The following is a 227976-nucleotide window of genomic DNA, read 5'->3' on the forward strand; positions in this document are numbered from 1 at the left end:
GGCGTTGAGCTAACCAATACTAATTGCCCGTGAGGCTTGACCATATAACACCCAAGCAATCTGTAGACTCGAAAGAGACCAGATTGCGGTGTGTGAAGACGCAATGAACCGAAAGTTCGATGCTCACAAAACACCTAGCTGTCACATACCCAATTTGCTGAAGCGAGGCCATCTGGTCACGAGTCAGTACCCGAATTTCTTGACGACCATAGAGCGTTGGAACCACCTGATCCCATCCCGAACTCAGAAGTGAAACGATGCATCGCCGATGGTAGTGTGGGGTTTCCCCATGTGAGAGTAGGTCATCGTCAAGATTAAATTCCGAAACCCCAATTGCGAAAGCAGTTGGGGTTTTGTTTTGCCCGCAGGAAAAGGCTCGGCCATTTCTCGATTTAGATTCTTGAGGAAGCGATGCTGCAGGCGTTTATCCAGGAGGCGTTTGCCTGATCACTTTCCTCTTGTGATACGCCATGGCTACACCGTATAAGAGCGACTTTCACTTCCGATATAAGAAAAAGGATGCACGCATGAGCAATGCCTGGAACGAGGGATATTTCACGGACGAAGGCTATACCTACAGTTATAGCCGGGAAATCAATCCGGTTTTCCAGCGTTATTGTCTGCTGTTGCGCGGCTTCGCCACGCTGGAGAGTAGCGACGGCTACCACTGTGAGCTGGGTTTTGGTCAGGGTGTTTCGATCAACATCCATGCGGCGGGTAATCCGGGCTCTTATGTCGGCACCGACTTTCACCCAGGTCAGGCGTCCCATGCCATTGCTCTGGCCAGCGACTGGGGCAGTGATGCGCGACTGTATGACGACAGCTTCGAGCAGTTGCTGGCCCGTCATGATTTGCCTCAGTTCGACAGTATCAGCCTGCATGGCATCTGGACCTGGGTCAGCCGCGATAACCACAAGTTGATCGTCGAATTCGCCCGTCGTCATCTCAAGCCTGGTGGCCTGCTGTACGTCAGCTACAACTGCTTCCCGGGCTGGTCGCCCCAGGCACCCTTGCGCCAACTGTTCAGCCTGCACGACCGTTTCGCCAGCCAGGCCTCTGCACGTCCTGATCAACGTATCGACGCTGCGCTGCAGTTTTCCGAAGCGCTGCTGGCTGCAAATCCTAAATATGCCAACTCGGCGCCAGGGTTGGACGCCAAGCTGCAGAGCATCAAAGGCCAGGATCGCCAGTACGTTGCCCATGAGTACTTCAACCGCGATTGGAACTGCATGTATTTCACCGACGTGGTGGATGCCCTGGCGCCCGCCAAACTCGACTACGCCACGACAGCCGTGCCGCTGGACTCCGTCGATCCGCTCAACCTGACCGCCGAAGGCATGGACTTTCTGGAAGGCATTGAGCACCCCGTCATGCGTGAGCAGGCGCGCGACTATTTTGTGAACCAGAGTTTCCGCCGGGACCTTTATGTGCGCGGCGCCAACAGACTATCTGCTACCGAGCACCGCGAGCGTATGCTCAGCACGCGCTTCGTCCTTTTGCAGGCAGCCGACAGCGTGCCGGCCAACGTCACCGGTCCGGCAGGCGCAGCGACGCTGCAGGCAGAGATTTATGGCCCGGTACTCGCAGCACTGGCGGATGACGCCTATGTGCCGAAGACCTTGCGGCATTTGCTGGATCTTTTGCCCTCGCTGGCCTATGGCGATGTGGAACAGGCTCTCAACGTGTTGATCGGCATGGGGGCCGTGGCGCCGTGTCAGAGCGAAGCAGCCGAAAAACTGGTGCAGGCCCGCTGCAATACCCTCAACCTGCAGCTGTGCAAGCGTTCGTTGTATGGCCACAAGATTCAGACCCTGGCGAGTCCGGTGACCGGAGGTGGGGTGACGGTCAGTCGCTTCCAGCAGTTGTTCCTGATATCGATCAAGCAGGGCAAAAAGCACCCGGCTGAATGGGCGCAGTTGGCATGGGGCATCATCGGCGGCCAGGGCGAAGGTCTCCTCAAGGACGGCAAGGCCCTGACCACCGCGGAAGAAAACCTTGCCGAATTGACCGCGCAGGCTCAAGCGTTTGCCGAGAGTACGCTGGTGATTCTCAAGGCTTTGAAAATCGTCTAGTCGAGACGAGGGACGGCAAGACACCCTCGCGTTGCCTGCCGTCGTCCGGGGCATTTCGGATTCTTGCGCAAAACCAGAGCGACAGCACCGCGGCTGACGTGCTGACAAGGACGCGCGGTCGATGTAATGCCCCGATCAAATAATAGCGGTGACGGAAACCGGACTTTCCATAGGTACTGAAGTGAAGCGTGATACTCACCTTGTAATGCTCTTGCTGTTGGTAATCGGCTGTTCCCTGGCATCGCTGACCATCTGGAAGATACTGGGCTCTCGGGATCGAGCACTGGATGAAGTCAATGTCCACGGGTTGAACCTGACGCAGGCACTTGCGACGTATTCCGAAGGCATTGTCCGGCAGAGCTCGCTGCTTCTGCTCGGACTCGTCGAACGTCTGGAAACTGAAGGCAGTGGCCCAGCGCAAATCGAACGACTCAAGACTTTGATCAACCGGCAGCGACCGCTGATGCCGCAGCTCAGTGGCATCACTATCTACGACAACAAAGGCCACTGGTTGATGTCATCCAACCGGCCGATTCCTGTCGGTGCCAACAGCAGTGACCGTGCCTATTTCATTCATCACCGTGACGATCCATCTCGCGAGCCCTTCATCGGCCCGCCCATCCGCAGTCGTTCGAATCAGGAGTGGGTGATCACGATCAGCCGGCGTTTCAATGACGATCGCGGAGAGTTTGCCGGTGTGGTGTCGGTCACCCTGGGGGTGGAAAACTTTCTGCGTCTGTTCGGCCAGCTCGATATAGGGCAGGAGGGCGCCATTGGCTTGTCCTACACCGATGGCACACTGCTGGTCCGTTACCCTTTCCGTGAACAGGACATGGGGCGCAACTTCTCCAATTCGCCGATCTATGCGAAGTACCTGGTGGACAAATCGGTTGGCACTGCATCCTTCACGTCCAGTCTCGACGGCGTGGAACGGCTCTATGCCTTTCGCAAGAGTGAAACGCTGCCGCTGATCACTACGGTTGCGCTCGGTAAGCGCGAAGCCCTGGCGGCGTGGCGATTTGAAGCGCTGTTGTCGATCGGTGTGGTTACCACATTGCTGGGTCTCACCGGTGTTATCGGCTGGTTTTTGATTCTGGATATTCGTCGCCGGACGCAGGTGGAAGGTGAGTTGCGCGATACTCAACAACAGCTGCTCGGCACGAACCGGCAACTTGAGCTGTTGGCAATGAAGGATGCGCTGACAGGCCTGGCCAATCGGCGATGTTTCGATCAGACCCTGGCGATGGAAGCGCGCCGGGCGAAGCGTGACGCAACTTCGTTGGCGTTGCTGATGATTGATCTCGACTATTTCAAACTGTTCAACGACGCCGAAGGGCACATTGCCGGCGATGCCTGCCTGCAGCAGGTGGCCAAGGTGCTTGAGACCTGCGTGCGCAGACCATCGGACCTGGTGGCGCGTTACGGGGGGGAAGAAATGGCGGTGATCATGCCCGATACCGACAGTGACGGCGCAGCGGTCGTGGCGCAAATGATCCTGAAACGCTTGGCGCAAGAGCCTATCGCTCACCGGACCAGTCCATTCGGCCGAGTGAGTGTGAGTATCGGCATCGCGGCCGCCACCGGATCGCAACTGGACACGATACAAGGCCTGATCGCTGCGGCAGATCAGGCGCTGTATCAAGCCAAAGGGGCGGGCCGCAATCAGCTCGCCAAAAGTGTCGCCAGCGAGAGCTACTCTCCGTACACCGGGTAATCCACATAGCCTTCGGCATGGCCGCCATACACCGTGGCCGGGTTCAGCGAATTCAGCGGCCAGCCATTGGCGATGCGCGCGGGCAGGTCCGGGTTGGCCATGAACGGGCGACCGAAAGCCACGAGGTCCGCCAGTCCGGATTCAAGCAACCGCGCACCGCTTTCGGCGTTGTAGCGGCCCGCGTAGATGATCGCGCCGCTGAAGGTGTCGCGTACTGCTCGACGGAAGGTTTCCGGCATTACTGGCGCGTCGTCCCAGTCGGCTTCGGCGATGGACAGGTAGGCGATGCCGACGTCTTGCAGCACCTTGATCGCTTCGATGTAGGTGGTGTGAGGGTCTTCCTCGACCATACCCAGATAAGTCCGGGCTTCATCGGTGGTGGTGAACAGAGGCGCGAAGCGCACGCCGACCTTTTCCTTGCCGATGCATTCGGCGACGCCGCCCACCACTTCGCGCAGAAAGCGCAGACGGTTATGCAGCGAACCGCCGTATTGATCGGTGCGCAGATTGCTGTGGGCGGAGATGAACTGGTTCACCAGATAACCATTGGCACAATGCAGTTCGATACCGTCGAAACCGGCGTCCATGGCATTGCGCGCCGCCTGGATGTACAGCTGAACCAGTTCCTGGACTTCCTCGGTGGTCAGTGCGCGCGGTGAGGATGGCGGCACCAGAGACCCCATGCCCGGCCCGGTCTCGATGAAAACGCTGACCCGATCGGTGGCGACAGCGGAGGGCGCCACTGGCGCGGCACCATCGGGTTGCAAAGCGCTGTGCGATACGCGTCCCACGTGCCAGAGCTGGGCGAAGATCACCCCCTCTTTGGCGTGAACGGCCTCGGTGACCTTGCGCCAACCGGCAATTTGCTCAGGTGTATGAATGCCTGGAGTCCAGGCGTATCCCTGGCCACGGGGTTCGATCTGGGTGCCTTCAGTCACCAGCAAACCGGCACCGGCACGTTGCTGGTAATACTCGGCCATCAATTCATTGGCGACATTGCCCGGTTGGGTGCTGCGCTGGCGGGTGAGGGGCGGCAGGACTATGCGGTTTTTCAGAGTGTGGTGACCAAGGGTGGCCGGGGTGAAGAAACGGCTGTTGTTCATGGATGCATCCTGTCCACGGGTTTATTAGACCAGTCGACTATTTGGTGGGCGAAAAAAAGAACACCGTGCAACACGCACACGGTGTTCGGATCAAGTTGAAGGAGCGGAGTGACGCCTCAGCCGAGCAGTTTCAACAGTTGTTCGGCGACAGCCGCCGAGCTGGCAGGATTCTGGCCGGTAACCAGTTTTCCATCCGTCACGACATGAACCTGCCAATCCGCAACTTTGGAATAGCGACCGCCAAGACGCTGGAACTCGTCTTCGATCAGGAACGGCACTACGTCCGTCAAACCGACGGCTGCTTCTTCGGAATTGGTGAAACCGGTCACTTCGCGGTGCTGGATCAGCGGTTTACCGTCTGCGTCGACGACATGACGCAGCACCCCCGGCGCATGGCAGACGAAGCCATGGGGCTTGTTGCTGCGCGCGAAGGCTTCGATCAGGGCAATCGAATGCTTGTCTTCGGCCAGGTCCCAGAGCGGGCCATGGCCACCTGGATAAAACACCGCATCGAAATCTTCGGCGCGGACGTCGGCCAGGCGGCCGGTGTTCGCCAGTGCCTGCTGCGCGGTGGGGTCCTGGCGGAAACGGTCGGTTTCAGCCGTCTGAGCATCGGGCTCGTCGCTCTTCGGATCCAGCGGTGGCTGACCGCCGGCGGGCGAAACCAGGGTGACGTCGGCGCCGGCGTCCTTGAAGGCGTAGTAGGGGGCGGCGAACTCTTCGAGCCAGAAGCCGGTTTTCTTGCCGGTGTTGCCGAGTTGATCGTGGGAAGTCAAAACCATCAAGATTTTCATAGAGCACCCTGGGTTGGTCTGGCAGCGTTCATGAGCAAGGGATTCGCACAGGATCGACACCGGGAAAAGTTTGTAGGGGCGCAGCATAGTTTCCAATTAGACCAGTCGTCTAGTAATTTTTTCTTCGAAGGTTTTTCATGGACAGGTGTGGCAAACTCGCGTTCCTTTGAGATAAACGACTGGTCTATTGCCTGGTAATTCGTGCCCCATGAAACCGACCTACGACGACACCCGCCAACATTTGCTCGACACCGGCCACCGGATGATGGCCGAGAAAGGCTTCACCAGTGTTGGCCTGAACGAGATCCTGCAGACCGCCGGCGTGCCCAAGGGCTCGTTCTATCACTACTTCAAATCCAAGGAACTGTACGGCCAGGCCTTGCTCGAGGATTACTTCGTCGACTATCTGGCCGACATGGAGCGACGCCTGACGCTGCCCGGCCTGAGCGCCCACGAACGGCTGATGGATTATTGGCAAGGCTGGCAGGATCGCTGCACCCTGGAAGGCCATGGCGACGAATGCCTGGTGGTGAAACTCAGTGCCGAGGTGGCCGACCTTTCCGAAACCATGCGCCTGACCTTGCGTGATGGTGCCGAGCGAGTGGTGGCGCGCATCACCGAGTGCATCGAACAGGGCCAGATCGAAAAAAGCTTGCCTGAGGGCGATGCTCGGCAACTGGCTGAAACCCTGTATCAGCTGTGGCTGGGGGCCAGTCTGCTGAACAAACTGCAACGCACGGGGCAATCGTTGAGTACGTCTATGGCGACCACGAAGCGCCTTCTGAGCGTGTGAGAAAGCAGTAGACGCAAGCGGTCGAGAGTCAGTCGCACAAACGAATGGGAATGCCTATCAATTGCGCGGCGGGTGGTATACCATCCGCCGCGTTTTGCTGGCAGTTATCCCCTTCGTTCTGGCCTATCCGTAAGGTTTTCCCCTCATGCGTCGAACTCTGCTGTCTATCTGTGTGTTGCAAACGTTGTCTCCCTTTGCGTGGGCCGAGCCATCCGATTCAACGGTGTCAGCGCTGGAGCTGGAGGCAACCGATGTGGTCGGTACCGCGGATTACGAAAGAGCGGACGGTCCGGTACATGGATATCGCGCGACCCGTTCGGCCAGTGCCACGCGGACCGACACCTCGATCCATGAAACCCCGCAGTCGATCAGTATCGTCACTAAAGACGCGGTCGAAGACATCGGTGCTACCCGGCTGCAGGACGCACTGGATTACGCGGGCGGAGTAGGGCGAGCCAACAATTTCGGCGGCCAGGGACTGACCACGTTCACCGTGCGCGGATTTACCACCGGCGAGTTCTACCGTAATGGTTTCCCGATCAACCGCGGTTATCCGAACATGCCGGATGCCAACACCATCGAGCGTCTGGAAGTCTTGCGCGGGCCGGCGACCATGCTCTACGGCCGTGGAGATCCGGGCGGCACCTTCAATGTCGTTTCCAAACAACCGTTGCCCGAGCGTACGGTCACACTCGGCAGCCAGTTGAATGACCAAGGCATGCGGCGGGGTACGCTGGATGCTTCCGGCCCGCTTGATGAAGAGGGACGTCTGGCCTATCGCCTGAACGTGGTGGGCGAGGGCGGCGATACCTTCCGCGATCACGTCGAAACCGAACGCTACGGCGTGACCCCCGTGCTGACCTGGCAAGCCAGCGATGACACCCGAGTGATCTTCGAGGGCGACTTCATGCGCAACAACCATCCGCTGGACCGGGGCGCGACGCGTTATCCACGGCAGATCGGCACCGCTTCCCGCGACACCTTCTTCGGTGAACCGGACGCTGGCAAGTTGCACAACGACAACAACATGGCGCAATTGCGCTTCGAGCATGTGCTCAATGAAGACTGGACGCTTTGCGGTGGCTTCCAGTGGCTCGACGGTACCTTGCAGGGCAATGCCATTGAAGCCAACGGCATTGCCGCCGACGGCCGGACCCTGGGACGAAATTTCAACTACCGCAAGCTGGAGTGGACGGACAAGGACACCCAACTCAACCTGACCGGTCACTTCTCCACCGGCGGCCTGCAGCACACATTGCTGACCGGTATCGAATACGAAGATTACGACTACCAGTCGATCATCCAGCGCTCCAGCGGCGCGGTGAGTGCCTATCCGATCAATATCTTCAATCCGGTGTATGGGCAGCCCCGTCCGGCACTGACGCGCACCCCGACCCACGACAAGGAAAATCTCAAGACCTACGCCGCGTTCGTACAGGACCAGGTGGCCCTGACCGATCGGCTGAAAGTCCTGGCCGGCGCACGTTTCGAACGCTTCGAACACGACTACGAAACCTACGTGCCCGGCGGCAAGAACTGGCAGGCCAGTGACAATGCCGTCACGCCCCGCGTCGGTGTGTCCTACGACCTGACTGATACCCTCGCGGTCTACGCGGACACTGCGCGTTCCTTCAAGCCCAACACCGGCGCAAGTCGCCAGGGCGGCGGCTTCGAACCGGAGAAAGGCAAGTCTTGGGAGATGGGCGTCAAATGGGAAGCGCTGGATCATCAGTTGAGCGTCGACGCGGCGATCTATCAGATTGAAAAGCGCAATGTCCTGACCACTGACCCGGTGGACTCGACTTTCAGCGTGGCTGCCGGGGAAGTGCGCAGCCGAGGATTTGACCTCAATGTTGCCGGCAACCTGACCCCCGAGTGGGGTGTCATCGGGGGGTACGCCTACGTCGATGCCGAGGTGACCAAGGACAACGTGATCCGCTCCGGCACGCGACTGATGAACATCCCGAAAAACAGCTTCAGCCTGCTCAACGTCTATGAGTTCCAGGACGGTGCCCTCAGTGGTCTGGGTCTGGGGACAGGCGTCAAATATGTCGATGAGCGCGCGGGTCAAACGGCCAACACTGCATTTTCGATGGGGAGCTACACCGTTGTCGACCTGCTCAGCTACTACAAGGTCAATGACAAGTTACGTCTCAATCTCGACCTGAAGAACCTGTTTGACCGGGACTACGACGAGGGCGCATTCGGTAACGTCTACGCCTATCCAGGGGCACCGAGAACGGTGCAGGTCGGCATTTCCTACACGTTGTAGTCCGATCGGGTCTGAAATCCATCATCGGGGGCAGCGGCCCCCGATGACTGTGAGGCTCAGCCGGTCACACATCCTTGCGGAGTCTTTCCGGCAAAACTGTCCACCAGGCTCGCCACAACCATCTCGCCCATGCGGGTGCGGGTCTGCAGGGTCGCGCTGGCGCGATGTGGTTGCAGCACCACTTGTTCCTGGGCAAACAAGGCTTCAGGCACGTTAGGCTCGTCGACGAAAACATCCAGTGCCGCACCCGCGATCTCGCCAGCCGTCAGGGCCGCCACCAGATCGGTTTCGTTGACCAGTTTTCCTCGGGCGACGTTGATCAGGTAGCCGCCCTTGCCCAGAGCCTGCAGCACGGAGGCATCGATGATGGCCTCGGCCTTGTCGGCGGCTGCCGCGAGAATCAGGGCATCACTGTCGCGGGCCAGTTGCTTGAGGTCGGCGATGAAGGTGTGGCTGACATCGCTCATCGGTTGCAGATCGGTGTAGCTGATCGGACAGCTAAACGCGGCTGCCCGGGTGGCGACCGCTCGGCCGACCCGGCCCATGCCGACGATGCCGATACGCATGCCGGACACTTGCCGCGCCAAAGGCAGCGGTGCCAATGGGGTCGGGCTTTGCGGCCACTGGCCCGAGCGCACGTAACGGTCACTGGTACACAGCCCACGACACACGGCGATCAGCAAACCGATGGCCAGGTCGGCCACGTCTTCGGTCAGTGCGCCGATGGTCGCCGTCACGCGGATCCCGCGATCCCGGGCGTAGGCCAGGTCGACCGCATCGGTGCCGACACCGTTGACCGCCACCACTTCCAGTTTGGGCAGTTGCGCCATCAGCGCCTGACTGATGCCCGTGTGACCACCGGTGATCACGCCGCGAATGTTGGCGCCGTGTTCCTGCAAATATGCCGCTTTGTCGGCCTGCTCGAAATAACGCCTGATCGTGAACAGCTCGCCGAGACGGGCATTGATTTCCGGAATCAGGATCGGGCTCAACTGCAAGACTTCTGGCTTCATGTAAACCTCACTTACGCAATAAAAAAGCCGGCTCAACCGCGGCCGGCAAACGGCATGGCGGTGGCCATGACGGTCATGTTCAGGACGTTGGCCGACAGGGGCAGACCGGCGATGTAGCGCACGGCGTCGGCGACATGTTTGACGTCGACCATCGGCTCCACGGCGATGCTGCCGTTGGCCTGGCGCACGCCTTTGGTCATGCGCACCGACATTTCGGTCAAGGCATTGCCGATGTCGATCTGGCTGCAGGCGATATTGAATTCCCGACCATCCAGCGCCAGTGACTTGGTCAGCCCCAGCACCGCGTGTTTGCTGGCGGTGTATGCGCTGCTGAAAGGACGGGGGGTGTGGGCCGAAATCGAACCGTTATTGATGATGCGGCCACCCTGTGGCTGTTGCCGGCGCATGAGCCCGAACGCGCCACGGGCACAGAGGAAAACGCCATTGAGGTTGGTGTCGATCACGTTTCGCCACTGCTCGAACGTCAGTTCGTCCAGCGGCACGGCGGGGGCATTGACCCCGGCGTTGTTGAAGACCACGTCCAGGCGTCCGTAGACTTCGGCAATGGTTGCAAACAGCTGATCGACACTGGCGGTGTCGCGTACATCGGTAGGCACCGCCAGCGCTTCGCGGCCTTCGCTGGCCGCCAGATCGACCAACGCCTGCAAGGGTTCGGGCCGGCGCCCGGCCAGCACCAGGGTGTAACCGTCGGCCAGCAGGCCCAGGGCTACGGAACGGCCGATCCCGCTGCCGGCGCCGGTCACCAGGGCAACTTTCAAGGATTGAGTGTCAGACATCTTGTTGTTCTCCTTTTTTCCAATCACTTAAGGACAGCCTCAAGGCCGGGGGCCGACGCGCATTTCAAGTTGGCCAATGCCGTCGATCCCGGCGCTGATGACGTCGCCGGGTTGCAAGACATCGACGCCGGCGGGGCTGCCGGTCATGATCAGGTCGCCGGCCTTGAGTGTTACGGATTGCGAGATACGGCTGATGACTTCACTCACCGACCAGATCTGGCTGTCGAGACGATCGCGCTGGCGTTCTTCACCGTTCACGCTCAACCATAATTCCCCTTCGAGCCGACCGGTCCGGGTGACCGGCACAATGGCGGTCATCGGTGCGGCGCCGTCAAACACCTTGGCACCTTCCCATGGCAAGCCGTCGCGCTTGGCCAGGCGCTGTACGTCACGACGGGTCAGATCCAGGCCGGCGGCGTAGCCCCAGACATAGGCCAGCGCCTGGCTCTCTGGGATCTGCGCGCCGCCTTCGCCGATGGCCACGACCAGCTCGATTTCATGGGCAAACTCTTCGGTCAGTGACGGGAAGATCACTTCGCCGGCAGCGTCCACCACGCTGCTTGCCGGTTTCATGAAGAACACCGGTGGCTGGCGCGGCTGGCCCAGGGTGTCCGGCCACGGGTAGTTGCGGCCGACGCAGAACACGCGTCCGACGGGAAAGCGTTGCTCGCTGCCGACAATCGGCAAGGTCACTGGCAGATCCGGGGTAAAGACGTATTCGGTCATGTTCATCCTGCTGGAAGTCCTGTGTGAGAGTGCAGCGTACGGCGGCAATCGCTGGCGAAGTTGGACGAAAGCCGCCTCCAATTGGAGAAAACAGTTGTTCTGGCTTCAGCGTGTTTTCAACTCGATGCGGTACAGGCGACCGAGCAACAATGAGTAGGAGAGGGTGCCGATCAGCGCCACGGCACCGATGAACCAGAACGCCCAGGCGAACGAGCCGGTGGCGTGGACGATGGCGCCGATCACGATCGGGGTCACAATGCCGCCAATGTTGGCGGCCAGGCTGGTAATCCCGCCGGTGAGTCCGATCAGTTCCTTGGGCGCCACCTCCGACACCGCCGCCCACGAGGACGACGCGATGCCCTGAGCGAAAAAGGCAATGGTCAGCACGGCGATGCAGATGACGTTCGAGTCGGTGAAGTTCACCAGCACGATCGACATGCCCAGCATCGACCCGACTACCAGCGGCAGTTTCCGAGCGAAGGACATTGAATAGCCACGACGGATCAACAGGTCGGACACGATGCCGGCGAGCAGGATGCCGACCGTTGCGCCCACGAAGGGCATCACGGCGAAGATCCCGGCCTTGATCGTGGTCAGATGGCGTTCCTCAATCAGATAGGTCGGGAACCAGGTGAGGAAGAAGTACAGCGCCGAGGTGCTGGCGAACTTGCCGATGCAAATGGCCCAGACCTGGCGATAGCTGAACAACTCGGCGATCTGCCGCCAGTTGAAACGAGTGCGTTCCTGGCTGCTCTTGACCAGCCCGCCGCCGGCCTCGATGTATTTCAACTCTTCCTTGCTGACTTTCTTGCAGTTCAGCGGATCGCGATACAGATACAGCCACAGCACACCGAAGACGATGCCGAGCGCGCCGGTGCTGTAGAAGACATGGCGCCAGTCAAAGGTTGTGGCCAGCCACAGCAGGGCGCCGGTAAACAGTGCCGTGCCCAGGTACTGCCCGCAGACGTAAATGCTGCTGGCAAGGCCCCGTTCCCGCGCCGGGAACCACACAGTCACCGCACGGCTGTTGGCCGGAAATGCCGGCGCTTCCATCGCCCCGACGGCCAGGCGCAGACCGAACAGCGAAGCGAATCCCGTGGCGAAGCCTTGAAACACCGTGACGGTCGACCAACTGATCAGTGAAACCCCGTAGGTGAAGCGTGAGCCGAAGCGGTCGGCGATAAATCCGGCCGGCACCAGAGCGAGTGCGTAGGTCCAGGCAAAGGCAGAGAAGATCAGCCCCATTTCAATCTTGTCCAGGCCCAGGTCCTTGGCCATGAACGGGGCGGCGATCGAGATGTTCACCCGGTCGATGTAATTGATGATCGTCGCAATCAGCAGCAGCGAGAGCATGAACCAGCGTCGCCGCGTCGGCAGTCGCCGGGATGACACGGCGTCCCTGTCGGCGGCAATCAAGGGGGGCGCGGTGGTTTGAGAGGTGTGCGAATTCGACATGAGTGGACCTCGTTATTGTTAGAAGTGTCGAGTTGTTTGCGGACAGCCGACGCCGTTGCCCGCTGTCCGCAGGCAAGGCAATCGAAGTTGAAACGATTGGCACAAACGGCCAGGGTCAGACGTTCAGGGACGTCTTCCGGCTGGCATCGTCGGTAAAGGATGGGGAGGGGCGGCGGGGAGCAATAGCGGATTCATGACGTGCGCACCTTCTGTTGTTTTTGAAAGAGGTTGGGCGTGGGAAATACAGTGGTCGTACAACCTCTTGAAATCAATCAAGGTGTTAGATCATTTTTTCCGGAGAAGGGCGCGTCGGATAAACCTGTCCAAAAAAGTCCACACAGTGAATTTTCCAGATGCTCTCTGGTTTGTTTTTTATCCGACTGTTTTTAAACGAAAAAAACGCTGACTTTGCGGTCGCGTTTTTTGGACAGTGATCATTGGCAGCGGCGGTGTATAAAAAACACTGAGTTCGGTGTCATCGTATGACTGCTTGAAGGGCCGGCGCCGAACCTTCAAGATGAACCACGCCGATTACTCGGTAACGCCAGGAAAACCTGCCCAAGTACCTGTCGAGGATGCTCAACAAATGACGTCACAATGCCGTGTGCCCACCTACGTCATGCAGCAACGCAGCGAGATGATGGATTTCTACATTCGTGACAAAAAAGGTCGCCGCGCCGAGACCAGCCCGCATCGACACGAATACTTCCAGATCCAGATCAACCTCGGCGGCGACACGGTGCAGCACATTGGCAACGCGGTTCGTCCGTTTCCGCGTAACGCACTGGCATTCATCCTGCCGCACCGTGTGCACGTGATCCCGCATCCGGCGGACAGCAATTTCATGGTGATCAACTTTTCCCAGACCTTTCTGTTGCCGCATTTGCAGTGCGACCCGATGGATCTGGAGGAGGTATCGATTCTCCTGGCGCCCGAACTGTCGCCGTTTCGCTTTCAAGAGCATCTGGATTTCATACTGGGGGATGAGGACTTCAACGAGGTCTGTGGCTTGATCGAACAGATGCGCGGCCTGGACGAGAATCGTCAGTTCGGTACACGCGAAGTGCTCAAGGGATTGCTGCTGCAACTGGTAGGCAAGGTGTGCGTCCTGTATGCCGAACCGCTCAAGCGCCTGGCAGAAGAGAATGCCGCACAAGCCAGTCGGCGGGATGCACTGAGCCGGATGTTCGAATATTTGCGCAAGAACATTGCCGACCCCGATCTCAATCTGATCAAGGTGGCGGCGGCGACCTATCTGTCACCAACCTATCTCACGCACTGGCTGCGCAAGGAAATCGGCAAGACCTTCACCGAGCTGGTGCTGGAGCGCAGAATGCACGCGGCGCGCAATTACCTGCTCAATGGAACCCGGCCAGTGGGCGAGGTGGCGAGGCTGTGCGGCTTTGCAGATGAAGCTTATTTCTCCCGACGTTTTCGCCAGATCCACGGCCAGCCACCTGGACAGTTCCGCCGTCGGCAACTGGACCCCGACACCCCGCAGTCACCTGTAGAGGCCTGATCGGCTAATGCGACGAGACATAATCCGAGGCCGACGTCGGGGCAGGCAACGCGTACGTTGCCTTCATCCACTCAATCTCCGCTTGCGGCGTTCGGCCGAAAAAACGTTTGAACTCGCGGCTGAACTGCGAAGCGCTTTCATAGCCGACACTGAACGCCGCCGCTGACGCAGTCATGGCGTGGCGCAACATCAGCAGACGCGCCTGATGCAGACGTGTCGACTTCAGGTATTGCATGGGCGAGGCGTCCGTCACGCTGCGAAAATGCAGGTGAAAACTGGGCACGCTCATGCTCGCTTCGCGGGCCAGTTGCTCGACGTCCAGGCGCTCCTGATAGCTGCTGTGGATCTTGCGGATCGCCCGCGTCACCTTGCCGAAGTGCCCTTGCCGATTGAGTGCGGCGCGCATCGAGCCGCCTTGTTCGCCGGTCAGGATGCGGTAGTAGATTTCCCGCAACAGCGACGGCCCCAATATCTGCGCCTCACCCGCAATACTCATGGCTTCGAGAAAGCGCAGTGTCGATGCGCGCAGGCGGTCGTCCATCGGCGAGGCGAACATGCCTTTTGGTTGAGCATCGCTCGGGCCGTGAACCTCATCCACTTGCTGCATCAACTCGCTGGCCACCTGGAAATCGAGTTGCATATAGATCGCGAGCATTGGCTCGTCTTCAGAGGCGTCGGTCTCCATGGTGAAGGGGATCGGAACCGACACCACCAGGTAATGCTGGGCGTCATAGACGTAAACGTCATCGCCCAGATACCCGCGTTTCTGTCCCTGACAGAGAATCACGATGCCGGGGTCGTACAGCACCGGCGTGCGGGTCAGTGGTCGGTTCGAGCGCAGGAAGCGCACGCCCTCCAACGCACTGAGGTTATAGCCCTCGACCGGTGCCAGCGTCTCCATGAGCTGCACCATGCGCGACGTGCCTGGGTCGGCCTGTTTCATCGGGTTCTCTCTGTGGGCCGTTCAATGGTCGGTGGAGCGGCTCAGCGTTTCCCATTGATCGATCTCGCTGGCGGCGCGTTTCAACTTGTCGCGCACCAGGTTCAATGCATCGCTGCCCAGCAACAGATGCGCTGGCGGAGCAGGGCTGGCGATGATCTGCAACATCGCCAGCGCCGCTTTGCGCGGATCACCGAGTTGCTTGCCGCTTTTGTCTTCGCGGGCCTTGCGCACCGGATCGAAACTGGCGTCATAGTCGGCGATGCTGCGCGGCGTGCGCTGCATCGAACGACCGGCCCAGTCGGTTCGAAATGAACCCGGTGCGACGGCGGTCACGAAGATATTGAACGGCGCCAGTTCCTTGCTCAGGGTATCGGAGATGCCTTCGAGCGCAAACTTGCTGCCGCAGTAGTACGCGATACCCGGCATGGTGATTGTGCCGCCCATCGACGTGATATTGAGAATATGACCCGCCCGCCGCTGGCGAAAGAACGGCACAAACGCCTTGGTCACCGCGACCGCGCCGAACACATTCACGTCGAACTGGCGGCGCATGTCCTCCAGTGGCGATTCTTCGAAAATGCCTTCGTGGCCGTAGCCGGCGTTGTTGACCAGCACATCGACCGGACCGTGGGTCGCTTCGACGGTCGCCACGACGCCTTCGATGCGGTCGAAGTCCGTGACATCCAGCAGCACGCCGTACGCGTTGCCGCTGGACAGCGCCTGAAAGGCTTGCAGGTCGGCTTCGTTGCGGACGGTACCGATGACGCGGTGGCCGGCAGCCAGCGCTTCCTTGGCCAGCGCGTGGCCGAAGCCGCTGCTGACGCCGGTGATGAAGAGGGTTTTGGTGGTGGTCATGACGGGCTCCAGTGAATGCGGTTTCAGCTCATGGTATCCATCGAAGAAACACTCACCTATGTCGGTTTGTCTTTGATCATTGCCTATTCCTATCAACGGGGCGAGATGACGGCCGATGAACTTTTTGCGTAGCTCCAGGCATCCAGGCTGGAACAGACCGCAACCGCTGATATCCTGCGCAACAACCGCCGATGAGCCAGGACGAAATGAAGACATCAACCCGTTGGCCCGCAGACGATAACGAGTTGGCGCAATTGCGCGCGTTCAACCGCAAGCTTGCCCGGCTGCCGCGCTTTCGTATCCGCAATCGCATCACGCCACGGGCGATTCAGTTGCTGTTGCGACTAAGCCAATTGGGCGGCGCAAGAAAGTTGCTCAAGCACGGGCTCGAGGCCGAGCGAAAAGTGGTGGGTGTCGACGGCGCATCAGTGCCGGTGCGGATTATTCGGCCAAAGACAAAGGCCAAAGGCGTGGTGCTGGATTTTCATGGTGGCGGCTGGGTCATCGGCAACGCGCAGATGAACGACCCCCTCAACGTTGCCATGGTGAAAGCCTGCGACGTAGCAGTGATTTCGGTCGACTATCGGCTTGTGGTCTCGACTCCGATCGAGGGCACCATGCAGGACTGCCTCACGGCGGCCCGCTGGCTGCTGAGCGATGACTGCCGCGAGTTTGCGAACCTGCCCGTCATCGTCGTGGGCGAGTCGGCAGGCGGCCACCTCGCCGCCGCGACCCTGCTGCAACTCAAACAGTGGCCGGACCTGCTCGAACGGGTGAGCGGGGCGCTGCTGTATTACGGCGTCTACGACCTTACCGGAACCCCCAGCGTACGCAGCGCCGGGCCCGATACCTTGCTGCTGGACGGGCCGGGGATGGTTGAAGCGCTGCAAATGCTCACTCCGGGATTGAACGAGGAAGAACGCCGGCAGGCGCCGTTGTCACCGCTGTACGGTGACTTCACCGGTTTTCCGCCAGCGTTGATGTTCGCTGCGGAACTGGATCCGCTCAGGGATGACACGCTTGAGTTGGCTGAACGTTGGGGCAGAGCGGCGGAAGTGGAGGTGCACCTGTTGCCGGAAACCGCACATGGTGTGATTCATTTTCCGCTGGGGTTGGCGGGGAGGGTGCTCGGGTATAGTCGTGCGTGGGTTGCGGGGCGGCTTGTTGAGGGGTGAGCCATCGACCCTCACTCAGCCGCCACCTTGAATTGCTCGAGAATAAGTTCAGCCAAAGTCCGTACAGGTTCGGTGAAACTTCGCCGAGGCCTGTGCACCAGTCCGATATCACGATGGAAAGTATGCTGGCCCAGATCGAGCGCCCGCACCCCTGACGGCCATTGCTGATGGGTGGCCGTCTGCGGCACGAGCGCGACCCCTACGCCATTCTCCACCAGCCTGATGATGGCCTCCAGCTCATCCAGCTCAGAGACTTCACGCAAAGTGAAATGCATCTGTCGCAGGAAACGATCGACCTGCCTGCCGCCGAATGAAGAGCGGTCATAGCGAATGAACGGCAGGCTTGAGAGCAGTTCGATCCAGTCTTCTCCCGGTACGTCCTTGGGCACGATCAGACGGTAGGGTTCAAGCGCCAGTGTGGTCCAGCGCAGATCGCTTTGAAGCGAGAAGGGCGGCCGAATGATCGCCGCCATGTCGATTTCGCCAGTATCCACCAGGTTCACCAGCTCCATGGAAAGACCGGGCACGACACGCGTTCGGCATTCCGGGCACTGCTGGTGAAACCTGGCGAGTGCGTCCGGGAGAAACGATCGCTGGACTGAGGCGATTGCGCCGACGTTGACCAGAATGCTGGTGGAAAGACCGACGGTGGTCGATCCCAGGTTGTCGTAAAGACGAAGCAGCTCCTGCGCCTGAAGCAGGACTTGCTGGCCCATCCTGTTGAGGTGGGCCGAGCGTCCTTTTCTGTCGAATATTTCAAAGCCAAGCTCGGCTTCCAGACGTTGAATCTGGGCGCTCACCGCTGCCTGGGTGAGGCCGATCCGGTTGCCGGCCGCAGCGAAAGTGCCTTCCCGGGCGACGGCAATGAGGGTCTTGAGTTCTTTGATCATTCACAAATATTAGTTGTGTTTCTGAGAAATATATATTGATTTTTTTGCTGTCAGTGTCGCCCTACGATGTGCTCATCAACCACAAAAAACGTATCGGAGTCCTGATGAGCCTTTCACCCTTTCACCTCGCCATCCCCGTTTACAACCTGGCCGCAGCCCGCACTTTTTACGGTGAAGTCTTCGGCCTGGAAGAGGGGCGTTCCAGCAACCAGTGGGTCGACTTCAACTTTTACGGGCACCAACTGGTGATTCACGAGCACCCGAAAACCGCGTCTCAGGAAAGCGTTCACAGCAACCCGGTCGACGGGCACGACGTTCCTGTTCCTCACTTCGGCATCATCCTGGGATGGGAAGAGTGGGAAGCGCTGGCAGAGCGCCTCAAGTCTTTCGGTACCGAATTTGTGATCAAACCTTACATTCGATTCAAAGGACAGGTTGGCGAGCAAGCCACCATGTTCCTGTTCGACCCTTGCGGCAATGCCCTCGAATTCAAGGCCTTCAAGGATATGCGCCAGCTCTTCGCCAAGTAAGAAACGCAATGGCACAACGGCGTTGTGCCATTTGATCTCAAGTGAGCTGGAAGCTCATGACTCTAGCAACTGCCGAATTGATGCAGTCCTTTCATTCCAACAAGAAGGCTAGACATGAAACGTATTCCCCTGGTGTGGCAAATCGTTGCCGGGCTGTTGCTTGGCGTGCTCGTTGGTTGGTACTTCAACACCCATCCGCAGTATCAGTCGTGGGTCAGTGCGGAGATCCTGAAACCGCTTGGCGATATCTTCATCAAGATGATGAAGATGGTGGTCGTGCCTATCGTGTTCTGTTGCATGATCCTGGGTATCGCCGGAGGCGGAGACAACAAGTCGTTCGGCCGGATGGGCATCAAGTCGCTTGGCTATTTCTTTGCGATCACCGGCCTGGCCATCGTGATCGGCCTGTGTTTCGCGAACCTCTTCGAACCCGGTACGGGCACCGATATTTCGGGCATCGCACACGGTACTGCCGCCATCACGATGGAGCCTTCGAAGGGCGCGCTCGTGATTATGCAAAACATCGTTCCGGATAACGTTCTGGTGGCGATGTCCGAGGCGAAGCTTCTTTCGGTCCTGTTCTTCGCGGTGTTGTTCGGTGTCGCGCTGAACGCATTGCCCAAGGAAAAAAGTGCACCTGTGGTTGCGCTGGTCCAAGGCATTTCGGATGCGATGTTCAGGATCGTCTCGATCGTCATGGCCTATGCCCCGATAGGGGTGTTCGGCATGATCGGTGCGACCGTCGCGACCTTCGGTTTTGCCTCGTTGTTGCCCCTGCTCAAGTTGATTGGTGTGGTTTATCTGGCGCTGATCGTCTTCGCATTGGTAGTGCTCGGAGGAATCAGTTACCTGATCGGCGAGAACATCTTCAAGTTGATCAGGTATTTCCGCGACGAGTTGATTCTTGCGTTCTCCAGTGCTGCCTCTGCAGCGGTCATGCCGCAGTTGATGAGCAAGCTGGAGAACTACGGGGTGCCACGGCGTATTGTCAGTTTTGTGGTGCCAGTGGGGTACGCGTTCAACCTCGATGGCGCGTCGATCTTCCTCGGCGTGGCGACAATTTTCATCGCCCAGCTTTATGGAATCGATCTGTCGCTTTCTCAGGAAATTCTGCTGGTGGTGACCATGGTGCTGACCTCTAAAGGTGCTGCCGGGGTGCCTGGATTCGCCATCGTCATCCTGTCGGCCACGTTGGCGTCTGCCGGTCTCCCGCTGGAGGGCGTGGCACTGATCGCCGGTATCTTCAGGATTATCGACAGCGGCACCACCACCCTGAATGTGTTGGGCAATGCGATTGCGCCCCTGGTGATCGCCAAGTGGGAGAGGGTGACTCTTGAGTCTTCGCGTACCCGCCCGGACGTACAAAAGGCCTGACGATCACAAGGAGCACTGACGGCGCTGCACGAGTAAACGCCTGCTGATGTACAGGCGATTTTTTTCATCAAGTTACTAGACGACCGGTCTGATATTGAAGGTATGCAACATGATTGATAACAGTCGCAACACGGATCTTTTTTCTCCCATGCAAATGGGCGCCCTGCAATTGGCCAACCGGATTGTCATGGCGCCCGTGACTCGCAGCCGGATGGCTGAAGACGGTGTTCCGAACGAACTGCACGCTACTTACTACGCACAGCGCGCGACTGCCGGCTTGATCATTGCCGAAGCTACAAACATTTCGGCGCAGGGGCGCGGCTACGCCATGACGCCGGGGATCTGGTCGGACGCGCAGGTGGCGGGCTGGAGAAAAGTCACGGACGCCGTCCATGCCGCAGGTGGCAGGATTGTCAGCCAGTTGTGGCACGTGGGGCGTTTTTCCAGCGTCGAGTTACAGCCCGACGGTGCCGCTCCCGTTGCGCCCTCGGCGATCAAGGCAGAAGGCAGCACCTACACCGAGAACGGCTTTGTCGAAGTGTCGACGCCCCGGGCGCTGGAGATGTCGGAGATTCCCGGCATCATTGAGCAATACAAGCGCGCCGCTGAAAATGCCAAGCGTGCCGGTTTCGATGGCGTGGAGGTTCATTCGGCGAACAGCTATCTGCTCGACCAGTTTCTGCGTGACTCGACCAATCAGCGTACTGACCGGTACGGCGGCACCATTGAGAACCGCGCCCGACTGACGCTTGAAGTCACTGAAGCGGTGATTTCGATCTGGGGCAGTGACCGCGTCGGCATTCGCCTTTCGCCGGTCACGCCCGATGCCGGAAACACGCCTCCCGACAGCAATGTCATGGCGACTTACGGATATCTGATTCAGCAGCTCAACCGACTCAATCTGGCCTATCTGCACTTCGTCGAAGGCGCCACCGCGACCTCGCGTACGGTTCCTGATGGCGTTGATCTGGATGCATTGAGCGCGCAGTTCGAAGGCCCCTTCATCGGCAATAACAACTACGACCTCGAGATGGCATTGAAGCGCCGGGCGCAGGGCCGGATTGACGCGGTGGCGTTCGGGCGCCTGTTCATTTCCAACCCCGACCTCGTGGAGCGCCTGCGTCGGGGCACCGAACTGACCATCGCGCCACGCGAGAGCTACTACGGCGGCGGCGCCAAGGGCTACACCGACTGGCCAACGGCTGACCATTGATTTGTGCGCCCTGAACCGGATCGGCGCAGGGCGGATTGATTGAAAAAACATTCACAGCAAACAGGAGTTCATCATGAGTCATCCAACTTACGTGCAGGAATACAACGCAATCGTCGAAGTGCTCAGCCAGTACAACGAAGGTGGAGCAAAGGCTGACAGCGCCTTGATGAAGCCCGCGTTCAATGCGCAGGCGACCATGTTCGGGGTTGACGACGGCAAGCTCGTCGGCGGCGCGATCCAGAATCTGTATGACGTCATCGACAGCGCGTTTCGTCCATCCCCCGAAGCCGAAGCCGCCATCGTTCGCATCGACATCGTCGGCACGGCCGCGAGTGCCCGGGTCGATACCGACAACGTGTCGGGGTTCCGTTTCACCGACTTCTTCAACCTGCTGAAGGTAGACGGCAAGTGGACGATCGTCAGCAAGATCTACCACACCCACCCGAGCACCTGAGCCTTCGTCTTCTGCCCCGGCAGTACCGGGGCAGCACCGTTTACGCCTGATCCATCGCCTCGGTCAGCCCCTGATCCTCACCCAGAAACCCGCCACTCTGATGCTGCCAAAGCCGCGCATAGGTGCCGTTCTTGGCCAGCAGTTCGGTGTGGGTGCCTTGCTCGATGATGCGCCCTTCATCCATGACAATCAGTCGATCCATCGCCGCAATCGTCGACAGTCGATGCGCAATCGCGATCACGGTCTTGCCCTGCATCATTTCATCGAGGCTTTCCTGAATGGCGACTTCGACTTCGGAATCCAGGGCGCTTGTCGCTTCGTCCAGTAGAAGGATCGGCGCGTTTTTGAGCATCACCCGGGCAATGGCAATGCGTTGGCGCTGGCCACCGGAAAGCTTGATGCCGCGTTCGCCCACCAGCGTGTCATAGCCGGTGTGGCCCTGACGGTCGCTGAGCTGGTTGATGAAGCCGTCGGCTTGGGCATTGGCCGCCGCACGCTGGATCTGTTCGTCGGTGGCGTCCGGTCGGCCGTAGGCAATGTTGTCGCGAATGGAGCGGTGCAGCAGGGAGGTGTCCTGAGTGACCATGCCGATCGCGCTGCGCAGACTGTCCTGGGTTACTTGCGCGATGTTCTGGCCGTCGATGCGAATCTCGCCGCGATCCACGTCATAGAAGCGCAGCAGCAGGTTGATAAGTGTGGATTTGCCGGCGCCGGAGCGGCCCACCAGACCGATTTTTTCCCCCGGTCGGATGCTCAGGCTCAAGCCGTCGAGCACCTGGCGTTCGCCGTTGTAATTGAAGCTCACGTTGTCGAATTCCACGGCGCCGCCGGAAGGCACCAATACGCCGGCGTCCGGCGCATCCTGCACCTTGGGGCCACGGGTCAGGGTGCCCATGCCGTCCTGCACCGTGCCGATGTTTTCGAACAGCGACGTCATCTGCCACATGATCCAGTGCGACATACCGTTGATGCGCAACGCCATGGCCGTGATCGCCGCCACGGCGCCGGTGCCGACTTCGCCCTGATGCCACAGCCACAAGGCGTAGCCGCCGGCGCCCATGATCAGCCCGACCACCAGCGCCTGATTGACGATCTCGAACTGGCTGACCAGACGCATCTGGCGGAAACCGGTCTGCTTGAAATCCTCCATCGCCGCGCGCGCAAAGTGCGCTTCACGTTTGGAGTGGGAGAACAGTTTGACGGTGGTGATGTTGGTGTAGGCGTCCGAAACCCGGCCCGTCATCGACGACCGCGCATGGGCCTGCTCTTGTCCGACCTGGCCCAGGCGCGGTACGAAATACAGCATCGCCAGCCCGAACAGCGCGACCCAGGCAATGAACGGCAGCATGAGTTTCAGGGCGAAACCGCCGGCCAGGGCGATGATCGCAATGAAATAGACGCCAATGCCCGGTGCGATCTCGATGACGGTGAACAGCACTTCGCGCACGGCCAGTGCGGTCTGCATCACCTTGGTCGTGACCCGGCCGGAAAACTCGTCGGAAAAGAATGAAAGGCTCTGCCGCAGCATCAGCCGATGAAAATCCCAGCGCAGACGCAACGGCAAATTGATCGCCAAGACCTGATGCTGAACCATGGTGCGCAGCGCCACCAGCCCGACACTGGTCAGCAGCACGAGGCCGATGCCCCAGAGCACGCGGCTCTCCTGGCCATTTGCATCACCGCCGGCCTGCCAGGTCGAGAGCAGATCCACGACCTGACCCAGAAAGGAAAACAACCAGGCTTCGTAGATCGACACACCGGCACTGAGCAGCGCCAGCGCGAGGATATAACCGCGAGCGCCGCGGGTGCAGGCCCACAGGAACCGCGCCAGACCGACCGGCGGTGGCGGCGCTTCGTCGGGCGGGAAGGGGTCGAGCCGTTGTTCAAACAGGCGAAGCATTGGGGGTCTCCGAATTCATCAGTTGCGGGATTCTGCCACTTATCGATCACATTGAGGGGCTGCAGGTTCAGTGCATGATCTTTTGAGGGAAAACCCTCATTGTTGTAACGCTGACGCCTTACTAGCATGAACTCCGACGTTGACCCACTCGATGGAGAGCACCATGGCTACCACGCAGACTGACGACAAGCGCCCAACCCCCGATCCGGCCGAGGACAACGCGTTTTTCCCCTCGCCGTACTCCCTCAGCCAGTTCACTTCGCCCAAATCCGATCTCAGTGATGCCGAGTACCCGAACCGTTACAAGGGCGGGCGCTGGAAGGTTCTGATGATCGGTGCGGACGAGCGCTATCTGTTGACCGACAACGGCACCATGTTTTCCACGGGCAATCACCCGGTTGAAACCCTGCTGCCGATGTATCACCTGGACAAGGCCGGTTTCGGCTTCGACGTCGCGACGCTGTCGGGCAATCCGGTCAAGTTCGAATTCTGGGCCATGCCCTCCGAAGACGCCGAAGTGAAGGGCTTCTACGAGCAATACCGCGATCAGTTCAAGCGTCCACTCAAGCTGTCCCACGTGATCGAAGAAGCGCTGGGCGAGGACTCGGACTACATCGGCGTGTTCATTCCCGGCGGGCACGGCGCGCTGATCGGCCTGCCGGAAAGCGAGGACGTGAAAAAGATCCTGCAATGGGCCGTCGCCAAGGACAAATTCGTCATCACTCTGTGCCACGGCCCGGCGGCGCTGCTGGCGGCCGGCCTCGGTGAAACAAAAGAGTCGTGCATTTTCAACGGTTACCGGATCTGCGCGTTTCCCGATGCCCTGGACGCGACAACCCCCGACATCGGTTACATGCCCGGCCACCTGACCTGGAAGTTCGGCGAGCAGTTGCAGGCACTCGGTGTGGAAATCACTAACCAGGACATTTCCGGGGCCACTCTCCAGGATCGCAAACTGCTGACCGGTGACAGTCCGCTGGCGGGCAACGCACTGGGCAAACTGGCGGCGGCCGCGCTCCTCAAAGAGGTGACGTCGGGGTGAGCTCCGGACCTGCCGAGGCACTCTTGCGCGCCGCCCTCGACATCGAGGCGGCGCCCACGCTAGTGGCGATCCAGAAGGCCGTTCGCGGTTTCGCCGGGGCCTATGGTTACGATCGGTTCGTCCTGTTCTCCGCCACCTCGGCGTCGGAGGACGTGGTCGAGCGCATTTACTGGGTGGAAGGCGACTGGTTTGGTGAGGGTACTGGCGTCGACGCCGAGACCTACGTTCAGCGCTGCCCCGTGACTCGCCACCTGTTGGACGCCCGCGAATCCTTCTTCTGGAGCAAGGTGCAGGAGGAGAGCGGCGAACTTTATCGGCTGGTTCGCGTGCCCAGTGGCCCTGGTGTGCATGGCTTGCAGATTCCGGTCTTCGGCCCGCAAGGGCTTGAAGGCGCCATGAGTCTTGGCGGCGAACAGATCGATGCCTCGGCGCGGGTTCGTCTGGCACTGGGCATGCTCGCCTCGGTGGCGTTTTACTCCGCCCGGCGATTGCTTGAGGCACCGCTGGACGAGGCGTCCGGCAAACTGTCGAACCGTGAGCGCGAAGTGCTGGCGTGGGTCGCCGCCGGTCGGCGGCAGGCCGACATTGCCGCCACGCTCGGCTTGTCCGGCCGTACAGTGGAAAATCACCTGCGTTCGGCCCGTCGGCATCTGGGCGTGGCAACCACCGCCCAGGCCATCAAGATTGCCATTCGCAAAGGGGAAATAAAGGGGTGAGGTTCTCACTCTGCCGGTGCCGTGCTTGAACGGTCGGGCAAAACTCCTATCATGCAAAGGGCCTGCGTCGGTGGCTTGTAACCGGCGCCGCCCCCTACGTTTTTAGAGAGATCGATCCTCGTGGAGTCTTTCCCGGACGCATTGCACGAATCCCTCACGACCCAATTCATTTTCGGTCCTTTCTGTGTCGTTCCAGGCAAACGGCTGCTGACCCGCAACGGTGTGGCGGTCGAGATCGGCGGGCGGGCACTGGATCTGTTGATCGCCTTGCTCGAGCAACCGGGACGGGTGCTGTCCAAGTACGACCTGATCGACAAGGTGTGGCCCGACAGCGTGGTGGCCGAAGGCAGCCTGCGTTTTCACATGACCGGCCTGCGGCGGATTCTCGGGGATGGCGAGGAGCAGGCGCGTTACATCGCGACCCAGGTCGGCGTGGGTTATGCCTTCGTCGCGCCGCTGGAAAGAAAACAGACCGTTGTGCAACCGGCGTCCATCGCGACCCGAGCCACTGATGGCGTTTGCAGTCTGCCGCCCCGGGCGAAACTGATCGGCCGCGAGACCGACCTGCAACTGGTCATCGACCACATGCAGCAACCGAGGCTGTTCACCATCGTCGGCCCCGGCGGCGTCGGCAAGACCAGCCTGGCCATCGAAGTGGCGCACCGCATCGCCGCCCAGGGCTATGAGCGCGTCAGCTTCGTCGATTTGGCGCAAGTGGAAGACTGCGCGCTGGTGCCGTCGGCGCTGGCCCGATCGCTGGACATCCCGGTGCAGGCGGAAGACCCGATGTTTGTACTGCTCGCGCATTTGCGTGAGCAGCGGCTGATGCTGGTGATCGACAACTGCGAACACCTGATCGACGCGGTGTCGACGCTCCTGGAGCAGATCAGCGACACCGCGCCGGAGGTCGGGGTTCTGGCCACCAGTCGCGAGCCGCTGCGGGTGCGTGGCGAATACGTGCACTGGCTCAATCCGCTGGAGTTTCCCCGTGAGCCGCAACACCTTTCCGTTCAGGAACTGCTGGCATTCCCGGCCATCAAGCTGTTTGTCGAACGCGCGTCGTCGAGCAATGCCGCGCTGTTGCTGGAAGCGGGCGGAGGGCAAATGATTGCGGACATTTGCCAGCGGCTGGAGGGCATGGCGCTGCCGATCGAACTGGCGGCGATGCGGGTCGCGAGCCACGGATTGAAGGCCACCCACGCGCTGCTCGGCGAGCGCTTCTCGCTGGGCTGGTCGGGGCGCAGAACTGCCGTGCCACGGCATCAGACCCTGCGCGCCATGCTCGACTGGAGCTATGACCTGCTGTCGCCGCAGGAGCGCCTGGCGCTGGAGCGGTTTTCGGTCTTCGTCGGGCCGTTCTCCCAGGAAGCCGCCGCTCAGGTGGTGGCCGAATCGCAACACGAGAGCGCAGCGGCGGCTGCGATTCTCGATGATCTGGTGTGCAAGGGGCTGGTCACGGTCGATCACAGCGACTCGACGGATTCGTATCGCTTGCTGGAGATGACCCGTGCCTACGCCCGGGAAAAACTGGCGGCGCGGGGAGAGGCCGAGGTCAATGCGCTGGCGTTCCGGCACGCGGCGTTTTACATGGATTTGCTCGGCCATCTGGGGACTGCGCCCGACGAAATTTTCCGCCACTCGGCGCGTCTGGCCAGCCAGTTGGGCAACGTTCGCGGTGCGCTGGAATGGAGCTTCGGGCCCCAGGGCGATCCGGGACTGGCGTTGCCGCTGGCGGCCGCGAGTGCGCCGTTGTTCCTGCATTTTTCCTTGCTGGTCGAGTGCCGCACCTGGTGCTCCCGGGCGGTGGAGCTGCTGGAACTGGGGTACTACGGCACGCCCACCGAAATGGAACTGCAAGCCGCGCTCGGTCTGGTGCTGATGTTCACCCGAGGCAACAGCGAAGCCGCCGAAAAAGCCTTGCTCCGGGCGCAGGACATCGCCGTCGCGCTGAACGACTACGGATCTCAGCTGAGGTTGCTGGGCCGCTTGCAGATTTTCTACGAACGCATCGGTGATTTCCCGTCGTCGCTGGCCTGGGCGGAGCAGGCCGCGGTGGTCGGCAACATCCTCAACGAGCCCGCCGCCATCGCGATTGCCGCATCGCTGACCGGCATCTCCCATCATCTGCTCGGCAATCAGCGTCTGGCCCGCCAGGAACTGGAAAGTTCGTTGCGCAACAGTTTGCCGTCCCATCCCAGCAACACGATTTACTACGGCTTCGATCACCGCAATCGCACGGGGCTGGCGCTGGCGCGGTCACTCTGGCTGCAGGGCTATCCCGACCAGGCCCGGCGCTTGGCCGAGCAGATCGAGGCCGAAGCATTCGCGCTGCAGCATCCGGTCACTTACTGCATCGCCATGGTCTGGATCTTGTGCATCTATATTTGGACCGGTGATCTGGCGAAGGCTACCGCGAGCCTCGAACGGTTCAGTGCTGTCGCCGAAACCAACGCACTGGGCCCCTACATTGCCGCTTGCCACGGGTTGCGCGCGGCGATCGCCATCCGCGCCGAGGCGCCGGGGGATGCAGTTGCCATGCTGGAGGAAAGTCTGGCGCGGTTGCGTGGCATGCGTTACGAACTGCTGACGACCTCATTCGAAATCGCACTGGCCGAAGGCCTGATGCTGGTGGGCCAACATTCAAAGGCAATGACCCTGGTCAACGGCACTATCGATCACTGCCGCCGAAGCGGTGATGCCTTCGCATTGCCGGAGTTGCTGCGCATCAAGGCCGGTATTCTCAAGGTCATCCAGGCCGATGATGTTCAGGCCATGCTGGCGGTTCTTGAGGATTCCATTGCGCTGAGTCGCGAGCAGGGTGCCTGGGCGTGGGAGTTGAGGTCGTCGATGGATCTGGCGCGGTTCTGGCTTGAGCAGGGTCAACCGGATCAGGCCCGGGCGTTGCTCGGTGCCTGCCGCGAGCGGGCGTCGGAAGGCTTCGACAGTCTTGATCTGCGTCGGCTGGAAAGCTTCTGGCAGAGCCTGCCCGCTACTCCGGCGTAATGAGCGCGGCCATTTTCACCAGATCCGCCAGCGAGCGGGCCTTCATCTTGCGCATCACCTTGCCGCGATGGGCCTTGACGGTGATTTCGCTGATGTTGAGGTCGGCGGCAATCAGTTTGTTCAGCCGCCCGCTGACCACAGAAGCCATGATCTCCTGCTCGCGCGGCGTCAGGGTCTTGTAGGCCTCGAGCAGTGCGCGCAGATTCTTTTCCCCCTCAAGCGCCACGCGACTGCTCTGCAGCGCATCGGCCATGGCGCTGAGGATCACCTCGTCATTGAACGGCTTGGTCAGAAACTCCACCGCACCGGCCTTCAGGGCCCGCACCGTGCGCGGAATATCGCCGTAGCCGGTGATGAAGATGATCGGCATGTTGTGGCGCTCATCGGCCAGCGCGGTCTGCAGATCCAGGCCGTTCAGGTCGGGCAGGTTGATGTCCAGCACCAGACAACTGGGCACCAGCGCCCGGGGCGCGTCGAGAAAATCCTGCGCGGACTCGAACAGCCGTGGCTGCCAACCGGCGAAGCGGATCATCAGCTCCAGCGACTCGCGCACGGAGATGTCGTCATCGACAACGAATACGACGGGCGTGACATCACTCATCGGTAATGCTCCACGGGAAGGGGCGATTGCGTTGTTCGCGTTCAACATGTCGATTCCTTGTTCTGTTCGGCTTCACGCTCAGTCGAGGGGCAGGGCGGCGCTCAGGGCCTTGAGCAATTGGGCTTCGCTGAACGGTTTGAACAGGCACTCCACGGCGCCACTGTTCAGCAGCTTCGCCTGTTCGCTGGCGTCGCCGTGCGCGGTGATGAAAATCACCGGAATGCGATAGTCACGGCGCAGCAGCTCGCGTTGCAGATCAGGTCCCGACATGCCGGGCATGGCCACGTCGAGAATCAGGCAATGGGTCAGATCCAGATAGGGCGATGCCAGAAACGCCTGGGCCGAGGCAAACGCCTGGACGGCGAAGCCGAACTCCTTGATCAGGTCAGGCAGTGATTCACGAACCGATTCGTCGTCATCGACCACCGATACGAGCAAATGCGTACCCATCAATCATTCTCCACGGTGCGATCGGCGAGGTCGCGGTTATCGGTTTGCGGCAAGTCCGTCGAATGTGGGATGGCAAAAGTAAACGTCGTACCCGGGCCGTCATTGGCGCTGGCCCACAGCTTCCCATCGTGGCGCTCGATGATCGAGCGACTGATGGACAGACCGACCCCCATGCCCGAGCTTTTGGTGGTGTAGAACGCATTGAAAATGCGCTCGATGTCCTGCGGATCGACGCCGTTGCCGCTGTCTTTCACCGCCAGGTAAACGCTCTCGTCCGAGCCCAGACCGGTGCTTACGATCAATTGCCGGGGCCGGCCATGGATTGCACTCATGGCCTCGGCGGCATTCATGATCAGGTTGAGGATCACCTGCTGCAGTTGGACCCGGTCGCCCCTGACCAGCGGCAGGGCTTCGGCAAATTGTGGATGCAGCACCACGCCGTTGCGTTGCAGTTCGCCCAGCAGCATGGCGATGACTTCCCGTGCCGCGTCATTCAGATTGACGTTTTCAAGGGTGATGCTTTTTTTCGAGAACAACGCCCGCAGTCGATTGATCACATCGGCCGCGCGGTTGCCGTCGCGAATGGTGCGGCGCGCGGTTTCCCTGGCGCCGTCGACATTCGGCGGATCCGCACCGAGCATGCGCAGGCAGGTGCTGGCGTTGGTGATGATGCCGGCCAGCGGTTGATTGACCTCGTGGGCAATCGACGCCGTGACCGCGCCAAGGCTGGCGACCCTGGCCAGGTGCGTCAGTTCCGAGCGCGCCTTGCTCAAAACCTCTTCGGCGAGCCGGCGCTGGGTGATGTCCTGCAGGGCGGCGATGTATTCGAAGCCGTCCGGCGCATGGGCGATCGAGTGCGCCACCAGCCGCACGTATTTCACCGTGCCGTCGGGCATCAGCAGTCGATGTTCGTGTTCGAAGTCACGCCCCTTGCGGCGTTGGCGCTTGATCATTTCCCGATGGCTGGAGATGTCGTCCGGATGCACGCGGCGATAGATCGCCTCGAAGCCGGGCGGCGTGTCCGGGTCCAGTTCGAGGATGCGGTAGACCTCGTCCGACCAGGTGATCTCGTCGGTGCTCACCCGCCAGGAAAACGTACCGGTGGCGCTCAGGCGTTGGGCCTTGGCCAAAAAGACTTCCGCCCGTTTGCGGTCTTCGATGTCGGTGTTTTCGCCATACCAGCGCACGATCCGCCCCATGTCATCACGCTGGGGCACGGCGCGGATCAGGAACCAGCGGTAAACGCCATCGAAGCGCTTCAGTCGGGCCTCGTACTCGCCAGCGCTGCCCGATTGCAGAATCCCTTGCCAATAAACCGCCAGGCCCGGCGCGTCGTCGGGGTGGATGGACGCCGTCCAGCCGTCACCGCAAGCTTGTTCGACGGACATGCCGGTGTAGTCGCACCAGCGCTGATTGACGAAGCCGACGTTGCCTTCCGGCGAGGCGCTCCAGACAAAACCGGGAACGGCGTCGATGATCCCGCGCAGACGTTCTTCCGACGCGCTGACTTCGGCCAGGGCACTGGCGATCAAGGCCTTGTCCCGGCGGCGCTCATCGATATCGACCTGCAGCACGCACCAGCGGGTGATGGTGCCTTCGCTGTCTCTGATCGGCAGGCCGCGCACATGGAACCAGCGATAGACACCGTCGGCGCGGCGAATCCGGTGCTCGTTCTCATAGGGCGTGCCGGTACTGACCGAGTGCATCCAGGCAGCGATGACCGAGGGCAGGTCGTCCGGGTGCACGGTCTCGCTGGCCTGCCAGTTTTTCAGTTCATGCAGCGGGGCGCCGATGTACTCCATGATTTGCCGGTTCACCTGTTCCAGCTCACCGGACGGCGTCATGAAGGCGACCATGGCCGGGATGCTGTCGATGATCGAGTCGATCCCCGGCGCCGGCATGACCGCGTCACCCGCGCGGCCTGGACCGTCCTTGATGACGCGCTCCTGCTCGTTCGTCATACCGATTCTCATTGTGTGCAGTCACCGTTGAACAAAGATGCGCCTTCGGATGGCACTCGCCCATCATACTTTGGTGTCGCCCGTGGCGAATATCGGCCGACATTGCACACTGCGATGGGCATCACAGTGGCGCTTTTGTAAGCCACTGTATCTACGCCCACTCTAGCCATACAAGCATGCACAGCGCCGGGTTGGCGAAACCGCCGGGATACATCCGCCGCGCAGCCTTGGCCCTGGTTTCAACGTCCTTCGACGTTGAGTGAAAGCAACGTGACGTCCGCGCTCCTGCCACCCGAAAGGCAGCAGGACCGGTCGTCCCGATGACAGGGCAGAACATTATGAAAGCAGTGGTTATCCAGGCCTTTGGCGGGCCCGAAGTGTTGACGGTGCAGGACATTCAACTGGCAGAACCGGGGCCCGGACAAGTCCTGGTCAAGGTCATGGCGGCGGGTATCAATTTCATGGACACCGGTGCCCGACGCGGGCTCGGCGCTGCCTGGGAGCTACCGCTGACGCTGGGTGCAGAAGGCGCCGGCGTCGTCCTGGCCAGCGGCCCGCAGGTGACGGAATTCGCGGTCGGTGACCGCGTGGCCTGGCATTACGTGCCGGGCAGCTACGCCGAACAGCTGATCGCCCCGGTCAGCCAGTTGGTGCCGCTGCCGGACGATATCGACTTCGCCACCGCCGCCAGCCTGATGATGCAGGGCCTGACCGCCAGCAATCTGGTGGACAAGGTGCACGCGATCCAGCCGGGCGACGTAGCCTTGGTGCATGCGGCGGCCGGGGGCGTGGGGCTGATGCTGACCCAGTTGATCAAGCTGCTGGGCGGTAAGGTCATAGGCCGGGTTTCTCATGCCGACAAGGTCGAGGCGGTGCTCGCGGCGGGGGCGGACTATGTGGTGATCGGGCGAGCGCAAAACATTGCCGCCCAGGTCATGCGCCTGACCGACGGGCAGCGGGTGAATGTGGTGTACGACGGCACGGGCGCGGAGGGGTTTGCCGACTCGCTGGAGCTGCTGGATTACTTCGGCACCCTGGCCTTGTACGGACCGTTCATGAACCCGACCCCGCCGATCGATATCTTCAGCATGCCGCGCAGCATCAAGCTGACGTATCCCTCGGTCATGCACTACGTGCGCAACCGCGAGGTGCTGCTGGAAAAATCCCGGCAACTGTTCGCGTGGGTCAGTGCCGGCAAACTGAAAGCCGTGATCGGCAAGCGTTATTCGCTGGATGATGCGCAACAGGCCCATCGCGATATCGAGTCGCGCAACACGACGGGCAAGCTGATCATCGTCCCTTGACGCCACGCCAGATCAGCAGGGCCGCCAACACCTGGCTACCGGCGAAAAACGTGAACAGGTGTTGTGCGGTCCATCCGGCATCCAGCAGAAACCCGGCGACCACCGGCGAAATGATCGCCCCCAGACGCCCCGTCGCCAGCACCACGCCGACGCCGGTCGTGCGGACCGACGTGCAGAACGCTTGAGGGGCCAGCACATACAGAGCCGCGACTGCACCATTGAGCATCAGCCCCAGCGTGACCGCCACGAGCGCGGCCAGACCGGGTACGTGAGAGGCCGGCACCATCAATGGCAGCAGGGCGGCGTTGAGCAGCAGAAAGCCCGACAACAAACGTCGGCAGCCGTAACGATTGGCCGCCAGACCCAGAAGCAGGGCGCCGAGCATGCCACCCAGCGCCAACAGCATCCCGATCCGGGCGCCTTGTTGGTCGGTAAAGCCATTGTCGACCAACAGGGCCGGCGTCCAGCTCATCACGAAGTAAAAGCAGAACATCAACAGAAAGAGTGCCAGTGCCAGCGATAGAGTCTGTTGCCATTGACCGGGCGAAAACGGCCGGCTGACGTCGTCAGGCGACAGTGGAGGAACAGGCGCGCGCTGTTCAAGTGCCAGAAATGACGGCGATTCTCGCAGCCAGAAGACACCGACCAATGCCGCCGCCAGCGTGATGCAACCCCCGGCCAGAAAGACATACCGCCAGCCCATCAAATCATTCAGTAAATGAGCCAGCACCCCGCCGAGGCTGGCGCCCATGGCGAAGGCGAGGGATTGCAACGCGATAGCCAGATTGCGCCGCTGCGGGCCGGCGTGTTCGAACGTCAGCACGTTCGCCCCCACCAGCACCGCCCCCGTGCCGATACCGGTCAGCAGTCGCAAAAGCATCAACACGTGATGATCCGGGCTCCAGAACGACAGCAACATGCTCAGGCCGCTGAGCAGCAGGCCGGCGAGCAATAAAGGTCTGCGCCCGAAGCGGTCGGCCCTGGGCGCGGCCAGCAGCGAACCGAGCGCCATCCCGACCAGGCTTGCGCTCAACAACAGGCCCAGTTGCGCGCCGTTCAATGCCCACTCCGCCGCAACCCGGCTGGCGGTGAAGGCCATGGCCATCACGTCCAGCCCGTCGATCACGTTGAACAGCATGCACAGCCCGATCACCCACCACGGCGAAGTGGTCGATGGCGTGCCGCTCAGGCGTTCGAGCGCTGTTTCCCCACGCATCCGCGATCCTTGTTCCGCTCTGTGATTCAAATGGGTCCTTTCCCCGCCGCATTCTGCCCGTTAACCGCTGCTGAATTCGAGCGCGATTTTGCACGCCGGGCCAGCGCGTCATACCAAGGTATCGACCGACACCATCGTGTAATCGCCCCGGTGCCAGCGCAGTGGTCTGATCCGATTGGCGATGCCTTTCGAATAATGACTACAAGGAGATCCATCATGGTTGCGGTTTCGTCCGGTCTTACCTGGCGCCATTGCCTGGCGTCATCCATCAGAGGTGGCGCGCTCGGCGTTGCCGTACTCGCTGGCAGCAGCGGCGCCTGGGCCGCGACCCCGGCAGCGGATCCGGCGCAATCCATTCGCCCGTACACCATTCATGTGGACGAAGCGAAGTTGACCGATCTGCGCAAACGCATCGCCGACACTCGCTGGCCGGACAAGGAAACGGTCGGCGACGTGTCCCAGGGAGTGCAACTGGCACAGGTCCAGGCGTTGGTGAAGTATTGGGGCGACGGCTATGACTGGCGCAAGGCCGAAGCCAGGCTCAACGCCTTGCCGGAGTTCGTGACCACCATCGACGGCGTCGACATCCAGTTCATCCACGTGCGTTCGCGCAACCCCAATGCGATGCCGCTGATCCTCACCCACGGCTGGCCGGGTTCGCAGTTCGAATTCCTCAAGACCATCGGCCCGCTGACCGATCCCGTGGCCTATGGCGGCAAGGTCGAGGACTCGTTCGATGTGGTGATCCCGTCGATTCCCGGCCATGGTTTTTCCGGCAAGCCGACCGAGCTCGGCTGGGGCCCTGACCGGGTGGCGAAGGCCTGGGATGTGTTGATGAAACGTCTGGGCTACAGCCATTACGTGTCCCAGGGCGGCGATCACGGCTCGGTGATTTCCGACGCACTGGGTCGCCTGGCGCCGCCCGGTTTGCTGGGCATCCACCTGAACATGCCGGCCACCGTGCCGCCGGAACTGGTCAAGCCGATCAACAGCGGCGACCCGGCACCGGCAGGGCTGACCGCACCGGAGGTGACGGCCTTCAATTCGCTCAGCCAGTTCTTCGGTCGCAACGCCGCTTATGGCGCAATGATGGTGACCCGGCCGCAGACCATCGGTTATCTGCTGGCCGATTCGCCTGCCGGCACGGCAGCGTGGATGTATGAAAAATTCGCCGCGTGGACCGACAGCGACGGTCAGCCCGAAAAGGTTCTGAGCCGCGATGAAATGCTCGATGACATCAGCCTGTACTGGCTGACCGACAGCGGGGCGTCGTCCTCCCGTTTCTACTGGGAGAACAACAACAATAACTTCAGCGCCGCCGCGCAGAAGACTGCCGACATCAAGGTGCCGGTGGCGATCACCGTGTTCCCCCACGAAATCTACCGGGCGCCGAAAGTCTGGTCGCAGCGCGCCTATCCATCGCTGGCCTACTTCAGCGAAGTCAGCAAGGGCGGTCACTTCGCGGCTTGGGAGCAACCGCAATTGTTCAGCGAAGAACTGCGCGAAGCCTTCCGGCCACTGCGCGCGGCTGCGCAGAAAACCGCTGCGCAGGCAGCCCGCTAGCCCTGCAATCCGCAAGCACTTTAACCCTAAGCCCTTGACCAAAAAGCCCGGAACCGCCGCCCGGCGGTTCACGAGGGAGACCCGGCATGACTGACTCTAACGCTGTAACCCCATCCCGGCGCGTACTCGCCGGTTCGATCCTGGCGCTTGCGCTGGGCATCGCCTCGGCATACGCCAGCGCCGCCGAAGTGCCCGCCGGCAAGATCGACGCCATTACCGCCGGCACCCACGTTTCGTTCGGCGCGCTGAAACACGTCAAGGCCGGACTGCTGGACGTGTCCTACGCCGAAGTCGGTCCGGCCGACGGCCCGGTGGTCATCCTGCTGCACGGCTGGCCCTACGATATTCACAGCTACACCGATGTCGCCCCGGCGCTGGCGCAGAAGGGCTATCGGGTGCTGATCCCCTACGCGCGCGGCTATGGCGACACGCGTTTCCTGTCTGCCAAAACCGTGCGCAACGGCCAGCCGGCGGCGCTGGCCAAAGATCTGATCGACTTCATGGACGCCCTGAAGATCAAGCAGGCCGTGCTTGGCGGCTATGACTGGGGCGCGCGTACTGCCGACATCGTCGCCGCGCTCTGGCCCGAGCGGGTGAAAGCGCTGGTGGCGGTGAGCGGTTACCTGATCGGCAGCCAGGAGGCGGGCAAGACGCCGCTGCCGCCGGCGGCGGAGTTGCAGTGGTGGTATCAGTTCTACTTCGCGACCGAGCGCGGCCGTCTGGGTTACGAAAAGAACACCCACGACTTCGCCAAACTGATCTGGCAGCTGGCCTCGCCGAAGTGGACCTTCGACGACGCGACTTACGAGCGCAGCGCCGCCGCGTTGCAGAATCCGGATCACGTCGCGGTGTCGATCTTCAACTACCGCTGGCGCCTGGGACTGATCAAAGGGGAAGCGCAATACGATTCGCTGGAGAAAAAACTCGCGGCATTCCCCTCGATCAGCGTGCCGACCATCACCCTGGAGGGCGACGCCAATGGTGCGCCGCACCCACCGGCCGAGGCCTACGCCAAACGCTTTACCGGCAAGTACGAGTACCGGCTGATCAGCGGCGGCATCGGCCACAACCTGCCGCAGGAAGCGCCGCAAGCGTTCGCCCAGGCGGTGATCGATGCCGATCATCTCTGATTGCCGGCCGAAGGGGATCCGACCATGAAATTCAACCATTGGGCCGTGTTGCCAGCGGCCATTGCGCTCGCGGCATTGGCGGCCACCGGTGTCGCGTTGGGCGAGGCCGATGACGGCGATGCCTCGCCGGTCTACGGCGTGAAGCTGCCGAAAAACTATCGGCAGTGGGCGCTGATTGCCCCGGCCAAGGAAGCCGCGCCGCTGGATGAACTGCGCGCAGTGCTGGGCAACGACCGGGCGATCAAGGCTTATCAGAGCAAGACGCTGCCGTTTCCCGACGGCACCGTGCTGGTGAAGCTGGCGTGGAAACACGTGCAGTCGCCGGAGTTCGAGCCGGCCTCGATTCCGGGGGCGGCCACCACCGTTCAGGTGATGGTCAAGGACTCGCGCAAATACGCCTCGACCGGTGGCTGGGGATTCGGCCGTTTCATTAACGGCAAACCCGCCGACGAAGCCCAGCACCAGACCTGCTTTGCCTGCCATCAGGCGCGGGTGCAGAACCACGATTTTGTCTTCACTCGATACGCTCCCTGAATCCGTCATACGAGGAACATCCCGATGAAAAAAACACTGATTGCACTGAGCATCGCTGCGGGCCTGTGCCTGGGCGCCAATGCCTTCGCCCAAACCGCCAAACCCACGGTGGTGCTGGTGCACGGCGCATTTGCCGACGCGTCGAGCTGGAACGGCGTGGCGAAGATTCTCGAGAAGGATGGCTACACGGTGATCGCCGCCGCCAATCCGCTGCGCGGCGTCAAGAGCGATGGCGCAGCGGTATCGGCGTTGCTCAGCAGCATCCAGTCGCCGGTGGTGCTGGTCGGTCACTCCTATGGCGGCAACGTCATCAGTGATGCGGCCAACGATCATGCCAATGTCAAAGCGCTGGTCTACGTCAGCGCCTTTGCCCCCGAAGCCGGTGAAACCGTTGCCGGGCTGGCCGGCAAGTTTCCCGGCAGCACCCTCGGACCAACGCTGGCACCACCCGTTGCGCTGGCCGACGGCGGCAAGGACCTGTACATCCAGCAGAGCAAGTTCCACGACCAGTTCGCCGCCGATGTCCCGGCTGCACAAGCGGCGCTGATGGCCGCGACCCAGCGCCCGGTCACCGAAGCGGCGCTGAACGAGCAGGCCGGAACGCCGGCCTGGAAGCACATTCCGTCGTGGTACATCTACGGCGACAAGGACAAGAACATCCCGCCCCAGGCGATGGCGTTCATGGCCAAGCGTGCAGATGCCAAGGCCGTTGAGGTGGTGAGGGGCGCCTCGCACGTGGTGATGGTGTCGAATCCGGCACCGGTGGCCCGGCTGATTGAAAAAGCCGCGGCGGCCAACTGAAACCCTGCGACGTGCCGAGGCGCGTCGCAGGTCTGTCACCCCCCGCTCAGGCAACGGACACCTGCGGCGAAGTTGCCGGTGCCAGTCTGAGCAGGGGGGTGATGCCGAGCATCAACAGCAGTACCGCGAACAGCAAGGTGTACGCCGGGCCATAGTGTCCGGCGTATTCGCGCAGGGCACCGAACAGCAACGGCCCGAGCGCGGCGATCAGGTAACCGATGAACAACATGAACACCGTCCACAATCCGGCCTGTTCGCTGGTGCAGGCGTGATCCAGCGGCAAGGTCATGGCCACGGTAAAGCCCATGCCCAGCCCGATGGCCGCGAGCACCACATACAGCATCGGCCAGTACGCCGGCAGGAACGCCATGCCGCCCACCCCGAGCAGGGCCAGCAACGCCGACAGCCCAAGCAAACCGCGCCGGTCGTGGGCCTTGCCCGGAATCAGGCCCGCCCCCACGCTGGCCACGGCGAACACTGCAGTAAAAATGCCCAGCAGGACGCCCGGGGAAACACTCGACGTGGCCGCTTCCACCGAGGCGGGCGCCATCCAGGCGAAGAGGGCGTAGACCACGAATTGCCCGGCCCCGAAATTCAACGCGATCAGCCAGGCCTGCGGATTGCGCCAGGGCAGGCGTTTGCTCGGGCTCGATGGCGATTTCACGGTGGGCGCCGGTGTCGCAAAACGGCGTGACATCCACACCCAACTGGCGATGGCGGTGAGACACAGCACGCTCCAGAACCCGGCACTGACCCGCCAGTCCTGCGCCAGCTCGGCAATCGGCGCACTGAACACCGCCGCGAGGGTCGCGCCCAGACTCAAGCCGCCGGCATAGATGCCCATGAACAGCGCCGGGCGTTGCGCAAAGTGAGTCTTGATCCACGCGCCGGTCATCGCGCCGGCAACCGCAATGCCGATGCTGGCAAAGAACGTACTGCCGAGCAGGAAGAATGCATTCGGCGAGATCGCCCGCAACAAGGTCGAGGCGCCCAACAACGTCAGGGCGACCACCACACTGCGATCGATCCCGAAGCGCCTGGCCAGGCTCGGAACCACCAGCGCGAACACACCCATGCACACGTCGGGAATCGAAGTCAGCAGCGCGGCCTGGGTGTAGCTCAACTGAAAGTGCTGCTGGATCAGCAACAGAATCGGCCCCACCGAAATGATCGGCGGACGCAGGGCGATGGACAGGATCAGCAGGCCGATCACCGCCGTGACGCTCTGCTGGTGGCCGGAGAGATTGCGGGTGATTGCCATGGGAAAGGCCTCATTGATGAACAATGAGCGCAAGGCTAACAATGGGCCGGCCATGGCAAATGCCAGGGTTTGTCGCCAAAGTGACAATCGCCGCTTTAACACGATCAAGGTCTGTTTTCAGGAGACTCCAGCGATGAAACAGGAGGTGCGCAAGATCATCGCCCAGCGTGATTCCGCGCCGCGCAGCGAACGTTATCCCGATTATCAGGACGTGCCGCGAGTGATGACCGTGCTGGTGCGCGATCAGGCCACCGGCGAATACAACGAACCGCACGTGCATCGGCACGGGCAGTTGCTGTATGCCTCGAACGGCGTGATGCGGGTGGCTACCGAGCGCGGCTTGTGGATCCTGCCGCCGAAGCGCGCGCTGTGGATTCCGCCCGGAATGATCCACGACCAGTTGATGCTCAGCGCGGTCAAGATGCGCTCGATCTACATCGAGCCGCAAGCCTGCGCAGAGCTGGGCGATCACTGCAAAGTACTGGAGATCCCCGGACTGCTGCGCGAGTTGATTCTGGCCCTGGCCGAGCAACCGATCGAATACCCGCAGGAAGGCCGCAACGCGCACATCGTGGCGTTGATACTCAGTGAGTTGCAGGCGGCGCGGACGTTGCCGATCGAAGTGCCGTGGCCGGTGGATCGGCGACTGGTCACGGTGTGCGAGGCGATTCTGCAAGACCCTGGTCAAGACCATTCGATCGGCTATTGGGCAGACCGGGTCGGTGCCAGTTCGCGCACGCTGATACGCCTGTTTGTCAATGAAACCGGGCTGAATTTCCGCCACTGGCTGCAGCAGGTGCGGCTGGCGACCGCCATCGACCGGCTCGACAAGGGGCAATCCGTCGGGGTGATTGCCCGGGATCTGGGCTACGCCAGCCAGAGTGCCTTCAGTGCCATGTTCAGACGGGTGATGGGTGAATCGCCCCGTGAATTTCTCGTTCGCGATTAGCGCGTTTCGGCGATTCCGATACCTTCGTATTCTGTCGTCGAAGGGAGGCGGGTGGTATCAATGACACTGCTGTTGCAGGTGCACTGAACACCCAGCCTCGTTCCGCGAGGAACCTTCGAAGAGTGAGAAATCCTGATGCTTTTATACCTATCGACCTGGTCCGAAATCGCCCAATTCCTCGAACGCAGCCGCACCATCGTCATCCCGATCGGTTCCAACGAACAGCACGGGCCGACCGGCCTGCTGGGCACCGACTGGATGTGCCCGGAAATCATCGCCCATGAAGCGCAGAAAAACGCCGATATCCTGATTGCCCCGACCTTCAACATCGGCATGGCGCAACATCACCTCGGCTTCCCCGGCACCATCTCGCTCAGGCCCTCGACGTTCATCGCCGCCATCGCCGACTGGACCCGTTCGCTGGCCGCCCATGGCTTTGAAAAGATCTTTTTCCTCAATGGCCACGGCGGCAACATCGCGTCAATCGAAGCGGCGTTTTCGGAGCTGTACGCCGAAGCGAGTTTTGCCCGACGCAAAGCCGGGTTCGCCCTGAAGCTGTGCAACTGGTGGGACCTGGAAGGGGTCAACGAGCTGGCGCGCGAGCAGTTCCCGACCGGCCACGGCATTCACGCGACCCCTTCGGAAATCGCCGTGACCCAATGGGCCTACCCCGATTCCATCAAGTCGGCCGACTACTCGCCGCAGATCGCCAATTGGGGGCCGATCCGGGAAGCGGCGGACTTCCGTGCCCGTCACCCGGACGGCCGCATGGGCTCGGACCCGGCCCAGGCTTCGCCGGAAAAAGGCCGGCAACTGGTGGAAATGGCCGCTCGTGGTCTGGTGCAGGAGGTGCAGGCCTTCAGCCGCGAGTCATTACCCGACTGAACCGTCGCCCTGATCAACGCCCGGATGTTCCGGGCGTTGCTGTTTCAACCCTTGGGAAAATCGCCATGTGGACTATCAAGCACAGCTACATCGATGGTGCGTTCGTGCCCGTTCAGGGCCGCGAAACGATCGAATGCATCAACCCGGCGACGGAGTCCGTCATCGGAACGGTCACCCTGGCCAATCGCGACGATGCCAGGCAAGCCATCGCCGCCGCCCAGCGTGCGCAAGTCACGATGGGCCGCACCTCGAAAGCCGAGCGCATCGACATGCTCAGGCGCCTGCAGGCGGCGGTGCTGGAGAGCACCGAGGAGATACGCGACACCGCCATCGAGGAATACGGCGCACCGTTGGCCCGTGCGCAATGGGTCAGCCAGTACGCCTCGCAATCCTTCGTCAACGCGGCGCAGATTCTCGAAAACTACGAGCTGGTGCGGCCTGTGGGCCGTGCAAGCGTCGTGATGGAACCGGTTGGGGTATCGGCATTGTTCGCGCCCTGGAACAGCACCGCCGGTACGGTGTGCAGCAAACTGGCGGCGGCGATTGCCGGCGGCTGCGCCTCGGTCATCAAGCCGAGCGAACTCAGCCCGTTGCAGACCCAGGTGCTCGCGCTCGCCTTGCATCGTGCGGAACTGCCCAACGGGGTGATCAATATTGTCTCGGGCCGTGGCGGCGAAGTGGGCGACGAGATCAGCACCAGCCCGCACATCGCGAAGATTTCGTTCACCGGTTCCACCGCCACCGGAAAACTCATTGCCCGCGCGGGTATCGAGACCATGAAGCGGGTGAGCCTGTCGCTCACCGGCAAGTCGGCGTCCATCGTGCTCGACGATGCAGATCTCGAAGCGGCCATCTCCATGGCGCTGAATGCCGCCTTCATGAACAACGGTCAGGCCTGCGTTGCCGGCACACGGCTGTTGGTGCCGCGCGCGTTCCTGCCGCAGGTGATCGAGCGGGTAAGAGCCTTGGTCGACGCCATAGTGGTCGGTAATCCCCATGATCCGGCGACGGCCATCGGCCCGTTGGTCAACCAGGCGCAGTTTGATCGCGTGCAGGGTTTTATCCGGCGCGGGCTGGAGCAGGGCGCGCGATTGATCGTCGGCGGGGAGGGCCGGCCTGCCGGGCTGAGCCAGGGCTATTTCGTGAGGCCCACGGTGTTTGCCGACGTCAGCAACGACATGGACATCGCCCGGGAAGAGATTTTCGGCCCGGTGCTGTCGATCATTGCCTATGACGATGAAGAGGACGCGGTCCGCATTGCCAATGCCAGCGTCTACGGTTTGCAGGCGTATGTGTTCACCCGCGAGGTGGACCGTGGCCGACGCATCGCTGCGCGTCTGGAGGCCGGTTCGGTGTTGATCAACCGGATCGCGCCGGAGTTGCTGGCACCGTTTGGCGGGGTCAAGCAGTCGGGGGTAGGCAGGGAATTTGGCGTGTCCGGGCTGGAAGCGTTTCTTGAGGCGAAAAGCATCGTCGAGGACTGACAACGGCAGCAGGGCAAACAGGATCACTCCTGCTTGTCCTGCTTGCCTTGTTTATGCCATTGCGGATCAGCCCAGCGCTTCGATGGCCTGTGCAACGCCTGCACCGTACGCCGGATCGGCCTGGGTGCAGTTATCGATGTGGCGTTGCCGGGTCTGGGCGCTGGCGCCATGGATCGAGCGCGCGGTGTTCTCGAACAAAACCTGTTGCTGAGCGGGCGACATGGCCCGGAACAGCGCGCCTGGTTGCGAGAAGTAGTCGTCGTCCTCGCGGTGGTTCCAGTGCCCGGCGCTGCCTTTCAGAGCCAGCGGCGGTTCGCTGAAATCCGGTTGCTCGGCCCACTGGCCATAGCTGTTGGGCTCGTAGCCGATTGTGCTGCCCGCGTTCGCATCGGTGCGCATCTGGCCGTCACGGTGATAGCTGTTGACCGGGCAGCGCGGCGCGTTCACCGGGATCTGATGATGGTTGACGCCGACACGATAGCGCTGGGCATCGCCATAGGAGAACAGCCGGGCCTGGAGCATTTTGTCCGGTGAGAAGCTGATGCCGGGCACCACGTTGGCCGGGTTGAAGGCCGCCTGTTCGACGTCGGCGAAGTAGTTGTCCGGGTTGCGGTTGAGTTCGAGCACGCCGACTTCGATCAGCGGGTAATCCGCGTGAGGCCAGACTTTGGTCAGGTCGAACGGATTGATCGGGTAGGTCTCGGCGTCCAGCTCCGGCATCACTTGTACGTAGAGCTTCCATTGCGGGAAGTGGCCTTCTTCGATGGCGTTGTACAGGTCGCGCTGGGCGCTTTCGCGGTCATCGCCGATCAGTGTTGCGGCTTGTTGATCGGTCAGGTTCTCGATGCCTTGTTGGGTTTTCCAGGTGAACTTCACCCAGAAACGTTCGTTCGCCGGGCTGATGAAACTGAAGGTGTGGCTGCCGAAACCGTGCATGTGGCGGTAGGTGCGCGGCAGGCCGCGATCGCTCATGACAATCGTGACCTGATGCAGTGCTTCCGGCAGTAAGGTCCAGAAATCCCAGTTGTTGCGCGCGCTGCGCATGTTGGTGCGCGGGTCGCGTTTGACCGCATGGTTGAGGTCGGGGAATTTCAACGGATCGCGCAGAAAGAACACCGGCGTGTTGTTGCCCACCAGATCCCAGTTGCCTTGTTCGGTGTAGAACTTGATGGCGAATCCACGGATATCGCGCTCGGCATCCGCCGCGCCACGTTCACCGGCCACGGTCGAGAAACGGACGAACACATCGGTGGTCTTGCCCACGCTGGAAAACAGTCTGGCCTTGGTGAAGCGGCTGATGTCGTGGGTGACGGTGAAGGTGCCAAACGCACCGGAACCCTTGGCGTGCATGCGCCGCTCGGGGATGACTTCCCGATCGAAGTGCGCCAGTTTTTCCAGCAACCATACGTCCTGCAACAGCATCGGGCCTCTGGGGCCGGCGGTCTGTACGTTGTTGTTATCAACCACGGGCGCGCCCGCGGCAGTCGTCAGCTTGTTCATGCGCAACTCCTGGCTTTTGTCGGTTTCCCGCCATCACATCAAAAGCCCCGGGCGCGATCTATTGCACCATGGTGTCGCCGGATAGTACGAAGGTGTGGTTGGAAGACGGTGCGTTCTGGTGTCGGCGGGGGACAGATCAGGCGAGGGTGATGCTGACCTTGATGTTGTTGCGCGTGGCCTTGGAGTAGGGGCAGTTCTGGTGTGCCGCGTCGATCAGTTGTTGCGCCACTTGCGGTTCGATCTCCGGCAGTGACACCGCCAGTTTCGCTTGCAGGAAGAACCCGTGCTCGCCGTGGACCAGGTCGATTTGAGCATCCACCCCGGCCATGGCCGGAAAAACGATCTTGCGCGCATTGCAGGCGTGGCGCAGTGAGCCGAGGAAACAGGCTGACCAGCACACGGCGAACAATTGCTCGGGGTTGGTTCCGGAGCCGGGCGCACCCGGTGGCGACAGCTTGAGATCCAGTCGGCCATCGTCACTGCGTCCTGTGCCCTCGCGGCCGCCTGTGGTGCAGGTATGCGCGGAGTAGAGGGTTTTTTCGATATCGATCATGGGCATTCCCTGAAAAGCATTTCACAGCGTGGAGGGCGGTTCATGTGGCCCGCGTGGGTTCATGACATTCCCGTGCAGATGCACCCGCCAGCGCGTCGGCCGTGGCCACGGCATCAGCGCCGCGATGGCCAAGATTGTCGAGCAGGGTCGAGCGGGCGATTTCGATCAGCCAGGCGCGAAACGGAAAGCTCGGGTCATGGGCGGCCTGTTCCTGATAGAGCGCCCTGAAGGCTTGCTGAACGAGGCTGCCGGTGTCTTCGCGACGGATCCGCCCGGCCTGCACCTGACCTTCGTAGAAGGCGATAAGCAACGGTGTCACCGTCGCGAACAGCTGTTGCGCCTCACCCCGGCCATGCCGGACGGCGCCCGCGACCAAGGCATACAATTCGTCGTTGCCGAGCCGGTCTGACTCGCACAGGCAAGTGTGGCGATAACCTTCAGCCATGGTCGAATCCCTCGCAAAACCATCGTTCGACTGAGCGCGGCTGCTGAAAAGATTTGCAGGTGGGCCGGCGTTCAGCGGTGAGGTTCAAGCCTGCCTTCACAGCCGAATGACTGCCAGTTATGCGTTGTTAGCGCTTGTTAGCGCCCGGCTATCGAGGTAGGTCGCGCGGTGACTTTTTCGCTGGCCACTCAAGACGCTGCAGCGGTTTTCGATGCCCGTGGCCTGCAGGAAACGGCGGTACGGTGTACGAGCATTTTTGACATCCCTGTCCCTTTGCCATCGTCACAACCATGTAGGAAACGTCCGATATTTATTTAGCAAATTTCCTACATTTTGTTTGCCTCCCTAACAAAAAACGTGGTTATTATCCGCCGGCGCTTCGGGTCACAAACCCGGCGCCAGAAGATTGCCGTGTGTCTACAGACCCGGCAGTCGCAGCCGATCGGGACCACCCTGGCGCTGTCATCCCCGCGCAGGTTGTTCCTCGTCGTTGACCCTCAAATGGAAGTCGAGGTTTCAATTGGTCACGCGGTTTGCAATCGTCGATGCAATGAACGGGGCGACGTCTGTCGCCAATGATCCGGCCCACTTTCCAGTTGCCTGCGCCGACCGCGCGGCGGCGTTTTTCTCCAGCCTGTCTCCCCCCGAATTTCTGCGTATGCCCGCGTTCAACGCGAGTCTGCACGCGCGCGCCGCGCCATCCTCCTGAATTCGAATGACCGTGCCGGCATCTGATGCCGGGGCCTGACTGGCGGGGCATTTCTGTCCCGGCCTGATCACAAAAATAAAGTAGTCATGGACGGTAGCCTCCGATGCTCGATAACACTTCCTTGCGTGGGACGAATTCCGCGCAGCCCGACGTTTGCTCCTTGAAACCGTTCGATGCAGACCTGTGCGTGCACGGCCTGTTTGAGGCGCAGGTGCTGCGCAACCCCGAGGCCATCGCCGCACGCTGGCATCAGGAGGCGCTCAGTTATCGTGAACTGAACACCCGCGCCAATCGGTTGGCCCATCAGCTGCGCAAACTCGGGGTCGGGCCAGACGTGCGGGTCGGGCTGTGTCTGGAGCGTTCGCTGGAAATGCTGGTCGGCGTACTCGCGGTGCTCAAGGCCGGCGGCGCCTATGTGCCGCTGGACCCGGCATACCCGCAGGCTCGGCTGGCGCACATGCTGGCCGACAGCGCACCGCCGGTGGTACTGACCCACGGCCAGGCGCGCGGTGTTTTGCGGGCGGCGCTCCAACAGTCGGCGACCACCCCGACGCTGCTGGATCTGGCCGACGCCAGTGATTGGGCTTCGCTCCCGGCTGACAACCCCGACCCTCAGGCGATTGGCCTGACACCCCGTCACCTGGCTTACGTGATCTACACCTCCGGCTCCACCGGCATCCCGAAAGGCGTGATGGTCGAGCATCGCGGGCTGGTCGCCGTGAGCGCTGACTGGGCGCAACTCTATGAGTTGGGCGAGCCGATCAGCCACCTGCAAATGGCCGGTTTTTCCTTCGACGTGTTCAGCGCCGACCTGATCCGTGCACTGGGTTTTGGCGGCACGCTGGTGCTCTGCCCACGGGACACCCTGATGGACCCGCCGGCCCTGTATCGCCTGATGCATGACGCGCGCATCGGCTTTGCCGACTTCGTCCCGGCGCTGCTCAATCCACTGTTGGCGTGGGTCGAAGAGACCGGCCACGACCTGTCGTTCCTGCGCACCGTGGTCTGCGGCTCCGACATCTGGACCGCCCACAGCGCGCGGCAATTGCGCAGGCTTTGCGGTGATCGCGTGCAGATTGTCCAGGCCTACGGCGTGACCGAAGCGAGCATCGACAGCACCTGTTTCGAGCTCACCGAAAACAGCCAGATCGACCCAGTGCTGCCCATTGGCCGGGCACTGCCCAACACCCGGATTTACCTGCTCGACGTTGACGGCGCACCGGTTGCCGAGGGTGTCGCGGGCGAGTTGTACATCGGTGGCGTCGGCGTGGCGCGCGGTTATTTGAACCTGCCGCAACTGACCGCCGAGCGTTTCATCGACAGCCCGTTCGTGGCGGGCGAGCGTCTGTATCGCACCGGCGATCTGGCGCGTTACCGGGCCGACGGCCAACTGGAATTCCTTGGCCGCAACGATTCTCAGGCCAAATTGCGCGGCCTGCGTCTGGAGCTGGGGGAAATCGAAACCCGGTTGGCGGACATCCCGGGTGTGCGCGAAAGCGTGGTGTTGCTGCGCCAGGACAGTCCCGGTGAACCGCGATTGGTCGCTTACTACTGCGAAAAACCAGACTCAACGCTGAGCCCGCGCTCACTGCGCGAACAACTGCAAATCAGCCTGCCGGACTACATGGTGCCGACCGCTTTCGTGCGTCTCGATGCACTGCCGCTGACCGCCAACGGCAAGGTCGATCGCCCAAATCTGCCAGCGCCGTACGTCGAGGCGTTCGATCAGCAGGAATACCAGCCACCCCAAGGCTCGCTGGAAACCGCACTCGCCGCGATCTGGGCCGACGTGCTCGGCTTGGAGCGGGTCGGGCGTGAGGATCAGTTCTTCGCCCTCGGCGGTCACTCGCTGCTGGTGATGCGCGTGCTGGCGCAGGTTCGTCATGCGCTGGGGCTGGAAGTGGCGCCCTCGGCGCTGTTTGCCGCACCGGTTCTGGCGGCGTTCGCCGAACGGCTGCAAGCCAGTCAGGCGGCGGCTCGCCCGGCCATCACGGCCCTTGAACGCTCGGGCGCGCAAACGTTGTCGTCTGCTCAGCAGCGCCTATGGTTTCTGGCACAAATGGAGGGTGGCAACGCTGCCTATCACATGCCGTTGAACCTGCGTTTGCGCGGTTCGCTGGACGTGCCGGCACTGGAACGCAGCTTCAATCAACTGGTGGCGCGCCATGCGGCGTTACGCACGACGTTCATCGCCGTTGAAGGGGAAGGGCGGCAGTTGGTTTCGCCGCCTGCGCACAGTGTCCGGCTGACGGTGACTGACGTGCAGGGGCTCGATGCGCAAGAACGCCTGAGCCGCTTGATCGACGAGGAAGGCGCCAGACCCTTCGACCTGAGCCGGGGTCCGCTGATGCGGGTCAGCCTGCTGCGGCTGGCGGCGGATGACCATGTCTTGCTGCTGACCCAGCATCACATCATCTCTGACGGCTGGTCGATGGGCGTGCTCACCCGCGAGCTCGGTCAGCTGTACGCAGCGGCGTTGCAGGATCGCGACGATCCGCTGCCGCCCTTGCCGGTGCAGTACGTGGATTACGCGGTGTGGCAAAAGCAATGGCTGTCCGGCGACGTGCTTGAGCAGCAAAGCCGTTACTGGCGCGAAACCCTCAGCGGCGCGCCGGTGCTGCTGGAGTTGCCGACCGATCACAAGCGCCCGCCCGTGCAGAATTACCTCGGCGGCTTCGTCCCGCTGGTCTTCGACGCCGCCCTGACCGCACGCCTGAAAGCCCTGGGCATGCAGCAAGGCACCACGCTGTTCATGACTCTGCTGGCCGGTTTTTCACTGCTGCTGTCGCGTCTTTCCGGGCAAAGCGACGTGGTGATCGGCGTGCCATCGGCCAACCGCCCGCAGCAGGAACTGGAAGGGCTGATCGGTTTCTTCGTCAACACCCTCGCGCTGCGCATGACCCAATCGGGTACGCCGTCGGTGGCGCAATGGCTGCAACAGGCGCAGCGAGTGGCGCTGGAGGCTCAGGAACATCAGGACCTGCCGTTCGAGCAAGTGGTGGAATTGCTCAACCCGCCGCGCAGCCTGGCCCACAGTCCATTGTTCCAGGTGCTGTTTGCCTGGGAGCAGGATCAGGATTCCGACCTGCTGCTGTCCGGGCTCGACGTTACGCCGGTCGAGAGCAGCCACCACGTGGCCAAGTTCGATCTGCAACTGGCGCTCAGTGAGCGTGACGGGCAGATCGTCGGTGGCCTGGAATATGCCTCGGGGCTGTTCGAACGCGGCACCGTCGAGCAGTTCGGCGAGTACCTGCGCCGGGTGCTGACGCAGATGGTCGAGGACAGCGAGCAGTCGCTGGCCGCGATCAAGCTGCTGAACGCCGAGCAGCACCAGCAAATCGTTCATGACTGGAACCGCACCGCGCGGGATACCGTGTCGTTGCCCGGTTGCGTGGCGCGTTTTGAAACCCTTGCCCGGCAAACGCCCCACGCCGTGGCGCTGCTCGCCGACCGTGAGCAAATGAGTTACGGCGAACTGAATCGCGTGGCCAACCGCCTAGCGCATTACCTGATCGAACAAGGTGTCGGCCCCGAACATCGCGTCGGCCTGTGCCTGGAACGCTCGCCGCACATGGTCATCGGCCTGCTGGCGATCCTCAAGGCTGGCGCGGCGTACGTGCCGTTCGATCCGGCCTACCCGAGCGAGCGTCTGGCGTTCATGTTCAGCGATGCCGCGCCAAGCATGCTGCTGACCCAGTCGAGCCTGATGACCGGGCTGCCGGCCAACGAGGCGAAAATCTGCTGCCTGGACACCGACGCAGCGCAATGGGCACAACACCCGACGGATGATCCGCAAATCAAGGTGAGCCCGGAAAACCTCGGCTACGTGCTCTACACCTCCGGCTCCACCGGACGCCCGAAAGGCGTGGCCCACAACCGTCGCGCGTTGGACAACCTGATCGCCTGGCAACTCGAACAGGGCATCGCACCGCAGCGCGTCTTGCAATTCGCCTCGCTGAACTTCGACGTCTCGTTCCAGGAAATCTGCAGCACGCTCTGCCAGGGCGGCAGCCTGTTGCTGATGACTGAAGACAGCCGTAAGGACCTCGCCGCGCTGCGCCCGACCCTGGTGGCCGAAGGCGTGCAGCGGGCATTCCTGCCGTTCGCCGTGTTGCAGCAACTCGCCGGCCTGACCGAGGCCGATGCACCGATGCCGGCCGGTGGTTGCGAGATCATCACCGCCGGTGAAGCCCTGCAAATCAATGACGAGCTGCGCGGTTTTGTCCGTGGGCTCGGTGGCGCGCAACTGCACAATCAGTACGGGCCGACCGAAACCCATGTGGTCAGCCAGTTCAGCCTCGATTGCAACGAGGCCGAATCCTGGCCGGACGCGCCGCCCATCGGCCGTCCCATCGCCAACGCGCGGCTGTACGTGTTGGACGAATATCTGAATCCGGTGCCGGTCGGCGTGGCGGGTGAGTTGTACATCGCCGGCGCCTGCCTGGCCCGGGGCTACCTGAACCGCCCGGACCTGACCGCCGAACGCTTCCTGCCGGACCCGTTCAGCGCCGAGCCGGGCGCGCGGATGTACCGCAGCGGCGACCTCGCGACATTCCTGGCCGACGGCAACGTGCAGTACCTGGGACGCATCGACCAACAGGTGAAATTGCGCGGCTTCCGCATCGAACTCGGTGAGATCGACAGCCTGTTGCACCAACAACCCGGCGTGCAGGAAGCCGCCGTGTTGCTGCGCGAAGACGTGGCCGGGGACAAGCGTCTGGTGGCCTACGTGGTCGGCACCGCGACCAGCGAATTCCTGCGAGCCGAATTGCAACGCCAGTTGCCCGAACACATGATCCCGAGTGCCTGGGTTCGCCTGTCGCAATTGCCGCTGACCCGCAACGGCAAGCTCGACCGCCAGGCGTTGCCGGCACCGGAACGCAGCGCCGGGGCGACCTACGAGGCGCCGCGCAATGACACCGAACGGCAAATGGCCGAGATCTGGGCCGAAGTGCTCAAGTGCGAACGGGTTGGTATTCACGACAACTTCTTCGACCTCGGCGGCCACTCGCTGCTGGCGACGCGGATGATCTATGCGATCAACCAGCGCATGGGCGCGCAACTGTCCCTGAGCAGTCTGTTCCAGACTCCGGTGTTGCTGGATCTGGCGACGCAGGTGTCGCGTGAAGAGCAAAGCGTTGAACCGGCGTTCATTCAGATCGAACCGGATCGCGCTAATCGACATGAACCATTCCCCCTGACCGATATCCAGCAAGCCTACTGGTTCGGTCGCGAGGCCACGGTCAGCCTCGGCGGCGTCAGTGCCCACGGTTACGAAGAACTGCGCATTCCCGAGTTCGACGCCGAACGTTTCGAACAGGCTTTGAATCGCATGATCCAGCGCCACGACATGCTGCGCGTGGTGTTCCTCAGCGACGGCACCCAGCAAGTGCTGGCGCAGGTGCCGACCTACCATTTGCCGCGCAGCGACCTGCGCGGGTTGCCTGCCGATGTGGCGCAGCGCACGCTGGAAGCGACCCGCGAACGTCAGTCCCATCAGGTGCTGGACGCCAGTCGCTGGCCGCTGTTCGAGTTCAGCCTGTCGCTACTCGATGACGGCATCACTCATCTGCACATCAGCCTCGATGCGCTGATCGTCGACGCCGCGAGCACGCAGATTCTCGCCCGCGAACTGATGGCGTTCTACGTCGATCCGAACCTGGAGCTGGCGGAACCGGGCCTGACCTTCCGCGACTATGTGCTGGCTGAACAGCAACTGCGTAATGGCCGCCGCTACGAGCAGGCGCTGGGCTACTGGCGTGAGCGGGTGACCACGCTGGCCCCCGCGCCGGACCTGCCGCTGGTACGCCAGCCCGAAAGCATCGCCAACCCACACTTCACCCGCCGCGACCGCGACATGTCGGCGGCGCAGTGGACACAGCTCAAAGCCGTGGCCAAACAGTTTGCCGTGACGCCATCGGTGATGCTGCTGACCGCGTTCAGCGAAGTGCTGGCGCTGTGGAGTCGCACCCCACGTTTCACCCTGAGCCTGCCGCTGTTTAACCGCATGCCGTTGCACCCGGATGTCGATGAAATCATCGGCGACTTCACCTCGCTGGTGCTGCTGGAAGTCGGTATCGACGGTTCGCAGAGCTTCACCGACAAGGCTCGCGCGGTGCAGGCGCAACTGTGGCGCGACATCGACCATTCGGTGGTCAGCGGTGTGCGGGTACTGCGCGAATTGTCCCAGGCCCGGGGCGTGCAGCAGACGGCGATGCCGATCGTGTTCAACAGCACGCTCTCGGAAGCGGCGCCGGAACTGGCCGAATTCAACCTCGCCGACGCGTTGAACGCCCGGCACATGCACAGCATCACCCAGACCCCGCAAGTGTGGCTCGACCACACCTTGCTGGAGCTGGAAGGGCGCCTGCTGTTCAACTGGGACAGCATCGACGAACTGTTCCCGCAAGGCATGATCGAGCAGATGTTCGTCGCCTATAACACCCTGCTCGACAGCCTCTGCGAACCGGCAGCCTGGGGTGCAAACACGCCGCAACAGCTGCCGCAGGCACGCTTGCCGGCACCGGTCGACAATCAGCAAACGCTGCCATTGATGCACGAATTGTTCGAACGTCAGGCCCTCGCCACACCGGATGCCCTGGCGGTGATCGGTACGCGGCAACTGACGTACGCCCAGTTGCGCAATGAGGCTCGCCGACTCGGCGCCCGACTGCAAGCGCAGGGTGTGCTGCCGAACCGGTTGGTCGCCGTGGTGATGGAGCGCGGTTGGGAACAAGTGGTCGCTACCCTGGCGATCCTGTATGCCGGCGGCGCTTACCTGCCAATCGAACCGACCCAGCCAGCGGAGCGATTGCGGCATATTCTGGAACGGGCCGAGACAAGCCTGGCCCTGACCCAACCGGCGCTGCTCGACAAGATCGAATGGCCGGCGCAGGTGACGGCCATTGCCGTAACCGATGAAGTTTCAAACGATGGACTCCTGCAACCGGTGCAGGTGAGCGAAAGCGACCTTGCTTACGTGATCTACACCTCGGGCTCCACCGGCCAGCCGAAAGGCGTGGTGATCGACCATCGCGGCGCGGTCAACACTTTGCTCGACATCAATCGGCGCTTTGCCGTAGGCCCGACTGACCGGGTATTGGCGATCTCGTCGCTGAGCTTCGACCTGTCGGTCTATGACTTCTTCGGCACCCTCGCCGTGGGCGCGGCGGTGGTCATCCTCGAACCGCAACTGTCACTCGATCCGGCGCACTGGCTGGCGTTGATCGAACGTCATCGGGTCAGCCTGTGGAACTCGGTGCCGGCGCTGCTCGGCATGCTGGTCGAGTACGTAGAGGGCGAGGGCGGCACGTTGCCCGCCAGCCTGCGGGTGGCGATGCTGTCCGGTGACTGGATTCCATTGACTCTGCCCGAGCGGGTCTGGGCCTTGCAGCCGGATTTGCAACTGATCAGCCTGGGCGGTGCCACCGAAGCGTCGATCTGGTCGATCTGTTACCCGGTACAGCACGTCGACCCGACCTGGCGCAGCATTCCCTACGGCAAGGCCCTCGATCATCAGCGTTTCTACGTGCTGGATGAAGCGCTGCAAGTGCGCCCGACCTGGGTCGCGGGGCAGCTGTACATCGGCGGTATCGGCCTGGCGAAAGGTTACTGGCGCGATGAAAAACTCAGCGCCGGCAGTTTCTTCGATCATCCACTGACCGGCGAGCGGCTGTATCGCACGGGCGACCTGGGACGCTTGCTGCCGGACGGCAACATCGAATTCCTCGGTCGCGAAGACAATCAGGTCAAGGTCCAGGGCTATCGCATCGAGCTGGGCGAGATCGAAGCCGCGCTCAATCGCCATCCCGGCGTGCAGAGCGCGGTGGTGCGGATTCTGGGCAGCACGCTGGGTGAGAAGCGTCTGGCGGGTTATGTGCTGAAGGCCGACCCGGCGTTGCAGGCCAGCGATTTCAGCGCGTACCTGAGCGACAAACTGCCGGCCTACATGATTCCGCCGTCGTTCACCTTTGTTGAAGCGTGGCCGTTGTCGTCCAACGGCAAGGTCGACAAGAAACGCCTGCCGGAGCCGGAGCAAATCGAGGAGCAAGGACCGGCGCTGGAAGTCGACGGGCCGCAGGAACAGCGGCTGGTGGAGATCGTGCAGGACGTGCTCAAGCGCGAATCCATTGCCGCCAATGCCAACCTGCTGAACCTTGGCGCGACTTCGATCGATATCGTGCGGATCAGCAACGCCTTGTCCGGCGCCTTGCAGTTCCGCCCGCACGTGGCGCAATTGCTGGCCCAACCGACGCTGCTGCATCTGCTTGGCATGTACCGCCAGAACCGAGCGCGGCAGGATCTGCTCGGCAACGTGCAGCAGGCCCCGGAGCCCGTGCAGGACATCATCGAAGATCCCCAGCAGCGGGCGCAGTTCAAGGCTGAACAGCGCGGACGCCGCGACTTCGCTCAGACCCTGCCGGCGCTGGCGCTGGACCTGCCGCAAGACCCGGCCTTCGCCCGGCGTTTGAGCGATTACCGCTCGGTGCGTCAATACGATCGGCAACCGATCGCCATCCAGGCCTTCGCGCACGTACTGGCAGCGCTGGCCCAGGGGCAACTCGACGGCGAAGTGAAATACCAGTTCCCGTCGGCGGGCGGCCTGTACCCGATTCAGGCGTACCTTTACATCAAGCCGGATCGCGTGCTCGGCGTCCCCGGCGGCGCGTATTACTACGATCCCCGCCAGCATCGTTTGCTGGCGCTCCAGAGCGGATTGCTCGACCCGGACACCTACGACTATTTCGTCAACCGTCCGGTGTACGAGAACGCCGCGTTCTCGCTGTTTTTCATCGCCGACATGGCGGCGATTCGCCCGCTGTATGGCGAGCGCAGCCGCGACTTCTGCCACATCGAAAGCGGCGCCATGGCCCAGTTGCTGAGCATGACTGCCGTCGAGCACGGTCTGGGCCTTTGCGGTATCGGCTCGGTCGAGGAGCAGCAACTGACGACGCTGTTCGATCTCGGGCCGAGCCATGAATTGATCTACTCGATGATCGGCGGTCTGCGCACGGCCGATGAACAACACCGCGCGCCAGTCGAGGTGTTTGCCAGCGAGCCTGCGACCGCCAGCCTGGACGATGAAGACATGGAGGAGTTCGAAGTATGAATGCCGATCAATTGCTGGCGTTGTTCGCTCGCCATGGCGTGGTGCTCGAGGTGGACGGTGACAGGCTGCGCTGCAAGGCGCCGCGCGGGTTTCTCACCGAAGAACTGACCCTGGCGCTCAAACGTCACAAACAGGAACTGATCGCCTTGCTCGGCGGGCACGATGACGCGGTGATTCCGCCCCGCGCCGGCGCGCACGCGTCATGGCCATTGTCGTTCTCGCAACGGCAACTGTGGTTTCTCGATCAACTGGAACCCGGCAACCCGTTCTACAACGTGCCCACCGCTGTGACGCTGAAGGGCCGATTGGATGTCGCGCAACTGGAGCGGGCGATGAACCAACTGGTGGCCCGCCACGAAATCCTGCGCACGACGTTTCGCAGCGTCGACGGCGAACCGCGTCAGGTGGTGCACCCGTCGATGCCGCTGTCGTTGTCGGTGACGGATCTGCGCCAATTGCCTGCCGACGAGCGCGAGCAGCAAGTGCGATTCGCCGTCGAGCAGGATGCCCGGGCGCCATTCGATCTTGCCAGCGGGCCGCTGCTGCGGGCGTCGTTGCTGCGCGTGGCCGACGATGAATACCTGTGGCTTTACAGCGTGCATCACATCATCGCCGACGGCTGGTCGATGGGCGTGATCCTGCACGAAGTCGCCACGCTGTACGGCGATTATCTGCGTGGCGAAACCCCGACGCTTGCGCCGTTGCCGGTGCAATACGCTGACTACGCCTGTTGGCAGCAACAGCGCATCGGCGGTGCGGCGCTGGACGCTCAGCTCGATTACTGGCGCCGTAAACTGGACGACGCGCCGCTGTTGTCGACCTTACCCGCCGACCGGCCGCGACCGTTGGTGCAGCGCTATGTCGGGGCCACGTTCAGTTCCTCGGTCGATGGCGGCACCTTGCGCGAACTCACGGCGTTGGGCCGGCAAACTCAGGGCACGCTGTTTAACGTGCTGCTCGGTGCTTTGGCGGTGCTGCTGTGGCGCCACAGCGGTCAGCAGGATCTGTGCATCGGCACGCCGTTCGCCAACCGCAATCGCCCGGAAGTCGAGCCGCTGATCGGCCATTTCGTCAACACCCTGGTGCTGCGTCAGCGCCTGAGTCCACAGCAGACCTTCGCCGAGCTGCTGCGCGACGTGCGTGGGCAAATGCTCGACGTCCACGCTCATCAGGATGTGCCGTTCGACCGCGTGGTCGAGGCAGTCAACCCGCCGCGCGATCCCGGTCATTCGCCGTTGTTCCAGGTGATGCTGGTGCTGCAGAACACCCCGGGCAACGCAGTGCAGATGCCTGGCCTGGAACTGGCGCCGTACGGCACCAGCAGTGCCACGGCCAAGTTCGATCTGGCATTCGAATGGGTCGAGCGGGATGGGCGGCTGGACCTGCTGGTGGAATACAACACCGACCTCTACGACATCGCAACCATCGAGCGCCTGAGCGGGCACTACCGTCACTTGCTCGAACAGATCGCCGCCGACGCCAAGCAACCGATCAATGCCTTGCCATTGATGAACGAGGCTGAGCGTCAGCAGGTGCTGGTCGATTTCAACCGCACCGCGCCGCTGACGCAAACGGCGCCCTGCGTGCATCAACTGGTTGAAGCGCAGGCCGCGAGCAACCCTCAGGCCTGCGCAGTGGTCTTCGAGGGCGAATCCCTGAGCTACGCCGAGCTCAATGCCCAGGCCAATCGGCTGGCGCGGCACTTGCGCACCTTGGGCGTTGGCCCGGACGTGCGCGTGGCGGTGTGCATCGAGCGCTCGCTGGAGTTGCCGGTGGCGCTGCTGGCGGTGCTCAAGGCCGGCGGCGCTTACGTGCCGCTGGATCCGGATTATCCGCTGGGGCGCCTGAGTCATATGCTCGGCGACAGCACGCCGGCGGTGCTGCTGACCCTCGGCTCGGCGCACGGGATTTTGCGCCAAGCCGTGCAAGGCTCGACCTGGGAAGCGCCGATCCTCGACCTCGAACAAGATGCCGCGAGCTGGGCGTCGTTGGCGGCGGACAATCTTGATCCGCGCCATGTCGGCGTCACCCCGGACCATCTCGCCTACGTGATCTACACCTCCGGCACCACCGGGTTGCCCAAGGGCGCGATGGTCGCCCACCGTGGCTTGAGCAATCTGCTGCTGTGGTGTTTGCAGGTCTGCGGCGAAGCAGGGGCGATGCTGCACAAGATCCCGTTCGGTTTCGATGCTTCGGCCTGGGAGACCTTCTGGCCGTTGGCAACCGGCGGGCGATTGGTTATTGCGCGACCCGGCGGGCATTACGAACCGGCGTATCTGGCCCGCGAGGTGCGCGAACGGAAGGTCACGGCGCTGGTGTTCGTGCCGGCGATGTTGCAGCTGTTTCTGGAAGTCGACGAGGTCAGTCAGTGTGCGTCGCTGACCCATGTGTTCAGCGGCGGCGGTGAGCTGCCGCCAGCCCTGGCCCGGCGCTTTCAGGAGCGACTGCCCCATGCGCGGCTGCACAACGTCTACGGTCCGACCGAAACCACGGTGATCAACAGCATCTGGACCCTGGAGCCTGGCGCCGAGGTGCCGACCCGGCAACTGCCGATCGGTCGGCCGATTGCCAACAACCGTTTTTACGTGCTCGATGACCGCGACCAGCCGGTGCCGGTGGGCGTGACCGGGCATCTGCATATTGGCGGCGTCGGCGTCGCTCGGGGTTATCTGGGATTGGCGCAGCTCAGTGCCGAGCGCTTTATCGACAACCCGTTCGTGTCAGGTGATCGGCTCTATCGCAGCGGCGATCTGGCGCGTTATCGCCCGGACGGTCAGCTGGAATTTCTGGGTCGCAACGACTTTCAGGTCAAGTTGCGCGGTGTGCGCCTGGAACTGGGCGAGATCGAGGCCCGGCTCGAAGCGTTTCCCGGTATCCGCAGCGCCGTGGTGTTAATGGTCGGCGAAGTAGCGCAGGACCAGCGGCTGGTGGCCTGTTGCGTAGTAGCCGAGACCGTGGACGAAGCCGCAGTGCACGCCCATTTGGCGACAACCCTGCCCAGAGCCGTAATCCCCGGCAGCTACCTGTGGCTCGACGCCTTGCCGCTGACCGCCAACGGCAAAGTCGACCGTGCCGCGCTGACAGCATTGGCGGATGAAGAGATGACCAACCGCCAGGTCAACCTGAGCAGCCCGCGCGATCACATCGAACTGGCGCTGTACCAGATCTGGAAAAGCCTGTTGCTGGCGCCGCAGATCGGCATTCGTGACAACTTCTTCAACGTCGGCGGCACCTCGATCGCCGCGATCAAGATGGCTCATGAAATCAGCCAGCAGTTCGCGGTCGAAGTGCCGGTGCGCGTGGTGCTCAGCTACCCGACCATCGAGGCGCTGGGCGGCTGGCTGCGGGTCGGGGCGAATCCGGCGCTGGCCCAGAGCAACCTGATCGAATTCCGTCGCGGCAGCGGCCAGCACAACGTGGTGTGCATTCACCCGGCGGGCGGCACGGCGTTCTGTTACCTGTCGCTGGCCAAGGTCCTGCCGGATGAAACCGGCGTCTATGGGGTGCAATCGCCGGGGCTGAATCCGGGGGAGAGCACCGAGCCGACGGTCGAGGCGATGGCCGAGGCTTACTTGCGCCAGATCGAACCGCTGACGGAGCAACCGCTGATCCTCACCGGACTGTCGTTCGGCGGCCTGGTGGCCTATGAAATGGCGCGGCGGTTGACGGCGGCGGGACATCGTCAGGTAACGGTGGTGCTGCTCGACACCCAAGGCAGTGACGACCCCGGTTTCCGCGAGCAGATCGGCACCGTGGACATGGCCGAGTTTCGCGACAAGCTGGTGCGTTTCAACGGCATGTACCCCGGCATCGAAGACGCCCAGGTCGAACGCTACTTCAACATCTACAACCACAACCGTCTGGCCATGGCTGCCTATGAATGCGCGCCGCGCGCTGGCCGCGTGGTGCTGATCCAGGCGCGGGAAGATTTCAGTCGCCATCAGTTGCATGAACTGCGTGGCTTCTGGCGTCGCCGCGCGGGCAGCGGCTATCTGGCGAAACTGGTCAGCGGCGGGCACTGGGACATGCTTGAAAGCGCGGAAATCCACCGGGTCTCGCAAATCATCCGTCGGGAGCTGCAACGCTTCGACGCGCAGGAGGCGAAATGATGAGTGCGTCCAATGACAGGCCATTGCTCGCGCGTTTTGCCGAGCAAGTGGCGGGTAATCCGCAAGCCCCGGCGGTGATCGATCAATCGGTCACGCTGACTTACGCCGAACTGGCCAGCGCCAGCGAACGCATCGCCCGAGGGTTGCTGGCGCGCGGCGTCGAGCCTGGTCAGTCGCTGGCGTTGTGCATGCCGCGCTGCTGGCAGTGGCTGGCAGCGATTATCGGCGCCCTGAAAGTCGGCGCGGTGGTGGTGCCGCTGGATCGCGCCAGCCCACGCAAACGTCGGGAGTTGATGCTGGCGGATGCGGCGTGTGTCGGCCTGATTACCCTGGATGAAGAGCCGCTGTGGTCGCCGTCACTGTGGCAAACCAGTGTCGAGGCCTTGCTCGATCAGCCGGACGCTCCGCCGCAAACACTGGCCGAAGACTTCGCCGAGGTGATGTTCCTGTTCTACACCTCGGGCACCACCGGCACGCCAAAAGCAGTCGAGGTGGGCGAGCGCGGCCTGCTGCGTCTGGCGCACACCGACGGCTATATCGAGATTCGCCCGACGGACCGGTTTGCCTGCCTGTCCAACCCTGCGTTCGATGCGTGCAGTTTCGAACTGTGGGCGCCGCTGCTCAACGGCGGCTGCTGCGTGATGATCGCCGACGAGGACGTGCTGGATGCGCGTCGAATGGCCGAGGTGCTGGAGCGCACGCAGGTCGACAACCTGTTCATGACGGTGTCGCTGTTCAACACGTTGATTGCCGAGTGGCCGTCGTGCTTTTCCAGCGTGCGTCAGGTGCTGATTGGCGGTGAGCAGATCAGCGCTGCCGCCGTGCGCGGCTGGTATCGGGCCAATCCTGAGAGCCGCTGCCGGATCTTCAACGCCTACGGCCCCACCGAATGCACCACGTTTGCCCTGTGCTGGCCGATCAGCCGCGATTTTGCCGGTGACTCGGCGCCCATTGGCCGACCGTTGCCGGATACCGGCGTGCAGGTGCTGGATGAGCAGCAACGCCCGGTGCCGGCGGGCGAGGTCGGCGAGCTGTATTTGAGTGGCAGCGGTGTCGCCCGTGGCTACCGCAACCGGCGCGAAGAAACTGCTCGCCAGTTCGTCCGTTTGCTCTTCCTCGACGGTGGCGCGCAGGTGCATTACCGCACCGGTGATCTGGTGCGACGCAATGCCGAAGGCTTGATCGAGTACCTGGGGCGGGTCGACCGGCAGGTGAAGATTCGTGGCTTCCGGATCGAGCCGGGGGAGGTGGAGCAACGGATGCTGGAGTATCCGGGCGTGGCGCAGGTGTACGTCTGCACCCGGCGGCAGGCGGCAGAAGACCATCAGTTGCTGGCGTTCATCGTGCCTCGCGGGGATCTGGACTATCAGGAATTCGAAAACCATCTGCGGGCACAACTGGCGCCGTATATGCGGCCGCACCAGTTGTTTCTGCTGGAGCGCCTGCCGCTGACGGCCAATGGCAAGATTGATCGTGATGGCTTGCTGGCCCAAGGGTTGAGTCCGTGGCATCCAGTCCTGGCGGCTACGGATAACGAAAACGCTTCACCGGCGCTGGACTGGTTGCTGAGTCAGGCCCGCTCGCTGCTCGGCCAACCGGCCCTGAGCGCGCAGGACGACTGGCTGGGCAGTGGCGGCGATTCGCTCAAGGCGCTGCGCCTGCGTTCGGCGATCCGTGTCCACTGGCAGCGAGAGATCGCCATCGATACGTTGCTCAACGAGCCTTTCTCGTCATTGGCCGCACAACTGAGCGGTGAGACGAACCGCGAGTCGATTTACCCACCCGCGCCTCCGATCAGCAGCGCCAAACGCCTGCCGGCGACCGCCGAACAGCGCCGGCTGTGGCTGTTGCAACAACGCTCGCCGACCTCGACCGCCTACAGCGTGCCGCTGATTCTGCATCTGGCGGCAGGTGTCGAAGTTGCGGCACTGGCCGAGGCTTTGGGGCGTCTGGTGCAGCGTCATCCGGGGTTGCGCACGGCATTCGTGGCGGGTGCCGATGGACTGGATCAGGTAATCGCCGAGCAGGGTTCGACCTGTCGCACCTTCGCGGTCGGGCATTTCACCGAGAACAACTGGCAGGCCTTCGCCGAGCTGGTGTTCGCCGCGCCGTTCGACCTGACCACACCCAACCTGTTTCAGGCCTGGCTGTTGCCGTTCGCCGATGGCAGCTGCCGGCTGTTGCTGAACCTGCATCACATCATCGTCGATGGCTGGTCGGTGAACCTGTTGTTCGATGACCTGACGCAGCTTTACGCCGATGCCCTGCAAGGCCGCGACAGCCTGCAACCGGCCGCCCGATTGACGACGCTGGAGTTTGGCCAGTGGCAGCGTCAGTGGAGCGTCGATCCGCATTATCGCGACCAGCGCCGCGCCCTCGCCGAGTTGCATCGCCGTCAGGAAGAGCCGTCGCCTGCATTGATGCCAATGCGCGAAATCAGCCCCGACGCCCGGTTGCACCGCGAACCCTTGGGCACCCTGCGCAGTGCGGCTCTTGAGCGCTTTTGCACCCAACAACGGCTGACCCGTTTCGAAGTGCTGTTCAGCGTCTTCGCCTGGAGCCTGTACGCCCTGACCGGGTGCGAGCGGCCACGGATCGCCAGCCCGGTGGCCAACCGGCCGCTGGCGGAGTTCGAAGACACCGTCGGCATGTTTGCCAACACCGTGCTGATCCCCACTGCCGTTGAAAACCCATTGACCCTGAGCGTGCAGTTACGCAAACAGACCGCCACCGTGCGCGAGGTACTGGCGTTGCAGGACGTGGCGCTGGCGGATCTGGTGGAAGACCTGCGGCTGTCGTCGAGCCCCTCGTTGTTCGACTTCATGTTCGTGCTGGAAAACACTGACTACGCCGCACTGGCCGACTCAAACCTGCGCGCCACGCTGGCATTCAACGAGCAGTTACATGCCAAGTGCCCGTTGACGTTGTTGATGGTTGGGAGCGGGTCGCAGCTGGAATGCTGGTGGGAATATCAGTGCAGCTATTTTGATGCCGAACAGATGCGGGCGGTGAACGCGTTGTTCCGCCGAGGGCTGGACCTGTTGCTGGAAAGCCCGGCGGCCAACCTCGAAGATTTGCTCGGTCCGTATCGACGCAGCCTGCCACCCGCCAGCGAAGGTCCGCAGATTGCGCTGCCGTTCAACACACTGGCGGACGGGTTCGAGCATCAAGTGCACTGCACACCGGAGGCGGTCGCGCTGGTTCAAGGCCAGCAGCGCCTCAGCTACAGCGAGCTGAATGCGCTGGCCGATGCTCTGGCGGCAAACCTGATCGAGCGCCATCCGTTGCCGGCCGGGAACGCGCCGTTGCATGTCGTGCTGTTCCTCGATGCCTCGGTGGAGCACATTGTCGCCTTGCTGGCCCTGGCCAAACTCAACCTGACCGCCGTGCCGCTGGATCCCGCCTACCCGGTGGCCATCCAGCGTCAGGTGCTGGAGCAGGCGCAGCCGCTTTGTGTGCTGTTCAGCGACGCGACCAAGGCTGCACTGGATGACCTGAACGCCGGACGATTCGCCACCCATCGGGTTGATCTGCGCGCCGATGCCGGAACGTTCGAGCGTCCACGCCACGCTGGCGAACGGCCGTTGTACACGCTGTTCACTTCCGGATCGACGGGCACGCCCAAAGGGGTGCAAGTGTCGGAACGCACCCTGTGCAACCTGCTGCAATGGCAGCGCACCGAAGGGCAGTTACCGGCGAAAGCGGTGACCCTGCAGTTCTCGATGCTGTCGTTCGATGTGTCGTTCCAGGAGATTTTCAGCACCCTGTGCGGCGGCGGTTGTTATCACCTGATCACGCCGCGCTGGCGTCAGGATGCCGAGGCGTTGCTGGATTACATGGTCGAGGCGCGGATCGAGCGCCTGTTCCTGCCGTACGTGGCCTTGCAGCATCTGGCGCAAACCGCGGTGGCCCGGGGCATTTACCCGTCGGCGTTGCGCGAGGTGATCACGGCCGGCGAGCAATTGCTCTGCACCGATGCGCTGCGCAACTGGTTCGGCGGCATGCCGCACGCGTCGCTGTTCAACCACTATGGCCCGACCGAAACCCACGTGGTCAGCGCCTTGCGCCTGCCGCCCGTGGCGCGGGACTGGCCGTTGCGCGCGCCGATCGGCCATGCCGTCGGCAATGCGCGGTTGCTGCTGGTCGATGAGCACGACCGCCCGGTGCCGATCGGCAGTCGCGGCTATCTGCTGGTGGCCGGGCCGATGGTTGCCCGCTGTTATCTGGCCGATCCTGCCCTGAACGCCGCGCGGTTTGTCGAGGTGGCAGACGACTGTTTGTACTACCGCACCGGCGATCTGGCGTGGGCCGATGCCCAAGGCTGCCTGCATTACCTGGGGCGTGACGATCAGCAGATCAAACTCAGCGGCCATCGTCTGGAACTGGGGCAGATCGAGGCGGCGCTGATGCAGGTGCCGGAAGTGGTCAACGCGGTGGTGGCGGTGCAGGCCGATCCGCCCCGATTGATCGCCTGGCTGCAACTCGAAGGCGAACCTCCGACGTCGCAAGCGCTGGATCGTCAGGTCGCGCAGCTGCTGCCGGCCCATGTGCGGATTGATGAATACCGGCGGATCGACCTCTGGCCACGCACCCCCAGCGGCAAGATCGACCGCAAGGCCTTGCCGAATCTGGGCGAGGCGCTGGAGCGGCGCAGCACGCCACAACCGGTTGTTCAATTGAGTGCGCTGGAGCGGCAACTGAGCGAGTTGTTCCAGGCCGTGATCGGTCGGGACATCGAGCCGGAGCAGACCTTCTTCGAGGCCGGCGCCACAAGCCTCGGCCTGATGCGTTTGCACGGCCGTTACGCCAAAGAGTTGCCGCACAAGGTGACGATGGCCGATCTGTTCGAACACGTCACGGTGCGGCGTCTGGCGGCGCATCTGTCGACCGCGCCAGTGGCAGCGGTGCAGCAGGTACGGCAAACCGATGCTGGTCATCAGCCGATGGCGATCATCGGCATGGCGGTCAATGTGGCCGGGGCACAGAACCTGTCCGAGTTCTGGGCCATGGTGCAAGGCAATGAGCTGGGCATCGAACACTTTGCTGCCGAAGAAGGCTTGGTCGGTGCCCGCAGCCAACTGGCGGGCATGCTCGATTTCGATCCCGAGTACTTCGGCATCAGCCGCCAGGAAGCGCGCCTGATGGACCCGCAACAGCGGCATCTGCTGATGGCCTGCGTACAGGCCCTGCAACACGCGGCCATCGTCCCTTCGGCGGACGGTCCGCGCATCGGTCTGATCGCCAGTTGCGGCGAAACCACGTACTTCCAGCAAATGCTGCGCGAAACCGCCGACGACGATTTGCCGGACGGCTTCCAGCTGGCGCTGCACCACGACAAGGATTTTCTGGCGACCAAAGCCGCGTATCACCTGGACCTCAACGGCCCGGCCCTGAGCGTGCAGGCCGCTTGCGGCAGTTCGCTGATCGCCGTGCACCTGGCCAGTTCGATGCTGCGTCAGGGCGACAGCGACGTGATGCTCGCGGCCGGGGTGCTGATCGACCCGACCCTGACCGAGGGCTATCGGCATCGCTCGCAGCACATCTTTTCCGCCGATGGTCTGTGTCGTCCATTCAGCGATGACGCCAGCGGCACCCTCGGCGCCAGTGGCTACGGCGTGGTGGTGCTCAAGCCGCTGGCCAAGGCGCGGGCCGATGGTGACCGGATCTATGCGTTGGTCGAGGGCTCGGCGTTGAACAACGATGGCCGGGCCAAGATGAGTTACACCGCGCCGTCGGTGGCGGGGCAGAGCGCGGTCATCCGCGATGCCTTGAACCGGGCCGGATTGACCGGTGCCGACATCGGCTACATCGAGGCCCACGGCACCGGCACCTTGCTGGGCGATCCGATCGAAGTCGCGGCGTTGACCAAGGCTTTCGGCGATGCGCCGGCCGGCCAATGCGCGCTGGCTTCGGTAAAAAGCCAGATCGGTCATCTGGGCGCGGCGGCGGGGGTAGTCGGGCTGATTCGCGCCAGCCTCGCGGTGTTCCATGGCGTGTTGCCGCCGAACCTCGGTTTTGGCCGGATCAACCCGCAGATCGATCTGGAACATTCACCGTTCTACGTGCCGACCACGTCCCGGCCATGGCCGGAGGGGCGGCGGCGACTGGCCGGTGTCAGCAGTTTCGGGATTGGCGGGACCAATGCGCATGTCATCGTCGGTGCTGCGCCAGTTTCGCAGGAAGGGGTCGAGGAAACATTGCCGCTGCTGATGATCTCGGCCCATAGCCGGGCGGAGTTGCTGCGCGATATCGCGGCGATTCGCGAATACCTGCACGCGAACCCGGAACAGCAGACTGCGTTGCTGCGGCACTTGCAGTCAGGTCGCCGGCAACTGCGCTGGCGCTTCGCAATGGTTTGTGGGACGGGTGAGGCCATTCCATTGCAGCCGACAGCGATCAAGGAAGTCACGCTCTCAAGCGCGCAGGTGATCGCCCGTGATCAATCGGCGCAGGAGCTGCTGGACGCCTGGTACGAAGGCGCGAATATCCAGTGGCCGCAGCGCTCGGCACCGCCGCCTTGGGATTTGCCGCCGTCGTCGTTCGATCTTCAGCCGTATCGTTTCCAGACGCCTGTAGCTGCTGAACCTGAAGCGCCAACCCTTGCGCGGCAACCGCTGGCGGACTGGTTCCACCAGCGCCAGTGGGTGCGCACCCGGCGATTGAGCGCAACAGCGACGGCGGAATCCCGTGAGGTGCTGATTCTGTGCAGCCATGAAGCGCCGGAATCGACGTTGCTGGCGAGCCTGAACACTGTGTACCGACGCGTCATTCACGTGCGCACCGGCAATGGCTTCAAGCGCTTGAGCGCGGACCGTTTCGAGCTTGATCCGCTGGACATCGAAGCCCTGAACCGCTTGCTCGCCGAGGTCGCAGAACCTGAACTCGGCGAACTCGACTGGCTGCATGCCTTGCCGCTGGCGGTGTCGGGCGCGGTCAACGAGCAATCGCTGGACCTGGCGCAGTGGGCCTGTCTGGACACGGTCAGTGCGCTGATGCAGGCCTGGGGGCAAACACCGCGCACGACCCGTCTGCGCTTGTGGTTGATGTCATGGCAGGCATGCCCGGTAGACGGCGAGGTTCAGCGCCCCGAACTGGCAGCGCTGGCCGGCATCACCGAAGTGGTGCCGCAGGAATACCCGGTGCGTTGCCACTGGCTGGATTTGCCGTCGTCACCACTTGAAACGCACGCCGGCGAGTTGGCAGCGCTGCTTGGCGATCCGTCTTCACTGCCTCGGCGAATGGCGGTGCGCGATGGTTACCTGTGGCAGCCACGCTTGATGCCTCAGCCATTGACCGGCCCAGCAACGACATCAGGGCTTCTGCCGGAAGACGGTACGTTCCTGGTGCTGGGCGGCAGCGGCGGCATCGGCCGGACCTTGTGCGAACACCTGCTGCAGGCGCCTGCACGCCGGATGGTGCTGCTCTCGCGTCAGGGGCAACTGCCGGCGTCTCTGGCGGCTTACGCTTCGCGGATCGACTGCATCAAAGCGGACATCGCCGACCTGCCGCGCTGGCCGCAGGTACTCGATCAACTGGCCGTTCGTTACGGTCGTCTGAGCGGGGTGATTCATGCGGCAGGCGTCGGTGCAGGCAGTCTGATTCGCCACCGTGATCCTCGGCAAATGGCCGAGACCATGGCCGCCAAGACTCGCGGCATGCTGGCGGTCGAGGCGTTGATCGAGCACCTGACACCGGGTTTTGTCCTGTACTGCTCGTCGATGTCGGCACTGTTCGGCGGCGCGGGGCATCTGGATTACGCGGCGGCCAGCGGGGTACTCGACGGCTTCACCCACTATCGCCCGAACCCCGCCGACACTTGCTTGCGACTGGGGATCAACTGGGACATCTGGCGCGACATCGGCATGGCCACCACCAGCAACGGTGGGGACGCCGCGCACCTGGAGCATCTGACGGTTGGCCTGTCGTCGGAAGAGGGCTGTCGGGTGTTCGATCTGGCGATGGCGACGCAGTTGCCGCAGCTGCTGATCTCCACCACCGGCATCGACACGGCGCGGCGGTTTTATCCGGTTCGCCATGGTGCCGTGGCCGCAGCGGTCGAAGCGCCGAAGGGCGTGGATCTGTCGGCGCGCCTGCGTGAGTGCCTGTGCAAGTGGCTCGGTGTGGCCGAGCTGGAAGATGACGATTCGCTGTACGACCTGGGCGCGGACTCGCTGACGCTGCTCGACCTGATCGACGAGCTGCAAGCGGTCACTGGCGAGGTATTCCAGCTGTCGCAATTCAGCCACAAGGTCAGCCTGAGCGAGGTGCTGGGGCTGGTCTCGACCGCCACGGTTGAAGAGGCGCCCGGTGTAATACAGCAGGGCTGGCACGACGCGGTGCGGATCGATCAATGGCATGCCGGAGCCGGGCGTGACTGGCTGTACCTGATCCACCCGGTGGGCGGCGATGTTCAGGCCTACCGGGACCTGGTGTCGGCATTGCCGGCGGAACTGGGCGTGTGCGTGATCGCCGACCCGGCGCTGCGTGTACCGCAGTTGCCGAACGTCAGCGTGGAAGAACGTGCAAGTGGGTATCTGGAGGCGATCAAGGTCCATCTTCCGTACGGCTGCACTTGGCGTCTGGCCGGCTGGTCGTTCGGCGCATGGGTGGCGCAGGCGCTGTGTCATCAGGCCCAGGTCGACGGCTTCAGGCAGCCGTTGTTGTACCTGATCGACCCGCCCGCGCCGGATGCCGGTGCGCAACTGGCCGGCATCGACGAGCAGACCATCGAGCAGGTGTTCCAGCGCGAGTTTGCCCAGCGCTGGCCGGCGGTCGAAGGGCAGGGCATGGGCGAAGAACGCCAAGCGTATCTGCAGCGGCTGACGGTGTGCTGCCGCAACAACATGACCAGCATGATCGACTTCCAGCCGCCAGCATTGGCGACCACAGCGGTGCGGTTGTTCATCGCCGGGCACGCCAATCCTTACGGGCTGGGCAATGCCTGGAATCCGGATGACCTGCAACGCAACTGGCAGGCCTTGCTGCCGCAGTTGCGCAGCTGGCAAACCCTGGACACCGATCACTACGGCATTGTGGCGGGCCGCTGGGCGCGGTTGCTGGCCGAGGTGATCGGTACGGATGAGCCGGCGCCATGAATGAACCGATCTCGATGCCGCGATGGCTGCTGAATTTAGTGCAAGTGCTGTGCGAAACCGGACAGGCCGACGACCTGCGCAAGCGGATAGACAATGGCGAGGGTCCCGTGCCGTTGCGGCTGTTTCATCTCTGGCAGGCCGACGTGATTCTGCCGATGCTCGGCGAAGCCTTGCCGGAACATCGACAGGCGCTGCTCGCGTTGCAAAGCCTGCATCAGCGGGCGGCACTCGGCGTGCTCGGGCGTCAGGGCGAATGGCGGGCCGCGCTCAAACCGGTGTTGCTGGCGCTGTATCGCAAGGCCTACGCCTACGACGCGGCGTACGCCAAGGCCCACGCCAGTGCGATGACCTACGGCCTCGCACCGGCCAACAGCGCCATGATTGTCGAGCACTTCGGCGATGCCGAGGCGTTCGCCGAGTACTACGCGCAACTCAATACCGAGGCCGCCGCCACCGCGTTTGCCCAGGCTCATGCCAGCGCCAATGCCGAGGTGTCGGCCCGGGCTTTCGCGGACGACGATGCAGACACCTGCGCTCAGGTCTGCGGGGCGTCCGTGCGGGTTTACGTCGGGGCCTGTGCTTCGAGCGACGAACAGCGACATGCCGCACTCAACCATCTCGCCGCCGGGCTCGAGCGAAGCCTGGCCACGCTGCAATCCCGTTCAACAGGAGAACGACATGAATGACGCACACCTGCAATTCGATGTGGTGATCAACGCTCAGGGCCAGTATTCCCTGTGGCCGGCGGGCAAGCCGATGGCCAGCGGCTGGAGCGAGGCGGGGATGCGCGGCGAACGCCAAATCTGTCTGGATTACATCAACGAACACTGGATCGACATGCGCCCGCGCTCGCTGCGTGAGCAGTCATCGGTGTCGTTCCAATAAAAAAAGGTAAGGGAACATGGATCAGTTGGCACTCAAGGCAATCGAGCGCATCGCCGCCGAACGGCGTGCGCCGTATCAGCACATCACGGTCGAGCGGATCACGCCGATCATCGGTGCCGAGATCGGCGGCGTCGATCTTTCGCAGCCGCTGAGCGACGAGCAGCTCGCGGAAATCCGCCGGGCCTTTCTGGAGAATCACGTGGTGGTGTTCCGCGATCAGCACCTGACGGTGGACGAACACAAGGCGTTTGGCCGGCTGTTCGGTGAGCTGCGGGCGCTGCCGGTGGAGGACATCGACGGCGATGACCCGGAGCTGGTGGTGATCCGCGCCAATGCGCAATCGCGCTACGTGGCCGGCGAAACCTGGCACACCGACGGCACCGCCGATCTGGCGCCGTCCATGGGCTCGATGCTGTACGTCAAGGAAACCCCGGCCATCGGCACCGGCGGCGATACGTTGTTCGCCAACATGCACCTGGCGCTGGAAATGCTCTCGCCGACGATGCAGCAGTTTCTCGGCGAATTGACCGCGATCCACGACGGCGCGATTCCGTGGAAGGGCTATGAGGCGCCGGCCAATCTGCCGAAAACCGAGCACCCGGTGGTGGTTCGCCACCCGGAAACCGGGCGTAAAACACTGTTCGTCAATTCCGGGTTCACCTCGCACATCGTCCAGTTGTCCGGCGGTGAAAGTCAGGTGCTGTTGAACATGTTGTTTGATCTGGTGGCCCGTGAGCCGGTCCTCAGCTGTCGCGTGCGTTGGGCGCCGAACAGCCTGGTGTTCTGGGATAACCGCTGCACCCAGCACCATGCGGTCTGGGATTATTTCCCGCACTCGCGGTATGGCGAGCGGGTGACGATTCTTGGGACGCAGCCCAAGGCTTGAGTCTAAAAAACGGTGGGAGCGGGGGCCGTTCCCACCGCTCATTTACAGACCTTGTTTGAGCAACTGCTCGACGATCAACTCGCCAAACGCCAGATTCCCGTGCAACGGGTCATCCACTTCGCAGTACGCCGGAAGCTGAAAACCCAGCTCATCATTCGCTGCCGCGCGCACATCGATCAGCTCGATGCCGAGCCCTTGCAGGCGCTCGATCAGCAGCGCCTGCGCGGCCATGAACACACGCGGATCGGACAACTCTGGCACCCGTTGCGGCGGCAGCACGGCGAACACCTTGAGGTTCATCGCCCGGGCCTGTTCATAGAACGCGAGAGCAGGTCGGGACAGGGTGTCGACGATGGATTCGAACAGGGGACCTGCGAGAAAACCTTCGTCGAATTCGCCGTCCAGGGTCTGGTAGCACGTCCAGTTCGGCGCGGTGGCGAGGTAGTGCAGGCTCAGGCCAATGGTACTCACCAGCGGCACGCCGACCTTCGCCAGTTGCGGCACCTCGAACGGCTCAAGTGCCTGGCGATACAGGCGCTCCATCTCGGCTTCCCGAAACACCACGTCATGGCGGGTCAGGCTGAAAAAGTCGACCGCGAAATCCCGGCCGGTGCCCAGCGGGCCGCCGCTGAACGGCAACCCGCGGGCCTGCGCCGCCTTGCCGATGACCCCGGCATGGGAGTCGCCCAGCAGCAGAAACCTAGGCGTAGTAATCGAGCACGGCGTCTTCACAGACAAGCTCCTCGCTGGACACGCAGGTGGAAGGAACGCTGGCCGGCTTCTGCACCGATTGAACCGCATCGAGCCCGGCGAAAAACTGCTGCATGACGAACGCCACGCCTTCAGGTGTGACTTCCCGCTGGTTGGGCTGGTAGAAGGCGCCCTTGAACGGTGTGCCGGTGATGATTTCGTAAGAGGGGAAATAGTCGACGTCGTGCAGGTCTTCGCACAGCTGCCCGGCGACGGCGCGCAGGACCGATTTGGAATAGGTGGTGGCGCTCAGCACATGCTCGCCCGTGGCGGTCGCCGTCAGGGGCACCGGTGACACGGTGAGCAGCAGGCGCAGCTGCGGGTTGATCGAACGCATCAATTCCAGCGCCCGCACCATGTCGCCATAGGTGTCCATGAAGCCGAAATTGCAGAAACGGTGCAGCTGCGGATCGAAAGTGCCGCGCACGGTGCCGGGGCACACGGGATACACCAGCCCGGTCTGGCGGTTCTGCCAGGCTTCGGTCAGGCCGAGGGTAAACACGAACACTTTGGCGCGGCGCAGGGCGGTGCGAATGGCGTCGAGGGTGGCTTCGCGCGATGCGAACAGCGCGTCCTCGCTGGCAAAACCGTCGGGCTCCACGGCGGGGCGGAATGGGTCGAAGAATCGCCCGTCGTGGGCCCAGGTTTCGTCGGGGGGCAGGCTCACGCCCAAGGCCCATTCGAGCCATTGGCACAGCATCGCCGGGGTGTACAGATTGCCGGTGCGGAACGAGAACACCCCATAGTTGTGGGCCTTCCAGTCGGCTGCGGGCAGTTCGGCCGGGGCCGGTTCCGCATCCAGCCAGTTCATGCCGCGTTCGCCCAGCGCCCGGCCGATGTGCTGGGCGAAACAGGAGCCAGCGGTGACGATGGCGTCCTTGTTGCCGATCTCGAATTGTGGCGTCCACAGTTGATCGATGTTCAGCGCGGGCTTGTCAGCCACGGCGGTGCGCCAGAAAGCGCGGGGTGGCAGGCATTGATAAGGATTCACGACGAGGGCCTCCTTGGCGGTCGCTGATAAAACGGGGTCAACTGATTTGATAGCGGTAGATCAGGTCGTCAAACCACCGATCTCCAATCTGATAGGCCTGCGGCACGCGGCGCTCGAATACAAAACCGCATTTCTCCAACACCTTGCAGGACGCGATATTACCGTCGGTCACGGTCGACTCCAACGAGTCCAGGCCGATGGCGGCGGCATAGTCGATGATCGCCTGGCGCGACTCGGTGCCAAAGCCTTTGCCCTGATGCTCGGGCAACAGCAGGCAACCCACCTCGGCATGCCCCGGCGACAGGATACGAAAACCGGTCACGCCCAGCTCCTGCCCGCTGGCCCTGTCGGTCACCACCAGACACAACCAGTGATCCGACTGCGGCCCCCAGGCCGGAAGCCGATGCTCGAAGCCTTTGCGTACCTGTTCTTCGGCAATTTCACCGAACACGTACTGCATGGTTTGCGGCTCGGAATGCAGCCTGAGGAACAGCGGCCAGTCGGATTCGACCATCGTGCGCAGGTCGAGGCGTTGCGTGGCGAGTTCGAGCATCCGCTGCTCCTTGCAAGGGCGGAAAGGGAAGACGGTTTTTTACTGGGTGTGGGGCGAAAGATCAATGTTTTGATCGGGCATGTTTTGCAACGCCGACCTTGAACGCGCCCCTTAGCGGTGCTCTCCGGCAGCCACGCTGCCGGAGGTGGATTGGCGAATGGATCGGTTACGGCTTGACCGGTTTGACCAGGTCGGTCTCGCTGCTGTCGAGCACGAACACCGCCAGCAGACGTGACGGTTCGGTGGTGCTGGCATTGGCGCTCACCGCGTGGAAGTCGCCCGGTTGTTCGACGAAGTTTTCCCCCGCCTTGTAAACCTTCTCCGGCCCGTCGCCGACCTTGCTGCGTACGGCGCCCTCAAGCACCGTGGCGTAGATGAACGCGGACTTCGGATGAAAGTGCGCCGGCGAAGAACCACCGGGTGCGTATTCCACCAGCACGCCCTTCATGGATTTACCCGGAACGTTCGGCAGGGCGCGGTCGAACACCACGGTGACCTTGCCTGCCTGCGGCTCGGCGGCCGAGACGGATGAGATTGAAAGGGCCGCAAACGTGGCGGCCAGCAGAATTCGGCTGAACATGGCGAGACTCCTTCTAAGCGGATGGGGGGTTAGCGCTGGATCGATTGCGCCAGCCAGTCTTCAAAGCGCGTCGAGCCCAGGCGCGGGTTGCTGCTACCGGGGGTGAGCGACTGGTCGTCGAGCACGTCGCCGAAGTAGCGGGCGTGGACGTCCGGGATCACTTTGCGGGTGTCGTGGGTGGCGCGGAAAAAACGCCGGACCAACTCGTCGAGCGGCATGGCTTCGGGGCCGGCAATTTCCTGTGTGCCGTTGATCGGCGCTGCCAGTGCCACATCCGTCAGCGCAGCAGCGACGTCGTCAGAAGCCATGGGCTGGATCAGCGCCGGCGACAGGCGCACTTCCTCGCCGACGGTGGCGGACTGGGCAATGCCGCCGACAAATTCGAAGAACTGCGTGGCCCGTAACAGGCTGTACGGAATGCCGGACGCCTTGATCAGATTCTCCTGCGCGACCTTGGCGCGGAAGTAACCGTTGGCGGGCAGGCGCTCACTGCCGACAATCGACAGCGCCACGTGATGGCGAACCCCGGCGGCGGCTTCGGCGGCAAGCAGGTTGCGGGTGGAGGTTTCGAAGAAGTCGAGTACGGCCTGGTCTTCCCACGACGGCGCGTTGGACACGTCGACCACCACCTGGGCACCGTCCATTGCTTCGGCCAGGCCTTCGCGGGTGATGCTGTTGACGCCGGTGTTAGGCGAGGCGGCGCGGGCATCGTGGCCGCGTTCGCGCAGATTGTTCACAAGTTTCGATCCGATGAGGCCGGTGCCTCCGATAACGACTATCTTCATGACATCTCTCCACTTGCCGACCGCAACCGTTGCTGTCGATGTGGGATGAGCATGCTTGCGGCGCTCGGGCAAATCCTTGTGGTGACCTTGGATTTGCCTTGGTTTTTTGTCCAGACAGGCCAATCCGTCGGCAGATGCGTAGACCAATGCCCAGACCGGTGCGACGGCCCAGGGTCTGCCGTATCATTGGGCGCACGACAATCGCCCGCTCGGACACGGAGTCGGGGGCGCCAGACCAGAGAACAGCCACCGTGCAATTTGTGTTTGAAGACTACCTGCTCGACCAGCAGCGCCGGGAACTGACCTGGCGCGGGCAAGTCGTGACGGTCGGGCCGCAGGTCTTCGATCTGCTGTTGCTGCTGGTCAGCAACCGCGAGCGAGTGGTGAGCAAGGACGAATTGTTGAGCGCCGTGTGGAGTGGCCGGATCGTTTCCGAGTCGACCATCACCAGCCACATCAACGCCGTGCGCAAGGCCATCGGCGACACCGGTGAGCAGCAGCGCCTGGTGCGTACGGTGCCGCGCAAGGGCTATCGCTTCGTCGGCGAAATCACCTTGAGCGACAGCCCCGTCAATGCGCCCGAAGCGCCTGCGATACCCGAAGTGGCCACGACACTTGTCCTGCCGGAAAAGCCGTCGATCACCGTCCTGCCGTTCCAGAATCTCAGCGGCGACCCCGCGCAGGACTACTTCGCCGACGGCATCGTCGAAGACATCATCACCGCGCTGTCGCGCCTGCGTTGGCTGTTCGTCATCGCCCGCAACTCCAGCTTCACCTACAAGGGCAGGGCGGTCGACGCGCGGGGCGTCGGGCTGGAACTGGGCGTGCGTTACGTGCTGGAAGGCAGCGTGCGCAAGAGCGGCAACAAGATCCGCATCACCGGCCAGTTGATTGATGCGTGCAGCAGCACGCATCTGTGGGCCGAGCGCTTCGAAGGCCTGCTCGACGATATTTTCGAACTCCAGGATCAAGTGGCCGAGAGCGTTGTGGGCGCCATTGCGCCGCAGCTTGAACGCGCGGAAATCGAGCGGGCCAAGCGCAAGCCCACCGACAGCCTCGATGCCTACGATTACTACCTGCGGGGCACGGCCAAATTGCACATCGGCACCCGTGAGGCGATCGAGCAGGCACTGGCGTTGTTCTACCGGGCGATTGAACTGGATCCGGAATTTGCCTCGGCGTACGGCATGGCCGCGTGGTGCCATTTTTGGCGCAAGCTCAACGGCTGGATGACCGACCGGCCCCGGGAAATCGCCGAAGGTGCGCGGCTGGCGCGCATGGGCGTGGAGTTGGGACGCGATGACGCCGTGGCGCTGACCCGTTGCGGTCATGCCCTGGCCCATCTGACCGGGGATGTCGACTGCGGCATCGCCCTGCTTGATCGAGCTCGATTGCTCAACCCCAATCTGGCGCCGGCCTGGTATCTGGGTGGCATCCTGCGCGCCTTGGGTGGCGAAACCGAAGCCGCCATTGCCAACCTTGAACATGCCGTGCGACTGAGCCCGCTGGATCCGGAAATGTTCCGCATGCAGGTCGGGATGGCGCTGGCGCACTTCTTCGCCGGTCGCTTCGAATGTTCGGTTTCCTGGGCCGAGAAAGCGCAGGGAAATCTGCCCAGTCTGCTGGTAGCGGCGGCCCTGATCGCCGCTAGCCACGCGCTCAATGGACGAGCCGACAAAGCCGGGCAGGCCATGGAACGGGTGCGCCGGCTGGACCCGACATTGCGGGTGTCCAGCCTGAGCGCGTGGCTGCCCATTCAACGGCCTGAAGACGTTGCCCGGTTTGCCGAAGGTTTGCGGTTGGCGGGGTTGCCGGAGTAAGGGCTCAGCCGGCCAATCAATCCATCGAAAAATGCATTTGCATGTTCATCGCGGCATCGTACTGATTGCTGGCTACCCGGCGTTCGATCAGGCGATCAGAGCCGCCTTCGGCAACACGGCGTTCGATCAGGCGATCGGAGCCGCCTTCGGCAACACGGCGTTCGAGCAGGCGATCAGAGCCGCCTTCGGCCACGCGGCGTTCGAGCAGGCGATCAGAGCCGCCTTCGGCTACCCGGCGTTCGATCAGGCGATCCGAACCGCCCTCGGCAACACGACGCTCCATCAGCCGATCCGAACCCCCTTCGGCAATCTGGGTCGGCGCCTTTCTGGCTCGGTGCTGTTGCACTGATGAAGTTTCTGAATCCGGAGCACTGGTTTCCTGTCTGTTGGCCACCGGCATATCGGGCAGGCAACTTGCGCCGAATGCATGAGTGGCAACTATCCAGGTGGCTGAAACAATGGCGACGGGTAATACCAATCCAATAGTTTTCATCGTGATCATCCTGAGTCGTAGTGGGATTTCGTTAATGAACTTCCGGTTGCAACCAGACAGGTTTGAATTCAATCGAATACTTCTAATGGGAAACTCCATGTTCCTGTGCTGCCAGGCGAATACGGTTGTACGCAATCAAGCGCATGACGTAGCCCAGCTTGATCGCGGTCGGCCCGAGGATCGTCATCCCGTGCGCGCCGACCAGCGTGGGCAAGTTCAAGTGAGCGTCAAACACATAAGCCAGGAAAATCCCCACCATCAACATGCCCAGGCCACCGACCAGCAACACGTGGGACAACTTCAGCACGCGGTACGAGTCTTCAAAAAAGTCATACATGTTGATCAGTCATCCCTGAGTCAATGAATGGATCGACAAGTGTCGGCGCGCGAGGAAACCGCGAAGTCAATAACTTTGCCGGCCGTCGCATTTGATAAAGGGATTTTACTGTTGGCGGTAGGGATCAACCATGTTGCATAAGTTTGGTTTTATCCTGCCAGCGTATGGAGAAGTCATACCAACGTATATAAGCAACTCTATGCGCGCCGCATAAGGGCGATACATCTAATGGTTAATGCCCAGACTTTCGGCCATTCGAACCAGATCGGCAAACGACCGCGCGCGCATCTTGCGCATGGCCTGGCTGCGATGGATTTTCACGGTGATCTCGCTCAGGCCGATGGCACTGGCGATCTGCTTGTTTATCAGACCCGAGACGGCCAGCGCCATCACCGCTTGCTCTCTGGCCGTGAGTGTCCCATGGCGTGTGCGCAATTCATTTTGGCGGCGTTCGCACTCGCGGCGCGACCTGTCCCGCGTATGCGCGGCGGCGACGGCGTCGATCATGGCCTGCTCGCGAAACGGTTTTTCCAGGAAATCGATGGCACCGGCTTTCATGGCGCGAACGGTCATGGCGATGTCGCCGTACCCGGTCATGAAAATGATCGGCAGATGGATGTTGGCGTCGGCGAGCGCCTGCTGAAAGACCAGCCCGCTGGTGCCTTGCAATCGCACATCCAGCACCAGGCAACTGGGCAGGTCAGGTCGCTGGTATTGCATGAAGTCGGCGACCGATCCGAACAGCTCGACGCGCAGGCCGATGGAGCGCAGCAGGCTGCCAAGCGCCTCACGTAGAGGAGCGTCATCATCAATGATGAAAACGATGGATTCGGGGTTTCGCTCGGGTGCAGGTTCTACGTCCATACGCTGGATGGCTTCGCGGCGATCGGGTTGCGCAGGATGCTGAACAATCCAATGGAAAGCTTTGCCCGAGCCTCCGGTTTTCATTGGATTTTGCTTGGGTAAGCGTCCAGAGGCCATCGACCGGGAGTTTGATCAATCGATGGCCTCGGTGGGTCAGTTTCCTGCCCGGGCGACTATCGCAAAATTCCCCGGCGCCTTTTCCAGCAGCCCCAGAAACCTCACTAGATCGACCTTGCTGCCATCCACCTTCAGATCATCGGAAGTGAGCGTTTCCTTCAGCCCGGCGGTGCCGCCCAGCAGCTGGACGAACAGGTCCTTGGTGACGGTCAGCGTTGCGTTGGCGTTCGCCGCCGTCGGGCCTTTTCGGTAGTGCAGCACGGCGTTCTCGATCCACAGCACGAACGATTCGTGGGTATCGGTCAGCACCAGATTGAACGTCCAGTGCTTGCCATCCGCCGCCGGCCCGTCGAGGCTCGCGGCCATGGCTTCGAGGAAGCGTTCGGTGGGCGTCTGTTTCATCAGTTCGATCAGGTCGGAGCGTTTGACGCCCTTGGCCGGCGGGCCGTTGCGCAGCTCCATGGCAGCGGTCAGGTAACTGTTGCGCCAGGTTGCGGATTCCGCCTGATAGCCCATCTGTTCGTACGCGCGGGCCAGCAGTTCCTTGGCGGCGGTGTCGTCGGGTTTGGCCAGCACGGCCTGATCCAGCAGCTCGGCGACCCAGCGGTATTCGCCCTTGTCATAGGCCACGCGCGCGGCTTCGACCACCTTGGCATTGCCTCCCATCAATTCGACGTAGCGCTTTGCCGACTCCTTGGGCACCAGCGGATTCAAGTGCGCGGGGTTGCCGTCGTAGGCGCCCAGGTACAGCTGGTAGATCGCCTTGACGTTGTGGCGCAGGTCGCCGTAATAGCCGCGAGTGCCGAAGTACGACGCCAGCGAATCCGGCAGCTGGATCTTGTCGGCGATCTCGTTGGGGGTGTAGCCGGCGTTCATCAGGCGCACGGTCTGGTCGTGCAGGTATTTGTAGACGTCGCGGTGTTTGGTGATGAATTCGCGGATCCGCTCGTTGCCCCAGATCGGCCAGTTGTGCTGACCGAAATAGACCTCGGTGTCGCCCAGCTCGTCGAGGGCGATTTGCATGTATTCGGACCAGCGCAGCGCATCGCGGACCTTGGCGCCACGGATCGGCAGCAGGTTGTGCATGGTCTGCGTCAGCAGCTCCGCACCGCCGTATGCCTTGAGCGCGGGGATCGAAAAGGTCAGCTCGGCCGGGGCCTCCGCGCCGGGCATGTTGTGGAACACGAAGCTGACGCCGTCGAGCACCAGCGGCTGGATCGGCTGGTCGATGATCTGCGTCGGCGGCAGGATGCCCATGCTGCCGTAGGCGACGTTCTTGCCCAGCCCGGTGTCGACGATGCCGGTGGCGCCCGGCGTCAGGTTCTTGCCGAACTGATACATCGAACGCCGCGCCATCGCCGGGCCGGCCAGGATGTTTTCGCTGGTGGCTTCCTCCATGAACCCGGCGGGCGCGACGATGGGAATGTTGCGCTGGGCCACTTCGCCGCTCGAGGTGATGCCCAGTACACCGCCGAAATGGTCGGCATGGTCGTGGGTGAAAATGATCGCGGTGACGGGCTTGTTGCCCAGATGCTCGCGGGCGAAGGCCAGCGCTGCGGCGGCAGATTCCCGGGAGGTCAGCGGGTCGACCACGATCCAGCCGGTCTGCCCGTCGATCAGTGTCATGTTGGCGATGTCGAAACCGCGCAACTGGTAAATCCCGTCGCGAACCTTGAACAGACCGATCTGTGCGTTGAGCATCGCGTGCCGCCACAGGCTCGGGTTGACGGTGTCCGGCGCCTGGCCTTCGACGAAGCGGTACGCATCGAAATCGATCAGGACATTGCCGTCAGCGCCGAGGATCTTGCCGGTGGGCCGGGCGATGAAACCGCGCTGGGCATCTTCCATGTCGCGGTTGTCGCTGAGGTCCAGGCCCTTGATCGACGCCTGGATCAGCGCTGCCGTGGCGGGCGTGGCGTCGCCGGCTGCCACGCTGGGCTTGTTGTCGCAGCCGGCGAGGGACACCAGCGTCAGAGCGAGGATCGTGTAAAGGGTCGGTTTCATTCTTGTTGTTCTCCGAGGGTCGAATGCGCTCCAGCCTATGGGCAGGGCGGCGATGTATCCAATGCATTGTTTACATCCGGATAATGCGTCGCTAGCATCGCGGGAATGGACCTCAAACGACTGTCACACCTTCTCGCGCTGGCCGATGAACGCCATTTCGGCCGCGCGGCCGAGCGCGTGCACCTCAGCCAGCCGGCCCTGAGCCGCAGCATTCAGGCGCTGGAGAGCGAAACCGGACAGCGCCTGTTCGATCGCGACACCGGCGACGTCCGCCCGACGCCGGCGGGGGAGTTTCTGATCGAGCGGGCGCGACGGTTGCTGTTCGATGCCCGTTCGCTGGAGCGAGACATGGCGCTCTACAGCGATCGCCAACTGGGCAGCCTCGCCTTCGGCGTCGGCCCGTTCCCGGCCGCGATGTTGATGCATCAGGTGGTGCCGCGACTGCGCCTGGATCACCCGGCGGTCACCCTGCGCGTGGAAGTGAACAACTGGCAGATTCTCGAAGCGCGACTGCGCGCTGAAGCGATCGAATTCTTTGTTGCCGATATCCGTAACTTCACGGCGGAATCCGATCTGCTGATCCGTTCGCTGGGCCAGGTCTCGGCAGGCTTCTTCGTACGTCCGGAGCACCCGCTGGCCGGGCGCAAAGTGGCGATGGGCGAACTGGAAGGCTACGGCATCGCCACAACGCGCCTGCCGGAAGTGGTGAAACGCGAGACCGCCCGAACCCTCGGCATCTCCACCCGCCAGGCACTGCCCATCGTGCTGGAGTGTGATGACGTGGCGTTGCTCAAGACCGTGGCCGGCTCAACCGACACCATCCTCGGCGTCATCCATGGCGCCGTGGCTGGAGATATTCGGGTGGGGCGTTTGATCGAGCTTCATGTTGTCGACAGGCCGGGGTTTCATTCGGAAATTGGCGTGGTGAGTTTGCAGGGTAGAAGCCTGTCGCCGACGGCTCTGTGTGTGATCGAGGCGGTCGTTGCCGAGATGCAATCCGTTCACGTCGAACAATCCCCACGTCTTTAAAGACGCGTCCTACAGCCACGATTTTCCTGCTTCGTTAACGTCGTGCAGCCCCCTTTAGAGGGGCTGCCGATGCATGAACGAAAGGACAATCAGTGGCTGGTCAAAAGGACATTCCCCGGGTTCCCAACCTCAAATTTCGCTTGATTACAGTTAGTACCGACAGACAACCTGATTGAATTAGCCCGGCTCCCGCATTTTTGCCTGGGCGCGGCGTTCAACGGATTGTTTTCCATCGCCTGATCCGCTTCACTGTGGCTCTTTTGTCTGAGCGGAAATCAATCATGGAACGATGCGAAGCACTGGTCATCGGCCTCGGCGCCATGGGCGCGGCCACGGTGTATCAACTGGCGAAAGCCGGGGTCAACGTGGTCGGCATCGACCGCCACCATCCGCCGCACACGTTCGGCTCCAGCCATGGCGACACCCGCATCACCCGACTGTCCGTGGGCGAGGGCGCGCAATACGTGCCGATCGTGCGCAACTCCCACCGCATCTGGCGCGAACTGGAAGCGCTGTCAGGCGAGTCGCTGTTCGAACAGTCCGGCCTGCTGGTGCTGACCTCCAGCCCCGACTTCGATCCCGCCGACGAAACCGACTTCACCCTGCGCACCATCGCCCTGGCACAGACCTACGGCATCGAACACGAAGTCCTCGACGCTGCCCAGATCCGCCAGCGCTTTCCTCAGTTTGCCCAGGTGCGCGACGACGCCATTGGCTACTTCGAGCCCGAGGGCGGTTTTGTACGGCCCGAACGCTGCATCGACGTGCAGCTCAGACTGGCCGAACAACACGGCGCCACGCTGTACAAGGGCGAGACCGTGACCCACATCAGCTCGGACGAACAGGGCGTCACCGTCACCACCGACCAGCGCACCTTGCGGGCGGACAAACTGGTGGTCACCGCCGGCAACTGGGCGGGCGGCTTGCTCGGCGCACCGTTCGACAGATTGCTCAGCGTCTATCGGCAAAAACTGTTCTGGTTCGAGACCGAGCCCGACGCGGAACTGGTCGGCCACTCACCCACGTTCATCTTCACTCACGGCCAGGACGACGATTTCTATGGCTTTCCCGCGTTGCCGGGGGAGGGCAGTTTGAAGGTGGCGACGGCGCAGTATCACAGCGCATCCACGCCCGAGACTCTGGATCGCACAGTCTCGGCCGAGGAAGAACGCGAGATGTACGAACAGCAGGTGCAGGGGCGGATCGCCGGGCTGACGGATCGGGTGGTGAAGTCAGCGGTTTGCGCCTACACCGTTACGCCGGATCGGCATTTCATCATTGATGAGCATCCACGGTTGCAGCACACGTTGGTGGTTTCGGCGTGCTCCGGGCACGGGTTCAAACACTCGGCGGCGCTGGGGGAGGCGTTTGCGCAGTGGTGTTTGCGGGGGGAGAGTGAGCTGGATCTTTCGTTGTTTTCGGTGGGGCGGTTTGAGGCATAGTGCCAACATTCAAAAACAGATCCATTTCACGAAAACAGATTCGCCCCTTTCATGGAGAGCGAACCGAAACCCCGCAAGGAACGCACATGAATTTCTTCAAGAAGCTTCTCGTTTCATTGAAACGTCCTAAAACCGAAGACGTCGAGCCAACACCACAACCCCTTGAAGTCCAGGAGCCGGATATCTACGACAGCATTACAGAGGCTGAAGCGGCAAATCTGGCTGCCCGAGAGGCCAGCGCAGCGTGCCTGGATCGTCATTGGGCATCAGTCGGCACAGTCGAACGCGATGTCCTTGCCTACATGATCAGTCCGAGCTTTTCGGGTGGCCCTTACTGGCCATCGACCCGTCAGGCCTACCGGGTAGTTCGCCGTAACGACACAATCATCATCGCCACGGAAGGTCTGTCAGACCCGTTCGATGACGCGGAAGAAACGGGCAATGGATTCGAGATGGAGTTGTTCGTAGAAACCGCCGATATACCCGAACACGCCCGTGGCCCGGTGGGTGACGTCGATCCTTTTCAGCGCAGCTGGGCATTCGAGCTGGTGGAGCACGTTGCCAAAACGGTTGCGGACGCTGGAGGCTACACTCGCGGACTCGACAAATACGGTGCGATGTCCATTGAAATTCCCGGGTTCAGCCTCTCGAACCACATGTGTGATCAATTCCCCAAACACTTCGTGACCGAAGATGACTCGACCGGCGTCCTGCTGGGCGCCCCGGAACCGGACTTCCCGACCCGACTGGATGACATGCCGTTATCCCCTGTGAGATTGGTTCCGGTGGTACTGATCACCGCGGCGGAGCTCGAGTACATACGTGCTGGCGGGCGAGCAGCGCGCGATGACCTGGTGGTCCGATTGAAGGCTGCGGGTGTCGGGCATGTGAGCAGTTTGCAGCGTGAGAGTGTTGTTTGACGCCGCACGGAAATGAAAGCCTAGTCCGCTTTTTAACGACTTGGCCCAACCTAAAGGTATCGAACCGCAAATGAGCAAATTGGGTTGCAGATGTGGACATGTGATCGTCGATCAGACTGACAGCCTGCCCTATAAAGCGAGCCTGCTTCGCGACGAGGTTGAGAATGCATTCTGGGAAGAGGTGAATCACGAACTCAAGCCTCTGGTGGCTGCTGCCGAGTCGGGAGACAAGGCTTTGATCGCCGAGGCGTTCGGTGAGTTTGCACCTTGGGTCAACGCGACGAGCGAATTGGAAAGTCGTATATCCAGCCTCCACATCCACCGGACGTCAGATGTTTATGAATGCACGAACTGTGGGCGTCTTTGGGTGCAAAGGGGCGCGAGTAATCAGTTCGTTTCATTTGTTCCTGAAGAGGGTGAATATCAGGCGATTTTGTCGGAGGCGTCAGGCGATTCCGAGAGCGTTGATTGAGCGGGTCGGTGCAGAAAATTTCGTCTTTACCCAACAGATCTTCAAGGTTACGTGATGAAAAGGAAGGCATTGAAGAGAAAAGAATTAATGGCTGCCCTTCTGGCCAGCGCCGCCGCCGAACCCCCTCGCGTGTTTGACCCTGATTGCATGACCCGGATACCCGATTGTCATTCGATCATCGAGGTACTTCGCCTCATCAAACATGGCGGACCGGAGTGGGCGAGTCGTTATGTTTCGATGTGGTTTGACGGTGCATCGAATGGCTGGGTTCTGGTGTATCCGCTGCAGGATTCGAGCGAGCCGTACTTCGACTTCATGTACACGGGCGAATTGGCGCCTCAGAAGGTTTTTGCCGCGCTGCTTGCGAAGTATCCGCAATGCAGGGTCATGGATTGGTCTGTCGGGCGTATTGCGTGTGTCATCGTCGAGGGTGGGGAGGTCGAGATGCTGGCGGAGATTGTTCGGGCGTTTATTGAAGCTGCCTGGGGGGAGGGCGTTTCGGTTGTTGATGTTTCGTATGAGGAGATGGGGAGGGCGTAATCAGAGTTTCAAAGTAGGCGCATGGAGGGCTGTGTATTTTCTGAAGAACACAGTTCTTTCCTCGGATCGACATCTCCAGGTAGAGAATCACATGAGCATATTGTCCACTTTGATCACGCAGGCGCGTGAAGGGTTATGCATCCAGCAGGGGATTCCTCAAGAAAAATGGGAGGCGATTGCCGCTCACTGCGGACCTGCAGAGATAGCAGAGATCGAAGACCGAATAGCCGCATTGAGGATTGAGTTGAAAACCATCGAGGAGTGGGATGGGGAAACCATGGTGGATATAAACATCGCTATTTCCCGATTTACTCAGTTGTTGAAACTATCCAATGGCTCATAGTGAGCAGTTGACTTGTTCACCTATGGTCGAGAACCGCCGTTCGCGAGCGGCTGCTCTCGGCCATGAGCGGACGTTCGCTCAAGGACTGCCACTGGCAAAAGGCAGCTGCTCATTATGAAAAATTAATCTGTCCTATTTTGCTGGCCATTTTTTTCTGGGTGGAAATCCAAGCCTAGATTGGAAGTTGAGGGGCGAGCGAAACGAGTAGATCTGCTGGGCCATGCCCCCCACCCAGGTATGCATCTCTGTCCTGTACGATATGGAATGTAAAGATCAGAGTCGACTGCATGCAACCATCACGGTCGTTCGGCAGCCTTCAGCCAATCGACTACGCCATTGACTCCAAGTGAAAGTAGAGTGTCTTGTATTCCCACAACGCGTTCCAGCATCGCTCCACAGTCAAATTCTTCTCGTTCTTCTGATTCCGCAAAGAGCCGGGTCATAAGCTGGGTAAGACTATTTTTATGATCAAATAAATGTCGTTTTTCATGACGGACATAAGCCAGATAGCGTTCGGTTGCGTACAAAGCTTTTTCTGGATCATTTTGTACAATCGCGTTAAGCCATTCATGAAATCCGAAGAGACGATGATGTCTATTTTCGCTATCGTCATCATTTTCAAATACTGAAAAACAGCAATCAATTAGTTCTACTGGAACCGAAATCGCATCAGCTTCATCGTTGAATATTTGGGTCATCTGCTCGGCAACGCTTAGGGCACAAGTTCCGCCTGTGTTTAAACCTGACTTTATACCAGCAAGACACTGTTCTCGATTCTGCCGAATATTTCCATGGTTTGTCCACACGGTTGCAGCACCACGCCAAGCGTCTATGTTATCCAGAGCGTTCAAGTCTCCTAGGAATTCCAAAAAGTTGATGTGCTGGGTTAAGGTAGCTAAAGCTGAAATACGTCCCCATGTTTCTAGGTCTTTGCCGCTCCCCTTGTTGCGAAGACACGCTAGCAGAGGTCTTACTACTTCAAAATGATTGTGGTAAGAATAATAAAGACACGGTTCGGCGACTTGCCAAAGTCCACCTCCATCTTTTATGGCTAGGTCGAACAGCTCCCATCCTAAATCGAAATAAGTGCTTTGCAAATACGGTAAGCGACGTAAGATCATGGCACGGATAGCAGGGTGTTCGTCACTCGCAAAGCGGCGCAACATAGGCGCTAGCAATTCAGGAAATTCAATCCCGCTCTGTAGGAAATTATTAGCCAAGATCATCAAGGCATCAGAAACGTCTCCCTTTGCCATATTGATTCCTAGATCAATTAAATCTACACCTTCCCCCTCGATTGGATCAGCCTCTTGAAGTCCCACAAAGTCTTCGGCCAAAGATATGAGCCGCGATGCCTCGCGAGCATCCTGTATGACGTTTGCACAGGCTTCAAGCGCTTTGGCCGTGGAGCGTTTGTGTAGCCATTCGGCTGAATGAAGCTCTAGCTCATCAAATATTCGGCATACCAAGAGGGAGGCCTGAGGCTCTTCGACCGATTGCCATGCATCGTGGGGGCGTAAATTTCCATAACGATATGCTAGATATGTAGCTACCCCATCCATAATGTCATCACGAAAACTTTCTGGAATTACTAACCAGTGAATAGACAAAAAGCCCAAGAAACGGGAGGGGTTCCGAGATGAGGCTTCTCGCAACTGCCAGCCAACCTCCCGCTCGCCGCCGATAAGAAAGTCAGGCCTATCCCATCTCGAGTATCCGTTGTAATGCGCTAATAATTTCAACACCCCGCTATCGCTCGCACCTAAAAATATTTCAAATGAGAATGGTGCGCTTACCATTCCGCCAGCAGAACGTATTTTCGGCTGACGAACCAGTACTCCTGCTTTTTCCTCATATGAATCCACCACCGCTTGCACTTCGGGGGAGCGCAGGTAGCAAGGAATCGGCAAAATCAGCTCCGCTTGCGTTCTCAATACCCAAAGTCTGGATTCCTCGGTAACTTCTTCGTTCCAAATAGTTAAAATGCTCGTCGTCACTGCATCTTGCATTGGCACGGCCAAAAGATTAAATGCAGACTGTATTAGCGAACCCAGCTCGTAAGATAATTCAAACTCCAACATCCTTGTGTCACACAACATGCGGGCTATTATTTCAATATTCGCTGCAGGCGAGGCAGTGCAGGCGAGTATGGCGAAATATAGCAACGCCCCTTCATGATTAAAACAAAGGCGCTCTTTGTTTTTTTGCCACCAGCCTGAGTTATTTTTTGCTTGCTGCAGTATGGCCGCTTCAACCGCATCAAGTAGAACGTTCATGCTGCTCAAATGAACTGTATCTCTTTGGCTATGCAAATCTTCGTATGAACTCTCGTTCAAAAAACCATTTCTGTAGCCTATGCGAGTATTACCATAGCGTAAGGCGCGAACATTGCTCCAGCGCTCGATTGACTCTATTGCTAAATCCAGCAGCGCAACGGATTGCAACATGCGTTTACCTATAAAATTTTCATCCCGCCCCCCGAATTCATGTTTTTGGCAACGCAACTTGTTACTGAGTCTGAATTTAAGTAAATCCTCCTCGTTAATGTCGCCTGCGATATACCGCCAGAGCAGGGCATCTTCCACTACACCTGCCTCCACACATTTAGCGATGACCCGGCCAAGAACGCTGTGCTCAGTTAGCGGCATATTGATCAGCCGCTCTAGTAATGGAGCAACCAGTGCCATGTTTTCTAATTTGATTTCAGACAGGTGGATTCCGAGTCGGTCAGCAATTTCATTTCTATCAAGCCAGCCTAGTGAAAGCGCATCCATCCAGAATGACAACACTCCCGCACAATCTTCATTACTCCATTGAGCAATGCGATAAGCATGCCCCATAAATCCGTCGGTATCCTGTGCAGACTTCAGAGTTGGAACTAGATGTTTGAGCCAGAAACGATGCCACTCGATCGCACTAGCTAAGGCATAGATCACCTGAAAAATATCACGGTGTTTTTCCCGCAAATCACGTAGCAATGGCCAGTCTTCTTCCTGGGGCATCTGCTCGGCAAATGACTCCGCTACTAGGCGCCTGATGTGGAAGGCCGCGCTACCAGTCAAGACGGCTCTAATTTGTTTTCTAAATTCACGACGCTCACCTAGTGCCAACTGTGCGACAAAACTGCGGATGCTGGGGCGCACAAAGGGTACTGGCGGTAAGCCGTGTATGAACTTATTCAAAGTAACGCCAGCTCGCACGGCTCCGCTTACCACCAATACATCCAATAGGGTTTGATGGCCGAATGTCAGCTTTCCATCCTGGGTTTCTCGCAGCACATTTAAGCTACACAGTTTCCGCTGAATGTCTTGAGAGGCTGAAAAACGCTGATGCGGCACCGCCAAGCTTCTTAATTTCAGCATTTCCGAGGCAATTGATTCAATTGCTTGTATTGCCGCATCTCCCAAAGCGTTGTCGGCTCGCACGATCGTATCGAGATAGCGTTGTGCTAGTGCTTGGCTAGTCACAACGTTGAAGCTACCGCCTCGTTGGGCCAGTTCAACAAACAATGCTAGTTCGCGTGGATTTCTTATCAGCACGCGAGTAGCGCCATCAATGGTTGCAGTCGCAATTCCTAGCGTATCAAGTAAGGGTGCAATGTCGGACTCCCAGTCCATCGGTTGGCACTTAAATTCGCAATCCCATTGTCGTTCGGCAATTCGCCGGTCGTACTGCTTGTCGAAGTCACGGCAGGCAGTAACGACAGTAATATTAGGAATCAGTAGCAGGCGGTCTATCTGCGCAAGAAAATATTGAAGAACGCGATGATCGCGGGCGATGGACAGCACATCCAAAGAGTCAACTACTACAATTACTTGAGCATTTTCAGCCAATCGAGCAGCTTTTTCGACCCATTGCTCAGACAGGCCTTGGGCTCGACGATCTTCCGATGTAGCCAAGTCGGCGAATTCGCGGGACTGGATAAAGAGTGGCACGATGTCAGAATTTCTTTCGGCCCGCTTCTCCAATGTTTCTTGTAGCGCAAGCATCACGCACGTTTTACCCGATCCCGGAAGGCCCGTCAGCAGGATGGATCTTTTTTTATCATCAATGGATACAAGTAGCTCATCCAGGGTTGGGTTTGAAATACGATGGCCCGCAATATCCCTTCGCCACGATCTGCCAATGGCAGAGGTACTGGAAAAAGAAAGACGTACCTCAGTAAGATTCATTGGCGGAACTAGTGTTGCTCCCGCCTTTTGAAGAATAGTCTTGAGGTCGCTTTTAGTTAATCGGTGCTGCGACGCTGTAGTTGTGCTATCGCCCCCTGTGCGCGCGCCGAGTTGGTCGAGGCTAGCCCAAAGTGCCGCGAATGCCGCGTCAGTATTGCTCACCAGGTTGCGTAAACGTTCGCGGAGCAGTTCCTCCATACGATCTAGGTCATCACTGGTGACAAAGTTCGTTCGGCACAGGAATTTATAGGTGGAAAGATCGGGGGAGAATTTAGCAAGTAGCGCCGAAAAATTTTTATCTACTGCTTGGTGCTCTTGGCCTAGACTTGCTAGGTAGCTCGCTTCATCATGCTGGGTAGAACTGTGTTCTCTTAATTTTGCAAGAGGGCCAAAGTTGTTTCTTGAATAGAAACGAATATTTACGTTCGGATTATCTTCCAGCAAGCAGGAGGCTTTACCCAACTCATCTGCGAGATCGCTTATCGACCAAGATTTGAAATCGGTTTGATTTTTTTTGCACTGACACGCAATCAGTGTTCCGTCAGTTTTGCCTACTACCACGTCATCTACGGAGTAGCTGATCGAATCTATTTCGAGCCATTGAAAGTCTTGATCGGATAGTACTGTCAATGCCCAATCAAATGCCACCAACGTCTGGTAAATGTCACCTCGATTGGAACGGATACCAGCGATGCTCATAAATTTCTCCTATTCGGTGAGCATTCATCCCATCAAATTAACATCAGCAGTTTCGATGGATTTGAGCATGATATTCGAATTTTGGGGCGCTTAACTACGGATCACCCCTGTCAAAAAGGGCGTTCATCAAGACTACATGACTATCGAGGACAGACCATAAGACTAATGATGCTGAACGTCCGTTAACCGATTGCTGAATCGCCTCAGGTTTCGTAGACACCCGACGTCCGCTTTTGGCCGATAGCTGCCATTTACCATGGCAGCTACAGGCAACGCTCATTCCCTCTATCGCTGCTTACTATCCGGGCGCTTTAGAGGGCAGGGGTTTAGGTCTTCACCTCAACATGGTCCAACGCCTGATTCACCGCCAACTCACTCAACATCACCAACTGCGCAATCCCGATCGCAGTCTTGCGATGGGCAGGCTCCAGCGTGGCCGCAAAGTTGTTGAGCATTTCGCTGGCCGAGCCCAATGATTCGCTGGCGTTGGCCAGGAGTGATTCGGTGTTGTAGGCCGGGTTGGCCATGTACATGGGGTCGTGTTTGTGGTGGCTGCCCATGATCCGTTGCTGCGGGGTGAGATAGTGATCGAGGGCGCGTTCGGCGGCTTCGTTCAGGGCTCGGGAGTCGGGGAATTTGTAGGGGGAAACCGGATCGGTTTCTGGTGGGTTCGGTGTTGGCTTGAACATAGATGTAACTCCAGGGTGAGAAAGTGGAGCCATCAGCCTCGCTACCAAACGAGGGTGGTGGCCATACGGAGGTTGGTAGACCGGTCACCTGGATACCCGGCGCGTCCGAAGACGCCCTACGCATGGCCACCATAAAACAGAGGACGAAAGAGTCCCTGCAATCTGGTGTTGCGATGCGACAGGTAATCCGGGCTACCAAACCCGATCACTGTTTTTCAGTGACCCGGAAACGATAAAACCCGCACCCCAGACGCACAAGCCGGCGGATTCTGGCGTAGTCGTAGGCAATGACGCAAGACGCTGTAGCCGTGGGGAAGTAATGCCGGGCGTTTCTAAACATCATTCGAAAAACGCTTAAACAAGTCCCTCGCCATGTCGCTCGGCGGGACAACGCGATCCCATCGATTTCAATTTTCCTGTCCGTACCCATTCTTTCTCGGCATCTACCAACACGCGTCGCTTTTTAAGCTTGATGAAACGTTTCAGCAGGTTTATAAAAACCGCACAACTCCAAGAAAAGGCTGTTTCCATGACCCCGCTCAAACTCGTTGTTGCCCTCAGCGCACTGTCCGCTGCCTCCCACGCCATGGCCTGGGATTACGTTCTGCTCGACACCGACAAAGCCGCTCAGAACTGGCAGATCACCAGCCAGCAACTCGGCGTGAAAACCGACAAACCCTTCAGCGTCAGCCTGCGCACCTTGCATGGTGGTCGGCAGGAGGGCGTCAGCATTGTCGACATCGATAACGGCACGATGAAACTCTCAGTGGTGCCGACGCGGGGAATGAACGTCTTGCAGGCCTCGGTCGGCGATGTGCGCATGGGTTGGGATTCGCCGGTCAAGGAGGTGGTCAATCCGTCCTTCATCGAACTCAATGGCCGCGGTGGTCTGGGCTGGCTGGAGGGTTTCAATGAGTTGGTGACCCGCTGCGGATACGAATGGGTCGGCCACCCCGGCGTCGACAACGGCGAACTGCTGACCCTGCATGGTCGGGCCGCCAACATTCCGGCGAACAAAGTCACCTTGCACATCGATGAAACGCCACCGTACGCCATCACTCTGCGCGGTGAACTGAAAGAGCAGGCGTTCAAGAAAGTCGACTTCTCCGTCGCCACCGAACTGGTCACCGAACCCGGCAGCGTCGTGTTCGCCCTTAACGACACCCTGACCAACAACGGTGACTATCCGAAGGAGTACCAGGCGCTGTACCACAGCAATTTCAGCACCCCGTTCCTGGAGCAAGGCGCTCGTTTCGCCGCGCCGGTGAAACAAGTGTCGCCGTTCAACGACAAGGCCAAGGGCGATTTGGCTGAGTGGCAAACCTACCGCGCACCGACCAAGGACTACGACGAAACGGTTTACAACGTGGTGCCGTATGCCGATGCCAAGGGCGATACGTTGACCGTGTTGCATAACAAGGCCGGCAGCCTGGGCGTTTCGGTTGGCTTCAATACGCAGACATTGCCGGTGTTTTCCCTGTGGAAGAACACCGATACCCAAGGCCAGGGTTATGTCACCGGGCTGGAGCCGGGGACGAGTTTTTCCTACAACCGCCGTTATCAGCGGCCACTGAACCTGGTACCGACAATCGGGCCGAAGGAACACAAAAACTTCCGCATCAGCTACAGCTTGTTGGCGGATAAGGCGGCCGTGGACAAGGCCTTGAAGCAGGTGAGCGACATTCAGGGCGGGCGGGAGACCGAGGTGCGACAGGCACCGTTGGTTGATCTGACCAAGGGCTGAAGCCGGCGGTCGCTCAACTGTTCAGCGACATCGGCTTGTCGCCACCCGGAGGCAAGCCGAATACCTTGCGCACCCTGTTGAGAAATGCGCCGTAGGGTCGCCCCAGCGCCAGCATCATCAATGCCGCACCGAGCGTTCCGCGAATCAACTCACCTCCCGATGCCCCACTGGAGGCAATGATCGCTGCATAGAGGGGGACCTGGAAACTGACGAGGGCGAAGCTGTCCCACAGCAACCTGGAAACCCGACGCGGACTGGCTCGCTTCATCACCCAGTCCCGCCACAGGCCGTAAGGCCTTGCGACTGGCACCATCAATACGGCGCCCACAAGGCGCGCATGAAGAACCTGATCCCACGTCATGCCGGCAATGAATCGTTCATTGATGATGCCGGTGGTTGTGAAGAACAGGATCAGCGCCGTTGTGTCTGCGAGAAACGCAGTTCGACGCATTGACTGTTGCGGGCGTTGCAGCAAATCACATCTCCTGTGTGGGTTCAGGTAGGCGTCAGCGCATCCTCCTGATGTGACAGCGGCTGCACCGCCAGGTGCGGAGATTCACCGAAGAACTCGATCAGCAGCTCGGTGAGCACGCGTATTTTCCGGGCGGGATGCGGACCCGGCGGGCGGAGAATGTAGGCGCCGGCCTGGGGTGGGGGATGGTTTGTCATGATCTGCATCAGTGCGCCCGATGCCAAGTGCTCGTGGGTGAGGCAGTCGGGCAGGTAGGCGACGCCGAGGCCTGCGATGGCAGCGGCGACGAGGGCGGTGCCGTTGTCGGCCTTGAAGCGTCCTTGCGGACGAACCGTGACGGTTTTGTCGCCGTCCATGAATTGCCAGGCTTCGGTGCCCTGCATGAGCGCCTCATGGTTGACCAGGTCGTCCGGTTTCTCAGGGGCGCCGTGGGCCTTGATGTAGTCCGCGCTCGCGACGAGCTTGGTGAAGACCGGGCCAATACGCCTTGCGATCAGATTGGAGTCCTTCAGATAACCCACTCGAATGGCGCAATCGTAGCCCTCGGTGATGAGGTCAACGAAGCGATCACTGTAGCAAGTCTGCATATGCAACTGAGGGTGACGGCGCGCCATTTCCGCCAGCACCGGCGCGAAGTGAGTCGGGCCGAACGACAGCGGGACGGCCACGCGCAGTCGGCCGCGGAGCGCGCCGGCGGGCAGGATGGTTTCCTTGGCGACGTTGATCTCGGTGCAGACCCTGGCGGCATAGTCCCGGAATATCACACCGGCCTCCGTGAGTGCCGATCCGCGCGTCGAGCGTGCCAGCAGCTGCACACCCAGTTCGGTTTCAAGGCGGGCCAGGCGGCGACTGACGATCGACTTCGATACGCCAAGACGCAGTGCAGCCTGCGAAATGCCCTCGGCGTCAGCCACTTCCACGAAGGTCTGTAGTTCTTCGATATCCATGCTTGCGTTCCCCGTTGTGCGACACAGCACATCGCGTGATGCTACTACTGCCTCGAACATGGGAACAGCACAATGGATTTTCCAGGCACCTCAGGCTTTTCGCCTTTCCTGGAATTGATTTTCCGCACGGGCTTCGGCCCTTTCACCAACGTGCGTCACCCATAAAAAGGATTTGCCCATGGCAAGCGAAACGCTCCGCAACGCCCAGACCGATCAGTTGCTGACCCCGGAAAACTCGGCGTTGATCATCATCGATTATCAGCCTGTTCAGGTTTCCTCGATCCGCTCGATGCCGCGTGACGAACTCGTCTTCAACATCACCAGCGTCGCCAGGGCGGCGGTCAACTACGACCTTCCGATCATCCACTCGACTGTCAATGTCGCGACCGGCCGCAACAAACCGCCGATTCAGGAGCTGCAACAGGTGCTCGGTCACCTGCCGACCTATGACCGCACCTCGATCAACAGTTGGGAGGACACGGAATTCAAACAGGCGGTCAAGGCGCTTGGACGCAAGAAACTCATCATGACTGCACTCTGGACCGAAGCCTGTCTGACTTTCCCGGTGCTCGACGCCATTCAGGAAGGTTATGAAGTGTATGTGCCGGTCGATGCGGTTGGCGGCACATCGCTCGCCGCACACGAGGCGGCGTTGCGCAGAATGGAGCAGGCGGGCGCAAGGCTCATCAGCCGCGTGCAGATGTACTGCGAACTGCAGCGCGACTGGGCGCGAGCAGTGACCGTGCCGGGCTTTATGGGCGTGTTCGAGAACTTCGACGGGTTCAATGCTGAAAAGGCTTTGGAAGAAGCAGGCAACAAGGCCTGATGAGCGGCAATTGATGAAGGTGGCACCTCGCGAAAGCGGGTGCTGCCTTTGTTTTTTGCGCGAGGTCGACTCATGTCGAAATCAGACCCGTCCATGCCGCTCCCAGGCTATTTGCGATCAACGCCGGGCACGTAAGGTGACGCATCATTTCATCGCCCTGCGTCGTCGTCCGACCGATTTGTAACGCTGCAGCGCTTGAGGTGCGCCGCTCTGGAGCAGGGCAAGAGGAAGAAATGATGATCGCCTGACACGTCGTCAGTACGCCCAAACGTCGATCACCAGAGAACAACAAAAACAATGAATAGCCTGAACTCGAAGGACTCGAACGGTCAGTTGGCGCAGGGCTTCAAGCCGCGTCACGTCACCATGCTTTCCATTGCCGGCATCATCGGTGCGGGGCTGTTTGTCGGCTCCGGCCACGCCATTGCCGCCGCCGGCCCGGCCGTCTTGCTCGCTTATCTTTTCTCCGGTCTGCTGGTCGTGCTGGTCATGCGCATGCTCGGTGAAATGGCCGTGGCCCATCCAGACACGGGATCGTTTTCCACCTATGCCGATCAGGCCATCGGCCGTTGGGCGGGGTTCACCATTGGTTGGTTGTATTGGTGGTTCTGGGTGCTGGTGATTCCGATCGAAGCGCTGGCCGCCGGGCATGTGTTGAATCAGTGGTTTCCCCAGGTCGATGCGTGGTTGTTCGCGTTGTTGTCGATCATTTTGCTGGTGGTGACCAACCTGTTCAGCGTGTCCAAGTACGGTGAGTTCGAGTTCTGGTTCGCGATGGCCAAGGTGGTGGCGATCATCGGGTTCATCGGTCTGGGTTTTGCGGTCTTGATGGGCTGGATTCCCGAACGTGAGGCCAGCGGGTTGAGCCGCTTGATGGAAGAGCACGGCGGGTTTGCGCCCAATGGCTTGTCGGCGGTGGTCGGGGCCTTCATCACCATCATGTTCAGTTTTATCGGGACGGAGGCGGTAACCATCGCGGCAGCCGAATCGAGCAACCCGGCGCAGAACATCGCCAAGGCCACGCGCTCGGTGATCTGGCGTATCGGCGTGTTTTATCTGCTGTCGATTTTCGTGGTGATTTCCGTGGTGCCCTGGAACGATCCGCTGCTGGCGTCCGTCGGTTCTTACCAGCGCGCGCTGGAGTTGATGAACGTTCCCAACGCCAAATTCCTGGTCGATGTAGTGGTGCTGATCGCGGTGGCCAGTTGCATGAATTCCTCGATCTACATTTCCTCGCGGATGCTGTTCTCGCTGGGTCGACGCGGCGATGCTCCGCAACCGCTGAAAGTGACCTCCGCGGCGGGTGTGCCGAGAGCGGCGGTGATTGCCAGCACCGTGATCGGTGCCGGGGTGACGCTGTTCAGCTATTTCATGCCGGCCGGATTGTTCCAGTTTCTGCTCGCGAGTTCCGGTGCGATTGCGTTGCTGGTGTATCTGGTGATCGCGGTTTCGCAATTGCGCATGCGCCGGATGTTGCGTCGGCAGAACGTCGAGCTGACGTTTCGCATGTGGCTGTTTCCATGGCTGACGTGGCTGGTGATCGCGTTCATCTGCGCCGCGCTGGCGGTGATGATGGTCACGCCCGAGCATCGTCTGGAAGTGACGTCGACCATCGGCCTGGCGCTGGCAATTTCCTTTATCGGTCTGGTGACCACGCGCCAGCACGGGCAGGCGAGGGCAGCGGTTGCGGCGGGCAAGGCCTAGGTTTTTCTGGTGCTTGAACGGTGGGGCTGCCCCCCGGCATGGACGCAGGGGATGTCCGATCACCGGGCTTCGGCTCGCAGCCAACGTCTGACTTCGCCCTGTATCGCGTAGGCCGGTGCCTCGACCGCGTTGAAATCCTGCGTGTAGCGCTGCGCAAACCCGTCGACTCCCCATTCCTGAAACTGCTGCACGTGCTTCAGTTCGTGTGCCCAGAGCGTGACGTTGTGTTCTGCGGTTTCAGCGTCGCGGAACAGGATGATGTCGATCAGCGTCACTGCACCGACATCCGGGTTTTGCAGGATGGCCGTGGCGGCGTTGTATTGGCCGTCGTTGGTGACCTTGTAATGCACGGCATCGAGGACACCTGGGTCATACCAGCGCAGCAGTTGCTCCCGGATGTGCGGGGGAATCGGTTTGATGTCGGTGTTGGCGGCTTCGGCGCGGGCCTGGGTCAACGCCAGCGCCAGAGCGGGAGCCGCGATCCGGAAGAGGTCTTCAGACAGACGCCCCGGGTCCGGCAGGCAAATGCAGCTGTCGAGGCATACTTGTTTTTCGCCGGCGGGGCAGGTGTCAGCCTGGGCAGGCGTTACAAGGGCAAGCCAGGTGACGAGGCTGATGAGCGTGGATGGCATGGGCGCTATTCGATGTATGGCCTCTTCAGGGCGTTTTCTCGGGAACGACAAAATCCACTGTCGCACGGGTGAGAATCCGGTGAGTCGGGTCCGCCACTTCAAGCAGAACCTTGTGTTTGCCCGGTGTCAGCCCCACCAGGATGATCGGATCTTCACTGGTGTGCGCCCACGTGCCTTTCCAGTCGTCGACCGTGACATGCAGGTGACCGAGACGAGGTGACACATCCGCTGCCACTTTGCCAAACACCGGCATGATCCGGGCGTGTTCGGTTCGGTACTGAATGATGACAACGCCGCGCGCGAGCGGCTCGGGGAGCGGCGGGTAGGCGATGATTTGCGGCGCCGATTCGGATGGCAGGGGAAGGATGGCTGGCGGCTGAAGCGGATCTGCGCCTTGAGCCTGCGCTGCCATGCAGACAAGAGTCAGCAGGACGAGCAGGTTTCCGGGAACGAGGGGCATGGTGTTCTACTCCCGCGTGATGTCCTTCAAGGCTAGATCAAGCTGGGAGGTTGTCTACGTATTACATGTCTGGCGAAGAAAGGGATCAGGCACAACGCGACGAACACCGCGTTGCGCACCGACCCCGCTGCACCTCAACCGCGTTTCGGCAGCTTCCAGTTCGGACGAATGAAGTGGCAGGTGTAGCCATTCGGAATGCGCTCGAGGTAATCCTGATGCTCCGGCTCCGCTTCCCAGAACGGCCCCGCCGGTTCAATTTCGGTAACCACACGACCTGGCCACAGGCCTGACGCGTCGACATCGGCCGCAGTGTCTTCGGCGATATCGCGTTGCTGCTCGTTCAGGTAGTAGATCGCCGAACGATAGCTCGGACCGAGGTCGTTGCCCTGGCGGTTGGGTGTGCTGGGGTCGTGGATCTGGAAGAAGAACTCGAGGATCTGCCGATAGCTGATCACGGCGGGGTCGAAGACGATTTCGATGGCTTCGGCGTGGTTGCCATGATTGCGGTAAGTGGCGTTCGGCACGTCGCCGCCGGTGTAACCGACCCGCGTCTGCAGCACGCCGGGGTAGCGGCGCAACAGATCCTGCATGCCCCAGAAGCAGCCGCCGGCGAGAATCGCAGTTTCGGTTTGAGTGGTCATGGCATGTCCTTCCTCTCGAATGGGTCGCAGATGTTCCTTGATATGAGGGAGTGTGGGCCGATTCCAAGGTTGAGCCGGTAAATAAATCGTTACGGTGTCTTCCCGCAACCGGCGAGCCAACCATCAGGCTCCATTTCTTTGCCACACGTTGCGGCTACTTTCAAAAAATGCCGCTGACTAGCGGAAACCCTGATGGGCAAACCGGGCTCTTCGGCACGAAGTCTGGAAGCAAGCGCTGGTTGAGCTTTTGGCTTCTTGTGTTTCATGGACACCTCTCGTGCCTGGTTGCTTGAGTCGATCTTATGGGTGGTCCAGTGGAAAGACGCCTTTTCTTCGCATCGTCTGTGTTCTGTCCGGAGCAGGCAGCAGACGGTATCGAAGGCGAGGGCGCCCACGTAATCAGGCGTGAGGGACGGCTGATGTAGGACGCTGCTTATGTACTTGAAGGACGCTGGAATTGGCGGGTGGTAGTTGCTCTCAGCGATCGGTACGCGGCATGGCCGCAATCGGCTGTATTTGCCGGGATGCCTGCGCCGAACACCAGCGGTTCCGGCCCTGTTGCTTGGCCTGATAGAGGCAAGTGTCCGCCGACTTGAGCAAAGTGGCCGGGGTCACCGCATCGTCAACCGGATAGCGCGTGGTGATCCCCGCACTCGCGGTGACATACCCCAGCGGATGCCCGGCATGTTCAAGCTCCAGTGAACGAATGGTCTGCAGAATGTCTTCGGCCACCTGAATCGCCCCGGCGTTGTCGGTGTTGGGCAACAGCACGGTGAACTCTTCGCCGCCGTAGCGCACGGCCAGGTCTGAGGGCCGCTTGAGCGCTTTGCGGATACCGTCGCCGACCGCGATCAGGCAGTCGTCGCCGGCAGCGTGACCGTACTGGTCGTTGTAGCGCTTGAAGTAGTCGACATCGAGCATGATCAACGACAGCGGCGAACCCTGACGCCGGGCCAGGCGAATCTCGTCCGTCAGCGCCGCGTCCAGGCGTCGGCGATTGCCGAGGCCTGTGAGGCTGTCGGTCAGCGCCATGTCGCGCATAGTCTTGTGCGCGGAACGGATCTCCCGTTCCATCGCCATCCGCTGACGCAGCTGGCTCAGGACGATAAGCCCGAAACAGGCCAGCACCAGAATCAGGAACACCAGCACGAAGCCGTTTTTCAGCAGGTCCTGGCGCCACGGCGCGATGATGGAGTCACGGGACAAACCGGCTTCGACCACCAGCGGGTAGGTGGTCAGCGCGCGATAGCCATAAAGGCGCTCGGTGTCGTCGACCACCGCCCTGATCTGGACAATGCCCTGGTTGGCGTTGGGCAGGTAGGTCTTGAAGATCTCGCTGTTCGCCAGGCTTTTGCCGACTACGGAAGCTATGAACGGCCGGCGCACGAGGATCGTGCCGTCGCGCATCGCCAGCACCAGCGCGCCTTTGTCATCGATGCGGAAGTCACCGTAGTAGTCGACGAAATAGCTGACCTTGACTGTCCCCAGCAACACGCCGGCGAACGAGCCGTCGGGGTTGTTCAAACGCCGCGAGATCGGAATGATCAGGTCGTGGGTGGAACGGCTTTCCACCACCTGACCAATGCGCACATGCCGGTCTTCATGGGTGCGGTGGTACTGGAAATAATCGCGGTCGGCGTTGTTGGCGGTTTCGGGCGTGACCTCCTTGTCGGTCACGATCCACTGGCCGTCCGGGCCGTAGATGAACAGGCCATGCAGCTGCGGCATGATTTTCGACTGCTGGATGAGCAGCTTGTGAATCCGTGCCACATCCAGGTTCTGCAGCCCATCGCCTTCAACCCGCTCGGCCAGCCCGGCGGTCAGCACATCGACCTGGCGGATGGTGTCCTCGGCGTGTTGCGCCGTGGCGCGGGCGAGGTTGGTCACCGAATCGCGTGCGGAAGCAAACACCGAACGGTAATCGCGCCACGTCCTCCAGCTCTCGACGGTCAAAAAAGCCACGACCACCATCAGCATGAAACTGACGGTCAGGCGAAAGGTCGAGCCGGCCTTCACGCCTTGGCGAGGCGCGCGCGGTGTTTCATCTGGGGTGGGCGCTTGCGTGTTGCGTCCGGGCATCAACATTCCCTGGCTGTCGTTGTGAGCGAGTGAACAGTATGACAAGGATCGGGGGGAAGGTCGGGCTGGCTGTGTGATCTGCTCGGCAGTTTGAACGAATTGTCCGTTTTGAGTTGACGGTGAAACGCTTTTCAGACGATTTATCGCGTTCAGGCGAGTCAGTAATCTGTGCCCATCTTGAACGCAAACGCACTTCCACAACAAAAAAGGGATTCACACATGAGCACTCCAACCTACAACCGCCTGAACAAAGACGACGCCGTAGTACTGCTGGTTGACCACCAGACCGGCCTGATTTCTCTGGTTCAGGACTTCTCGCCAAACGAGTTCAAGAACAACGTGCTGGCGCTGGCCGATCTGGCCAAATTCTTCGAATTGCCGACCATCCTCACCACCAGTTTTGAACAAGGCCCGAACGGCCCGCTGGTGCCGGAACTCAAGGAAATGTTCCCGGACGCGCCATACATCGCCCGTCCAGGCCAGATCAACGCATGGGACAACGAAGACTTCGTCAAGGCGATCAAGGCCACCGGCCGCAAGCAGATCATCATTGCCGGTGTCGTGACCGATGTGTGCGTAGCGTTCCCGACCCTGTCGGCGCTGGCGGAAGGGTTTGACGTGTTCGTGGTGACCGACGCCTCCGGCACCTTCAACACCACCGTGCAACAAGCCGCATGGAATCGCATGACCCAGGCCGGCGCGCAGATGATGAACTGGTTCTCCGTCGCCTGCGAACTGCACCGCGACTGGCGCAACGACATCGAAGGCCTGGGCAACCTGCTGTCCCAGCGCATTCCGAACTACCGCAACTTGATGAACGGCTATGCCGCACTGACGGCGCATCAGAAATAACCGGATGTTGGACAGACGAAAGCCTGCTTTGAAAAAAGCAGGCTTTCGTCGTTTCTACCGCAAACAGAAGAGCAGGGGACTCGTCACCTCAAACCGTGACGACAATCTTCCCGACCTGTTGATTGGCCTCAAGAAAGCGATGCGCTTCCTGAATGTCATCCAGGGCGAATGTCCTGGCAATGATCGGTTGCAGCGCACCTGACGCCAGCCCGTCGCCGATGAAAGTCTTGGCGCGTGCCAGGGTGGCCGGATCGGAGACGACCTCCGAGTAGAGGTAACCCTTGAGGGTCAGGCATTTTCCCAACACGGTGAACAGCGGGAACGGTGTCGGCTCAGGGCTCAGGGCGCCGTACTCCAGCAGAATGCCGCCGCGCGCCATGCTTTGGGTCAGCGGTTCGAACGACGGGCCGCCCACCGGATCGAACACCACCCGCGCGCCTTTGCCGTCGGTCAGCGCCATGACGGCTGCAACCATGTCTTCTTCATCGCTGACGATCACGTGCGCGGCGCCGGCGTCGAGCAAAGCCTGTTTCTTGGCGCGGGTGCGGGTGACGGCAATCGAGGTGGCGCCGACCATTTTCGCGATCTGGAAGGCTGCCAGGCCGACGCTGCTGGAGGCGGCGGTGACGATCACGAAATCGTCCTTTCGCAATTTGGCCTGTTCGACCAGCGCACCCCACGCGGTGACGTATTGCATCCAGGACGCCGCCGCTTGTTCAAACGACAGGTTTTGCGGGTGTTTGACGGTGAGGTGGGCGGGCACGTTGGCCAGTTCGCCGTAAGTACCCCAGCGTGCGATGTCCAGCGGCGGAATCAGGCTGACGGCATCACCGATGTTGAATTCACTGACGTTGGCGCCAACCGCCACCACCACTCCGGCAGCCTCGTAGCCGAGTCGACTGGGAAACTCCGCTTCCTGCAGATAAGCGTGGTTGCGGAACATCACTTCGGCGCGATTCAGGCCAAAGGCTTTGACCTCGATCTGCACTTCGTCCGCAGCGGGCGCCGGGACGTCGACGTTTTCCAGTTTCAGGACGCTCGCGTCACCGTATTCATGAATCCTGACAATGCGTGCCATCTGTACTTCCTCGGTTATCGATGAAATTGCACCGACTTGATCCGGTGCCATGGACGCCAATTTAGGCTTTGGCCCGCTCCGGATAAAGGCCTGTGACGGCAGCAGCCTGTCAACGCCGCCCAGTCCGCGTACTCACATCCACCCAGACAGCCAACACCAGAATGCTGCCCTTGACGATCATCTGCCAGTAGCTGTCGACGTCGAGCATGGACATGCCGTTGTCCAGGCTGGTGATGACCAGCGCACCGAGGAGGGCGCCGTAGACTGTGCCGGAACCGCCGCGCATCGAGGTGCCGCCGATGAAGCAGGCGGCGATGGCGTCGAGTTCGCCCATGCTGCCGGCCGAGGGTGAGCCGGCGGCCAGACGTGCGGTATTGACCACGCCGGCGAGGGCGCACATCACGCCCATGATCCCGAAGATCCACAGCTTCACGGCCTGCACATTGATACCGGACAGGCGCGTCGCTTCCATGTTGCTGCCCACCGAATACACGCGTCGGCCAAACACGGTCTGGCTGGTCACGTAACTGAAGCCGCCCAGCAGGATCAGCAAAAGCAGGACCGGCACGGGAATGCCGTCATAGCTGTTGAGGGTCTGGACGAAACCGGCCAGCACCGCGCCGATCAGCAACACGCGTGCCACGTCACGCACCAATGAATGCGCTGCCAGACCGTGAAGGGCGCGATTGCGCCGTTGTTTCCAGGTCAGGAACAACGTCAGTGCGAACAGCAGGACGCCCAGACCTGCGCCAACCGCATGTGGCAGATAACCCTGGCCGATGTAGACGAGTTCCGGCGACACCGGCGCAATGGTCGTGCCGCCGGTTATTCCCAGCAAAATCCCCCGAAAAGCCAGCATGCCCCCCAGCCCCACGATGAACGACGGAATGCGCAGGTACGCCGCCATGTAGCCGTTGGCGAGGCCGATCAGCAGTCCGCACACCACCACAAGGCTGAGATTCGCCAGCAGCGGTATGTGATAGACAACATCGAGAATGGCTGCCACGCCTCCGAGCAGGCCCAGCAATGAGCCGACGGACAGATCGATCTCGCCGCTGATGATCACCAGCACCATGCCGCAGGCGAGGATCCCGGTAATCGACATCTGGCGCAGCAGGTTGGAGAGGTTGCGCGGCGTCAGAAATCCGCCCTCGGTCTGCCAGCTGAAGAACAGCCAGATCAACGCCACGGCAAACACCAGTGCGAGCATCTTGTAGCGGGTGAAGAGTTGTTTGACCTGATTCATTTACGCGGATTTCCGATCTTTATTGTTATGGCTGTCAGGCTGGCTGAGTGCGGCGGCGAGCACCTGTTCCTGGGTGAGTTCATGGTTGATGAAATCGCCCTGCAACCGGCCTTCGCCGATGACCAGGACGCGGTCGGAAACGCCGAGCACCTCGGCCAGTTCCGAAGACACCATGATGATCGACACGCCTTCGGCGGCCAGCATCCCCATCAATTTGTAGATCTCGTACTTGGCGCCGACGTCCACCCCTCGGGTCGGCTCGTCGAGAATCAGCACCCGGGGCCGGGTCAGCAGCATCTTCGCCAACACGGCTTTTTGTTGATTGCCCCCGGACAGGCTGGTGATCGGCAGGAACGGGCTCGCGGTTTTGAGGTGCAGGCGGGAAATTTCCCGATCGATGCTGCCCAGTTCGGCTTCGGCGTCGATGCGGGTCAGTTTCGAGAAACTGTCCAGCACGGCCAGGGTGATGTTCTGGCCGACACCCAGGTCGGGAATGATCCCCTGACGCTTGCGGTCCTCGGGCACCAGGCACACGCCGGCGCGGATTGATTTGAGCGGCGTGCAGGTGTCGATGAGTTGGCCGTCCAGCCAGACTTCGCCTTCGTGGCGACCGGGGTAGGCGCCGAACAGCGCGGTCACCAGCTCCGTGCGGCCGGCACCGACCAGCCCGGCGATGCCGAGGATTTCCCCGCGTTTGAGGCTGAAGGAAACGTCGTCGACCCGTTTGCGTTTGGGGTTGTCGACGTCGTAGCAGGTAATGTGGCGCGCCTCGAAAATCACCTCGCCGATGTCTTGGGGTTCGGTGGGGTAGAGGTTGCTCATTTCCCGACCGACCATCTGGGTGATGATCTGTGGAATATCCATGTTCTCCATGGCGGTCGTGGCGATGTGTTGACCGTCGCGGATCACCGAAATGGTGTCACACACGGCGGCCACTTCATCGAGCTTGTGCGAGATGTAAACGCAGGCGACGCCCTTGGCCTTGAGGTCGCGGATGATGTCCAGCAACACCTCGATTTCCGAACGTGTCAGGGCCGACGAAGGTTCATCGAGGATCAGCAGGCGCGCCTGTTTGTTCAGGGCCTTGGCGATTTCCACCAGTTGCTGATAACCGCCACCGTACTGCGAAACCGGCAGCGAAACGTTCATGTCCGGCACTTTCAGTTCACGCATCAGAGCTTCGGCGCGGTGGATCATCGCCGGGTAATTCATCCGCCCACCCGGCAGCGTCAGCTCATGGCCCATGAAAATGTTTTCGGCCACCGAGAGGTCGGGAACCAGCGTCAGTTCCTGGTGAATGATGACGATGCCGGCGGCTTCCGTTTCGCTGATCGATTGCGCCTTGAGCGGTTGACCGTCCCAGAGGATTTCACCGTCCCAGGTGCCATGGGGATAAACCGCAGACAGGATTTTCATCAGCGTGGACTTGCCGGCGCCATTCTCGCCGCACAGCCCGACGCACTCACCCGGCCGGACCTTGAGGTCGATGCCATTGAGCGCTTTGACACCGCCGAAGGTTTTGACGATGCCGTTCATTTGCAGCAGGTAGTCGGACATGGCAGAGACTCATAAGCGGCAGATACGGGGCTCAACCCGCAGGAGCGGAACGCCTGCGGGGGCATCACTCAAAGAGTGTTACTGACCAGCGATCTGCGCCTTGGTGTAGAAGCCGTCCTGTTCCAGCAGGTCGATGTTGTCCTTGGTCAACGGGGTCGGGGTGAGCAGGATGGTGTCGACTTTTTTGCTGCCATTGTCGTACTGCGAGCTGTAGACAGGTTTCTCGTTACGCGCCAGTTGCACCGAGAGTTTGGCGGCTTCGGAGGCAATCAGTTTCAGCGGCTTGTACACCGTCATGGTTTGCGTGCCGGCGATGACCCGCTTGACCGCTGCCAGGTCCGCGTCCTGTCCGGAGATCGGCACCTTGCCGGCCAGTTGCTGAGCGGCCAGGGCCTGAATGGCGCCGCCCGCCGTGGCGTCGTTGGAGGCGACAATGCCGTCGATTTTGTTGTCGTTGCGGGTCAGGGCGTTCTCAACAATGCTCAGCGCCTCGGTAGGGTTCCATTCCTTCACCCATTGCTGGCCGACGATCTTGATATCACCCTTGTCGATGGCCGGTTGCAGCACCTTCATCTGACCTTCGCGCAGGACTTTCGCGTTGTTGTCGGTGGGCGCACCACCCAGCAGGAAGTAATTGCCCTTGGGCGCTGCGTGCAGTACGCCGCTGGCCTGCATCTCGCCGACCTTTTCGTTATCGAAGGAAATGTAGGCGTCGATATCGGCGTTGAGTATCAGACGGTCATAGGACACGACCTTGATGCCGGCTTTCTTCGCCTCGGCCACCGCATTGGTCAGCACGGTGGCGTTGAACGGCACGATGACGATGACATCGACGCCACGGGAAATCAGGTTTTCGATTTGCGAAATCTGCTTCTGCTCGTTGGCATCGGCCGACTGCACGAAGACCTTGGCATCCATTTTTTCCGCCGCTGCGACGAAGTAATCCCGGTCACGGGACCAGCGTTCCAGCCGCAGGTCATCGATGGAGAAGCCGATTTTCGGGTGGGCAGCATCGGCCATAACCGGTAACGACAACAGCGCCAGGGCGCTGGCCAGCAGCTTGCGTTTTACGTTCTTCATGGTGGTGCGTCCTTTTATTTTTGTTTGAAAGACACGGCCTGACGATGAATATCGGGCTGGTGGAACTGTAGAGAATCAGCAGGCGAAACGGACTACAGATTTGTCGCGCAAATGTCACAGCGTCCGCAGTCCTCATTGGCGATCAGCGATAGATAAACCGGTTGACGACGTTCTCGAGCATTTCCTGCCGGCCGCTGACGGCCTGCGGGTTCAGTTCGTTGGCGAAGGCGTGCTCGGCCAGGGATTGAAGATTGAACTCACCCGCCAGCACCGACTGGCCGAAGGGCTGCTGCCAGCCGGCATAGCGTTGGTCCTTGAGCCGTTGCAGCTGGTCGTTCTGGACCATGGCGGCGGCCCGCTCGAGCGACAGGGCGAGGACGTCCATGGCGCCGACGTGACCGTGAAACAGATCGACCTCGTCGAGGCTCTGGCGGCGCACCTTGGAGTCAAAGTTGAACCCGCCATTGCCGAACCCGCCGGCCTTGAGGATTTCATAGGTGACCAGGGTCATTTCCTCGACGCTGTTGGGGAATTGATCGGTGTCCCAGCCGTTTTGCGGATCGCCCCGGTTGGCGTCGATGCTGCCGAAAATCCCCAGCGAGACGGCCGTCGCCACCTCGTGATGAAAACTATGACCGGCCAGGGTCGCGTGGTTGGCCTCGATGTTGACCTTGATTTCCTTTTCCAGACCGAACTGCTGGAGAAAACCGAACACCGTGGCGCTGTCGTAATCGTACTGGTGCTTGGTCGGTTCCTGCGGTTTGGGCTCGATCAGCAGGTCACCTTTGAAGCCGATCTTGTACTTGTGCTCGACCACCATGCGCATGAAGCGACCCAGTTGTTCGCGCTCGCGCTTCAAGTCGGTATTGAGCAGGGTTTCGTAGCCCTCGCGACCGCCCCACAACACATAGTTGGAGCCCTTGAGGCGTTGAGTCGCGTTCATGGCGCTGAAGACCTGGGCCGCGGCGCAGGCGAACACTTCAGGATCCGGGTTGCTGGCGGCGCCGGCGGCGAAGCGCGGATTGCTGAAGCAGTTGGCGGTGCCCCACAGCAGCTTGATTCCGCTTTCTTCCTGATGGCGTTCCAGGTGATCGACCATTTGGGCGAAGTGGTTGCGGTACTCCTTCAGCGAGTGGCCTTCGGGGGCGACATCCGTGTCGTGAAAGCAGTAGTAGTCGATACCCAGCTTGGAGAAAAATTCGAACGCGGCCTGCGCTTTGCCAATGGCCAGCTCCATCGGGTCACCGGCGTGTTGCCACGGGCGTTTGAACGTCCCTGCGCCGAACACGTCGGAGCCCGGCCAGACAAAGGTGTGCCAATAACAGGCGGCCATGCGCAGGTGTTCGCGCATGGGCTTGCCGAGGATGATTTTGTCGGCGTCGTAGTGACGGAAGGCAAGGGGAGAATCGCTGGCAGGACCTTCGTAGCGAATCCGGTCGACATCGGGGAAGTACGGCATTGGCAATGTCCTTGTTGTTCTTGGATGTTGTTCTTGGGCGTGTCCCGATACTAGCAACGGCCCCGTACCTGCCGATTACGAAAATCACCAACACGCAGTGCGATTTTGCGTATTGAGATTCGCCCTCTGCGCGCCTAGTCTGTGCAGACCGCCTCTACGGCAAGGGGCCCGGAACAAGCCTGAAAACAATGAAAACCGTACCGCCTGTTCACCGTATCGCCCTGTTGTTCAACGGGAGCAAGATCTATGACCGCGGCATCATCAGCGGCATCGGCAACTACCTGAGCAGCACGCGCGCGTCCTGGGATCTGTTTCTGGAAGAGGATTTTCTCTGCCGCTTGAAGGGCATCGAGCGCTGGCAGGGCGACGGCATCATTGCCGACTTCGACGACCCGCTGATCGGCGAGGCGCTGGCGGATATCAAGCTGCCCGTGGTGGCGGTGGGTGGTTCTTATCAGGATGAGCGGGCTTATCCGAAAGGAATCCCGTACGTCGCCACCGACAACAACGCACTGATCACACTGGCTTACGAACACTTGGTCGAGGCCGGGCTGCAACGGTTCGCCTGCTTCAGCCTGCCTGAGGCGCAGGCCAATCGTTGGGCTCAGGAGCGCGAAAAAGCCTTTCTACGATTGATGCAACGGGACGGCTTGCACGCCGAGGTCTATCGCGGCATGGGCACCAGCGCACCACTGTGGGACAGCGCCGTCGAACAGTTGATCGCCTGGCTGCAAAGCCTGCCCAAACCCATTGGCATCATCGCGGTCAGTGACGCCCGCGCCCGGCAGTTGCTGCAAGCCTGCCTGACCGCCGGCATCGCCGTGCCAGAGCAGGTGGCGCTGATCGGCATCGACAATGACCCGCTGACCCGCAGCCTGACCCGGGTCCCGCTGAGTTCAGTGATCCAGGGCACCGAAACCATGGGCCGCACCGCCGCGCAACTGCTGCACCAGATGCTGCACGGCAAACCGTCAACGGGCGCGCATGTCCTGATCCCGCCCGAAGCGATCAACGTCCAGGTGTCGAGCCTGCATCAACCGTTGGGCAACCCCTACGTGATGCAGGCGCTGCTGTTCATCCGCCAATATGCCTGCCAGGGCATCAAGACCGCGCAAGTGGCGGCTTATGTCGGCGTGTCGCGCTCCTCGCTGGAGTCGCATTTTCGTGCGGTGCGTGGTTGCAGCGTGCATGACGAGATTCTGCGTTTCAAACTGGCGGCGGCCACCCGCGGGCTGGAAAAAACCGACACGCCGATTGCGGACGTTGCCCGCACGTGCGGTTTCAAATCCGCTCAGTACCTGCACACGGTGTTTCGCCGAGAGTTCGGGTGTACGCCCCGTGAATACCAGCAGGGCGCCCGATAGATGGCCACTCAAAAGCGATCCAGTCGATAGGGCTCGCGCACCGGCAGAATGCTCGCCGTGTCCTGCGCCGATGGTGAAACCATATCTTCAACCATCTCCGCCGTCACCGCCGCCTGCGTCAGCCCCAGATGCTGATGCCCGAACGCAAGCAACACCCTCCCGTCACACACCCGATCGATCACCGGCAGCGAGTCCGGCAGCGACGGCCGAAACCCCATCCACGGTGTGGCTGCTTCGACACTCAACTCATCACGAAACAAACCCTTGCTCAACCGATGCAACTGCCAGGCGCGGGCCATGGTGGGTGGGGTTTCGAGGCCGGCGAATTCGACGGTGCCGGCCAGGCGCAGCCCGTCGGACATCGGGGTCATGATGAATTTGCGCTCCAGCGAGGTGACGGGGAAGGGCAGCCGGTTGTGTTCGTGAGGCAGCATCAGGTGATAGCCGCGTTCGGTGTCCAGCGGGACTTTTTTGCCAGTCAGTGCAGCGGTGAGTTTTGCCGAGTGGGCGCCACAGGCGATCAGTACCTGGCGAGCGGACAGGGCGCCGGTTCCGGTTATCAGATTGACGCCATGCTCATGCAGTTGCCCGCCCTGAACCGCCTGCTTCACAAATTGCACGCAGCTGGCTTTCGCCGCTTCCACCAACTCACGCACGACGCGGTAGGGGTCGATGAAATGCCCGGTGTTCGGGAAAAACAGTCCGCCCTGGATCTGTTCGCTGAGTTGCGGCGCGGTCTCGCGTACCGCTCCGGCCTGCCACCAATCGACTGGCACTTGTTGCTGTTGCATGCGTCGCTGCAGTGCTTCGAGTGCCGGGCGTGAGTCGGGTCGTTCGAACACCAGCAGCGAACCTTCCATCTTCAGCAGCTCGGGACGCTGAATGTCGTTGAGCAAGCGGTGCCAGGCGTCGAGCGAGCTTTCATTCAGTGCGCGCAACCCGGCAACGGTGCGCTGGAACGGCGCCGAGCGCAGGTTCAGCAATAGCCGCGTAAACCAGGGCAGGGCGCGGGGCAGGTATTTCCAGTCCAGACGCAGCGGGCCCATCGGGTCCATGAGCATGGCGGGCAGGCGTTTGAGGATCGAGCTGTCGGCAATCGGGAACACTTGCTCGGTCGCCAAGTGCCCGGCGTTGCCGAACGAGGCGCCGTGGCCCGGTTCCTGCGGGTCGATCACCACCACCCGCAAACCCTGACGGGCCAGGCGCAGGGCGCTCGCGACGCCGATGATACCGGCGCCGACCACGGCGATGTCGTGCGGGTTATTCGGCATTTTTCGCGGTTTCCCTTTGGCCATCGAGCAAGCGACGCAGCGACAGTGGATTGGCGTGTTTGAGCGCGGTCGGCAGCAAGCTGTCGGGAAAATCCTGATAGCAGACCGGGCGCAGGAAACGCAGGATCGCCGCTGTGCCCACCGAGGTGGTGCGCGAATCGGAAGTTGCCGGGAACGGCCCGCCATGCACCATCGCGTCGCAGACTTCAACGCCGGTCGGCCAGCCGTTGACCAACAGGCGTCCGGCCTTACGCTCCAGGGTCGGCAGCAAGGCGCGGGCCTGTTGCAGATCCTCGTCATCCAAGTGCAGCGTGGCGGTCAGTTGGCCTTCCAACTGTTCGAGCACCTGACGGATTTCAGCGTCGCTGGCGCATTGCACGATCAAGGACGCGGCGCCGAACGCTTCGGCCTGCAAGGTGTGGTCGGCGAGAAAGTCAGCGGCGTCGGTGACGAACACATGAGCCTGGCCCTGATTCGGATCCGTCGCGCGCTGGCCGACGGCGGCAATACGCGTTCGGTGGTTTTCCGCGAGGGCATTCACGCTGGATTTGTAGGCGTTGAAGATCCCCGGCGTCAGCATGGTCTGCGCGGGGCTGCGCTGGATCAGTTCGCTGGTGGCGCCAATGAAGGCGTCCAACGTCGGCCCCTTGCGGGCGATCACCAAGCCGGGATTGGTGCAGAACTGACCGGCGCCCAGTGTCAGCGAAGCCACAAACCCTTGGGCCAACGCCTCGGCGCGATTCTGCAGCGCTGCCGGAAACAGCAACACCGGGTTGATCGAACTCATTTCCGCGTACACCGGAATCGGCTCGGGCCGGGCTTGGGCCGCTTTGATCAGCGCGAGGCCGCCACTGCGCGAACCGGTGAAACCGACTGCTTTGATCCGTGGATCGCTGACCAGCGCAATCCCCACTTCACGACCGGAGCCGTACAACAACGAGAACACACCTTCCGGCAAGCCGCAGGCCTTGACCGCCCGCGCAACGGCGCGGCCAACCAGTTCGCTGGTGCCGGGGTGGGCGCCGTGGGCCTTGACGATCACCGGGCAACCGGCGGCCAGTGCCGAAGCGGTATCGCCACCGGCTACCGAGAACGCCAGTGGGAAGTTGCTCGCGCCAAACACGGCCACAGGGCCCAGTGGAATCTGCCGCTGACGCAGATCCGAACGCGGCATCGGCTGGCGCTGCGGTTGCGCGCTGTCGACTCGCACATCCAGCCATTCACCGGCCCGTACGGTGCGGGCAAACAAGCGCAGTTGCTGGCAGGTGCGGCCCCGTTCACCCACAAGGCGCGGGCGCGGCAGGCCGGTTTCGGCCAGGGCGCGGTCGATCAGTTCATCACCGAGCGCTTCGATTTCGCAGGCGATGGTTTCAATGAATTCGGCCCGTGCCTCGAGCGATGTCTCGCGATAACGGTCGAGCGCCGCCCAGGCCAGTGCGCAGGCCTGCTCGACATGCTCGGCAGAGCCGCCGGCGTAGGCCGGTTGCAAAGGCGCGTTGGTGGCGGGGTTGATCCCGTGGATGACGTCGCGGTCGCCGGTGAGGGTTTGCTGACCGATCAGCAGTTGGCCCGTCAGGGTCATGGCGCATTCCTTATCAATAAAGCAGGTCACGAATAAGGCCCGCCGCCGTGGGTGGCGGCGGGCTTGAGCGCAGCGGCAGGTCAGGCGAAGTTTTGCTCCGCCGACCAGTTTTCGTACCAGTGACGGAACAGCGCGTACTGGGCTTCTGCGTAACGACGCTGTGAGTCGCTGAGGGCATCGGTTTCGTTGAAATGCAGGGTGTATTCCTTGTCGCCGTTGAGCACCATCAGGTGTTTGTAATACAGCACCAGATCCGTGCCTTCGTCGAAGGAGGACAGCACCGCCAGCGCTGATTCCAGCTCGCGCGCCTGACGCCGGGCCTTGGCGTCCCCCTTGGCGGCCTGCTTGCTCAGGGCCACCAGTTGCAGCACTTCGCGGGGCAGGGCGTTGCCGATGCCGGTGATGGCGCCGGTGGCGTTGCAGTTGACGAAGCCGTGCACGACCTGGGTGTCGACACCGACCATCAAGGTCACGTCATCATCCTTGGAGGTGATATTTTCAGCGGCGTAGCGCAGATCGGCGCCACCGCCGAATTCCTTGAAACCGATCAGGTTCGGGTATTCACGTCGCAGCTCGAAGAACAGATCGGCGCGGGTGGCGAAGCCGTAGTAAGGGCTGTTGTAGATCACCGCCGGCAGGTTCGGCGCGGCTTGCAGAATCGCCGCGAAGTGGGCTTTTTGCGCCGCCGCCGAAGCGCCACGGGACAGCACCCGAGGAATCACCATCAAGCCCTGCGCGCCGACTTTCGCCGCGTGTGCAGCGTGGGACACTGCTTCACGGGTGTTGACCGCGCCGGTGCCGACGATGGTCGGAATCCCGGCGGCCACCAGCCGCGCCACGCCTTCCTGACGCTCGGCTTCGGTGAGCAGCGGCCAGTCGCCCATGGAGCCGCAGTACACGACCGCGCTCATGCCGATGTCGATCAGCTCGCGACCCTTGGCCACCAAGGCGTCGAAGTCCGGTTTGCGCGCGGCGGTGCACGGGGTCATCAGGGCGGGCATGCAGCCTGTGAAGATGTTGTCGCTCATTATTGTTCTCCTTGGAACGGTCATTCAGAGGGGTTTGAAGTGCAGCGCAGCGGCTCAGATGCCCCACGCGAACGGATCGGTTTCGTCGATCAGCAGCGTGCTGTCGGCGGTCATGTGGGCGCGGCCGGTGATGTAGGGGCGGATGCGATCGCCTTCCCATTCAAAGCGGCCTTCGAACTGGCTGCCGGTGATGCTCGCCTGCACCCAGCGCTCGCCGGGCGCGAGTTTTTCGTCGGCGGCCAGGCATGCCAGTTTGGCGCTGGTGCCGGTGCCGCAAGGGGAGCGGTCGTAGGCTTTGCCGGGGCACATGACGAAGTTGCGGCTGTCGGCTTCGGCGTCATCGGCGAACAGTTCGATGTGGTCGATGAGCGCGCCGTCCTCGCCATGGATGCCCTGGTCTTCGAGGGCCTTGAGCATTTTCCAGGTGAGGTCGGTCAGGGTGTCGACGTTGTCCATCGTCAGGGTCTGGCCGTGTTCGGAGACCAGGAAAAACCAGTTGCCGCCGTAGGCGACGTCACCGAGGAAGCGGCCGTATCCCGGCACTTCCACCGCCACCTGTTTGCGTGAGCGATAGGCGGGCACGTTGCCCAGGGTCACGGCGCCGTCTTCATGCAGCGTGGCGCTGACCGGGCCGACCGGTGTGTCGATCTTGTGCACCCCCGGCGCGATCAGCCCCAGGTGCTGCAGCGATGCGACCAGGCCGATGGTGCCGTGGCCGCACATGCCGAGGTAACCGGCGTTGTTAAAGAAAATCACCCCGCAGGTGGCGTCCGGCGACACCGGCTCGCAATACAGCGCGCCCACCAGCACATCGTTGCCACGCGGTTCCAGCAGGCAGGCGCGGCGCCATTGATCATGCTGATTGCGCAGGGCGTCGCGTTTCTCGGCCATGGTGCGCCCGGGAAGATCGGGAAAACCTTTCATCACCAGACGCGTGGGTTCGCCGCCGGTGTGGGAATCAATGACGTGTACTTGTTTCATGGGCAGGTCCCGTTGAGTGATTTCAGTAAGCGCCGGCAGTGCGCGGGTTGGCGGCGGAGGCGGGTGACGGCGAAGCGACTTCGCTCTCATCCTCTTCCGATTCCAGACGCAGCAGGTGTGCCGGTACGCCGGTGGCGGCGCCCCAGTAATAGATGCCCATCGCACAGGCCGCGACGACCAGGGTGTCGAACGGATGGGTGAGGACGCCCAGACCACCAAAGGTGCCGAGTTTCGACAGGACGATGGTCACCGCGTAGAAGGCGATCAGCCACGCCGACGAGCGCACTTGGCGGGACAGGCTGAGGTGGGCGGTCGGCACGAAGCGGCCGCAGAGCAGGTAGACGACGAACATCAGGATTTGCAGGCCGAGCAGCCAGGACACGGTGTTCCAGCCCGACCAGTAAACGATCAGCGCAGCGATGATGAACGACACTGGCCCCAGCACGCCCATGCACTTGACCCGGAACGGGCGTGGCATGTCGGGCGCATTGCGCCGCAGCGCCGCGACGGTCACCGGAGCCACTGCGTAACTCAGCACCAGTGCGGCGGACACCACGTTGATCAGTGCTTCCCACGATGGGAACGGCAGGGTCCAGAACACCGACAGGGCGAAGGTCAGCCACAACGCCGGACGCGGGATGCCGGACTTCGCGTCGATGTGGGTGAAGACCTTGAAGAAGGTGCCGGTCTGCGCCCAGCCGTAGATCACCCGAGGCGTGGCGTTCATGTAGATGTTGCCGCAGCCGCTGGGGGAGATCACCGCGTCCGCCACCACCAGATACGCCAGCCAGCCCACGCCCAGCGCCAGGGCGATGTCGCGATACGGCAGGGCGAATTCCTTGGAAACCCCGGCCCAGCCATTGGCGAGCAGTTCGGTCGGGATGCCGCCGAGGAAGGCCGTTTGCAGCAATACGTAGATCGCGGTGGAAAGCAGCACCGACAGGATCAGCGCAATCGGGATGGTGCGTTGCGGGTTCTTCACTTCGCTGGCCACCGAAATGATCGGGGTCAGTCCCAGATAGGCGAAGATCACACCGCCGGCGGAGACGGCCATCTCGATGCCCGAGAGTCCGAATGGGACGAAGCCCTGAACCTGAAAGTTTTCCGGTTTGAAGAAGGTGAACAGCACGCCGATCACCAGCAGCGGCACGATGAACTTGAACACGCTGACCAGATTGTTGGCCTTGGCGAAGGTCTTCACGCTGCGGTAGTTGAGCAGGAAGAACACGCACAGCAGGCCGAACTGCACCAGCCAGCCGAGCAGGGTCGGATCACCGCTGCCGGCCTTGGTCAGGCTCGGAAACCAGGCCGCCGCGTATTGGCGCGAGGCAACCACTTCGATCGCCACCAGACTGGAAAACGCGATCAACGTGATGAAACCCATCAGGTAACCGAGCAGCGGCCCGTGGCTGTAAACCGGGTAGCGCACCACACCGCCAGCGCGGGGTAATGCCGCGCCCAGTTCGCAGTAGACGATGCCCAGCAGCAACACGGCGAACCCGCCCAGCAACCAGGAAAAAATCCCCGCCGGCCCGGCAATCGCCGACACGTGACTGGCCGCGAACAACCAGCCGGAACCGAAGATCGCTCCCAGTCCGATAAAGGTGAGGTCGATCAATGAAAGTTGTTTTTTGAACTTGCCTTGGCCTGACATGGCATCGCCTTCTTGTGAGTTATTGGATAGGCAGGTGTGAGTCACTGGAACGGCTAAACAGTGAACTCATCAGGCGTCGGGCGATTGATGTTTTGCGCAGCTCCGGATGACGAATTCGGCACAGTTGCGAAGAAAGCCAGCGGCGCTCGACACGCTTCGAACGTTGCTGCAATCTGCACGCGAACGCCTCAGCCCGATCCACTCACCGGGGAAAACCGTCACCATGCAGAACGCATTTGCGATCCTGAGCCAGGGCGATGCGCACAATCGTCCCTACACCCTCGAGGCGCTGCTGGCGGGGGTGGCGCCGCTGTTGCCGATGCTGGACGTGATTCCGAACGCGGCGATTTTCATCAAGGATGTGCAGGCGCGGTACGTCCTGGCCAATCGCACGCTGGTGCAGCGCTGCGGCTTGAAAGACCTGAAACCGCTGCTCGGCAAAACCAGTGCGCAGGTGTTTCCGGCGCAACTGGGGCCGGGTTATACCGAGCAGGATCGACGGGTGCTGGAAGAGGGATTGGTGCTGGAGGATCAGCTGGAGTTGCATCTGTACGGCAGTCGCGAACCGGGCTGGTGCCTGACGCACAAGCGTCCGCTGTACAACCGCGACGGCGAGATCATCGGCCTCGCGGGGATTTCGGTAGACCTGCAATCGGCGAGCGAAACCCACCCGGCGTTTCAGCGCCTGGCGGCGGTCGACGAACACATCCGCGCGCATTTCAATCGTCGGGTGACGCTGGGCGAGCTGACCCGGATCGCCGGCATCTCGGTGGCGCAGCTGGAGCGCTACTGCAAACGGGTCTTTCACCTGACGCCGAGGCAGATGATCCAGAAAGTGCGGCTGGAACATGCCCATCGCTTGTTGCATACCGAACTGCCGATCACCGAGGTGGCGCTGCAATGCGGCTACACCGATCACAGCGCGTTCACCCGCCAGTTCAAGGCGTCAACCGGGTTTACCCCGCGTCAGTACCGGCAGGCGACAGAGTGATGAGCGGCTTGCGAGTCATTGCGACTAGACTGAACAGGTCAGCCCCACTTGCTGCAGGTGAAACGAGATGAGCGAATTCTGGGTACGCCGATGCTCGTATGGCCTGTGCGCGATCCTGCTGATGCTGACGGCGTCCTGTTCGAGCAAGGCTCACTACGCGACCACCGGTGATCGCTGCTATGCCAAAGCGGTGCCGACGTCAGGGGAGGGTGGTCTTGCGTGGGGAGCGACCCTGGGTATCGCGCAAAAAAAATCCATGAATAACTGCATGCGCTACGCCGGCCGCTCGGGCGGAACCCCCAATACCTGTCAGGTGGTGTTGGCCAAGTGCAAGAATTAACAGGGCGGTATAGCCACCCACGCCACATTGACCGGAAAGGACCTCAGTGAATCTTCATCTTGAAATCGAGCGGATTTTTACCGATCAGGCATTCGCAAGGCCTCTGTTTTATTCCTGCCCGGGAGGACTGCGCTTCGAACTCTCCGAAACGGGAGGAATGATCGAGCAGTTCCTGTTGGCCTTGCGAAAATCGACCGAGATCTGCGCCGACATTTTCAATGGTGAGTCGACGCTGGTGACGTGCCTGCGTTTCCACTCCGTCGGTCAACGATTTGCCCATCGACCGTTGCTTCAGTCCCTTCACTCGGCAGGCGTCGAGATACCCTCAGAACGCTCGATCTGGAGTGAACCCACTGATCCGGATGACTGGTTTTGCGAAGGTGAACCCGAGTACTGGATCAATCTCGCATTCGAAACGCCCGCAAGGTTGCTTCAAGCATTGCTCTGGTGTGCACTGGCTGCGGATTTTGGGGCAATCGCGCCGAATCCTCGCTGCGCGGTCTACCTCTTCAACTTGAAGGCCGGAGTGATGGTTTTCCCTTACGACGACCGAGGGATGGACGTGGTCGGGCCCAATAAGGCGCTGCTTTCAAGGCTGTATCACCGGCATCAGACGTATCTTCTCGATTACGACCGGCCCGCGATGGACGCTGACTTCGCGGGCTCCCTCTGAGCCCGGGTTCGACCCGGGCATTCAGGCAAGGCCTTATTAACGTGCGCGTTTCAACGACTGCGAAAGGGCCTGCCTGGCGATCAGTGAGGCAACGTCCTTGGCACCATAGCAACGGAATTTGACACTGTAGGCGTCTGTGTCGAGACGGACGATCTTCGTCACGAAACCGCCTTCGACGGTGACCTTGCGGATCGCCGGCATTGGTATCTCGACATCCAGTGTCCCGTCCTGAACCATGCGGTTCATGGCATTGGCATTCAAGTAAACGGCGTTTTCGGTGACGGTGACTCTGCCGCCCACCCACAATCCGCCATAGTGATTTCTGAATCCCTCGAGCACCCCGGCCAGTATGCCGACATTGCCGCTCCCCACGACCTCGTAGAATTCGCCCACATCGTCGTAGTTCAGTTCAGCATCGGTCACCAGAAAGTTGACTATCTTCGACTTCAGAACTTCTTCGGCCATCCCTGCATCTCCTTGTTCAAATCACAGCCCGGCATTTCAGCCGCCTGTTTACCTGACAAAAAACCAAATCGCCATGTGTTTCCTTCGTTCTTTCCTGCGTCGCAGTTGTCACTGTCCGTTCCCGCCTGTCTGGAGTTCACCCGATGCCTTCGCTCAAAACCCTGCCCGCTGCCTTGCTGGGGCTGGCCCTTGTCTGTCCGGTCAAGGCGCAATCCCAGGGGCTGGAACTGGGGCAAGTGCTGATCGGGGCCGAGGATCAGAGCGGTGACGATCTGTCGGTGGAAGAGGCGAAGGCTCGTCTGGCCCAGGTGCCGGGTGGCAGCAACGTGGTCGATATGCGCCAGCCATTGCAGGGCCGGGTCGCGAGCAATCAGGATGTGTTGGCGTATCAGCCCGGTGTCTATGCCCAGTCCGCGGGCAACGAAGGGACGAAAATCTCGATCCGTGGCTCGGGCATCAATCGCGCTCCCGGCGCCCACGCCTCGGGGCTGTACACGATGCTCGACGGTTTGCCGCTGACCGGCCCGGGCGGCACGCCTTATGAACTGCTGGAGCCGCTGTGGCTGGATCATGTGGAAGTGTTACGCGGCGCCAACGGTTTTGATCGCGGTGCGCTGGCCCTCGGTGGCGCCGTCGATTACGTCAGCCACACAGGCTATAACGCGCCACTGCTGAATGTGCGTTACGTCATGGGCAGCCACGGTTACACTCAGCGACAAGTCAGCTCCGGCCAGGTGCTGGGCGATTTCGATTACTACCTGTCGATGACCGACGCGCATTCCGACGGTTATCAGGATCACACCGCCAGCAAGAGCCAGGGTGTGATCGCCAACTTCGGTTATCGCTTCAATCCGAATCTGGAAACCCGCTTCTACATTCGTCACCGCGAGACCGACAACGACCTCGCCGGGCGGGTGACCAAACATTCCATCGAGCACGATCCGCGCGCAGCCAACCCGGCCTACGTGACGCGCAACGACAGCCGCGATCAGCCCGGCAGCACCTTCATCGGCAACAAGACCACGTACTACATCGACGACGATTCGAGCATTCAGACCGGTCTGGTCTATCACGATTACCCGATGGACCTGCGCGAAGGCCCCAATCGCCTGAAGGTCGCCTACACCGATGTCAGCGGCACGTTCGACTACAAGCGCCGCGACACGCTCTGGGGGATGGAGAGCAACAGCACCGTGGGCCTGCGGGTGACCAAACACCTGCCCAACGACGGGGCCAGCGAGCTGGTGCGGATTCCTACCGGCAACACCGCCGGCTATGCGCCGGGCACTCACATGCGCAACTTTACGTATCAGGGTTCGGATTCTGTCCTGCACGTGGGCAACGATCTGGAAATCGCCGACGACCTGTGGCTGACCACCGGCCTCGCCGCGATCTACACCCGTCGCGAAAGCGCCGTGACCTACCCGGAAGGTGGCGGCAAGACCAGCCTCGGCGACTGGGATTACGCGCCACGTCTGGGCCTGCGCTATCAGGTGACGCCGGACCTGCAACTGTTCGGCAACCTCAGCCGTTCGGTCGAAGCGCCGCATCCGTGGTCGCTGATCTATAGCTCCAACATACGCTTCCCGACCGGCAGCGGCGCCGCCACCGGCACGCAGCGCGATCCGGTCAAACTGCAGAACCAGACCGCCACCACCCTGGAACTCGGCGGCCGTGGCGACAGCGCGCTCGGCGAGTGGAGTCTGGCCTGGTACTACGCTCAGGTGCGCCACGAATTGCTTTCGGTGTTGCCGGACGCCAATGCGACCACGCCATACGAACTCAACGCCAGCCCGACCGTGCACCAAGGCGTGGAAGCCAGTCTGCTCAGCAACCTGTGGTCAGCGAACGATGGCGGCAAGTTGAGCCTGCGTCAGGCCTACACCTTCAGCGACTTCCACTACCGCGACGACGACCGCTTCGGCGACAACCGCTTGCCGGGCCTGCCGATGCATTACTACCAGGGCGAACTGCGCTACGACTTCCCGCAGGGTTTCTTCGCAGCGGTCAACACGCAACTGGTCTCGAAAACCGCAGTGGATTATGCCAACAGTTATTACGCCGATCCTTACGCCACCTTCGGCGCGACCCTCGGTTACAACGCCCCCAAGGGCGACTGGCAGACCTGGCTGGACATGCGCAACCTGACCGACAAGCACTACGCCGCTACAGTTACGCCGGGCTATGACGATAAAGGACTGGACGCCGCACGTTCCACACCGGGTGAGGGCATGGCGATGTATGTCGGGGTGTCGTGGAGTCTGCTCTGACGCTGGTGTGTGAGTGTCGAACCCTATCGATCAGTTTCCTCTGGTGCATGGAACCAATAAATGAAATTGCGATTTTCCTGGGAAGAAGCGTTCGGCGACTTGTTTCCGCACTGTAGTTCAGACGTCGTGAACGAGGATGGCACGAGCCTTTTGTCCTGCATCCTGACCGATGATGGCGGCTGCCAGCTCATACATTCGCTGGAGTGGATAGACGTGGGTTTGGCGCGGATCAAATCGGTGAAGGAGTCAAAGGTCGAATTCGATCACTGGGATCGTGAAGATTGGGCTGCAGATTTTTCAAAGGACTGCGTGAAGCTCCATTTTCGGATGGAAGAAGATTATTGTGAGTTTCTCAGTCTGGAATCCTTTGAAAAAGCCTTGATGGCATGGCGTGATTTTATTGGGTTGCCACCCGATAAAGCGGTGACACGAGAGCTGGAAATTTGAGCCTTCGTGGCAAGCAGTTCCCCTAATTCAAACGTTCTAAGGAAGGATTGATGTTCGGTAAATACAAGTTTGGTTGGTGTGCACTGTTGGCCGGGTCGTTTGCGCTCAGTGGTTGCACGTCACTGTTCATGGGCAAACAGTACGAGTTTCCCCGCCCGGATGAGCCTTCTGCGACCGTTCGCCTTAAATATGATCGTGGCACAACGCTGGACGCGATGACGTTCAACGAAAAAAGTTGTTATGCCGGCTTTACGCCGCTTTCCTATAACGGCGACTTCATCGAGTCCAAAGTCGCCGTCGGTAAAGAACTGGTGCTGACTTACCGCGATGTAGTGGGCGGTACTCAGTGCCAGATACCTTTTTCCTTCACGCCTCAGGAAGGCGCTGTCTACACCATAAAGACCGGTTTCTGGAGCGAGACCAAGCCCGGCATCATTCCGGTGTTCAAGTACGACCAGTATCACTGCGGGATCGGTGTAGTGAAAAAGGTCGGCGATCAGGAAAGTGTCCAGCCCATCCAACAATTGCGTATCAAGACCGGTTTCGCCTGCCTGAAATTTCTACCCGTCACGAAATAGCTCTCGGCATCCCTGCGCTTGCGGTTTGACGGTGCAACCCTCAAACAATGTCGTCGATCAGAATATGGTGCTGCCCGCGACTGCATTGTTCGATCCGCGCCTCGACCTTGTAGACCGCGCGCAGCATCGGTTCGGTGATGACTTCATGGCTGGGCCCGCTGCCATGGGCCGTGCCACCCGCGATGACCAGCACCTGATCGGCAAAACGCAGCGCCTGATTCAGGTCGTGGATGGCGATGAACACGATCACTTCGCGACGGCGCGCGAGGGCTTTCATGAAGTTCAACACCTGAACCTGCCGGTGCATGTCGAGTGCGCTGGTGGGTTCGTCCATCAGCAGGATTTCCGGTTCGCGCACCAGCGTCTGGGCGATTGACACCAATTGCTGCTGGCCGCCGCTCAGCTCACCGAGGTTGCGAAACGACAGTTCGGTGATCCCGAGCGCTTCGAGAATCTCGTCCACCAGTTTCAGTTCATCATCGTGAACCGCCCAGTCGGGCGTCAGTTGCTTGCGCGCCAGCAACACCGATTCGTACACCGTGAGCCGGGCGCTGGCGTTCAGGCCCTGGGGCATGTAGCTGATGCCTTGAGTGCCTTTTTTCGAGCCTTCCAGAATCACTTCGCCCGGCCCGTCGATCAGCCCGGCCATGCGCTTGAACAGCGTCGATTTGCCTGCCGCGTTGGGACCGACGACGGCCACGACCTGGCCGCCGGTAAACGTTGCGGTACTGACGCCGGAAATGATCTCGCGCTGACCGTAGCGGGCGCCGAGGTTGTCGAGCCGGATCTTCACCATGAGTTTTTCTTACCGTTGAGAATCAGAGAAATGAAGAACGGCACGCCAATCAGTGACGTGACCACACCGATGGGGAATATCGCTCCCGGGATCAGGGTCTTGCTGACCACCGAACTGGCGGACAGGATCAGCGCACCGGTCAGCAACGAGGCCGGCAGGAAAAACCGCTGATCCTCGCCGATCAGCATCCGCGCGATGTGCGGCCCAACCAGCCCGATGAAGCCGATCGTGCCAACGAACGCCACCGGAAACGACGCGAGCAGGCTGACCATGATCAGCGTCTGGAAACGCAGGCTGCGCACGTTGATGCCGAAACTCGCAGCCTTGTCGTCGCCCAGGCGCAGGGCCGTCATCGCCCACGCACGTTTGGCGAAGATCGGCAGGGTGATGAGGATCACCACGCAGATCACCCCGAGTTTCGGCCATGTGGCCTTGGTCAGGCTGCCCATGGTCCAGAACACCACGGCTGCCACGGCTTGTTCGGTGGCGAAAAACTGCACCAGCGCCAGTAACGCATTGAAGGTAAACACCAGGGCGATGCCGAGCAGCACGATGGTTTCGGCGGTCACGCCACGACGCATGCTCATGAAGTGAATCAACAGCGCCGAGAGCATTGCCATGATGAACGCGTTGAGCGGCACCATGTATTGCGCCGCCAGCGGAAACAGCGCCACGCCGAAGGCCAGCCCCAGCGCCGCGCCGAAACCGGCCGCCGCCGAAATACCGAGGGTGAACGGGCTGGCGAGCGGGTTGTTGAGGATGGTCTGCATCTGCGCCCCGGCGAGCGAAAGCGCCGCGCCGACAGCGACCGCCATCAACGCCACCGGCAGGCGGATGTCCCACATGACCACCCGCACTTGTGCCGATGCGGTTTCCGGCGAGAACAAAGCACCGAGCACTTCGCTGAGGCTGTAACGGGCCGGGCCCAGTGCCAGATCGAGCAACACGCTGAAGATCAGCAGCACGGCCAGCCCTAGCAGAATCAGCCGTTTACGCAGCACCAGCCGCCGGTAGGTGACGCTCTGCACAATCGGTGCTTCGCCCAGCGAACTCATGGCTTGTCCTCGGTTTTTTGCAGGCTGACGAAATAGCCCGGTTCATACGGCACCGGCAGGAAGCGCTCGTGCATCTCGCGAAATTCCGCATCGGGATCAAGATCGGCGAACAGTTCCGGGTGGAACCATTTGGCCAATTGCTGAATGGCCACGAATTGGTAAGGGCTGTTGTAAAACTGGTGCCAGATCGCATGAAACGCCTGAGTGTTCTGCGCCTTGATGCCGGCGTAGGCCGGGCGCTGGGTGTACCAGGCCAGTTTGCGCCGGGCTTCGGTCAGGTCTGCGCCCGGGCCGACGCCGACCCAATGGCCCCCCGGCGCAAAGGCTTCCCAGTCGGCGCTGGTAACCACCACATGGTCGGGATTGGCGACGATCACTTGCTCAGGGTTAAGTTGCCCGAAGGTGCTCGGAATGATCCGACGGGCGATGTTATTGCCACCGGCCATGTCGACGAACAGACCAAAGTTCTCGTTGCCGAAACTCAGGCAGCAATCATCGGTATAGCCACCGATGCGCTCGATGAACACGTTGGGACGGGCAGGATGGTTTTTCTCGATCACGTCGGTGACGCGGTGGATCTGCTGGTTACGAAAATCGATGAACGCTTCGGCGCGCTCTTCCTTGCCGAACAACTTGCCGAACAGACGCATGGTCGGCTCGGTGTTCTGCATGGGGTTGTTGCGAAAGTCGACGTACACCACCGGGATGCCCAGGGCATCGAGTTTCTCGATGTAGCGGGCATCCTCGGTCGCGTGCTGCGCTTCGATGTTGAGGATGATCACGTCAGGCTTCTGCGAGATCGCCTGCTCGATGTCGAAGGTGCCGCTCTCGAAACCGCCGAAGGTCGGGATTTTCGCGATGTCGGGGAATTTGCGCAGGTAGGCGTTATAGGTATCCGGGTCGGACTGGATCAAATCCTTGCGCCAGCCGACGATGCGTTCGATAGGGTTCTGCGTATCCAGTGCGGCCACCAGATACAGCTGGCGACCTTCACCCAGAATGACCCGGCGCACCGGCAGGTGAACCTTGACCGTGCGGCCCTGCAAGTCAGTCACGGTGCCCAGTGCCGGATCCGCTTCGCCAGCCTGTACGCGGCTTGGCATCAAGGAAGAAATCGACAAACCCAGCAGCCCGGCGAACAGCAGGGCGGCGAAGGTCTGGCGGCGGCGAAAAACATTAACCATGGTGTATGCCTTTGCAAAAGCCGGATCGGACCACGACGCCAGGCGCCGCTCCGGGCCGGACGTTTCAGAAATCGACAGTGGCCGAGAGCAATAAGGTCCGAGGCGCGCCCTGGGAGAACGCGCCGTAGGAGGCGACGCCCGACCAGTATTCACGGTCAAACACGTTCTGCACGGTGGCCCGCAAAGTGGTCGGCCGTTCGGCGATGCGAGTGGCGTAGCGCGCGCCGACATCGAAGCGGGTCCAGGCGTCCAGTTGTTGGGTGTTGGCCTGATTGACGTACTGGCTGCCGGTGTAGATCGCGCCGCTGGTCAATGTCAGGCCTTCGACTTGCGGCACGTCCCATTCGGCCCAGAGGTTGGCTTGCGCTTCGGGAACCCCGACCGGTTTGTTGCCACGGTTGGCAGCGACACCGGTTCGGGTCAGTTCGCCGTCGAGCAGCGTCACGCCCCCGATCAGGCGTGTGCCTGTTGCAATCTCGCCCGCCATGTTCAGTTCGACGCCCCGGTTGCGCTGTTCGCCATTGACCGAGAACACCCCGGATGCCAGTTCACCGCTGGGCTTTTCAAGCTGGAACAGGGCGATGGTGGACATGAAACGGCCGTAGTCGAGCTTGACCCCGACTTCCTGCTGGCGCGACACATAAGGGGAAAAGATCTCGCCCGCGTTGGCAGCGGCGGACGGCGCGATGTCACCCTTGCTCAGGCCTTCGACGTAGTTGTAGTAGAACGAGACATGGTCCCAGGGCTTGGCGACGATCCCGAACAGCGGCGTGGATTTGCTTTTGTCGTAGGACGTGGTGACGAAGCCGGCCGCGTTGTAGTTATCCGACTTGATGTTCTGCTGGCGCACGCCGAGTGTGACTTGCAGGCGTTCGTCGAGCACCGACAGGGTGTCGGCAAGGGCCACGCCCGACAGTTCGCTTTCGGAAACCTTGGGGGTATCCGGCTTGGCGATCGCGGGTTTCGGGCGATCGAGCGGGTGATAGATGTTCGACAGGATCGCCGGGCCGGAAATAATCCCCCGGGACAAGTTATCGCGGTAGCGGGTGACTTGTAGCGCCGTGCTATGACTGATCGGCCCGGTGTCGAACCGCAGCCGCGCACCGGCATCGACGGTGTAGCGCTGGACTTCGAATTTGTAATAGCCGGGGATCGACGAGGTGTCGCCCGCTTCGTTGATGATGGTCGGCGTCTGGTCGGACATGCGCGCGACATCCGATCGGCCACCGCCGGCGTGGGCGAACACTGTCAGGTTGTCGTTGAGGTCGTATTCGCCGCCGAGCAACGCCGATTTGTCGCGGGTTTCCGACCAGCCCCATTCCTGGCTGACGCTGGTGCGGCCGTTGGCTGCGGACGGAATCTCCACGCCGGAGGCAATCAGGAAGGGGCGGGATGCGGCGTCGAAACTCTCTTTCTGATTGATCAGGTCCAGGGTGGTGCGCAGGCGTTCGCCCTGGTAGTCGAGGGACATCGCGCCGATACCGACCTCTCTGGATTGCTTGTCGATAGCCGTATCGCCTTGCTGGACGCTGCCATTGATCCGCACGCCGAAGCGGCGTTCTTCACCGAAGCGTCGGCTGACATCGAGGTGGCCGCCGAGCTGGGTATTCAAGGCGTAACTGGTGGTGAAACGAGTCAGGTCTTCGTCCAGTGAACGCTTGGGTACCACGTTGATCACGCCGCCGACACCGCTGTTGGGCGACATGCCGTAGAGCAGGGCGCCGGGGCCTTTGACCAGTTCGATCCGTTCGGCGTACTCGGTGAACACCCGGTAGTTGGAGGCCACGCCGTACACGCCGTCGAACGCCAGTTCACCGAGGTTGCCTTCGCCGACCGGAAAACCACGGATGAAGAACGAGTCGACAATCCCCCCTGTCTGCCCTGTGGAACGCACCGATGAGTCGCGCTCCAGCAAGTCGCCGACGGTGACAGCCTGCTGGTCCTTGATCAGTGTCGAGGTGTAGCTGCTGACACTGAACGGAGCGTCCATCGCATCGCGGTTGCCCAGAATGCCAAGGCGTCCGCCGCGGGCGACCTGACCGCCCGCAAGCACCGGCGGCAAGCTGTCGGTGCGCGTGTCGATGCCTTCGACCGTGGTGTCCGCCAACGTGACCCGGCGCACTACCAGCGTCCAGGTCCCGTCGCTGCGAGCGACCATCTCCAGGCCACTGCCTTCGAGCAGTCGAGACACCGCTTCCTGCACCGAGTAGCTGCCGGACAACCCAGGGCTGACGAGGCCTTCGGTGATCGACGGCTGAAACGACAAGGCGATACCGGCGTCCACGGCAAAGCTCGAGAGGGTCACGCCAAGCGGGCCGGGCCCGATGTTGTAGGCTCGCACAGTGACCGCGTCCAGCTGCTCCGGCCTGGCTGCCTCGGCGAGGGCGCTGCTGGCCAGGCCCAGCACAACGCTGAGCAACACGCCGCGCATAACGGGCTTTAGCAGACGATCCGCAAGCAAGGGTCGTGCAACGAGCATGAAGGGATGACCCTATGGACGAGGTGGAATGGTTGTTCCTTTCATAGCCAGCCGAGATCAAAAAAAGTATCACCCGTGCGGTGATTTTTTTGCTCAGGCGGGTGAGAGCGTCACCCAGTAACCACTCAAGTGCCCGGAGACGCGCACGGGATAGGTCTGCGCCAGCATGTTCAGCGAGCGTTGGGTATCACTGATGGGAAAGGCCCCGGAAATGCGCAGGTCGGCAATGGCTGGATCGCACCGCACAAAGCCTCGGCGATAGCGCGCCAGTTCGACAACGAAATCCGCCAGCCGCATCTTGTCGGCCATCAGCATGCCCTCGGTCCAGGCGCCAACGTTGCGGTCGGTCGGGTTCAGCGAGCCAAAGGCCTGTGATGAAAAGTCGGTACGTTGCCCGGCGTTGACGATGATCGGCGCGCTCTGTGGGCTGTCGGCCAGCTCGACTTGCACAGCGCCTTCGAGCACTGCGAGTTGGGTGTGCGGCTGCCATTCACGAACGGTGAAGCGCGTGCCCAGCGCCTGCATCCGGCCCTGACGGGTGCTGACCAGAAAAGGTCGAGGCTGCGCGGCGTTGTCCGGCGCAGTCTGCACCAGGATTTCGCCTTCGCGTAAATGGATCAGCCGCTGTCGGGTGTCGAACAGAACGTCGATGGCCGTGTCGGTGTTCAGGGTGAGTTGCGAGCCGTCGGCCAGGGTCAGTTCGCGGCGCTGCCCGACGGCGGTGTGGTAATCGGCGGACCATTGCTGCGACTGCGCCAGTTTCCAGCTGCCCCAACCGGCGGGTATCGCCGCCAGCAGCAAGGCCAGTTTGCCCAGGGCTGCGCGGCGTTCCGGGTTGCTCGGGCGATCCAGCGCCGACATCGCCAGCGACGGCGGCAGGCCGCCGAACTTGCTTTGCAGCAACTGCGCGCGGGCCCACGCCCGGTTGCGCTCGGGGCTGCTGACTTTCCAGTACTCCCACTCCGCACGCTCGGTTTCGCTGAGGTCGTTTTCGCTCAGACGCATCAGCCACTCGGCGGCTTCTTCGAGTATTTTCGGATCGAGCGGCGGTTCACTGCGGCGCGTAAGCATTCATTCCACCAGCATCAGGCACTGCACGAAAGCCTGTTTCATGTAGCGCTTGACGGTGATCAGCGAGACGTCCAGCTGCTCGGCGATGTCGGCGTATTTCAAGCCGCCGATCTGCGACAGCAGGAACGCGCGTTTGACCAGTGGCGGCAGGGTGTCGAGCATCGCGTCGATTTCGTGCAGGGTTTCCAGCACCACGAAGCGCAACTCGGGGGAGGGCACTTCCGGTGCGGGCAAATGCGCAAGGGTATCAAGGTAGGCGCGTTCCAGAGCCTTGCGCTGATACCAGTTGATGAGGATGCCCTTCGCCACGCAACTCAGGTAGGCCCGGGGTTGCTCGATGGTCGTGACCTGAGAAGCGAGGATCCGAGTGAAAGTATCCTGCGCCAGATCTGCCGCATCCATGGCGTTACCCAGTTTTTTCTTCAGCGTGGCGTACAGCCAGCCGTGATGGCCGCTGTACAGCGCTTCGATCACGCGCAGATGATTGTCGTTGTTCGCGGGAAGGGTTTCGCTCATGGCTGCAGTGTTTTGCAATTGAGAAGTATTCCCAATGCTAGTTTACAAAGAGCCTGCGACGCAAGCGCGATTCGTATCCGTTTTCAGGCGCGTGGCATTCTCATCAACGCGTCCGCCATGGCATCGATTTCCGCCTCGGTGTTGTAGGCGTGCAGTGATGCCCGGCTGACTTCCAGCAGGTCCCGTTGCTGCATGTCGAGCAGCGTCGAGCGGAAAGTCGAGGTGGTGACATTGACGCGTTTTTCCTGCTGCGCCAGCCATGTCTGGACTTGCGCCGCGCTGGTGCCCTGGCAGGTGAAGGTGACGATGCCTGACTTGACCGCCCCTCGATCCTGCGGTGTCACCCCGGGCAGGTCGGTCAGGCGATTGCGCAAGTGTGCCGACAATCGTTGAATGCGCTGCCACATCGGTTCGATGCCTTGCGCCAGGGCGTAACGGGCCGCCGCCCCCATGCCCAGTTTCGCGGCAACGTTGCATTCCCAGTTTTCAAATCGTCGGGCATCGCCTCGGATCTTGAAGGTATCCGGGGTCAGCAATGAGGCCGCGTGCAGGTCGAGAAACGTCGGTTCGAGGTTTTCACACAAGGTTTTTTCGACGTAGAGAAACCCCATGCCCCGAGGGCCACGAAGGTATTTGCGGCTGGTGGCCGCCAGCATATGACAGCCGATTTTCTGCACATCGATCGGCATCTGCCCGACGCCCTGGCAGGCATCCAGCAGAAACAGAACCCCGGCCGCGCGGGCGAGGGCGCCGATCTGTTCGATAGGCTGCACCGGGCCGCCGTTGGTGGCGATCACCGGCAGCGACACCAGGGCGACCCGATCATCGCCGAGCATGCCCCGCAGCGCCGGCACTGACACCTGACCCTGTTCGTCGTTGGGAATCACCCTGATCTCGATGCCGCGCTGCTGCTTGAGTTGCAGGTAGGGAATGTAGTTGCCGGCGTATTCGGTGGTCGATGTCAGCACCACATCGCCAGGCCGCAGCGGCAATGAATAGAAGGCCATGTCCCAGGCGCGGGTCGCGTTTTCAATCACCGCGATTTCTTCGGGACGCGCGTTGATCAGTTGGCCGATGGCGTCGTAAACGTCTTCCACTTCCCGGGCCTGTTGCCCGGCGGCTTCGTAACCGCCGATCCGGGTTTCAAGTTGCAAGTGACGGGTCACCGCTTCGATGACTGGATTGGGCATCAGCGCCGCGCCCGCATTGTTGAAGTGAATCAGTTGCTCGACACCAGGGGTGTCGGCGCGCAGTTGTTCAATGTTCAACGAAAACTCCTTGGTCAGTCGCCCGGCGGCATCTGGCTCGGTTGCATGACCATCGGCCGGTAGCGCAAGGCAACGATGGGCATCAACGCGAGGATGTAGGCGAGGCAGACAAACAGGTAGGTGTACTGCAAACCATAGACCTGGCTGAGCAGACCACCGGCCGAGATCCCGGCAATGGACGCGAACTGTGCGGTGCTTTGGGCAATGCCCAGCACGTAGCCCTGGCGCGAGCTGTCGGCGGTTTTGGAAACCAGGGCCATCAGCACCGGCGTGGTGGCCCCCAGCAATACGCCCCAGATGAAATAGACACCGACGAACACGATCGGGTTGCGCGTGTAGCCGGCAAGGGCCGTCAGCGCAATACAGCCGAGGACGACATAAGTGATGCGTTGCAGGGTGTCCTGCTGGGTACGGTGCTCGAAGTAACGCGACCACGCGGTTGCCGACAGAATGAAACCCAGCGCCAGCAAGCCATAACACAGCCCGACTACCGAGTTGCTGACCTCGAACACCGAGCTGACGTACAGCGAGAACGACGTCTGCGGCAGCATCCGCGCCAGCAGCAAGATGCCCATGACGCCCAGCAGCGACAGCAGGGGCGTGCCTTGCCAGACGCTGGTGTTATGGCTGGCAGGAGCCGCTTTATCAGCGACCGGCGCTTTCTTCACTGGCGGTACATCCGGCAACGTCACGGCTGCGACCACGGTGCAGATGGCGCATAACACAGCGGCGATCATGTTGATCCAGAAGAATGTCGCGTAATCGAGGATCAGTCCGCCGACCACTGCGCCGAGCAACGAGCCGACGTTGGTGGAGATCTGCAGGATCGCGAACAGCCGTGCCCGCCGCGAAGGTGCTTCAATGCTCACGCCGTACGCCTGGGCCGGGGCGATGTAGCCGGCGAAGGCGCCTTGCAGGAAGCGCAGGATCAGGATCACCCAGATGTCACTGCACAGGGCCAGCCCAAGCTGGGTCAATGACAGGCCGGCGAGGGCGCGGATCATCATCAACTTGTGGCCGTAGCGGTCGCCGATACGGCCCCAGAATGCGCTGGTCAGAATAATGCCCAGCATCGGCCCGACGTACACGGCGATGCTGGCGAAGCTGAAAAGCGAGTCTGACGAGGTCAGCCCGCGCAGGTGGACAGGCCAGAATGGCCCACTCATTTCCATCGCGCCCATCGAAATGAGCTGGATCGCGAACAGAAGATAAATCAGGACTCTTACGCGCGAACCCGCGATGGCACCTGCTTGGGTCATGAGTCAGCCTCGGTTATTGAACGACATTGAGCGGGTTGGTCAGCGTGTGCTGAATCCGGTAGTTGGAATACTGCATCATGTGCATGCGCAGCAACGAACGGGTCGGCCATGGATCATTGAGGAAGGCCTTGCGTTCGACTTCCCATAGATCCGGCGCGACACGCTCGCGTACCGCCGCAAACGCCTGCTCGGTCTCTTCACGCAGAATGTCCCACATCCGGTTGTTGTCCAGCGCGTACTCCTTGGTCAGCCACAGGGCCATTTCATGCAGGTGCGTGAGGAACGCTGCGTCGAGCACGAACATGCGTACCGGCTCGATATCGCCCTCGAACACTGTCGGCAGAATGCCTGGCTGCACGTGCGGTTGCAGGGTGTAGCCACGTCCCTCCAGCAATGGGGCGTAGGTCCTGCCGTCGCCGAAATCGCGGATCAGCAGACTACGTGCTTTGCCATCCGGGGAAAACAGCACCATCGTGTTCTGCTGATGCGCCTCAAGCCCGATCCCGTACATCAGGTAGATCGCCACCACCGGATGAGTGACCACTTTGGCGTACTGACGGAACCAGTCTTCCACCTGAGCGGCATTGGCCCGAACGCCGTCGCGCTCGATCAGCTCGGTGAACAGTGGTCGACCGTTGCCCGGCAAGCCAGTGAACAGAGAAGCCACGGTGATCGGCAGACAATCGTCGTTACGCTCAAACGCTTGCTGGCTGGCACGGAACACCACCGACAGATGCCGGCCGGGATGGTCGTCCTGAGTGATCGCGTGCTTGTAACGCACGCCGATCTCCTCCGGGAAGATTTCCAGGCGTTGCTCGAAACCGTTTTCGACCTCGAGGATCTTCGTGATGACGGTGCTGATGCGTGGCCCCATGTGAATCGACTTGGCTTGCAGGCTGCGCAGTTCGCTGGTCATCCACACGGCAATCGGCAACTTGATCAGCGGCGCGCTCTCATTGAGCACCGGCATCATCGTGCGGTAGGACATGGTCGGCAGGGTCTGGATGTCCGGACCGTCGGTGATGAGAATGCCTTCTGCAATTTCCGCCGCAAAGTTTTTCAGCACGTAAGCCTGCAAATGCCATGAGTGAATCGGTAGCGGCAACCACTGGGATTCGTCCAGGCCCTTGTCGTTGAGCGACGCCTTCCATTGCGCCCATTGCGTTGGGAAGTTACTGACGAACCAGCTGTGGTAATCGCTGACGTGAGGCATGCTTTCGCTTTTCGCCATGTCGGCCCGCAGCGCGGCAATGCGCAGCGGCACCTGGGCGTTGAACTCCGGTGACAGTTGCTCGACTTCCTCATCGCTGAGGCCCGGGCGGGCTTTCCAGGTTGGATAGTAGGGGTGACCTTCCAGCGAGCCCCACTGGTCGAGAAGGATCGCGGCGTCCTTGGTGCTGGCGTGCTGGCGCAGGTAATCGGTCAGGCTGTCGAGGCCCTGTTCCCGGGCGGCGGCGGCCAGTCGAGCGTTCCATTGCTGGCGATGCTGACGCGCGTGGGCGTCGTTCATCAGGCTGTTTTCCATGTCCGACTTGAGCCCGGCGATGCCTTCATCAGTGGGTTCGAAATCGAAGCTGTCGCGCAGCACATCCAGCAGGTCATGATGGGTGTAGATCACCTGGCGTACGCCTTCATCGGTCATCAGGATCACGTCGCCGTCATTGACTACGGTATCGGCCGGGCCCTTGGCGATGTTGGAAAAGAACACATGGGAACGACCGTCTTTCAGCGCGTACGTGGCCTCGTTACCGGCCTCAGAGAAGCGCAGGCCCGCGCGATCCAGAATGTTTTCGGCAAACAGGCAACGGATCATCCGTCGCAGGGCGTTCTTGCGGGAGTAGGCGATGAGTGTCTTGAAGTCATCCATATCAGCTATCTGCTCGTCGAGAAATTAATGAAAAGTTGAACCCGCTCACGCGGTGCGCGGCCAATGGCGGGGGAAGTAGTCGAGCGCCGAGTCGCGCAGGCCCTGCATATAAGAAACGCTCCATTGCAGGACTTCTTCGATGTAGGGGACTTTCAGTTCGAAGCGCCGGGCCATTTCCACCAGCAGCACGAGGCCGTAGGCAACGTCTTCGTTGAAGGCGCGGCTTTCGCGCTCGATCACGTAGCCGGCGCGGTTGTCGTCGGCCGGAATCATTGGCGCGAGGATGTCGTTGTAGGCCTGGTTGGTGCGCAGGATCGACAGCATGCTGCTCTGATCGCGGATCTGCTCGCCATAGGCCTCGACGATTTCCTGCTTGAGGGATTTGACCGATGACAGGTCGATGCCCATGCGCTGGCTGATCACGCTGCACAGTTCCTGACTTTCCTGATCCATGCGCTCCAGAAAATAGGCGCCCAGCTCGGGGCATTCGGTCCACCAGCACATTCGTTGCGGGAAGATCTTGCGATGCCATTGGCCGTAAGGACCGATCAAACCGTAGATCACCGAGCTGTGCATGATCGGGTTGCCCGGTGTCAGGGTGATTTCCAGGTAGTGGTCGAGCATCGTCACGCAGGGGCCATAAAGCGTGGTGAGGATTTTTTCCAGGTGCTGCCGTGATTGCGCTGATTCGCGGTCGTGCAACGCGACATACAACTGGCTCTTGCCGCCGCCCATCTTGACCGACACCCCTGGCTTCAGATCGAACGCGGTGTGCGGCACATCCTTCATGCCCCAGATCACCACGTTCGAACGTTCGCCCAGCGAAGCTTCGGCCAGCCAGTCGAAGCCGCAGAAACCCGGGATCGCGCCGACGTACACCGGTTTGCTCGAACTCAAATGCGGAGCGATGGCTTGCAGGGTTTGCGGTCGTGCGTGGGCCGGAACCGTAATGATCACGATGTCAGCGTCGGCAACTACAACACTCGCATCGCTGCTGACCTGGTCCGGTCGCGCGCTCAGCGTCGAGCCGTCCGGCATCAGCGCCAGCATCGGCAGATTGGCGAGGTGACGATCAACCACCTCTTGATTATTGGTGAGTATCGAAACGTGAACATTGGGCAACTGTTTAAACAGGATGGCATTCAGATGCCCGGTCCGGCCTGCGCCGCAGATGGCGACTTTCAGCGGTTTCATACAGAGACTTTCCTGTGTGGGAGACGCGTCAGGCGACGCTCAATTGCAAGGGAGTAGCGTCGGATTCCAGCCAGCGGGTCTTGCCCAGCCAGCGATCCAGTTGCGGTGCGACGTCCGGGTCCAGCAGATCCCGCTCTTGCAGCCATTTGTCGTCGAACACGGTGTGCAAGTACTTCTCGCCGCCGTCGGCAATCGGCACCACAACGTTGCCGGTCAACGTGCCTTTGTGAATCAGCTCCAGCGCCTTGAAGATCGCTCCGCCGGTGGAGCCGCCGACCAGCAGTGCCAGGTTGCGCGCGATGTAGCGGGCGGTTTCGAAGGCCTGGGAATCGGTGACCTGCAAGCCCAGGTCGATGCAGCTGTAGTCGAGCACCAGACCGACGGTGTCGCCGGCAGGCGTGCCGGTTCCCGATTGGTAATAGGGATAGCCGGGATGGCCGAAGACGATGGAACCGGCCGGTTCGACCCCGACGGTGACGATGCCCGGGTTGTGCAGTTTCAGACCGCGGGCGATGCCGGTCATCGAACCGCCAGTGCCGACGCAGCCAACGTACGCGCCGATGTGGCCACCGGCCTGGGCGATGGTTTCACGCACAAAATCGCTGTAGCCGCCGGCGTTGGCGGCGTTGTCGGACTGGTTCATGAACACTGCGCCGGGGATCTGCGAGGCGAGTTCGGCGGCCAGCCGTTGACGCTCGACCACGGCCACTTCGTCTTCGCGGTAAGTGCCGGCGACAAAACGGATTTCGGCGCCCAGGGCCTTCATCACCGCGATCTTGTCCTGCGCCGCATGGTGATCGACCACCGCAATGAAATGCAGGTCGAACTCCACGGCTGCCATCGCCAGGCCGATGCCGGTATTGCCGGAGGACGATTCCACGACCACGCCACCGGGTTTCAACTTTCCGGACTTGAGCGCCGCCAAGACCATGTTGCGCGCCATACGGTCTTTAATGCTGCCGCCGGGGTTGTTCTTCTCTATCTTGAGCAAAAGTCGAGCGTTGCTATCCGGAACATCAATGCCCAACATTGGTGTATTGCCAATAAGATCCGAAACTTTATTCAGTATCATCTGGACGTCTTCCCTTAATAGTCAGGTGTGAATGCGTAGTTACCTTCCGTACAACAAGTCGCCATCAGTCGCCGTGGCAACGGGTGACGATGAAATTCGTTTTCCAGCAAGTCCATCTGATAACCGGCGGTATTGGCGTAGATCAATAAATCGCCGGTTTGCGGTGTTGTTTCGAAGTTGATCAATCGATGAGTAATCACATCATCGTCCAGGCAACTATGCCCGGCGATGTAGGCTTGCATCGGAACGTGTCTCGATTCTTTCGAAGTGATCAGGATTGGATCGACAAGGTATTCAGATGAAAACCAGGTTTCGCAAGCGCTGAAACTGCTGCCTTCGGCGAATATCACAACTTTGTTGTCGGCCAATTGTTTGGTGCGCGTTACGCGAAAGACGGTAACCGCTGCTTGATCCACCAGACTTCGGCCGGGCTCCAGTGCCAGTTTTATATTCTGACTCTTCAAGTAACCGGCAATTGTTTTTTTCGGGGAATGCTCCGACGCCAAGAATAATTCCAACCACTGGCAAGCCGTCAGACTGCTGCCATAAGGATAAAAAGAGTTGGGTACTCGACGATTCTGATAATGACCAGGGTTGTTGTCGTTCTGCAAAAAACTGTCGTACTCCTGCGGGTCGACATAGCGCATCGGCAGGCCACCACCGATGTCGATCATGACCGGGTCGAGGCCCATTTCCCTGGCTGCATCGAAAAAACCGGTCACTTCACGGAAAGCCTGCACCCGGGTTTCGTAGCCGTATCCGCCGAGGTGGAAATGGAACCCTTCGAAGTGCAACGACTCACGATGTTCCGTCAGCCATTGCAGGCACTGAAACACTTCATCGGCGCCCATTCCGAAGCGGCTCGCCGGGCAACTTGTCGGCCTGTAACGCAGTAGAACTCGGGCTTTGGCCGGTGCCGGCGTAGTGTCGAGCAGTGCTTTGAGCTGGCTGAACTCTTCCCGTGAATCCACACAAATCAGCGAACCGCCTTGCACCAGCGCTTGATGAAACGCGGTCGTCTTCGCCGGCCCGGTTGCGCACAGATGTTCCGCTTCGGTCCCGGCGCGCAGCGCAGCTTGCAGTTCAAACAGGCTCGATACGTCAGTGCCGATGCCTGACGACGCAGCCGCAGCCAGCAGGCACTGGGACTTGTTGGCTTTGGCACCGTAGAAAATTTCGTGGTCAATGTTGTGCTTCTTCAGCACCGATTGCAGCGCCTGGACGTTGGCCTCAAAGGCATGTGGCCACACCAGATTCAGCGGCGATCCGTGTTGTTTAACAAGTTCAACAAGTGCTTGGGGTGAGTGTTGAAGAAAGTTTTCGATAACAGGGTCGAGTAGCGGTTTCAGCACTTTTGTGTACTGAGCTACAGTTGTTTCTTTAATGGGCGGCGCAATTAATTCAGGCATAGAAAACCTCTGGCGTAAATAATCGCCATATGTATTTCGCGTGTTCTAGCTGCTCGTCAGGTACGAGTGTTTAAAGAGGTGGAGGCGGATGACAGACCCGCTCTGGAATTAAGCAAGGGGCATGTTCTTTCATAAAATCTTCACACATCTGTTTCATGAGAACCCCACTCCTTAAGGCTCAGGCAGGCAAGGAGAAGGCCAATAAAATATGGCCTTGTCGCTTTTGAAGTGCCATTGCCTGACATGTAAATGACATCATTGCGCCGAACTTTCCGTGAACAAAATCGCAGGTCTTGATTTGAGTCTCGACCCTGTCAGCGGCTCGAACAATATTGCGAACGGGAACGATTATCAAGTAAGGTTTTCAAATATTTTTGAATGAACACACACAACAGGGGAGTGCGAAGCCGCTTATTCGCATGCTCAAGTAAGCGCTCGCGTATTGATTAAAAATTCTCTTAACGCCTTGTTATTCAAGGTGTTGACGATTGATTCAATGCGCCTGAAATCAACCCGGTTTTTCCCCTGTAACAGGTGTTCGAATTTTTTTTAAACCCACGACTGAAGCACGCTCAGGAGAGTCCCGATGACTGTTCGTCACAGCACCAACGCTACGCTTCCCATCAGCTACCTGTTCGTTCCCGGCAACCGCCCGGAGCGTTTTTCCAAAGCGGTCGACGCCGGGCCGGACGCGATCATTCTCGACCTCGAAGATGCCGTTCATCCGAACAGCAAAGCCGTGGCCCGGGCGTCGATCTGGGCCTGGCAACAGAGCACGCCTGAAACCGCCTGCCGGCGTTACATCCGGCTGAACAGCGTCGGCAGTTCGCTGTTTCGCCAGGACATGACGTGGCTGGGCGATATGCGCTACCCCGAGCGCTGCGCGGGGATTTTCCTGCCCAAGGCCGAATGCCCGGAGAGCCTGTCCCATGTCGTCGGGCGCCTGCTGGAATGGAACCCAGAGCTGCAGATCGTCGCCATCATCGAGACCGCCAAGGGCTTGCATCAGGTCGAGGCGATTGCCGCGATTCCCGGGTTGGCGCGGCTGGCATTCGGTTCGCTGGATTTTTCCCTGGACATCGATTGCAGCCAGATTCCCGAAGCGTTTCTGTTCGCCCGCAATCGCATCGTGCTGGCTTCGCGGGTGGCCGGGTTACCGGCGCCGATCGATGGCGTGACCCCGGCCATCAGCGACATGGAGGTGGTCGAGCGCGACTCGCGTTACGCCCGGTCGCTGGGGTTCGGCGCCAAGCTGTGTATCCATCCTTCGCAAATCACCAAGGTGCAGAAAGCCTTCCTGCCCAACGCCCGCCAACTGGCGTGGGCGGATCGGGTCCTGAGCGCGGTGGCCGGGGGCAGTCACGCGGTGCAGGTCGACGGCGAAATGGTCGATCTGCCGCTCATCGAACAGGCCCAGCGCCTGCGGGACATGGCCAGCCAGTACGCGTTGCTCGCCAACGCGGATGCCTGCTGAAACCGGGGGTGAAGCATGGGACATGGTTACCAGATTGCCTTGCGTGCGCTGTGCGACGTGCGGCAATCCGAGCAGGTCGATCCGCTCAACGTGCAACGTCTGCGCGAGGCGATCATCCAGGCCGGGCATTGGCTGGAACCGATCATCGTCGAGCGTTCCCGGGGCATCGTGATGGACGGCAACCACCGGTTCAACGCAGCGCGGGCACTGGGGTTGAAACGCGTGCCGTGCATCCAGCTCGACTACGCCGACCCACGGGTTTGTGTGCGCCACTGGCAAACCGGACAAGCATTCGAAGTGGCGCAGATTTTCACCACCATCGAGCGTGGCGAATTGTTTCCGTACAAGACCACCCGCCACGCGTTCGACCCCGCGCTGCCGGTGGTCTCCATCCCGCTGCACTGCCTGTATGACTGACCGGCGTCGGAGGGTGGGTTTCACTGCCCCATCCTCCGGCGTTTTCCCCTGCGGGCGATCCGCGCAAAAAAATATTCGGCCACGCTGATACTTTTTCGATTGTCGACTGGCAAATAGGAGTCATTACCATTTTCAGCCACTCGAGAAGGACCCAATCGTCATGTCTGTTGCACGCCGACCCTGCAGTGAACGCGCCCTCACACTGGCCATTCGCACCGCGATGCTGAGTTCTATCCTGGCCGCAGGAAGCGCCACTGCCTGGGCAGCAGACCCCAAGCAACCCGAGCAACAGGACGCCGTCGCCACCGAAGGGCTGACGCTGGACACCACCAACGTCAACGCCCGTTACAACGGCGCAACCGCATTGCCCGAAGTCCTCGCCGGCGGGCAGGTCGCCCGAGGCGCAAGGCTGGGGATGATGGGCAACAAAGACGTGATGGACACGCCGTTCAGCGTGACCAGCTACACCGCCAAAACCCTCGCGGATCTGCAAACGGTCACCGTGGCTGATGCACTGGAGCGCGACCCATCGGTGCGCTCGACCGGGCAGACCGGTGGGATCGTCGATTCGTTTTTCATCCGGGGATTTGCGATAGGCGAGGGCAACCTCGGCGAGCTGGCCTATGACGGTGTGTACGGCGTTGCGCCCAACTATCGCGTGTTCACCGAATACGCCGAGCGCGTCGAAGTGCTCAAGGGTCCGGGCGCGCTGATGTACGGGATTTCGCCCAACAGTGGCGTTGGCGGCGTGATCAACATCGTACCCAAACGGCCGCTGGCCGAAGACCTGACCCGCTTCACCGGCAGTTACGCGTCGGACTCGCAAGTGGGCGGGCACCTGGACATCAGTCGGCGTTTCGGTGACGAAAACCAGTTCGGCGTACGTTTCAATGGCAGCCTTCAGGGCGGCGACACTGCGGTGGATGATCAGGAGAGGGACCTCAACATCGGTGCCATCGCCCTCGACTACCAGGGCGAGCGCTTGCGTCTGAACCTGGATTTCATCAGCCAGAAAGAGAGCTTCGAGGCGGCGTCGCGCCCGTTCACCATTGCACCGGGCGTCGAGATTCCATCGGCGCCCAACGGCCGCACCAACCTGCCGCAGGACTGGGGCTGGTCGGACACCAAGGAGCAGTCGGCCTTGCTCGGCGGCGAGTACGACCTCAACGATAATCTGACGGTATTCGCCCACGCCGGCGGTGGCCGCTCCGACGTCAAGCGCATGTCCGACCAGGTGCCGCGAATCCTCAACGACGCCGGCGACACCAGCAACATCCCCGGCTACTACAAATTCAACGTCGACCGTTCGACGGCCGACGTGGGCATGCGTGCGCTGTTCGCCACCGGCCCGGTCACCCACATGACCACGATCATGGCGACCCGTTATCAGGACGAGTTGTCCCGTGGCATCAACAACGGCACAGAGATCCGCTCGAACATCTACCACCCGGTGGACGTGCCGAAGCAGTACATCAACTCGCCGAAAGTGCTGCGCGTTTCCGAATCGGAACTGTCCGGCATCGCGTTGACCGACACCCTGGGCTTTCTCGATGACCGAATCCAGTTGACCCTCGGCGTGCGCCGTCAGGACATCGAATCGCGTAACTACAACGCTTCGGGTGCGGTCAGCTCCCGTTACGACGACAACGCGACGACGCCGTTGGCAGGCGTGGTGGTCAAACCGTGGGAAGACGTTTCGCTGTACTACAACTACGTCGAAGGCCTGAGCAAAGGTGATATCGCTCCGGGCACTGCAGCAAACTCCGGCGAAACCTTCGCACCCTACAAGTCCAAGCAGCACGAAATCGGCGTGAAGTACGAACACGGCACGTTCATGACCACCCTGGCGCTGTTCCAGATCGAGAAGCCGAGCGGCGAAATCGGCGCCGGCAACGTGTTCTCGGTGCAAGCCGAACAACGTAACCGTGGTGTCGAGCTGAGCATGTTCGGTGAAGTCGCGCCGGGCACCCGCCTGATGGGCGGCGTGACCTTGCTCGATGGCGAACTGACGGATTCAGCCACCGCCGCCAACCGTGGCAACAAACCGGTGGGCGTGCCGGATGTCCAGGCCAACCTCTGGGCCGAGTGGGACACACCGTGGGTCGAAGGTTTCACCCTGACCGGCGGCGCGATCTACACCGACAGCCAATATGTCAATCAGGCCAACACCCAGGAACTGCCTTCCTGGACCCGCATCGACGCCGGCGCTCGCTACGCAACCAAGATCGAGGGTCGGCCAACGACATTCCGCGCCACGGTGCAGAACGTGTTTGATCGCGAGTACTGGTCGGGTGTGGCGTCCTATGGCGCGTTCTCCCCGGGCTTCCCACGCACGTTGCAGTTGTCGGCGACCGTCGACTTCTGATCCGGGGGCGCACTGTCGGGTGCGCCTTCTTCTATATAGAGCTACGCACAGCGGTTGATCATAGAGCCTTCAAGGAAAGGAGTATTCGAATGTTAACCAGCCCGGCATCGACTTCCTCTGGTACGCCATTGCCGATCCCGAAAGTCCAGCGAGCCTTCGATTTCGAGCGCAGCACCAACGAGCATATCCGTGAGCTGCTGCATTATTACGGGCTGCGCACCAGCCTGATCCGGATCAAGGTGATCGATGCCTTGCTGGTTGCCACACGGGAAGGACGCGCCGTTGGCGGGCGCGGGGTGCATGGGTATCTGCAGGCATTTGTCAGCGGCATTCAGTTCATCAGCGTCAGGGAAGTGCTCAAGCGTTTGTGCGAAGAGGGCGTCATCGTGTTTCAGCCCGACAAAAGCTACCGTTTCACCGGCGAGGCCTATGCGATGCTGGAGCAGCATGCCGATCGCTGAGTGATCGGGTGTGCCGGCCAGATCAAACCACCTGTTCGCAGGTGGTTTTTTCGTTGGGGGCCGTCAATTCTGATTCGCGCAAACACGGCCAGCGCCCGGCTCATATTCACTTCTTCATTTCCGCACCGGGGCGGCAGCACCTATACCGTCGATGGCACGCCCATTGCGCTGGGTGGGATGAAAACTGCGTGCGGGGCGGCGCTTATCGCCAGCGGCCCGAAAGGCGTGGTGGTCAGCTGAGTCCCGTAGTCAGACAGACCTAAGCTAATGCAAAAAAGATATTTGTTCGGTGTTTTTAATATCGTTTAGTTTTGTTTCATAGACGAACCAAAAGCATCAAACCGACAGACCCCCGATTGCCATGACGGCACACGCTGAATCGATCACGGACTCTTCAGGTTTGATTCACACGGGAGTGAATCATGCCGCACACCTCAGACATCACCGCATTACCCATCCTCGACCTGTCCCAGCTCGACGGTACGCCGTCGCAACGCCAGGCATTTCTTGATGACTTGCGCCATGCCGCCCGCGATGTGGGTTTTTTCTACCTGACCGGCCATGGCATCGACGCCGGCCTGCTCGATCAAGTGCAGGACCACGCGCGCCAGTTCTTCGCCTTGCCTGACAGCGAGAAAACCGCCGTCGGCATGATCAATTCGCCGCACTTTCGCGGCTACAACCGCGCCGCTTCCGAGATCACCCGTGGCCAGCCCGATCAGCGTGAGCAATTCGATCTGGGCGCCGAGCGTGAGGTCTTGCCGTTGAACGCCGACAGTCCGTTGTGGGCGCGGCTGCAAGGGCCGAATCAATGGCCCGAGGCGTTGCCGCAACTCAAGCCGCTGTTGCTCGACTGGCAGCAGGCGATGACCCAAATGTCGCTGCGCCTGCTGCGCGCATTCGCTCAGGCGCTGTCCTTGCCGGAAGACGCTTTTGACCGGTTGTACGGCGACAAACCCAACGAACACATCAAGCTGATGCGCTATCCGGGGCAAGCCTCGACGGCGAGCAATCAGGGCGTCGGCGCGCACAAGGATTCGGGTTTTCTCAGCTTCCTGCTGCAAGACCAGCAGGCCGGTCTGCAAGTGGAAATCGAAGAGGGGTGCTGGATCGATGCGCTGCCTCGGGACAACACCTTGGTGGTGAACATCGGCGAATTGCTGGAGCTGGCCACCAACGGTTATCTGCGCGCCACGGTGCATCGGGTGGTGTCGCCGCCGGTGGGCAGCGAGCGCTTGTCCATCGCGTTTTTCCTCGGCGCGCAACTGGATGCAGTGGTGCCGCTTTATCCCTTGCCGACGGCGCTGTTGCGTGAGGCGCGCGGCCCGGCGAGTGATCCGCTCAATCCGTTGTTCCGTGATGTCGGCTGGAATTACCTGAAGGGCCGACTGCGCTCCCATCCCGATGTCGCGCAGCGCTTCTACGCCGATGTCGCGAATACTCCGACACCGTTGCGCAAGACCGCCAACGCCTGATCCATCACTCGCAAAAGGATTTTTCCCATGTTGAAAACAGCAGTGTTGAAAAAAGCAGGCCTGACCCTGGCCGTCCTCGGCGTGCTGGTGACTTCGTTCAGTGCTCAAGCGCTGGAGCCATTGCGGGTTGCCGCCGACCCGGTGCCCCACGCGCAGATTCTGGCGTACATCCAGAAACTCGATCCGCAGCTCAACCTCAAGGTGATCGAAATCCCGCAGGGCGTGAACTCCAACGAACTGCTGGTACACGGCGATGTGGACGCCAACTACTTCCAGCATCTGCCGTACCTGCAATCCCAGGAAAAGGCCCTCGGCGAAAAGCTCGCGGTGGCCGCCACGGTGCACATCGAGCCGTTGGGGATTTACTCCCATCGCCACAAAACCTTCGCCCAGGTGCCGGACAAAGGCACGGTCGCGGTGCCGAACAATGTCACCAACCTGAGCCGCGCGCTGTACCTGTTGCAGGACAACGGCCTGATCAAGCTCAAGCCTGGTTTCAATGACCCGGCGGCCGATCAGGCAACGCCCAAGGACATCGCCGAAAACCCGAAACAGCTGAAGATCCTCGAAATCGAATCGCCGCAATTGCCTCGTGCGCTGGATGACGTGGACCTGGCAGTAATCAACGGCAACTACGCGCTGGAAGCGGGGCTGGTGCCGGCCAGGGATGCGCTGGGGCTGGAGAAGGCCGAGCACAACCCGTACGCCAACATTCTGGTGACCACGCCGAAACTGGAAAACGATCCGCGCATTCAGCAATTGGCCAAGGACCTGACCTCGCCGCAAGTCGCCAAGTACATCGCCGAGAACTTCAAGGGCTCGGTGATCCCGGTGGCGGATGCCAAGCCATGATCGTCGTCGAGCAGTTGAGCAAGACCTATCCATCAGCGTCGGCTCCGGCGCTGGATCAGGTGTCGCTGAGCATTCCCGATGGCGCGATCTACGGGATTCTCGGGCGCAGCGGCGCGGGTAAATCGACGCTGCTGCGTTGCCTCAATCTGCTCGAACGCCCGGATGCCGGGCGGATTCTGCTGGACGGCGAAGACCTCACGGTGCTGTCCGACCGTGAGTTGCGCCGCCAGCGTCAGCGCATCGGCATGATCTTTCAGGGCTTCAACCTGCTGCATTCGCGCAACGTGTTCGACAACGTCGCGGTGCCGCTGGAAATCGCCAAAGTCGCCAAGCCACAGCGCCATGAACGGGTTCGCGAGCTGCTGGATCTGGTGGGGCTGGGCGACAAGGCCGAAGCCTTTCCATCGCAACTGTCCGGCGGGCAGAAGCAGCGGGTGGGCATTGCGCGGGCCTTGGCGGCACGGCCGGCGTACCTGCTGTCGGACGAAGCCACCAGCGCCCTCGACCCGGAAACCACCGCGTCGATTCTGGAGCTGTTGCGCGACATCAACCGCCAGCTCGGTTTGACCATCGTCCTGATCACCCACGAGCTGGACGTGGTCAAGTCGATCTGCGATCACGCCGCGTCCATGGCCAACGGAAAACTGGTGGAGGCGGGGCCGGTGGCCCGATTGCTGGCCGATCCGCAGTCCGCCCTCGGCGCTTCCCTGCGGCCCAGTTGCGGCTTGCCGCTAGGGCATGACGCGCCCGGTTTGAGTTTTCTGCGGCAATACGGCGTACGGGCGGCCCACTCATGAACCGCGTGATCGACTGGAATGAAATCCTGCAACTGGTGCTCAACGCTACCGGCGAAACCCTGTACATGGTGCTGCTCGCCGGGTTGTTCACGTTGCTGATCGGTTTGCCGCTGGGGGTGTTGCTGTTCATCAGCCGTCGTCAGGGTCTGTACCCGTTGCCGAGGCTCAATCAGGCCTTGGGCGCGGTGATCAACCTCGGTCGTTCGCTGCCGTTCGTGGTGATGCTGATTGCCCTGATCCCGCTGACCCGGCTGGTGGTCGGCACTACGTTGGGCAGCACTGCCGCCGTGGTGCCGATCACCATCGGCGCCTTTCCGTTTTTTGCGCGGATCGTCGAGAACGCTTTGGACGAAGTCGAAAAGGGCCGGATCGAAGCGATCCTCGCCATGGGCGGTGACATCCGCCACGTGATTTTCAAAGTGCTGTTGCCCGAAGCGCTGCCGGCCTTGCTGGCGGGCGTCACCCTGACGCTGGTGATGCTGATCGGTTTTTCTTCCATGGCCGGGGTGATCGGGGGCGGTGGACTGGGCGATCTGGCGATCCGCTACGGCTATCAACGATTCAACAATGAAGTGATGGTCGCCACCGTCGTGGTGTTGGTCATCCTCGTCCAGGGCGTGCAAAGCCTGGGCGATCGACTGGTGCGTTCGCTGGCTCATCGACGTTAAGGAATTTTATGGGTGCGCCTGTCGCCGTGGTCTCCGAGCCACTGATTCGTGTACGTGAACTGAGCAAGACCTTTGGCTCGAACCGGGCGCTGGACCGGGTCAGCCTGGATATTTTTCCCGCCGAAGTGGTGGCGCTGCTCGGCGCCAACGGTGCGGGCAAATCGACGCTGGTGAAAATCCTCGCCGGCAGCCAGACCCACGATGGCGGCGAGATCTGGATCGATGGCCAGCCCCGGCATTTCAGTTCGCCGCTGTCGGCGCGCCGCTTTGGCATCGTCGCGGTTCATCAGCAGATCAATGAAGGCATCGCGCCCGGCTTGAGCGTGGCGGAAAACCTGCTGCTCGATGAACTGTGCCGCCCAGACGCCGACTTCTGGCTCAATCGCAGACGCCTGCTGGAGCGCGCCGCGAGCATCGCCGCTGGCCTCGGGCTGGTGCTGCCGCTGGAGCAGCCGATCGAACACCTCGGCCAGGCCGAGCGGCAATTGGTGGTGCTGGCCCGCGCCTTCGCCCTGCAACCACGCCTGCTGATTCTCGACGAGCCCACGGCGGCCCTGTCGGATGCCGAAGCGCAGCGCCTGTTCGGGCTGATCGACACCTTGCGCAGCCGTGGCGTGGCGATTCTGTACATCTCCCATCGGCTGTCCGATCTGCAACGAGTGGCTGACCGCGCCGTGGTGTTGCGTGACGGGCAACTGGCCGGTGAGTTCAGTGCCCGGCAATTGCCCGAGGCACTGGAAGCGATGCTTGGTCAGGCGCTGGAAGCCCACGTCTACACACCGCGAGCGGCGGGGCGCGAAGTACTGAAACTGCGCGACGTGAAAATCCTGCCGCGCACTCAGGCTTTTGATCTGTCCCTGCACGAAAACGAAGTGGTGGTGCTGACCGGATTGCTCGGCGCCGGCAAAAGCGAAATCGCCGAAGTGCTGTTCGGGCTGCGCAAACCGTTGTCCGGCTCTCTGCAACTGGATGGCATCGAGTGGCAACCGGGCTCGCCACGCCAGGCAATCCAGAATGGCGTGTTCTTCGCCGCCGAAGATCGCGCGAGCCAATCGCTGGTGGCGGATTTTTCATTGCGCCGAACCCTGACCTTGCCGTTCCTCGAACGCTTCACCCGTGGCGGTTTCATCCGCAACCGTGCCGAAGCGGCGGCGGTGGAGGCGCAAGTCTCGGCGTTGGGAATCAAGACCGCCGGCATCGATGTGCCGATGAGCGCGTTGTCCGGCGGCAATCAGCAGAAAGTCGTGCTCGGTCGCTGGCTGCTCGGCGAGGGCAGGGTGCTGATCCTCGACGAGCCGTTTCAGGGCGTCGATGTGCGTGCCCGGCGCGAGATCGGCCAGTTGCTGCGCGACAGCGCCGCTGGCCGCGCCACGCTGGTGATCTGCTCGGATGTCGATGAAGCGCTGGAGATCGCCGACCGGATTCTGCTGGTGCGCGATCACGCGGTGGTGGCCGAGTACCCGCGTGCCGGGCTGGATCGCGCCACTCTGGTCGCAGGGCTGGCCGGCAGCGATCCGCAAAATTCTGTTGTTCACGCCGCGCCAAGGAGTAGAGCGAGTGCCTGATTCGAGTTCCCTGTTGTCATCCGCCCCGGCGCCGTCCGAGCGATTCGTGCAAGCGCTGATCCGCTACGGCCTGCTGTGGGTGCTGGCGTTGATCGTGGTGTTTTTCAGTGTGGCGGAACCGGCGTTCCTGCGGGTCGGCAACCTGTTCAGCATTTTGCAATCGGTATCGATTGTCGCGCTGCTGGCGCTGGGCGTGACGCTGACCATGGCCGTGGGCGGGCTGGATCTGTCGATCGGCGCGGTGGCGGCGATGAGCCTGATGATCGCCAGTTACGTGATGGTGGTACTCGGCTGGGGCGCGGTGCCGGCGGTGCTGATCAGCCTGGCGGGTGGCGCACTGGTCGGGCTGCTCAACGGCTGGTTGATCGTGAAGATGCGCGTGCCGGACATTCTCGCGACGCTCGGCAGCATGTTCCTGGTGATCGGCGTGCAACTGATCCCCACGGGCGGCCGCTCGATTGCGGTGGGCATGACCCTGCCCAATGGCGACGAAGCCGAAGGATCGTTCAGTGCGTTGTTTCTGGCGCTGGGCCGTGGACGGCTGTGGGACATCGTGCCGATTCCGGTGTTGATCACGGCGGTGGTCGCGGTGGCGGTGTGGCTGTTTCTCGAACGCACGCGCATCGGCCGGTTGTTCTATGCGATTGGCGGCAACGAGCAGGCGGCGCGTCTGGCCGGTGCGCCGGTGCAGCGCTTCAAGTTGCTGGCTTATGTGCTTTCGGCGCTGCTCGCATCGCTGGGCGGCTTGCTGCTGGCGGCGCGATTGGGGCGCGGCGATGTCAGCTCCGGCAACGGTCTGGTGCTCGATGCGCTGGGCGCTGCGCTGATCGGTTTTGCCGTGCTCGGGGCGAAGAAGCCCAATGCGTTCGGCACGCTGGTCGGCGCGCTGCTGGTGGCCTCGTTGCTCAACGGCCTGACCATGCTCAATGCGCCTTACTACGCGCAGGATTTCGTCAAGGGACTGGTGCTGGTGCTGGCCCTGATGTTCACCTTCGGCCTCGCGCATCGGGCGCGCTGAGCCGGTTCATTGATGCTTCAAGGAAAGATCCATGCACGGTTCAATCAAACAGTTCGCACGTCATTGCCTCGCCGGGGCGCTGCTCTCGGCGCTGGCCTTCAATGCCCAGGCCAAGGCCTTGCCCGGTGCGCCGGCGCCGTTCGATAAAGGTCAGGTACAGATCGCGCTGGTGGGCTATCTGTTCTCCGGGGATTTCCCTGAAGCCTATCTGCGCGGGGTGGAGAAACAGACCGAAGCGCTGGGCGCCAACCTGCGGGTGTTCGACGCGCGGCAACAGGCGGCGAGCCAGGGCGAGATGATCGATCAGGCCGCCGACCTCGGTGTCGACGGGATCATCGTGCAACTGGGGCTGGCGGAAACCCTCAAAGGGCCGATTGAGCGGGCGCTGGCCAAAGGCATCAAGGTCGTCGCATTCGACGTCGACCTGAACACGCCGCAAGTGACTCAGGTCGAGCAGGATCACCATGCACTGGCGCGGCTGGCACTCGATCAAGCGCTCAAGGACAACGGCACCCGCTTCGACGCCGGGTATGTCTACATCAGTGGCTTCACGCCGATGGAGCGCCGCGACGAGATCTGGAGCCAGGTCAAGGCGAGCAATCCGGGGATCATCGAGAAGGCGCGCTTCGGCACGCTCAATCCGCCGATTGCCAACTCGGTGGCGGATCAGGCCAGCGCCGTGTTGCGGGCCAATCCGGGGATCAGCGTGATTTTTGCGCCGTTCGACGAGTTTGCCAAAGGCGCGAAGATCGCCGTCGATGAGGCGGGTCTGAGCCGCAAGGTGAAGATCTACAGCGCCGATATTTCCACCGCCGACATCCAGATCATGAAAGAACCGGACAGCGCCTGGGCCGCCACCGCTGCGGTCAATCCGCAAGTGGCCGGGGCGATCAGCGTGCGCAGTCTGGCGATGCTGATTGCCGGGGAAAATCCGGGGCACAAGGTGCTGGTGCCGCCGACTCTCATTACCCGTCAGCAACTGCTGGATCTGGACGTGAAAAACGTGCGCGACCTCGGGCAAAAACTGCCGGCCTTCGGTGACACCGCCAATGTCGCGCGGGCACCGTGGATTCCCGTGGCGAACTGAGGAACCGACATGCACGACAAGGCTGCGCGTCTGCGCAAGAGCCGTTCGCCGAAAGCCGATGTGGCGCTGGGCGAACGCCTCCCGCCGGGGCAGGTGCTGACGGAGCGTTTTCCGATCCTGCACGAAGGCGAGGTGCCGGCGTATGACCTGGCGACGTGGTCGCTACGACTGTTCGGCACTTTGGCCAACCCGGTCGAGCTGACCTACGCCGATCTGCAAGCGCTGCCGCAACGCTCGTTGCAATGCGACATTCATTGCGTGACACGCTGGTCGAAGTTCGACACCCGTTGGAGCGGCGTGCACCTGCAAGACCTGTTGCAGGCCCTGGACATCCGGCCGACATCGTCCTTCGTCATGGCTCACGCCGATCACGATTACCAGACCAACCTTCGTCTCGATGACCTGCGGCACCCGCACAGCCTGCTGGCCACCCATTACGACGGTCAGCCGCTGACCGCGCAGCATGGCTGGCCGCTGCGGCTGGTGGTGGCGGGGCGGTACTTCTGGAAAAGTGCGAAATGGCTGCGCGGGCTCGAGTTCACCGATCAGGAACAACCAGGCTTCTGGGAGCGCAACGGTTTTCACTTGCACGCCGATCCGTTCATTGAGCAGCGTTTCAGCGGCGATGCGCTGGACATTGCCGAAGATGCCTGGCGGGAAAAGGACTTCGACTGACGGCATCTAACTTCGCACCGAAAAAAACACAGATTAATAACGCTCTCTACAACAACGTGGAGTGCGTTTTTGTGCGTGATTAGTTGTTGCTTAGTTGGGTGTTCATGTTGTTGCGCAAACACAAGTGTTGCTCAGGCAACACTCCATTCGTCGGGCATAACCTAAGCGTTATTGGTTCTTTTGCGGCAGAGGACCGCTCGTCTAGCATCGGTAAACAGGGGGTTCTACTAACTTTGGGGTTCTTGCGCTCTAACAGCCGATAGTTGCTCAACACACTTGGCTGCCTTTCTGAATATCAAAACTACAGCAGAAATTGCCGTGCACTGATTGCCGACACTTCATGATTCGGCAGCGGCCGGTTATTAACTGCGATTCAAGGAGCTATCGCATGATTCACCGTTCGCGTTCATTACTCGCCATCGCTGTTGTCAGTGCAATCTGGCAACTTCCTGCGCAAGCCGAAGAGACTTCCGCGCGCGTCGACGATGACACACGGCTGGGCACCGTGCTGGTCACCGGCACCCGGGGCACCGCACGCACGGTGCTGGATTCGCCGGTGCCGGTGGATGTGCTGACCGCCGAGGACCTGAAGACCGCTGGCGCCAGTGGCGGCGAGCTGGGCCAGGCGTTGCAGACGCTGTTGCCGTCGTTCAGTTTTCCGCGCCAGTCCAACTCCGGCGGCGCCGACCATGTGCGCGCTGCGCAGCTGCGTGGCATGAGCCCGGATCAGGTGCTGGTGCTGGTCAACGGCAAGCGCCGGCACACCTCGGCAGTGGTCAACGACTCGTCGAAAATCGGTCGCGGCACGGCACCGGTGGACTTCAACTCGATCCCGATCAGCGCGATCAAACGCATCGAAGTGCTGCGCGACGGCGCCGGTGCGCAGTATGGCTCGGACGCGATTGCCGGGGTGATCAACATCATCCTCGACGACGCCCCCGAAGGCGGCGAAGTCTCCACCAGCTACGGCGCTTACCACACCCATCAGGACGCCATCGGCAAAACCACCACCGACGGCCAGAACAGCGTGACCACCGCCAAGATCGGCACGCGGCTGGGCGAGGAGGGCGGCTTCATTCGCGGCGGCACCGAATACAAGGATCGCAACCCGACCAACCGCGCCGGCTACGACGGTTTCGCCGACACTCCGGGCCAGCGCAACTACGTGATGGGCGACGGCGTGGCGCGGGACGTCAACGCCTGGTTCAACGGCGAATTGCCGTTGGCCGGCGGCAAGGCTTACAGCTTCGGCACCTACAACGAACGCCACACCACCGGCGCCGAGTTCTATCGCTACCCGTCCGAGCAGCCGCAGTTCTACCCCAACGGCTACCTGCCGCAATCGCTGGGCGACAACACCGACATCTCCGCCACCGCCGGCTATAAAGGCCTGATCGGCGATGACTGGGATTTCGACAGCAGCGTCACCCACGGGCGCAACCGCTTCGAATCGGCGACCCGTCGCACCCTCAACGTCAGCCTCGGCGCGGACTCGCCGACCCGCTTCGACACCGGCGATTACGAGTTGCGCCAGACCACCACCAACCTGGATTTCAGCCGTGAATTGCGCCTCGGCGGCCGCTCGTTCGTGCTGGCGGTGGGCGGTGAATATCGCTACGAAAACTACCTGACCTTTGCCGGGGACGATGCCTCCTGGATTGGCTCCGGGGCCGATGGCGCTAACGGCTTGCGCCCGAGTGAAGAGTCGGATCTGGATCGCAACGTGTTCGGCACCTACGCCGAATTGTCCGGTGATCTCACCGACCGCTTCTTCGTCGACGCCGCCACGCGCTGGGAACATTACGACGACGCCGGCAGCAAACTCACCGGCAAGCTCAGCGGTCGCTACAAACTGACCGATCAATGGGCGTTGCGCGGTGCGGTGTCGAACAACTTCCGCGCGCCGTCGCTGGCCCAGAGCGGTTTCCAGAACACCACCAGCAACTTCGGCGACGGCGGCACGCTCACCGACATCCGCGTGCTGTCGGTCAACGACCCGATTGCCCGTGCCCTGGGCGCGGAAAAACTCGATCCGGAAACCTCGAAGAACTTCAGCCTCGGCCTGACGTTCCAGTTGAACGAGCGCTTCGATGCGTCGCTCGACGTGTTCCGTATCGACGTCAAGGACCGGATCACCCTGTCGCAGCGAATCGGCAGCGACGCGCTGGAAAGCTACATCAACGACAACTTCGGCGTGCCGGGCGTGCACGACGTCAACTTCTTCACCAATGCCGCCGACACCCGCACTGACGGCGCCGAACTGGTGCTCAACTACCATCAGCCGTTCTACGACGGGCAACTCGGCCTGACCACCGCGTACACCTACAACCACACCAAGGTCACCAGCACCAAGGGCACGCCGTCGCAACTGACCGCCTTGGGGATCGGCAACGACGCGCTGGTCGGGGTCGAAGAACGCAATACCCTGACCGACGCCGCGCCCAAGGATCGTTTCGTGTTTTCCGCCAACTGGACCAGCGAACATTGGGGCCTGCTCGGGCGTCTGACCCGCCAGGGCGAGACCACTCGGGTGTTCGATTTCGGCGATTCGCAGCCTGAGCAAACCTACGGCGCGGTATGGCAACTGGACGCCGAGGTGACCTATAAATTCACCCCGAAATTCAGCATCGCTCTGGGCGGCAACAACCTGACCGACAACTACCCGGAACGCTCGGGCTCGGCCATCAACTACGGCGGCAACCTGCCGTACGACGTGCTCTCGCCGATCGGCACCAACGGCGCTTATTACTACGCCACCGCCACCTACGGCTTCTGAGTCTTTTCCGCCATGGATGGCGGATCATCAGCGGGAACCTTCATGACTCAAACCAATGGCCCCAAGCGGCACCTGCCGGTGTTCCAGGCATTGCTGATAACGCTGGGCATGGTCATCACCACCGATATTCTCAAAACCGCACCGACCGTTGCCTTGAACGTCGGGCCGGAACATTTCTATTGGGTCTGGGTGCTCGGCGGATTGGCGTCGATGGCCGGGGCCTTGTGCTTTGCCGAGATGGCCACCGCGTTCCCGCATCCGGGCGGTGACTATCATTTCCTGCGCACCGCTTACGGCGAGCGCATGGGTTTCCTGTTTGCCTGGTCGCGATTCTCGGTGATGCACACCGGGTGGATCGCGTTGTCGGCATTCATGTTTGCCGACTACTTCAATGCGGTCGTGCCGTTGGGACATTACGGGTCGGGGCTGTTTGCCGGTGCGATCATTGCCGCGTTGGTGCTGTTGAATCTGACGGGCAAGCACGTTGGTTTCATCACCCAGACGGTGTTGGTCGGGTTGCTTGCCGTGGGCTTTTTGAGCATTGCCAGCGCCGGTGTGTGGCTGGTGTGGCAGGGCGTTGAGCCGCTTGCACCGAGTGCGCCGGCCACGCCTGAGCACACCGGCGCGGCGGGGTTTTCTGCGGCGATGATTTTTGTGTTCCTGGCCTTCGGCGGCTGGAGTGATGCGGCGACGTTATCGGCCGAAGTGCGCGACGGTCGACGCGGCATTTTCATTGCCATGCTCGGTGCGCTGGCGGTGCTGATGGCGATCTATCTGGCGCTGAACTGGGCGTTCGTCCAAGGGCTGGGATTCGAAGGCCTGGCGGCGAGCAACGCGCCGGCGGTGGAACTGTTGAACCGCGCTTTCGGTGCCCCCGGTGTTTTGCTGATCCTGCTGATGGTCGGCATCGCGGCCATCGCCACCATCAACTCGACCTTGCTGGTCGGCGCCCGCACCACCTACGCCGCCGCCCGCGATGTGCCGCAACTGCGCCGCTTCGGTGAATGGGACGAGCGTGACGGTGTACCGCGCAAGGCGTTGCTGGCGGAGGGGGCGGTCGCGTTGTTGCTGGTGTTGTTTGGCAGTTTTACCCAGAGCGGTTTCAACACCATGGTCGAGTACCTGACACCGGTGTACTGGTTGTTTTTGAGCTTGAGCAGCCTGGCGTTGATCATTCTGCGGCGGCGTTTCCCTGAGATCCCCCGGCCGGTCAGGGTGCCGTTTTATCCGGCTTTGCCGCTGCTGTTTTTTGGCTTGTGCGTTTACATGTTGTATTCCAGCGTTACGGTGGTTGGTTTTGGCGCTTTTCTGGGGATTGGGGTGTTGCTGGTGGGGGCTGTGCTTTTGGCAGTAGTGGGGCGACTGACGCCAGGCCCTCATCGGAACGCCGCCCGCCCAGCCCTCTCCCGGAGGGAGAGGGGGCCGACCGAGGTGACTTGCGAGATACATCGACCTGAGAGAACGAGTCGATTATGGATTCAGAAGGGCAGGTTCAGGTCGGCGTAGTACTGAAGCATCCCGCGTCCGGTTCCCTCTCCCCCCGGGAGAGGGCTAGGGTGAGGGCAGGCGATCAGAAGGACACCGCCGCCGGCTGAGATAACCGCAGCACCGACAAATCCCCGGTAATCCGCTTGTAAGCCAAACGAATCGCCTCGATGTCACTCTCACGTTTCGCGCTGCTCTCGTGCAGGATCACAATCACCTTGGTCGCCAGCCGCTCGGGCACTTTCGCGTCGTGGTCCTTCCACTGCCCATACGCATCGAACACGCTGAACCCGTCCGGGAACCGCGTCGTCACTTCCTGATCGAGAAACTCGCGCCAGCGCGCCGGGCTCACCACACCTTTCTTGCCTTCCAGCGGCCCCACCGAGAAGTACAACTCGGTGCGCACCCACTGCGCCTGCGCCGGTCGCGTGGCATCGCCTTGCAGGGTCGAACTGACGGGATCCTTGGTATGCACGGAAACCGGAGGAGGGCTGGCACACCCGGCGACCGCCAGGAACAGTGCTGCCAGTAGAAAACGTTGCGGCATGGAACTTCCTTATTGTTAAGAACTGTCCCGAATTATAGAGGGGACGGTTAATAGCAATAAAAGATTAAAAAGTGGATCGCTCCTGAACTAATGGAATAAGCAAGCAAAGTGAAAATAATGCCCGCTGGTTAGAACGATTATTTCTTTAAGTTATTTGCTTGGTGTTGGATCGAATATCCATGACATTCAAAAACCTGCTCCCGCATTTGCCGGATCTGTCATGGCGTCTACTCTGCTGCTGCAACGGTTCAAGTCGCACGGAACGCTGCACTTGAAGCGTTTGAACAGCAGTTTTTGCTGCTCGATGGACAGCTTGTTGCGGATTTTCCAATCCTTAGAATCCGCTCCATCAACTTCTCATCCAGTTCTTAATCCTCAGGGAGCTACACCATGATGAACGCCATGCAGATGCAAATGCCGATGAACGCCAACATGCCGATGATGCCGATGACGGGCATGCCGATGATGATGGCGACCATGAGCTGCGACATGATGGACGACGGCATGATGTGCAAGATGATGCCGGCCGCTGGCATGGACATGGCCATGTTCAAGAACAGCGCGCAAATGATGCAGATGATGATGGACTGCGGCATGCCGATGATGATGCATTGCGGCAACATGAGCATGATGTGCATGTCCCCGGCGGCCATGGCCATGCCGATGATGAACATGATGATGCCGATGCCGATGATGGGCATGCCGATGCCATCGATGAAGTGCGTGATGGAATGCACCATGATGGCCGACTGCATGATGTGCAAAATCATGCCGATGCCGGGCATGAACATGGACATGATGAAAAACTGCTGCGCCCTGATGATGAAGATGATGAACGACTGCAGCATGCCAATGATGATGAGCTGCAACGGCATGCCGATGATGTGCTGCACCTGCTGATTTTCGCCAGCGCATGAAAAAGCCCGACCGGGAAATTCCCGGTCGGGCTTTTTCATGTCTGTCTGTTTTTCAGTCCAGGCGTTCGGGGTAGGTTACCACCAGGTACGCCACCGCTTCACTGTCGGCGGGATTGCGGTAGCGGTGGGGCTGGTCGGCGTAAAACAGGATCGAGTCACCTGTCGACAGCAGATAGCGCTCGTCGTTGACGCTGATCTCCAGCACACCCTGGGCCACCACCAGGTTTTCCTGCACGCCCGGGCCATGGCCTTCGGATTGATCCTCGCCCAGCGGGCTCAGGCGCAGTTCATAGAATTCCGACTGGCGCGCCACATCAAAGGGAAACAGCGCACGGCTGACAAAGGCACCGCTGGCGCTGACCAGCCGCTTGCTCTGGCTCGCCGACAACACGGCTACGCCTTCAAACGCGCGATGTTCGAGAAACGCCGCCACCGACACCTTCAAACCCTTGGCGATTTTGCACAGCACCTTGATCGACGGCACGCTGCGCCCGGATTCGATCTGCGCCAGCATCGCCCGGCTCACGCCGCACTGGCGGGCTAGGGCGTCGAGCGACAGATGCCGCTTGCCGCGCAGCCGTTGCAGGTTCTGCGCGACGCGTTCACAGATCGGGTCTTCTTCCAGGGATTCGAGATTGTTCAGGTCCAGCACAGGTTCATCGGCGCTCGCCAGAAAGCGCGAGGGTTCACGCGCGTTCACGCTTGACGCGTCTCGCTGGAACGAGCGGCCTGCACCCACTGCCAAGCCTGATAACCGGCATTGCGCGCATACATTTCCCACATCAGCCGGGCCTGTTGCTGGGCGTGGCGGCGTTTGCGGTAGACGGCGAAGTCGATCAGGTTGTCAGTTGGTTTCATGGCGCACTTCACTGTATTCAATGACGGGATGAGGTGAGAGTACGCCGAGATTTTTATAACGATAAATACTGATTTTTTATTTATTAATGCTTTCTGGTTATTTGATCGGTTCGCCGATTTTTCTTTGTCATCGGCGGTAAGGGGCGATACATACTCGGCTTCTTTTCTGCGAATTTGGCAAATCGAATTTTAGGTTGGTCTTCGCGCAGGTGACGGATAGCGTCTGTGTTTTGAAATTCAGAGATGGTCTTGATGCCCCCCTTACTTCGTCGAGCCTGGCGCTTTCTGCGCGGAGCCAAAGCCACTGCCTACGTTTTGCTGATGCTGGGCCCAATGTTTATCAAACCCTTGGCATTTGTGAGAGTGCCTCATGAGGCTCAGCCGATCTATGCAAAACTGCCAGGCCTTTGGGGAACGCCCCTGTTGGTGGCCGGCGTGGTTGCGGCGACTATCCGGTCGTTTTACCAGTGGGTGTTCTGGCGTGAAATGAACAAGTCCGATCCTTCCAGTCCAGCGGCCGACTTGCTGCTCATGCTGCACAATACCGAGGGACGCTATTTCTGGTTTGCGTTCGTTTTTTCCGCAGTATTGGTTTATGCCCTGGCCGGCCTGCGCTGGAGCTATCACTTCGGGGCTATCTCGTTCATACGCAGATGGCGTCCCAATCTGAGCAATCCACCGCTGAAATACTTCGTCGTCACCACTGCAGCGTGGGGGCTGTGGCTGAGTCTCTACAGTGCTGTCGTTGTGTATGGCCTGTGGCAGTGGAAGGCTCAAGTTGACCTTGCGATGCTCTTGAATCAATACGTTGAACAGCATCAAACCGGAGTGCTCGTGACATTGCTCGGTATAGGCGTAGCCATGAGGCTCGCCGGGCGCAATGGCGAGCTCGGCATGAAGGCTCTGTATGGCGGATCCAAGTGGCTGAGCATGGCCGTGAGTCTGGTCGCTATCTGTGCGTTGTTGCTATTGGCATTCCTATTGTCGAGCATCTGACGTTCCCTTGGGGTGCATCAGCGAACCTCAGGCCAGGATATTTACGAAAGCGGGGACTGTGGAGCCTGCGCAAAACAAAGGGCCGGCGAGGACCGGGTCGAGGTTGTCCGCGTGTCATCGAGCGGGCGCTAGCCAGGTGTTAAGCACACGTCGATCCAGTTCTTCCCAGTCCGCCATGCCCAAAACGCGCGTGGTGTTCAGGCCGCGTAAATAGCCGCGCAACTGATAGGCGACGGCCCGCACTGATTCGGAATCGGCAACGTTCTGGCCCAGGACCGTTTCGTATTCGACAAGGTATTCCGCCACGCGGTCGCGGAATTCGGGCACGACGGCATCGCGGATCAGATCAAAGGTTCGCACGGGTAATCCTCATCTGTTTTCGTTGTGATTGAGTGTGCCGCAGTCTGCACGCCGCGCAACTATCGGTTCAAGTAATAGTGACCATCAAGAAACGCAAGTTCTGCTTTGGTGCCGATGGGCGGAAAATCGCCTCCATCGAACACGCCGCTGAAGGAATTGCGCGATGAAGACTTTGAACCGACTGGCTGTAGTCGCCCTGCTGATGGGCGGGGTGGCCGCTACCGTAGCCCCGGCTTACGCAGACGACGCCAAGTCGTGCCATTTTCTGCCCGTCGCCGCCAGCAGCGCCGCGCTGCAGCACTCGCAAACCGTCGGTGTGCTGTACAGCGAAAACACTCTGGACAACCTGCAATACCTCGAGCGTTACCACGATGTGGCGGTGAACGGTGCCAAGAATGCACTCGATGCGCGGATCCGTGACGCCTTCGTCGACAGCTCCGACCCGGAGCTGGCCATCGACTGGCTGATGAGTTCGCTGCAACAACAGTTTCTCTCGGTGACCGTCTACGACAGCCTCGATGCGCTGGTGCAGGCTCATCCGGACGTGGTGGTGATGCTCGACACCCACAACCGTCTGCTGACCCAACGCAACAGCCAGGTCGAAGCGCGGTTCGCCGCACGCTTCTACGACGCCAACCTGCAATACATCGGCAAGGCCGAGGGCGCGGTGGAGAAGCAACTGCCTTCGGTGTGGGTACACAACAAGGCAGCGCCCGAAATCGCTGCCGGGATCGAACAGCAACGCGATCTGCAATTGAGTGCCTTGAAGCAGTTCGATGACTCGCTCAAAGCCCTGGTGAGTGCAGGCTGAACACCTAAAGCAAAAACGGCAACGGCAGTGCCCGTGACACTGAACGTTGCCGAAGAACCGAACCTTTTATTTTCAGGATTTTGTCCATGCGTGCCTTTTTTATCCCTGCCATGGCTTCTGCCAGTTTGTTGCTCACCGGATGCGCCTCTGCGCCGAACGATCCGACGCTGACCTTGCAGACGCACAAGACGCCCGCCCAGTACGCCGAATGCGTGGTGCCGAAACTGCAGGGCAGTGCGCTGAATCCGACCGTGTCGCAGACCCAGCGCAGCTACCGGATCGTGGTGCCAAGCAAAGTCGCAGCGGACAACGTGCTGGAGGCTTACAAGGCACAGGACGGTGGGAAGGTCTTTTTGTATGAGCGCCACTTGCTGGCGTCGAGTTTCATGCCGTCGAGTTTTGAACGGGCTGCCCAGGAGTGCCTGTAACGCCTGACGGTTTACGCTTTTGACGATGCTCCTTTGGTTGGCCGCAACCAACCAATTCCTTTGCCCCGCACCTTGCGGGGCTTTTTTTGCCCGGCGTTTGGCGCAGTCGGCGCTACGCTGGATAGCGGAAAAGGTTTTCGGGAGTACAGGAACATGAAGAAGGACAGCAGCGGCGCGGCGGCCGAGAATCCCTCTGTGCTGATCGACGCAAGAATCAAGGAACTGAACGACTGGCGCGGCCAGAAGCTGGCCGAGATCCGCGCGATCATTCATGAAGCGGACCCAGAGGTCGTCGAAGAGTGGAAGTGGCGCGGCGTTCCGGTCTGGTCACACAACGGCATCATCTGCACCGGGGAAACCTACAAAGCCGTGGTGAAAATGACCTTCGCCAAAGGCGCGGCGCTGGAAGATCCGTCAGGACTGTTCAACGCAAGCCTGGAGGGCAATACCCGGCGGGCGATCGATGTTCACGAAGACGACAAAATAGATGCAAAGGCTCTGAAAGCTCTGGTGCGTTCGGCGATTACGTTGAATTCAAAGAAGTGATTTGCCGTTGAGGCGGAGGTGAAGCGCAGGAGGGTGAAACGAGGAAAAATGGCAGGGGCGGCTGGATTCGAACCAACGCATGGCAGGATCAAAACCTGCTGCCTTACCGCTTGGCGACGCCCCTGTAGCTATTGGTTTCAGTCCCGGGAGGACCTCTGCAACAGTGGGCGGCACTTTACCAGCGCTCTTGCGTTCTGTGAACCCCTGAAACAAATAAATTTCAGGGAAAACAGCTACTTATTTCCCGGACGGTATCGCCGGTCAGGTTTTTCGGGCTTTTCAGCGATTGCCATGAAAACCGGCGCGACCGCTGTAGCCCGAAAACCTGGCCAAGACCTGCCTCGATGAACCGATCAGTTGCCATCCGCAACCTTGCGTTCGATTTCGTCGACCTTGCGTTGCAACTCCTCAGCGTCCTGCTCCTTGGTGCGGGTCGACGAGGGCGTTATGACCTCATCCACGCCGCGGGTCTTGTCGTCCGGATCCTCAAGATCGCGTTTCACCACATCGACCGGTTTGCCGGACGTATCCGTGGCTGGGGCTTTGCTGTCGTTGTTCATGGCGTTGACCTCCGTTGGGTTAAACGTTGGATGCAGCGCCATGGAGCGAGTTCGAGTTTTTTAGCGGCAACCGTGCAGAAAACTGCGCAGCCGGGTTGATGAACGCCGGTAGCTCACCGGCAACAAGCCGATTTGTTCAGGCGACAAAACCCAGCAACAGCGTCGCCAGAATCACCGTCGAAGCGCCGCCGATCCGGGTGGAGATCTGCGCAAAGGGCATCAGTGACATCCGGTTCGACGCCGACAGAATCGCGACGTCGCCGGTGCCGCCCAGACCGCTGTGGCAGCAGGTCACGATAGCCGATTCGATGGGGTACATCTTCATCAGGTTGCCAATGAAAAAACCGGCGACGGTCATCGACACCACGACGCTGAGGCACACCAGCACATAGCCGATCGAGAACACCTTCACCACGCTGTCGAGCGGTACATACAGCATGCCCAGGCCAATCATTACCGGCCAGATGAAAGCGGCGGAAACCAGTTTGTAGAAAGAGTGCGCGCCTTTTTCCAGCTTCTCCGGCAGCACGCGCACGTATTTGAACAGCACCGCCGCGAGAATCATCATCACCGGCCCCGGAATCCCGACGACCTTTTCCAGCAGGCCACCGAGGACGAAGAAAGTGCAGATCACCAGCACCCCGGCGCCCATGACCCGCAGGTCGATGCTGGTGCCGGTTTCTTCCTTGACCTTGAATTTGTCGTTCTCGGCCCGGGCCCGGATCAGTGCGCCTTCACCGTTGATGGCCGGGCGTTTCAGCGCCAGCCGTGCCAGGTAACCGGCGCAGATGATCGCTGCAATGTTGCCGACCACGGCCGCCGGGACCAGTTGCGCGACGTAGATGTCCGGCGTGCCGCCGAGGATCGCCGAGTAGGCCAGGGACAGCGGCAGGATGCCTTCGCCGATGCCGCCGCCAATGATCGGCACGATGATGAAAAAGAACGTGTGGTAGACGCTGTAGCCGGCAAGCTTGCCGACAATCAGCCCGCTCGCGACGGCGGCCAGGGTGCCGGCCAGCAAGGGGATGAACATGCGGATCATGCCCTGGACCAGAATGAAGCGGCTCATGCCCAGGATGCTGCCGACCACCAGGCTGGCGATCACGAAGTACAGGAAGTTGGCTTCCTTCATCAGCATTTTGGTGGCGTCGATCGTCGGCGCGCCGAAGAAGCCGTAGAACACCAGCACCGACGGCAACATCAGGCACAGGATCGCGCCGCCACCGATTTCCCGCAGGATCGGCAGACGCGAGCCCATCTGGCCGAAGAACACGCCCATGGTCATGATCACGGCCAGTCCGCCGATCATGTTCTTCGGCAGAAAGCCGAGGTGGGCCGACAGAAACACGATCACGGCGATGCCGAGGAAGATCGGCAGCGGGATCACGCCGATCTCATAGCTGCGCAGGCGCTGGATGAACCCGCCGGCGCGCGGGCCGTCGACATTCAGGGATTGCTCAAGGGAGTCGCTCATGACGCATGTCCTCATGTTTGTTTTTATCGAGGATGGACGGGAAACCACGGTGCACCGGGCTCGGGTGGCGAGGCGGTGATTCGATGGTATCCTTCGCAAAATGCGTGATAAACAGCGGAAGCATGCGGCCTATGAACACGAATCGTGACCAATTTCCCTTGCCCGAAGATCTCAAGGTGTTCCTCACCGTCATCCGCAAGAACAGCTTTGCCAGCGCCGCTGACGAGTTGGGCTATTCGCCGGCCTACGTCAGCAAACGCATCTCGGTGCTGGAAACCACGCTGGCGACCAAACTGCTGCACCGCACCACCCGGCGCATCGCGCTGACCGACGATGGCGAGCGGGTGCGGATCTGGGCGGAGAAACTGCTAGGGGATTTCGATCAGTTTCTCGGCGAGATTTCCCAGGCCCGGCACCAGCCGGCGGGGTCGCTGCACATTTGCAGCAGCTTCGGTTTCGGCCGCAATCATGTGGCGCCGGCGATCAGTCAGTTATCCCGGGCTTGCCCGAAACTCGACATTCGGCTGGACGTGTTCGACCGGGTGGTCGATCTGGTAGGCGAGGGCTTCGATCTGGAAATCCTCGTCGGCGATGACCTGCCGGGCCAGCATCTGGCGCGCAAACTGGTGAGCAACCGGCGCGTGCTGTGCGCCACGCCGGAATACCTCGAACGCCGGGGCACGCCGCAGTCCCTCGAAGACCTGAAAGACCACGATTGTCTGGTGCTCAAGGAGCGCAACAACGCGTTCGGTATCTGGACCCTGAGCAAGGACGGACAGGAAGAAACGGTGCGAGTGAATGGTCCGTTGTCCTCCAACAGTGGCGAGATCGTGCTGGAGTGGGCCTTGAGCGGCGGCGGGATTCTGTTGCGCTCGATGTGGGACGTCAAACCGATGCTCGAGCAGGGCAGGCTGGTGCAGGTGCTGGACGGCTACACCCAGAGCGCCAACGTCTGGGCGGTCTATCCGACCCGGCTCAGCGAGTCGGCGAAATTGCGGGTGTGCGTGGAGTTTCTGGAAGAGTATTTCCGCGATTTGTCCGTGGAATGAAAACGGGCGGTTCAATGAACCGCCGTTTTTTTGCCATCAATCCAGCCAGGGATTGTCCGCCAGATGCCGCGCTTCAAAAGCGCGGATCTGCTCGGTGCGTTGCAGCGTGGTGCCGATGGCGTCCAGTCCCAGCAGCAACGACTGTTTGCGCAGCTGATCGATCTCGAATCCGATCTGCGTGCCGTCCGCCAGCTCGATCGTCTGCTGCGCCAGGTTGACGCTGATCCGCGCGGTCGCCGGGACGCTGATCGCCTCGGCCACACGCTTGAACTGCACGTCGTCCAGCTGAATCGCCAACACGCCATTACGCTGGCAGTTGTCGTAGAAAATCCCGGCGAACGTGGTGCCGATCAAGGCCCGGATCCCCACTTGCTTCAAGCCCCACACCGCGTGTTCGCGGCTGGAACCGCATCCGAAATTGGGGCCGGTCACCAGAAACGCCGCGTCTTGCCAGGCCGGCTGGTTGAGCACGAATTCAGGGTTGGGTTCGCCGGAGGCGAGAAAGCGCAGATCGAAGAACAGCCCGCGATCCAGCCCCTGACGATCGATGCCCTTGAGAAACTGCTTGGGCATGATCACGTCGGTGTCGATGTTGGACGCAAGAAACGGCGCGGCACTGCCGCTGACGGTGTCGAAAGGTTGCATGGTTCAAGCCTCCAGCGCGACGGTGCGCACGTCAGTCAAATGGCCGCTGATGGCGGCGGCTGCGACCATCGCCGGGCTCATCAGGTGGGTGCGCGCACCGGCGCCCTGACGGCCTTCGAAGTTGCGATTGGTGCTGGACGCACAGCGATCACCCGGCGCGAGCACGTCGTCGTTCATCGCCAGGCACATCGAGCAGCCTGATTGCCGCCATTCGAAACCGGCGTCGAGAAAGATTTGCGCCAGGCCTTCGTCCTCGGCCTGATTGCGCACCAGGGTCGAGCCGGGAACGATCATCGCCCGCACGTGGGCCGCCACACGCTTGCCGCGCACCACCCGGGCGACGTCACGCAAATCTTCGATCCGCGCATTGGTGCAGGAGCCGATGAAGGCATGGCTGATCGTCACTTCGTTCAATGGCATGCCGGGTGTCAGGCCCATGTAGTCGAGGGCGCGCTGCAGGCCCTGACGCAGGATCGGATCGGGCTGGGTGGCCGGGTCCGGCACGTGCCCTTTGATCGGCGCGGCCTGATCAGGGCTGGTGCCCCAGGTCACCATCGGCTCCAGCGCGGCGACATCGAGGATGACTTCGCGATCGAACACCGCGCCCTCGTCGCTGTGCAGGGTTTTCCAGCGCTCGATGGCCTGCTCCCAGAGCTTGCCCTTGGGCGCGCGCGGCTTGTGTTGCAGGTAGGCGAACACCTTGTCGTCCGGCGCCATGAACGCACCCCGTGCGCCGGCCTCGACGGCCATGTTGCAGATGGTCATGCGCGCTTCGACGCTGAGGGCGCTGATGGCCGGGCCGGTGAACTCGATGGCGTAACCGGTGGCACCAGACGCACCGATCTTCTCGATCAGCGCCATGATGATGTCCTTGGACGTGACACCTGCGCCCAGCTCACCGTTGACCGTCACCCGCAGGGTTTTCAGGCGTTTGTAGACCAGGGTCTGCGTCGCCAGCAGGTGTTCGATTTCCGAAGTGCCGATGCCGAAACCGAAGGCGCCCAGCGCGCCGTAAGTGGTGGTGTGGCTGTCACCGGCCGCGACCACCATGCCCGGCAGAATGAAACCCTGTTCCGGCGCCACGACGTGCTCGATGCCCTGGCGCTTGTCCAGCACATCGAACAGCTCGATGCCGAAATCGCGGCAGTTTTCTTCGAAGTACGACACCTGCCGCGCGCCCCCGGCGTCGGGCATGGTCGCGATGCGTTTCGGTGCGGTGGGGTTCACATGATCGACCACCGCCAGCGTCGCCGCAGGCCGCCACACCGTGCGCCCGGCCTCGCGCAGGCCGCTGAAGGCTTGCGGGCTGGTGTATTCGTTGGCGACCTGGCGGTCGATGTAAAGCAGCACGTGGCCCTGATCGTCGAGGGTGCAGACGGTGTGACTGTCGATGTGCTTCTGGTACAGCGTTCTCGGGCTGGGCATGGCTTGCGCTCTTTTCTGTCCGGGGCAAAAACAACATGACGCCAGCATATTGATCGCGGAAATGGCATCAAGAGCGCTTCAGTGAAGCCGTTGAACACGGATTGTGAGCAATTGCCGCAAGCCTACGCCCGTGTCTCCTCCGGCAACCTGGCAATCACCTTGATCTCGAACTGAAACCCGTACAGCCACGTCACGCCGACCGCCGTAATGGTCGGATGCGGCGCCTCGCCCCAGAACTCGGGCACCACTTCCCAGATGGTTTCGAAAGTCGATTGCGGATCGACCATGAACACCGTCACGTCCACCACGTCGTCGAAGCTGCCACCGGCCGCGCCGAGAATGGCGTTGAGGTTGGTGAAGGCCAGTCGCACCTGTTGTTTCAGATCCGGCTCCGGCGAGCCGTCCTCAAGGCTGCCTACCTGGCCTGAGACAAACAGAAAACCGTTGGAACGAACCGCCGGGGAATAACGGTTGCGCTCGTAAAGCGCATGGCGTCCGGGCGGGAAAACCACGTCGCGTTTTGGCTGGGCGTTAGTCATGGGGTGTCTCCTTCAATGGGTTGAAAACCTGCGATGGAGAAACTTTAGGGACTTGCCTCGGCGCGATAAACGCGCAACCTTGGCGTTCACTGTTTGCAAATCCCAAACAATCGAGCCGCTATCAGAGGTGGGATATGGACCGTTTTGACGCGATGCAAGCCTTCGCCAGGGTGGTGGAGGCCGGCAGTTTCACCAAGGCCGCCGAGACCCTGCACATGAGCAAGACCACAGTGACCCAGCTCATTCAGCAACTGGAGGCGCGCCTGCGAGTGAAGTTGCTCAACCGCACCACGCGCAAGGTCAACGCCACGGCGGACGGCGCGGCCTATTACGAACGGGTGATCAAGCTGCTGGCGGACATGGACGATGCCGAAACCAGCCTTCCCGGCGCGGCGGCGCAGCCCAAGGGGCGCTTGCGGGTCGACGTACCCAGCCCCCTGGCCAATCTGATTCTGGTGCCGGCGCTGCCCGAGTTCTGCGCGCGCTACCCGGAGATCCAGATCGACATGGGCGTCAGCGACCGGATCGTCGACATCATCGATGAAAACGTTGATTGCGTGGTGCGCGGTGGCGAGCTGCGGGATCAGTCGCTGATGGCGCGGAAGGTGGCGGATCTTCTACTTGGCGTGTACGCCGCGCCGAGTTATCTGGCCCGCTCCGGCACCCCGATGCATCCACGGGAGCTGGAGGACAGTCATCATCGGGTGGTCGGTTTCCTCTGGGCGCGTACTGGCAAACCGGTGCCGTACGCCCTGCACAACGAGCACGAAGACTTGCAGATCAAGGGTCGTCACGTGCTGGCGGTCGATGATGGCAACGCCTATCTGTCGGCGGGCCTCGCAGGGCTGGGCGTGTTGTGGTTGCCCAGGTACATGTCCAGAGCACACGAGGCGAGCGGTGATCTGGTGCCGCTGTTTGAAGACTGGCGCCTCGATCCCATGCCGCTGTATGTCGCGTATCCGCCGAACCGCCATATCAGCCGCAAGCTGCGAGTGTTCATCGACTGGATCGCCGAAGTGATGGCCCGTCACGCACCGGTCATGGATCGCTCAGGTTCGCCAGCAGAAGGTCAGGCTCATCGTTCAACAACAGGGTGAGCGGAATGGCGTTACCCAGAGGTAGCGCGCCTGCGTACCGCCACGCATTTGATTTCCACCAGCAGCCCCGGATGGGCCAGCTCGCTGACACCGATGCAGGTCCACGCGCAGGAGCCTTTGGGGAATACGCGGTTTTTCACTTCGCGAAACACCGGCATGTGTTGGCTCATGTCGACGTGATAGGTGGTCATCTCCACCACATCGTTGAAGGTGCAGCCACCGGCCTTCAGCACTTCGTCGAGGTTTTCCCAGGCGCGGATGAATTGCTGCTCGGGGTCTTCGATGACTTGCAAATCAGCGGTGCGGCCCACCTGACCAGCGCAATAAAGCGTATCGCCGACCAGAACCGCCGGGGCGTATCCGGCGCGTTCGACGATGGGTTTCATGGATTCGGGGATGATGATTTTGCGATCGGGCATGGTGTTTTCCTTCAATGACGGATTTCAGCGACCGTGCGCGGCCGCTGCCAACTGCTCGGTATCCACCCGCACGAATACCGAATCACCCACCGTCGTCAGCACTTCCCCGGCGTAGACCTCGCAGATCACCCGGGTCTTGCGCCCGACTTCACCTTCGACTTTTGCCTTCAATGTCAGCTGCACGCCCATCGGCGTTGGTTTGATGAACTTGATGCCCAGGTTGCCGGTGACGCAGTTGATGCGCGGCAGGCTTTCGGGGTCGCGCCCTTCAGCGCGGTAGTGATAAGCCATTGCGGTCCAGTTGGAGTGGCAGTCGACCAGCATGGCGATCAACCCACCGTAGACCAGTTCCGGCCAGCCGCTGTACTTGGCCTCGGGCACGTGCTCGGCCATGACGTGTACGCCGTCTTCGTGCCAGAAGCTTTTGATGTGCAGCCCGTGGGGGTTGCGGCTGCCGCAGCCGAAGCAGACGCCCTCGGGGGCGGCGGTGTCTTGCAGGGAAATGTCGGGGGTGGCCATGCCGGGATCATCCTTAAACTGTAAGCCGAACCCCGCGGATTCTAACCCCGAATGCTCAACGTGAGGATTGCTCCTTTTGCGTGGGCCGTTGTGGATCGGTCAGCAGTTTTTTGCGAGTCGTCGAGTGGTTCGGCAATTGCTCACTGATGTCCCAGATTTCCAGCATTTTCGCGTATTCAAAGGCGTGGCGCGGGCTTTGCTGAATCCACTGCTCAAACGCCTGGCGTTCGTCAGGTGTGCAATCGTCCTCCTGCAGGCGCAGGCACCAGTGCGCTGCCTGGTTCAGGATTTCTTCGTCTGCGTCGGTCATTGACGGTTTCCACGATGGCTGGGGAGGGCATTTTACGTTGCCGCTTGCAAAAAAAACGTCAAAGCACCTTGAGTATTTAAACGGTTAGTGAACGTTCAACGGACAAAAAACGCTGCCGATGGACAGATCGCGCCGTGATTTCCGGGCTTCGTCGCTTTGTCATATTCCCTCACATTTCAATGCAGATAGTGGGCAGCCCAACCTGTTTCCAGTGAGGCTGCCCCGTGTTTCAACGTCTTGTTTGTTCGCTGTCCGTGCTGAGTCTGTCCATTGCTGCCGCCCAGGCGGCTGACCTCGATACCCCGCGCCTGGCAGGCATCGACAACTTCCGGGATATCGCCGGCACCACCACCGCCTATTCCACGGCCCATGACGGCACAATGCGCGCCGGTGTGTTCTACCGCTCCAATGCCCTGACGCCGACGGCGGCGGACCTGGCGACCCTCAACGGTCTGCGGATCAAGTCGGTGTACGACCTGCGCACGCCCAGCGAAATTGCCAGCACGCCGGACACGATGCCAAGCGGTGCGACCTACCAGAATATCGACATCATCGGCAGCACCACCTCCGGCGCGAACATCACCACGGTCTCGTTCAAAAGCGCGGCCGATGCGATTGCGATGATGCAGGAAACCAACCGCGCGTTTGTCAGCGATGCCGGCATGCGTGGTCAGTTCGGTGTGCTGTTCAATGAACTGGCCGGTGTCGACGGCGCCGCGCTGTTCCATTGCACCGCCGGCAAGGACCGCACCGGCTGGACCGCTGCCGTTCTGTTGAGCATCGCCGGCGTCGATAACGCCACGATCATGAGCAATTACCTGGCGACCAACGACTACACCGCCGAACGGGTCGCCAAGACCCTGGCGATGATGCCGCCGAGCATGGCCGCGATCTACGCGCCGCTGCTGGGCGTCGAAGCCAGTTACCTGCAAGCGGGTCTGGATCAGGTCACCGCGCAATACGGCAGCATGGACAACTACCTCAAGCAGGGGCTGGGTCTGTCCCAGGAAACCATTTATGTACTGCGCGGCAAAATGGTCGAGTACAACAGCCTGCCCGGCCAGGCAGGGCTGATCGGCAACGCCGCGGCCGGTGCGCAACTGTTGCAGAAGTTACAGAACAGCAGCCTGTCGGGCACCTACAGCGCTTACAACTACTACCTGCAATCGGCCATCGACGCCGGCACCCTCGGCGGTGTCGAGTCCACGGTCGGCGGCCAGGTGCACGCCGATGCGGCCAGTTACCTGCTGCGTCAGAACGCAATGATCGAGCAAGCCGCCGCGCCGTTCTCCAGCGGCACCGACCTCAAGGTCGGCCAGTACCGGTTGTGGAGCACCGCGCTCGCCGGTTATCTGGGCACCGACGGTTCGGCCCATGCGCAAAGCAGCAATGAACACAGCCAGGGCCTGATGGTCGGCGTCACCCAGCGTTTCTTCGAGCAAGTCAGCGCTCGCGGCGGCATCGGTTACAGCAAAGGCTCGGTGGGTGGCGCAGGTGGCGAGGCTGACACCGATTTCACCTTCCTCGACCTTGGCGCCCGTTATGGCTTCACCAGCCTGGAACGTGGCCTGTTTGTCGATGCCAACATCAGCGCCGGTTACGTCGACTACGACAGCAAACGCGATCTCGGCGGTGGCCTCGGTTCGGCGAAGGGCGACACTCACGGCAATCTCAGCGGCGCCACATTGGCGCTGGGGTATCGCATGCCGCTGAACACTGTGATTCTGGAGCCAAGCCTTGGCGTGCGCGTCAGTCGTCTGGACCTGTCAGGCTTCCAGGAGAAGGGCAGCGAACTGGCCCTCAATGTCGATGACATTCAGGAAACCCGCCGCAGTGCGGTGGCCAATCTCGACGTCTCGTTTGCCCCGATGCCCATGGGCGCGTGGCAACTGGTGCCGGGCGTGCGGGTCGGTTACGAGCGTGTGCTGGGCGATCATCAGGTCGACAGCGAAGGGCATCTACTGGGGCTGGATATCGAGCAGCGCGCGGCGTTCGATAACCGCGATCAGTTCAGCGGGGGCGTCAACCTGATGGCCAATCTCGGTGCTCTGAGCCTGGGCGCTGAAGTCGGTGCCAGCGGTGGGGGCGACAGCCACGGTTTCAGTGGCGCGCTCAAGGCCAGTTATCAGTTCTAAAAACTGTGGGGGCGAGCCTGCTCGCTCCCACAATGGTCTGCTGTGCTAACGCAGTCCCTTTCGCACATCAGCCGGGCTCACGCCGTAGGCACTCTGGAAGTACTGGCTGAACCGGCCGACATTGCTGAAGCCCAATCGCAGCGCCACTTCGGTCACCGAGGCAGGAGTGCCCTGGCGCAATGTTTCGTAAGCACGCTCCAGCCGCACCTGCCGCTGATACCCGACAATCGACGTCCCGGCAAACCGCCGAAAACCCTCTTGCAGCGCGCGCAGGCTGACGTTGGCCAGCCGCGCCAGATCCGTGCCACTGACCTGAATCTCGGGATGCGCCTGAATGTAATCGATCGCCTGCCGCACATGCCTCGGCGCAATCAACGCCTCTGGACGACGCAGGACCTGGCTGAAGTTGTGCGGCCAGGCTTCCAATACCGCGTCCACCAGCATCTCCCGCAGCCGTGACGGCATTAGGGAACCGGCGTTCAACAACAGATCGAACTCGGTGCCGGTGGCCAGATCAATCAGCGCGCGAATGCCCTGAAACGCCGGGCTGTTCAGATCCACCCTCGGCGCGAAATGCAGCTTGTGCACGATCGGTTTGCCCAGCAGGGTCGACAGCCGTTCGGTGAGCGCCGCACGGCTGATCGACATGCCGTGCTGGGCATGATTGTCGATAAAACGCATCGAACGCAGGTCAGCCTTGTCGATGGCCAGCCCCACATCGCACACCCCGACAGATTCATGGTTGAAAACGATCTTGCCGGCGGTGGGAATGACGAAGGTGATTTCATCGAACTGCTCGGGGAAGGCGACGGTGAAATCGCCCCGGTAATGCATGCGCCGGAAACTCACGCCTTCGTACCGCCCGTAAACGCCGCCAATGATGATGTCTTTGGGCGGCGGTGGTGTGTCGCCATAACGGTTGCCGAACATTCGTGAGAACAGGGCGCCGAAGTCGTCACTGGCCATGTTGTCGGATCGCAGGATGAGGGTCTGGCGTGTCGGGCTTGAGTACACCGGGAGGTTCACCTTGGTGGTCGGGGCATAGGGGCGCGAGGACGTTACCAAGGGAGAATGACGCTGATGTGACAACGCCGGATGCTGTACGTGAACGCCACGCACAGCATCCGGCGAGGTTGGGTCAGGTGTGATGAATGTCGCGATCCTTGGTCTCCGGCATGAAGAAGATCCCGAGAATCGCCGTCATCACCGCAATCACGATCGGGTACCACAAGCCGTAGTAGATATCCCCGGTGGCCGCAACCATCGCAAACGCCACGGTCGGCAGGAACCCGCCGAACCAGCCGTTGCCGATGTGGTACGGCAGCGACATCGAGGTATAGCGGATGCGCGCCGGGAACAGCTCGACCAGCCACGCCGCAATCGGGCCGTAAACCATGGTCACGTAGATCACGAGGATGGTCAGCAGCAGCAAGACCATCGGGTAATTGGTCTTCGCCGGGTCGGCTTTTTCCGGGTAACCGGCTTCTTTCAACGCCGTGCCGAGGCTGGCGGTGAACGCGTCGTTACGGGTCTTGAAGTCGGCGGCCGGCAGGGTCGTGCCTTCGAAGCTTTCGATGACCTTGTCGCCGATACGCACTTGGGCCACGGTGCCCGGTTCCGCCACCACGTTTTCGTACGGGATCGCCCGTTTGGCGAGGATGGTTTTCGCCAGATCGCACGAGCTGGTGAATTTGGCCTTGCCCACCGGATCGAACTGGAACGAGCACTGGTCGGGGTTGGCGATCACCTTGACCGGGTTCTTCTCCTGGGCCACGAATACGTCGGGATTCCCGTATTGGGTCAGCGCATGGAAGATCGGGAAGTAGGTCACCGCCGCCAGAATGCACCCGGCCATGATGATGCCCTTGCGCCCGATGCGGTCGGACAGGCTGCCGAAAATCACGAAGAACGGCGTACCGATCAGCAGCGAACCGGCGATCAGCAGGTTCGCGGTCTGCGGGTCGATCTTCAGGGTTTGCAGCAGGAAAAACAGCGCGTAGAACTGCCCGGTGTACCAGACCACCGCTTGCCCGGCGGTGCCGCCGAGCAGGGCCATGATCACGATTTTCAGGTTGTCCCAACGGGCGAAGGACTCGGTCAGCGGGGCTTTCGACGACTTGCCTTCTTCCTTCATTTTCTTGAACACCGGCGACTCGTTCAGCTGCAGACGGATGTAGACCGAGACCGCCAGCAGCAGGATCGACAGCAGGAACGGAATCCGCCAGCCCCAGGCCTCGAAGGCTTCGGTGCCCAGCGCGGTGCGGCAGGCGAGGATCACCAGCAACGACATAAACAGACCCAGGGTCGCGGTGGTCTGAATCCATGACGTGAAATAACCGCGTTTGCCCTTCGGCGCATGCTCGGCCACATACGTTGCCGCGCCGCCGTACTCGCCGCCCAGCGCCAGGCCTTGCAGCAAACGCAGGGTAATCAGAATGATCGGCGCCGCCACGCCAATCGTCGCGTAACCGGGCAGGAAACCCACAATCGCCGTCGACACCCCCATGATCACAATCGTGATCAGAAACGTGTGCTTGCGCCCGATCATGTCGCCCAGTCGCCCGAACACAATCGCCCCGAACGGCCGCACCGCAAAGCCTGCGGCGAAGGCGAGCAGGGCGAAGATGAACGCCGTGGTCTCGTTCACCCCGGCAAAGAAGTGCTTGGCGATGATCGCCGCCAGGGAGCCGTAGAGGTAAAAGTCGTACCACTCGAACACCGTGCCGAGCGACGACGCAAAGATGACCTTGCGCTCCTCCCGGCTGACGCTGTGGTGCGGGGCACTGCCTGTGGACATGCTGTCGAGTACTGCCATGGGTGTTCTCCGTCGTGCTTGTTTTTGTAGGCCGGAGCACTTCATCAACGTCGCGTACCCAAGGCCTGTGGCGGATGCCGGTTCAGGTATTTCGTGGAGCGTGCACAGAATCACCGCCCCGCGCGGGAGGGCGGGGTTTCATTGAGCATAATTGGGTTCTGTTGGATGTCCACCCGACGAGATTTGGGGGGCCGGATACTCACCGGCGCATGACCTGTGGGAGCTGGCGATGCTCGGCGGATTATTCCGTTGGCACGACGTTATCCAGCACTTGATTCACCGCCAGTTCCGCCAGCATCACGATCTGTGCGATGCCTTGTGCGGTTTTGCGGTGGGGGCCTTCGAGGGCGTCGACGAGGTTGTTGAGCATGACGTTGGCCGAGCCGAGAGTTTCGACGGCGTCGGCGAGCAGGGATTCGGTGTTGCTGGCCGGGTTGGCCTGGTAGAGGCGGTTGGGAACGTAGGGCGCGGCCATGATGTAGGGGGCGGGCGGGCCGAGGTAGTAGTTGAGAGCGCGTTCGGCGGCTTCGTTGAATTTTTTGGAGTCAGGGCATTCGTAGGGGGATGTTGGATTGGTGATGCTGGCCGGTTCGCTGACCGGGGGATTTGGCGTTATTTTGAACATGGGATGTCATCCTTCTATAAGGCCGCATCCATTTCGCTGCTAAACGAAGGGGGTGGCGGCTGTGTGCGAGTTAGCAGACCGGTAGACATCCCCAAAACCCGGCGCACCCGAAGGTGCCAAGCACACAGCCACCATCAAGTGCAGGCGACCGCCTGACTGATGAGACTCGTACAACCGGGGAATATCTGCCGGGCTGCTAAACCCGATCACTGCAAATCAGTGACCCGATCCAAGTTACCGGCCGACCCCAAGGCGCACAAGCCGGCGGATTCTGGCGTAGCGGTAGGCTCTGGCGCAAGGATTTGTAGGCATCCGGAAGCATTCCGACATGTCTTTAAACGGCGTGATTCAAACCTGTTTATCAATCATCGCCCGACGAGGAGAAACCTGACGCGTTAAGCCCCAAAACCATTCGTCGCCAGCCCCGCACTCATCACGCCGCCCCTCGCTCAAAAGCTGCATGACCAAAACCATCAACGCCCAAGACTTGCACATCGACCTGCATCCGCTGAACGAATCAGCGCTGTTCAAATGGCTGCTCGCCAGTTTCCTGATGGGCAAACGCATCCAGGCCGACATCGCCGCCGAAGCCTACCGAGTGATCGTTGAACGACACCAGCGCGATACGCCGCGCAAACTCGGCCATTGCACCCACCGCGAGCTGGTGCGGATGCTCGGCCAGGCGCATTACGTGCGTTACGACGAAACCACCGCCGAACGCTTGCTGGCCCTGGCTGCCAGACTGAATGACGAATATGCCGGGCGGGTAATGAACATGGTCGAGGCGAGCGCCGACCGCCAGGACTTCGAAAAGCGTTTGCAAGCCTTCGAAGGGATCGGCCCGAAAACCGTGGAAATCTTTATGCGCGAAGCGGGCAAGGTGCTGTTTTGAGTGCGTCGTCTATCTTCATCGGTTGCGCCGGCTGGAGCCTGCCCCGGCAGCATTGGCCAGCCTTCCCGGAGCAGGGCACTCATCTGCAACGTTACGCCGCGCTGCTCAATGGCGTGGAAATCAACAGCTCCTTCTACCGTCCGCACAAACTGCAAACCTATGCCCGTTGGGCCGAGTCGGTGGCGGACGGATTTCGCTTCTGCGTGAAGATACCGAAATCGATCAGCCATGAGCGACGCCTGCGGGACTGTGAACCTGAGCTCGACGCCTTTCTCGAGCAGTGTTCGGGACTGGGTGATCGCCTGGGTTGCCTGCTGCTGCAGTTGCCACCGTCGCTGGCGTTTGACGAAGCGGTTGCCGAGGCGTTTTTCATCGGCTTGCGCCAGCGCTATTCCGGGGCCGTGGTGCTGGAGCCGCGCCACGAATCCTGGGCCGCCGCCGAACTGTTGTTGATGGCGTATCGCATCGCGCAAGCGGTGGTCGATCCCTCTCGAATCAGCACCGACACGGTTCCGTGCGGCTGGCCGGGCGTGCGCTACTGGCGGCTGCACGGTTCGCCACGGATTTATCACAGCCCCTACGACTCGGCGTATCTGGAAACGCTCGCCGGCGATTTGCAGGTTGCGGCTGTCGACGGCGTCGACACCTGGTGCATCTTCGACAACACCGCCAGCGGCGCGGCACTCGGCAATGCGCTGGAACTGCGGCGGATACTGGCGCAGGGCTGACACACCGCGTCGGGACTTCCCACCGCCGACCGGGTCTGTAAACTGGCCGCCCGAAACGGCGCGCGATGGCGCCGTCCTCACTGCCAGCGAAGGACTTTCCCATGGCCAACCAAGACATCACTTACACCCCGGACCCGGATGCAGACTCAATCTCTTCGGACGTGACCGAATTCAACGGCATCCTGATGTCGACCCAGATTCCGACCCGTGCCGACGGCAGCCTGGAACTGGGCGACATCATCGCGCAAAGCGAATGCACGTTGCAGGCGCTGAAAGTGGCGCTGGAAAAGGCCGGCAGCTCAATGGATCGCGTGTTGCACCTGACCATTTATCTGACCGATATGGCTGATCGCGCTGCGTTCAACGAGGTGTACAAGCGCTACTTCGCCAAGCCATGGCCGGTGCGTGCGGCGGTGGGCGTGGCGGCGCTGGCGGTTGAGGGGATGAAGGTGGAAGTGACTGCGATGGCCGCCAAGGCCTGACTTCAGCACAGCTGCGCCCCGCAGGAGCAGGTGTTCCAAGTCAGTCATTCATTGCTGCTGTATTGTGCCGGCGTTTTTACGGGCAAACTTCCCTACAGACCAGCGCAGCCAATACGGCCGCTCCGAGCCTGGCTGCGCTTCGAACTTTCTATTAAGGCTATTTATCGTCCAGTGGGCCGGTGGCATTTAGAAAAAGTTGTGCGTTTTTCACATGGTATTCGACGCCTTCATAAATAACATACATTTCAAAATTCGCTTCAATAGTGTTGCTGATCCTGTCTCTTTTGAACGTAACCTTACCCTTAAAACCCGACACATTATAAAAGCCTGCTGTTAGGTGGCCCGATACAACGCCAGTACCTTCGCGCTCTATTCTGTATGTACCGTCTTCCAGCGTTTTGGGGATTATGAGCCCGAGCTGTACGTGTTCCTCAGTTGGCAGGCTACGACCCAGGACACTTAAAAATTCTGGAACTAACGAAGCATAGATGAATGTGCCAGCTGAAAACTTTTCCCCTACGCCCGGAATGGGTGGACTGAACGTTGCCTCGCAATAATTGTTCATTACTGAATGTGCATCACCGGCCGTCATGTCTTTTTCATTAATATTTAATGCTTTGTAAATTTCAGTGTTCATTATCGAAATCCTTTTTTATGAATCGAAAATGGAAAAGGCACTGCAATACGCTGGAATACCTGGCGAAAAGAGTGCTTCATATAAGCCGACCCAACAACTGACAGAACTTACAGTTATGCCATTGCCGAAACTGTGCTAGTGACTTTATGCATCACATCGCCCCATGGGTGCCGGTCAGGCCGTTCGCAGGTACAATGCGCGCCTCGACCGTGACAGCCTGACTAAAAAAACATATGTCCTTGCCCAAACATCACCTGGAACTGCTCAGCCCCGCCCGTGACGTGGCCATCGCCCGCGAGGCCATCCTGCATGGCGCCGACGCGGTGTACATCGGCGGCCCGAGCTTCGGTGCGCGCCACAACGCGTGCAACGAGGTGAGCGAAATCGCCGAACTGGTGGAATTTGCCCGTCGCTATCACGCGCGCATCTTCACCACCATCAACACCATCCTGCACGACAACGAACTGGAGCCGGCGCGCAAGCTGATCCATCAGTTGTACGACGCCGGCGTCGATGCGCTGATCGTTCAGGACCTGGGCGTGATGGAGCTGGACATTCCACCCATCGAGCTGCACGCCAGCACCCAGACCGACATCCGTACCCTCGAGCGGGCCAAGTTCCTCGATCAGGCCGGTTTCTCGCAACTGGTTCTGGCCCGTGAACTGAACCTCAAGGAAATCCGCGCGATCGCCGATGAAACCGATGCCGCCATCGAGTTCTTCATTCACGGCGCGTTGTGTGTGGCGTTCTCCGGTCAGTGCAACATTTCCCACGCGCAGACCGGGCGCAGTGCCAACCGTGGCGACTGCTCCCAGGCCTGCCGTCTGCCGTACACCCTCAAAGACGAGAAGGGTGGCGTGATCGCCTACGAAAAACACCTGTTGTCGATGAAAGACAACAACCAGAGCGCCAACATCCGCGCACTGGTCGAGGCCGGTGTGCGTTCGTTCAAGATCGAAGGTCGCTACAAGGACATGGGTTATGTGAAGAACATCACCGCCTATTACCGCCAGCGCCTCGACGACGTGCTCAACGACCGCCCGGACCTGGCGCGCGCTTCCAGCGGCCGCACCGCGCATTTCTTCATGCCGGACCCGGAAAAGACCTTCCACCGTGGCAGCACCGACTACTTCGTCAGCGAGCGCAAGATCGACATCGGCGCGTTCGATTCGCCGACCTTCACCGGTCTGGCGGTGGGCACGGTCGAGAAAGTCGGCAAGCGTGACATGCAGGTCATCACCCACGAGCCGCTGTCCAACGGCGACGGCCTCAACGTGCTGGTCAAGCGCGAAGTGGTGGGGTTCCGCGCCAACATCGCCGAAGCCAAGGGCGAGTTCGAGGAAGAAGGCGAGAAGCGCTACCGCTACCGCGTCGAGCCGAACGAAATGCCGGAAGGCCTGTACAAGCTGCGCCCGAACCACCCGCTGAACCGCAACCTCGACCACAACTGGCAGCAGGCCTTGCTCAAGACCTCTGCAGAGCGTCGTATTGGCGTGAGCTGGCTGGCGAAGTTGCGTGAAGAGCGTCTGGAACTGACCGTGACCAGCGAAGAGGGCATCAGCGCCAGCGTCGCGCTGGAAGGTCCGTTCGGCGTCGCCAACAAGCCGGAACAGGCGCTGGACACCTTGCACGATCTGCTCGGTCAGCTCGGCACCACCGAGTACCACGCGACCTCGATCAAACTGGATGCGCCGCAAGCGTTCTTCATCCCGAACTCGCAGCTCAAGTCGTTGCGCCGTGAAGTGATCGAAGCGCTGACCGCTGCCCGCGTTGCCGCTCACCCGCGCGGTTCGCGCAAGGCCGAGACCACGCCACCGCCGGTGTACCCGGAAGCGCACCTGTCGTTCCTGGCCAACGTCTACAACCAGAAGGCCCGCGACTTCTACCACCGTCACGGCGTGAAGCTGATCGATGCGGCGTACGAGGCCCACGAAGAGGCGGGTGAAGTGCCGGTGATGATCACCAAGCACTGCCTGCGGTTCTCCTTCAACCTGTGCCCGAAACAGGCCAAAGGCGTGACCGGTGTGAAAACCAAGGTCGCGCCGATGCAGCTGATTCACGGCGACGAAGTGCTGACCCTGAAGTTCGACTGCAAACCGTGCGAGATGCACGTGATCGGCAAGATGAAGGGCCACATCCTGAACCTGCCGCAGCCGGGCAGTGTGGTGGGGCATATCAGCCCTGAGGATCTGATGAAAACGATCCCGCGCGCGCCGCACTGATTCAGAGGCTGCTGTGCGATAAATAAAAAAAACCGGTGACGAAAGTCACCGGTTTTTTTATGCCTGCCAGAAACTCAACTGGCTTCGTAGCGCGATCCTGTCTGCGGCGCCGCTTCGCCACTCAACGCATCGACCATCGGCGGATGTTCCTGCGCCGCCTGGCGCAGATCCTCGGTCACTCGCAGTTCGGCGCCAGTTGGCGAGAAGGTCGCCGCTGCTGCGAACGGCGCCGGATTGGCCGGCACCGGACGCTTGCCGCGACGCCAGAAGAAGAACGTCACCATGGCCAGGTTGACCAGCGCGAAGGCCCAGAACAAGCCGGTTTCGCCGTGAGCGTTCATCGCTGGCGAGATCAGCAGCGGGCTCATCGCCGAGCCCAGCGAATTGATCAGCAGCATGCCCTGAATCATCGGTACCAGGGTTTCCACCGGCGCCCGGTCGGCAGCGTGGCTGACCGCAACCGGGTACAACGCGAACACGCCGCCGCCCAGCAGGAACAGCATCGCCGCGAGCATGGCCGAGGACAGCGGCACCAGCACGATCACCAGCGACAGCACGGTGCACGCGGCGCAGAGCACGGTCAGCACCTGCAGGCGATCCTTGCGGTCGGACCAGCGCCCGACCGGGTATTGCAGCAGCATCGCGCCGAGGATCGTCCAGGCCATCATGCTGCCGACTTCGCCGACGTTCAGGCCGATGCGTTGCAGGTACAGCGGCAGCAGGGTGTAGATCGCCGCGATGGTCACGCCGGAGCCGAAGCACCCGACCAGTCCGGTGGGGGACACACCCAGCAGCGCCCGTGGCTTGAGCGGTTCGACCTGTTCAAGCAGCGGTGAAACCCGCGGCAGGATCACGATCGGCAGCACCGACAGGGTCGCGAGCATGCCGGCGACCATGAACGGCGCGGTGTCGCCCAGCCCGGTGATTTTTCCCAAAAACGCCTGACCCAGCACGCCGGCGCCGTAGAGAACGATCATGTACAACGCGAGCAGACGGCCGCGAATCTTCGCGTCACCGGCCAGCAGCAGCCAGCTCTCGATCACCAGAAATACACCGACCGTGGCCCAGCCGTTGATCAGGCGCAGGACGACCCAGCCCCAGGTGTCATAAAACAGCCCTTGCAGCAGGATGGTCGCGGCGATGAGCGAGGCGAAGCTGCTGTAGGCGCGGATGTGGCCGATGCGCAGGATCAGCCGGTCGTTGAAGATCGCGCCCAGCGTCAGGCCGATGAAATAGGCCGAGGACACAATGCCGATCATCGTCGCCGATTCGCCGGCAGCGCCCAGGCGCAGGGTGGTCAAAGAAGACAGAAAGCCGTTGCCCAGGGCAACAATGAACAGCCCGAGCAGGGGCGCCAGCGCCATGGCCAGCAAACGCGGTGTCATAAAAACCTCAAGTGATCGAACAGCGGAACGTGCGCCTCTGCGCATGCGAGTGCCAAGCCGAAGTGTGTTGAAGACAAACGACCGCCGAACGGGCAGGACGATTGAGCCTGGCGCACTTCGTGAAAGTGGCCGGCTGTTCAAACCTGAGGGTTGTCATGGCTGCGGGCAGGCGCCGGTCGGGCGACTGCGAGAGGAGGCGCGATTTTAAGCCTTGTGTGGCGTTTGCCAAGGTGCCGGGCCTGCGACGTTGGGACGCAGGCTCGCTGGTATCAGCAGCGATCGCACTGAGGTGCTTGCGTCGTTCGCGAGTAATTTGCTGCGGCGCCGGTTAGCATGGCGGCATAACAACGAAACGATGGACCCCACCTTGATCGAACGACGCCAATTCAGCGGTGGCATGAAGGGCAAGAACCTTCGCTACCTGAACGAGCCCGCCAGCGGGCCGGGACGCATGACCCGCACCGGGTTTGTGCTGCTGGAGCATTTTTCCCTGCCGGCCTTCACCCAGGCGCTGGACACCCTGGTCACCGCCAATCTGCTGCGCCCCGGTCTGTTTTCCACGCGAACTTTCGGCCTCAGCGACGGCGAAGTGATCAGCGACCTGGGGCTGGTGATTCGCCCGGACTCGCGTCTGGAAACCAGTGTGTTGCAGGAATTGGATCTGCTGGTGATCTGCGGCGGTTACCGCACGGAATTGAAGGCGAGCGATGAGCTCATCAACCTGCTGAAAATGGCCGCCGAGGCCGGCGTGATACTGGCCGGGCTGTGGAACGGCGCGTGGTTCCTGGGCCGGGCAGGGGTGCTGGAAGGCTATCGCTGTGCGATTCACCCGGAGCATCGGCCGGCGCTGGCGGAGATTTCCAAGGCGACCCAGGTCAGCAGCGAACCCTACGTAATCGACCGCGACCGGTTGACCGCGTCCAGTCCGTCCGGCGCGTTCCACATGGCGCTGGACTGGATCAAGGGCCTGCACGACAAGGCGCTGGTCGAAGGCATCGAAGACATTCTGGCGTTCGAGGAATCGCGTTACCGGCGGATCAAACCGACGGAGAACCTCTGCGTCAGCGCGCCGTTGCGTGAAGTGGTGAAGCTGATGGACGCCAATCTGGAGGAACCGCTGGAGCTGGAACAACTGGCGGTGTATGCCGGGCGTTCCCGGCGTCAACTGGAGCGGCTGTTCAAGGAACAACTGGGCACCACGCCGCAGCGTTATTACATGGAACTGCGCATCACTGAGGCTCGGCGCCTGTTGCAACACACCGAGCTGTCCCAAGTGGACGTGCTGGTGGCCTGCGGATTCGTTTCGCCGAGTCATTTCAGCAAGTGCTACAGCGCCTATTTCGGTTATCGCCCGTCCAAAGAAAAACGGCTCGTCAAATGACGAGCCGTTCGGCGTGCCGCTTCAGAGGTGATCGGCGTCGATGATCGCCTGAGCGAAGGCTTTCGGGTCTTCCTGCGGCAGGTTGTGACCGATGCCACCGTTGATCAAGCGGAACTGGTATTTGCCGGTGAAGCGCTTGGCGTAGTCCTCGGGGGCCGGGTGCGGCGCGCCGTTGGCATCGCCTTCCAGGGTAATGGTCGGCACGCTGATCGAAGGCGCGGTGGCGAGTTTCTGTTCCAGCGCATCGTACTGTTTTTCACCCTGCACCAGGCCCAGACGCCAGCGGTAGTTGAATACGGTGATCGCGACGTGATCCGGGTTCTGCAACGCCTTGGCGCTGCGGTCGAAGGTGGCATCGTCGAACGCCCACTTCGGTGACGCCAGTTGCCAGATCAGCTTGGCGAAATCATGGGTGTTCCTGGTGTAACCCGCCTCACCACGGTCAGTGGCGAAGTAGAACTGATACCACCATTGCAGTTCGGCCTTGGGCGGCAGCGGATTCTTGCCGGCGGCCTGATTGCCGATCAGGTAACCGCTGACCGAGACCAGCGCCTTGACCCGCTCCGGCCACAGCGCCGAAACGATGTCTGCCGATCGCGCGCCCCAGTCGTAGCCACCGAGCACGGCTTGCTTGATCTTCAGCGCATCTATGAAATCGATCACGTCACTGGCCAGCGCCGCCGGCTGACCGTTACGCACGGTCTTGTCGGACAGGAAATGCGTGTCGCCATAACCCCGGGCGTACGGCATCAGCACCCGATAACCCTTGGCCGCCAGCAGCGGCGCGACGTCGTCGTAGCTGTGAATGTCATACGGCCAGCCGTGCAGCAGAATCACCACCGGGCCATTGGCCGGGCCGGTTTCGGCGTAGGCCACGTCCAATACGCCGGCCTTCACGTGCTTGAGCGGGCCGAATGGCAGGTCAGCTGTGACGCTGGCGGCTGCGGTCTTGATCGGCTCGGGTGCTGCGGTTTGCGCTTGAGCGAAGGCGCCAAACTGCAGCAGCGCGGTGGCGAGAAGCGACAGGCCCAGCAGACGGCGACGGTTTTTCCCGGTGGTGACGGTAGCGTGTGGTGCGTGCTTCATGGCAAGTCTCCTTATGATCGGCGAGGGCCGGGTTCTGGCTGAACCCTTCGAATCTGGAGCCCATTAAAGACTGGCCACGTATCTGCGCTGTTTCCGTTTTCATCAGCTGATGCGCGGGCATGTATCCGGGAGGCGTTCGTACACACTGGGATACAAACCTGCAGCCAACAAAAAGCCCCGAATGTTCGGGGCTCTTGCTTGCCTTGGGCTTCAAGCCTGCGTGACGTGCTTGGGCCCGGCCAGCGCCCAGGCGATCAGCCCGAACAGCGGCACAAACACGATCAATACGATCCAGACACCTTTGTTGCTGGCTTTCCCCTCACTCTTGCGCACCCTGTTGATCGCCCACAATTCGATGAGCAAAAGCACGACGGCCAGTACGATCCACGTGGTTTCAATTTGCATGAGCTACCTCCTGATGGTCTTTGGCTTAGGCGGGCCGTGACACTCAGGGTTCATTAAATTTGCTGGATGGCCTGCCTGGCTCACGTGCACAAATGTTCTAAACCCATCGGCAAAGTCGCGGTAACGTAGACGTCCTTGACGAACAACCACTGCCTTCGGAGCCTTGCGTGGACAAACGCAACTGGATCGACTTGTCTCAGGATGCCGACACCGGGATCGAGTCGATTCGTGCCCATTTCCAGGGGCATGCCTACGATCCGCACTGGCATGACAGCTTTCTTGTGGGCGTCACCGAGCAGGGCGTGCAGCAGTTTCATTGCCGGCGCGTGCGCCATCTGAGTACGCCGGGCAAGATTTTCATGCTGGAACCGGGTGAGATCCACGACGGGCACGCGCCGACGGAGGAGGGTTTCACCTATTCCATGCTCTACCTCGACCCGCACTGGCTGGAGCGCGAATTGCGCGTGCTGTTCGAGCATGCGCCGGACAACAGCCAGCTCGGGTTCACCGATACCCTGAGTCAGGATTCGCGCCTGTCCACGGCCATCAATCAGGCCTTCAACGCCCTGCATCAAGGCGACTTGCGCATCGTGCGCCAGACCGCCATCGACACCTTGCTCGGTGCGCTGACGTCCCACCTCGACTGGCGCAAGCGCCAGCCATTCGATCCGCGCCTGCCATGGGTGGCCCAGGTGGCGCGGGATTATCTGCATGGGCACGCCTTCGAGGACATCGGGCTGGACGACCTGGCCCAGGCCTGCGGGGTCGATCGCTTTCGTCTGACCCGTGCATTCAAGGCCGCTTTCGGACTGGCGCCGCATGCGTATCTGATCCAGTTGCGCCTGGCCCGCGCCCGCCAGCTGCTGGCGCGCGGCGAAACACCCGCCACCGTCGCCAGCGCCCTTGGTTTCGCCGATCAAAGCCATCTCGGGCGCTGGTTCCGCCGTGCCTATCACCTGACGCCGGCGGACTACCGCAAGCGCTGCTCAAACCTTCCAGACTGAACCCCGCGCAACCGCGACCATGGCCTCCTGTTTTGATTCGGGAGTCCTGTCATGGAATCGTTGCTGCCATTTCTGCTGTTTTCCTTCGTCGCCTCGATCACCCCGGGGCCGACCAATATTCTGGTGATGAGCCACAGCTCGCGGCGCGGTCTGACCGCCACCGTGCCGATCATCTTCGGCGCGTGTGTGTCGGCGGCGCTGGTGGTGTTGGTGGTCGGGCTCGGCGTGGGGGAAACCTTGCTGCGCTATCCCCGCGTGCAGCAGGCGATGGCCTGGGCCGGTGTGTTGTGGCTGAGCTGGCTGGCGTGGCAGATCTTTCGCAGCACGCCGCCCTCGTTGGACTCGGCGACAGCGGCCGATGACGGCTTCAGCGTGTTCGGCGCCGCCGGCCTGCAATTGATCAACCCCAAGGTGTGGATGATGGCCGTGGCGGTGGTGAGTGTGTTTGGCGGCAACGGCGACGACAGCGCGCGGATGCTGCTTTTGTCGGCGGTTTTTCTAATGGTCTGCCTGCCGTGCATGACGGCGTGGGCGCTGCTGGGCGTGGGCAGTGCGCGGTTTTTTGGCTCGCCACGGGCGTTTCGGCGAATGAATGCCGGGCTGGCGTTTTTATTGTTGCTGTCGGCCTGGTTGGCGGTGTTGGTGTAGATCGGTTCAGATATCAGTCGGTAAAGAGCGCAACCCTGTCACTCTGGATAAGGCCGCTGGCGGCCAGCGCTCTGAGCTGTTGCACCAACGCGCTGCGCTGGTCATTTGAGGTGACCGAGTCGAAAACCTGATACTGGCGATCGCACCAGAGATCCACCTGCCGCAGCCAGAATGTCTCAACCACGGGTTCTGCTTCCAGCCGTTTCAACAGATAGGCGATCTGCTGCCAACTGGACATCAAGCGCAAGATCGCCCGGCTGCGTTGCGGGGGCAGGTCATGCCATTCGCAATCCAGTTTCGCGGCGACCCCGGAATTCAGCGCGGCCCAGGGCTGCTTGTCTGTTAGCGCGTAGGCGGCGAGGTACACTTTTTCCGAAGAATCACCCAACGCCCCGAGCATCAGCGGCAGATCTTCGTCGCCCAGCAGGCGAACCGCAGCCTGCCGCACAGAGGGATAGATCGAGCTCAGCGCTTCAATAAGCCAGTGCTTCTGGAGTCTGATTTCCAGCTCGGCAGCCAGGCCCAGTACGCCAAGCCATTCGCGTTTGCGGGTGGGGAAATCCTGGCTGAGTCGCTGCGCCAGTACCTCAGATGCATCGACGCCGTGACGAGGTGCTGCCCAACGCGCCAGGCTGCGAATCGCGGGCGAAGGATCGAGCAAAGCCAATCGCAGCAGGTGAACTGGATCGTCAGACAGCGGAAGGAGGGCGCGCAGTATGCTGACTCGTACCTTGGCACCCGGCCGCGCCAGTGCCTCAAGCAGCAAAGGCGAAGCCTGCGCTGGCGGCAGTTCCTGACAGACCGACACCGCAGCCAACCTTACGGTCAGCTCCCGATGAGCCAGGGCGCTACGCAGGAGTCTCTCCGGGTCGAAATCCGTTTCCAGCAGCAAACTGAACAGGTAGCGCGCGGCTTTGCCTTGCCGCGTGAGAAAGTTTGCGAAGACCTCATCGCGGATTTCCGGTGATTGAAGAATAGTACGTGCGGCGGTGTAGGTGGGGGCATGGTCAACCCGCTGCCGCGCCGCCAGCGCCATGATCGACTCCAGCGCATACAGCAACGCGGGCGCCTGAGCGGGATTCAGGTAGTTGTTCAGCCCGGACAACGCCAGATCGCGAATCTGTGGCACCCAATCGTTGAGCCGTTCTATCAGGGCTACAAGTGCCTGCGGCGAGCAATCGCAACTGAGCTCTCTCACCGCGACTTCCCGGACGAACCCGTTGTAGTGGGTGCTGAGTTCTATCCACGTACCGCTGCCGTTGGCATTCGCGAGCAGTTCCAGCGCTTCGTTGCGCCGGTGCTCCGCCCATGTGGGCTCGGTCACGGGTTTGTTTCTCAGCCGGTCCAGCCAGTCCTTTGGAGATGTCACGCGATGATCCTTTCTGTAGTTGTCCGGGTGCAGGGTGGCCACTTTACTAATTCTGCGGTCGCAGGCGTAGAGCCCTCTTGAATTCAACGCGTTATCCGACACAATCGCGTCCTGGTCCGGCTGGAGGGCGAGTTAACGGTGAATAACGAACAGCAAGACCTGGTGATCGATCTCGCTTTGAAAAGAGTGTCGCGGGAGACATTCCTCGAGTTGTTTTTTTCGGGAGGCGATATTCCTGAAAACTACGTATGCCAGGAGTTGGAGACGGCACTGGCAGACAAGGATGCTGATAGCGTGGAGTGTGCGCTGACGTTTGGTTATCTGTTTTCGTTGCCAGCAGACTGTTCAAATGTATTGAGTCGCCTGTTGGGTGAGCGCTGGCACACGCGGCATGAAGATATCGCCAGTGCCTTGCAGATTCTCAAATGTCCGGCGTCGGTCGATAGTCTGTTCGAGGCCGCATTGGCGGAGTATTCCTATATCGGCTCCGAATACGCTTTGGGGGTCAAATGCATCCATGCGTTGTGTGATATCGGAACTGACAACGCCAGGGAAAAGCTGCGGATTCTGGCGCAGGGGGAAAATCCTGTTCTGGCCGAGCGGGCCGGCCGGCTCCTGGCAACTATCGGCAGTTGAGGAGAAGCGCGGATCGATCAAAGTGATTTGGTCGCAGACATTTGAATTCCCCGGCGTATCCCCCCAGAATCGCGCCCCGATCCGGTCACCAGTGCCGGGCGTTCAGAGTGAAAGGGGTTGCGGTTGAACGAACAGACATTGTCCATGCGCCTGGAGCGGGTGGCGGCGCACGTGCCTGCTGGTGCGCGGTTGGCCGATATCGGCTCGGATCACGGCTACCTGCCTGTGGCCCTGATGCGCCGTGGCGCGATCGCGGCGGCGGTGGCGGGCGAGATGGCCGAGACGCCGTTCCGTTCGGCGCAACGCACCGTGCGCGACAACGATCTTGAGCAGCAGATCACCGTGCGCCTGGCCAATGGCTTGATGGCCGTCGAACCGGAAGACGGGATCACGGCAATTACCGTGTGTGGCATGGGCGGTGAAACCATCCGCGACATCCTCGAAGCCGGCAAGGCGCGCCTGAGCGGTCGCGAACGCCTGATCCTGCAACCCAACGGCGGCGAGCAACCGCTGCGCCAATGGTTGATGGACAACGACTACCGAATCCTCTGCGAAGACGTCCTGCGCGAGAACCGCTTCGACTACGAAATCATCGTGGCCGAGCGGGGCGGGCCGGTTTCCTATACCCGCGAGGAACTGTACTTCGGGCCGCTGCAGTTGCAGGCGCGCAGTCCGGCGTTTGTCAGTAAGTGGCAGCACCGGCTGCGGCACAAGCAGCAGACGCTGGCTCACTTTGGACGGGCTCGGCATGCCGTTTGTGAACACAAGGTGCAGGAGCTGACGCAGCAGGTGCGGTGGATTACTGACGTGCTGGGGTGAAGCAGGCCCAACGCTGATATCATCCAACAACTTTCAAGCAGACCAAAAAACACCATGAACCGTCAGAAAAAACTGCAACAGCTCTTCAAGGAAAAATCCAGAAAGGCCAACGCCAAACTGGCACCCAAGAGCAACAAGCCGAAGTACATCAGCAAGGCTGATCGCCTGAAGCTCGAGGCGCAAGCGGCTCCAGAGTCGATTGAAACCCCTGAGGCCTGATCAGGCAGGCGCGCAGCGGTACAGGCCCCATCAGGTTTTTCCTCAGGTACTCGGCGGCTTCGCCAGCTCAATCCCCGCCGCCCCCAGCCGCTTGAGAATCTCGAACAACAAATCACTCTTGGTCGTCCCGACAATCCTCGGGCTCGCCACATACCCGGTCACCGTCAACGTAATCCCGTCCGGCGTCAGCTTGCTGAAGCGCACGAACGGCGCCGGTTTTTCGAGGATGGTTTCGTGTTCCTTGTAGGTGTCGAACAGCAGGTTCTGCACCTGTTCGGGGTCGATGTCCAGCGGGAACATCAGCTCCAGCGTCGCCACACCCTGGGCGCTGCCGCCGAGGGTGACGTTGCGCAGGTTCTGCGAGATCAGTTGCGAGTTGGGCACGATCACGATCGAGCGGTCGCTGAGCTGGATTTCGGTGGCGCGCACGTTGATCCGGCGGATGTCGCCCTCGACGCCGCTGATGCTGATCAGGTCGCCGACCTTGACCGGGCGTTCGGTGAGCAGGATCAGCCCGGAGACGAAGTTCTTCACGATCTCCTGCAAGCCGAAGCCGATACCCACCGACAGGGCGCTGACGATCCACGCCAGGTTGGTCCATTGCACGCCCAGCGATGACAGGGTCAGCAGGATCACTACCGCATAACCGATGTTGGAAAACAGCGTGCTGAGCGAGGCGCACATGCCCGGGTCCATGTCGGTCTTGGGCAGGAACTCGTTGTCGAGCCAGCGGCGCAGGGCGCGGATCAGGTAGATGCCGATCAGCAGCGCGAGCATCGCGTTGAGCAAATGGCCGGGGACGATGTTCAGCTTGCGCAGGCCGGCGCCGCCGAGGATCGTGCCGATGTTGGTCGCCAGTTGGCCGAGTGTGGTGCCGATCCCGCCGACGAACAGGGTGATGACCGCCAGCAGCAACAGCGCGGCTCGACCGAAACCGGCCAGCAGGGTTGATGCCTGTTCGAGACGCCGGTCGCCGACACCCAGCAGCTGTTTCAGCGCCTTGCCGCTGGAATGGCGGGGTGAGAAGAAATACTCGCAGCTGTCCTTGAGCAACTGCATCAGCAGGTAAAACCCGGAAAACACGATAAACGCCCACACCAGTTCATAGGTGATGAACCGCGCAAGCGATACGTAACCCGTGAGCAGGGCGCCGAACGACAGCACCATCGCCAGGGTGGCAACGGTGTAAACCACCCCGGCGAAGGTGTTGCCCGCCACTTGGCTGTCTCCGGCTGCGGCCAGTGTTTTGCGCACCCTGCCGACGCGCATCAGCAGCGTGGTGACGATACCGAGCACCGCCAGCGCAATGATGCCCCGGCCTGCGAGCACGATCTGACTGCTCATGCCGGCGGCATTGCTGACTTGCACCGCCGTCACCAGCACCAGCAGCGTCGCGGCGAGAATCCGCGCGTAGGGACGCAGCGCGAGCGCCACCGGGTCAGCCACCGCCGGCAGTCGCCAGGACGGGTGCTCGGTCGAGAGCAACGCGCGGCTGAGCCCTGTGATCAGCACGCAGGCATAAACCACTTTCCCGAACTCATCGGAAAATGTCGCCAGCATCGGCGGCAACGGCACGTGACGGGTGCAGGCGTAATAGAGCAGTTGCAGGGCAATGGCGGTGGTCGCGAGAGTCGCCAGCGCCGAGGCGAACGCCAGGGAACTGCGGCGCAGTCGACCCTCCGGCATGCGGTGAATGCACACCCACGCCAGCCAACGGTCGGCCAGCCGCCGGCCCAGCGTCCAGACGACAAAGGCCAGTACCACCAGCAGGGCGGTGTAAAAGCGCTGACCTGGTTGCCAGGCTTCGGCGCCGGTCTGTTGCACCTGATCGACGAAAAGCCTCAGACGCTGGCGATCATCCGCCGACGGATTGACAAGGGGAACCCAGAAGCCGGGATTCAGAATGCTGTGGGTGCTGAGCGTCAGTTCGCTTTCGAGCAAGGTGCGGCGGATCCCGGCGATCTGGGTGATCAGCTCCGTGGCGTTTTGCTTGAGGGTGGCGAGGTTCTTCAGCGCCGTATCGACTTTGGTTTTCTGCTCGATCAACGTCGCCCGTTGCGCGGCGATATCGGCTTGTTCGGCAGCGACCGCTTCGGCCGGCGCGGCACCGAGCACGCCCAGTTGCACGGTCAGTTGCGCCTGCTGCGGCAACAGCGATGCCGACAGCCGATCGATGTCCAGAATGAACGTCTGCACCCGGTCCTGCGGACCTTCGAGCTGGTTGTAATTGTTGGCGGACGAGATCTGCTGCTTGAGGCCGTCGAGGCGCAGTTGCAAGGCTTGCAGATCGCTTTGCGTGACGCCGGGGAGCGGGGCGCCGACATCGGGCGTGCCGGGCAGGTCGGCGGCCGACACCATCGAGACACCCGGACAGAGCAGCGTCAGGGTGATGAACATCAATGACTTCAATGCATTACGCATGGGACTGGGCGATTCCGGTTGATCACACAAACATTGAGGTTAGGTGATGGGGCCGGAGGGCGCGGAAAAGTTTCGGTGACCCGGGCGACGGGCCACCGTTCGCGGCGTTGCGGTTATTCAGATCGACCGCTGATTGACCCGCTGCATCAATTCCTCCGCCGATTCCTTGCGCTCGGAATAGCGATCCACCAGGTCCGGGCGATCACGCAGCAACAGCGTGAACTTCACCAACTCTTCCATCACGTCCACCACCCGGTCGTACAGCGCCGAGGGTTTCATGCGGTTGCCTTCGTCGAATTCCAGATAAGCCTTGGGCACCGATGACTGATTGGGGATGGTGAACATGCGCATCCAGCGGCCCAGTACGCGCAGTTGATTGACCACGTTGAACGACTGCGAACCGCCGCAGACCTGCATTACCGCGAGGGTCTTGCCCTGGGTCGGACGCACCGCGCCGAGGGCCAGCGGCACCCAGTCGATCTGCGCCTTGAACACCGCCGACATCGCACCGTGACGCTCCGGCGAACACCAGACCTGACCTTCGGACCATTGCATCAGATCGAGCAGTTCCTGGACTTTCGGGTGATCGCCCGGCGCATCGTCCGGCAGCGGCAGGCCCGAGGGATTGAAGATCCGCGTCTCGGCACCGAAGTGCTCCAGCAACCGTGCGGCTTCTTCCACCAGCAAACGGCTGAAGGAGCGCGGGCGGGTCGAGCCGTAAAGCAGCAGGATGCGCGGCTTGTGCGCGCCTTCGTCACGCGTGGTTGTTTGAACCAGTGAAGGATCGAGGTTGGGCAAATCGGTCATGTCGGCTCCGGTTACAGCGTGCTGATGCGGTCGAGCTCGCGCTTGAGGGCATCACGGTCAAGTTGGGCGAAGGGCAGGGCGAGGAAGGCCCGGCAGCGGGTTTCGATGCGGGCGAGGGTGGCGCGGAAGGCAGCATCGATGGTCCGTTCATCGCCGACTACATCCGACGGATCCTCCAGCCCCCAATGGGCTTTCAGGGCCGGGCCGAAGTACACCGGGCAGGCTTCACCGGCGGCCTTGTCGCAGACGGTGATGACGATATCCGGCGGGTTGTCCTCGAAGGCCTCGTTGCCCTTGCTGCTCAACCCGGCGATGGAAATGCCGGCCGCCTGCAACGTGGTCAGGCTGCGCGGCAGCACCTGGCCCTTGGGGAAGCTGCCGGCGCTGACTGCTTCGAAACCGGCCGGCGCCAGATGGTTGAACATCGCCTCCGACAGGATGCTGCGGCAGCTGTTGGCGGTGCACATGAACAGAACTCGCATTTTCGATCCTCAGCAGCAGGCAGACGTATTGAGCGGGCGATCGCCCATAGCCGCCAGCCGTGCGCTGTTTTCTTCCAGCCAGGCGGTGTTGGCAGCGAGCGTGGTTTCAAGCAGCGTGCGAATCCATGCCGGCAAATCAGGGTTGAGCCGGTAATAAACCCACTGGCCCTGACGGCGATCCAGCAATAGACCGCAGGTGCGCAATTGCGCGAGATGGCGGGAGATTTTCGGCTGACTGTCGTCCAGCGCGCAGACCAGTTCGCAGACACACAACTCACCCTCACGGGTGATCAGCAGCGTGGCCCGGGCGCGGGTTTCGTCGGCGAGGCATTTGAAAACGGAAGCGGGGGTGAGCATGACGAGGTCTTCAGTACATATGGTTGTCCGAATATACGGATAACCATATGTATCGGGCAAGCCTGGAGTTTGATGACGGTGGCAGCTCTCGACCCAAGTTTTGTTTAGCGCAGGCGCTTCAACGCTTGCTGAACGCCAACCGCGCAGCAAACAACACGAAAATCATCCCGGTGGTGCGATCCATCCAGCGAATCACCTTCTCGCGCCGCAGGAACCCGGACAGCGGCTGCGTCGCGCCAATCAACACCAGCGACCAGATCAGCCCGAGCACCACATGAATGCTCACCAGCCCGAATGTCCACGGCACCAGCGGCTGACCTTGCGGAATGAACTGCGGCAGAAACGACACGTAGAAAATCCCGATCTTCGGATTCAGCACATTCCCCAGCATGCCCTTGAAAAACCAGTTCGCCCCCGGTTTGCCATCGGCCTCGGCCGGTGCCAGCGAACGGCGAGGGCGCAGCAGCATGTTCAACCCCAGCCACGCCAGATACGCCGCGCCGCAATACTTCAACAGGTTGTAGGCCAGCTCCGACACCGCAATCAACGCCCCCAACCCAAACGCCACCGCCGCGCCCCACAACAGACAACCGGCATTGATCCCCAACGCTGCACGCAAGGCCTGCTGCTTGCCTTCGACGGTCGCGGTGCGCAGCACCAGCGCGGTGTCGAGACCGGGCGTCAGGGTCAACAGCGTGGCGGCGAGGGTGAAGGCGAGGAGGTTGTCGGCGATGGACATGGCGCGTGGGTTCCCTGTTCTGGATCCGGGAACGGTAGCGATTTCAGGCGGGGGGATCCAGCAGGGAAATCAGGCGCGGTTCGATGCGGTCGGGTTGTATCTCGAGGATCGCCAGCGTCACCGGCAATTTGAAACGCCGAGGGCCGGCGCTGCCGGGGTTGACGTAGAGACGGTCACCGCGCCAATCGATGCGGGGTTTGTGGGAGTGGCCGGTGACGACGAGCTTGATACCCGGATCGAGATCGGCGGGGACATCGGCGATGTCGTGGACGAGGAGGGTTGGCCAACCGTTGAGGGTGAAGGTCAGGAGGTCGGGGAGGTTTTCGGCCCATGGGCTGTTGAGGTCGTTGTTGCCGCGCACGGCGTGGACCGGGGCGATTTTGGCCAGTTGGTTGAGGATGTCCGCGTTGCCGATGTCGCCGGCGTGGATGATCTGGTCACAGCCCTGGAGCGCGGCGAGGGCTTCGGGGCGGAGGAGGTTGTGGGTGTCGGAGATTAGGGCGGTTTTCATGGGGGGGCTCTCCGTTGGTGGTTTGGGTGGGAGTGGCTGGTTTCGGCCAAAAGCATTCGGTGGACAGACTAAGGGCAAATAGATTGTGTCCTGCTACCCTCTTTATCGAAGTCGGGCTTGCCGTCATCCCTATCGCGTTATCCCTCGATAGATCTCGCGCTTACCACGACATGGCATGTCAACTAACGAGAGAGTGTCAGGATAGCGCCATGAAAGTTCGATGCCCTAGCTGTGGTTATATCGCAGACAAGCTTCCGCCAAGCCTAAGGTGTGCTAAATGCGACGATTTTTCCCACGACTGGCTGATTTATGATTGGGAAAGATTTGCTTCAATGAAGCGTCGACATGTTAGATACAACTTATTAATTATTGGCGTGACTCTAATTAATTTACTTGTGGCGATTACCTTAAAATCAACAGATGCGTTTCAATGGTTGTTCACCTTGTTGCTTATCCCAGCCATTATCAGTTTGTTTTATTGTCGAAAACAGCTTGATAGTGAATCGGAGTATGAGGGGCATAGAGGCAGAGCTTTACTTTTCTGGCTTTTCGGTTTTTGGGGTGTCTAAAGCGGCTAACAAATCGCATATGGGGGGGAAGGGGACTGATTTATTTCTCAGAAAATAAACAGAAAATAAATCATTCCCCTTTTTCTTTGGGAGAAGTGGACGCGGCCTGAGCTGAAGAGAATATTGCGTGAGGTCGACGACGGCGCAAGCGGGCTTTCGAGGTAGGTCCGACTTGAGCCTCGAAAGACCGCTTCTGGCCGAAAGCGATTACTCATAAGCAACTACAGTTAGGCCAAAGTAATCTTTCAGAAGGCCCATACAAACTGAAACCCCTCCAATCATTCAACGCCGTCCGACCTCAAGTCCTTTAAAAGCGTGTGGCGATTCCAAGGCCCGCAGTACTGAGGCAGATGTGCGACAAGGCGGTAGCCGCACCGCCTGTACCAATGCGCCACGCTGTCATCGAGAGTTTCAATAAGTGCGTCACAGCAGCCATGCTCCAGAGCAAGTGCCTCAAGTCTGTGCAAGAGTTCGGTTCCGATACCTTGGCCACGCCATGAAGCATCTACCCATAGGTAATTGATAAAAAGACGGCGAAATTCAGTCCGGCCGGTGACGCCGCCGACCAAGTCATCCTCTTCCATCAGCGTGCAGGCTATAGGATCCGCACTGCCGCCACGTCCGCGCGACAGATTCTGCCCATGTTGTATGACGCCGTCAGAAACGGCCCGCAGATCCTTCTCGTGAATGTTGCCGGTTGTACGCCATTGCCTCCCCATATCATTTCCTTATGGCCAATTGTTACTGAGTGGCATGCAAATCAAGTGCCGGTTTTTGCGTATTTGATCGACTGCCATAGGCGCTTTCCGAAGTACACAAATGGCAATCTCCGGCCGATTGCACAGGGTGGCGTTGGATTATATCCAGACGTCGTTCAAGGCCGTTCTTTCGCCATCTTCATGCCCTGTGTTCAAAATACCTCGAGGCTCGATCATCATCAGTTTTGCTTCACCTTTTGCAGCCGTCCGATGTTCAACGCCACGGGGTACCACATACAGTTCACCCGGATTTACATAGACGCAGCCTGCCGGCAGGTCGATGCGCAAAGTGCCTTCCAGGACAAGAAATGCTTCGTCGGTCTCAGGATGTGAGTGCCAGATGAATTCGCCTTCGATTCGCACAACCTTGAACTGGTAGTCATTCATCTCTGCAACAACCCTTGGGCTCCATTGCTGTTCGATGAGTGAAGCCTTACGTGTAAGGTTTACAGGAACTGACGATGGTTGATGACGGAGCTCTGACATGACGGATCCTCTGTGGTTGAAGTCGCCAGCCTATAGCGCATGGAACGGGGCGCTCTTGTACGATCCTGCAAGTCAGCGCGCGGCCCGCAATCGTTCCAGCCAGCGCATGGGCGGTATTCCGTAGCAGCGGGTGAAGTGTCGCGTCATATGACTTTGATCGTGGAAACCCGCGACGAGGGCTGCATCCACCAAGGTGAATCCTTCAAGCACCAATGCGCGGAACCGATCCAGGCGGCGCAGGGTGACAAATCGGTAAGGGCTCGTACCGTAGAGCGTTCTGAAGTCGCGTGACAGGCTCCAGCGTTCGCGCCCACTGGCATGCTCCAGCATCTCCAGCGTAATGCATGAATGCAGATGTTCGAGGATGAACGCTCTGGCGCGCTATGCCGGATGGTTCGTGAAGCCCACGATCTTCACTGATGCCACCAACCGGATGCGCATCGCGCGTGAGGAAATTTTCGGCCCCGTGCTGACGATCATCCCCTACGAGGATGATGCCGATGCGATCAGCATTGCCAACGATACGGACTATGGGCTGAGCGCCCTGGTGCTGGGAAAAAGCTCCGAACGTTGTATGAACGTCGCCCGTCAGATCGATTCGGGACGCGTGCTCATCAACACCCTGGCCCACGAACCGCGTGCCCCCTTCGGTGGATTCAAGCATTCAGGCCTTGGGCGCGAAATGGGCAGGTGGGGGATGAGCGCGTATTTGGAGCCAAAGACGTTGATCAGCTATGACCCATTGAAATAACTGGGTCAGGTTCCTGTCTGGGAGCACTGGATGGGGAATGGCAGTTAGCGTCCGCTTCTGGCCGAAAGCTGCCATTCATCGTGGCAGCTTCGGCCAACGCTCATTCACTCTATCGTTGCGGTTTATCCGCCCGTAGAGGACAAGCGTTTAGCTCTTCACCTCAACATGATCCAACGCCTGATTCACCGCCAACTCGCTCAACATCACCAACTGCGCAATCCCGATCGCAGTCTTGCGATGGGCAGGCTCTAGCGTCGCAGCAAAGTTGTTAAGCATTTCGCTCGCGGAACCCAGTGATTCGCTGGCGTTGGCCAGCAGGGATTCGGTGTCGTAGGCCGGGTTGGCCAGGTACATGGGGTCGTGTTTGTGGTGGCTGCCCATGACTCGTTGCTGCGGAGTCAGGTAGTGGTCGAGGGCGCGTTCGGCGGCTTCGTTCAGGGTTCGGGAGTCGGGGAATTTGTAGGGGGAAACCGGATCGGTTTCTGGTGGGTTGGGTGTTGGTTTGAACATGGATGAATCCTCTAGCGCGATTACCAAAAGGAACCATCACCCTTCGCTACCAAACGTTGGGTGGCGGCCATACGCGGGTTGGTAGACCGGTCGCACTAGAACCCGGCGCCCACGAATGAGCCCCACGCATGACCACCATGAAATCCGAGCCCAGAGAAAGGGCTGCACACGGTGACGCCATGAGTCTAGAACGAAGCGGGCTACCAAACCCCATCACTGTTTTTCAGTGACCCGGAAACGATAAAACCCGTGTCCCAGACGCACAAGCCGGCGGATTCTGGCGTAGTCGTAGGTAATGACGCAAGGCGTTGTAGCCTTGAGGAAGTAACGCTGAGTGTCTTTAAACAGCGAAGGCCGAAACTCTTAAACAATCTCCGATGGTTCCTTCAATAACCGGTGTATTGGATCTTTCCCCGGCGCTCTGCTGCCCTTGACTGGCTCTATCCCCAAGCCGCCGGCCAAGCGTTCACGCAGGATTCCGGATCCGGCTGGCATCTCTGGAGGGCGGGCACCCGAACTGGCGACTGTATTCCCGGCTGAATTGCGACGGGCTTTCGTAGCCCACTCGATAACAGGCGCTCGCCACATCCAGCCCTTCGCCGAGCAACAGGCGGCGGGCTTCCTGCAGGCGCAGTTGTTTCTGATACTGCAGCGGACTCATGGCTGTCACTGCCTTAAATCGATGATGCAATGTGGAGTTGCCCAAGTTGGCGACCCGGGCGAGTTCTTCGATGCGCAAGGGTTGGGTGTAGTGGTTGTTCAACCAGTCGATTGCCCGTGTTACTCGCCGTGTTTGCGAGTCGCCGAGGGCAAGCTCATACAGACGACGGCCGTGCACACCCCGCAGGAGGCGGTAATACAACTCGCGAAGGGCGAGCGGTGCCAGCATGCCGATGTCTTTCGGTGTTTCCAGCAGCCGGACCAGCCGCAGCATTGTTTCCAGCAGGGGTACATCGACTTTCTCAAGAAAAAGGCCAAGCTCCGGCTCGTCCGGGACGCCCGCCGGCGGAGCATCGGCGATGACCTGAGCGATTTCCGTGGCCTCGAAATCAAACCGGATACACAGGTAAGGCGCCTCCGGGCTGGCCATCAGCACGCGCCCCGACACCGGAAGGGTGACCGAAACCACCAGGTAGCTGAGGGGGTCGTACAGGTAGTGGTCGTCACCCAGGCCGATTTCCTTTTGTCCTTGCACGATCAGGCAAAGTGCCGGTTTGTGCACGGTATGGATCAGCTCCGAAGGTGAATCGAAACGGATGACATGCAGGGGAGCTATGGCGGTCTCATAGATCCCGGGTGTGGTAAAGCGTTGCGTCAGCAGGCGAACCAGTTCGTCACGGTAGACGGCTGTGTTTTGAAGGATGAAAGCATCGCTCTGTTCCATTTCAAGGCTCTCACAAGTGTTTATGAGCGTCTGCCTGAAGCTTTTCAGGCAGACGATATTCACCCGACATCATCAAAGTACTCATTGCCGATAGAGGATCATTCCGGCGTGATACAGCACGTCGTCATGAAAGTGGCCATCAGCGGTGAAGCCGGTGTCGTCCCAGTACTGGATGTAATCACCGACCAGTTCGTAGCGGCCCTGATAGGCGCTCTTGTTTTTACCACGGGCCTCGTCGTAACGACCAGTCGTCAGAAGCTCATGACGGATGAATCCATCCGCGGTGACCCACATGCCTGCGTAACGATGGTCCTGAGTGGTTTTTTTGGCATCTTTCATCACTTTTCCCCTCGGATGTTCAGACTGAGCCGATACGGCCCAAAGCCGTGCGATCAGAGCCGTTTTCGGCAACGCGAAAACCCGGAGTGCGATCACTGCCACCTTCAGTTACGCGCATGCCGGGCGTGCGGTCCGAACCGTCTGCGGCAACGCGGAACCCGGGAGTGCGATCACTGCCACCTTCAGTTACGCGCATGCCTGGAGTTCGATCAGCACCGTCAGCGGCCAGGTACAGGCTGGTCGAGGAAAGGTTGATCGCGCAGGCCACCATCGCGCCGATCACCAGTGAAAGGGAAAGCCGTTTTGCATTTTTCATTGTTCAGTCCTCATTGACGTTGTTCATCTGAGCGGCCTGCCGTGGCCTGTGTGTGCATCCGTTGCGTGCTTTCAGATTACGTAGCCGAGCGCAGCGGTGTTAGGACGAAACTGCCGCAGATTTGCCTGATCCTCTCGGGCTGGTCGGGCATGTCGTGCGGCGCGTTTGTGCTACGGCTCAGCCGGCCGTGACAGTCATGCCGCCGTCGGCCATGACCACCGAACCGACCATGAAGCTGGCCCGATCCGAGGCGATGAACGCGACCACTTCGGCGATTTCTTCCGGTTGGGCGGCGCGGCCGATCGGCGCCGCTTCGCCATGTTGGGCGAGAAAGGCAGGGCCATCGTCGACCACATTGTTGAGGATATTGGTCACCACATCGCCGACACCGACAGCATTGACGCGGATGCCGTGGCCAATGACCTCAAGCGCCAGGGTGCGCGTCAGTTGGGCCAGCGCGCCTTTGGAGGCGGTGTAGGCGGCAATGGTGGGGAAGGCGAAATAGGAAGCGTAGGACGCGATGTTGACGATCGATCCGGACTTGTTGGGCATCATCGCTTTGACCGCCTCCCTGCTATGCAAAAAGGCCGCCGTGGCGTTGACCGCCTGAATGCGTTCCCAGTCTTCGCGGGTCATGTCGATCACCAGTTTGTTGATGATGATGCCGGCGTTGTTGACCAGAATGTCCAGCCGTCCGAATTGCTCGACGGCCAGGGCGACTGCGCGTTCGGCTGCCCCGTCCTGAGTGATGTCGGCCACCAGGGGGACCAGGCCGGGGCGGGCCAGTGCTTCCACCTCAGGGTTTATATCTTCAGCAATGACCTGGGCGCCGCGGGCATGCAGCAGCAGTGCGATGGCCTTGCCGATGCCACTGGCCGCGCCAGTGACCAGCGCGACTTTACCGGCCACTTCGTTTGGGGTGCTGTTCTTGAAGTCGGTCATGATGTTCTCCAGCGTTTTTGATCGAGTAGGGATAAGCCGTGTTGGCGCCGGCGAGGCGCTTTCATCGGCGACGGGCCTACTGTCTCGCAGCGAGGCAAAGTCGGCTTTCGTGAGATTGCCCACGCTGTCGGGGTTTTGCGCTGAATGTCAGTGAGGGAGGTTCGGTGCTCGATTCAACCCACGGGAAAAGCCCGATATCATCGAGCCGGTCACCGTGACACGGCGTGCGGGCAAGCATCGGAGACCTGTCTGGCTTCGCACAGCCGAATCTGAAAAGGACGAGTTCATGGCAAATACCGGGCGTACCTCCCAGGACGCGTTGTCGACAACCTCTCGAGACTTGCGCATCAACGGCGAGTCGATGGGTGAGTTCCTGCCAGGTGAACCCCAGGCGTTACCCTCGCGCCCGGAAATCACGGACGTGGTGATTCAGCTGTTTACCCATCGCAGCGTTACTGAGCCGATTCTCGTGCCTGCAGTGGTGGAACCGCTGCTCGTTCTGGTTCTGGCCGGGGCGGCGACGGTAGAGGAGCGCGCATTGGGTGGCGAGTGGGAAGCTGCCGAGGTCAGTGCCGGAGATTTTTTCCTCACCAGTTCCGTTGAGCCCTATGAAATGCGCTGGCAGACGCACGGAGGCGATACCTTCGAAGTCATGCATCTTTATTTGGGGCTGCCCTTGATCGAGCAAGCGTCTCGAGAGCTGTCGGGCCAGCACGCCGGGCCTGTGCGTTTGCGCGATGTTTCAGGGGCACGGGACGGGCGCGTCGCGTTTGTCATGGAGCAGTTGCGCACGGAACTGCTCCTGGAACGCTCGCCCAGCGCGCTTTTCGCCCGCTCTCTGGCGCAGGCGCTGGCCGTGCATCTGGTGCGCAGCTATCTTGCTGAAAGCCAGCCCGGGCGTCGGGTCAACGCCTTGCAAGCCTACAAGCTGCGCAAAGTCACCGACGCCATGAGCGCGCATCTGAGCGCTGAATTCAGCCTGGCCAAACTGGCCAGCCTTGCCGAGCTGAGCGACTACCACTTCAGTCGCCTGTTCAAGCGGGCGACGGGACTGTCGCCATCGCAGTACTTCATCCGCTTGCGCATGGTTCGTGCACGGCACCTGCTACTGGAAACCCGTCTTAGCGTCATCGACGTCGGGCTGGAGGTCGGCTACTCGAGCCCCAGTCACTTCTCGCAGGTCTTTCGGCGTGAAGTGGGCGTAACGCCCAGCGAGTTCCGTGGGGCGTGAGCGGCGCTTCATCACAAATTTGCAAGCGATGCACACAGACACGAATAGGCAAAAGTTGCGCAGGTTTCGGCACGCGTCGAACAGGTCTGCGCCCTTAATCTTTTCGACGTACCCCGCAGCAACGACCGCTTCTTCAGCGGTCGGTGCTGAACTTCAATGCAGACAGCAGGAGCTACGGATATGTCGAACATTCAAAACAAAGTCGTCCTGATTACCGGTGCAAGCAGCGGTATTGGCGAAGCGGCCGCCAGGTTGATCGCCGCCAAAGGTGCGCATGTGGTCCTCGGTGCCCGCCGTACCGAGCGTCTGGACAAACTGGTCAGCGAGATCCAGGCCGAAGGTGGTTCAGCAAGTGCCTGCGCACTGGACGTTACGGATCTGCAATCGATGCACGCCTTCGTGGCGTTCGCCAAGACGCAACATGGCAAGGTCGATGTGATCATCAACAACGCGGGCGTGATGCCGTTGTCTCCGCTGGCCTCGTTGAAGGTCAACGAATGGAACCAGATGCTCGATGTCAACGTTCGCGGCGTACTGCACGGTATTGCCGCCGTCCTGCCGGACATGCAGGCGCAGGGGTTCGGTCAGGTCATCAATATCTCGTCGATCGGTGGCCTCGCGGTTTCTCCGACCGCCGCAGTGTACTGCGCGACCAAATTCGCGGTCAGGGCTATCTCGGATGGCCTGCGCCAGGAAACGGACAAGATCCGCGTCACCGTGGTGTGCCCGGGTGTGGTCGAGTCCGAACTGGCCGATACGATTTCCGATGATGTGGCCCGCGAGGAAATGAAAGCCTTCCGCCGAGTGGCGCTCAATGCAGACGCCATTGCGCGAGCGCTCGCCTATGCCATCGAACAGCCCGACGATGTCGATGTGAGTGAGATCGTGGTTCGTCCGACCGCCAGTCCGCACTGAGCCGTTCTGCGTGCAGGCAAGACCTAGTCCCCACGCCCATGGCGGTCGATACAGAGGTGCCTTAGCCATCGGCGGCTGCTTCAGTAGAAAAGTCGACAACGCTATCCGCTATTTTCTGCGCGATCGCCAACCGTAACGACGCAAGCGTCACGCTTGGATATTCAGATGTGCTTAACCAAAGAGGGGTGTTTGTTTCGGTACGATTGAATGAGAAAGGAAAAAGGGACGAATTATGAGTATTGAGCTGTGCCTGGAGGCCGATAGTGCACCCACAATTTCCGCCCTGAAAAGCGTCCTGGAGAATGTTGGTGCCCGGGAAATAGAGGATTTCGGCGCTTGAGCGTCACTTTTCAGCATACTGAATATCTTTCCCCAGACAGCAATCACTGGATTGCCAATATTCAGGAAGTATTTATGCCTGTTTTTGAAATTTTGCCACGGGAAGCCATCGGCCCCGCACGCCTTGGCGCTTCACGCGAAGCAGCAAGGGAAGCCATGTCTGTGAATGGATTTCCGCTTAAGCACACCCATGGCCGCCTTGACTATTTCTGCGGATCTTCCATTCAGCTGGAGTACGACGCGGGCGGTGAAGTCCAGTTCATAGGCGTGTCCGGAAGCTCTCGGTTCAACGTTATGTACAGAGGTGTTGATGTTTTTGCGGTATCTTCGACTGAATTGTTTCCACTGATTGCTGCCTCGGACGACTCCGGACCCCATGAGTTCGATCATTATGAGTATCTCTTCCCGAGTCAAATCCTCACTCTTTGGGATGCCGACGAACAATACGACCGTCAGGGAGGAGAGGAGCGAGAGGTGTGGGGCCAGGTTGGTATCGGCAATGATACTTATATGGCAGCCATTTCCGGTTATGAGAACCAGGCGTGACTGGCGAAGCCTCATTCGCGTTGAAGAAAACAAAATGCACGGGGACTGAAAATAAATCAGTCCCGCTTTCTCACATGAGCGGATTGGTTTTTAGTTAGAGAGCGTCCCCGGTGAAGCTGACGGAGCGCTGCTGGCATGATTTTGGTTTTTTTCGAAGTCTCGTAGTGCTGAACTGATCTGCTCTTTTTCTTGTTGTTTTGGTTTGCAACTGATGGGTTCGAATCTGTAACCAAGCTCTTTGTCAGGGATAGCAATTGCTGCCCTGTCATCAGCCATTGCAGCTATTCCAGCACCTTTAGTCTCAGGAAGACCGCAATATGTTGTAGGTAGCTGGAATGACGCAAATGCAATGGACTTTCTTAAGCGTGGTTCATAAAAGTTCTTTCCAACAATTTTTTGTGTGATGGTTAGAAGCATGATTGCAAATAGAGCAACAGCTGCTATTGTCGTGAAGTGGAGGAGGGACGGTGCGGATTTTTTGTTTTTTGGTTTGTTTTTGTTTGAGAAATCACGAATCAGCGTTATGGCAAGTAAGATGACCATGACGGGTATACTCGCATATCCAATGAATAGTGATAGCCCTAACAGCCAAATGGCTGGTGTCATTATGAGTGTAAGGAGTAACTGGGCACCGGGCAGGTCTTGCGGGGATAACCCTGTGAGTTCGGCGATACCGGCGTCCGAGTATATTTTTGAAAGTGTGGCGATGGCAACAGCAGCAGGGGCAACGAATATTTTTAATTTTTCCCAGTGTTTGGCCAAGAGTGCGGGTATTTTCCAGTAACAGCAGAGGAAAATTAATGCAGATGTGCAAGTGACGATCAATAGGTAAAAATATGTCATTTGCTCGAACTTAATGCCTGCAAGCGCCATAAATCCCGCGATATAAAAGGCGGCGGTGCACGCTATGAAAACGGTGGTCGAGTACTCAACAGTTGTCCATTTTTTAATTCTTTTTATCTGTAGGCGATATAGCGCACGCTTGCGCGGCGAACTGCGGACGTTAGCTAGGCAGCCCAGCAAGGTCGGGATTATTCCAAATAGGGTAATAAATAATATCGAAGTCAACATTCGTGTTTTTACCTTTATTGCGTTCTATGACGTTATTGAATGTGTGGAGCAAATGCACCCGGTGTGACGTGCTCGCGTAAAGCGTGTCGTCATGAAGATGAATTTCTTTAGTTTTGATTCGTATTGGCCAACAGTGTTCTGATAGGAAAGGTAACTCGATAGACAAGTAGAAAGCGGGACTTATTTATTTTCTCCTTTTGGTCGCTTTTTGCTTGCGCCACAGCCGACTCAACGCGGAAACAACAACGTTACCGCAAAACGAATTCCCCACCTTTGCGGGCCGTCTTTCGGGCTGTCGAGCCAGTAGCGTGGCCCGGCTTGCAGCGTCTGGGTTGGCCGCCGATTTTCAGCAGTTGGTTGACCGTCAGCTTCACCGGCACGGACCATTCGCGGGACTGCGGGTTATAGGTGGATTGGGTGTAGACCCCGTACGTTGTGAGGGTTTGGGTGGTGTAGGACAAAGGGTGAGCGTAGGTAACAGTGAACAGCGCGCCATTTTTTTTCGAAGAATGGAGCGCCAGGTGTCGGCTTTTATAAAACTAGCTAAGCAAGTTAGCTATATGCTAGGGTCGCTCGCCGCAAACCGAATCCCTCGATCTCCGGAAAAGACCTGAGCATGTCATCACCTACATCTCCGCCCAATCCTGCCGAAGATCCACGCAGCCTTCAGATCGCCAGCGATGCCGTTGGCCAGCAGTTGCAACAGATCGCCATCCTGACCCGTGCAGCCGCCGGCCAGTTGGGTGTCGCACTGGGCATCAATCAGACCGACGTGGCGGCGCTGGAGCATCTGATCACCGACGGGCCGTTGCCGCCGACCGAACTTGCCTCGCGTCTGTCCGTGACCACGGCGGGCATCACCCAGGTTATCGACCGGCTGGAGCGCGCTGGGCACGTGATTCGCGAGCGACAGCTCAACGACAAGCGCCGGGTCCTGGTGTGCCCAGTGCCGGAGTCGGTGGCGCAGGCCTATCGGCATATCGCGCCGATGCTCAATGGGTTGAGCGCGGTGCTGGGTGCGCTCGACGACCGGGATCGTGCAGTTATCGAGACCTTTCTCAGGCAGGTGATCGAGGTCTACCGCACCACGTTGCCGGGCAGCACGACCGCCACTTCTGAAACGCAGGACGCAGAATGAAACCACAGAAAATACTCGTCACCGGTGCAAGCATCGCCGGCCCCGCGCTAGCGTATTGGCTGTCGCGTCAGGGCATGGACGTCACGGTGGTCGAGCGAGCGCCGGCGTTTCGCGATGGCGGGCAAACCATCGACGTGCGCGGTGCCGGGCGTGAAGTGGTTCGGCGCATGGGGCTGGAAGATCTGATTCGGGCGAACACGACGCACGAGCAGGGCATCGCGTTTGTTGATCGGAATAATCAAACCAAGGCGTTCATCGGGGTCAATGCGTTTGATGGTGACGGGCCGATCGCGGAACTGGAGATCCTGCGCGGTGAGCTCGCCAAGCTGTTGATCCAGCACAGCGAGGACCGGGTCACCTACCGGTTCGGCGACAGCATTGAAACCATCGAAGACGATAGCGAGCAGGTTCATGTGCGTTTCGAGCAGGGCGGGGAGGAGTTTTACGATCTGGTAATCGTGGCCGAGGGCATCGGTTCGAAGACGCGTAATAAGGTGTTTGGCGACGAGGTAAAGCGGCGTCCACTCGATCTCTACACGGCCTATTTCACCGTGCCTCGACAGCCGAGCGACGGCCATGTGATGCGATGGCACAACCTGCCGGGCGGCCGTAGCGTCTGTCTGCGTCCTGACAACCTGGACACCACGCGCGCGTTTTTGTCTTTTCAGCAGTCGCCAAGCGGATACGAAAAACTCGCGCAGGACGAACAGAAGTCCTTGCTCAAAAAACTGTTTGCCGACGCCGGTTGGGAGACGCCTCGCGTGCTCGCCGCGCTGGATGACACGACTGACCTTTATCTGGAAGCGGTGGGTCAGGTCAAAATGCCCCGTTGGTCCAAGGGGCGCATCGCGCTGCTCGGGGACGCGGCGTATTGTGCGTCGCCCATCAGCGGCATGGGCACCAGCCTTGGGCTGTGCGGCGCCTACGTGCTGGCCGGAGAACTCGGGCGCCACGCCGATCACCGCCAGGCGTTCGCCGCCTATGAAACGCTGATGCGTCCATTCGTGGCTCAGGCGCAGAGTGTGCCCAAGTTCGCCCCCAGACTCGCCTCGCCGCATTCGCGTCTGGGCATTGCACTCGGCCATGCCGCGCTGCGGATGGCTACTGCGCCGGGGCTCAAGAAGCTGTTCGGCAAAATCCTTTCGCCGAAAGCGGACGCCATCGACCTGCCTGACTACGACGACTCAGGGCGGGCATAAATCCTACAACTCAATCGCCCACGTCTGACTCACCAGCTCCTTGCCGAAGCTGTGAATCGGCTCTTCCTCGACCAATTCAAACCCCGCCCGCTGGTATAACCGGCGGGCATCCACCAGATTGCTGGTGGTCCACAGAATCATCTTTTTGTAGCCGACATCCCGGGCAAAACGCAGGCATTCTTCGACCAGCCGATTGCCGATTCCCAAGCCCCGCGCACTGGCATCCACGTAGAGCATGCGCAGTTTCGCGGTGGTTTCGTCGTGGCGGATCACGAACACCGAACCCACCACCTTGCCGTCCTTCTCCGCAATCCAGCAGCGCTCGCCGGTTGGGTCGAATTCGCGCAGGTATTTGGCGACGACCTCTGACACCAACGCTTCGAACTCTGAATTCCAGCCGTATTCACGGCTGTAGATCGCGGTCTGCTGATGCACCACCAGACCCATGTCACCGGGCTGCGGATCGCGCAGCAGGTAGGTCGTCGGCTGGCCACCCTCGAGTAGCGTCTGGATCTGCTTCATCGACGCGATCAGTTGCAGTTGCTGCGGTTCGGACAGGCGTTCGAGCAGGGTGATGACTTCTTGCCGCGAGGCTTGCTCCAGCGGCGCGAGGATCTCGCGGCCGAGGTCGGTGATGTGCAACTGACTGGCGCGGGCGTCGGTGGTGGAGGGGACTTTCTGGATCAGGCCTTTTTTGTCGAAACCGCTGATGAGGCGACTCATGTAGCCCGCGTCGAGGCCGAGCATCTGGCGCAGATCGGTGCTGGTCAGATCGCCCTGGGACGCGAGTTCGTAGAGGATGCGCAGCTCGGTCAGCGAGTAGTCGCTTTGCAGCAAGTGTTCCTGCAACACGCCGATCTGATGGGTGTAGAAACGGTTGAACTGCCGGACGATGTCGGCGCGGTCGGTGATCGTGGACATGGCGTGGTGCTCATATGTTTGCCTAAAGCAACTATATAGTTGCCTCGGGCAATCAAGTCAAATGAATGATTTCACGATCCCGAACGCAAAGTCAGCCGGATCGAACCGCTCAGTCGTGTCCATTTGAATGTTTCTGAGGTTCACCGTTTCCAGGTGTGTGGCGTAGAGCGATTCGGAAAAACAGGTGATCAACAGAGTGCGCCGGCGTGCGCCGCTGGCGTTCAGGCTGCCGGCGTGGATCAGATCGGCATCGAAGATCAGGATGTCGCCCGCATTGCCCGTCAGTTGCACAGATCGGGATTCGTCATTGAAGTCGAACGAGGGCTCGCCCGGTGAAGGGCGATGGCTGTCAGGAACAATGCGGGTTGCACCGTTTTCCAGGCCGTAGTCGTCGAGGTATACCAGCGCGTTGACGGTGTCGCCGGGGGGCGCCGACAAGTCGCGGTGCAACTGTTGGTGGCCGCCATTGGCGAGCGGTTCGCGACCCTCGACCTGAGAGAGGAAGAAGCGCTCGCCGATCAACTCGCCGACCACCGCCAGCAATTGTGGCAATCGGCACACGGCCTGAACGGTCGGATCAACGTCCAGCTGCGAATGGCGCCAGTCAATGCCGCGGGGCACGGGCCATTCGTTTGAGGATTTGATGCCGGTATCGAAAGCGATGCGAAGGGCGGTCAGCCACGTGTGCGGAACCGCTCCAAAGAGCATTTCGTAGCCTTTGCTATGGAGTGGTTCGCGGCTCGTCATGGCTTCATCAGTCTCCCTTTTTACAATCAGAGCGAGTATTGCCGATCGTGATCAAGCCGACGCGGACCTCGGTATCGCTGCCGTAACCCCAAGACAATCGGTTCCCGTAACTCACCAGATCGTAGATTTCGCTTTCGCCAAGTAGCTGATCATCGCGATTGTCGTACAAACGGAAAAACGCGGGAGATTCCCAGCGGACGAACCATTGAGTTTCGAAGGGGGCGTCTGGAGGCGCCTGCGGGTGAAGGAAGTTGGGTAGTAACCAGAAAGGTCTGAAAGTTTGCACCCTGAAGCAGCCATCGGGGCTGATATGAGCTGCGTAGTCAGGCTTCGCCAACGCCTTCTCCCACCACTCGGAAGCACCCCATAGCCCAACACAAAACACTAGGCCGGCCAGGAAGATTTTCATCCGCCGAGAAAAGGCCGAAGGCCGACTATTTGAGCGCGTAGACATAGGCATCCATTGCCGTCCCGTCATCCAGCTTCACCTTGGTCAACACCCGCTGATACTCAGCCCCTTCAAACTCATCCAGCGCCGCCCAGTGTTCGTGGAAATTCTCGGAAGCGAACACATAGCCTTCGATCACATCGCCATCCTCGGCAATCACCAGACCGGGAAAACCCATCGCCGCGCCCCAGCCGGCCTGCGACAGACGTCCCTTCAGCGAAGCGGCCTGCCACGTGCCGCCGATGTTCAGCATCACATGCTCATTCGGCCGACCAGGGCCCAGGGTTCCATAAACGAAGAGACGTTCCACGATTGCTCCTGCCAGTCAAAAAAGGGAGGGATCCTGACGTATCAACAATGTGCAGGCAACACCGCGATCAGTTCTGCGTCGAGCGGGTTAGAAACCCGTCGATCAACGCCACCACCTGTTGCTGGATCACCTCACGGGAACGAGCGCCGCTGTCCGCACAGATGATGCCGTCGCCGGACGAATCCTCTTCGAGCAGGGGAATGGCCGGCGACTGCAATTCGCCCCTTCGAGGCCGTGCCAAATTGCCGTTTTTCATTGTTTTTATCGTCCTTGATCAAATCGGGCAAACGGGACGTTCGCCCAGACGTTCTACCAGTCTTACGAGATAACCGTCCGGATCCTGAACGAGAAATTCACGCTGGCCGACTTCGACATCGTCAGCGCGATACCAGGTGTCTTTGCGGGTTTTATAAAGTGGAATCTGGGCGACGCCCAGTTTTTCGATGATGGGAGCAACCGCCTCAACGTCGATCTGCAGATTGACGCCTCTTCCGAAGGGCTTGCTCAGTTCCGCCGTCAGCCACTGGCCTGCATTCGGATCTACCTGCTCAAGCATGACTTGAGCGCCATTCAGGTCGAGGTAGGCGAAGCCATCTTCCGGGCGTTGATAAGCGATGGTGAAGCCGAGGCAGGGGACCCAGAAAGCGAGGCTGGCCTGCAGATCCGTGACCATCAATTCTGGAACCAGTTTGTTCCGCTCAAACATGGGGTGAACTCCTTTTCATTCGGTACGTTGCCAGGAGATACAGAAGGTTAAGTAGGCAGGTAGGGTTTCACCGACTCTTGAAGAAGGTCTACCAGCTCGGGATCCATGTACTGATAGTCATCCGGAATATCCAGCGAGTGAATCCGCTTGTGCTCAAGCAGCCGGGCGTACTCGGCCCGCAGACGGTTCAGGTGTTTGGTTTCCATCACAAAAATGAAATCGGCCCAGCGAATATCCGCTGGACCGACGGTTTTGCGTGCATTGGGGCTGGTGCCCGCGGAGCGGACATTGAAGCCGGGGCGGCGACGCCAGACTTCTTCGGCCGTCGGGCTGCGCCATTGGTTGCGACTGCAAATGAACAGAAGATTCGTCACGATTGATCCAACAATTGGCGGGTAGAGCGAACGGGATAGCTCATGCCGAGTTGGCGAGCCCTGACCAGTTTGGTGGACCGGATGTACATCAGCTTCCAGTTTTTTTCCGGCTTGAACGTCTGCGGGCGAACCGCTTTGTCACTGCCGTGTTTACGGGCCTGGGTACGTCTCCAGGCGCGAGTTCTTTTCATGGTCTGTCCTCGTGAATACCGGGTTCAGCAGCCGCGGTAATACGAGTCGGACGTATGGTAAGCGCGAATCGGGGAGCACCGAAAGCTGCACGCATCGAAAATCGTCACAAACCGCGATGACAGAGCCGTCTCTCGATACCTGTAAAAAAAACTGACTAGAATCCACAGACACCCATTCATTCAAGGAACGACCCATGTCCGGTTTACGCACGTTGATTGCGACCACGACCTGTATTGCGCTGTTGAGCACTTCGGTGTCAGTGCTGGCCGATCCTGGCAACGGAAAGGGGCAGGGCAAAGGCAACCCGCATAACAGCCAGGATCATGGCAATCAGGGGAAAAAAGGCGGGGGCGGTTATCAGGGGCACGGCCCGAGTATCGATCGCGGCGGGGTGATCGGGATTGTGGACGGCTATCGTGGCTACTGGACCCCGGGCCCGGCGTTGCCGCCCGGCATTCAGAAGAACCTGGCGCGGGGCAAACCGCTGCCGCCCGGTATTGCGAAGAAGCTCGATGGTCGACTGGTCGGCAGGCTGCCGCACTACGACGGCTACGAATGGCAGCAGGTCGGTACCGATCTGATCCTGGTCGCGCTGGCTACAGGGCTGATTTATGAAGTGCTGAATGGCGCATTTGATTAAGTCATCAGCGCAGCGGACGACACGATGAACTGATCATTTAAAGGCGCTGCGCAGTTCCTCAATCACCTATGCAACAGAGCACCCCTGAATCGCCGGCAGTGTGGGGTTTTCACCAAACTCTCACCAGACGAAAGCGTCAGATTCTGATAAGTCTGACTTGATGCGGCTTTGCTATCTCTTCTTAAGAAAGGGCTCGCAGTGACGATAACTATCCCAGTCCTGAAAAAAGTAAAACCGCTCTAGGCTCAAGGGAAAAAGGTTCATGGTCACTGAAGAATCCGGGCGCTCACGGATGAAATCCGCTTCGGGCGTGCAGTACTTGAAAAAACATCTTCCGTTTCTGGCATTGGCCAGCCTACTGCTCGCTGGCTGCTCCAGCCATGAACCGACTCGATTCCCGGTCGCGCCCGATCAATGCTTGATTGCAGGCCCCGTCAACAGCGCCGAGTACGACAGGTGCGTAAAGGATCGGGAAATCAGAAAAGCAGAAGCGCTTGAACAACTTCTCGATAACGACCCTGTAAGGATGCAAGTACGCTCCAATATCCAAAGTAAGTTCCAAGAGTCTGATTTTCCAGCTACGCCTCTTCCCGGGACTTTTGCCGTAGTGGACTCCATCTCGGCAATTGAAAAACACGCGCTGCCATTCAAAGCCCGAATCACCTGGAAATATTCCTCACCGACTCTCGCGCCGGGATATCGAGACGGCAAGCGCATGTCTGAAATGGAGAAACTGATACTGGCGGCCTTACAGGATAAAGGTCTGGCCAAATGGATATGTACGGTGACGGGAGGAGGACAGCGTGAATGGATCTTCTACACACAAAGCGACGAAGCATTTATTGCCAGGACACGGGCAATTCTGGCGCAGACCGGTCCATACCCGATCGAACTGACCGCGAAAAAAGAAGCGGTGTCGGGAACTGAGATACAGAGCGCTGAAAACCTGACTGAAGACATCCGCATGACCCCTAAGAAATGCGTGGAGTGAGCTGCATGAAAAAGCCCGGCGGATAAGGCCGGGCTTTCGTCGGGTACTGCGGTAAAACCCAGCATTCAGGCGTTACGACTTTCGATCAGACGGTCAGAACCACCTTCGGCAACGGCATCGCTGAACAGAGGATCAGTTTCAGTCGCGGCAACTGCATCACTGAATAGCGGGTCGGTTTCAGTCGCGGCAACGGCATCACTGAACAGCGGATCAGTTTCGGTCGCAGCTACGGCATCGCTGAACAGTGGGTCGGTTTGAGTCGCAGCGGCAACCGCATCGCTGAACAGTGGATCGGTTTCAGTCGCCGCAAAAGCATTCAGGGCGAAGAGCGAGAAGGCGATACCGAGGAGGGTTTGGCGTTTCATGGTTCTGTACTCCGTGTGCAGTGGGTTGGTATGGAGCAGATCCTACGCTTTCGATTTGATATGAGAACTTCATTGAATTAATGGTTGTTATTGATGCAGTCAATGGGAGTGCTCGGCCCGGCCACCGCGGGCTTGTTCTTACGTCTTGAAAAAACGGTCAGGCCGGCATGGCGCCAGGGCAGGTGAAACCTGATCGTCGATCAGCTCGTCACTGACCAGGCGGCCTGCGACTGCCGCGAGTGTGACACCAGGGTGCATCGTACAAACGTACATTGCGCCGATCCCGGGCAGATAACCGATGATGGGCACGCCGTCCGCAGGCATGGGCCTGAGCCCGATACACGCCAATTCTGGCTCAATGGAAATGATACCCGCCAACTCGTTGCGGATGGCCGCCGCGGTTCGTTGCGCTATGGCTTGCGGGCGGTTCTCCAGGGAGTTGTCCAGATAGTCTTCCGCCGCCAGCAAGATCCCTTGCGAACCCTGTCTGACTTCCATCTCAGGACTGGAGATCAGGGTATTCACCCGATCGGGTTGCATCCTGTAGCGGATGAAAATAGCGGGCGAGGCCTCGATCGGAAGGGACAGGTTCAGAGTTTCAGTCAGTTGCCTGATGGCCGTTCCTGCGGCCAATACGACCAGGTCAGCTTCGATGGCACCCGTTGCGGTTTCGACGCCAGTCACCGTTGCATCGCGGAGGGTAAAACCCTGCACTCGGGTATGCACCAGTACCGTCGCTCCAAGAGCCTGAGCACCGGCGATCAACGCATGGGTGGCTTGCACGGCGTCCAATGCGCCTTCCTGTGGATTGTAAAAGGCTTGTCGAGGGGGATTTTTGAGGTTCGGCTCAAGGTCGAGAATTTGTGGTTGAGTGAGCAGGTTGGCTGAAGCTTCCAGGTCTGTGCCGGGCGGATAACTCAGGGCGCCCGTCCAGTGAATCTTCAGGTCCGGCAGTTCCGCTTCGAGCCGGTGATACTCCTGGATTGCCGCAGCGCGCAGTTGCGCAATGGGATCGGGCCCACTGTGCGACGTGTTGATCCACGCAAACGAGCGCCCGGTCACGCCACTCGCGACCTCACCGGCCTCGATCACAGTGACCTGCGCACCTTTGCAAGCCAGGTGATAAGCGACGGACGCACCCACGATGCCGGCACCGATGACAATCACACGCCTTGCACTCTCTGTTTTCAAATCAACCTCCAGGTTGTCGATTCGCAATGGTATGAAGCCTATTTCATCCGTCCAGCATTCGGATCAATCGGTTGCCGTGCCGGCGTTCAAATAACCCCGGCCCGGCCTGAACTTCGTTCAGGTCATATATCCCCCGACTCCATCCCACAACAGCTTCAATGCCGTGACCACCAGCAAGCCATAACAGGCGCGGTACATCTGACGCTGGTCCAGTCGGGCGTGCAACCGCCAACCCAGCCAGACGCCGCAGGGTACAGCGAGCAAGCTGACGAGCATCAGCGTCAGCACGTTGCCGGTAGGTTTGGCCAGCAGCAGCCATGGCACTGCCTTGAGAAGGTTGCCCACGGTGAAAAACAGGCTGGTCGTTCCGGCATACATCTGCTTGCTCAGCCCCAGCGGCAGCAGATAGATCGCCAGTGGCGGCCCGCCGGAATGCGCCACCATCGTCGTAATACCCGAAGTAATGCCGGCAGCCACGGCTTTGGGTGAGGAGCGCGGCCGCACTCGCACTTCTCCGCCCGCCTTGAACCACAAACCGACAAACAACAGCGTGATCGCCGCCATGACGATGGCGATGGCGCGGTGGTCCAGTACCCGGAAAAGCAAATAGCCGGCGCCGATGCCGACGATCAAACCTGGTACCAACAACTTCAGGTCGGGTTTTGACCAGGTGGAAGGTTTCCAGTAGCGCAGGCTGAACAGATCCATGGCGACGAACAATGGCGCCAGCAGCCCGCCAGCCGTGATCGGGTCCATCACCAGCGACAGCAGCGGAATCCCGACAATCGCAAAGCCGCCGCCGAACGCGCCCTTCATGAAGCAGATCAGGAACACGCCGGCGAAGGTGACGAGGAAAGTGGTGACGGTCAGATCCACGGCGTGTGCTCACTTCATTTCGGGCGGGGAGTGGCCTTAATTTCGCTCACGGTCTGCAGGATGAACAGTTACAGTTTCGAGGCCGATCCACGGACCAGTTGCCAACTGGATCGAATGTGGGCCTTGGGCAAAGTTCGGCTTGGGGAGATAGGGGCATATGCGGCTTGAAGACATCCTGACCGAAGACCTTTACGTGGTGTTCTGCGGAATCAATCCGGGTTTATTGGCGGCAGCGGGTATCCGGCATCCATCACTTTGCAACCGAAACCATGATCGACTCCAGTCCGGGATGGTTATTTTTATAAAAAAGTTCGGAGTCTGCCGCATCTTCAAGGAAAAACCAGATGGACTTCGAAAGTGCTGCATGAAACAAGACAAACAGGAAAATTGCGCAGTAAACCAATAGCAAACCATGGGTGCCGAACTGCGTCATCGTTGTTCCCATCATCATATAAGAGGCCGAATTTGCGAGTTGGCCGACAATAAGTGTGGCGGCCATTAATCTGATACGAACTCCAGACGGCACCGAGACAGTTCTCTTATCCATCCCGATCAGTGAAAGCGAGGCACTGGAAGCTCCTGCAATAAAGAGGCATGGAGCCAGTTGCCAGACTTCGACAGAGAGAGCCGCTGTGACGAGGGAGGCGGTTAATAAAGTCCAGAGTCCAATATATTTGTTTCGCTGGTTGTGTCTTCTGGCAACAAGCGGGCTCAAAAATAACAGGCCACCGATTGCGCCTCCCGCAAATATGGCGTTGAACAGGCCGACACTGCTTTCAGCGAGATTATGGGTGTGAATTTGAATTGGAACCAGCATGGGTACTGTGGCAGTAACAGCCAGGCTCAACATGAAACCAGCAACAGTCAGGAATCTTTCAGGTGGAAGAATTAATTTAAGTCTAATTCCCAAAAACATTTCCCGAACTCGTTGTGCCGGCGATTTTATCTGTGTCGAGTCGGATTTGACGCTGTGCGGTAATACGAACGCTAACCCCATTGCGAACACACCCACAATGGCTGCAAAGAGAAGTGAGGCTTGTGGGGAAGACAATCCAATGACAACGCCCGCCAGGAGCGGGCCAATAACGCGACTTATGGTTACGATGATGCGCCGGATGCGAAAGGCATGTTCTATTCGAACTTTTTCTACGGTTTCAGCCGGATAAACACCGAAAAGAGATTGAACGACGCCGAAAGCCGCGACCGCAAGGATGTCAATTATCAGCAGAGCCTCTATCGAATACGAAGCGGAAACAGACACGTAGCGCAGGATGCCGGTCAACGCAATGGCGATACAACCCGCTCTTAGAGCGGTGCTGCGTCGCATGACTTCGACGCGGGACGCCAAAAACAGTATGGAAATGACGGCGGCAAGGGCCAGCCCCGTTTCATAGGTTGCCAGCTCCAACAAGTTTCCACGCTGAACGATAATAAGGGGCACGGTTGCATTCCAGCAGCCGAGATATATCCATATTAAAGCTTCAAGGCAAAGATACTTTCTAAATATGCTCAAGCCATATGTCCTTTGATTGCACGAGATCTGCAAGGGTTATCTAACGTTGCAGATTTCATGCGTTCAGCGCAATCAAGTAGGCGCTGAACATGTCCGCCATCCCCTCGGCGCGGGCGGTGATTTCCGCGTCGGTGCGCGGGCTGAGTGAGAAATCCTTCCCCACCGAACTGAGCGTGGCCAGGATCAGATCGCAGACCTGCGTGCGAACGACTTCACTGGCCCCGGGCAGCAACTCCACCATGAACGTCGCAAAGATCCGCTTGCCCGCCGCCCGCACTTCATGGGCCTCCGGCGCATCGCGATAAAGCGGCGCCGCATCACTCAACGCGCCGCGCATCTGCGCCTCCTCGCACTCCGAGCGAATGAACGCATGCACCAGCGTGCGCAGGCGTTCCAGCGGCAGCTCGTCATGATTTTCCAGAATCCGCTGCAGCATCCCGGTGGTCTGCAACCACTCATCACTCTGCAAACGAAACAGAATCGCTGCCTTGTTCGGGAAGTACTGATACAGCGACCCGACACTCACGCCAGCCTTCTCCGCGACCCGCGCCGTGGTGAAACGCGCCGCGCCTTCCTTGGCCAAAACCTGAATAGCCGCCTGCAGAATCGCCGCCACCAACTCGGCGGAGCGTGCCTGCTGCGGCTGTTTGCGTGAGGAAATACGGGCGGTCTGGCGATCGGTCATGGGCAGTTCGGGCGTCGGGGCGGAATGCGAATAGCGAACAGGGCCATTCGCTCGCATCATTTAAATGCGACGAATCATTCGCATATTAGCCCTCAACCCACGGAAAGCCATCATGACAACCCTGACCACCGAACCGCTGGCGCCCCTCATCGAACGCCTCTACACCCAGGCCAGCGCCGCCACCAGCCCGGCGCTGAACAACGTATCCGGCGAAGAACGCGAACGCCTGATGCACAGCAAAACCGAATACCGCGAACTCTACGCCATGCTCAAAGACCTGTGGCTGCCCGTCTCCCGCGACACCGGCAAACTGCTTTACATGCTGGCGCGCAGTACCCGCGCCAAAGCCATCGTCGAATTCGGCACCTCGTTTGGCCTGTCGACCCTGCATCTGGCGGCAGCGCTGCGGGACAACGGTGGCGGTGTGCTGATCGGCAGCGAGTTTGAACCGTCGAAGATTGAACTGGCTCGGCGTCATTTTGTTGAGGGCGGGGTGAGTGATCTGATTGAAATTCGCGAAGGGGATGCGCTCGTAACGCTGGCTCGCGATCTGCCATCGACTGTTGATCTGCTTCTGCTCGATGGTGCGAAAGCGCTGTATGGCGACGTGCTGAAACGGGTGGAGAAACACCTGCGGCCGGGTGCGCTGGTGGTGGCGGATAACACCGATTATTGCCCGGAGTATCTGGCGCATGTGCGCTCGCCGGGGAATGGTTACGTGAGCGTGCCGTTTGCGGATGACATTGAGATGTCGATGCGGTTGGGGTAATAGCCGTTGCTGTCCACGCTTCAAAAAGTAGGGGACTGATCCACGGATTAATGGATCACTCCCCATTTTTCGCTACGATCAAGTGATGACACGCAAGGAGCGGCCCTTGATGGATTACCTGATTCGAAACGCTACGAATGCAGATGCGCCAGCGATCAGTCGAACGATCATCAGTGCTCTGCGCGAATCCAACGTTCAGGACTACTCCGCCGAAATCATCGAGCAAGTGGCGCGAAGCTTTTCTCCCCCGGCGATCCTTCATCTGTTGAGTGAGCGTCAAGTCCTGGTGGCTACAACCGGCAGCCATATCGTTGCAACCGCGAGTTTGGATAACGACATTGTCCGAAGTGTGTTTGTCGATCCGCGCCATCAAGGAAAGGGTATCGGAAGACACCTGATGGAGAAGCTTCAATCACTTGCCATCAATGCGGGTCTGAACCGGCTGCGTGTGCCTTCTTCAGTCACCGCAGAAGGCTTCTATGCTTCGCTTGGGTTTGAAAAGGTTCGAGACGAGTTTCATGGGGCGGAGCGCACGGTCATCATGGAGAAGGCATTGGAGCTGTAGCACTCCAGAGTGCAGAGGGGCATGAGGCCAAAGAATGGATTACATCCTCGATATCCTGCTCAACCGCTTGGCTCATCGAATCGGGGTCTGCGTGCTTGGCTTGCTGAGTGGCGGCCGACTCAAGGGTGAACGTGGTTTTGCCTGGGGCTGGGCAGTCGCCGTCGGTGGGCTGGTGCTGATTGCACCGTTCGTGGCATTCATCGCTTTGCTCGTCCAGGCTCGCAGCGGGTAAAAGCCGCTGATCATGAGGCGCCGCGTACGCTTTGCGCCTTCACTGTAAGAAGCGGGGGCAGATCTATCATCACGCTTCGGATTCATAGATCTGCCTCCGTTGTTTAATACAAAAACGCCCAAGGGTTTGGCACGTCCTGGATGATTAGGGCGGCTTACTGCCTTGGGCGGGATGTGGGTGACGGGAAAAGGATACGGCTTGAGGGGCGAGCCCTGAAAGCCGGCGCTTTCTGGTGAATTTGTAGGCACTTGCTCAAGGGGGTGTAGGCTCAAGTAGCAACAGAAAAGCAAAGAAAATGCTGCCGTTACAGTCGAGGTCGTTCCAGCTTGATCCACTCTCGTACCGTCGGGCGCTGCCATTGCCGTTGAGCGTAATCCTCCAGCTGAGCCGGCACCGTGTCCCCATTGAGTATCAACCGGTTCAGCATCAAGGCGAGATCAACATCGGCGATCGACCATTCACCAAAAAGGTTGTCCGGATTGTCGGTCAGCAGCCATTGAGCGACCTCAACCAACTTTTGCTTGGCAGCCTCAGCCGGCGCTGACAACGGTCCGTATTTCTGTCCATAGAACACGACAAGGGTAGAGCGCTCCTGTCGAATCGGGAGCAGATCACTGCGTAGCCACGCCTGAACTTGCCTCGCTGCCGCGCGCTTCTGTGGGTGCCGTGGGTAAGCAGGTGTCTGGGGGAACACATCTTCCAGATATTCCGTGATCGCCGATGATTCCGACAACGCAAAGTCACCGTGCACGAGGGTGGGCACTCTTTGAGTCAGGGACAGACGGGCGTAATCGCTGGCCTGGTTCTCCAGTTTGTCCAGGTCCAGGGTGCTCATTTCGAACTCGATTCCCTTTTCTCGAAGGGCCACAAAGCACGACATTGCGTAGGGACTGGTGAATTGAGCATCGACGTAAAGGCGCAGGCTTGAGTCATTCACAGCGTCATCTCCATATGCGGAATGGCCACGCTAAAAGATTGAGCGCCTTAAATAAAATTCATGTTTTTTATGGGGGCATTCCTGTCAGGAATGCAGTACCACAGGAATGGGGACGGATCTATTTTTTCACCACCGGATAATAGATTCGTCGCCATTTTTATCTGTTCGTATGGGAAATCACACCGCTCATATATTGGTGCAAGTCGCGAAAATCGTTAACGCTCCAGGCGTGCGGCGGGATCTTCACGCCATTCTCCCGCAAGGTCTTTGGAATCAAATCCCCGTTGGGGCGAAGTATCACCGAGGACACAATAACGCCCGGATAATCACTCAGTCGCTTCTTGAAAGCTGTGGTTGTCAGGTCAGGTGTGGGCGGATTGCTTTTCCTGGCCAACGGCCCGGTGCCCTTGATGTCGGCTCCGTGGCACACGGCGCATCGCTGGGAGTAGAGGGCTTTTCCATTGGCAGTATCGGCGAGGGATAGCGCCGTTTGGGTGAGGGCAAAGAAGCCTGACATGGCGATTAGGAATATTTTGAATCTCAGGCGTCCCGGTGTGGACACGCCCGCACAAAAAGCCCTGGTCATGTAAATCCGCACTTTTTCCTCCATGAATGCACGTCGATTCCGAGGCCGGCACGATATCCCATCGCGGCTGGTAAATCAGCGGGCCAGCGTCACCCAAGGCGCACCTTCAGCAAAAGCTCCCTCGACCCAGTCCTTGAACGCCGTGGTCGTCGCCGTGTTGAACCGCGCCGACGGCCGCACCAGATAAACCCCCGTGTCGGCGTCCAGTTGCCACTCGGGAAGCACCCGCACCAGGCGCCCCTCGCGCAGGTCCTTGGTCATCAGCCAGTCGCCGCCGGCCAAAATCCCCACGCCCATGCGCGCGGCACACAGCTGCGCTTCGTTGTCGTTGCTGATCAGTCGGCTGCGGATTTTCAGAGTGTATTTCTCGTCGCCTCGGGTCAGTCGCCATTCGGGATACGAATGCAACCCGGTAAACCCCAGGCAATGATGATTGGCAAGATCCGCCGGCGTTTTCGGCTCGCCGTACTGTTGAAGGTAGGAGGGCGCGGCACACAGGATTCGGCGGTGATCGCAGAGCTTTTTCGCCACCAGCCGATTGTCTGCCAGCTCGCCGATGCGGATCGCCGCGTCGAAACCCTCGGCGACGATATCGACAAAGCGCTCGGCATATTCCACCTCCAGCGCCACGTTCGGATGGGCCAGCGCAAACGCCGAAACGATATCGCCCAGCCACAGCCGCCCCATGGCGGCCGGCAGGGCGATGCGCAAACGCCCGCGAACTTCGGCGGCACCCTCGCGCGCATCCTGTTCCGCTTCGGCAATCAGGCTGACCGCATGCCCGAACCGCGCCACCAGCCGTTGCCCCTCATCGGTGAAGCGCAATTGCCGGGTGGTGCGCTCGATCAGCCGCACCCCTAGCCGCGACTCCAGCGCGCTGAGCCGTTTCGACAGCACCGAGGGATGGCGCTGCAACGCCCGACCCGCCGCCGCAAACGAGCCGTGCTCGGCCAGGGCCAGCAGGGTGGCGACTTCATCGGCCTGACGGCTATCGAACAGATCCATGCAACGACAACCCTCGTGGATGTCCCGAAAAAAGACTCAAGGCACCAGCACAACCGCCCCCGGCAAACCGCCCCGGTGCAGATCGACATGGGCCCGGGCGGCTTCCGCCAGCGGATAACGACGCCCGACATTGGGCCGGATGATACCGGCGTCAATCGCTTGCAACACGTCCTTTGCGCGCTGCTGGTATTCCTCCGGCGTGGCGGTGTGGGCGGCGAGGGACGGTCGGGTCAGGAACAGCGAACCCTTGGCGTTCAGAGTGCTGATCTCGACCGGCGCCGGCGCCCCCGACGCCATGCCGAACGACACCAGCAACCCGCGCGGACGCAGGCAATTCAACGACGCCTCGAAAGACACCCGGCCAATCGGGTCGTACACCACATCCACTTTCTTGCCCTGGGTGAGGTCGACCACCGCGTCGGCCAGCGTCGCCGCATCGAACACCAACACCTCATCACAACCCGCCAACCGGGCCCGCTCGACACTCTCGGCGCCGGACACCACACCAATCACCAACGCCCCCAAATGCTTCGCCCACGGCACCATGATCTGCCCCAGCGCACCGGCCGCACCGTAAATCAGCACCGTCGAACCCGGCCCGACCGGGTAAGTGGACTTGAGCAAATACTGCGCGGTGATGCCCTTGAACAGCACAGCCGCCGCGTCCTCGAAACTCAGGCTGTCGGGGATCTTCACCAGCCGATTGGCCGGGTAGAGGCGGGCGCTGGCATAGGCGCCGATGGGGCCCGTGGCATAAGCGACCCGGTCGCCGACCGCCACGTTCGTCACATCGGCCCCTACCGCCACAACCCGCCCGGCGCCCTCAAGCCCCAACCCGGAAGGCAACGTCAACGGCGCGGCACCGGAACGTTGGCTCAAGTCGAGCGGGTTGACGCCAATGGCGAACTGCTCAAGCCAGACCTCGCCGGGGCCGGGTGTTTGCGCGGTGGATTGCTCAAGCTGAATGACTTGAGGCTCACCGGTTTGATGGATGACGGCGGTGGTGACCATGTTGAACGCTCCCTTACGTTGATCTTGGGGAGAGTCTAAAGGTGTGCGTGGGGAGCACTAGTCGGGTTGAATGCAGTTCATATGTGCAGTGATTGCAGCAATAGATTTGGGGTGGATTCAGCTTCACGCTGGCGACAATGCCCGAATGACCTCCGCCGCCATCGCTTCAGGGCTGTTCACCCCGTCAACCCGCAGCACCGGCGCCGTTTGCGCGGCTAGCCATCGTTCGTGCCACGCGCGGTTGCGACCGGAAAACTCCGGATTGTCATACTCCGAGGCCCATTCCCGAAAGGCCACGTGAATCTCGTGCATGTCACAAAAAAATGGGGACTGATTTATTTTTTGAAATTCATCAGTCCCCACGTCATTTGACTTGTTGACGCCTAAAACAGGATCGTTGCACAGACTCCCGCGAGCCCCGCACAAAGTAAGCAGCCACCCAGTATCAGCCCCTTAATCCAACGTGCCTGCTTACGGGCATGCTCCTCAAATTGTCGTTCGAGACTCTCGACTTTTTGCAGCGTCGGAACCTTGTGCTGCTCGATGGCGTCTTGCAGTCGGACAGTCAAGTTGTCGTCTAAAGCGTTCAGCGTTCCTTGCAGCTCGCTCAACGTTACCGCCTGCTCGGCGAGCTTGTCCTTTTGTTCCTGGGTCATTTTCAAAAGCTGCTTGTCGCGGTTCTCCAGCGTTGTAACAGCGCCGGCCAGGTTCTCTCCGAGTTCCCGCTGCAGTTGGGCCATGTATTGCTCAATGGTCGTGAGCAATTGCTGATTCACTTGTGAGATCCGCTGTTCGGCAGATTCCACTCGCTGGACACAACCGACCAACTCTCGAGCTTGCTCGGCAGTGACACCTTTGGCTTCTAGAAGTCCCTGATTGGCTTTCTTGATTTCGACCTGCTGGGCTTCGAGGCTTTTCTGTTGCGCCAGGATCTGCAGGTTCTGCAAATTCAGCTCACGTGCCTGCTCCTCAAGCAACCGTTGCTGGCGAAGCAAAATATTCTGCTGGTCGCACAACACCTTGGATATTGCAGTGTTGAAAATCAGTAACTGGGATGAATGCCTGTTTAGATTGGCAATCGAGCTGGTCAGGTTGAGCTGAGCGTCTTTAACCTTGTCCTCAGTATTGTTCCACCAGTTGGTGAACATGTTCTGCTCGCTCTTTTCCTTGCGAGCTTGCTCCAGGCTATCGTTTGCTGACTTTGCCTGTTGTTGCGAACCCATCACAGCACTGATCAGTTCCTTCACACAACTGTCACCGATCATCGCTTCTGGTAAATCAGCCGACGACAACGCTGCAACGATTTGTACTTCCTTGCCTATTAGACTGCTCATTGAGTTCCTACTTTTTCTCAAAAAAATCATTCAGCATGCTGTGAGTGTCGTCTAGAAACGAGATCATGGCATTGGTTTCGGCCACTTGGGTCTGGGCCAGGCTGAGTGTGTAATCCAGACTGAAACGGGTCGTTTGAGCTACCCGCCCGGCCTCTCCCCATAACGCTCCCGTCTGCTCGTAGCTCTTTACGGACTCGCCGTAGCGTGCGATGGCAGAAATTGAAAGTTGGGCGTTATCGATCAGATCACCGGTCATTTTTTCGGTAAGTCTGGCGTCGCTGGTAATGGCATCCAGCAGTTTTTCGTCGTAACCGTAGCGATAGCGCTCAAACAGCCCGTCCAATTGGTACGCGAGAAAGGCGGAAAGCACGCCAGTCATGATGCCGATCAACACGCTTGAAACCGCATCGGCAAATGGCAACAGAAACGGAACGGACTTGAGAAAAGTTGCCACGGTTTCTTGAAGCAGAAACCCCACGCTGGTGACGACGACAGTGGTCAGGACTTTCAGACCCTCCTGCAACGCCTGATCCGCTGTCATGCCCTTGGGCGGAAACATTATCAGGCGAAAGGCCTTGACCAACCCCAGCAGTCCGTCGCGGATCACTGTGACGAAGCGTTTGGCCGTGGACAGGAAGTTATTGATCAGGAAGGTGATCAGGTTGCTCATAAAGCCGCTGATACCGCCCTGAATCCCCTGTGAGGCTGCATCTGGTATTTTCTTGATTACCGATGCAATGACTTTCTGCAAACGCTCCTTGATTTCCTCGAAGAGGCTTTTGCCGGCGGCCACGCCGGCTTTGATCAAAACCCGAAACTCATTGAACAGGCCATTAACCAGTTCTGTCAGCAACACGCCCAATGATTGCTTCAATCCCATCATCGCGGCTTGTCTGGCACCGGTGTGCAAAAGTTCTTTGCGTTGTTTGTCCCACAGTGCGCGATCAATGTTGCTGTGAAGGTGTTCATCTGCACGATTCTGCGCGGCGGCACAAAGCTCGGGATCCATCTCGAAGTAATCAGCATTGGTGACGCCGTCATCGATGGTCTGGGCAAAGTCCTGCAGTGAGTCCTGGCCCTTGCTGCGGTTCAATCCGGGGTCGGTGGCGACGAAGTTCTCTTCCGAGTGGATGACGCTTTTCATCTTCTCCAGACCATCGCCGGTCTCAAAGGCGAGGTGGGCCGTCTTGTTCGTCCAGATACTCTTTTTGGAGTTGACGTGATCGATGTCGGAAACGTATTGGCGTTTGCTATCGGTGGTGTTGATCTCCAGTGGCTTGCCGGTATAACCATCGATGCCGGACGCCTCCACCTTCAGCGCCAGGCTATCAGGGACACCACCGATCGCCGCCTTGTTGTCCTTATACGACTCCCTGGATTTGGAGAACGTATGCTGATCCTTTTCGGCAACATAACTGGCGTCGTCACCCACGAAGTTGTGCGCAGTGGTGACATTGCCACCGTTGCGGTCTTCGAACATGGCTGTTGAAAGTCCGAAAGGGCCAATGACCTGCGCGATCACATTTTGCTGGCACTCAGCGAACAGCTTTTGAAGGCGCTCTTCGCGCATTTCAGTCAGGGTTTTTTCCATTGTTCATTCCCCCGCAGCAGACTTGACGAACTGCTTGAAAGAGCCCGCCTTGAGCTCACGTACGTCGTCGTCATGCCATACGCTGATCACTTGCCCGTAAACACCGCCAGCGTCAGGAGCAAGGTCCAGGCACAAACAGTCGCCTTCATTTGTCGCTGCGAAAGGGACCCAGGCTGGATGCCACCAAACGTCTTGAATCCCGGTTTGTGGGGCAGCCTTGAAGCGTTTGAACTTTCCGGCGTTCAGCAAGCTTGTCCACGTTTTCCATTCTTTCTGAATTTCGTCACAAGACAGAAATCGATAACCGTAGAAAACCGGAAGTGCAGACCCGCGTTGCCCATTGTGCAGAAGCAGAGACTCAACAAAGTCCGCACTGAAGTTTTGCCCTACGGCCGTCTCCAGTGCACGAACTTGCTCGAGAGTTGTGCCGGGATTGAGTTCGGCTGACACGCCGGGGTTCTGGGAGACGAGATGCTGCTCAAGACGTTGCCAGAGATGTTTCATGTGCCGCCTCCATGCCATTCGAAAACTGACTTCTCGTCAGGATCAGAATGATGGCACATAGCTACAGCCCGACAAACAGGTTGTTGCGTCTAATCATTCACACCGAGCATGCGACGCGGTTTTCCTCCATATGGGGCAGGGTGGCAATCAAGGCTTTTCTGACGCTTGAAAAGGACATGCGTTGTTTGATCGGCGCGCTGATACAGAAGAGAAAACCAGCGAGGGGCGTTTTCAACTCTACGCCTGTGACAACACACGAATAACATCCGCCGCCATCGTTTCAGAGCTGTTCACCCCATCAACTCGTAGCACCGGCGTCGTTTGCGCGGCTAGCCATCGCTCGTGCCACGCGCGGTTGCGTCCTGAAAAGTCCGGATTGTCATACTCCGAGGCCCATTCCCGAAAGGCCACGTGGATCTCGTGCATGTCGCCACCGGGTGCGATCCGATCGCCAAAGCGCTCCTTTTCACGTGCTGCCAGCCGTTCAAGGCGAACGGGCGTGGGCGTCACGACAAACACAATCAGATCGGCCTGGGTCAGCAGCGCTTCGCCCCAGACCATGCACGAACCGGTCAGCACCCAACCGTCGTCCCCGAAGGTTTGCTGGATCAACGACACGCGCTCGGCGGGAGGGCGCTTGGTTGTGAAAGGAGGGTTGGTCGGCATCCAGAAAAAATCATCGACATCGACCTGCTGCACACCGAGCTGAGCCGCGAGGTTTTGCCCCAGCGTGGTCACGCCCGCACACGACGCGCCTGTAATGTAAATCCGCACTTTATCCTCCATGAACACACGACGATTTCGAGGCCGGCACGATATCCCACGCCGGCCTGTATCGCACTTGTCCCTGCCACAAAACGGGCCGTAACGATCCGCTGTAGAAGCAGCCACCGACTGCTCCTACATCCATCGTCGAGTTACGCCACCTCGACGTGATCCAGCGCCTGATTCACCGCCAGCTCGGCAATCATCACAATCTGCGCAATACCGATCGCCGTCTTGCGATGCGACGGATCGAGCGTTGCCGCGAAATTGCTGAGCATCTCACTGGCCGCCCCGAGGTTTTCGCTGGCGTTGGCCAGCAAACATTCGGTGTTGTACTTCGGATTGGCCAGGTACATCCGCTCGGGCTCGTTCAAGGACGACATGATCCCGGCGGCGGGGAAGAGGTAGTGATCCAGCGCGCGCTCGGCGGCGTCGTGGAGTTTTTTGGAGTTGGGGGATTCGTAGGGGGAGGTGGGGTCGGTTTCGGGTGGGTTGGGTGTTGGTTTGATCATGGTGAAACTCCTTGTGTCGTCATCAGGAGCCATCACCCACTCGCTACCAAACGTTGGGTGGTGGCCATACGCAGGTTGGTAGACCGGGACACAAGGAGACCGGCGCGCCCGAAGACGCCCTGTGCATGGCCACCATAAAGCCGAGGCGATTGACCGCCGCGATGGTGTGCTCTGCATCTTGTGTTTATCTCGGGCTACCAAACCCGATCACTGTTTTTCAGTGACCCGGAAACGATAAAACCCGCGGTGTAGACACACAAGCCGGCGGATTCTGGCGTAGTCGTAGGCAATGACGCAAGGCGTTGTAGCCTTGGGGAAGTTACGGCGGGTTGCTTTAAACGGAGCTGTTTAAGCGTTTAAAGCCTGGAGGAAATCTCCTTCCAAATGTAGCCATAGTTGTATTGCAGCCAGCGAACCAACGCCTTATCAAACTGCCTGCGAAACCAGTTACGTTTTCTCGCAGCGAGCCTTTCTTCTATTGAGGCTCTAAGCGATTCAGGATCGAAGCCTGTCCAGACAGTGGGCAAGACTGCTGCAAGATTGGTGAAGCATACGGGCGCGACTTCTGAATAAAGTATTTCGTAAAGGACGTCCGGATCGACACCTTCGACCTCACGCGCGATGTAGTCGTAATCGGTCGGGAAATCGTTGAAAGGCCAGGAGAGTGCAGCTCTGACGTCGGTCAGTTGAGGCTCAGTCAAAAGATGTCCCAAAACCAAAACTCCTTTAGTTCGCCACTCAGTGGATGAGGACAAGAGACGGGGATATTTCTTGAAAGATAGTACTGGGCTTTATTGGCAGAAAGGGAACGGCGGGATTTTCAGAATTTCGGAAAAAGCGGGATTTATGCGAGCCATTCGCGGTGGGCGAGAGCGCTTGGCACGGAACCAAGCGCTCAGGGTAGGGCGGGGCACTTACGGCTCCGCCCTGATGTTTCAGTTTTTGCTGGCGTTCAGCTTGCGCAGTTCTTCGTAGGTCGCCGACTGAACGAACCAGAAGCCGGAAATGATGCACCAGCACAGGGTGCCGGCCACGAAGATACCCAGCGCCGGCAAGAACCCGCTGGTGAAAATCGCGACGATAGCGACCAGCCAGATGAATGCCAAGGAGAGATAGAGGACGGTGTTGTTGACGCTGATGACGAAGTCTTTCACGAGGCATATTCCTTGCGGGATGTAGAAAAAATCCCCCTCTCCGGGGGGGAGGCGCAAGCATGCTATCACAGTGCCTTCATGAGGCGAGAGAAGGGGCTCTTTAGCTGAAAATAAATCCGTCTCCTCTTTTCGTTGCGAGTGTCCGCTATCGGCGAACAGCTGCCGTTTGGCTCCGTAAGAAATCAGCCAAAAGCGGTTGCGCGATAGGGCTAAAAACGCGTGGTTCGCATCGTTTTTACAATGGCGTTCTAAAGCAGTCTCTGAGAGTGCTACAGGCCGCCGGATTGTTCTCGAAAAACGATCATGCTTCATACGGATTTCGTGGGTTGCCTGCTATAGCACCCAGTGGCATATTCTAACATTTTAAAATATTTGCTTAATCGGGATGCCGTGAATGACACCTGGTGAAATTGGTACCGAGGCCGGAAGAATCTTTACTTACAACCTCCCGCCCAACTGGTTATTCAGATCCCAGGAGGATCAGAACGACCACGGAATAGACGCGGAAATCGAGGTTACAGATCAGAAAGGCGTCGCTCGAGGCAGCGAATTCGTTTTTAAGGTGCAAATAAAAGGAGAAACCCACTGCACATTCTTAAAAAACAAGGAAGTCGTCTCATTCAATTTATCGACTAGCAAGCTTAGATATTATTTATCGTTCAATATTCCTGTAATTCTGGTGGTAGTAGAAGTATCGAGTGAAACTATTTACTGGCTTTCAATTACTGACAATGAAGAGCTTATCTCGAAAGCGAAAGACATAGACGCTAGCTCCATTCAGATACATATTCCCACGCAAAACATAATAAAGAAACGTGATGAAATATTAGCTCAAAATATCCTAAGTGCGGTTATAGCTTCTTGGGACTATTTAGCGCTCAAAGGTGTTAGAGGATCAATCCAGCGATTTTCCGACCTTGACCCACAGCGGTTAGAGAGCAGAATTGAAGAGATGGGCAATGCTCTGTACAAAGCTCACCATCAACATTTACAAAACCTTCTTGGAAAACAAGATTTTACAAAAATCTACAAAGTTTCAACAGATTTGATAATGTCGGCAATCGTGCCCGCAGCAGACCGATTTGTGGCTGGACTTTATTACCGCATAGCGTTGAGAGCAGCGCCCTTGCATAAGACTATGGCTGATCAAGCCAACGACATTGCTCGTATAAGTATGATAATGATTGCTCTTGCTAGAGAAGAGCGGTCTGCGACGCTTCGGCACTTCGCTTTTGGATTAGCAAGAACTGCCAAGCTAAAATATGAAATCGATAGCTTAATGGCGAACCATAATGCTGCAAAAGCACTGAGCAATACTGGTGAAGGTTATATTTTTCGCATCGAATTGCAAAAACAGTACAGCAGTGTTTGCATAAGTATCAAAAAGCTAATCGACCTTCTCAGCCTGACCGCAAAAAATGGGCAATATCAAATTCTTTACGAGACGTACCTTGAATGCGTGACGTCTTTGATACTCTTTAGCATAATCCAAAAGGAACGTGGCAGCGAAGAGTCTATTGATTTTTTCCAGAACTGGATGGTGGCCATATTTCAATTTTGTCTAACGTATTCTTTTCTATCCAATGATCTCGATCGGGCGGGAAAGCTGTACTCACTGGCTCTCCATTCAAACCTGTTCAGCGACGCAGAGATACAATCGCTAAAAGTGACTCTTGGAAGTCTTACTTCCCAGGCGCTTCAGCTCATAACAACTGTCGAAAAAAACCATCAACCAAAGGTCGAAATAGATTTTCTAAAAATTAGCACAGAGGAGCAAAAGGCATACTTCCGAAACACTGCGCGAAATATGGGGATGGACCCTGAAGATCCAGAGAATGTCATGGGGCAAATTGTTGCCAGAGCACTGATCAACTTTGATCCGACAGAAATTGTAAAAAACTGCGAGCATCTGTTTGTTCACTACAGGCCCGGCGGTATAGTTGCACAGACATTACAAATGCACTCTGCCGGAGGCATGCACATCATTGTCTGTCTAAAACACAAATACGCTCACGGAACAGGAAACTTGCTGCATCTTCTTTACAATCCAAAAGTCGATATACCAGAACACGGATTCAAGAAAACCCATTGCGACAAATGCTCTGACTGCGTGCCTCGGTCATCCAGTTGGCAGTGGTCTTTGGCGTGGCATGAAGCTGAGAAGGCGAAGCATGTCGAAATATTGAAACTCTTCAAGGGATGGTAATCACCTCTTGTACAAGTGTACGGTCTTACCAATGTGGTTCGTCCTTTACTAAGTAGACGCGAATGACTGGCGGCTTTTATTCGATTACTGCCGACCGTTTTCGGCCAATAGGTGCCGGTGGCCACAGGCAAAAACCGCCCGGTGGTAGTCGTTAAACCAAGGACGCGTTCGACCTACAGTTCATGGTCATCGCCTCTGCAAAACCAAAGGCGATTCGCAAGATCAACGCGGAGGGAGCCCAGTGAAACGAAGCTTGGGATAGATCCTTCGTTCCCGCGCACATTCGGAAATCGGCCAGAATGCATTAAGAAGCGCTTGCTCTGATGGGCAATGTCGAGTCATTACCTCAAATTCGTTGTAGTCGAATGCCAGTACGCGAATAGCGACATCATCCATGAACTCCAGGATCATGGCACCGTATTCATCATATGCGTCGATAAATAACTCTTTGACCACCACAACACCCACTAGCGGGCGTGTTGCAAGATCTATATCAAGCGGGACACCATTAACAAGCTTCAGTGGTGGATTGCCCTCACGCCTAATCGTTGAGACCGCGCCGCGAAGCTGCGATAGGCCTTCCTTCAACTGGCTAACTGCTTTTTTCCGTTTTCGTTCGAGTTTTGTGCCCAAAATAGCAGCGGTATTAGGACTGTCTTTAGCCTGCAGCAGTAAGGTAACCTCGCTACCTAAAACTACGGCATCAACTAGCTCTTCGCCGTCAGCGACTTTTAAGGGGCCATGGATAATCTGTTCTGCCGAATACGCACGTTGGAGCAAATAGATAATGTCCACCTCCTGGAAGTGGCCGGGCTCCGGTCGCTCCAACTGAGTGTTTGAGAACCCAGCGGAGCCTTGAAACCCTTGGCGGGTTAAATCTGTGATAAAAAAGTCGCTCGGAAATAGGTCGTCGAGAAGACTCACCGTCATAGCGCGAGCGTCATCTTCAGCGGTAGTACAACTGAACCAGATGTCCGCCTGCTCCATCATAGGATGCCAATGCTCACCTTCTAGAGGGCTGATCAGGTTTACGTGCTTTCGAAGCTCATATAGCCGGGCCTGCGCTGAGCAGCTGAGAAGCTCGCGGTTGTGCTCCTCGAAGAAGCAAATGCTGAACTCGTCCGGAAAACTTCGGAACGCCTGAGTAAGAGGATCATCGCCCAAAAGGGGCGTCGTAATCATTAGCGGGCTAATTGAGTCATCGAAGCATGCCGTCAACAGTGTGAAGCCATTGACATCGCCTGAGTTGTAGGGCGCCAAGTAGAGCCTCAGCTCACGTCTCTCACGCGCAGCCAAAATAAACTCTTTCCCCGTCTTAACTACAAGCGTGGGACCATCAGGGCCCTCAACTACCCTAAGGCCACGACCAAGCACGGTAACTTCACGAAGAACTTCTGGCTTCATGATCGATAGGTACATAAGTCTCCTTTCTTACGTTTCCATTATTGACCGGCTCTTACCTAGATCATCCAGCAGAGAGTAGCCAAAAACCAAGAATGTAATTTAGTACTGAGTGCAAACGTTTCGCCATGCTAGTTTTTAGTTATGCTTGCTCTCTTCATTCACAATGTCGTCCAGCACTTTGAATACTCCTTCCAAATCCTCGGCATAGGTAGCGACATAGTTAGACGTCACGACCTCTCGGTTGGGGGTTTCTTCGGCTTTTCCACGGACAAAAGCTCCATGCGCTCTCCAATAGCTAGCAATGCTCTCAATATCGAAATGCCTTATCAACCCGGCCTTAGAGGCCGCGAAGCCGTCACCTTTAATACCATCAAAAAATGAATTGGAGAGGTTGTCAAGGCAATAGTCAAGGAAATGATGAGCGTTATTTTCATCAACATTAGGGTTAAAGCAAAAGCCGAATATGTAACGGTCCATCATTCTAGAGATGCCTTGATTATCCTCAGCCCCTGATTCATCGTAGTACCCGCAGCCTACACCAGAGCCATTCGCCC

Annotated in this window: 206 protein-coding genes, 1 tRNA gene, 1 rRNA gene and 6 pseudogenes (1 of these 214 only partly in view); 93 read left to right on the forward strand and 121 right to left on the reverse strand. The window is 60.2% G+C overall.

The features are described 5' to 3' along the window. Positions 1 to 198: 198 nt before the first annotated feature. From rrf to ACKUG4_RS00015, 3 genes are all read left to right on the forward strand, one after another. Positions 199 to 314, forward strand: a 5S ribosomal RNA gene (gene rrf / locus ACKUG4_RS00005). A 213-nt stretch (positions 315 to 527) separates the two neighbouring features. Continuing rightward, entirely contained in the window at positions 528 to 2072 is a 1545-nt protein-coding gene (locus ACKUG4_RS00010; protein WP_163974769.1) for a methyltransferase regulatory domain-containing protein, read from the forward strand. Positions 2073 to 2253: 181 nt separating this feature from the next. Next, the gene (locus ACKUG4_RS00015) at positions 2254 to 3786 is read left to right on the forward strand and encodes a sensor domain-containing diguanylate cyclase (RefSeq protein ID WP_064595580.1); all 1533 of its coding nucleotides are present in this window, start codon (positions 2254 to 2256) and stop codon (positions 3784 to 3786) included. Here ACKUG4_RS00015 and ACKUG4_RS00020 read toward each other — a convergent pair. Continuing rightward, positions 3765 to 4889, reverse strand: a complete 1125-nt coding sequence (locus ACKUG4_RS00020; protein WP_445433070.1) for an alkene reductase — start codon at positions 4887 to 4889, stop codon at positions 3765 to 3767. The genes ACKUG4_RS00015 and ACKUG4_RS00020 overlap by 22 nt on opposite strands. Positions 4890 to 5005: 116 nt before the next feature. Then, positions 5006 to 5683 carry a type 1 glutamine amidotransferase domain-containing protein gene (locus tag ACKUG4_RS00025; protein WP_445433071.1) on the reverse strand — a complete coding sequence of 226 codons (678 nt, stop codon included), beginning with the start codon at positions 5681 to 5683 and terminating at the stop codon, positions 5006 to 5008. 208 nt (positions 5684 to 5891) lie between these two features. Between ACKUG4_RS00025 and curR the strand changes: the two genes are divergently transcribed. Both curR and ACKUG4_RS00035 read left to right on the forward strand, forming a co-directional pair. Then, entirely contained in the window at positions 5892 to 6476 is a 585-nt protein-coding gene (gene curR, locus ACKUG4_RS00030) for a TetR family transcriptional repressor CurR (RefSeq protein WP_445433072.1), read from the forward strand. Between the two features lie 145 nt (positions 6477 to 6621). Further along, positions 6622 to 8748 carry a TonB-dependent siderophore receptor gene (locus tag ACKUG4_RS00035; protein WP_445433073.1) on the forward strand — a complete coding sequence of 709 codons (2127 nt, stop codon included), beginning with the start codon at positions 6622 to 6624 and terminating at the stop codon, positions 8746 to 8748. Positions 8749 to 8804: 56 nt separating this feature from the next. Here the strand turns inward: ACKUG4_RS00035 and ACKUG4_RS00040 are convergent, their stop codons facing one another. The 4 genes from ACKUG4_RS00040 to ACKUG4_RS00055 all read right to left on the reverse strand — a co-directional run bounded on the left by ACKUG4_RS00040 (position 8805) and on the right by ACKUG4_RS00055 (position 12739). Then, entirely contained in the window at positions 8805 to 9761 is a 957-nt protein-coding gene (locus ACKUG4_RS00040) for a 2-hydroxyacid dehydrogenase (RefSeq protein WP_445433074.1), read from the reverse strand. Positions 9762 to 9793: 32 nt separating this feature from the next. Beyond that, a complete protein-coding gene (locus ACKUG4_RS00045; protein WP_445433075.1) occupies positions 9794 to 10558 on the reverse strand; it encodes an SDR family oxidoreductase in 765 nt (254 codons plus the stop codon). Between the two features lie 39 nt (positions 10559 to 10597). Next, positions 10598 to 11290 (reverse strand): fumarylacetoacetate hydrolase family protein, encoded by a 693-nt coding sequence (locus ACKUG4_RS00050; RefSeq protein ID WP_039771001.1) that lies wholly within the window; start codon positions 11288 to 11290, stop codon positions 10598 to 10600. A 99-nt stretch (positions 11291 to 11389) separates the two neighbouring features. Continuing rightward, positions 11390 to 12739, reverse strand: a complete 1350-nt coding sequence (locus ACKUG4_RS00055) for an MFS transporter (RefSeq protein ID WP_064595597.1) — start codon at positions 12737 to 12739, stop codon at positions 11390 to 11392. A gap of 586 nt (positions 12740 to 13325) precedes the next feature. Here ACKUG4_RS00055 and ACKUG4_RS00060 point away from each other — a divergent pair. Beyond that, on the forward strand, positions 13326 to 14258 hold the full coding sequence (locus ACKUG4_RS00060) for a helix-turn-helix transcriptional regulator (RefSeq protein WP_445433076.1): 933 nt from the start codon (positions 13326 to 13328) through the stop codon (positions 14256 to 14258). Between the two features lie 4 nt (positions 14259 to 14262). Here ACKUG4_RS00060 and ACKUG4_RS00065 read toward each other — a convergent pair whose 3' ends face one another. Further along, the gene (locus ACKUG4_RS00065; protein WP_445433077.1) at positions 14263 to 15201 is read right to left on the reverse strand and encodes an AraC family transcriptional regulator; all 939 of its coding nucleotides are present in this window, start codon (positions 15199 to 15201) and stop codon (positions 14263 to 14265) included. Positions 15202 to 15222: 21 nt separating this feature from the next. Further along, positions 15223 to 16056, reverse strand: coding sequence for an oxidoreductase (locus tag ACKUG4_RS00070; RefSeq protein WP_039771007.1), 834 nt, complete (start codon positions 16054 to 16056; stop codon positions 15223 to 15225). 206 nt (positions 16057 to 16262) lie between these two features. Between ACKUG4_RS00070 and ACKUG4_RS00075 the strand changes: the two genes are divergently transcribed. After that, on the forward strand, positions 16263 to 17231 hold the full coding sequence (locus tag ACKUG4_RS00075) for an alpha/beta hydrolase (RefSeq protein WP_103386300.1): 969 nt from the start codon (positions 16263 to 16265) through the stop codon (positions 17229 to 17231). Between the two features lie 11 nt (positions 17232 to 17242). Here the strand turns inward: ACKUG4_RS00075 and ACKUG4_RS00080 are convergent, their stop codons facing one another. Beyond that, positions 17243 to 18121, reverse strand: a complete 879-nt coding sequence (locus ACKUG4_RS00080; RefSeq protein ID WP_064595608.1) for a LysR family transcriptional regulator — start codon at positions 18119 to 18121, stop codon at positions 17243 to 17245. 104 nt (positions 18122 to 18225) lie between these two features. Between ACKUG4_RS00080 and ACKUG4_RS00085 the strand changes: the two genes are divergently transcribed. The 4 genes from ACKUG4_RS00085 to ACKUG4_RS00100 all read left to right on the forward strand — a co-directional run bounded on the left by ACKUG4_RS00085 (position 18226) and on the right by ACKUG4_RS00100 (position 21692). After that, complete coding sequence (locus tag ACKUG4_RS00085; RefSeq protein ID WP_445433463.1) at positions 18226 to 18651, forward strand: VOC family protein; 426 nt, start codon at positions 18226 to 18228, stop codon at positions 18649 to 18651. 114 nt (positions 18652 to 18765) lie between these two features. Continuing rightward, positions 18766 to 20025, forward strand: coding sequence for a cation:dicarboxylate symporter family transporter (locus tag ACKUG4_RS00090; RefSeq protein WP_445433078.1), 1260 nt, complete (start codon positions 18766 to 18768; stop codon positions 20023 to 20025). A 109-nt stretch (positions 20026 to 20134) separates the two neighbouring features. Further along, complete coding sequence (locus ACKUG4_RS00095) at positions 20135 to 21238, forward strand: alkene reductase (protein WP_445433079.1); 1104 nt, start codon at positions 20135 to 20137, stop codon at positions 21236 to 21238. A gap of 73 nt (positions 21239 to 21311) precedes the next feature. Continuing rightward, positions 21312 to 21692 carry a nuclear transport factor 2 family protein gene (locus tag ACKUG4_RS00100; protein WP_445433080.1) on the forward strand — a complete coding sequence of 127 codons (381 nt, stop codon included), beginning with the start codon at positions 21312 to 21314 and terminating at the stop codon, positions 21690 to 21692. A gap of 40 nt (positions 21693 to 21732) precedes the next feature. Here the strand turns inward: ACKUG4_RS00100 and ACKUG4_RS00105 are convergent, their stop codons facing one another. Further along, positions 21733 to 23592, reverse strand: coding sequence for an ABC transporter ATP-binding protein (locus ACKUG4_RS00105; protein WP_445433081.1), 1860 nt, complete (start codon positions 23590 to 23592; stop codon positions 21733 to 21735). A 163-nt stretch (positions 23593 to 23755) separates the two neighbouring features. On the opposite strand from ACKUG4_RS00105, the gene hchA reads away from it, so the two are divergent. The 3 genes from hchA (at position 23756) to ACKUG4_RS00120 (ending at position 28353) form a co-directional block, all read left to right on the forward strand. Beyond that, complete coding sequence (gene hchA, locus ACKUG4_RS00110; protein WP_445433082.1) at positions 23756 to 24634, forward strand: glyoxalase III HchA; 879 nt, start codon at positions 23756 to 23758, stop codon at positions 24632 to 24634. Beyond that, positions 24631 to 25350 carry a PA1136 family autoinducer-binding transcriptional regulator gene (locus ACKUG4_RS00115; RefSeq protein WP_064595619.1) on the forward strand — a complete coding sequence of 240 codons (720 nt, stop codon included), beginning with the start codon at positions 24631 to 24633 and terminating at the stop codon, positions 25348 to 25350. Before hchA ends, ACKUG4_RS00115 begins: the two co-directional genes overlap by 4 nt. Before the next feature lie 120 nt (positions 25351 to 25470). Further along, entirely contained in the window at positions 25471 to 28353 is a 2883-nt protein-coding gene (locus ACKUG4_RS00120) for an ATP-binding protein (protein ID WP_445433083.1), read from the forward strand. Here ACKUG4_RS00120 and ACKUG4_RS00125 read toward each other — a convergent pair. The 3 genes from ACKUG4_RS00125 to ACKUG4_RS00135 all read right to left on the reverse strand — a co-directional run bounded on the left by ACKUG4_RS00125 (position 28340) and on the right by ACKUG4_RS00135 (position 31365). Then, positions 28340 to 28954: a response regulator transcription factor gene (locus ACKUG4_RS00125; RefSeq protein ID WP_064595622.1), complete on the reverse strand. Its 615-nt coding sequence runs from the start codon at positions 28952 to 28954 to the stop codon at positions 28340 to 28342. The genes ACKUG4_RS00120 and ACKUG4_RS00125 overlap by 14 nt on opposite strands. A gap of 78 nt (positions 28955 to 29032) precedes the next feature. Continuing rightward, positions 29033 to 29404 carry a response regulator gene (locus tag ACKUG4_RS00130; RefSeq protein WP_039771030.1) on the reverse strand — a complete coding sequence of 124 codons (372 nt, stop codon included), beginning with the start codon at positions 29402 to 29404 and terminating at the stop codon, positions 29033 to 29035. Next, complete coding sequence (locus ACKUG4_RS00135; RefSeq protein ID WP_445433084.1) at positions 29404 to 31365, reverse strand: PAS domain-containing sensor histidine kinase; 1962 nt, start codon at positions 31363 to 31365, stop codon at positions 29404 to 29406. The genes ACKUG4_RS00130 and ACKUG4_RS00135 overlap by 1 nt, the downstream gene beginning before the upstream one ends. 338 nt (positions 31366 to 31703) lie before the next feature. Here ACKUG4_RS00135 and ACKUG4_RS00140 point away from each other — a divergent pair, with 338 nt between their 5' ends. Beyond that, entirely contained in the window at positions 31704 to 32669 is a 966-nt protein-coding gene (locus tag ACKUG4_RS00140; RefSeq protein WP_445433085.1) for a quinone oxidoreductase family protein, read from the forward strand. Here ACKUG4_RS00140 and ACKUG4_RS00145 read toward each other — a convergent pair. Beyond that, positions 32656 to 33885, reverse strand: coding sequence for an MFS transporter (locus ACKUG4_RS00145; RefSeq protein WP_445433086.1), 1230 nt, complete (start codon positions 33883 to 33885; stop codon positions 32656 to 32658). The genes ACKUG4_RS00140 and ACKUG4_RS00145 overlap by 14 nt on opposite strands. Before the next feature lie 216 nt (positions 33886 to 34101). Between ACKUG4_RS00145 and ACKUG4_RS00150 the strand changes: the two genes are divergently transcribed. The 4 genes from ACKUG4_RS00150 to ACKUG4_RS00165 all read left to right on the forward strand — a co-directional run bounded on the left by ACKUG4_RS00150 (position 34102) and on the right by ACKUG4_RS00165 (position 37913). Continuing rightward, complete coding sequence (locus ACKUG4_RS00150; protein WP_445433087.1) at positions 34102 to 35448, forward strand: epoxide hydrolase family protein; 1347 nt, start codon at positions 34102 to 34104, stop codon at positions 35446 to 35448. 86 nt (positions 35449 to 35534) lie between these two features. Then, positions 35535 to 36578: an alpha/beta fold hydrolase gene (locus tag ACKUG4_RS00155; RefSeq protein WP_443525792.1), complete on the forward strand. Its 1044-nt coding sequence runs from the start codon at positions 35535 to 35537 to the stop codon at positions 36576 to 36578. 24 nt (positions 36579 to 36602) lie between these two features. After that, the gene (locus ACKUG4_RS00160; protein ID WP_445433088.1) at positions 36603 to 37112 is read left to right on the forward strand and encodes a cytochrome P460 family protein; all 510 of its coding nucleotides are present in this window, start codon (positions 36603 to 36605) and stop codon (positions 37110 to 37112) included. Positions 37113 to 37136: 24 nt separating this feature from the next. Beyond that, complete coding sequence (locus ACKUG4_RS00165; protein WP_445433089.1) at positions 37137 to 37913, forward strand: alpha/beta fold hydrolase; 777 nt, start codon at positions 37137 to 37139, stop codon at positions 37911 to 37913. Positions 37914 to 37959: 46 nt separating this feature from the next. On the opposite strand, the gene ACKUG4_RS00170 is transcribed toward ACKUG4_RS00165, so the two are convergent. Continuing rightward, complete coding sequence (locus tag ACKUG4_RS00170) at positions 37960 to 39174, reverse strand: MFS transporter (RefSeq protein ID WP_445433090.1); 1215 nt, start codon at positions 39172 to 39174, stop codon at positions 37960 to 37962. A 133-nt stretch (positions 39175 to 39307) separates the two neighbouring features. Here ACKUG4_RS00170 and ACKUG4_RS00175 point away from each other — a divergent pair, with 133 nt between their 5' ends. From ACKUG4_RS00175 to ACKUG4_RS00185, 3 genes are all read left to right on the forward strand, one after another. Then, the gene (locus ACKUG4_RS00175; RefSeq protein WP_445433091.1) at positions 39308 to 40123 is read left to right on the forward strand and encodes an AraC family transcriptional regulator; all 816 of its coding nucleotides are present in this window, start codon (positions 39308 to 39310) and stop codon (positions 40121 to 40123) included. A 135-nt stretch (positions 40124 to 40258) separates the two neighbouring features. Next, positions 40259 to 41008 carry a creatininase family protein gene (locus tag ACKUG4_RS00180; RefSeq protein WP_064595644.1) on the forward strand — a complete coding sequence of 250 codons (750 nt, stop codon included), beginning with the start codon at positions 40259 to 40261 and terminating at the stop codon, positions 41006 to 41008. 65 nt (positions 41009 to 41073) lie between these two features. Next, positions 41074 to 42492, forward strand: coding sequence for an aldehyde dehydrogenase family protein (locus tag ACKUG4_RS00185; RefSeq protein WP_445433092.1), 1419 nt, complete (start codon positions 41074 to 41076; stop codon positions 42490 to 42492). 66 nt (positions 42493 to 42558) lie between these two features. Here the strand turns inward: ACKUG4_RS00185 and ACKUG4_RS00190 are convergent, their stop codons facing one another. From ACKUG4_RS00190 to ACKUG4_RS00200, 3 genes are all read right to left on the reverse strand, one after another. Further along, the gene (locus ACKUG4_RS00190; RefSeq protein ID WP_064595648.1) at positions 42559 to 43992 is read right to left on the reverse strand and encodes a catalase; all 1434 of its coding nucleotides are present in this window, start codon (positions 43990 to 43992) and stop codon (positions 42559 to 42561) included. Between the two features lie 136 nt (positions 43993 to 44128). After that, positions 44129 to 44545 carry an organic hydroperoxide resistance protein gene (locus ACKUG4_RS00195; RefSeq protein ID WP_085610216.1) on the reverse strand — a complete coding sequence of 139 codons (417 nt, stop codon included), beginning with the start codon at positions 44543 to 44545 and terminating at the stop codon, positions 44129 to 44131. Positions 44546 to 44585: 40 nt separating this feature from the next. Next, a complete protein-coding gene (locus ACKUG4_RS00200) occupies positions 44586 to 44990 on the reverse strand; it encodes a hypothetical protein (RefSeq protein WP_064595653.1) in 405 nt (134 codons plus the stop codon). A gap of 812 nt (positions 44991 to 45802) precedes the next feature. Here ACKUG4_RS00200 and ACKUG4_RS00205 point away from each other — a divergent pair. Genes ACKUG4_RS00205 through ACKUG4_RS00230 form a run of 6 tightly spaced genes read left to right on the forward strand, consistent with a single transcriptional unit; the run spans position 45803 to position 69783 of the window. Further along, on the forward strand, positions 45803 to 54808 hold the full coding sequence (locus tag ACKUG4_RS00205; protein WP_445433093.1) for a non-ribosomal peptide synthetase: 9006 nt from the start codon (positions 45803 to 45805) through the stop codon (positions 54806 to 54808). Continuing rightward, positions 54805 to 58917, forward strand: coding sequence for a non-ribosomal peptide synthetase (locus ACKUG4_RS00210; protein WP_445433094.1), 4113 nt, complete (start codon positions 54805 to 54807; stop codon positions 58915 to 58917). The genes ACKUG4_RS00205 and ACKUG4_RS00210 overlap by 4 nt, the downstream gene beginning before the upstream one ends. Then, on the forward strand, positions 58914 to 68012 hold the full coding sequence (locus ACKUG4_RS00215) for a hybrid non-ribosomal peptide synthetase/type I polyketide synthase (RefSeq protein WP_445433095.1): 9099 nt from the start codon (positions 58914 to 58916) through the stop codon (positions 68010 to 68012). Before ACKUG4_RS00210 ends, ACKUG4_RS00215 begins: the two co-directional genes overlap by 4 nt. After that, the gene (locus ACKUG4_RS00220) at positions 68009 to 68698 is read left to right on the forward strand and encodes a hypothetical protein (protein WP_445433096.1); all 690 of its coding nucleotides are present in this window, start codon (positions 68009 to 68011) and stop codon (positions 68696 to 68698) included. The genes ACKUG4_RS00215 and ACKUG4_RS00220 overlap by 4 nt, the downstream gene beginning before the upstream one ends. Beyond that, positions 68691 to 68897 (forward strand): MbtH family protein, encoded by a 207-nt coding sequence (locus tag ACKUG4_RS00225; RefSeq protein ID WP_445433097.1) that lies wholly within the window; start codon positions 68691 to 68693, stop codon positions 68895 to 68897. The genes ACKUG4_RS00220 and ACKUG4_RS00225 overlap by 8 nt, the downstream gene beginning before the upstream one ends. 16 nt (positions 68898 to 68913) lie before the next feature. After that, positions 68914 to 69783, forward strand: a complete 870-nt coding sequence (locus tag ACKUG4_RS00230) for a TauD/TfdA dioxygenase family protein (RefSeq protein ID WP_039771066.1) — start codon at positions 68914 to 68916, stop codon at positions 69781 to 69783. A gap of 42 nt (positions 69784 to 69825) precedes the next feature. On the opposite strand, the gene ACKUG4_RS00235 is transcribed toward ACKUG4_RS00230, so the two are convergent. The 5 genes from ACKUG4_RS00235 to ACKUG4_RS00255 all read right to left on the reverse strand — a co-directional run bounded on the left by ACKUG4_RS00235 (position 69826) and on the right by ACKUG4_RS00255 (position 73442). Next, positions 69826 to 70515 carry a hypothetical protein gene (locus ACKUG4_RS00235; RefSeq protein ID WP_445433098.1) on the reverse strand — a complete coding sequence of 230 codons (690 nt, stop codon included), beginning with the start codon at positions 70513 to 70515 and terminating at the stop codon, positions 69826 to 69828. Further along, on the reverse strand, positions 70484 to 71524 hold the full coding sequence (locus ACKUG4_RS00240) for a GSCFA domain-containing protein (RefSeq protein ID WP_445433099.1): 1041 nt from the start codon (positions 71522 to 71524) through the stop codon (positions 70484 to 70486). Before ACKUG4_RS00240 ends, ACKUG4_RS00235 begins: the two co-directional genes overlap by 32 nt. Before the next feature lie 37 nt (positions 71525 to 71561). Next, a complete protein-coding gene (locus ACKUG4_RS00245) occupies positions 71562 to 72077 on the reverse strand; it encodes a GNAT family N-acetyltransferase (RefSeq protein WP_039771072.1) in 516 nt (171 codons plus the stop codon). Positions 72078 to 72243: 166 nt separating this feature from the next. Continuing rightward, positions 72244 to 72657 carry a cupin domain-containing protein gene (locus tag ACKUG4_RS00250; RefSeq protein ID WP_103386277.1) on the reverse strand — a complete coding sequence of 138 codons (414 nt, stop codon included), beginning with the start codon at positions 72655 to 72657 and terminating at the stop codon, positions 72244 to 72246. Positions 72658 to 72686: 29 nt separating this feature from the next. After that, the gene (locus ACKUG4_RS00255; protein ID WP_085649148.1) at positions 72687 to 73442 is read right to left on the reverse strand and encodes an SDR family oxidoreductase; all 756 of its coding nucleotides are present in this window, start codon (positions 73440 to 73442) and stop codon (positions 72687 to 72689) included. Between the two features lie 251 nt (positions 73443 to 73693). Between ACKUG4_RS00255 and ACKUG4_RS00260 the strand changes: the two genes are divergently transcribed. Continuing rightward, on the forward strand, positions 73694 to 75262 hold the full coding sequence (locus ACKUG4_RS00260) for a winged helix-turn-helix domain-containing tetratricopeptide repeat protein (protein ID WP_445433100.1): 1569 nt from the start codon (positions 73694 to 73696) through the stop codon (positions 75260 to 75262). A gap of 16 nt (positions 75263 to 75278) precedes the next feature. Here ACKUG4_RS00260 and ACKUG4_RS00265 read toward each other — a convergent pair whose 3' ends face one another. The 4 genes from ACKUG4_RS00265 to ACKUG4_RS00280 all read right to left on the reverse strand — a co-directional run bounded on the left by ACKUG4_RS00265 (position 75279) and on the right by ACKUG4_RS00280 (position 79077). Beyond that, the gene (locus ACKUG4_RS00265) at positions 75279 to 75755 is read right to left on the reverse strand and encodes a phage infection protein (protein ID WP_445433101.1); all 477 of its coding nucleotides are present in this window, start codon (positions 75753 to 75755) and stop codon (positions 75279 to 75281) included. Positions 75756 to 75837: 82 nt separating this feature from the next. After that, on the reverse strand, positions 75838 to 76092 hold the full coding sequence (locus ACKUG4_RS00270) for a hypothetical protein (protein WP_039771078.1): 255 nt from the start codon (positions 76090 to 76092) through the stop codon (positions 75838 to 75840). A 225-nt stretch (positions 76093 to 76317) separates the two neighbouring features. After that, entirely contained in the window at positions 76318 to 76956 is a 639-nt protein-coding gene (locus tag ACKUG4_RS00275; protein ID WP_445433464.1) for a response regulator transcription factor, read from the reverse strand. Between the two features lie 153 nt (positions 76957 to 77109). Beyond that, positions 77110 to 79077 carry an alkyl/aryl-sulfatase gene (locus ACKUG4_RS00280; RefSeq protein ID WP_445433102.1) on the reverse strand — a complete coding sequence of 656 codons (1968 nt, stop codon included), beginning with the start codon at positions 79075 to 79077 and terminating at the stop codon, positions 77110 to 77112. Positions 79078 to 79182: 105 nt separating this feature from the next. On the opposite strand from ACKUG4_RS00280, the gene ACKUG4_RS00285 reads away from it, so the two are divergent. From ACKUG4_RS00285 to ACKUG4_RS00310, 6 genes are all read left to right on the forward strand, one after another. Beyond that, a complete protein-coding gene (locus ACKUG4_RS00285; RefSeq protein WP_445433103.1) occupies positions 79183 to 80106 on the forward strand; it encodes a LysR family transcriptional regulator in 924 nt (307 codons plus the stop codon). A gap of 281 nt (positions 80107 to 80387) precedes the next feature. Then, positions 80388 to 81548, forward strand: coding sequence for an N-methyl-L-tryptophan oxidase (gene solA, locus ACKUG4_RS00290; RefSeq protein ID WP_445433104.1), 1161 nt, complete (start codon positions 80388 to 80390; stop codon positions 81546 to 81548). Between the two features lie 86 nt (positions 81549 to 81634). Then, positions 81635 to 82468 (forward strand): suppressor of fused domain protein, encoded by an 834-nt coding sequence (locus tag ACKUG4_RS00295; protein ID WP_445433105.1) that lies wholly within the window; start codon positions 81635 to 81637, stop codon positions 82466 to 82468. A 70-nt stretch (positions 82469 to 82538) separates the two neighbouring features. After that, positions 82539 to 82940, forward strand: a complete 402-nt coding sequence (locus tag ACKUG4_RS00300; protein WP_445433106.1) for a DUF8617 domain-containing protein — start codon at positions 82539 to 82541, stop codon at positions 82938 to 82940. A gap of 87 nt (positions 82941 to 83027) precedes the next feature. After that, positions 83028 to 83480 carry a hypothetical protein gene (locus ACKUG4_RS00305; protein ID WP_445433107.1) on the forward strand — a complete coding sequence of 151 codons (453 nt, stop codon included), beginning with the start codon at positions 83028 to 83030 and terminating at the stop codon, positions 83478 to 83480. Between the two features lie 91 nt (positions 83481 to 83571). Further along, on the forward strand, positions 83572 to 83823 hold the full coding sequence (locus ACKUG4_RS00310) for a hypothetical protein (protein WP_445433108.1): 252 nt from the start codon (positions 83572 to 83574) through the stop codon (positions 83821 to 83823). A gap of 296 nt (positions 83824 to 84119) precedes the next feature. Here the strand turns inward: ACKUG4_RS00310 and ACKUG4_RS00315 are convergent, their stop codons facing one another. Both ACKUG4_RS00315 and ACKUG4_RS00320 read right to left on the reverse strand, forming a co-directional pair. Beyond that, entirely contained in the window at positions 84120 to 88694 is a 4575-nt protein-coding gene (locus ACKUG4_RS00315; protein WP_445433109.1) for an AAA family ATPase, read from the reverse strand. 326 nt (positions 88695 to 89020) lie between these two features. Beyond that, positions 89021 to 89383, reverse strand: a complete 363-nt coding sequence (locus ACKUG4_RS00320) for a DUF6124 family protein (RefSeq protein WP_445433110.1) — start codon at positions 89381 to 89383, stop codon at positions 89021 to 89023. Between the two features lie 529 nt (positions 89384 to 89912). Between ACKUG4_RS00320 and ACKUG4_RS00325 the strand changes: the two genes are divergently transcribed. After that, positions 89913 to 91127: an aldose 1-epimerase family protein gene (locus ACKUG4_RS00325; protein WP_445433111.1), complete on the forward strand. Its 1215-nt coding sequence runs from the start codon at positions 89913 to 89915 to the stop codon at positions 91125 to 91127. 13 nt (positions 91128 to 91140) lie between these two features. Here the strand turns inward: ACKUG4_RS00325 and alaE are convergent, their stop codons facing one another. Together alaE and ACKUG4_RS00335 are read right to left on the reverse strand one after the other, a co-directional pair. Further along, a complete protein-coding gene (alaE, locus tag ACKUG4_RS00330; RefSeq protein WP_064595710.1) occupies positions 91141 to 91602 on the reverse strand; it encodes an L-alanine exporter AlaE in 462 nt (153 codons plus the stop codon). 20 nt (positions 91603 to 91622) lie between these two features. Continuing rightward, complete coding sequence (locus ACKUG4_RS00335) at positions 91623 to 92546, reverse strand: LysR family transcriptional regulator (RefSeq protein ID WP_445433112.1); 924 nt, start codon at positions 92544 to 92546, stop codon at positions 91623 to 91625. A 178-nt stretch (positions 92547 to 92724) separates the two neighbouring features. Between ACKUG4_RS00335 and ACKUG4_RS00340 the strand changes: the two genes are divergently transcribed. Both ACKUG4_RS00340 and gabP read left to right on the forward strand, forming a co-directional pair. Beyond that, entirely contained in the window at positions 92725 to 93372 is a 648-nt protein-coding gene (locus ACKUG4_RS00340) for a hydrolase (protein WP_445433113.1), read from the forward strand. A gap of 297 nt (positions 93373 to 93669) precedes the next feature. Continuing rightward, positions 93670 to 95076, forward strand: coding sequence for a GABA permease (gene gabP / locus ACKUG4_RS00345; protein ID WP_445433114.1), 1407 nt, complete (start codon positions 93670 to 93672; stop codon positions 95074 to 95076). Positions 95077 to 95135: 59 nt separating this feature from the next. On the opposite strand, the gene ACKUG4_RS00350 is transcribed toward gabP, so the two are convergent. The 4 genes from ACKUG4_RS00350 to ACKUG4_RS00365 form a co-directional block, all read right to left on the reverse strand. Continuing rightward, a complete protein-coding gene (locus ACKUG4_RS00350) occupies positions 95136 to 95708 on the reverse strand; it encodes an eCIS core domain-containing protein (protein ID WP_445433115.1) in 573 nt (190 codons plus the stop codon). Between the two features lie 25 nt (positions 95709 to 95733). After that, on the reverse strand, positions 95734 to 96168 hold the full coding sequence (locus ACKUG4_RS00355) for a DUF6130 family protein (RefSeq protein WP_445433116.1): 435 nt from the start codon (positions 96166 to 96168) through the stop codon (positions 95734 to 95736). Between the two features lie 134 nt (positions 96169 to 96302). Continuing rightward, positions 96303 to 96809, reverse strand: coding sequence for a peptide-methionine (S)-S-oxide reductase MsrA (gene msrA, locus ACKUG4_RS00360; RefSeq protein ID WP_011333723.1), 507 nt, complete (start codon positions 96807 to 96809; stop codon positions 96303 to 96305). Between the two features lie 477 nt (positions 96810 to 97286). Next, positions 97287 to 98888, reverse strand: coding sequence for a sensor domain-containing diguanylate cyclase (locus ACKUG4_RS00365; RefSeq protein ID WP_445433117.1), 1602 nt, complete (start codon positions 98886 to 98888; stop codon positions 97287 to 97289). A gap of 219 nt (positions 98889 to 99107) precedes the next feature. Here ACKUG4_RS00365 and ycaC point away from each other — a divergent pair, with 219 nt between their 5' ends. After that, complete coding sequence (gene ycaC / locus ACKUG4_RS00370; RefSeq protein WP_007958138.1) at positions 99108 to 99740, forward strand: isochorismate family cysteine hydrolase YcaC; 633 nt, start codon at positions 99108 to 99110, stop codon at positions 99738 to 99740. A gap of 88 nt (positions 99741 to 99828) precedes the next feature. On the opposite strand, the gene ACKUG4_RS00375 is transcribed toward ycaC, so the two are convergent. From ACKUG4_RS00375 to xylA, 5 genes are all read right to left on the reverse strand, one after another. After that, entirely contained in the window at positions 99829 to 100818 is a 990-nt protein-coding gene (locus ACKUG4_RS00375; RefSeq protein WP_445433118.1) for a zinc-dependent alcohol dehydrogenase family protein, read from the reverse strand. 109 nt (positions 100819 to 100927) lie between these two features. After that, positions 100928 to 102064, reverse strand: a complete 1137-nt coding sequence (locus ACKUG4_RS00380) for a sugar ABC transporter permease (protein ID WP_039771099.1) — start codon at positions 102062 to 102064, stop codon at positions 100928 to 100930. Next, positions 102065 to 103621, reverse strand: a complete 1557-nt coding sequence (gene xylG, locus ACKUG4_RS00385) for a D-xylose ABC transporter ATP-binding protein (protein ID WP_445433119.1) — start codon at positions 103619 to 103621, stop codon at positions 102065 to 102067. It lies immediately after the preceding gene. Positions 103622 to 103699: 78 nt separating this feature from the next. Next, the gene (gene xylF / locus ACKUG4_RS00390; RefSeq protein ID WP_445433120.1) at positions 103700 to 104701 is read right to left on the reverse strand and encodes a D-xylose ABC transporter substrate-binding protein; all 1002 of its coding nucleotides are present in this window, start codon (positions 104699 to 104701) and stop codon (positions 103700 to 103702) included. Positions 104702 to 104843: 142 nt separating this feature from the next. Further along, on the reverse strand, positions 104844 to 106160 hold the full coding sequence (xylA, locus tag ACKUG4_RS00395) for a xylose isomerase (RefSeq protein ID WP_445433121.1): 1317 nt from the start codon (positions 106158 to 106160) through the stop codon (positions 104844 to 104846). 188 nt (positions 106161 to 106348) lie between these two features. On the opposite strand from xylA, the gene ACKUG4_RS00400 reads away from it, so the two are divergent. Beyond that, a complete protein-coding gene (locus tag ACKUG4_RS00400; protein ID WP_445433122.1) occupies positions 106349 to 107524 on the forward strand; it encodes a XylR family transcriptional regulator in 1176 nt (391 codons plus the stop codon). Between the two features lie 8 nt (positions 107525 to 107532). Here ACKUG4_RS00400 and ACKUG4_RS00405 read toward each other — a convergent pair whose 3' ends face one another. The 5 genes from ACKUG4_RS00405 to ACKUG4_RS00425 all read right to left on the reverse strand — a co-directional run bounded on the left by ACKUG4_RS00405 (position 107533) and on the right by ACKUG4_RS00425 (position 114040). After that, positions 107533 to 108795: an NAD(P)/FAD-dependent oxidoreductase gene (locus tag ACKUG4_RS00405; protein ID WP_445433123.1), complete on the reverse strand. Its 1263-nt coding sequence runs from the start codon at positions 108793 to 108795 to the stop codon at positions 107533 to 107535. Beyond that, positions 108785 to 110377 carry an aldehyde dehydrogenase (NADP(+)) gene (locus ACKUG4_RS00410; RefSeq protein ID WP_445433124.1) on the reverse strand — a complete coding sequence of 531 codons (1593 nt, stop codon included), beginning with the start codon at positions 110375 to 110377 and terminating at the stop codon, positions 108785 to 108787. Before ACKUG4_RS00410 ends, ACKUG4_RS00405 begins: the two co-directional genes overlap by 11 nt. Positions 110378 to 110457: 80 nt before the next feature. Next, complete coding sequence (locus tag ACKUG4_RS00415) at positions 110458 to 111405, reverse strand: dihydrodipicolinate synthase family protein (RefSeq protein WP_085649123.1); 948 nt, start codon at positions 111403 to 111405, stop codon at positions 110458 to 110460. Between the two features lie 54 nt (positions 111406 to 111459). Further along, positions 111460 to 112386, reverse strand: a complete 927-nt coding sequence (locus ACKUG4_RS00420) for a 4-hydroxyproline epimerase (RefSeq protein ID WP_445433125.1) — start codon at positions 112384 to 112386, stop codon at positions 111460 to 111462. Between the two features lie 22 nt (positions 112387 to 112408). Then, positions 112409 to 114040, reverse strand: coding sequence for an APC family permease (locus ACKUG4_RS00425; protein ID WP_445433126.1), 1632 nt, complete (start codon positions 114038 to 114040; stop codon positions 112409 to 112411). A 223-nt stretch (positions 114041 to 114263) separates the two neighbouring features. On the opposite strand from ACKUG4_RS00425, the gene ACKUG4_RS00430 reads away from it, so the two are divergent. The 3 genes from ACKUG4_RS00430 (at position 114264) to ACKUG4_RS00440 (ending at position 116044) form a co-directional block, all read left to right on the forward strand. Further along, the gene (locus ACKUG4_RS00430) at positions 114264 to 115031 is read left to right on the forward strand and encodes an AraC family transcriptional regulator (RefSeq protein ID WP_085611896.1); all 768 of its coding nucleotides are present in this window, start codon (positions 114264 to 114266) and stop codon (positions 115029 to 115031) included. A 67-nt stretch (positions 115032 to 115098) separates the two neighbouring features. After that, a complete protein-coding gene (locus ACKUG4_RS00435; protein WP_085611895.1) occupies positions 115099 to 115371 on the forward strand; it encodes a hypothetical protein in 273 nt (90 codons plus the stop codon). Positions 115372 to 115417: 46 nt separating this feature from the next. Continuing rightward, complete coding sequence (locus ACKUG4_RS00440; RefSeq protein WP_445433127.1) at positions 115418 to 116044, forward strand: DUF3885 domain-containing protein; 627 nt, start codon at positions 115418 to 115420, stop codon at positions 116042 to 116044. A gap of 36 nt (positions 116045 to 116080) precedes the next feature. Here the strand turns inward: ACKUG4_RS00440 and ACKUG4_RS00445 are convergent, their stop codons facing one another. After that, entirely contained in the window at positions 116081 to 116509 is a 429-nt protein-coding gene (locus ACKUG4_RS00445) for a hypothetical protein (RefSeq protein WP_445433128.1), read from the reverse strand. Positions 116510 to 116652: 143 nt separating this feature from the next. On the opposite strand from ACKUG4_RS00445, the gene ACKUG4_RS00450 reads away from it, so the two are divergent. Genes ACKUG4_RS00450 through ACKUG4_RS00460 form a run of 3 tightly spaced genes read left to right on the forward strand, consistent with a single transcriptional unit; the run spans position 116653 to position 119804 of the window. Beyond that, complete coding sequence (locus ACKUG4_RS00450; protein ID WP_445433129.1) at positions 116653 to 118779, forward strand: TonB-dependent receptor family protein; 2127 nt, start codon at positions 116653 to 116655, stop codon at positions 118777 to 118779. Between the two features lie 60 nt (positions 118780 to 118839). After that, entirely contained in the window at positions 118840 to 119226 is a 387-nt protein-coding gene (locus ACKUG4_RS00455; protein WP_236190726.1) for a hypothetical protein, read from the forward strand. A gap of 50 nt (positions 119227 to 119276) precedes the next feature. Beyond that, complete coding sequence (locus ACKUG4_RS00460) at positions 119277 to 119804, forward strand: hypothetical protein (protein WP_236190725.1); 528 nt, start codon at positions 119277 to 119279, stop codon at positions 119802 to 119804. Between the two features lie 40 nt (positions 119805 to 119844). On the opposite strand, the gene ACKUG4_RS00465 is transcribed toward ACKUG4_RS00460, so the two are convergent. The 12 genes from ACKUG4_RS00465 to ACKUG4_RS00520 form a co-directional block, all read right to left on the reverse strand. Next, the gene (locus tag ACKUG4_RS00465; RefSeq protein ID WP_445433130.1) at positions 119845 to 120600 is read right to left on the reverse strand and encodes an ABC transporter ATP-binding protein; all 756 of its coding nucleotides are present in this window, start codon (positions 120598 to 120600) and stop codon (positions 119845 to 119847) included. Beyond that, a complete protein-coding gene (locus ACKUG4_RS00470; RefSeq protein WP_064595757.1) occupies positions 120594 to 121655 on the reverse strand; it encodes a FecCD family ABC transporter permease in 1062 nt (353 codons plus the stop codon). Before ACKUG4_RS00470 ends, ACKUG4_RS00465 begins: the two co-directional genes overlap by 7 nt. Continuing rightward, positions 121652 to 122839 carry an ABC transporter substrate-binding protein gene (locus ACKUG4_RS00475; protein ID WP_445433131.1) on the reverse strand — a complete coding sequence of 396 codons (1188 nt, stop codon included), beginning with the start codon at positions 122837 to 122839 and terminating at the stop codon, positions 121652 to 121654. Before ACKUG4_RS00475 ends, ACKUG4_RS00470 begins: the two co-directional genes overlap by 4 nt. Before the next feature lie 64 nt (positions 122840 to 122903). Beyond that, a complete protein-coding gene (locus ACKUG4_RS00480; RefSeq protein ID WP_445433132.1) occupies positions 122904 to 125318 on the reverse strand; it encodes a TonB-dependent siderophore receptor in 2415 nt (804 codons plus the stop codon). Between the two features lie 93 nt (positions 125319 to 125411). Beyond that, a complete protein-coding gene (locus ACKUG4_RS00485) occupies positions 125412 to 126389 on the reverse strand; it encodes a FecR domain-containing protein (RefSeq protein ID WP_064595763.1) in 978 nt (325 codons plus the stop codon). Beyond that, positions 126390 to 126905, reverse strand: coding sequence for a sigma-70 family RNA polymerase sigma factor (locus ACKUG4_RS00490; protein WP_445433133.1), 516 nt, complete (start codon positions 126903 to 126905; stop codon positions 126390 to 126392). An 83-nt stretch (positions 126906 to 126988) separates the two neighbouring features. Beyond that, on the reverse strand, positions 126989 to 128173 hold the full coding sequence (locus tag ACKUG4_RS00495; RefSeq protein WP_445433134.1) for an aminotransferase class V-fold PLP-dependent enzyme: 1185 nt from the start codon (positions 128171 to 128173) through the stop codon (positions 126989 to 126991). 14 nt (positions 128174 to 128187) lie between these two features. Next, positions 128188 to 129432 carry an MFS transporter gene (locus ACKUG4_RS00500; RefSeq protein ID WP_445433135.1) on the reverse strand — a complete coding sequence of 415 codons (1245 nt, stop codon included), beginning with the start codon at positions 129430 to 129432 and terminating at the stop codon, positions 128188 to 128190. Between the two features lie 13 nt (positions 129433 to 129445). Beyond that, a complete protein-coding gene (locus ACKUG4_RS00505) occupies positions 129446 to 131299 on the reverse strand; it encodes an IucA/IucC family protein (protein ID WP_445433136.1) in 1854 nt (617 codons plus the stop codon). A gap of 45 nt (positions 131300 to 131344) precedes the next feature. After that, a complete protein-coding gene (locus ACKUG4_RS00510; protein ID WP_445433137.1) occupies positions 131345 to 132493 on the reverse strand; it encodes an NAD/NADP octopine/nopaline dehydrogenase family protein in 1149 nt (382 codons plus the stop codon). Between the two features lie 28 nt (positions 132494 to 132521). After that, entirely contained in the window at positions 132522 to 133565 is a 1044-nt protein-coding gene (locus ACKUG4_RS00515) for a PLP-dependent cysteine synthase family protein (RefSeq protein WP_445433138.1), read from the reverse strand. A 14-nt stretch (positions 133566 to 133579) separates the two neighbouring features. Continuing rightward, entirely contained in the window at positions 133580 to 134974 is a 1395-nt protein-coding gene (locus ACKUG4_RS00520) for a Y4yA family PLP-dependent enzyme (RefSeq protein ID WP_445433139.1), read from the reverse strand. A gap of 586 nt (positions 134975 to 135560) precedes the next feature. Here ACKUG4_RS00520 and ACKUG4_RS00525 point away from each other — a divergent pair. From ACKUG4_RS00525 to ACKUG4_RS00600, 16 genes and pseudogenes are all read left to right on the forward strand, one after another. Next, on the forward strand, positions 135561 to 136448 hold the full coding sequence (locus ACKUG4_RS00525; RefSeq protein ID WP_445433140.1) for an HpcH/HpaI aldolase/citrate lyase family protein: 888 nt from the start codon (positions 135561 to 135563) through the stop codon (positions 136446 to 136448). 15 nt (positions 136449 to 136463) lie between these two features. Next, positions 136464 to 136865, forward strand: coding sequence for a ParB N-terminal domain-containing protein (locus ACKUG4_RS00530; protein WP_039771147.1), 402 nt, complete (start codon positions 136464 to 136466; stop codon positions 136863 to 136865). A gap of 160 nt (positions 136866 to 137025) precedes the next feature. Continuing rightward, entirely contained in the window at positions 137026 to 139230 is a 2205-nt protein-coding gene (locus ACKUG4_RS00535; RefSeq protein WP_445433141.1) for a TonB-dependent receptor, read from the forward strand. Positions 139231 to 139319: 89 nt separating this feature from the next. Continuing rightward, on the forward strand, positions 139320 to 139691 hold the full coding sequence (locus tag ACKUG4_RS00540) for a fe2+ zn2+ uptake regulation protein (RefSeq protein ID WP_074690768.1): 372 nt from the start codon (positions 139320 to 139322) through the stop codon (positions 139689 to 139691). Positions 139692 to 139702: 11 nt separating this feature from the next. Continuing rightward, positions 139703 to 139834: pseudogene (locus tag ACKUG4_RS00545) on the forward strand (dioxygenase family protein); the annotation flags it as partial. Between the two features lie 4 nt (positions 139835 to 139838). After that, positions 139839 to 139931 (forward strand): annotated as a pseudogene (locus ACKUG4_RS00550) (PAAR domain-containing protein); the annotation flags it as partial. Positions 139932 to 140113: 182 nt separating this feature from the next. Continuing rightward, positions 140114 to 141166: an isopenicillin N synthase family dioxygenase gene (locus ACKUG4_RS00555; RefSeq protein WP_445433142.1), complete on the forward strand. Its 1053-nt coding sequence runs from the start codon at positions 140114 to 140116 to the stop codon at positions 141164 to 141166. Between the two features lie 42 nt (positions 141167 to 141208). After that, complete coding sequence (locus ACKUG4_RS00560) at positions 141209 to 142018, forward strand: MetQ/NlpA family ABC transporter substrate-binding protein (RefSeq protein ID WP_445433465.1); 810 nt, start codon at positions 141209 to 141211, stop codon at positions 142016 to 142018. Further along, positions 142015 to 142815, forward strand: coding sequence for a methionine ABC transporter ATP-binding protein (locus ACKUG4_RS00565; RefSeq protein ID WP_445433143.1), 801 nt, complete (start codon positions 142015 to 142017; stop codon positions 142813 to 142815). Before ACKUG4_RS00560 ends, ACKUG4_RS00565 begins: the two co-directional genes overlap by 4 nt. Beyond that, positions 142812 to 143483, forward strand: a complete 672-nt coding sequence (locus tag ACKUG4_RS00570; protein ID WP_085611877.1) for a methionine ABC transporter permease — start codon at positions 142812 to 142814, stop codon at positions 143481 to 143483. Before ACKUG4_RS00565 ends, ACKUG4_RS00570 begins: the two co-directional genes overlap by 4 nt. Before the next feature lie 8 nt (positions 143484 to 143491). Further along, entirely contained in the window at positions 143492 to 145048 is a 1557-nt protein-coding gene (locus ACKUG4_RS00575) for a sugar ABC transporter ATP-binding protein (protein WP_445433144.1), read from the forward strand. Next, on the forward strand, positions 145041 to 146066 hold the full coding sequence (locus ACKUG4_RS00580) for an ABC transporter permease (protein WP_221399487.1): 1026 nt from the start codon (positions 145041 to 145043) through the stop codon (positions 146064 to 146066). Before ACKUG4_RS00575 ends, ACKUG4_RS00580 begins: the two co-directional genes overlap by 8 nt. 31 nt (positions 146067 to 146097) lie before the next feature. Further along, positions 146098 to 147153, forward strand: a complete 1056-nt coding sequence (locus ACKUG4_RS00585; RefSeq protein WP_064595792.1) for a substrate-binding domain-containing protein — start codon at positions 146098 to 146100, stop codon at positions 147151 to 147153. Between the two features lie 9 nt (positions 147154 to 147162). Beyond that, positions 147163 to 147828, forward strand: a complete 666-nt coding sequence (locus ACKUG4_RS00590) for a sulfite oxidase-like oxidoreductase (RefSeq protein WP_445433145.1) — start codon at positions 147163 to 147165, stop codon at positions 147826 to 147828. Between the two features lie 388 nt (positions 147829 to 148216). Beyond that, positions 148217 to 150604 carry a TonB-dependent receptor plug domain-containing protein gene (locus ACKUG4_RS00595; RefSeq protein WP_445433146.1) on the forward strand — a complete coding sequence of 796 codons (2388 nt, stop codon included), beginning with the start codon at positions 148217 to 148219 and terminating at the stop codon, positions 150602 to 150604. 42 nt (positions 150605 to 150646) lie between these two features. Then, a complete protein-coding gene (locus tag ACKUG4_RS00600; RefSeq protein WP_445433147.1) occupies positions 150647 to 152110 on the forward strand; it encodes an APC family permease in 1464 nt (487 codons plus the stop codon). Between the two features lie 64 nt (positions 152111 to 152174). Here the strand turns inward: ACKUG4_RS00600 and ACKUG4_RS00605 are convergent, their stop codons facing one another. Next, a complete protein-coding gene (locus ACKUG4_RS00605) occupies positions 152175 to 152636 on the reverse strand; it encodes a DUF3574 domain-containing protein (protein ID WP_445433148.1) in 462 nt (153 codons plus the stop codon). Positions 152637 to 153026: 390 nt separating this feature from the next. Here ACKUG4_RS00605 and ACKUG4_RS00610 point away from each other — a divergent pair, with 390 nt between their 5' ends. Next, the gene (locus tag ACKUG4_RS00610; protein WP_074690788.1) at positions 153027 to 153536 is read left to right on the forward strand and encodes a hypothetical protein; all 510 of its coding nucleotides are present in this window, start codon (positions 153027 to 153029) and stop codon (positions 153534 to 153536) included. Between the two features lie 69 nt (positions 153537 to 153605). On the opposite strand, the gene ACKUG4_RS00615 is transcribed toward ACKUG4_RS00610, so the two are convergent. Next, complete coding sequence (locus tag ACKUG4_RS00615) at positions 153606 to 154196, reverse strand: helix-turn-helix domain-containing protein (RefSeq protein WP_165369529.1); 591 nt, start codon at positions 154194 to 154196, stop codon at positions 153606 to 153608. 53 nt (positions 154197 to 154249) lie between these two features. Continuing rightward, positions 154250 to 154411: a hypothetical protein gene (locus ACKUG4_RS00620; protein ID WP_170928274.1), complete on the reverse strand. Its 162-nt coding sequence runs from the start codon at positions 154409 to 154411 to the stop codon at positions 154250 to 154252. Positions 154412 to 154744: 333 nt separating this feature from the next. Here ACKUG4_RS00620 and ACKUG4_RS00625 point away from each other — a divergent pair, with 333 nt between their 5' ends. After that, positions 154745 to 155407 (forward strand): hypothetical protein, encoded by a 663-nt coding sequence (locus ACKUG4_RS00625; RefSeq protein WP_445433149.1) that lies wholly within the window; start codon positions 154745 to 154747, stop codon positions 155405 to 155407. A gap of 114 nt (positions 155408 to 155521) precedes the next feature. Here ACKUG4_RS00625 and ACKUG4_RS00630 read toward each other — a convergent pair whose 3' ends face one another. After that, positions 155522 to 155767 carry a hypothetical protein gene (locus tag ACKUG4_RS00630; protein WP_039773074.1) on the reverse strand — a complete coding sequence of 82 codons (246 nt, stop codon included), beginning with the start codon at positions 155765 to 155767 and terminating at the stop codon, positions 155522 to 155524. Positions 155768 to 155930: 163 nt separating this feature from the next. On the opposite strand from ACKUG4_RS00630, the gene ACKUG4_RS00635 reads away from it, so the two are divergent. The 3 genes from ACKUG4_RS00635 (at position 155931) to ACKUG4_RS00645 (ending at position 157552) form a co-directional block, all read left to right on the forward strand. Further along, the gene (locus ACKUG4_RS00635; RefSeq protein WP_064595804.1) at positions 155931 to 156578 is read left to right on the forward strand and encodes a hypothetical protein; all 648 of its coding nucleotides are present in this window, start codon (positions 155931 to 155933) and stop codon (positions 156576 to 156578) included. A gap of 86 nt (positions 156579 to 156664) precedes the next feature. Next, entirely contained in the window at positions 156665 to 157006 is a 342-nt protein-coding gene (locus ACKUG4_RS00640) for a YajG family lipoprotein (RefSeq protein WP_445433150.1), read from the forward strand. Between the two features lie 153 nt (positions 157007 to 157159). After that, positions 157160 to 157552: a DUF1801 domain-containing protein gene (locus tag ACKUG4_RS00645; protein ID WP_445433151.1), complete on the forward strand. Its 393-nt coding sequence runs from the start codon at positions 157160 to 157162 to the stop codon at positions 157550 to 157552. A 49-nt stretch (positions 157553 to 157601) separates the two neighbouring features. Here the strand turns inward: ACKUG4_RS00645 and ACKUG4_RS00650 are convergent. The 3 genes from ACKUG4_RS00650 to ACKUG4_RS00660 all read right to left on the reverse strand — a co-directional run bounded on the left by ACKUG4_RS00650 (position 157602) and on the right by ACKUG4_RS00660 (position 159586). Further along, positions 157602 to 157676: transfer RNA gene (locus ACKUG4_RS00650), tRNA-Gln, on the reverse strand. A 229-nt stretch (positions 157677 to 157905) separates the two neighbouring features. Continuing rightward, on the reverse strand, positions 157906 to 158112 hold the full coding sequence (locus ACKUG4_RS00655; protein WP_039773079.1) for a hypothetical protein: 207 nt from the start codon (positions 158110 to 158112) through the stop codon (positions 157906 to 157908). Positions 158113 to 158248: 136 nt separating this feature from the next. After that, the gene (locus tag ACKUG4_RS00660) at positions 158249 to 159586 is read right to left on the reverse strand and encodes a 2-hydroxycarboxylate transporter family protein (RefSeq protein ID WP_445433152.1); all 1338 of its coding nucleotides are present in this window, start codon (positions 159584 to 159586) and stop codon (positions 158249 to 158251) included. 131 nt (positions 159587 to 159717) lie between these two features. Here ACKUG4_RS00660 and ACKUG4_RS00665 point away from each other — a divergent pair, with 131 nt between their 5' ends. Then, complete coding sequence (locus tag ACKUG4_RS00665; RefSeq protein WP_221399495.1) at positions 159718 to 160635, forward strand: LysR substrate-binding domain-containing protein; 918 nt, start codon at positions 159718 to 159720, stop codon at positions 160633 to 160635. 36 nt (positions 160636 to 160671) lie between these two features. On the opposite strand, the gene leuD is transcribed toward ACKUG4_RS00665, so the two are convergent. From leuD to ACKUG4_RS00680, 3 genes are all read right to left on the reverse strand, one after another. Continuing rightward, complete coding sequence (leuD, locus tag ACKUG4_RS00670; protein WP_236191258.1) at positions 160672 to 161280, reverse strand: 3-isopropylmalate dehydratase small subunit; 609 nt, start codon at positions 161278 to 161280, stop codon at positions 160672 to 160674. Between the two features lie 3 nt (positions 161281 to 161283). Beyond that, complete coding sequence (leuC, locus tag ACKUG4_RS00675; RefSeq protein WP_445433153.1) at positions 161284 to 162705, reverse strand: 3-isopropylmalate dehydratase large subunit; 1422 nt, start codon at positions 162703 to 162705, stop codon at positions 161284 to 161286. 122 nt (positions 162706 to 162827) lie between these two features. Next, positions 162828 to 163244: a RidA family protein gene (locus ACKUG4_RS00680; protein WP_085649091.1), complete on the reverse strand. Its 417-nt coding sequence runs from the start codon at positions 163242 to 163244 to the stop codon at positions 162828 to 162830. A gap of 134 nt (positions 163245 to 163378) precedes the next feature. Between ACKUG4_RS00680 and ACKUG4_RS00685 the strand changes: the two genes are divergently transcribed. Then, positions 163379 to 164341, forward strand: coding sequence for a LysR family transcriptional regulator (locus ACKUG4_RS00685; RefSeq protein ID WP_445433154.1), 963 nt, complete (start codon positions 163379 to 163381; stop codon positions 164339 to 164341). 11 nt (positions 164342 to 164352) lie between these two features. On the opposite strand, the gene ACKUG4_RS00690 is transcribed toward ACKUG4_RS00685, so the two are convergent. The 3 genes from ACKUG4_RS00690 to ACKUG4_RS00700 are packed head-to-tail and all read right to left on the reverse strand — an operon-like array spanning position 164353 to position 165589. Then, on the reverse strand, positions 164353 to 164760 hold the full coding sequence (locus tag ACKUG4_RS00690) for a RidA family protein (protein WP_445433155.1): 408 nt from the start codon (positions 164758 to 164760) through the stop codon (positions 164353 to 164355). A 24-nt stretch (positions 164761 to 164784) separates the two neighbouring features. Then, a complete protein-coding gene (locus tag ACKUG4_RS00695; protein WP_445433156.1) occupies positions 164785 to 165279 on the reverse strand; it encodes a PaaI family thioesterase in 495 nt (164 codons plus the stop codon). A 55-nt stretch (positions 165280 to 165334) separates the two neighbouring features. Continuing rightward, positions 165335 to 165589 carry a FecR/PupR family sigma factor regulator gene (locus ACKUG4_RS00700; protein ID WP_085611857.1) on the reverse strand — a complete coding sequence of 85 codons (255 nt, stop codon included), beginning with the start codon at positions 165587 to 165589 and terminating at the stop codon, positions 165335 to 165337. 224 nt (positions 165590 to 165813) lie between these two features. On the opposite strand from ACKUG4_RS00700, the gene ACKUG4_RS00705 reads away from it, so the two are divergent. After that, on the forward strand, positions 165814 to 167724 hold the full coding sequence (locus ACKUG4_RS00705; RefSeq protein ID WP_445433157.1) for a tyrosine-protein phosphatase: 1911 nt from the start codon (positions 165814 to 165816) through the stop codon (positions 167722 to 167724). Positions 167725 to 167769: 45 nt separating this feature from the next. On the opposite strand, the gene ACKUG4_RS00710 is transcribed toward ACKUG4_RS00705, so the two are convergent. The 3 genes from ACKUG4_RS00710 to ACKUG4_RS00720 form a co-directional block, all read right to left on the reverse strand. After that, complete coding sequence (locus ACKUG4_RS00710; protein ID WP_445433158.1) at positions 167770 to 168690, reverse strand: AraC family transcriptional regulator; 921 nt, start codon at positions 168688 to 168690, stop codon at positions 167770 to 167772. A gap of 172 nt (positions 168691 to 168862) precedes the next feature. Beyond that, positions 168863 to 170539 (reverse strand): MFS transporter, encoded by a 1677-nt coding sequence (locus ACKUG4_RS00715; RefSeq protein ID WP_236191247.1) that lies wholly within the window; start codon positions 170537 to 170539, stop codon positions 168863 to 168865. 241 nt (positions 170540 to 170780) lie between these two features. Continuing rightward, on the reverse strand, positions 170781 to 171164 hold the full coding sequence (locus ACKUG4_RS00720) for a DUF6124 family protein (RefSeq protein WP_445433159.1): 384 nt from the start codon (positions 171162 to 171164) through the stop codon (positions 170781 to 170783). 460 nt (positions 171165 to 171624) lie between these two features. Between ACKUG4_RS00720 and ACKUG4_RS00725 the strand changes: the two genes are divergently transcribed. The 3 genes from ACKUG4_RS00725 (at position 171625) to ACKUG4_RS00735 (ending at position 173266) form a co-directional block, all read left to right on the forward strand. Then, positions 171625 to 172056: an HhH-GDP family DNA glycosylase gene (locus ACKUG4_RS00725; protein ID WP_085649083.1), complete on the forward strand. Its 432-nt coding sequence runs from the start codon at positions 171625 to 171627 to the stop codon at positions 172054 to 172056. Then, complete coding sequence (locus ACKUG4_RS00730; protein ID WP_445433160.1) at positions 172053 to 172784, forward strand: DUF72 domain-containing protein; 732 nt, start codon at positions 172053 to 172055, stop codon at positions 172782 to 172784. The genes ACKUG4_RS00725 and ACKUG4_RS00730 overlap by 4 nt, the downstream gene beginning before the upstream one ends. A 101-nt stretch (positions 172785 to 172885) precedes the next feature. Next, on the forward strand, positions 172886 to 173266 hold the full coding sequence (locus tag ACKUG4_RS00735) for a RidA family protein (protein ID WP_085649081.1): 381 nt from the start codon (positions 172886 to 172888) through the stop codon (positions 173264 to 173266). Positions 173267 to 173423: 157 nt separating this feature from the next. Here ACKUG4_RS00735 and ACKUG4_RS00740 read toward each other — a convergent pair whose 3' ends face one another. Further along, a complete protein-coding gene (locus ACKUG4_RS00740) occupies positions 173424 to 173903 on the reverse strand; it encodes a hypothetical protein (RefSeq protein WP_064595846.1) in 480 nt (159 codons plus the stop codon). 233 nt (positions 173904 to 174136) lie between these two features. Between ACKUG4_RS00740 and ACKUG4_RS00745 the strand changes: the two genes are divergently transcribed. Further along, complete coding sequence (locus ACKUG4_RS00745; protein ID WP_007955412.1) at positions 174137 to 176125, forward strand: peptidase U32 family protein; 1989 nt, start codon at positions 174137 to 174139, stop codon at positions 176123 to 176125. Positions 176126 to 176199: 74 nt separating this feature from the next. Here ACKUG4_RS00745 and ACKUG4_RS00750 read toward each other — a convergent pair whose 3' ends face one another. After that, the gene (locus ACKUG4_RS00750) at positions 176200 to 177510 is read right to left on the reverse strand and encodes an MFS transporter (RefSeq protein ID WP_445433161.1); all 1311 of its coding nucleotides are present in this window, start codon (positions 177508 to 177510) and stop codon (positions 176200 to 176202) included. A 355-nt stretch (positions 177511 to 177865) separates the two neighbouring features. Here ACKUG4_RS00750 and souR point away from each other — a divergent pair, with 355 nt between their 5' ends. After that, positions 177866 to 178891 carry a transcriptional regulator SouR gene (gene souR, locus ACKUG4_RS00755; RefSeq protein WP_085611847.1) on the forward strand — a complete coding sequence of 342 codons (1026 nt, stop codon included), beginning with the start codon at positions 177866 to 177868 and terminating at the stop codon, positions 178889 to 178891. Positions 178892 to 178912: 21 nt separating this feature from the next. Here the strand turns inward: souR and ACKUG4_RS00760 are convergent, their stop codons facing one another. Further along, positions 178913 to 179977 carry an alpha/beta fold hydrolase gene (locus ACKUG4_RS00760; RefSeq protein ID WP_445433162.1) on the reverse strand — a complete coding sequence of 355 codons (1065 nt, stop codon included), beginning with the start codon at positions 179975 to 179977 and terminating at the stop codon, positions 178913 to 178915. A 210-nt stretch (positions 179978 to 180187) separates the two neighbouring features. Continuing rightward, on the reverse strand, positions 180188 to 180382 hold the full coding sequence (locus tag ACKUG4_RS00765) for a PLDc N-terminal domain-containing protein (RefSeq protein WP_041475233.1): 195 nt from the start codon (positions 180380 to 180382) through the stop codon (positions 180188 to 180190). Between the two features lie 167 nt (positions 180383 to 180549). Between ACKUG4_RS00765 and ACKUG4_RS00770 the strand changes: the two genes are divergently transcribed. Both ACKUG4_RS00770 and ACKUG4_RS00775 read left to right on the forward strand, forming a co-directional pair. Continuing rightward, on the forward strand, positions 180550 to 181386 hold the full coding sequence (locus ACKUG4_RS00770; RefSeq protein WP_064595851.1) for an AraC family transcriptional regulator: 837 nt from the start codon (positions 180550 to 180552) through the stop codon (positions 181384 to 181386). 51 nt (positions 181387 to 181437) lie between these two features. Then, entirely contained in the window at positions 181438 to 182034 is a 597-nt protein-coding gene (locus ACKUG4_RS00775) for a LysE family translocator (protein WP_445433163.1), read from the forward strand. Between the two features lie 13 nt (positions 182035 to 182047). Here the strand turns inward: ACKUG4_RS00775 and ACKUG4_RS00780 are convergent, their stop codons facing one another. Then, positions 182048 to 183445 carry a PBS lyase gene (locus tag ACKUG4_RS00780; RefSeq protein WP_445433164.1) on the reverse strand — a complete coding sequence of 466 codons (1398 nt, stop codon included), beginning with the start codon at positions 183443 to 183445 and terminating at the stop codon, positions 182048 to 182050. Between the two features lie 96 nt (positions 183446 to 183541). On the opposite strand from ACKUG4_RS00780, the gene ACKUG4_RS00785 reads away from it, so the two are divergent. The 3 genes from ACKUG4_RS00785 to ACKUG4_RS00795 all read left to right on the forward strand — a co-directional run bounded on the left by ACKUG4_RS00785 (position 183542) and on the right by ACKUG4_RS00795 (position 185077). Continuing rightward, positions 183542 to 184039: a hypothetical protein gene (locus ACKUG4_RS00785; protein ID WP_445433165.1), complete on the forward strand. Its 498-nt coding sequence runs from the start codon at positions 183542 to 183544 to the stop codon at positions 184037 to 184039. Between the two features lie 123 nt (positions 184040 to 184162). Continuing rightward, positions 184163 to 184858, forward strand: a complete 696-nt coding sequence (locus ACKUG4_RS00790; protein ID WP_445433166.1) for a tRNA (adenine(22)-N(1))-methyltransferase — start codon at positions 184163 to 184165, stop codon at positions 184856 to 184858. A 54-nt stretch (positions 184859 to 184912) separates the two neighbouring features. After that, positions 184913 to 185077: a DUF2986 domain-containing protein gene (locus tag ACKUG4_RS00795; protein ID WP_064595861.1), complete on the forward strand. Its 165-nt coding sequence runs from the start codon at positions 184913 to 184915 to the stop codon at positions 185075 to 185077. 42 nt (positions 185078 to 185119) lie between these two features. Here the strand turns inward: ACKUG4_RS00795 and ACKUG4_RS00800 are convergent, their stop codons facing one another. From ACKUG4_RS00800 to ACKUG4_RS00825, 6 genes are all read right to left on the reverse strand, one after another. Then, positions 185120 to 187498 (reverse strand): DUF3772 domain-containing protein, encoded by a 2379-nt coding sequence (locus ACKUG4_RS00800; RefSeq protein WP_445433167.1) that lies wholly within the window; start codon positions 187496 to 187498, stop codon positions 185120 to 185122. Positions 187499 to 187615: 117 nt separating this feature from the next. Continuing rightward, positions 187616 to 188305 (reverse strand): arsenical resistance protein ArsH, encoded by a 690-nt coding sequence (arsH, locus tag ACKUG4_RS00805; protein WP_445433168.1) that lies wholly within the window; start codon positions 188303 to 188305, stop codon positions 187616 to 187618. A gap of 11 nt (positions 188306 to 188316) precedes the next feature. Beyond that, positions 188317 to 188787 (reverse strand): arsenate reductase ArsC, encoded by a 471-nt coding sequence (locus tag ACKUG4_RS00810; protein WP_085611840.1) that lies wholly within the window; start codon positions 188785 to 188787, stop codon positions 188317 to 188319. Between the two features lie 9 nt (positions 188788 to 188796). Beyond that, a complete protein-coding gene (locus ACKUG4_RS00815) occupies positions 188797 to 189144 on the reverse strand; it encodes a metalloregulator ArsR/SmtB family transcription factor (RefSeq protein ID WP_085611839.1) in 348 nt (115 codons plus the stop codon). Between the two features lie 118 nt (positions 189145 to 189262). Further along, on the reverse strand, positions 189263 to 189883 hold the full coding sequence (locus tag ACKUG4_RS00820) for a LysE family translocator (RefSeq protein WP_064595875.1): 621 nt from the start codon (positions 189881 to 189883) through the stop codon (positions 189263 to 189265). A 43-nt stretch (positions 189884 to 189926) separates the two neighbouring features. Further along, positions 189927 to 190394, reverse strand: coding sequence for a metallophosphoesterase family protein (locus ACKUG4_RS00825; protein WP_445433169.1), 468 nt, complete (start codon positions 190392 to 190394; stop codon positions 189927 to 189929). Between the two features lie 209 nt (positions 190395 to 190603). Between ACKUG4_RS00825 and ACKUG4_RS00830 the strand changes: the two genes are divergently transcribed. Then, positions 190604 to 190963, forward strand: a complete 360-nt coding sequence (locus ACKUG4_RS00830; RefSeq protein WP_445433170.1) for a zinc ribbon domain-containing protein — start codon at positions 190604 to 190606, stop codon at positions 190961 to 190963. A gap of 278 nt (positions 190964 to 191241) precedes the next feature. Here ACKUG4_RS00830 and ACKUG4_RS00835 read toward each other — a convergent pair whose 3' ends face one another. The 3 genes and pseudogenes from ACKUG4_RS00835 to ACKUG4_RS00845 form a co-directional block, all read right to left on the reverse strand. Next, positions 191242 to 191682 carry a GNAT family N-acetyltransferase gene (locus tag ACKUG4_RS00835; RefSeq protein ID WP_445433171.1) on the reverse strand — a complete coding sequence of 147 codons (441 nt, stop codon included), beginning with the start codon at positions 191680 to 191682 and terminating at the stop codon, positions 191242 to 191244. Positions 191683 to 191820: 138 nt separating this feature from the next. Further along, complete coding sequence (locus ACKUG4_RS00840) at positions 191821 to 192207, reverse strand: cupin domain-containing protein (RefSeq protein WP_445433172.1); 387 nt, start codon at positions 192205 to 192207, stop codon at positions 191821 to 191823. Between the two features lie 72 nt (positions 192208 to 192279). Then, a pseudogene (locus ACKUG4_RS00845) lies at positions 192280 to 192588 on the reverse strand (helix-turn-helix domain-containing protein); the annotation flags it as partial. 1 nt (position 192589) lies between these two features. Here ACKUG4_RS00845 and ACKUG4_RS00850 point away from each other — a divergent pair. Then, positions 192590 to 192958, forward strand: a pseudogene (locus ACKUG4_RS00850) (aldehyde dehydrogenase family protein); the annotation flags it as partial. Between the two features lie 147 nt (positions 192959 to 193105). Here the strand turns inward: ACKUG4_RS00850 and ACKUG4_RS00855 are convergent. The 5 genes from ACKUG4_RS00855 to ACKUG4_RS00875 all read right to left on the reverse strand — a co-directional run bounded on the left by ACKUG4_RS00855 (position 193106) and on the right by ACKUG4_RS00875 (position 196449). Beyond that, positions 193106 to 193468, reverse strand: a complete 363-nt coding sequence (locus tag ACKUG4_RS00855; RefSeq protein WP_039773154.1) for a DUF6124 family protein — start codon at positions 193466 to 193468, stop codon at positions 193106 to 193108. A gap of 466 nt (positions 193469 to 193934) precedes the next feature. Then, on the reverse strand, positions 193935 to 194852 hold the full coding sequence (locus ACKUG4_RS00860) for an AraC family transcriptional regulator (RefSeq protein ID WP_445433466.1): 918 nt from the start codon (positions 194850 to 194852) through the stop codon (positions 193935 to 193937). Between the two features lie 81 nt (positions 194853 to 194933). Next, positions 194934 to 195191 carry an Atu4866 domain-containing protein gene (locus ACKUG4_RS00865; protein WP_039773158.1) on the reverse strand — a complete coding sequence of 86 codons (258 nt, stop codon included), beginning with the start codon at positions 195189 to 195191 and terminating at the stop codon, positions 194934 to 194936. Between the two features lie 19 nt (positions 195192 to 195210). Then, positions 195211 to 195507, reverse strand: a complete 297-nt coding sequence (locus ACKUG4_RS00870; RefSeq protein ID WP_445433173.1) for a hypothetical protein — start codon at positions 195505 to 195507, stop codon at positions 195211 to 195213. A gap of 177 nt (positions 195508 to 195684) precedes the next feature. Further along, positions 195685 to 196449, reverse strand: a complete 765-nt coding sequence (locus ACKUG4_RS00875; RefSeq protein WP_011333890.1) for an SDR family NAD(P)-dependent oxidoreductase — start codon at positions 196447 to 196449, stop codon at positions 195685 to 195687. Positions 196450 to 196735: 286 nt separating this feature from the next. Between ACKUG4_RS00875 and ACKUG4_RS00880 the strand changes: the two genes are divergently transcribed. The 3 genes from ACKUG4_RS00880 (at position 196736) to ACKUG4_RS00890 (ending at position 199480) form a co-directional block, all read left to right on the forward strand. Beyond that, positions 196736 to 197680 carry a helix-turn-helix domain-containing protein gene (locus tag ACKUG4_RS00880; RefSeq protein ID WP_445433174.1) on the forward strand — a complete coding sequence of 315 codons (945 nt, stop codon included), beginning with the start codon at positions 196736 to 196738 and terminating at the stop codon, positions 197678 to 197680. A 180-nt stretch (positions 197681 to 197860) separates the two neighbouring features. Further along, positions 197861 to 198595, forward strand: coding sequence for an SDR family oxidoreductase (locus ACKUG4_RS00885; protein WP_064595909.1), 735 nt, complete (start codon positions 197861 to 197863; stop codon positions 198593 to 198595). 336 nt (positions 198596 to 198931) lie between these two features. Then, positions 198932 to 199480: a hypothetical protein gene (locus tag ACKUG4_RS00890; protein WP_445433175.1), complete on the forward strand. Its 549-nt coding sequence runs from the start codon at positions 198932 to 198934 to the stop codon at positions 199478 to 199480. Positions 199481 to 199570: 90 nt separating this feature from the next. Here the strand turns inward: ACKUG4_RS00890 and ACKUG4_RS00895 are convergent, their stop codons facing one another. Both ACKUG4_RS00895 and ACKUG4_RS00900 read right to left on the reverse strand, forming a co-directional pair. Next, positions 199571 to 200551 carry a hypothetical protein gene (locus tag ACKUG4_RS00895; protein WP_445433176.1) on the reverse strand — a complete coding sequence of 327 codons (981 nt, stop codon included), beginning with the start codon at positions 200549 to 200551 and terminating at the stop codon, positions 199571 to 199573. Positions 200552 to 200779: 228 nt separating this feature from the next. Next, positions 200780 to 201027 (reverse strand): annotated as a pseudogene (locus ACKUG4_RS00900) (transporter); the annotation flags it as partial. Between the two features lie 140 nt (positions 201028 to 201167). On the opposite strand from ACKUG4_RS00900, the gene ACKUG4_RS00905 reads away from it, so the two are divergent. Together ACKUG4_RS00905 and ACKUG4_RS00910 are read left to right on the forward strand one after the other, a co-directional pair. Next, positions 201168 to 201689 (forward strand): MarR family winged helix-turn-helix transcriptional regulator, encoded by a 522-nt coding sequence (locus ACKUG4_RS00905; RefSeq protein WP_445433177.1) that lies wholly within the window; start codon positions 201168 to 201170, stop codon positions 201687 to 201689. Further along, positions 201686 to 202888, forward strand: coding sequence for an FAD-dependent monooxygenase (locus ACKUG4_RS00910; RefSeq protein ID WP_445433178.1), 1203 nt, complete (start codon positions 201686 to 201688; stop codon positions 202886 to 202888). The genes ACKUG4_RS00905 and ACKUG4_RS00910 overlap by 4 nt, the downstream gene beginning before the upstream one ends. Before the next feature lie 3 nt (positions 202889 to 202891). Here ACKUG4_RS00910 and ACKUG4_RS00915 read toward each other — a convergent pair whose 3' ends face one another. The 7 genes from ACKUG4_RS00915 to ACKUG4_RS00945 all read right to left on the reverse strand — a co-directional run bounded on the left by ACKUG4_RS00915 (position 202892) and on the right by ACKUG4_RS00945 (position 206585). Then, positions 202892 to 203809: a bifunctional helix-turn-helix transcriptional regulator/GNAT family N-acetyltransferase gene (locus ACKUG4_RS00915; protein ID WP_445433179.1), complete on the reverse strand. Its 918-nt coding sequence runs from the start codon at positions 203807 to 203809 to the stop codon at positions 202892 to 202894. A gap of 57 nt (positions 203810 to 203866) precedes the next feature. Next, positions 203867 to 204556, reverse strand: coding sequence for a phytanoyl-CoA dioxygenase family protein (locus ACKUG4_RS00920; RefSeq protein ID WP_445433180.1), 690 nt, complete (start codon positions 204554 to 204556; stop codon positions 203867 to 203869). Between the two features lie 434 nt (positions 204557 to 204990). After that, a complete protein-coding gene (locus ACKUG4_RS00925) occupies positions 204991 to 205314 on the reverse strand; it encodes a gamma-glutamylcyclotransferase family protein (RefSeq protein ID WP_082934400.1) in 324 nt (107 codons plus the stop codon). A gap of 67 nt (positions 205315 to 205381) precedes the next feature. Then, the gene (locus ACKUG4_RS00930; protein ID WP_408980498.1) at positions 205382 to 205570 is read right to left on the reverse strand and encodes a hypothetical protein; all 189 of its coding nucleotides are present in this window, start codon (positions 205568 to 205570) and stop codon (positions 205382 to 205384) included. An 18-nt stretch (positions 205571 to 205588) separates the two neighbouring features. Next, positions 205589 to 206020, reverse strand: a complete 432-nt coding sequence (locus ACKUG4_RS00935) for a bleomycin resistance protein (protein ID WP_445433181.1) — start codon at positions 206018 to 206020, stop codon at positions 205589 to 205591. Positions 206021 to 206067: 47 nt separating this feature from the next. Further along, positions 206068 to 206394 (reverse strand): low molecular weight protein tyrosine phosphatase family protein, encoded by a 327-nt coding sequence (locus ACKUG4_RS00940; RefSeq protein WP_445433182.1) that lies wholly within the window; start codon positions 206392 to 206394, stop codon positions 206068 to 206070. Beyond that, on the reverse strand, positions 206391 to 206585 hold the full coding sequence (locus tag ACKUG4_RS00945; RefSeq protein WP_445433183.1) for a hypothetical protein: 195 nt from the start codon (positions 206583 to 206585) through the stop codon (positions 206391 to 206393). The genes ACKUG4_RS00940 and ACKUG4_RS00945 overlap by 4 nt, the downstream gene beginning before the upstream one ends. Positions 206586 to 206779: 194 nt before the next feature. Between ACKUG4_RS00945 and ACKUG4_RS00950 the strand changes: the two genes are divergently transcribed. Together ACKUG4_RS00950 and ACKUG4_RS00955 are read left to right on the forward strand one after the other, a co-directional pair. Beyond that, positions 206780 to 207226, forward strand: coding sequence for an anti-virulence regulator CigR family protein (locus tag ACKUG4_RS00950; RefSeq protein ID WP_445433184.1), 447 nt, complete (start codon positions 206780 to 206782; stop codon positions 207224 to 207226). A gap of 262 nt (positions 207227 to 207488) precedes the next feature. Next, a complete protein-coding gene (locus ACKUG4_RS00955) occupies positions 207489 to 208217 on the forward strand; it encodes a DUF695 domain-containing protein (RefSeq protein WP_445433185.1) in 729 nt (242 codons plus the stop codon). A 65-nt stretch (positions 208218 to 208282) separates the two neighbouring features. Here ACKUG4_RS00955 and ACKUG4_RS00960 read toward each other — a convergent pair whose 3' ends face one another. From ACKUG4_RS00960 to ACKUG4_RS00980, 5 genes are all read right to left on the reverse strand, one after another. Further along, entirely contained in the window at positions 208283 to 208582 is a 300-nt protein-coding gene (locus ACKUG4_RS00960) for a hypothetical protein (protein ID WP_085611822.1), read from the reverse strand. A gap of 138 nt (positions 208583 to 208720) precedes the next feature. After that, positions 208721 to 209773 carry an NAD(P)/FAD-dependent oxidoreductase gene (locus ACKUG4_RS00965; protein WP_445433467.1) on the reverse strand — a complete coding sequence of 351 codons (1053 nt, stop codon included), beginning with the start codon at positions 209771 to 209773 and terminating at the stop codon, positions 208721 to 208723. 117 nt (positions 209774 to 209890) lie between these two features. Next, a complete protein-coding gene (locus ACKUG4_RS00970) occupies positions 209891 to 210649 on the reverse strand; it encodes a sulfite exporter TauE/SafE family protein (protein ID WP_445433186.1) in 759 nt (252 codons plus the stop codon). A gap of 250 nt (positions 210650 to 210899) precedes the next feature. Further along, positions 210900 to 212090, reverse strand: coding sequence for an MFS transporter (locus ACKUG4_RS00975; protein WP_256587089.1), 1191 nt, complete (start codon positions 212088 to 212090; stop codon positions 210900 to 210902). Positions 212091 to 212217: 127 nt separating this feature from the next. Continuing rightward, complete coding sequence (locus ACKUG4_RS00980) at positions 212218 to 212847, reverse strand: TetR/AcrR family transcriptional regulator (RefSeq protein WP_445433187.1); 630 nt, start codon at positions 212845 to 212847, stop codon at positions 212218 to 212220. A gap of 112 nt (positions 212848 to 212959) precedes the next feature. On the opposite strand from ACKUG4_RS00980, the gene ACKUG4_RS00985 reads away from it, so the two are divergent. The 3 genes from ACKUG4_RS00985 to ACKUG4_RS00995 all read left to right on the forward strand — a co-directional run bounded on the left by ACKUG4_RS00985 (position 212960) and on the right by ACKUG4_RS00995 (position 214413). After that, the gene (locus tag ACKUG4_RS00985) at positions 212960 to 213616 is read left to right on the forward strand and encodes an O-methyltransferase (RefSeq protein ID WP_445433188.1); all 657 of its coding nucleotides are present in this window, start codon (positions 212960 to 212962) and stop codon (positions 213614 to 213616) included. Positions 213617 to 213725: 109 nt separating this feature from the next. Further along, entirely contained in the window at positions 213726 to 214181 is a 456-nt protein-coding gene (locus ACKUG4_RS00990; protein ID WP_445433189.1) for a GNAT family N-acetyltransferase, read from the forward strand. 34 nt (positions 214182 to 214215) lie between these two features. Then, positions 214216 to 214413 (forward strand): hypothetical protein, encoded by a 198-nt coding sequence (locus ACKUG4_RS00995; RefSeq protein ID WP_445433190.1) that lies wholly within the window; start codon positions 214216 to 214218, stop codon positions 214411 to 214413. A 304-nt stretch (positions 214414 to 214717) separates the two neighbouring features. Here the strand turns inward: ACKUG4_RS00995 and yfcF are convergent, their stop codons facing one another. The 12 genes and pseudogenes from yfcF to ACKUG4_RS01055 form a co-directional block, all read right to left on the reverse strand. Then, the gene (gene yfcF, locus ACKUG4_RS01000; RefSeq protein WP_445433191.1) at positions 214718 to 215350 is read right to left on the reverse strand and encodes a glutathione transferase; all 633 of its coding nucleotides are present in this window, start codon (positions 215348 to 215350) and stop codon (positions 214718 to 214720) included. Between the two features lie 157 nt (positions 215351 to 215507). After that, a complete protein-coding gene (locus ACKUG4_RS01005) occupies positions 215508 to 215867 on the reverse strand; it encodes a c-type cytochrome (RefSeq protein ID WP_143492923.1) in 360 nt (119 codons plus the stop codon). A 144-nt stretch (positions 215868 to 216011) separates the two neighbouring features. Beyond that, positions 216012 to 216941 carry a LysR family transcriptional regulator gene (locus ACKUG4_RS01010; protein WP_445433192.1) on the reverse strand — a complete coding sequence of 310 codons (930 nt, stop codon included), beginning with the start codon at positions 216939 to 216941 and terminating at the stop codon, positions 216012 to 216014. Between the two features lie 36 nt (positions 216942 to 216977). Then, positions 216978 to 217952, reverse strand: coding sequence for a quinone oxidoreductase family protein (locus ACKUG4_RS01015; RefSeq protein ID WP_445433193.1), 975 nt, complete (start codon positions 217950 to 217952; stop codon positions 216978 to 216980). Positions 217953 to 218075: 123 nt separating this feature from the next. Continuing rightward, a pseudogene (locus tag ACKUG4_RS01020) lies at positions 218076 to 218267 on the reverse strand (adenylate kinase); the annotation flags it as partial. Between the two features lie 68 nt (positions 218268 to 218335). Continuing rightward, the gene (locus ACKUG4_RS01025) at positions 218336 to 219286 is read right to left on the reverse strand and encodes a hypothetical protein (protein ID WP_445433194.1); all 951 of its coding nucleotides are present in this window, start codon (positions 219284 to 219286) and stop codon (positions 218336 to 218338) included. A 7-nt stretch (positions 219287 to 219293) separates the two neighbouring features. Beyond that, on the reverse strand, positions 219294 to 220877 hold the full coding sequence (locus ACKUG4_RS01030; RefSeq protein ID WP_445433195.1) for a hypothetical protein: 1584 nt from the start codon (positions 220875 to 220877) through the stop codon (positions 219294 to 219296). Between the two features lie 3 nt (positions 220878 to 220880). Further along, complete coding sequence (locus tag ACKUG4_RS01035) at positions 220881 to 221381, reverse strand: SMI1/KNR4 family protein (protein WP_445433196.1); 501 nt, start codon at positions 221379 to 221381, stop codon at positions 220881 to 220883. Positions 221382 to 221618: 237 nt separating this feature from the next. After that, positions 221619 to 222155, reverse strand: a complete 537-nt coding sequence (locus ACKUG4_RS01040; RefSeq protein WP_445433197.1) for an ATP-binding protein — start codon at positions 222153 to 222155, stop codon at positions 221619 to 221621. A 143-nt stretch (positions 222156 to 222298) separates the two neighbouring features. Continuing rightward, positions 222299 to 222658: a DUF6124 family protein gene (locus tag ACKUG4_RS01045; protein ID WP_445433198.1), complete on the reverse strand. Its 360-nt coding sequence runs from the start codon at positions 222656 to 222658 to the stop codon at positions 222299 to 222301. A gap of 356 nt (positions 222659 to 223014) precedes the next feature. Further along, positions 223015 to 223371, reverse strand: coding sequence for a DUF7079 family protein (locus ACKUG4_RS01050; protein WP_445433199.1), 357 nt, complete (start codon positions 223369 to 223371; stop codon positions 223015 to 223017). 222 nt (positions 223372 to 223593) lie between these two features. Then, a complete protein-coding gene (locus ACKUG4_RS01055) occupies positions 223594 to 223812 on the reverse strand; it encodes a hypothetical protein (protein WP_011333849.1) in 219 nt (72 codons plus the stop codon). Positions 223813 to 224206: 394 nt separating this feature from the next. On the opposite strand from ACKUG4_RS01055, the gene ACKUG4_RS01060 reads away from it, so the two are divergent. Continuing rightward, complete coding sequence (locus ACKUG4_RS01060; RefSeq protein WP_445433200.1) at positions 224207 to 226018, forward strand: DUF4365 domain-containing protein; 1812 nt, start codon at positions 224207 to 224209, stop codon at positions 226016 to 226018. Positions 226019 to 226240: 222 nt separating this feature from the next. On the opposite strand, the gene ACKUG4_RS01065 is transcribed toward ACKUG4_RS01060, so the two are convergent. Both ACKUG4_RS01065 and ACKUG4_RS01070 read right to left on the reverse strand, forming a co-directional pair. Further along, on the reverse strand, positions 226241 to 227437 hold the full coding sequence (locus tag ACKUG4_RS01065; protein ID WP_445433201.1) for a hypothetical protein: 1197 nt from the start codon (positions 227435 to 227437) through the stop codon (positions 226241 to 226243). Between the two features lie 120 nt (positions 227438 to 227557). After that, a protein-coding gene (locus ACKUG4_RS01070; RefSeq protein WP_445433202.1) for a KAP family NTPase crosses the window boundary here: on the reverse strand, positions 227558 to 227976 show its end. Its footprint extends 2521 nt past the window's final position; the window shows 419 of its 2940 coding nt (coding positions 2522–2940); its start codon lies off the right edge, out of view; it ends in the stop codon at positions 227558 to 227560.

Source organism: Candidatus Pseudomonas auctus, assembly GCF_048654275.1.
Taxonomy (GTDB): Bacteria; Pseudomonadota; Gammaproteobacteria; order Pseudomonadales; family Pseudomonadaceae; genus Aquipseudomonas; species Aquipseudomonas pharyngis.

Excerpts from the sequence above, each read along its gene's own strand:
- ACKUG4_RS00010 (WP_163974769.1), top strand. The coding sequence starts at position 528 with ATGAGCAATGCCTGGAACGAGGGATATTTCACGGACGAAGGCTATACC.
- ACKUG4_RS00020 (WP_445433070.1), bottom strand. The coding sequence starts at position 4,889 with ATGAACAACAGCCGTTTCTTCACCCCGGCCACCCTTGGTCACCACACT.
- ACKUG4_RS00025 (WP_445433071.1), bottom strand. The coding sequence starts at position 5,683 with ATGAAAATCTTGATGGTTTTGACTTCCCACGATCAACTCGGCAACACC.
- curR (WP_445433072.1), top strand. The coding sequence starts at position 5,892 with ATGAAACCGACCTACGACGACACCCGCCAACATTTGCTCGACACCGGC.
- ACKUG4_RS00035 (WP_445433073.1), top strand. The coding sequence starts at position 6,622 with ATGCGTCGAACTCTGCTGTCTATCTGTGTGTTGCAAACGTTGTCTCCC.
- ACKUG4_RS00040 (WP_445433074.1), bottom strand. The coding sequence starts at position 9,761 with ATGAAGCCAGAAGTCTTGCAGTTGAGCCCGATCCTGATTCCGGAAATC.
- ACKUG4_RS00045 (WP_445433075.1), bottom strand. The coding sequence starts at position 10,558 with ATGTCTGACACTCAATCCTTGAAAGTTGCCCTGGTGACCGGCGCCGGC.
- ACKUG4_RS00050 (WP_039771001.1), bottom strand. The coding sequence starts at position 11,290 with ATGAACATGACCGAATACGTCTTTACCCCGGATCTGCCAGTGACCTTG.
- ACKUG4_RS00055 (WP_064595597.1), bottom strand. The coding sequence starts at position 12,739 with ATGTCGAATTCGCACACCTCTCAAACCACCGCGCCCCCCTTGATTGCC.
- ACKUG4_RS00060 (WP_445433076.1), top strand. The coding sequence starts at position 13,326 with ATGACGTCACAATGCCGTGTGCCCACCTACGTCATGCAGCAACGCAGC.
- ACKUG4_RS00065 (WP_445433077.1), bottom strand. The coding sequence starts at position 15,201 with ATGAAACAGGCCGACCCAGGCACGTCGCGCATGGTGCAGCTCATGGAG.
- ACKUG4_RS00070 (WP_039771007.1), bottom strand. The coding sequence starts at position 16,056 with ATGACCACCACCAAAACCCTCTTCATCACCGGCGTCAGCAGCGGCTTC.
- ACKUG4_RS00075 (WP_103386300.1), top strand. The coding sequence starts at position 16,263 with ATGAAGACATCAACCCGTTGGCCCGCAGACGATAACGAGTTGGCGCAA.
- ACKUG4_RS00080 (WP_064595608.1), bottom strand. The coding sequence starts at position 18,121 with ATGATCAAAGAACTCAAGACCCTCATTGCCGTCGCCCGGGAAGGCACT.
- ACKUG4_RS00085 (WP_445433463.1), top strand. The coding sequence starts at position 18,226 with ATGAGCCTTTCACCCTTTCACCTCGCCATCCCCGTTTACAACCTGGCC.
- ACKUG4_RS00090 (WP_445433078.1), top strand. The coding sequence starts at position 18,766 with ATGAAACGTATTCCCCTGGTGTGGCAAATCGTTGCCGGGCTGTTGCTT.
- ACKUG4_RS00095 (WP_445433079.1), top strand. The coding sequence starts at position 20,135 with ATGATTGATAACAGTCGCAACACGGATCTTTTTTCTCCCATGCAAATG.
- ACKUG4_RS00100 (WP_445433080.1), top strand. The coding sequence starts at position 21,312 with ATGAGTCATCCAACTTACGTGCAGGAATACAACGCAATCGTCGAAGTG.
- ACKUG4_RS00105 (WP_445433081.1), bottom strand. The coding sequence starts at position 23,592 with ATGCTTCGCCTGTTTGAACAACGGCTCGACCCCTTCCCGCCCGACGAA.
- hchA (WP_445433082.1), top strand. The coding sequence starts at position 23,756 with ATGGCTACCACGCAGACTGACGACAAGCGCCCAACCCCCGATCCGGCC.
- ACKUG4_RS00125 (WP_064595622.1), bottom strand. The coding sequence starts at position 28,954 with ATGAGTGATGTCACGCCCGTCGTATTCGTTGTCGATGACGACATCTCC.
- ACKUG4_RS00130 (WP_039771030.1), bottom strand. The coding sequence starts at position 29,404 with ATGGGTACGCATTTGCTCGTATCGGTGGTCGATGACGACGAATCGGTT.
- ACKUG4_RS00135 (WP_445433084.1), bottom strand. The coding sequence starts at position 31,365 with ATGACGAACGAGCAGGAGCGCGTCATCAAGGACGGTCCAGGCCGCGCG.
- ACKUG4_RS00140 (WP_445433085.1), top strand. The coding sequence starts at position 31,704 with ATGAAAGCAGTGGTTATCCAGGCCTTTGGCGGGCCCGAAGTGTTGACG.
- ACKUG4_RS00145 (WP_445433086.1), bottom strand. The coding sequence starts at position 33,885 with ATGCGTGGGGAAACAGCGCTCGAACGCCTGAGCGGCACGCCATCGACC.
- ACKUG4_RS00150 (WP_445433087.1), top strand. The coding sequence starts at position 34,102 with ATGGTTGCGGTTTCGTCCGGTCTTACCTGGCGCCATTGCCTGGCGTCA.
- ACKUG4_RS00155 (WP_443525792.1), top strand. The coding sequence starts at position 35,535 with ATGACTGACTCTAACGCTGTAACCCCATCCCGGCGCGTACTCGCCGGT.
- ACKUG4_RS00160 (WP_445433088.1), top strand. The coding sequence starts at position 36,603 with ATGAAATTCAACCATTGGGCCGTGTTGCCAGCGGCCATTGCGCTCGCG.
- ACKUG4_RS00165 (WP_445433089.1), top strand. The coding sequence starts at position 37,137 with ATGAAAAAAACACTGATTGCACTGAGCATCGCTGCGGGCCTGTGCCTG.
- ACKUG4_RS00170 (WP_445433090.1), bottom strand. The coding sequence starts at position 39,174 with ATGGCAATCACCCGCAATCTCTCCGGCCACCAGCAGAGCGTCACGGCG.
- ACKUG4_RS00175 (WP_445433091.1), top strand. The coding sequence starts at position 39,308 with ATGAAACAGGAGGTGCGCAAGATCATCGCCCAGCGTGATTCCGCGCCG.
- ACKUG4_RS00180 (WP_064595644.1), top strand. The coding sequence starts at position 40,259 with ATGCTTTTATACCTATCGACCTGGTCCGAAATCGCCCAATTCCTCGAA.
- ACKUG4_RS00185 (WP_445433092.1), top strand. The coding sequence starts at position 41,074 with ATGTGGACTATCAAGCACAGCTACATCGATGGTGCGTTCGTGCCCGTT.
- ACKUG4_RS00190 (WP_064595648.1), bottom strand. The coding sequence starts at position 43,992 with ATGAACAAGCTGACGACTGCCGCGGGCGCGCCCGTGGTTGATAACAAC.
- ACKUG4_RS00195 (WP_085610216.1), bottom strand. The coding sequence starts at position 44,545 with ATGATCGATATCGAAAAAACCCTCTACTCCGCGCATACCTGCACCACA.
- ACKUG4_RS00200 (WP_064595653.1), bottom strand. The coding sequence starts at position 44,990 with ATGGCTGAAGGTTATCGCCACACTTGCCTGTGCGAGTCAGACCGGCTC.
- ACKUG4_RS00205 (WP_445433093.1), top strand. The coding sequence starts at position 45,803 with ATGCTCGATAACACTTCCTTGCGTGGGACGAATTCCGCGCAGCCCGAC.
- ACKUG4_RS00210 (WP_445433094.1), top strand. The coding sequence starts at position 54,805 with ATGAATGCCGATCAATTGCTGGCGTTGTTCGCTCGCCATGGCGTGGTG.
- ACKUG4_RS00215 (WP_445433095.1), top strand. The coding sequence starts at position 58,914 with ATGATGAGTGCGTCCAATGACAGGCCATTGCTCGCGCGTTTTGCCGAG.
- ACKUG4_RS00220 (WP_445433096.1), top strand. The coding sequence starts at position 68,009 with ATGAATGAACCGATCTCGATGCCGCGATGGCTGCTGAATTTAGTGCAA.
- ACKUG4_RS00225 (WP_445433097.1), top strand. The coding sequence starts at position 68,691 with ATGAATGACGCACACCTGCAATTCGATGTGGTGATCAACGCTCAGGGC.
- ACKUG4_RS00230 (WP_039771066.1), top strand. The coding sequence starts at position 68,914 with ATGGATCAGTTGGCACTCAAGGCAATCGAGCGCATCGCCGCCGAACGG.
- ACKUG4_RS00245 (WP_039771072.1), bottom strand. The coding sequence starts at position 72,077 with ATGCTCGAACTCGCCACGCAACGCCTCGACCTGCGCACGATGGTCGAA.
- ACKUG4_RS00250 (WP_103386277.1), bottom strand. The coding sequence starts at position 72,657 with ATGTTCAGCCGAATTCTGCTGGCCGCCACGTTTGCGGCCCTTTCAATC.
- ACKUG4_RS00255 (WP_085649148.1), bottom strand. The coding sequence starts at position 73,442 with ATGAAGATAGTCGTTATCGGAGGCACCGGCCTCATCGGATCGAAACTT.
- ACKUG4_RS00265 (WP_445433101.1), bottom strand. The coding sequence starts at position 75,755 with ATGAAAACTATTGGATTGGTATTACCCGTCGCCATTGTTTCAGCCACC.
- ACKUG4_RS00270 (WP_039771078.1), bottom strand. The coding sequence starts at position 76,092 with ATGTATGACTTTTTTGAAGACTCGTACCGCGTGCTGAAGTTGTCCCAC.
- ACKUG4_RS00275 (WP_445433464.1), bottom strand. The coding sequence starts at position 76,956 with ATGGACGTAGAACCTGCACCCGAGCGAAACCCCGAATCCATCGTTTTC.
- ACKUG4_RS00280 (WP_445433102.1), bottom strand. The coding sequence starts at position 79,077 with ATGAAACCGACCCTTTACACGATCCTCGCTCTGACGCTGGTGTCCCTC.
- ACKUG4_RS00285 (WP_445433103.1), top strand. The coding sequence starts at position 79,183 with ATGGACCTCAAACGACTGTCACACCTTCTCGCGCTGGCCGATGAACGC.
- solA (WP_445433104.1), top strand. The coding sequence starts at position 80,388 with ATGGAACGATGCGAAGCACTGGTCATCGGCCTCGGCGCCATGGGCGCG.
- ACKUG4_RS00295 (WP_445433105.1), top strand. The coding sequence starts at position 81,635 with ATGAATTTCTTCAAGAAGCTTCTCGTTTCATTGAAACGTCCTAAAACC.
- ACKUG4_RS00300 (WP_445433106.1), top strand. The coding sequence starts at position 82,539 with ATGAGCAAATTGGGTTGCAGATGTGGACATGTGATCGTCGATCAGACT.
- ACKUG4_RS00305 (WP_445433107.1), top strand. The coding sequence starts at position 83,028 with ATGGCTGCCCTTCTGGCCAGCGCCGCCGCCGAACCCCCTCGCGTGTTT.
- ACKUG4_RS00310 (WP_445433108.1), top strand. The coding sequence starts at position 83,572 with ATGAGCATATTGTCCACTTTGATCACGCAGGCGCGTGAAGGGTTATGC.
- ACKUG4_RS00315 (WP_445433109.1), bottom strand. The coding sequence starts at position 88,694 with ATGAGCATCGCTGGTATCCGTTCCAATCGAGGTGACATTTACCAGACG.
- ACKUG4_RS00320 (WP_445433110.1), bottom strand. The coding sequence starts at position 89,383 with ATGTTCAAGCCAACACCGAACCCACCAGAAACCGATCCGGTTTCCCCC.
- ACKUG4_RS00325 (WP_445433111.1), top strand. The coding sequence starts at position 89,913 with ATGACCCCGCTCAAACTCGTTGTTGCCCTCAGCGCACTGTCCGCTGCC.
- ACKUG4_RS00335 (WP_445433112.1), bottom strand. The coding sequence starts at position 92,546 with ATGGATATCGAAGAACTACAGACCTTCGTGGAAGTGGCTGACGCCGAG.
- ACKUG4_RS00340 (WP_445433113.1), top strand. The coding sequence starts at position 92,725 with ATGGCAAGCGAAACGCTCCGCAACGCCCAGACCGATCAGTTGCTGACC.
- gabP (WP_445433114.1), top strand. The coding sequence starts at position 93,670 with ATGAATAGCCTGAACTCGAAGGACTCGAACGGTCAGTTGGCGCAGGGC.
- ACKUG4_RS00350 (WP_445433115.1), bottom strand. The coding sequence starts at position 95,708 with ATGCCATCCACGCTCATCAGCCTCGTCACCTGGCTTGCCCTTGTAACG.
- ACKUG4_RS00355 (WP_445433116.1), bottom strand. The coding sequence starts at position 96,168 with ATGCCCCTCGTTCCCGGAAACCTGCTCGTCCTGCTGACTCTTGTCTGC.
- msrA (WP_011333723.1), bottom strand. The coding sequence starts at position 96,809 with ATGACCACTCAAACCGAAACTGCGATTCTCGCCGGCGGCTGCTTCTGG.
- ACKUG4_RS00365 (WP_445433117.1), bottom strand. The coding sequence starts at position 98,888 with ATGCCCGGACGCAACACGCAAGCGCCCACCCCAGATGAAACACCGCGC.
- ycaC (WP_007958138.1), top strand. The coding sequence starts at position 99,108 with ATGAGCACTCCAACCTACAACCGCCTGAACAAAGACGACGCCGTAGTA.
- ACKUG4_RS00375 (WP_445433118.1), bottom strand. The coding sequence starts at position 100,818 with ATGGCACGCATTGTCAGGATTCATGAATACGGTGACGCGAGCGTCCTG.
- ACKUG4_RS00380 (WP_039771099.1), bottom strand. The coding sequence starts at position 102,064 with ATGAATCAGGTCAAACAACTCTTCACCCGCTACAAGATGCTCGCACTG.
- xylG (WP_445433119.1), bottom strand. The coding sequence starts at position 103,621 with ATGTCCGACTACCTGCTGCAAATGAACGGCATCGTCAAAACCTTCGGC.
- xylF (WP_445433120.1), bottom strand. The coding sequence starts at position 104,701 with ATGAAGAACGTAAAACGCAAGCTGCTGGCCAGCGCCCTGGCGCTGTTG.
- xylA (WP_445433121.1), bottom strand. The coding sequence starts at position 106,160 with ATGCCGTACTTCCCCGATGTCGACCGGATTCGCTACGAAGGTCCTGCC.
- ACKUG4_RS00400 (WP_445433122.1), top strand. The coding sequence starts at position 106,349 with ATGAAAACCGTACCGCCTGTTCACCGTATCGCCCTGTTGTTCAACGGG.
- ACKUG4_RS00405 (WP_445433123.1), bottom strand. The coding sequence starts at position 108,795 with ATGCCGAATAACCCGCACGACATCGCCGTGGTCGGCGCCGGTATCATC.
- ACKUG4_RS00410 (WP_445433124.1), bottom strand. The coding sequence starts at position 110,377 with ATGACCCTGACGGGCCAACTGCTGATCGGTCAGCAAACCCTCACCGGC.
- ACKUG4_RS00415 (WP_085649123.1), bottom strand. The coding sequence starts at position 111,405 with ATGAGCGACAACATCTTCACAGGCTGCATGCCCGCCCTGATGACCCCG.
- ACKUG4_RS00420 (WP_445433125.1), bottom strand. The coding sequence starts at position 112,386 with ATGAAACAAGTACACGTCATTGATTCCCACACCGGCGGCGAACCCACG.
- ACKUG4_RS00425 (WP_445433126.1), bottom strand. The coding sequence starts at position 114,040 with ATGTCAGGCCAAGGCAAGTTCAAAAAACAACTTTCATTGATCGACCTC.
- ACKUG4_RS00430 (WP_085611896.1), top strand. The coding sequence starts at position 114,264 with ATGCAGAACGCATTTGCGATCCTGAGCCAGGGCGATGCGCACAATCGT.
- ACKUG4_RS00435 (WP_085611895.1), top strand. The coding sequence starts at position 115,099 with ATGAGCGAATTCTGGGTACGCCGATGCTCGTATGGCCTGTGCGCGATC.
- ACKUG4_RS00445 (WP_445433128.1), bottom strand. The coding sequence starts at position 116,509 with ATGGCCGAAGAAGTTCTGAAGTCGAAGATAGTCAACTTTCTGGTGACC.
- ACKUG4_RS00450 (WP_445433129.1), top strand. The coding sequence starts at position 116,653 with ATGCCTTCGCTCAAAACCCTGCCCGCTGCCTTGCTGGGGCTGGCCCTT.
- ACKUG4_RS00455 (WP_236190726.1), top strand. The coding sequence starts at position 118,840 with ATGAAATTGCGATTTTCCTGGGAAGAAGCGTTCGGCGACTTGTTTCCG.
- ACKUG4_RS00460 (WP_236190725.1), top strand. The coding sequence starts at position 119,277 with ATGTTCGGTAAATACAAGTTTGGTTGGTGTGCACTGTTGGCCGGGTCG.
- ACKUG4_RS00465 (WP_445433130.1), bottom strand. The coding sequence starts at position 120,600 with ATGGTGAAGATCCGGCTCGACAACCTCGGCGCCCGCTACGGTCAGCGC.
- ACKUG4_RS00470 (WP_064595757.1), bottom strand. The coding sequence starts at position 121,655 with ATGAGTTCGCTGGGCGAAGCACCGATTGTGCAGAGCGTCACCTACCGG.
- ACKUG4_RS00475 (WP_445433131.1), bottom strand. The coding sequence starts at position 122,839 with ATGGTTAATGTTTTTCGCCGCCGCCAGACCTTCGCCGCCCTGCTGTTC.
- ACKUG4_RS00480 (WP_445433132.1), bottom strand. The coding sequence starts at position 125,318 with ATGCTCGTTGCACGACCCTTGCTTGCGGATCGTCTGCTAAAGCCCGTT.
- ACKUG4_RS00485 (WP_064595763.1), bottom strand. The coding sequence starts at position 126,389 with ATGCTTACGCGCCGCAGTGAACCGCCGCTCGATCCGAAAATACTCGAA.
- ACKUG4_RS00490 (WP_445433133.1), bottom strand. The coding sequence starts at position 126,905 with ATGAGCGAAACCCTTCCCGCGAACAACGACAATCATCTGCGCGTGATC.
- ACKUG4_RS00500 (WP_445433135.1), bottom strand. The coding sequence starts at position 129,432 with ATGACCCAAGCAGGTGCCATCGCGGGTTCGCGCGTAAGAGTCCTGATT.
- ACKUG4_RS00505 (WP_445433136.1), bottom strand. The coding sequence starts at position 131,299 with ATGGATGACTTCAAGACACTCATCGCCTACTCCCGCAAGAACGCCCTG.
- ACKUG4_RS00510 (WP_445433137.1), bottom strand. The coding sequence starts at position 132,493 with ATGAAACCGCTGAAAGTCGCCATCTGCGGCGCAGGCCGGACCGGGCAT.
- ACKUG4_RS00515 (WP_445433138.1), bottom strand. The coding sequence starts at position 133,565 with ATGATACTGAATAAAGTTTCGGATCTTATTGGCAATACACCAATGTTG.
- ACKUG4_RS00520 (WP_445433139.1), bottom strand. The coding sequence starts at position 134,974 with ATGCCTGAATTAATTGCGCCGCCCATTAAAGAAACAACTGTAGCTCAG.
- ACKUG4_RS00525 (WP_445433140.1), top strand. The coding sequence starts at position 135,561 with ATGACTGTTCGTCACAGCACCAACGCTACGCTTCCCATCAGCTACCTG.
- ACKUG4_RS00530 (WP_039771147.1), top strand. The coding sequence starts at position 136,464 with ATGGGACATGGTTACCAGATTGCCTTGCGTGCGCTGTGCGACGTGCGG.
- ACKUG4_RS00535 (WP_445433141.1), top strand. The coding sequence starts at position 137,026 with ATGTCTGTTGCACGCCGACCCTGCAGTGAACGCGCCCTCACACTGGCC.
- ACKUG4_RS00540 (WP_074690768.1), top strand. The coding sequence starts at position 139,320 with ATGTTAACCAGCCCGGCATCGACTTCCTCTGGTACGCCATTGCCGATC.
- ACKUG4_RS00555 (WP_445433142.1), top strand. The coding sequence starts at position 140,114 with ATGCCGCACACCTCAGACATCACCGCATTACCCATCCTCGACCTGTCC.
- ACKUG4_RS00565 (WP_445433143.1), top strand. The coding sequence starts at position 142,015 with ATGATCGTCGTCGAGCAGTTGAGCAAGACCTATCCATCAGCGTCGGCT.
- ACKUG4_RS00570 (WP_085611877.1), top strand. The coding sequence starts at position 142,812 with ATGAACCGCGTGATCGACTGGAATGAAATCCTGCAACTGGTGCTCAAC.
- ACKUG4_RS00575 (WP_445433144.1), top strand. The coding sequence starts at position 143,492 with ATGGGTGCGCCTGTCGCCGTGGTCTCCGAGCCACTGATTCGTGTACGT.
- ACKUG4_RS00585 (WP_064595792.1), top strand. The coding sequence starts at position 146,098 with ATGCACGGTTCAATCAAACAGTTCGCACGTCATTGCCTCGCCGGGGCG.
- ACKUG4_RS00590 (WP_445433145.1), top strand. The coding sequence starts at position 147,163 with ATGCACGACAAGGCTGCGCGTCTGCGCAAGAGCCGTTCGCCGAAAGCC.
- ACKUG4_RS00595 (WP_445433146.1), top strand. The coding sequence starts at position 148,217 with ATGATTCACCGTTCGCGTTCATTACTCGCCATCGCTGTTGTCAGTGCA.
- ACKUG4_RS00600 (WP_445433147.1), top strand. The coding sequence starts at position 150,647 with ATGACTCAAACCAATGGCCCCAAGCGGCACCTGCCGGTGTTCCAGGCA.
- ACKUG4_RS00605 (WP_445433148.1), bottom strand. The coding sequence starts at position 152,636 with ATGCCGCAACGTTTTCTACTGGCAGCACTGTTCCTGGCGGTCGCCGGG.
- ACKUG4_RS00610 (WP_074690788.1), top strand. The coding sequence starts at position 153,027 with ATGATGAACGCCATGCAGATGCAAATGCCGATGAACGCCAACATGCCG.
- ACKUG4_RS00620 (WP_170928274.1), bottom strand. The coding sequence starts at position 154,411 with ATGAAACCAACTGACAACCTGATCGACTTCGCCGTCTACCGCAAACGC.
- ACKUG4_RS00625 (WP_445433149.1), top strand. The coding sequence starts at position 154,745 with ATGTTTATCAAACCCTTGGCATTTGTGAGAGTGCCTCATGAGGCTCAG.
- ACKUG4_RS00635 (WP_064595804.1), top strand. The coding sequence starts at position 155,931 with ATGAAGACTTTGAACCGACTGGCTGTAGTCGCCCTGCTGATGGGCGGG.
- ACKUG4_RS00640 (WP_445433150.1), top strand. The coding sequence starts at position 156,665 with ATGCGTGCCTTTTTTATCCCTGCCATGGCTTCTGCCAGTTTGTTGCTC.
- ACKUG4_RS00645 (WP_445433151.1), top strand. The coding sequence starts at position 157,160 with ATGAAGAAGGACAGCAGCGGCGCGGCGGCCGAGAATCCCTCTGTGCTG.
- ACKUG4_RS00655 (WP_039773079.1), bottom strand. The coding sequence starts at position 158,112 with ATGAACAACGACAGCAAAGCCCCAGCCACGGATACGTCCGGCAAACCG.
- ACKUG4_RS00660 (WP_445433152.1), bottom strand. The coding sequence starts at position 159,586 with ATGAGCGACTCCCTTGAGCAATCCCTGAATGTCGACGGCCCGCGCGCC.
- ACKUG4_RS00665 (WP_221399495.1), top strand. The coding sequence starts at position 159,718 with ATGAACACGAATCGTGACCAATTTCCCTTGCCCGAAGATCTCAAGGTG.
- leuD (WP_236191258.1), bottom strand. The coding sequence starts at position 161,280 with ATGCAACCTTTCGACACCGTCAGCGGCAGTGCCGCGCCGTTTCTTGCG.
- leuC (WP_445433153.1), bottom strand. The coding sequence starts at position 162,705 with ATGCCCAGCCCGAGAACGCTGTACCAGAAGCACATCGACAGTCACACC.
- ACKUG4_RS00680 (WP_085649091.1), bottom strand. The coding sequence starts at position 163,244 with ATGACTAACGCCCAGCCAAAACGCGACGTGGTTTTCCCGCCCGGACGC.
- ACKUG4_RS00685 (WP_445433154.1), top strand. The coding sequence starts at position 163,379 with ATGGACCGTTTTGACGCGATGCAAGCCTTCGCCAGGGTGGTGGAGGCC.
- ACKUG4_RS00690 (WP_445433155.1), bottom strand. The coding sequence starts at position 164,760 with ATGCCCGATCGCAAAATCATCATCCCCGAATCCATGAAACCCATCGTC.
- ACKUG4_RS00695 (WP_445433156.1), bottom strand. The coding sequence starts at position 165,279 with ATGGCCACCCCCGACATTTCCCTGCAAGACACCGCCGCCCCCGAGGGC.
- ACKUG4_RS00700 (WP_085611857.1), bottom strand. The coding sequence starts at position 165,589 with ATGACCGACGCAGACGAAGAAATCCTGAACCAGGCAGCGCACTGGTGC.
- ACKUG4_RS00710 (WP_445433158.1), bottom strand. The coding sequence starts at position 168,690 with ATGGCCAGTGACGACTTCGGCGCCCTGTTCTCACGAATGTTCGGCAAC.
- ACKUG4_RS00715 (WP_236191247.1), bottom strand. The coding sequence starts at position 170,539 with ATGGCAGTACTCGACAGCATGTCCACAGGCAGTGCCCCGCACCACAGC.
- ACKUG4_RS00720 (WP_445433159.1), bottom strand. The coding sequence starts at position 171,164 with ATGTTCAAAATAACGCCAAATCCCCCGGTCAGCGAACCGGCCAGCATC.
- ACKUG4_RS00725 (WP_085649083.1), top strand. The coding sequence starts at position 171,625 with ATGACCAAAACCATCAACGCCCAAGACTTGCACATCGACCTGCATCCG.
- ACKUG4_RS00735 (WP_085649081.1), top strand. The coding sequence starts at position 172,886 with ATGGCCAACCAAGACATCACTTACACCCCGGACCCGGATGCAGACTCA.
- ACKUG4_RS00740 (WP_064595846.1), bottom strand. The coding sequence starts at position 173,903 with ATGAACACTGAAATTTACAAAGCATTAAATATTAATGAAAAAGACATG.
- ACKUG4_RS00745 (WP_007955412.1), top strand. The coding sequence starts at position 174,137 with ATGTCCTTGCCCAAACATCACCTGGAACTGCTCAGCCCCGCCCGTGAC.
- ACKUG4_RS00750 (WP_445433161.1), bottom strand. The coding sequence starts at position 177,510 with ATGACACCGCGTTTGCTGGCCATGGCGCTGGCGCCCCTGCTCGGGCTG.
- souR (WP_085611847.1), top strand. The coding sequence starts at position 177,866 with ATGGACCCCACCTTGATCGAACGACGCCAATTCAGCGGTGGCATGAAG.
- ACKUG4_RS00760 (WP_445433162.1), bottom strand. The coding sequence starts at position 179,977 with ATGAAGCACGCACCACACGCTACCGTCACCACCGGGAAAAACCGTCGC.
- ACKUG4_RS00765 (WP_041475233.1), bottom strand. The coding sequence starts at position 180,382 with ATGCAAATTGAAACCACGTGGATCGTACTGGCCGTCGTGCTTTTGCTC.
- ACKUG4_RS00775 (WP_445433163.1), top strand. The coding sequence starts at position 181,438 with ATGGAATCGTTGCTGCCATTTCTGCTGTTTTCCTTCGTCGCCTCGATC.
- ACKUG4_RS00795 (WP_064595861.1), top strand. The coding sequence starts at position 184,913 with ATGAACCGTCAGAAAAAACTGCAACAGCTCTTCAAGGAAAAATCCAGA.
- ACKUG4_RS00800 (WP_445433167.1), bottom strand. The coding sequence starts at position 187,498 with ATGCGTAATGCATTGAAGTCATTGATGTTCATCACCCTGACGCTGCTC.
- arsH (WP_445433168.1), bottom strand. The coding sequence starts at position 188,305 with ATGACCGATTTGCCCAACCTCGATCCTTCACTGGTTCAAACAACCACG.
- ACKUG4_RS00810 (WP_085611840.1), bottom strand. The coding sequence starts at position 188,787 with ATGCGAGTTCTGTTCATGTGCACCGCCAACAGCTGCCGCAGCATCCTG.
- ACKUG4_RS00815 (WP_085611839.1), bottom strand. The coding sequence starts at position 189,144 with ATGCTCACCCCCGCTTCCGTTTTCAAATGCCTCGCCGACGAAACCCGC.
- ACKUG4_RS00820 (WP_064595875.1), bottom strand. The coding sequence starts at position 189,883 with ATGTCCATCGCCGACAACCTCCTCGCCTTCACCCTCGCCGCCACGCTG.
- ACKUG4_RS00825 (WP_445433169.1), bottom strand. The coding sequence starts at position 190,394 with ATGAAAACCGCCCTAATCTCCGACACCCACAACCTCCTCCGCCCCGAA.
- ACKUG4_RS00830 (WP_445433170.1), top strand. The coding sequence starts at position 190,604 with ATGAAAGTTCGATGCCCTAGCTGTGGTTATATCGCAGACAAGCTTCCG.
- ACKUG4_RS00835 (WP_445433171.1), bottom strand. The coding sequence starts at position 191,682 with ATGGGGAGGCAATGGCGTACAACCGGCAACATTCACGAGAAGGATCTG.
- ACKUG4_RS00840 (WP_445433172.1), bottom strand. The coding sequence starts at position 192,207 with ATGTCAGAGCTCCGTCATCAACCATCGTCAGTTCCTGTAAACCTTACA.
- ACKUG4_RS00855 (WP_039773154.1), bottom strand. The coding sequence starts at position 193,468 with ATGTTCAAACCAACACCCAACCCACCAGAAACCGATCCGGTTTCCCCC.
- ACKUG4_RS00860 (WP_445433466.1), bottom strand. The coding sequence starts at position 194,852 with ATGGAACAGAGCGATGCTTTCATCCTTCAAAACACAGCCGTCTACCGT.
- ACKUG4_RS00865 (WP_039773158.1), bottom strand. The coding sequence starts at position 195,191 with ATGAAAGATGCCAAAAAAACCACTCAGGACCATCGTTACGCAGGCATG.
- ACKUG4_RS00870 (WP_445433173.1), bottom strand. The coding sequence starts at position 195,507 with ATGAAAAATGCAAAACGGCTTTCCCTTTCACTGGTGATCGGCGCGATG.
- ACKUG4_RS00875 (WP_011333890.1), bottom strand. The coding sequence starts at position 196,449 with ATGACCGACTTCAAGAACAGCACCCCAAACGAAGTGGCCGGTAAAGTC.
- ACKUG4_RS00880 (WP_445433174.1), top strand. The coding sequence starts at position 196,736 with ATGGCAAATACCGGGCGTACCTCCCAGGACGCGTTGTCGACAACCTCT.
- ACKUG4_RS00885 (WP_064595909.1), top strand. The coding sequence starts at position 197,861 with ATGTCGAACATTCAAAACAAAGTCGTCCTGATTACCGGTGCAAGCAGC.
- ACKUG4_RS00895 (WP_445433176.1), bottom strand. The coding sequence starts at position 200,551 with ATGTTGACTTCGATATTATTTATTACCCTATTTGGAATAATCCCGACC.
- ACKUG4_RS00905 (WP_445433177.1), top strand. The coding sequence starts at position 201,168 with ATGTCATCACCTACATCTCCGCCCAATCCTGCCGAAGATCCACGCAGC.
- ACKUG4_RS00910 (WP_445433178.1), top strand. The coding sequence starts at position 201,686 with ATGAAACCACAGAAAATACTCGTCACCGGTGCAAGCATCGCCGGCCCC.
- ACKUG4_RS00915 (WP_445433179.1), bottom strand. The coding sequence starts at position 203,809 with ATGTCCACGATCACCGACCGCGCCGACATCGTCCGGCAGTTCAACCGT.
- ACKUG4_RS00920 (WP_445433180.1), bottom strand. The coding sequence starts at position 204,556 with ATGACGAGCCGCGAACCACTCCATAGCAAAGGCTACGAAATGCTCTTT.
- ACKUG4_RS00930 (WP_408980498.1), bottom strand. The coding sequence starts at position 205,570 with ATGAAAAACGGCAATTTGGCACGGCCTCGAAGGGGCGAATTGCAGTCG.
- ACKUG4_RS00935 (WP_445433181.1), bottom strand. The coding sequence starts at position 206,020 with ATGTTTGAGCGGAACAAACTGGTTCCAGAATTGATGGTCACGGATCTG.
- ACKUG4_RS00945 (WP_445433183.1), bottom strand. The coding sequence starts at position 206,585 with ATGAAAAGAACTCGCGCCTGGAGACGTACCCAGGCCCGTAAACACGGC.
- ACKUG4_RS00950 (WP_445433184.1), top strand. The coding sequence starts at position 206,780 with ATGTCCGGTTTACGCACGTTGATTGCGACCACGACCTGTATTGCGCTG.
- ACKUG4_RS00955 (WP_445433185.1), top strand. The coding sequence starts at position 207,489 with ATGGTCACTGAAGAATCCGGGCGCTCACGGATGAAATCCGCTTCGGGC.
- ACKUG4_RS00960 (WP_085611822.1), bottom strand. The coding sequence starts at position 208,582 with ATGAAACGCCAAACCCTCCTCGGTATCGCCTTCTCGCTCTTCGCCCTG.
- ACKUG4_RS00980 (WP_445433187.1), bottom strand. The coding sequence starts at position 212,847 with ATGACCGATCGCCAGACCGCCCGTATTTCCTCACGCAAACAGCCGCAG.
- ACKUG4_RS00985 (WP_445433188.1), top strand. The coding sequence starts at position 212,960 with ATGACAACCCTGACCACCGAACCGCTGGCGCCCCTCATCGAACGCCTC.
- ACKUG4_RS00990 (WP_445433189.1), top strand. The coding sequence starts at position 213,726 with ATGGATTACCTGATTCGAAACGCTACGAATGCAGATGCGCCAGCGATC.
- ACKUG4_RS00995 (WP_445433190.1), top strand. The coding sequence starts at position 214,216 with ATGGATTACATCCTCGATATCCTGCTCAACCGCTTGGCTCATCGAATC.
- ACKUG4_RS01005 (WP_143492923.1), bottom strand. The coding sequence starts at position 215,867 with ATGTCAGGCTTCTTTGCCCTCACCCAAACGGCGCTATCCCTCGCCGAT.
- ACKUG4_RS01010 (WP_445433192.1), bottom strand. The coding sequence starts at position 216,941 with ATGGATCTGTTCGATAGCCGTCAGGCCGATGAAGTCGCCACCCTGCTG.
- ACKUG4_RS01015 (WP_445433193.1), bottom strand. The coding sequence starts at position 217,952 with ATGGTCACCACCGCCGTCATCCATCAAACCGGTGAGCCTCAAGTCATT.
- ACKUG4_RS01025 (WP_445433194.1), bottom strand. The coding sequence starts at position 219,286 with ATGAGCAGTCTAATAGGCAAGGAAGTACAAATCGTTGCAGCGTTGTCG.
- ACKUG4_RS01030 (WP_445433195.1), bottom strand. The coding sequence starts at position 220,877 with ATGGAAAAAACCCTGACTGAAATGCGCGAAGAGCGCCTTCAAAAGCTG.
- ACKUG4_RS01035 (WP_445433196.1), bottom strand. The coding sequence starts at position 221,381 with ATGAAACATCTCTGGCAACGTCTTGAGCAGCATCTCGTCTCCCAGAAC.
- ACKUG4_RS01045 (WP_445433198.1), bottom strand. The coding sequence starts at position 222,658 with ATGATCAAACCAACACCCAACCCACCCGAAACCGACCCCACCTCCCCC.
- ACKUG4_RS01060 (WP_445433200.1), top strand. The coding sequence starts at position 224,207 with ATGACACCTGGTGAAATTGGTACCGAGGCCGGAAGAATCTTTACTTAC.
- ACKUG4_RS01065 (WP_445433201.1), bottom strand. The coding sequence starts at position 227,437 with ATGTACCTATCGATCATGAAGCCAGAAGTTCTTCGTGAAGTTACCGTG.